Consider the following 230686-nt stretch of genomic DNA (forward strand, 5'->3'; position numbering starts at 1 on the left):
CAATCTGTTTGATGCTCTTCTTATGGACGTAAAAATCCCGCCTTACTTTTGCTTTCGTTTCCACTGTGATCACTCCTGTTTTTTCCTCCAACTAAATCATTAGCTGGGGATACTACAGGGGGGTCAAATTTGGACGCTGATTTACCCCTCTAGGGGGTCAATTTTGAACGCTGAATAACATTCGGGTATGCACATGATGAACCAGACTGGTGATAGCCGCATATCCCTCGGGCTTGGCCCTGAACAGAAGCAGCATCAACTGGCCAATATGCGATCTCACTTGAAGGCCGTGCAAAGCATAATAGGATTGATCTCTGCAGAACAGTTTGATGAAGCCTCAAAAGTCGCCCATAATCAACTGGGATTAACACCTGAAATGGAGCAGATGTGTAATATGTTCACAAATGATGATTTCAAATCTCTAGGGCTGGCTTTTCATCAGAGTGCCGATGACCTAGGAGAGGTACTGAAGAGCAAAAATCTCAATCATTCGCTGAAAGCGCTGCATACAACAATGAATTATTGCATTAGTTGCCACGCCACATTTCGTCAGTAGGTAGGTTGATCTTTCCCTCATTATCAAGCCACTTGATAACTTAATTAATAACTTTGTTGAATGGCTGAATGATCGGAGTTGGCCGTATCTCGCCGGTCACCACAGGCAACAGTCGGCTTATTTTGTTGAAAAACTCAGTCGAGTATCTCTGTTTTCTATGGTAAAATAAAACCACTGAAAAGTGGAGGTGACTACGATGATGGGTTGTCAATCAGGTGGTCAGGAGAAGTTGTTCTACTCCTTCAATCTTGAAGATCACGTTCCAAACAATCATCTGTTTCGAGGCATTGATAGCTATCTTGATCTGAGCGATCTGCGTAAGTATCTATCGGATTTTTATAGTCATACAGATAGGCCGTCGATTGATCCTGAACTGATGATTCGCATGCTGATCATTGGCTATAGCTTTGGCATTCGCTCCGAGCGTCGTCTGTGTGAAGAAATTCACTTGAATCTGGCTTATCGCTGCTTCTGTCGACTGGGGCTCGAAGACAAAGTGCCTGATCACTCGACCTTCTCCAAGAATCGGCATGGCCGGTTTCGGGAAAGCGAAACTTTCCGCCATCTATTTGAAACTGTGTTGAAACAATGCATGTCAGAAGGATTGGTTAGCGGTGAAGGCTTCGCTATTGATGCCAGTGTTATCAAATCTGATGCGAGCAAAGATCACAGTCTTCCGGGCAATGAACTGATCAACTGGAAGGATGAGGTCAAACCATCATTTCATCGAAAATAGTATGATAAGACTATTGTTTACAAGCATTTGCATCATCATGCGTCACCCTTTAAGGTTTTCTAATTCAAATCGTGATATTTCACGGTAACCCCGATTTCTCATGGGGAAGGGCCAACATATAGACAGCCCGACTTGTGATAGAGCGTCAGTTCAACAAGTGAGAAGAAATGTTTGATAAAACCCCGATGGGGAGGCTCACATCTCCCGATATTGGGACGTGGTGTGCCTCCTTTTGTTTTCATATATAAAAACAAATGGAGGCACAAATGAAATCGCCACACCACCACCCTATAAATTGGGCACCCTTATGATCAGTCGTCGCTGATCATTCAAGCTACAGTCGGCTATCAATCTGATATCTGATTTTTAAATTATGGGAAGTTCTTTGTTTCTACCGTGATACGGCACGATGAAATAAGTAGCAAGGCGAAGGTATTGTCGAACCTAATCGGCATAAATCCGCGAAAGCGGTAGCTCGTGTCCATCAGGACAGCTCGTGGAAGCTCCGGATTGAGAAACCGGTAGAGCACCAACTTACCAAACAAAAAGAGCCCAGCGAGGAACGCCAGACTCTCTCAGTCCAAATGCATTCTAGAATGCATTTAGTTGTTTTTTCACTTTATCCGACTGGAAAGTTAACAATGGTTTCTTTGATTGGTATATAAGGCTCACCTCACCTTCACTTGCTATCACTGCAATAGCGGCCCAGCCAAACCTACGATCATAATGATCAAAGTTGCTTGCATCCCTCTTTATCTTATTGGCAACTCCATATTTTTTGGAAAGCAGGCTATTCAAGCTATCGGCCAATAAATTTTCCCGACCTGGTACAGCGGGGAAAGTATAGACTGCCTCTGACAACTCATCCTTCAAATTGTAACGAAGCTGTAAATCTTTAGAGCCATCAAGAACTCCAGAACTATCATATGTATCTTTGAATTTAGATCCTTGAATTTTGGAAACTCTCGCACTTAATAAAGCAGCATCCATTTTTTGCTTTGTTGCAGAAATAAATTTAACTCCAAATAACTCAACGACCTCTGCTTCAAGATCCCATGCCTCTACCCTCTTTTTCTTTTCTTCCACAGCAGTATAGCCCTTAGGGCGCTCATACAACAAAATCTCTTTTGACCCGAAGAGAGATCTAGGTGTAATCACGCGTAGTTTGTCTATTACGGCCTGGGCCTGTACTGCCGGCAGGGAAAATGGCTGATATATTGGATCATCACGATCAACTGGCCGTAGATGATAATTTACAGAAGTCGGAATATTTTCTTTACCAATAATCGATTTCACATATTCCATTTGACCTGCAGGAACTGAACCTTCTACTTCAGTTTTGAAATAAACATATAGTTCAATGGGCTTAAATTTATCTTTTGGTCCAAACTCTAGCTCTATCCACTTGTCGAACCGAATAACAGCAGTCTGCCTTTCCTCATCAACACTAATTATTTTACCAAAGTCAAATTGCCAATTGCCAAATGGACCATTCTCCGGCTCATCTCCATACTTGGAACAATCTTCTGAAGTATTCAAATTATCATTAATTGTTGGCTGAAATTTAAGCGCAATACAAGGAACCGCAGACCAACCTACAGGTGAATGCCATTTATCTTCTGCATAAGCAAAATCGGACACAATAACTAACACTGAAAACAAACAGCTAAAAATAAACTTCATCATCACCTCTCATATTTACTATTAAGTCGTACAATTTCCCAATAGGAATTAAACTATTGGAATTATTTATAGCACAATGAGAAATACAAGACAATCCTTATTTTCCAATCACTTACAATTCAAAGTTTGAACTCAATATCCGCGTCTTCTGATAACTTCATCCATGATCAGAAAGCAACCCGGACAAACAGCAACATCAATGTATAACTTTGGATGGAAGATTATCGCCTTCATACCAATCGCTGTATTCGGCCACAGCTTCATTAATGTACTCCCGAATATTTATTACCCAGGTCGAACCTTTCAAATCATGAATATTTTGATCCCATGCACACTGGATTATTTTTCCATATTGATTGATAGCGATAAGATCAAGCTGATTTACCACTGCGTCTTGAATGCATTTCCGTTCTAATTCTGAAAGTTTCACTACCCTTTGAATGACATCAACCCAATCAAGGTCCAGCGCCCTGTTGCGATAAGCTGCTAATACTTGAGCAAATTCATACTGAGCTTTTGAAAAAGATTCGAAGTCAATAGGATCGTGCATCTCTGGTGTTACTATCAACCCTCCGAACACAGATGCGACAAAATCGAGATCATCTGGACCAATTGGATTCTGCTTATCCAGAATTAACCGAATTGAATTTAAACTCATGGCTGATTGCTTCATACTTACTCCTTATTACCTCAAATAGGTATTAATTTCTGACACTCTGAAATGTCCGATTTCTTGACTTACAGCCAGTCTCGACTGATCCCAGGTGAACCCTTGTTCCTGGAAACTTTTCACCAATTCTTGTACTCGTGAATGTCTCAATCCATGCGCTCCACGTGACCAAGAAAATAAGTCCTTACTGGTTACTGAAAAATTCTTTGCCCACTCTTCACCAGATGGAAAATCATAGTGCTGCTCAAACGATCTACCATCTTCCCCACGTTCACTCTTAATCATACGAGTTTCATCCAAGCGAAAGGCTTCCAATCTCTCAGACAGCTCTTCTCCTAGTATGATCGTTCTATCCAAGCCGCCCTTTCCGGTTACTGTGTAATACACTCCCTCTCGACCAGAAAAACGATAATCAACAAGCTGGCTAAGTCGTTGCTCAGATATTTGGGCAGGAAATTCTGCAGCAGGCCTTAGATTATTAATTTCTGAAACTCTCAATGCACCTTCATACACCACCTCAGTCATCAAACCATAGACAGGAGGCTGGTTTGCTATAATTTCTTTAATGTGAGGCTGTAAATATGCTCTCCCATCAGTCGGAGCATCGCTACTTCTGGATGGCACCAAAGAACCAAAATCAACTGGGGTTCCGTGCACGATTTGATGAGCATCTGACAGCGCTTTTGAATATCCAGAAATTGTTCCCGATGAGTAGCCAGATAGATTTAGGGCTTTAATTTCAGCCCGTGCCATTTCAACTGTAATATCTTTAATTCTAAATATCCCTTCTCGCTCAAATATCCTTCCTGCAGCACGCCCTAATTCAGCAGTCCTCCGGTTCAAAGTCACCTCCGCCTTATAGCCATTTACTCCAGCTCTTTTTTGATCAATATTACTCCACCCACGTAAATCCATATGCTTTAAAAACAATCTGGATGCCTGTTCTTTTGCTGGTATTTGCTTAGCTATGAAGCTCCCCCTCTTTTTCCCATCTTTTAATAGACCGAAAAATAGTACTTCTATCAGCAGAGACTCTCCTATACCTGCGCAACCAGTCCCTGATGGCAGCAAGTGATGCTGCCTGCCTGTGTAATTCCAATATTTCAGCACGATAAGGATTAAGTTTTGCATGCAAATATTTACGTTTCACACCCAGCTTTTTTATTCGCCTTATATCTTCAAGCTGAACACCCAGTTCATCTGGATCCAAACTTCTTATTTCTCGCCTATCTGGTTTTTGTGAAGTACGCATACGATGAGATATCCACCCTCGAATTTGATCGGCAGGTGCCAATGCAATCGCTTGCGACAGGACCACAGAAAGTGCTTCTGCATCAGCCATACGTTGTTGCTTCGGATTGTTGTAGCCATGCTGTTGCATACAATCAAATATGCAACAGGCAAGATCCTTTCTATGCTGATTGTTTAGCGGCATTTACAACATTTCCTCAATCTCGCGCAGACGGCGCATCTTGCGCCGTCTGCGCAGAAAATGCAACGCGCTGCTCGTGCGCAGCACGGGCGTAGCTTGGGGCTTTGCGACCTACCGACCCTGGCGAAGCCAGGCCCCGAGGTAGATGAGTAAAGACACAAAAAGCAGCGCACAACTTGCCCTTCCAAGAGTTTGGAATGGGGGACCGTGGGGCCCCGTTTCAAACTCTTGGAAGGGCCGACGCTAGCCAGCTCGCCAAACATCCACTCACCATCCACAGTAGTGGACTCCAAGCTGAGCAATTATCACCCTTCGCTCCAGATCAATGTGAGCAAAAACATGACATGGCGTGCAATCGAGCCCGGACATTTTGAATAACTCTTGCCCCTTGTATGCATTGAAATAGGAATACATCGCAATCAAAAAAACAGCCTCCCCTGGACTTAATTCTCTCAGCCCCTCTTTAATTGCTTTCCAGTTTGGGCGTAGTTGATCTTTGTCTGTCGCTTTCTCAATAGAGTGAATATCTTCGCAACGAAAGAAGTGTTCCCCCGCAACAGAAATCCCTTTCTTCCACGCATCTAAAAATTTTCCACTATCTGGAATCAAACCTTCACTTCTACCATTCAATTGCATATAAACCTCCTTTGTATTATCCAAACTTTAATGTTCCATTTAGATATCATAAGTAACTCTCCAGTCATTTATTTTAACTTTCGGAAACACACACACGACCTGTAACCACAGCTATTGGAAGTGAGACTACAAAACCCTCACCACGTACATAACGGTCATCTAACTCAGCGGGTTTACCATCCAAGAGAATTAGCTTCCCAGCACCTCCATCTGTAATAATTTCTTGCACGCGAGCTTCAATTTCAGTAGCTCTTTGTTCCTCAATATCAGATTCCTGACCAACAGCTGGTCCAAGTTCCCCAGCTTCAGCCTTGCGGGCCATACTTCGCATCCATGCTGGCAACGACCTAGCTGACTTGTATCCAGATTCGACTGCGGCCACGAATCTCGCCTGTTGTTCAGTACTTGATAAAAGTAACAAGCGATTGACTTCAGAAATTACGTCTGAAGCAAGACCATCCATCACAATACTAAATTCCCCCAACAACACATGTGCTGTTGTTGTTTTTTCTCTGTTAGTAGAAACAAGATCTGTTATTTGTGCATGGTTTTCCCCATCACTGGAATTCTTCGAGCTCTGGTTTTTACCGAAGTTCGGAGATTCCGTGGTTTCGGTAGATTCCTCTCGAATTACAATCTCCCTACCTTTCAGTTTTCCTGTGTTTGGGTCACGCACGACCTTCACTTGATAGAGTCCCAAAAGCTCAAGCTCCTCTCTGGCTTTTTTCCACCGAACCTCACCTATGCCCAGTTTTTCTCGAGTCCATCCTGGCATTACTTTCCAATTATCTGGCCGAGACATAAGAAACACCCAAACTGCCAATGCATCCGCTTGCCCTATCAATTCAATAGTTATGGTAGATAAAGTGGTCCAGCGCAAACGACCTTCTTTCTTGAGTCGGTCGATACTCATTGCTGTGTTCCTCTTCTTTTTTCAACCTGTACTGATTTTCTGGGCCGACCTCTTTTTTTGCTATTCTCGCAGCCTGTTTTAAATTTCTGTCTACTTTCTCGTTTACGAGCCGATGCAGCATTTTCTCCACGACGACAATAAACTGGATTAAATTCACCTGCTGAACGTAAGTTTGTTTTCTCAAACTTCTCTATATCAGATAAAAACCATCGACGGCGACCACTAGGAAGTACAAATGCATCAGGCATTTTTTTTCTTCTACACCAATCCCAAATCGTCCAGGCGCATACCTGCCACCGAACAGAAAGCTGCTTTTGAGTTATTAATAATTGGGTTTGCTTTGTTTCCATAGGGCCAATTATTTCCTATCCCTAACCCATGTAACCTTTCTTTCTGCTTGTAATAATGGTTAGCTTGTAAATAATTAATTCATGGAACCTCTAGACCACCTAAAAAGCAAAGTATGGGTACATGAAGTAAAAACATTGACTCAAACAACGAACATGCATGCTGCAGGGGAAGTTTTAGATAAACACTTTGTTACAGACAATGAATATAGAAAAAAATTACAGCATATATGGCGCGGAAGACAAAGTGCCGAACAACATGTAAAGGGAATTTCTCAAAAGCTATCTGAAATAAATCATAGTCCTGAAATTGAAGCAAGATTGCTTCGACTATATTTCGATGGCCCTCATAATCTATGGCACCATTACCGGCTTCCATCGATCGCCATTAGCACCCCATTAGGTCAACCTCTGCAAAAGTGGGAATGCAAGAACAGCGATCTGGATTCGGCTAATGCGCCTCATATTACCATCGATCAAAATGAATTTGATCTAACATTTTTTTTTAAGTCAATTACAGGCTTTATGTCATCCATAGAGGCATACTCACTACACCTATCATATTCAAGAGTGCTTGATATAGCTGATTCAAATGTAAATAAATCACATCGGTTCTATTGTGATCAAAGTTTTATGATGGCTGCCTCTGAAATTGAGTCGATGGTTCTAGCTTCAATGAAAATGCTCGAACAATGCTACAATCAAATGCCCAATAAATTATTAGGTGTATCAAAAATTGAATATATCAAAGCTGCCTGGAATCAAGCATCATTTCAAAACAAAGTGATCCATCGATCATTTGCATCAGAGGCTGAGAAAATAATTATTACTCGCTCATTTCCAGAGCTATCTGAATTTGACCCTAACCCAATTCCAGAGATTTTTCCCGACTTGTTCATCAAAATATTTAGTGCGCGTAAAAAAACTGCTGGTCGAGGCCGCCCAAAAGTAAATATCGATGATGCCCTAAGAAAAAAAGCGGCGGGTTACACTCAAGCTCAAATAGCAAAGAGCCAAGGGGTTTCCCAACAAGCAGTTTCACTATCTCTGAAGAAGCTCGGTCAAGCATGATTCATTGATATACAATTAAACAGATTTTCTTACAAAAACTATAGATCGCAATCAATTTTTCAGACAAATCAAAAGCATGGGGCACACATGGGGCACAGGGCGCCCCATATAATCTAATAGATTCCAATGTAAACCAAAAGACAAGGGAGCCAAAAGGCCCCCTAAAGCACTGCTATTACTAGCATTAGTATGGTGGCGCTTCAGGGACTCGAACCCCGGACACACGGATTATGATTCCGTTGCTCTAACCAACTGAGCTAAAGCGCCTTTCGTTGTGGCGCGGATTATAGGAAGCCGATTCACTTTGGCAAGCGGTCAACAGCATTTTTTTGATCCGGCATATCATCATGAGCTACTTGATACGAGATCAGCCTTATCAGCTTAAGAAAAAGGTGGCGTTTAGTCGATTTATCAGACATCCAGTTCAGGAAGCAATGGAAGAACAATAATAAACTCGGCACCTTCCCCTTCAGGGCTTAGCACCTGCATGGTTCCACCATGTTTCTTAACCACATCAATCACATTAGCCAAGCCGAAGCCATTGCCATCTTCTTTGGTGGTGAACGACGCATCACATACCTGATCTATAAACTCAGGGGCAATGCCAGAGCCTGAATCCTTCACTCTGATTTCAGCCCAGGGATAAGATTTACTCAGTGAAACAAGGACTGTGCCTTCATCATCCCCAATAGCTTGTATGGCATTTTTCAGAAGATTCGATACTACCTGATACAATTGATCGCAAGACCCCAGAATATGCACCTGCTCATGCGGGCGCTGCCATTCAATGGTTATACTGGATGGAAAAATCGGCAGGGTAATTGAAACCGACTCATCGATGGAAGCAGAGAGATCAACTACCCCCAACTGATCACCCCTGTTATCAGCAAAAGCCAGAATTCGGTTGATGAGGCCATTCGTGCGCTCAATGGTTTTTTCTATGGATGTAATATGGTGCAAAATCAGAGGGTCATCAGTTCGACGTTCTATCATATGGGTTGAACTAAGGACCACATGCAGTGCATTACGAACATCATGAACAATACCCTGCGTGAAATGACCAAGAGATTTTACCTTCTTGTTTTGCAGTTCATCTTTTGAATCGTCATTGTTTTCACTGCTACTCAGTGAAGCCTTACGTTTCGTCAAAACCCTCTCCCTCAACATCCTGTTGAATGGATGGACATTTTCTCATAAAAATCATTGCCTTACAATGCCTGAAGAAAGGAATAAATATTTGCTTAGTCAGAGTAATCAGTCCGTCAAATAAATCGCTAAATGGCGATGCAGATATATATAATTTGATTTCACTAAAACCTCTGTTGTGACTGTTCTCCAGCCAGTTGGTCCGCTGTACTGCTGATTGAATCATTCTGGTTTGTTATTGATAAAGACCACAGCTGACTCCTGAATATATCGATAATGTATTACTGCTTATATACATATATCAGATGGCAAAGTGTCGCAGCTGAGAATCACTGCATTTAGATTCTGATTGTTACAATGCTCTTACTGCTTTGCTATCTTTCGCATCAGTGCCACTATGCTGGCTGAACTGATAAGGGGAAAAGATTGAGTACTTCTGACACACCACCAAACAAACCGAAACGTATTCTTTCCGGCATGCGCCCTACAGGTCGTCTGCATCTGGGGCACTACAAAGGTGTACTGGAAAACTGGCTGAAACTGCAGGAGCAACATAACTGCTTTTTCTTTGCTGCCGACTGGCATGCCCTGACCACTGACTATGCCAATCCGTCGATTGTCAAAGACACCATCTGGGATATGCTGATTGACTGGCTGGCTGTTGGCGTTGATCCGGAAAAAGCGGTTGTCTTCATTCAGTCGGAAGTACCTGAACATGCTGAACTACATCTGCTGTTTTCATTTATGACACCCTTATCGTGGCTGGAGCGTGTGCCAACCTACAAGGATCAGATTGAGCAGCTGCGCGAGAAAGAGCTCGGCACCTATGGCTTCCTCGGTTATCCCCTGTTGCAGTCGGCCGATATCCTGATTTATCGCGCTGATGGCGTACCTGTGGGCGAGGATCAGGTGCCACATGTGGAACTCACCCGTGAGGTTGCCCGCCGTTTCAACCATCTCTACCGTCAGGGCATCCCGCCCCTGTTCCCGGAACCGGAAGCCATGCTGATGCCTGCCGCCAAGCTGCCTGGACTGGATGGGCGCAAAATGAGTAAATCTTATGGCAATACCATTGAACTGGGCGAAGCGTGGAAAGTCACTGAGAAAAAAGTGAAAACCATGCCGACAGACCCTGCGCGTGTGCGTCGTGATGATCCGGGAAATCCGGAAAACTGCCCTGTTTGGGAATATCACAAGGTTTACTCAAGCGAAGCTGAACATGAGTGGGTAAAAGAGGGCTGCACAACTGCCGGCATTGGCTGCATCGATTGTAAAATGTGCGTTTTGAAACATCTTGAAGAAGAGCTGCAACCCATCCGTGATCGGCGTGCAGATATCGCCTCCCGCCCCGATGATCTGAAAGACATTGTGCGTGCAGGCAATGAACGCGCCCGCATCGAAGCAGGCCGCACTATGGAAAAAGTACGAAAAACCCTGAAAATGGGTTATCGCGTATGAATCAGGCAGTGCAGTCCGAGCTCATCGCACATGAAGATGCGCCGCATGCACTGCCTCCCGTCCAGTTGGATCAATTTGAAGGACCGCTGGACGTACTCTTACACCTGATCCGCAGTCAGGAGATGGATATTTTCGATATCCCCCTGGCCATCATTACAGTGCAATACCTTGAAATCCTTGAAACACAGAAAGAGTTGGATCTGGAAGTTGCCGGGGATTATCTGGTGATGGCCAGCACACTGATGCAGCTGAAATCGCGCATGTTATTGCCGAGGCCTGAAATGGACGAGGAAGGCAATGCGATTGATCCGCGTGCCGAACTTGCTGCCCAGCTGATTGCATATGAACAATATCGCCTGCTTGCCGAGGAGTTGAATGAACGGCCGCGTCTGGGACGGGATGTCTTTGTGCGTTCAATTTTTCCGGAATCCAGGGATGTGGAACGGCCACTGCCTGAAGCTGATCTCGATGCCCTGCTGCTGGCATTCCGGGCCGTATTGAAACGCGTCGGCGGTGAGGTTCGACATCGTATCTTTACCGAAACAATGAATGTACGTGAGCGTATGAGCACAGTTTTACAACGCCTGCACAAAGGTGGCATGCAGCTCGATGAACTGCTTGCTGATGAACCGGGCCGTGAAGCACTGGTAACCACGGTACTGGCTATTCTTGAGTTATGGCGACAGCAGACCATCACCGTCGTTCAGACAGAAAGTCTCGGGTCCATTACGCTGCTGCCGAAGGAGGCAATTGAATGAACAGTGAGAGTCTGCAGTTGCTTGGTTCACAGATTGAGGCCTTGCTTTTGGCCAGTGACGAACCCCTGAGTTTGGCCCGATTACGCGGTCTGCTTGAAGAAGAGATTCAAAGCTCTGATATCCGTGAAGCGATCGCAGAACTGGAGTCCTTTTACCAGAATCGTGGTATTCAAATCACACAGGTTGCCGGTGGTTGGCAATTCAGGACAACACCCGAGCATGCCGAGCTGATTCACCAGTTGTGGGAAATCAAGCCGCAAAAACTCTCTCGTTCAGCCATGGAAACACTGGCGATCATTGCTTACCGGCAACCCACCACACGTGCGGAAATTGAGGCATTAAGAGGTGTGAAAGTTTCCAGTCAGATGATTGCTACCCTGCAGGAGCGTGGCTGGATTAAAGTACTTGGACGAAAAGAGGTGCCGGGACGTCCGCACCTCTATGGAACAGGTAAACTGTTTCTTGTGGATTTCGGCCTGGAGTCTCTTAAAGACCTGCCGGATTCAGCTCAACTCATGGACGAAGACGAAATCCAACAGATGGTCATAGGAAGTATCGAACAGCATGAACACGAAGAAGCAGAAACCGGCGCAGCGAAGCCGGACGAAAACACCCGCCCGGACAAAACAGCCAACAGCTAAGAGCGGCAAACCTTCAGAATCGAAGAGTCAGGATGGTGAGCGTATCAACCGTTTCCTGGCCCGCTGCGGGCTTTGCTCACGTCGTGAAGCGGATCGCTGGGTAGAGGCCGGACGTGTCTCGGTAAACAACCAGATCAGCAATGAACCCGGGCTGAAAATCAAAGCGGGAGACATTGTCTGTGTGGACGGCAAACCGGTCACACAACAGACCAGTCATACCTATATTCTGTACAATAAACCTATGGGCCAGTTATGCACACGTCGTGATGACAAGGGACGTGCGCTGATCTATGACTCGCTTGATGTAGCACCCAATGTGCAATCGATCGGCAGACTGGATATGGATACTGAAGGCCTGCTGCTGCTGACCGATGATGGTGATCTGACACGTGCCTTAACCCATCCGGGTGCCAAGCTGGCGCGCGAGTATCGCGTACGGGTAGGCGGCCAGGTGACTCTGGAAACACTGGAAAAACTCCGGCGTGGTGGCTTCGATATTGGCGAAGGTGACAAGAGTGATGGCTGGGAAGTGACTGTTGATTCCGAAACCAGAGGTCACACATGGCTTACCGTGGTCATTTTCCGTGGCCGCTGGCGTGAAGTACGCAGAACCCTGGAAGCTGTCGGCCACCCTGTTCGCAGACTTATGCGCACTCGCTTTGGCCCGATACGTCTTGAAGAGGGCATGCCGCGTGGTAGCAGCAGAAGCCTGAACCGCTCGGAAATAAAAAAACTGACTGATCAGGGCAAAACGAAAAAGTGATGCGCCTGGCACCATTGCAGATCTATGAAACCCTGTTGGCCGCTTATGGCCCACAGCACTGGTGGCCTGCAGATAAGCCGTTCGAAGTCATGGTTGGTGCCATTCTTACGCAGAATACCAATTGGCAGAATGTCGAAAAAGCAATCACCAGCCTCAAAACGCACGACATGCTTGATTGCGAATCGATAGCCACCTGTAACCTGCCCCAACTGGGCGAAATAATTCGTTCATCCGGTTCCTACATGCAAAAGGCACGTTACCTGCAGCAGTTCTCCCTGTTCTATTTCAATAATGGCAAACGCAAAGGTCTGAAAAAGCTACCTGTGAGTTTATTGCGCCCTCGCCTGCTTTCTGTGCATGGCATCGGCCCGGAAACTGCCGACTCAATCCTGCTCTATGCACTGGATCAACCCGTATTTGTCATTGATGCCTATACCAAACGTCTGTTCGTCAGGCTGGAGCATTTCGGTCATGAACTCGGCTACGACAGTATTCAGCACTATTTCCAGCAGCGACTGCCGGAAAGCCTGCCACTGTTTCAGGAGTTTCATGCCCTGATTGTTGAACATGCCAAACGCCACTGCAGAACCAAACCTCTGTGTCAGGATTGTCCACTGTTTGATCGCTGCCCAACAGCATCCTGCTCAACCATAGAAATACATCGTTCACTCGTTCCCGATGTGGATTGAAGCACCCGTACAGTTAAATACCTTACCGCACGAGCCGGGCGTTTACCGCATGCTCGATGCAAATCGGAAAGTGCTTTATGTCGGCAAGGCACGCAGCCTGAGAAAACGGGTATCCAGCTATTTTCAGCGACGACCTGACTCACCACGCACTCAGGCGATGGTGCAACAGATTCGCGATATCACCTTTAGCGTCACCGCATCTGAAGCTGAAGCATTGGTATTGGAACATAATCTGATCAAACAGCTCAAACCGCGTTACAACGTGTTAATGAAAGATTCCAAATCCTACCCCTACATTCTGCTTACCGATGAGGCCTATCCAAAACTGCACCTTTATCGCGGTAAGCGTTCCGTAGCCGGGGAGTATTTTGGCCCCTTCCCCAATGCCGGAGCCGTACATGCAACCCTGCATGTGATGCAGAACGTGTTTCGCATCAGGGATTGTGAATACGGTGTATTCAACAACAGATCACGGCCCTGTATGCAGCACCAGATCGGCCGCTGCACTGCCCCTTGCTGCGATCTGGTCAGCCGCGATGAATATGGCGAACAGGTCAATGAAGTACGCGTATTTCTCAAAGGTCAGGATGAAAAATTATTGACCGCATGGCAGGCTGAAATGCAAATGGCATCCAATGCCATGCAGTTTGAAAAAGCAGCCCTCTTGCGTGATCGCATTATGGCACTGAGAACGGTTCTTGCCGGTTCCGATCAGAGTAACCTGCCGGACAATGCCGATGCCATTTCCATTATCCGCCAAAGCACAGGTGTCCTGGCCAGCATCGGTGTACGCAGGGCCGGTCGTGATCTGGGCACACATAATGTGCGCATCACACAGGCTGCCGATGCAGATGATCTTGAAATCCTTCAAATACTGATGATGGAACGTTATCGGACAGACACCCCTCCTGCTGAGATTCTTCTTTCAGTATCTGAAGCAGATTGTGCTGAACTGAAGCGCCTGATGCGTCTGTTGCATCCGAATTCCCGCAGCGACCTCCTCAGCCCCAAACGTGGCAGCAGGGCTACATGGCTGAAACAGACCAGGCATTCAGGTGTGCAGTTGTTATCCAGTCGAAAATCGGACGATCAACAGCCAGCTTTTGCAGCTCTTGCTGAACTATTGAAACTGGAAAGCGTGCCGGAATTAATTGCAGCCGTGGATAATGCACATCTTGGTGGCAAACAAACAGTTGCCGCGATTACCTTCGCCAACTGGCAGGGCACGCAAAAAGAGTTGTACCGCCGCTATAAACTGGACGGTATTTCAGCTGATAAAGACGTCATCGAAGGTGATGATTACGGGGCCATGCAGGCTGTTCTGACACGTTTTTTTCGAGCCATCGCTGAAGATAGTATCCCATGCCCGGATTTGATGTTAATCGATGGTGGCAGAGGCCAACTGGCAATCGCCATCGAATGCGCACACGATGCAGGATTACATGACCTTAAACTGGTCGCGGTAGCCAAGGGAGCCAGTCGCAAACTCGGAGAGGAAACCCTGTGGCCGGGCTGGAACAATCTAGATGGACAGGGTATTGGTTCGGCACTGAAACCCGGCGTTCACTCCCCTGCCCTGTTACTGATTGCCAGAGTGCGCGATGAAGCACACCGTTTTGCCGGTGCTTATATGCGCAAGCGCAAAAAACAGAGCATGTTCAACTCAGCCCTTGATGGGATCAGCGGCATAGGACCTGCCAAACGAACCGCCCTGCTCAAGCATTTCGGGGGCATTGAAGGCGTAAAAAAAGCCGGTCGATCACAACTGGCCCAGGCTCCCGGTATCTCGGAGGCACTGGCTGAGCGCATCTTTATATCCCTGCATAAATAAGCAGACTGTAAAAACAGAAGCGAGCGTTTATACTCGCTGATTACAGAACAGAGGAAGCGGGAGAACACCATGAGTCAGAGAGAGAATGAAACCATCCGGATTCTTGATTTAATGGAGAGTAGCGGTGTGAAGTTCGGCACCAGTGGCGCACGCGGTCTGGCCGATGACATGACCGATTATGTCTGTTACGCCTACTCTCTGGCCTTTTTACAATATCTGCTGGAGAGCAAGCAGATTCATGCGGGAGATAAGGTGGCAATTGCCGGTGATTTCCGTCCCAGTTCACCGCGTATCATGGCTGCCGTTGGCAAAGCTGTGAACGATGCCGGTTGTGAACCTGTGAACTGCGGTTTTATCCCGACCCCTGCCGTTGCCTGTTATGCCATAAAACGCGGCATTGCCAGCATCATGGTCACGGGCAGTCATATCCCTGATGACCGTAACGGCATCAAATTTTATAAACCTGCTGGTGAAATTCTCAAGCATGATGAGCAGGCCATGTGCTCCCGCTCAGTCACCATCGAGAATGATCTGTTTGATCAGGCTGGCAACGCGCTGCAGGCGCCTCTTCCTGCAGAACAACGTGAAGCCAACAGTGAATTTGTACAGCGCTATCTCGATTTTTTCCCGGCAGCTTGTCTGCAGGGATTGAAAGTCGGTGTATATGAGCACTCCAGTGTAGCTCGAGACATCCTCGGCGATGTGATCGAAGGACTGGGAGCCGAGGTCGTACACCTGGGGCGCTCGGATCAGTTCATCCCGGTGGATACCGAAGCCATACGTCCTGAGGATGTTGTTCTGGCCAGGGGCTGGTCGCAAGAGCATCAGCTCGACTGCATTGTCTCTGCTGATGGTGATGGTGACCGGCCACTGGTTTCAGATGAACACGGCCAGTGGTTACGCGGTGATGTAGCCGGCATTCTCTGCGCTCACTATCTGGGGGCCAGACATGTGGCCACACCGGTAAGTTGTAATAGCGCAGTGGAAAAATGCGGCTGGTTTAATCAGGTGGATCGTACCCGTATCGGCTCCCCGTTTGTTATTGCCGCCATGGATGAAGCGATTGCAGCTGGTGCAGCCAATGTCGTCGGATATGAAGCCAATGGTGGTTTCCTGACTGCGACCAATATTGAAATCGAGGGGCGCAATCTCAGCGCTCTGCCAACGCGCGATGCAGTAATTGTACCTCTGGCTATTCTGATGCTGGCCAGATCGTTTAACAGTTCTATTTCAGGTCTGCTCAGCCAGCTACCACAACGTTTCACCAGCAGTGATCGTCTGAAAGCATTCCCGACTGAACTCAGCCAGGAAAAACTCAAACCATTAAACAGTGGTGACGAACAGCAGAACATACAGGCAGCTGAAGCCATTCTCGGCCACGCATTCGGTGGTGTAGCCAATATTGATAATACTGACGGCATTCGTATCACTTTCAGTAATGGTGAAGTTGCCCATTTGCGTCCATCGGGCAATGCACCTGAACTGCGTTGCTACAATGAAGCCGACAGTGAAGAACGCGCCATCGAGATGAATAAAACATGTCTTGGTATACTTGAAAGCTGGCGCTAACAGGCATGATGGGTACAGCACATCGCCCTCTATGCGGGCAGCTTAACCATTGCGCGATGGCGGATACAAATACGCATCCTGACAGCCCCTGCTGGTGCAGGTATGAATCTTTTCCGCAAGCGTTACTGGATCAGGTTCCGCAAGATGCGAAAAATCGGGTCTGTATCTGCAAGGACTGCCTGAACTCATTCAGAAAAAGCGAATTGTCATCCGACCCTTCTGTTGCATGACTGCTTATCTGGACTTGATGTTTTCCAGCTGGGCACGCATCGCTGCCATGAAATCCAGTGCTTCTTCCTTCGCCTCTTCGCTATCGCTATCACGATCTACCCAGCGCATGGAAGATTGATCGGGTTCATGCAGGAATGGTGACGGCGCGCTCTTCTCTTTCTGACCAAAACGTTTGCGCACACGTGCATAACTGAGGGTTAAGCGATAACGGGCACGTGTCATCGCCACGTACATCAGCCTGCGCTCCTCTTCCATACGATTCTCTTCCAGCGCGCTCTTGTGTGGGAAAATGCCATCTTCCATGCCCACCACATAAACATCATCAAACTCCAAACCCTTGGCAGCATGGACTGTCATCAGACGTACCTGCCCTGTCGGGTCATCATCCTTCTGATCGGCTTTGAGGAAAATCTGTTGTAAAAATTCTGCCAGAGTTCCCCCGTTTTCCGCATGTTTGATCCACCAGCGCCGGATCTCCATCAAATTTCCCATGCGCATCTCAGCCTTGGCCTCATCATCGGCTTCAGCACGAATGGCAGCTTCCAGATGCGTAAGGTCAAGGACCGCATCAAAGGCTTCATCCGGCTCCCCGTGCTTGAACTGGAATTCCAGAGCCACAAGCAGGTCACCGAACTCGCGCAGACTATCAATGCGTTTATGTTCCAACTCATTATGCAGACATGCACCGAGCAAAGAAACGCTATGTGCCATCGCAAACAGTCCCAGATCACCGAGAGCTTTGTCACCTATACCTCGACGCGGGCGACCGATAGCGCGCATGAAAGCAAGGTCATCATCAAAATTGGCAATCAGACGCAAATAAGATAGCAGATCCTGAATCTCGGCACGATCAAAGAAAGAGAGGCCTCCACTGACATGATATGGAACTCCTGCCTCGCGCAGCGCAATCTCAACAGCACGAGCCTGATACGATGCCCGATACAACACACAGTAATGATCCCATTTGGCATCTTTTGTACTATTACGCTTCAGCCTGATGTCGCCTGCCACGCGATGCGCCTCTTCTTCCGGATTGGGCGATTCCCAGACCTGCACCGGCTTTCCCTGGCCAAGGTTAGAGCGCAGGGATTTACCCAGTCGCTCCGTATTGATGGCAATCAGTGAATTGGAGGTATCCAGAATAGCACCGGTTGAGCGATAATTATCTTCCAGACGAATGACAGTGAGGCTGGGATAATCACGCTGCAACTGGAACAGGTTTTTCACTTCTGCACCGCGCCAGCCGTAGATCGACTGATCGTCGTCCCCCACAACTGTCAGGTTTCCGTTTTCAGGTACCAGCAGTTGTACCCATTGATACTGAATACGCGATGAATCCTGATACTCATCAACCAGAAAATGGCGCGCACGTGACTGCCACAAGGCACGCACATCTGAATGTTCATTCAACAACCGGATCGGCAATACCATCAGATCATCGAAATCGACTGCATTCATACGCTCAAGCAGGAGATCATAACGTTCACGTATCTGAGCCAGTTGATTATCATGCCCTTCGATCAACTCGCTCTTCAGCAAAGAGAGGCGAGACAGAATCCTGTCCACCTGATCAGAGTCGGCTGCCAGCTTCATTTCACTCAACACCGACTTCATCGCAGATTTTTGCTCAGAGACACCAAACACTGACACATTGGCACGCCGGCCAATAAGTCCGGCATGCTCCCGCACGATAGCCAAACCCAGAGAGTGAAAGGTACAGATACGCAGTTTATCGGCTTTATCACCCAAGCGAGCCTGCAAACGCTCTCGCATTTCACGCGCTGCTTTATTGGTAAAGGTTACGGCCGCAATAGCATCTTCGGGTACATCACGTTCGACAAGCGCTGCAATACGCTCGGTAATCACACGCGTTTTACCGGAACCGGCACCGGCCAGCACCAGTAAAGGACCGCCGCGATGGAAAACGGCACGGTACTGTTCCTCATTGAGTTCAGATGTAGACATGGCGCGCAGCATAGGCAGCAGCCCCCACTTCGCAAGTGCAAGATTCAGGTGATCGTATTAGTCTGTTCGGCTCCTGGGAGGGAGTGGCACCCTATGACTGATTTTCCGCATCACGCTTTCCGTGAATATGACATTCGCGGCATTGCAGGAAGCGACATTACTGAACCTCTGGCATACAAGCTTGGCAAAGCCTATGCAGCCATGTTACCCGCAACTGAGTCGCGCCCCGTGATTGTCGGACGCGATGTTCGTCTCTCTGGGCTGGGATTGCAGACTGCAGTGATTCGCGGGTTACATGATGCAGGTCTGGATGTCATCGATGTCGGCATTGTACCAACGCCACTGGCCTATTATGCCGTCTATCAACTTGAAGCTGCTGGCAGTGTTCAGATTACCGCCAGCCATAATCCGGGAGAATATAACGGATTCAAGATGATGATCGGCAAATCCAGCCTGCATGGTGATGACATCCAACAGCTAAAACAGCTGATGCTTCAGGATCATGATAATGCCGAAAAACCGGGTACCACGGTCAAGAAAAGCATAGCTGAACAATATATTGATTTTGTCGTTAATGACTGTCCGCTGACAAGACCGATGAAGGTGGTGATTGATGCCGGCAACGGTCCCTCCGGACTGATTGCCGCTCCACTGTACCGTCGTCTTGGTTGTGAAGTCATCGAGCTTTACTGCGAACCGGATGGCACCTTCCCCAACCATCATCCCGACCCGACCATTGCCGCCAATCTGGCCGATATGGCGCGAACGGTTATTGAACAGAAGGCTGATCTTGGTATCGCCTTTGACGGCGATGGTGATCGTATCGGCATTGTCGACGAACAGGGAGAAATCATCTGGAGCGACATGCTGCTGCTATTGCTCGCCAGACAGCTTCTGCAGGAAAAGCCAGGGGCTACTATCATATCAGAAGTAAAGTGCTCCCAGCACATGTATGACGGCATCAGAAAGGCAGGTGGCAAGCCTGTCATGTGGCGAACCGGTCACTCCCCCATCAAGGCAAAAATGAAGGAGACAGGTGCCCTTCTGGCAGGCGAAATGTCCGGTCACATGTTTTTTGCTGACCGCTTCTTCGGATTTGATGATGCAGCTTATGCCGGTGCCCGGGTTATGCAGCTGCTTACCGAGTCAGGCTCCACATTCAGCCAGCTTCTGGCAGATGTTCCATATAGTGAAAGCACGCCGGAAATGCGTATAGAATGTAGTGATGAGCGTAAGTTCGCGCTGGTTGAAGAGGCCAGGGTGCATTTTTCAGCACTTTGCTACGATATCATCGATATTGATGGCATGCGCATCCAGTTTGAGGATGGATGGGGATTGTTACGTGCCTCCAATACGCAGCCTGCCATGGTACTCAGATTCGAAGCTCCGAACAAAAAACGACTGGCTGAAATGCGTTGCTTGATTGAAAACTGGCTGGATAATCATCAATAGTTCACCGACGTAAAACCTGATCAGGCGGCATGCCTTTTGACTGCGCTCAGATGTCCTTTCTTTTGCTGGGCCGATAACTGCATCCAGCCTTCATGCAGTTGCTGCGCCAGATGAATAACTTCATCAACATGATCCGTTGAACAGCTGCATAAGCCTTCAGTGAGCTTATTCATCATATATACATAGAGACTGGACAGGCTTTGGGCAACATTCTCACCTTCTTGCATATTCAGGCTGGATGAGAGTTCAATCAATGCCTCCATAGCACGCCCCGTATGCGTGGCTTCTGCAACCAGATCCCCTGCAAGAATGGCCAAACGAGTCTGCCCGAGAGATTTGTTAAGCGCTGCATATGTGAGTAGCACCAGGCCCAAAGGACCCGCCCCCTCAACCTGATTTCCCTGGTATGCTTTATATCCACTCATGACTGCCTCCTTGCATCAAAAGACAAGCAGCGTTCATCTCGCTGTTGTTTTACAATATATCATATATCGAAAACTATTGACTCAACTAAAGGAAAATATCGATGTTTTTTTCTAAGACTGGGAAATCAGTGTATGGAAAGATATTGCGAGCAGGCTTTTAGTCAGCTCTTCTGTGTACAATAAGAACATCCATGAAAGTACAATATTATTGGAGTTCGTCTTTTGCCTTCTGCAATTTACGAATCCCTGATTGCACGGTGCGGGTATTTTCACGCACGTCGTTCATTTCAACAGCAAGTTGCCGCTGCACCCGCCTGACCTCAAGTTCCAACTGGCGCAGACGAATGCCAGCATCACTTTCACCATCAACGGGGTCTGTTGAATCCAGCAATGTTCGAAGCGTTGCAAACTGTGTCTCAAATGCTTCTTGCACATCGGCCAAACGATTCCATTTACGCTCCCGGACAGTGCGCTTGAAAGCCTTCAGTGCATTGAAGCAATGATCCAGCTGATGTTTCAGTTCATTATTGAATTCGTTATCACTCAAGCAGCGTATGCTAGGGAAGCTGTCTGCAGTTGTGAATGGCTGCGGGGTTGGCTCGGCTGGCTAACGGACTTTTTTTGCTGATTCTGATTCAACGATTCCCAACCTTCGCGAAGCGTAGCAACCAACTGCATGACTTCATCAATACCATCGGTAGACTGCTGACACATATTTTCGGTCAGTCTGGTTGTCATATACGAATATAGATTTGCCAGGTTACGAGCCACTTCACCGCCGGCGTCCATATTTAAAGATGTAGTCAACTCTATAACTGCCTCAAGCGCCCTGCCGGTATGCTCAGCTTCAGAATAATAATCACTGTTCTCAATCGAAAGCTTGGCCCGCCCCAGTGATTTATACAGTGCATCGTAGGTCAGCAATATCAGCCCCAATGGCCCTGCCCCCTCGATCTGATTTCCCTGATATGATTGATACCCCGTCATAGCTGCCTCCTTGCTGTTGTGTGATAGAAGTGATCATCACTTCTCTATCTGATTGTTAATCTATCGGTTACAAAAGCTGGAACTGAAGGAAAAGTAACCTTAAATATCAATAATTTTCAAATTAATTTGCTGCGTTTTGAGCATCGATCTGCTGGGTCAGAAAACTGCCTGCAGATTGCAACGTCGACATCGCATTTTCCATCTGAATAAATGAATTGGTAAGAATGACTCTCTGCCGATCCAGTTGATCTTGAAGACTAGCAATACGGGTTGTCAGCGAATCAAAACTATCCTGTGAAGACAAAATGCTGTTCTGAATGATTCCCGCCACAGGGTTGGCATACAGATCAAGCAGACCATCAAAGCCGGCTGCTACACCCATACCTACAACAACTTCACTGGTTCCTGTGGTTGTTCCTTCATAAAGCAGGCCCATACCGTCGACTACGCCTTCACTGCCGATCAATAGCTGGCCGCCGGATGTTGTGGCAAGACCATTAATCGTACCCTGCACATCAACACCGCTGAAACTTGCGTCTGCAATGCCCAGCCCATCAACACTCTGACTGATGCTAAAACCGCTACTGGCACCATAAGAAGCAGACTGAATCTGTATACCATTGCCGGAAACCACTGCTTCAACACCCATGCTATAGCGACCCTCAGTCAGCGCTGAACTGGCGCCGAAAGCAAGCGTACCGGCACCTTCATTATTGGCAGTCAGCGAAAAGGTAAGCTGGCTGTCACCTGATTGAACATCAGTAAGTGTAATCTTTCCATTGGCATCGATTGAAGCGATCACTTCCTGATTATATGCACTCTGTATAGAAGCCAGCAGACTGGAAATAGTATCTTTTGTCGGATCCAGAACGGTAAACGTTTCACTGACAGCGCCACCTGAGCGCAGGTTGCCAGCTATCGTAATGCTGTCTCCTGCTGTAACACCAAGCGCAAGATCTGCAAAGGTATTGCTACCTGTTGCCGGCAGGCCCAGCACAGTCAGTGCCGTCGCATGCTGGTGCTGCTCTGTATATGATGCCTGGAATTCTGCATTCAGCGCAGAAATAATACTGCTTTGCGACTGACCGGTCAGCAGACTGACCACAGCCTGACGTGAAGAGCCAGCTTCAGTAATAGTAACTGTTTCATCAGCAGCCAATCCCAAAGAGAGATCTGTTGTGCCGGCAATGCCTGCTCTGGTCGCAGCCTGAGTGATATCGACTGAATAGGTGCCCGACGTGGAATTTAAACCATAGGTCAGGAAATGCAGGTCTGTATTGTTACTGCTACCTTGCGCAGCAAATACATCGCGTATTGCCGCTGGATCAGTATTCAGAAAAGAGGTAAAACGGTCATCATTAATGACCAGCTGGCCTGTTTCATCCGGCTCCACCCCCACCAGCACCATACTGTTTCGATCAGAAGCAAGGCCGGGAACAACTTTCAGCAGTGAAGCTGAAAGTGAAGCCTGCATCGTTGTCAGTATGCCTTCACCTGCGAGTATACCACTTGTGCCGGTTTCCTGATCAAACTGATACTGCGCGTTAATCAGGTTGGCTGTTTCATTATAGGCATCAACAAAGCTCTGCACATTGGCTCGCAGTTCGGCTTTATCCACTGCCACGCTCATATTCAGGGTTACGGTTGGGTCAGCCTGTTTCAAATCCAGCGTGATGCCATCAAGCGCATCCGAAATCTGGTTGCTGCTGCGGCTGATGGTTAAACCATCAATAGAAATCTGTGCATCCTGAGCTGCCTGTAACTGCGTACGGGCATTGGCCTGCCCTGTCGCACCAATCTGTAGATTAGCCAGTGCACCGGCGGCATCGAGGTCGGCGCCACTTAGTGTAAAACCTGCCGCGCCTGTAGCATCAGATACAAGCGTCAGCCTAAAATCATTCTCAGCGACCTTGATAACAGAAGCAGATACACCGGTCGCCGTTGCGCCACTGTTTTTCGCATTGATGGATCCAGCAATATCCTGAAGTGAATCAGATACCGAGACTGAAACAGTCACGCCTTCAATCTGAAAGCTACCGGTTAAATTTAATGGTGTTGAATCACTGGCGATTACAGTGCCTGCATTATCTTTAATCGCAGACGAGGAAGAGAGCCTTTCAGCCTGTGCAATCTGTTGCACAATAATGGAATGCTGTCCTGCTGATACAGAACTTGTGCCGCTGACATCCAGTAACTGGCTAGCGGAGACCAGGGCGGAGCTGCTGCTAAGGCTTGCTGAATAACCGAAGAAGGTCGAACTATCTGCCATCCCGGTTGCAGTATTACGTAGCGCCAGCAAACTATTATTCAGTGTTGCCAATGCTTCCTGCTTGGCTGTTTGGGTTTCCTGCTTTTTTACCAGCTGGTTAATCTCAAACTGTCTTATGCCAAGCAGCTCATCAACAGCTCCTTTGGTATCAAACCCGGCAATAAGGCCGGATATGGAACTTAGACCCGCCATATCTTCAGACCTGTTTGTCCAGCAACAATCCTACCATTTCACGCATGGCTATCTTGTGCTGAATAAACTCTTTGGATGGGATTTCGCGGACAACTTCACCGCTATTCCTGTCCGTAACCTGAACATACAACATGCCAAGCCTTTTTTCATAACCAAAAGAAATCGCTTCATTACTTCCTGCCATTTCATAGTTGGCTCTTTCTACTGCCTGCCGAACTTCCTGTTCTGATACTTTTTTCTCGGCAGCTTGTACTTGCTGTTCGCTCGAGACGGGTGCTTTCGTCGGTTGAACCGTCGGCCGAACTCCAGCTGATCCCACATTCGGCGAAGAGAGCACAGAGCTAGCTTGCATTAATTCTATAGCAGCCATGTCTTTAACCTCCTTGCCTTAATGGGCTTAACCTCCCCCCATCCCGGGGGGAGGAGTTAGCCAGTCTCTTACCTGAACAGTGAGAGTACGTTTTGTGCAGCCTGATTAGCCTGCGCCAGCATAGATGTACCAGCCTGTACCAGGATCTGGTTCTTGGTGAACTGAGCCATTTCTGCAGCCATATCAGCATCCTTGATGGATGATACTGATGCAGTTGCCTGCTCAATACTGGTTGCCAGGTTAGCATTGATGAATCCCAACTGGTTCTGAGTCGCACCAAGATCGGCACGGTTAGAGATCAGTGTGTTCAATGCAGTTTTAGCAGTATCGATGTAAGCTTTAGCTTCAGCCACAGTATCCATTGCGCCAAGAGCTGAACCACTCAGGCCAAGACCTGAAGCAGAATAGTCCTTGTCCAGAGATACCTGAACAACGTTATTCACATTGTTGTCAGCACCTACCTGGAAGTCCTGAGCTGCGCCAGCCGTTACAGTTACAGCCTGAGCTGTAAATGTAGCGATATTGGCATCGAAATCGATGCTCAGACCCATGCTACCAAATGATACAGTTGTAGTATTACCGACTGCAGGTGTGGCTACAGTTACAGCCTGTTGTGTACCAGCTACGGTATCTTTCAGGATGAAAGCGTTGCTAGCACCAGTGGTAACGTTTTCCAGCGTATATGCATGGGAAGCACCAGTTGCAGGAGCACCCTGTACTGTTACTGTTGCACTTACACCGGTAGCACCTGCACCAACTGATGCAGTTGCACCAGCAGAACCGTTAAGCAGGCTAACGCCATTGTAGTTGGTGCTGGCAGAAATTTTATCAATAGCACCTTCGAGTTTAGCGCGTTCTGCATCCAGTTTACCAAGTTCCTGTGAGTTATTTGCTGATGCGCCCTGAGTTGCCAGAGTCTGGATACGAGTAACCATGTTCTGGATCTCGTTAATACCCGCTTCAGCCATTTTCACCATCGCTTGAGCCTGAGTCGCATTCATAGAAGCGGCTTTCAGACGCTGGGTCTGCGCATCCAGTTTAGATGCAATTGCAAAACCAGCAGCATCATCAGATGCGTTGTTCACCCGGAAACCGGATGACAGGCGTTCTAATGACTGGTTCATATTTGCGCTGTTAGTATTTAGATGTTTTAGTGCGGTGATTGCCGCGGTGTTGGTTTGGACGGTTAATGCCATTTTATTCTCTCCTTAGTGTTTGTATACGTGAACGACTTCATGCCTTGTCACGGTGGGGATCATCCCCTGAAGAACTGTTCCTCAGCCCTTGTGTTATAGTGTATCGGAGAGAAAAACCCGGACTTTAGAAAAAAATACAGTTTATTTTTTCTTGCTGAATCTGGCCCAATTCAGCTTCGCTGCTGGCAACATCCTGACCATAATCCAGAAACGTCATCTCTTTCATGCCTACCCAGCAAAAGCAATGCCAATAAATAGCTATGTATATAATTAAATTGTCCATTTAAAGTTTTTTTCACATCACGCTAAAGTCTCGATTTATGTTACCGATAAGTATTTCTGAAGGCCCATTTCAAGGTCTACGGTGGTACATGGACTCCTCCGGTGAATTTTAAACAGGGATATGATTTCCCGCCTCACAGCCTCACCAGCAACATCGGTGAGAAGGAGTAACCATGATTATTTTACCTGTAAGTACACCAGTTGCCTCTATTGACCAGAGTCACGTCAACCAGACCCAGTTGAATCATACGCGCAGCCTGGAAGACTCCAGGATCGCTACTGATACCGTTAAAATTTCAGCAGAAGCACAACATCTGTCGAGTTCACTGGTGAATGATAAAGCAGCACCAAGCGGCAATGATGCTGCCAGAGCGATCATCGCTGATGCGAAGAAAGCACTTCAGGAGCCTCCTAAGGTTGATGTGCCGAAAAACCCAGCTACTCAGACCCCTGAAAGTAACAGAATAGACGTTTTATCCTGATTAATTCGAGCATAGAAACGGCAAGGTCTGCACTCCCCCCCACTTCAGTCGCAGACCTTGCTGACGATACCTCCACCGAGCAACTCATCTCCGACATAAAACGCAGCCACCTGACCGGGCGCAGTCGGTTTCTGCCTTTCATCAAATATCAGATGCACACATTCACCTTCGACTCGCAAAGAACATGCTGCTGGCCGCATCTGATAACGCACCTTGGCAGTCAGCGTCTCACCAGCTTCTGGCTGACGAATCCAGCTGATCTCTTCTATATCCACGGCTGAAATCAATGCATCCTCAGGATGCGCCACCACGACCTCTGCTATCGTTCCGTCCAACCCCACCACATGCCAAGGCCCGTTGGGAAGCCCCAAACCCTTGCGCTGACCCAGGGTGTAGTGAGCAATGCCTTCATGACGCCCCAGATAGTTTCCATCCAGATCAACAATATTGCCGGGCCTGAAACCAGCGGATGCACCTTCGCGTTTAAGAAAAGCGATGCGATCACCTGCCGGAATAAAACAGATATCCTGACTTTCGTGTTTTTCTGCTGTCGGCAGTTTAAAAAAACGGGCCAGTTTGCGCGTATCATCTTTCTCCAGACCACCTACCGGAAACAGAATGCGCTCTGACTGTGCCCTGTTTGTTGTGGCCAGAAAATAACTCTGATCTTTTTTGGCATCGTTACCTTTATAAATGTGGATACCATCTTCCGCATCCGTTCGCTGCACATAATGACCGGTAGCCACGTAACGTGCCTCCAGCTGATCAGCCACTTTCAACAGCGCTCCGAACTTCACAAAGCGGTTGCATCGTTCGCATGGATTCGGTGTACGTCCGGTTTCATAATCATTGATAAACGGATCAATCACATCACGGCGAAACTCTTCCTGCATATCCATGGCATAAAATGGAATACCGATTGCATCAGCCACACGTCTGGCATCGTAGGAATCTTCCAGCGAGCAACAGGAGCCATGCCTGTTCACATCCTCACGCGAATATTCCCAGACATTGAGGAATACTCCGATCACATCCAGACCAGCCTCTTTGAGCAGCACAGCCATGACGGATGAATCCACACCACCGGACATGGCAGCAATGACGCGCACGCCCTGCAACGGTTTCAGATCAGCCACAATCCGGCTTATGATTTCTTCAGCACTTCTACTCATGCCTGAAACCTATCAGCCGTCATGGATTTGTCCTGCCATGAAGACCCTTTTTGCAATGCGTTATACAAAGTCTGATGATCCACATGCTCAGAATGAATGAATCCATGACGAAGAAGGAAATCAATTATGACCAGATTGCAGTTGGGCTTGAAGGATTCTGTCTCAGATACAATGGCAGCTACTTTCTCAATTGGCATCAGTTCAAACCCAGCAACTTCGCCATCATTGCAGCGCGGCATGAACTCTTCAGGCAGCAACAGATCGTAACACAAAAGTGTATCGTCTCTCAGGCCATGCTCCACCTCACAGCAGTAACTGACTGAGCCGACAGCTTTGGCAGTACACGCCAGTTGCCCAGGCATATCAGCCTCCTCATGACACTCCTTGATCAGATTGTCCTGCAGTGAAATACCATGTGGAAGGCCCCCTGCAACGAGTTGATCCAGGCGATCGGGGAAAGCCCTGCGGTCAGATGCGCGGCGCGCAATCCACATCATCATACCATCACCGGTTTCAACATAACCGTTCAGATGCTGTCCGAAGGCGCGAATGCCGAACTGCGACACCATAGCCCGATCAATTTGCATGGCAGCAGGAGTTCCGAATTCGGCAAGTACAGGAAACATCTCCCCCATCAGGGGTTTGACCACACCTGTTTTCGACAGGCATTCCAATACCTCTGCCACAGCATTCGAGCGCTGCGCAAATCCGGTCAGCTGCGGGTTCAGCATCACTTCATCCATCGTGACGACAAAGCACTCGGGGAAACGAGCCAGTTGGTCAGCAAAGGCATGACGAATATATCCCATGCGCTGACCATCAATAACAAACGGCAGAAAGTTATCCGGCTGCCAGTGGTTCAAGGCTCTTATATGATCAATGTATGGCATTAGATATAATAGATAAGATCAGCTAAAGACACTACGCACTCCGTCAGCAAGCAGAGATGTCAGCGGAATTGCATTGGTCGGATGTTTGATGCTGTCGGTACTCCAGATATGATCAACAGCAAGTTCACGAATACGGGTCTCTGCATCTCCGGCAAACAAAGCATGGGTCACCAGCACAGACAGTGATTTCGGTTTGCCTGCCAGGATCGATTGGGCAGCTGCAATAATGGTGCGCCCTGTACTGGCGATATCATCAACAATAACCACATCACGACCAACAACCGGCTTGTCTTCGGGCAGATGAATTCTGACATTCCGGTCACCGAAACGCTCTTTTGTTGCCACTGTAAAATCAAAGCCGCGACCACTTGCAATCGATTCCACCCACTGACGTGATTCATCATCAGGCCCGATCAGCAGCGGCTTCTCAAACTGTTTGGCAAGAAACGCCGCCATAGGCTCTGCTGCAGTCAGGGCAAGAGCATGATCAAGCGGTACGGCCTGCTGCAGCCGTGTAATACGATGTAGATGCGGATCCACAGTAATCACAGCATCAACAGTATCAGCCAGCAGCTTGCCGATAATCTGCTGACTCACGGCTTCCCCTTCATGAAAGGCGATATCCTGACGCATATAACACAAATAAGGTGCCACAAGCAGTAATCGCGTCGCACCATTTTCACGTACAGCGCCTGCAGCCAGAAGCAGTTCGATCAGCTTCTCATTGGGATAATCAAGACTTAGAAAAAGAATCACATTTTCCGGCAGTGAGCCGGGCACCTGCAGTCGATGTTCTGCATCTGGAAAGCGATGTAATCTGATCTCGTCACAGGGAAAGCCCAACTCGGCGGCCAGAGATTGCGCCTGCTGCAGACTTTCAGAAAACCCAAGCACGATATTATGATTGTTCACAGGATAGCCTCATAGCGGAGGGAAATTCCGTGGTGCAGGCGGTTTGTCATCAATACTGAAACCGATATCTTTTTTGCTCAGCTCCACTGCAAAATCAAAATCGGCCGGGAATTCAGCATGTATACGATAGAGGATTTCACCAGCCTCAACCTTATCCCCCATTTTTTTAAGCAGATCAACACCGGAACCCTTATCCATGGGTGCTCCGGCCATACGAGCAATGCGGGCCATCTGCAGGTTATCGATTTCAGTGACAAAACCTGCTTCTGGAGCTGCCACCTCCATAATCAGTTCTCCAAGCACCGGTGGTTTTTCATTCACCCCTTGAGAAGCAATGATGGATTGCATCCTGGCCATGGCACGGCCTGTTTCGAGAATATCACGCGCAATAGCGTAGCCTTCCCCACCGCGCACATCCGGATCAAATTCCAGGATGCGGCCTGCCAGCCTGAGGGATTTTTCCCGCAAATCATGTGGAGCTTCAGGATCGTTTTCCAGCACCTTGATCACATCACGTGCTTCAAGTGCAGGACCGATACCGCGACCAATCGGCTGCTCACCATTGGTTATCACCACCTCCAGATGCAGACCCAGCCGATCACCGACATATTCAAACAGTTTACGCAATCGCAGAGCATCATTCATGCGGTGCACTTTGGCTGTCGGGCCAACCGGAATATCAATTAACAAATGAGTAGCACCTGCAGCCACCTTCTTTGACAGAATTGAGGATACCATCTGTCCTGGCGAATCCAGTGATAAGGGGCGCTCCACCGAAATGAGAATATCATCGGCCGGAGCAAGTCTTGCAGTACCACCCCAAGCCAGGCAGCCACGCTCATGACGCACAATTTCTCGCAGTTCATCCAGGCCCAGCGCAACGCTTGCCAAAGCCTCCATGGTATCGGCCGTGCCGGATGGTGAGGTGATTGCACGGCTCGATGTTTTAGGAATAAGCATGCCGTGAGCAGCAACAATCGGAACCACCAGCATGGTCGTACGGTTGCCGGGAATGCCACCTATACAGTGTTTGTCGGCCACCAATCCTTCACCCCAGTCCAGTTTTTCGCCGGTATTCACCATCGCCTCAGTGAGATAAAGCAATTCCTCCCGTTCCATGCCGCTCTCGCTGCAGGCAACCAGAAATGCAGACATCTCCATGCGCGAATAACGGTGATCAACAACATCACGAATGATGGAGAGGAAATCTTCGGATTGAAGCCTTTCACCAGCAATCTTGCGGTGTACTGCATCCAGCGATTCAGGAGGTACCGCATGGGCAATACAGACCATATCCCCATCATCCAGTCCTAGCTGATCAAATGCCTGCTCACTTAAGCCCAGCTCATCAACAGCCATAATCTGGCCATCATTCACAACGTTGAGTACCGCCAATACCTGCTGATGATCATCTACGCTATTGATTTCAACCTTGGCCAGGGCCTGAAAGCCCTCTGTACGGTAAACCGGACAATCGCGATGCAGATAGGCGACATTCTCCTTGTAGGTGTCGATGCCGATGCGGCGAAGTTTGAGATGAATACCGGGCCTGTTCATATCACTCCTTCAGAGAGAGCAAGGAAGAGCTACGTTCTCTCCCATACAGTTTATACTACAACGGCTTGAAAAAGTCGACGCAGAACTACAGCTCCCTGTCATCCTGAACGACTTCAACCAGAATACCCGAGGGATCAGTGATAAAGAAATAGTCGATGCCGGTTCGCCCCTTTACAACTTCAACCTTGTCAATGATGCCGAGTTTCTCTATCTCATCTTTTGCTTTTGCGATGTCAGCTACTTTTACCCCGAAATGTTTGATGCCGATGCGCGGCAAATCCGTTGCCAGAGATCTGGTTGATTCCGGTGCTGCAACGGGAGTGGTAAAACAGAACAACTCCAGCAGTGCCTCTCCCTGTCTCAGATGTACGATGGAAAGTGAATCATCCTCCGCCTGCCAGTCAAACACCGGATCAAAACCGAGCAGACTGTAAAAAGCTACCGACTCTTCCAGGTTCGATACACTCAGTGCCACATGATGGAAACTGAACACGCCTTCAGTCGCCCTGCCCGGACAGCTTAACAGACATCAGTCCTTTCAGATTACCATCAGGACTTGGCTTAAAACCGGAAATGCGAGGGCCTGAGACAGCAATCACCGGATCGTACCAGAGCGGTATATAAACCAGATCATGCTGCATCTGTTGCTGGACTTTGGCATAGATTGCTTTGCGCTCGGCCTGTGTTCCAGCCTCCGCTGCACTGTCCAGCCACGCATCCATCTGATCGTTGGCATAACGGCCACGATTTGCTCCTTTTGGCGGCCACATGTCCGAATGCAGTATCCAGCGGTAAATATCCGGATCGGTAATGCCTACCCAGGCCAGAGAGAATACCTGAAAATCGCCACGTTTGATGCGGGCATAAAAACCGCCCCACTCCAGCGATTCAATGGACACTTCCACACCAATCTCCTGCCACATGGCCGCAATAGCCGTTGCCAGACGCAAGCGGGTCGGGTCAGTACTGGTGCGATAATTGATCGTAAAACGCAGGCCACCCTCACCACGTTTGAATCCTGCTTCATCCAATAAGGATTCAGCTTTATCCCTGTCAAACTTGAGTTCAGACAACGGTGTTGATGCCCAGTGCGAGAATGTCAGCACTGTCTCGGCCAACACAGGCAGGTCGGCAAACAGTGCCTGTTTCAGCTTACGGCGATCCAAGGCCAGCATCAACGCTCGCCGAATGCGGATATCTCCCAGCATCTCATCCTGCATATTCAGGCCGATATAGGAGAAGGTTGTTGAAGGAGAAGTCTGAATATGCAAACCCTGCTGTTGCTTAATATAAGGCAACAGATGCGGAGGCAGATCATTCTGCACAAAATCAAGTTCTCCGCGTGTCAGTTTTAAAATACGGGTTACAGGGTCTTTAACACCGGAGAAACGAATGGCCGCCACACTGGCCTGTGTATCCACGCGCTGTAAAACGATGCTGCTTTCTGTCCAGCTACGAAGCTTGTATGCACCGCAACCGACCGTCTTACGTGCCTGATGTGGCTTGTGCGCCATCGATGCTGGCAATATACCCAGATTCAATCTGGTAAGCAGCGAGGCGTCCGGCTTTTTCAGGCGGATCACAACAACGCTATCGCCTTCAGCCGTTACAGTATCAATAGCGGCAAAACTCGCCTTTAAAGGACTGGTCAGCTTTGCATCCATCACCGCATTCAGAGTCGCTGCAACATCCGCCGCCTTCAGCATTGATCCATCGGAGAATTTCACTCCGGGCTTCAGATAAAAGCGCCATAACAGCGGTGCCGGATTCTCCCAACGCTCAGCCAGATCACCCTGCACCTGAAACTGCTCATCCAGCTGCAACAGGCCGCGATGAATAAAATCCTGAACGCGCACCGATGCTGCATCAGTTGCAAAGCGTGGATCCATGGTAATAGGCATCTGGGCAAGGCCCACACGCAATACGCCCCGATCTGATTCTGCTGACTGACATGAAAGCAGCAGCAAACAGGTCAATGTCAGCGTAATCAGTCTCAAGACTTCACCCACAAGCTCATTGCTTCAACATGCCCCGCGTAGGGGAACAGATCAAGTGCACGCAGGGCTTTCATGCGATACCCCTGTTGCTTAAGTATGGCAGCATCTCTGGCACCTGCAGCCGGATCACAGGAGACCATAATAATCATCTGCGGCAGCAGACGTGAAACCTGGTTGCAGACACGTTTCGCACCGCGTCTGGGTGGATCCAGAATAAGAACATCCGCACCGATATAAGGTGCCAGCGCAAATGCCTCAAACAGGTTAGCTACTTCAAACTGTGCATTGAGTTTCAGGGTTTTGCTGTTTTTCGATGCCGCCCGAATACTGGCCGCATTGAGTTCCGCGCCGAAAACAGTCGCGCCAGTGGAAGCCGCCAGTGGCAGTGAAAGGTTGCCGATACCACAGAACAGATCAGCAACCCTGCGCACAGGCCCGGCCCATTGCTGAATCTGACGAATCAAAAGCTGATTCCCCTCATGCTGCCCCTGCACAAAATCGTCAGGTCCAACCGTTAATGCAATGGAAGTATCACCTGCCGGTAGCAGATCATGGAACTGTTTCGCCGGTTTCTTCAGCGGCCGGGTTATCCGCTTCGCATCACGCCACCACCATTGCAGCGCTAGCTCATCCAAACTCTCAATATCAATGACCGGTGCTGAATCAGTCTCAATGATAATATGCATACCATCATGCAACTGCACTGCCTGCACACTGTTCACAGTATCCAGAGCAATGTCAGACTCAATCAATTTTCGCACCGCATTCAGTTCCTGTGTCACCACCATGCAGTGAGCATGACGAACAGCCTGATGCGTAGCTTGAGCATAAAAACCCAGGAAGTACCCCTGATCATCACTGCCAACAAACCAGCGCACACGCCTGCGGCACATATCCCCCTCTGCTTTGATGGCAATAAAATCCGTATCAGCTTCGCTGATATCCCTGAATGCATACTCAACCCAGGATGATTTCAGTGCGGCCTGTTGTTCAATCGGCATAAATTGCATGGCACAGCCACCGCACTGAGCTGCAACGGAGCATGGTGCTTGAATCCGCTCTGATGAAGCTTCGACGATATTGGTGATTTCACCACGATATACACCACGCCGTTTATCTGTGACGGTGATGTCAATCAAATCACCCGGCACAGCATTAGCAACAAGAATCGTCTCACCCTGTACGCGTACAGAAGAGTCTCCACCGGGAAGCACCTTTTCCACCCTGGCCTGAACGCTATCTCCAGTCGCAATCATCTGGACAAGTGATCCAGATGATCAAACTGATTCAGATAGTCGGGTCTGTCTGCTTCCATGCCTTTGGACTGCACCAGCATTTTGAATACCTCTCCCATACCAAATGGCATCAATACACGTTTGGCATGGGCCATCAAATGCATACTCACCTCATCCTGCTGGGCTGCCAGCGACTGTACAAAGGATTGCACCGATGGTGATTGCGCCAGCCATGCCCCTTGTGACATCCAGCAATGCGGTTTTAGTCCGACTGATTCACCGGCTTTCACCAGTGCGGTAAAATCAACATGGGCTGTAATATCGCGGCTACCCGGTTCACTTAATACATCTTCAACAGCCTGCTGACCGATATGTGCGAGCAATGTGCCTTCCACCCTTGCCTGACGATAATATTCCTGTTGCGAATAACCATAGTCGACAGTGAACACGAAACCGGACTCCACAATATCAGACAGTTTTTTCTGCCAGGAGGCCAGTGCCGGATTCCATTCACTGCTATATGTTTCAGGCCATGCAGCAGTCAATTCATCTGCAATCTGTAGTGTCTCTTCGCGCAGGGGCTCACCATCTTTCCAGCAAAACCCGTTTTCATCCAGACCAACGCCGCGCTCAAAAAACTGCTTCTCTTTGCGATGAAAACAGCGCACCGGAAAGGCATCAGGCAATTCATTACTGTAGACGACCATGTTCCGGCATGGCTGCAGATCTTCAAGCTGGCTCACAACATCAACAGACAAACCTTTTTCAGCAAACAGTTCGCGTTGACGCATCTGCAGATGCTTACTGCGCTCAACCGATATAACCCGGCCTGGCGGAGACATGGAAAACTGGGCAATAATATCCAATACAGAAGCCAGCAGCTTGCCCGAACCTGTCCCCTGTTCAAGCAGGGTCCATTGTTCAGGCTGCCCCAGCTGCTGCCAGCCCCAATAAATCAGGTCAGCAAACCCCAAAGACAACCACGGACCCAGTTCCGGCGCTGTAATGAAATCGCCTTTTTCACCGAAAATAGTTTTCGATTCGTAATAACCCAGCTCCGGTTCATAAAGAGCCGCCTGCATAAAACGGTCAAAAGGTAAAAAACCACCGGCCTCGATAATGTGATTGCGAAGCTTCTGCTCCAATAGATTTAATTCTGTCATGGTTGACGCTTATACCCCCCAGGATTAACGTATCGTATATTCCACAAACATACGAGGAAAACAGATGTCTTCAGATTTAATTATTCATGTCAGCGACGAAAGCTTCGATGCAGATGTATTGAAAGCTTCCGGCCCTGTTGTAGTTGATTTTTGGGCACCATGGTGTGGCCCATGCAAACAAATCGCGCCGATTCTGGACGAAGTGGCCAATGAGAAGCAAGGAACGGTCACCATCGCCAAAATCAACATCGATGACAACCCGAATACACCGGGCAAATACGGTGTGCGCGGCATCCCTACTCTGATGCTGTTCCGTGACGGTAACGTACAGGGAACCAAGGTTGGTGCAGTCAATAAAGCCAAGCTTACAGAGTTCATCGACGAACACCTGGCCTGATTCAAGTCACAGCCAAATCAAAAGGCAGGGTTCATCCCCAAGCCGTTCGACAAAGGTGTTGATGCAGCCCCTCTGTAGATGATATAATGCCTTTAGCCACAACGGCTAGAGGCATTTTTCATTTGGGCAAGAAATCTTTTTCAAGGATTCCGGTTGAGGCAAATGGCATTCAGGCCAACTTCTGCAAAAACCCTGCGTGTTCAAATTACGGAGTTCCTGCCAGCACGAAGAAACAGCCTCGCGGACCCGGTGCCGCATCGCGTGGGCGTGATAATTATACAGTAGTTGGATCAGGCCGGTCGGTTCCGGCAATTCACTGCCACCACTGTAATGAATATCCGCCGCTCAAAAGCAATCAGGGCATTAGCGAAGAGCTGGCGCGAATCAGCAGCTATCTGAGCATCGAGGAAGTGTGTTGCCCTAATCCTGCATGCGTAAATCATGCGGTAGGCGTGAGCGTCAGTCCTTCCGCATATCAGTCATTCGGGAAAACCAAGTCGGGATCGCCACGCTATCGTTGCAAAAAGTGCGGTAAGTCATTCTCTATTAAACGTGCAACTACAGGCCAAAAACAGCCACATAAAAACAAACTGATATTCAAACTCCTGATGAACAAAACGCCGTTCCGGCGCATCTGCGAAGTAGCGGATATATCGGAAGGCTCTCTGTATCCAAAGATCGACTTCCTGCATCGCCAGTGTCTTGCCTTTGCCTCAGACAGGGAAAGAAAACTGCTGGATGGAATGGCAATCCGCAGGCTCTATGTGAGCGTGGACCGTCAGGATTACATGGTGAACTGGAGTCAGAGATCAGATAAGCGGAACACCATTCTTTCATCCGTGGGAAGTGCTGATAACGAAACCGGCTACGTCTTCGGCATGCATCTCAATTATGACCCTTCATTGAACGCCTCTGAGATTGAGGAAGTAGCGATCTCCGCCGGAGACTATGCTGTAGCATTCCCATTCAGAGAGCATGCCAGGTTGTGGCTGCAAGGCGATTACGAAGACGCTGTAAGGCGTTCCGCAAATCCTCGCCTAAACGGATCACTTAATGGCCAGATCGAAGATGAATATGACGATGCAGTTCACCGCGAAGATGTAGAATCCAGCGAGCGCATCACCGGCACCAGAATGCTCCCTGCCAAAGGCACGCAGGTTCACTCTGAATACACGCTCTACGGGCATTTCTTCTTCCTGCACAAACTGTTTGGTGGCGTGGAGAAGGTACGCTTCTTCCTCGATCAGGATTCCGGCATGCGTGCCGCCTGCCTGGCAGCTTTTCAGCCGGAGATCGCAGCCCGAACCTGTGATGCCTTCTATGTACGGATCAACAAGGATATGACCGTGGATGAAAAGCGCCGGACTCTGGCTGACTCGCGCCGGGAATTCCGACAGGCTCAGAAAGCGAATCCAAGCCTGTCCGAAAGTGAAGTGAAACTCATGCTGATCAAGCAACGCATGGGTAACATGGCCGAGATCGGGAAGTGGAAGGATCGCTGGTTGCTGCATCCCTTCCCAAATATGAGCGAGCCGGAAAAGGCAATCTGTTATCTGACCGACTACGGAGACTATGACACCGATCATCAGGCATGGCTCTACAACAAGGCATCCATGCACGGTATTGACTGTTTCTTCATGCAGGTGCGGCGCAGGCTCTCTTTACTGGAGCGGCCCATAGCATCGGCAAGCGCAACAGGAAGACGGTGGTTTGGCTATTCAGCCTACAACCCTGAAAGTATCGTCAAGTTGCTCGACATATTCCGAGTATTCTATAACTACTGCCTTGTTGGGAGCGACAAAAAGACCCCGGCGATGAGGATTGGCTTGGCAAAAGGATCAGTACAGTTAGAAGACATCATCTACCACCAATAATCACTTGATCTCAGTCAATACACATAATACAATCCGTGAACGTTCACGGAGGAAATGAAGAGTGAGTAATGATGCTACGTCTTTAGTTCGACAAAAGAAGCGGTTGTCAAGAATGGCCGAGCGTGGGCTGCAAAGAAGCACGGTGCTCGTTCATGAGAAAAACAAAGAATCACTCGATATCCTTCGCCCTCATTTTGCAGATCCCAATTGTGCAGACACCCTCGTTGATCTAGCAAAAACCGCTTCAAAGAAAACCAAAACTGTGAATGTTGCGCAGGTGAAACACCTCAGTCCATTCAGGTACCCCGGCGGCAAGACTTGGTTGGTGCCAGAGGTTAGGCGTTGGATGTCATCTTTGAATTACAGGCCTACTCACTTTGTTGAGCCCTTTGCCGGAGGCGCTATTACAGGGCTGACTATTGCGGCTGAAGGTTTGGCTGATCGGGTTGTGCTGTGTGAGATGGATGCAGATGTGGCTGCGGTATGGCATGTAGTGTTTGGGAATAGCGATGCTGATGCGGACTGGCTCTTTAACCAGATTGAATCTGCAAGACTCACCGAAACATTTGTTCGGTCAATCATTGAGTCAAATCCCCGCGCCATGAGAAAGCGTGCATTTAGAACGATTCTGAAAAATCGCTGTCAAAGAGGCGGTATTCTCGCCCCTGGCGCTGGGCTCGTTAAAGCCGGCGAAAATGGAAAAGGTCTTTTGTCCAGATGGTATCCAGAAACTCTTGTTAAGCGAATGAGTCTTTTGCGATCCATTCGAGAGAGAATCACCTTTATAGAGGGTGATGCCTTTGATGTGATTAACGAATATGCCGCAAACGACCATGCAGCCTTCCTGATAGACCCTCCATACTCTCTTGGTGGAAAGAAAGCAGGCTCTCGCCTTTATACACATAATGCGATTGACCACGAGATGCTGTTTTTAGAAATTAGTCAAGTGAACGGTCAGTTTTTGATGACCTACGATGATGCACGGGAAGTTGTTGATATGGCAGCTCGCCACAATCTGGTGGTTGCAAAGGTGCCAATGAAAAACACCCACCACGCAATCATGTACGAGCTCTTAATCAAGAAGCCCACTCAAGATTAGAGATTGAATACTTTATCTGCCCTTGGAGGGACTGGGTTTCCATCTTTATCTGTGGGTGCCACAAGGTCCCTTACTGTGTCTTCAAACTCTTGATGGGACATTGCTGAAACGGCATTCAGGGCATCTTTTGCTGCCGCAATAGTGCAATACAAATAGTTTGTTACAGACAACCCGCTACTGCCGTCCAACGAAACGATTGCAAATACAACTTCACATGTATTGAGCTTGTGCTCTTCAGTCTTGATTGGGTTATCCTTATATGCCTCTGGAACTGCAACCTCTTGAACTGTGGACATGTTACTTCCTACAAATTCATCTACCAAAACCACTGTCTTTCTGTTTGTGCTGCGAAGGTGTTGCGCTTTGCTTTCTAGCTGAGGAGCTAAACGCTTTGGAACTGAGCTTTTATAGTCTGGTCTGCGGGTATTGGGCGGCATTGTCATATCGCCATTGGATTCGATAAAAGCTCTAAAAGTATGGTCTTGGGATGTACCTTGCATATAAACGGACTGCGTTTCAACCGCACAAAACCTTGTGGGATTATCTCCATCTACAAGAAGCCAATCAATTCGCCCTGCTGCTTGGGGTGTCCCGCTTTTGTTGGTCTTAGTCAAGCTGACTGAATACGGAACCTCTTTTACAAGAATTGGCGATATTTGGTCGCCTAAAATCTTATGGGCTATCTCACGAAGAACATTTCTGCTTACCAATCGAGATGGACAGATAGCGACCTTAATACCTTCGAGAGAAACCTGATCGTTGTTCTGTGAATACAATTGAACAGAACATACTCCTCCCTTTTTTGAGCACTTCTTTTCCAATCGTGTTACTGAAGACAGGTATGGGCATATCCTGTTAAATTCATCGATTGGTTTTAGAGCGTCTTCCGCAATGGACTGTCTTTCTTTGCTAGATGATGACTCGACATCACACCCAAACCATTCAGATGGTCCCCACAATTTTGTCGAAGCCGAAGAATCCCTTGCCATGGATGCCCTCCCTATCCACTAGATACAGCAAAATAGGCAGAAGTGACCTGTTTATCAAGGTAGTTGTGTTCAAGCACAAAAAAGGCAGCGAATTGTTCGCTGCCTTTGAGTCGTGGTATCAACACCTTTATCGAACGGCTTGGTTCATCCCCTGCCTTTTTTGTTTGCGAACTATTCGCCGGTTTCTATATACGTATATCGCTATAGTATAACTCTGGCTAACCTACTCACATGCCCGGAAACCAGAATACAGATTTACCGGATGCCGTTCGTCCGGAATACATGCCTCCGCCCACTGTTCCACGCGCACCGCCTGTAGAACCATAACCATGGGTTACCGAGCCTCCGCCTTGTTGGCGCTGCACCGCTTGCAAGGCTGCAACGATATTCGTGATCGCTGGGCCACCCTCAGCGCCCAGATTACCCTGAGCATCCAACCAGTACCTCCCCTGATATAGCCTTGTCATTCAATCTCAACTTTCCCATTTAACACTAAGGTATCTGAAATGTCGCATTAACTGATTATGACCGCTGCCGAATAGCTGTCATTCAAATGTTGCCTTAGAAAGCGGCTTACTGAAGTCTGCAGAGCATGAATAATCCATCACTGCATATCGTACTTGTTGAGCCGGAGATTCCTCCGAATACAGGGAACATTGCACGGCTGTGCGGGTGCACCGGGTGCACCCTGCATCTGGTACATCCACTCGGCTTTGATGTGGACGAAAAAGCAGTGCGTCGAGCCGGACTCGATTACTGGCAACATCTGGATATTCACCACCATCAGAACTGGCAGGAAGTACGTCAATTTATCGGTGAGGAATGCAACTGGTACGGGCTTAGCTCCAAGGTCAAAACCAGCTTCTGGGATGTCACTTACAGCTCTGGTGACGTGTTGGTTTTCGGCCCTGAAACCAGAGGCCTGAGTGAAATCATTTTAAACGACATTAATCCGGTCACTATACCCATGCGGGATGACGCAGCAGTGCGCTCACTGAATCTGTCCAATGCATGTTCGATTGCCGTGTTTGAAGCCTTAAGACAGTTGAAAACACTGGATTAACAAGGAATTATCCACTGCTAATATATGCGCATGAAGTTCTTTTAATAATTAGCGCACCATAATAAATACCACATGAAAAATAAACCATAAACATATGTTTTTATTGGCTTATATTATGTGCATAAATTTTGTGCACGAAGTGGGCCGACTTTCTATGAGTAAGCTGTTGCCTAAATATGCATTTCTTATCCACCGAGTTATCCACAGCTTCTGTGGATAGGTGCTGTAAGTCCTTTTGTTTCAACGCTTACAGAAATATCTGCCTGTGCATGAGTCTGTTGCATCAAATTGATGGAACCGGCGTGCACTGACAAGTTATAGCTTTTTATGCCTCAAAACTGGCATCGATTCCCTGACTCGATTGAGCTCGGCCATGGACAAATCAGCCACAACAAACCCCTGCCCTTCAGCAAGCTCATCCACCACCTCTCCCCATGGGTTGATAATCATACTGTGACCCCAGGTTTGCCTGCCATCGGGATGCCTTCCAGACTGTGCAGATGCCAGCACATACATTGATTTTCGATTGCTCTGGCCCTTAACAGCGCCTGCCAATGCGCATGCCCTGTAGTGGCCGTAAATGCCGCCACATTACTCAATACATGGCATCCCTCTTCAATATAAGATCGATACAACTCAGGGAAGCGTAAATCGTAACAGATACTCAGACCAATCTTGAAATGCCCCATACTGACAGAAACCGGCACATCCCCTGCTTCAATCAAAGCCGACTCATGATAAAACTCATCCTGATAATCCATATCAAACAGATGAATCTTATCATAGACAGTCAGAAGCTTGCCCCGGGCATCGAAAACAGGACAAGTATTGCGAAGCTTATCCCCTGCCCCTTTCAACAGCAGCGTGCCGCCAATAATCGCCACACCATGTTTTTCAGCCTGCTCTGCCAGGAACCTTAATACAGATGAATCGTGCTGCTCTTCTGCACTGCTCCGCTTCTGCTGGTCAGAGCAGCCCATAGATGCGAAATTTTCGGGCAGCAGTGCCAGTTCAACACCTTCCTGCACTGCCTCCCCAAGCAGCTTATCAACAACATCAAAGTTTCTTTCCTGCTCTCTGACCGAAGAGAGTTGCAGGCATGCAACGCGCATCTTAAGCGCAACCTTTATTCAACACGCTTATGCATCCGAAAAGCGGCCAATTTTGTTGATCACACCAAGATTTGCGCCATCTGAAATAACCGGTATCAGTTTGCCATCACAGGCACTCATCAAGGTCATCATACCGGGGCCATGCCCTGCCAGAGGTGAGTCGGAGTGAATGACCACGCCAATGGTAACCGCCCCCTTGCGATAGGTACGGCCATATCGATTATCATGATCCATCACCGCCACAAAATCACCAAAGCGAAGCTTGTCCATACCATGTTCTTTTACAGTAGCTTCATCATGACAGAGAATATCATAATCGCCGCTAACCACAGATAGCGAACCAATACCTGAACCCATGGCATGACCGGGCACAATCACATTTACCGGCACCTCTATCTTGCCATCTTGTCGCTCTTTCAAGCCCCAGCCATCGAGAACATCGGGATCAAGGTTATAAATATAAACACTTTCATGATCGACCAGTTTCAGTCCCTGCCCATAACCTTTAACCAGAAATTTATCGTCGCAGGTAAGCTTATCGAGCGTGGCATCAGGAAAATCGAGCATCAGGTGATCAACACCACCATGATGCCCCAGCACCGTGCCCTTCTGCCCTTTGGCCGCACCGGAAATCACGGTTACTTCGTTGCCACAGCAGGCAAGAAACTGATATCCCGACTCACATTTGCGATTTTTGTGATTCATCGTTGAGGAAACGCCGGGTTCGATATGTTCACCAGCCCAACCAAACACCGAATCACCGATCTTTACGTTATAAGTAATACCACCAGTAGAAGGCCAGGCAAAAACCTCACCTGCCGCGCCGACTTCAAACGGCGCCCATTGATGCGCCGGGGCAACTCCGCCCTGCACTGCAGTTTTTACTAATTGTTCACGATTGGTATTCAAACTCATAGATCATCCTTCATTCTTGCATTGAAGAGAATTAGTAACGAAAAGCATCCAAACAATCAATCACGGCTACGCAGAAATCAAAGCTACAAATTGATCTCGCCCTATCTCACGCGCACCAAGACTCTCGAGATGTCCGGTATGAAATTGGCAATCGATCAATTTCCAGCCATCGCGCAATGCCCATTCACACAATGCTGCCAGCGCAATCTTGGACGCATCGATTTTGCAACTAAACATCGATTCGGCAAAAAAAACACCGTGATGCAACACCCCATACAAGCCCCCAATCAAAGCATTGCTCTGCCATATCTCAACCGAGTGCGCATAACCCTCCGCATGCATCTGCTTATATGCTTCCATCATTGCCGGCAATATCCACGTCCCGCTCTCCCCTTTACGGGGAATCTCTGCACAGGCCTGAATCACAGCATCAAATGATTCATCAATAGATACACTATATATATCCTGCCGCATTCTTCTTGCCAGACGTCTGGAGCAGTGGAATTCGGCTGGAAACAGCACCATGCGGGGATCCGGTGACCACCAGAGAATCGGTTGATCTTGCGAGTACCAGGGAAAAATACCTTTCGCATACGCAGCCAGCAGCGTTTGCGGCTGCAAGTCGCCACCGGCAGCAAGCAGACCCTCTTCGTTGGCCAGCGAAGGATCGGGAAACTCTATCATGGTCTAAAACTAGACTTTCACATCACCGGATGTCCAGATCACCACCCTCAATCCCGCTTTGAAATACCAACCATGCTTACACTTGACTTATTAGCTTATCATAATACAATTATGAGTGTTTTATTTTGTGAACTGATAATGATTACACTGAGGCCTGCCATGAGTGACACAACTGCTGCTGCACATGAAATATTTGAACATGAAGAGAAAGCCGTTCGAAAAAGGGTGAATCGATTCAGAACGATCCAGAACCTCATATGGATCAGCTGCCTTGCTGCCGGTGGTATCTTTTTCGGCTGGATAGCCATGGCCCATCATCAGAATGGCATTCCACTGGAGGAGCTGGCAGTGACTGCCCTGCCAATCCTGATGTGGGGAACGATTGCCATTACCGCTGCCTATGTCGTTTTTGTGATGATCTATTTTGGCATAGTACGTGCAATTTACCACTCACAAAGCGTGGTGCACCCGCGCCTGAATGATCAACTGCACCCTGATGAGCATCGCCAATTCAACTGGCACAGCTATTTCAGAAAGAACCATAACCGTGAAGCCCGGCGCATTGATGCTGTACTTGTCATCACCATGAAGGTTACAAAACTCGTCAGTATGTTTGCGCTGATTGGCTTCGGTCAGTTTGCCTGGATGTACCTGATGGATCTTACCGGACAGGAACTGATGGATGAACACTACTCATTCCTGGGACTGGTGGATTTAACCCTGTTCTCCTGCCTCGTGCTGTATGTCGTTGTCCTGCTTGCCATTCGTGTAGGCGCTCTCGGCAAGAGAGGCAAAGAGCACAAATGGGCCAAAGAACATCACCCTGCATCGGACCCGAACAGGGCAAGGTAAACAGCACAGGCTTGCTGTAATCCACCTCGAAGTTAGGCTGCCGTGCGGTTTTGAATGAAACCGTAAGGCAGAGACAACACGAGGATATGATGAATAAACCGGAGAATAACGCAGCACTGGAGCAGTTCCTGAAAGAAAACAGACAAGTTCATGACAAGGTACTCCGTCTCAAACGTTTAAAAAATATCATCTGGATGTTGCTCGTGATCCCAAGCATTGGTCTGGCTTCATTCATCGCCTACAATCACTCTGCGATGGAGCCTCAGGCACTGGCTGAATTCGCCATCCCGTTATTGAAATGGGGAGCTTTGGTTTGCACCATCATCTACCTGGCCTATATCGTTATGCATGTTCCTGTGGTTCGTGCAATCTATCAGGCGAAAAGCGTCATTTTTCCCCGTTATAACGCAGAGCTTGCAGAACACGAGCAGCAAACCTTTCAGTGGCAATCCTACTTTTCCGAAAAAGAGAGCAATATACCAAGCGGTAAAAGCGTTGCTTTCATTCTGGGGGCCAAGGTCGTCAGCCTGTTCCTGCTTATCATCTTTTATCAATTCTCATGGATTCATGCGCTTGGACGAATCGGTGTAGAATTAAACAATGATCACTACTCCTTTATGGGCTTTATCGATTTTGCCCTGTTTTCATCCCTGATTCTATTCGCTGTGGTATTGATCTTCACGCGCGTCTCCTCATTGGCGAATAAAAAGAAGTGAATCCCTTGCTGCAAGGCTAAGCAGACGTCAGTCTGCGGCGCCATGGCAGCACTCTCCTTTGAAATTCTGGCAAAAGATGAATCGGGTTATGCCCGTCGTGGCCGCATGCAGCTGCCGCACGGCATTGTAGAAACCCCGGTTTTCATGCCCGTTGGTACACAGGCGACAGTAAAAAGTCTGACCCCTGCTGACCTTACCGATGATATCAATGCCAGCATTATTCTCGGCAACACCTATCACCTGATGTTACGTCCCGGCGCCGATCTGGTCGAAAAGATGGGCGGACTGCATCAATTCATGGCCTGGGAGCGTCCGATTCTGACCGACTCGGGTGGTTTTCAGGTCTGGTCTCTGGGTGAATTACGCAAGATTGAACAACATGGCGTGCGCTTCCGCTCCCATATTGACGGCCGTGAAGTATTCCTGGGCCCCAAAGAGAGCATGGAGATCCAACGCAAACTAGGCAGTGATATTGTCATGGCCTTTGATGAGTGCACCCCCTACCCCGCTACTTTAGAGGAAGCAGAAGCGTCCATGCAGCTTTCCATGCGCTGGGCAGGAGAATGTCGTGAACATCTTCCTGCGGGAGATACTCAGGCACTATTCGGCATTGTGCAGGGTGGCATGTATCCGGAACTTCGTTTGCAAAGCCTGGAAGCGATTGCAGCCATTGATTTTGAGGGCATTGCTATCGGTGGACTATCAGTCGGCGAACCCAAACAGGAGATGATGGGCATGATGGATGCCCTCGCACCGCATCTCCCGGAAGATAAGCCGCACTATGTTATGGGAGTCGGCACTCCTGATGATCTCATCGAAGGCATTGACCGCGGCATCGATATGTTTGACTGCGTCATGCCAAGCCGGAATGCACGAAACGGCACTCTTTTTACCGATGATGGCAAGATTAATATCAAAAACCTCAAACACTTCGATGATGAGAGGCCCATCATGGAATCGTGTAACTGCTATACCTGCAAGCACTTTTCCCGTTCTTATTTGCGCCATCTGTATATGGCAAAAGAAATTTTAAGTTCGAGGTTGAATACCTTGCACAATCTTCACTACTATTGCGACCTCATGCATCGAGCCAGAACCGCGCTTGAGGAGGGAAACTGGCCCCAATTTCGAGATCAGTTTTTACAACGCTACCGTGGTGAAGCATAATCGCCACAATAATTCAGGAGTTTTACCTAACATGAAATCACCAATCTCTTTTTCACTTGCAAGCTTTGCTTTTGCAATGAGCTTTGTTACCCCGGCATATGCTGAAGCAGCAGCCGGTGCGGATGGCGGCTTTGCTTCTCTGATCCCGCTGTTGCTGATCATGGTAATCTTCTATTTTCTGCTGATTCGCCCACAACAGAAGAAGCTTAAGGATCACCGTAACATGGTCGACTCACTGAAAAAAGGCGACAAGGTTATGACTGGCGGTGGCATTTATGGCCGAATCACAGCAGTGAATGACGATACTGTGAAAGTTGAAATCGCCTCTGGTGTCATCATCAAGGTGAGCAGAGACACCGTAGCCGGACTGGCAGAGGCAGCGGTTGCAAAAACCGACAAGCCTGCTAAAACAAACGAAGCAAAAGACTAATCGCTCCACATTAAAGGATTTCACTCATGCATAGCTTCCCACGCTGGAAAATCTGGTTAATTCTAACCGTACTGCTCGTATCCCTGATGGGAGCGCTTCCAAACATGACCACACCGCCAACATGGTGGCCTTCCGCCCTTAGCAATCCGATGACCCTGGGTCTGGATTTGAAGGGTGGCATACATCTGGTTCTGGATGTGGATGTGGACAAAGCTGTGGCGCACGGCGTTGAAGAGGACATTGATTCGGCTCGTCAGGAACTGCGCAAAGCGAAAATCCGCTACCGCAGCTTATCTGCCGAAGGTAATACACTGAGCATCGTCATCAAGGAAACTGCAGAAATGGATGCCGCCGCGAAGCTACTGGCGGATGCATTGGGCAGCTATGATATCTCCCCTGCAGCCGACAACACGTTTACCCTTGTCCTGAAAGAAAGTGTAGCCGACGAAACACGCAAGTTTGCCGTGGATCAGGCAATTGAAGTGATTCGTAACCGTATTGATGCACTGGGCACAACTGAGCCTATCATCGTTAAACAGGGTGCGCGTCGCATTCTGGTACAGATCCCCGGCTTTGAAGACAGTGCACGCGCCAAGGACTTGATTGGCCGTACCGCCCAGCTTGAGTTCAAACTTGTTGATGAAAAAGGCAGCCTTGATAAGGCGCTTGCAGGTCAACTACCTATGGGCGACATTATCATGTACGGACCTGAACAGACCCGTAACGGTCAGACATTCCGTCAACCGTATCTGCTGAAAAAACGCACTGAACTTTCCGGCAACGAAATCTCAGATGCACGTGTGTCGATTGACTCACGCTTCAATGAATATGCAGTGACACTGAAATTCAACAGCAAGGGTGCTCGCAAGTTCGACAAACTGACTGCCGCGCATGTGGGCGAACGTTTTGCCATTGTCCTCGAAGGCACAGTCAACTCAGCCCCTGTAATTCGCGAACGCATCGCCGGAGGCTCTGCCCAGATTACCGGCAGCTTCTCTCCTGAAGAAGCACATGACCTGGCCATCATTCTGCGTGCAGGTGCCCTGCCCGCTCCGGTTGAAGTTGTTGAAGAGCGTTCCATCGGCCCCAGCCTTGGTCAGGACTCCATTGATCAGGGTATGAACTCCATCATTATCGGTTCGATTCTGGTGCTGATCTTCATGGCTGTTTATTATCGCATGTTCGGTCTGGTTGCCAACGTAGCCCTGATCTTCAACATGCTGCTGATTCTGGCAGCCATGAGCATTATCGGGGGCACCCTTACCCTGCCGGGTATAGCAGGTGTCGTGTTAACCATCGGTATGGCAGTGGATGCCAATGTACTGATCTTTGAACGTATCCGTGAAGAGCTGAGACTGGGTAAAACACCGCTGGCAGCCATTGACGGCGGTTATGACAAAGCACTGTCTACCATCGTGGATGCCAACATCACCACACTGATTGCAGCCATCGTGCTGTTCCAGTTTGGCTCGGGACCAGTCAAAGGTTTCGCAGTTACCCTTTCCGTAGGTATTCTGGCGTCCATGTTTACCGCCATTATGGTTACCAGGGCCATCATCGCGATGTCGACCGCCAAACGCAGCCGCATCGAAAAATTGAGCATCTGAGGCTTCTGACATGCAACTGATTAGTAATGACCACCACTTTGATTTTATCGGAAAACGCAAATTTGCCCTCATCATCTCCGCAATCATGCTGATTGTCTCTCTGGGTGCCCTGGCTGGCAAAGGGCTCAATTTCAGCATCGACTTCACCGGTGGTACGCTGGTTGAAGTGAAATTTGCCAATGCTCCGGCGATTGCCGATGTACGAGCAGCCATATCCCCGAAAGGATATGGCAATGCCATGATCCAGGAATTCGGATCGCCTGAAGAGATTCTCATCCGTGTGCAGAACAGTGACACAGAAAAATCATCCACCATCAGCAACTCCATTCTTGATGGGCTGTCGGAGAAATTCACTGCCGATGCCATAGAAATGCGCCGCGTTGAATTCGTTGGTCCGCAGGTTGGAGAAGAGCTGACCCGCGCCGGCATCATGGCCGTGCTGATCTCAATGCTGGCCATTCTGATCTATGTCACATTCCGCTTCGAGTTCCGCTTTGCTCTCGGTGCAGACGCTGCCCTGATACACGATATCACTATCGTACTCGGTCTGTTTGCCCTTACCGGCAAGGAGTTCTCTCTGCCGGTGATTGCAGCACTGCTGACTGTGATCGGTTACTCATTAAATGACACCATCGTAGTATTTGACCGCATTCGAGAAAACATGGCCGCCAACCGCAAACGCAAAACGCCTGAAACTGAAGTTGACGTGGTGAATGGCTCCATTAACCAGACACTTTCCCGCACCTTGATGACATCACTGACCACCCTTCTGGTGGTGCTCGCCCTGTTTTTCCTCGGCGGTGAAGTGATTCATGATTTTGCCTTTGCTCTGATTGCAGGCATTTTTGTCGGCACCTACTCATCCATCTACGTTGCCAGCCCTGTCATGCTGTCTCTCGAAGGCAAATTCAAGGCGGACGAAGACGAGATCAAAGAGATGGAAGCAAGGCCCTGATTCCTGCATCGGCTACTAAACCATGAAAGGCGATATCAGTGCACAACTTGCAGCAGGAACCCTGCTGTTCACCGGTTATGATGAACATGAAATCAAGGTCAATGAAAAGACATATCACTCCGGCCTGAGTATTCATAAAGGCCTGGTTACTGCCCCCTGGGGGCCTGATTGTCTGAGCGAACTCAGTATTGATGATCTGACAGCATTCACCCAATCGGCACCTGAGGTGATGATTCTCGGCACTGGACGACAAACCCGTTTTCCAAGCCCTGAAATTATGGCGTTCATGGCTGACAATCATATCGGTTTTGAATGCATGGACTCAAGAGCAGCAGCACGCACCTATAATATTCTGGTAGCAGAAGGACGCCCCGCATCGGTTGCCCTGCTTTTACCCAGCGCAAGGAAATAGATAAAACAGTATGGCACGTTTTGAGCTCTCCATTGAAACCCATTTCTCCGCTGCGCACAGCCTGCGTGACTATCCTGGGGACTGTGCCCGACTGCACGGGCATAACTGGCATGTAAAACTGTATGTCGAATGTGAAGAGCTAGATTCACTGGGGCTTGGTATAGATTACAAAATCATGAAAACCGAGCTGAAAGCGGCTCTGGAACCCTGGGATCACTATAACCTGAATGATGTGGCACCTTTTGATGTGATTAATCCATCCAGTGAAAACGTAGCGCTCGAACTTTACAAAGAGATGAGCGGCCGGTTGGACAATGCCCGCCTGCGTGTTTCCCGTATCGAAATATCGGAAACCTGTACCGCTAAAGTCACCTACTGGCCATAAAAAAACGCGGGCCATAATGACCCGCGTTTATTGTTTCAAGTGAAGCCTGCTGGATCAGGCCTGGCATTCAGCCCGGTACAGACATGGGCTTACAGAGCAGTCAGGGATGCGGGAAAAGCAATCAGTATTACCCTCAGTGATCTGAATAGTGTGAATCAAGTCGCTTTTCTTTTTCTTGGCTACGCCTTTCAGACCAAGTTCACCGGCTTTAGCCAGCAGTTCAGCTTTGGTTACTTTTTTCTGTGCAGTCATGGTTTTTTCATCCTTATATTTGAATGGCGCGAACCATAGTCACGAATGTCCACTGTGCAAGAAATAATTCCATATTTTCAGTGATTTATCTGTTTTTGCCACACATCATTACAACTGCATAAATGATTCAGATGTCAAGGCATCCAGCTACCACGGATTCACCCCATAAATATGAGAGTACAGGCGTTGAATCTGCAGCACTACTCCAGAAGTACAGACTTCCCTGCAATGTATCATCAGCCAGTAAGTCCCGTCTGTTCAGCTGCCGTTTCAACTCCCGGGCAATGGCATCACCGGTATCAACTATCGTTACTGATTCACCCACCAGTTCTCTAATCACTGATACGACAAATGGATAGTGGGTGCAGCCCAAAACAAGGGTATCGACGCCCTGCTCCATTAACGGCTTCAGATATTGATCCAGCAAGTCATATAAACGTTGAGAAGAAAGATCACCCTTTTCAATCTCTTCGACCAATCCCGGGCACGGCTGTACAAGCAGTTTGGCATCTTCAGCATAGCGATCTTTTAACTGCTTGAATTTATTGCTTCCCGATGTGCCAGTGGTCGCCAGAACTCCCACTACGCCAGAACCTGAATTGGCTACTGCAGGTTTCACTCCCGGCTCCATACCAATCACAGGTATATCAAAACTTTCTCTCAGTCGATGCACTGCAGCAGCAGTTGCAGTATTACACGCTACAACAATAGCCTTGCACTGCTGTTCAGCCAAGAAACCGGCTATCTTCATACAACGTTCTTCAACAATGCCCTCAGACTTACAACCGTAGGGCATAAAAGCTGAATCAGCCACATAGATCAAATCCTCTGCGGGTAGCAGTAAATGAATATGCTTGAGGACAGAAAGCCCTCCTACTCCGGAATCGAAAATTCCTATCGATTGTTTTCTATGCATCACAGCAACTCATGCGGGAAGCATAAGCTTTATAAGCATCAAATCCATATTGTTCGCGGTAGCTTTACCTTGAAGCAGCCCCCCCTTATGGCAGAGTCATCCTGTGAATAGTGAAAGTGATCCACATCAATGGCTGAACGAGCATGGCGATTATCTTTATCGCTATGCTATGTCGCGCCTGCACAATGAAGATCTGGCTTCAGATATGTTGCAGGAGACACTATTGGCGGGCTGGAAAGGCTTTGACAGGTTTGCCGGACAATCAACGATTCGCACCTGGCTTGTAGGCATCCTGAAACATAAAATCATCGACCATATTCGCAAGGAAATTCGCAGCAGAACGCTGAATGAAGCAGTGGAGAATGATCCTACGTCAGCATATTTCAATGACAATGGCAGCTGGAGTGAAGCACCATCTGCCTGGAAAGATAACCCTGAAGACCTCTGCCAAAGCGATCAATTTCACTCTGTATTAGAAACATGTATCAGTAAGCTGCCGGAAAAACAGCAGATTGTATTCCGTATGCGTGACATTACAGGTGAGGATACCGAAACCGTATGTAAGAGTTGCGACATTACTTCGACTCATCTGCATGTCCTGCTACATAGAGCCAGACTTGCATTGAGAAAATGCCTGGAATGGAATTGGTTTGGACAGGGAACTCAGTCATGAAACATGCATGTCATCAAATCAGTCGTCTGGCTTCAGAAAGTCTTGACCGCAAGCTCAGCCCTTGGGAAAGGCTTCGGTATCATGTGCATTTAGCCATGTGCGGGAATTGTAAGAATTGCGATAACAATCTGAAGTTGATTCGCAATGCCTCTGAGCTGATTCAGAAAACCAGATATGGCGACATCACTCTTTCAGACGATCAACGCGAAAAAATGCATCAGATTCTGAAGGAAAGTACCGGTTGTTAGCCATCCCGCTATCAACGCTGGTTTAACTACCTAGAGTTCTCCAATCACATCAACTGGCAGTGCAACACTCCAGATATGAAAGCCCGAGGTAGAACCTTTGACTCCATGCTGCTCTCGCTCTTGCTTCTGCACTTTTCGATCTGAATGGAAATAGAGCCTTCCATTTGCCGCAATAGCTGCCCCACCATCTCTGGCTTCATCGCGTGTCAAACGGGTTAAATTTCTACCATCGTGATGGATCATCCAGATATCCCAATTCATCTTGTTACCATGGTTTGCACGAATATCTCCACGGTTGGAGGTGAAAGCTATCCACTGCCCGTCAGGGCTCCAGGTAGGCTGCACATCAATACTATGATCATTGGTCAGTTGAACAAGCTCAGATCCGTCTGTATTCATCATAAACAGATGCCAGCTTTCGCCTGCCTGCATAGAAAATACAATCCTCTTTCCATCAGGTGAAAGAGATGGATTTATACCGGCAGCCAGGCCATTGATAGCACCTGTATCCTGGATGTGAAGCAAGCGAGTCTCGCCTTTTGATGGTTTCCAGTTGGAAAAATTAAATGCAGCCGATTTGCCCCGGTATGAACTGTGACGTCTCTTCTTAGCAGCCGGTTGAACAGCGATAATACTGTCATCGTTCAACACAATCGGTTGAATGAAATCTCCGATCAGACGATGTGTCCGTCTCACTGCACCCTGACTATCTGAAGCAATTGACCAGAGCCCGAGATTGCCACCCCGTTCGGATAAAAAAACTACCTGTTCATTGCCATGCCATGCAAAAGAGTCGAATGCCAACGCATCATCTGTAATGACATTCAGCACATCACCATTTTCAAGCATCCGGCGAGTGATCACACTTTTATTTCGCTTTCCTGACTGAACCAGAAGGTATTTTCCATCCGGTGAAATTCTGGGATACATTTCTGCTTCGCCACCTTCAAGGGTAAGCAGATTTACCTTCTGGGTCACCACTCTCTCTTGAGTTGAGGCTGTAGCTGATTCTGCCTGCGACACTTCTTCCAGCCAGTCCAGCAAATCTGCTGCACTAACCGGTGTTGCCAGAAGCAACAGCGCAATAAGAGAGAGGAGACGTTTCATCCGGCAGCCCGCAACACAAACAACATCAATTTAACTTCAACTTCCAGATATTCCAGTTCCGACCGGTACTGGACTGTGGAGATTGAATATTTCTATTCGAGTGAAATACAATGCTCTTGTTATCCAGCCATGCCGGGCCACCATCAACTGCCCTTCTGGCATTGGTCAAACGTTGAACCTGAATGCTTTTAATATTCAGCATATAAATCGAAGTATTATGTACGTCACCTTTAGAATCACGATTTGAGACAAACAGCAATCGTTTGCCATCAGGACTCCAGGCCGGTTCAAAATCACCGTAGGGAGAACTGGTCAGCTGGGTCAGGCCACCACCATCAATGTTCTGCATCCATATATCGTAGTTACCATTGGTCTGACGCACAAATGCAACTCTCTTCCCATCAGGTGAAATTGCACCGTTAAAAGCATTGGGAATCATAACCAACTGACTGCTTGATCGGACAAAGGTAAACAGTACAGGAGTCTCAAACTTATTCTTTTTGCCCTCTTTTGTGGCTAAATAACCGGTTTTAGGGCGGAAATTATCAGAATCGTACATCCGCCATTGCTGGCCTACGAGTTCCCAGTCCATCGGTTTACTAAACTCGGATAGCAACTGGTTATATCGCATCTTCTGAAAAGTAGAATCAAAACACCAGACATTACCGTCACTGGAAGCATTCAAATGAAATGGTGCCAGTCCGCCCCTGTAGGTTGCCATATTACCGATAGATACATGCCCATCGCCCTGACCTTGCCACATCCATGACGAGATCGGCCCCATACGGTTACTGACATAACCGATTGAACCATCATTTACAGCGACGCCATAACGCATTTCATCAATCAATGTCAGTGGTTTGAGTTCATATGCACCTGAAGAAGGTGAATTTGTGGAGGTTCGCAATACTGAATAGTGATGACCTTTACGCTGGGCATAAACCATGAAATCACCGGCGACAGAAGGGTAAAAGCTTTCCACACCCTTTACAGTAACCAGTGGCGAAACTGGAAATAACGCTTCTTCTGGCGCGCTGATTTTTTTTGCTGACACATTTTGAATTGAAACCAGTAGTGCCGCAGAAACAAGAACTAAATGCCTGACCTTCATGAAGACGCTCCTAACTATGTTATTAGCTGAATCAACAACTCTTTCTCAAGATGGGCGAATAATACAGAGACTCTCACCCTGCGCTCAAGTTAAAGGATTTTCATGTTAATTTAATCTGCAGCAATAATCCATCATGTAGCCGAAAATTCTGTATATAAACCCAAGGTTGCTCTGAACAACTACGTCCACGTAGTTGTTCAGCAGACTGTCCATGGTCTGTGCAGACACTCTGACTTATTCAGAGTAACCCTAGATTTTCCCTTCTGATTTCAAGTCATTAAGCAGATCTTCATAACTGACTACCGGTTCATAATCCTGTGCTTCAAATGCTTCCAGATTCTTCTGATCTTCAGCCAGCAGGCCTTTTACGGCCTCATTGACGATATCTGATATCGATCGATTGGTCCCTGCTGCCTTTAGTCGTAAAGCTTTGTGTATGTTTTCATCAAAATAGATGCTGGCCTGCTTGGCCTTAGACTTATCCATATCATCCTCTCGACAGACAGAATAGGTCCTTACCATTTTGACGTCAAAACATTATGACACCATACGGCCGATATCAGGCAAGCATCATTATTCTTTACGGTGCTCCTTGAAGTAGTTGATCAGGCCATTGGTGGATGCATCGTGGTTCTTTGTATCTTCGAAATCATCCAGTTCCGGTAAAATCTTTCTCGCCAACTCTTTACCCAGTTCTACGCCCCACTGATCATAAGCATTTACACCCCAGATCACGCTCTGCACAAAAATTTTCTGTTCATACATAGCAATCAAAGCACCAAGCGTTTTAGGTGTCAGCTTCTGAAACAGGATTGAATTGGTTGGTTTATTACCGGGGAACACCTTATGCGGCACCAGCGCTTCCAGAGCATCACCGCTTAATCCTTGCTCGGCCAACTCCGCTCTCACCTCAGCTTCATTTTTACCGCACATCAATGCTTCAGTCTGGGCGAAGAAATTAGAGAGCAACATCGGATGATGACGCCCAACCGGATTCTTTGTTTCTACCGGCGCCATAAAGTCACACGGAATCAGTTTGGTACCCTGATGAATCAACTGATAAAAAGCATGCTGGCCATTGGTTCCGGGTTCACCCCAGACAATCGGGCCGGTGGAGTAATCGACCGGCTCGCCATCTCGCGTTACACGTTTGCCATTACTTTCCATATCCCCCTGCTGGAAGTAAGCGGAAAAACGGTGCATATACTGGTCATAGGGCAGCATGGCATACGAATCGGCCTCGAAAAAATTATTATACCAGACACCGAGCATAGCCAGAATAACAGGAATATTTTCCTCCATCGGCGCACTGCGGAAATGCTCATCCATCTCATGCGCACCTTCGAGCAGTTCCTCGAAATGGTCCATGCCCAGATAAAGCGCAATCGACAGACCTACAGCACTCCACAATGAATAGCGCCCGCCAACCCAATCCCAAAACTCGAACATATTGGCTGTATCAATACCAAATGCAGAAACTGCCTTGGCATTGGTTGACACCGCTACAAAGTGTTTTGCCACTGCATTTTTGCTGCCACCACGGGTTAAAAACCAGTCGCGGGCTGTACGAGCATTGGTGATGGTTTCCTGCGTAGTAAAGGTTTTCGAAACGATAACAAACAGTGTTGTTTCCCGGGACAGGTGACGCAAAGTTTCAACCATATGCGTACCATCGACATTGGAAACAAAGTGCATATGCAGTTTATCGCGACCAAATGGTGTCAATGCTTCAGTCACCATGACCGGACCAAGATCTGATCCGCCAATACCGATATTGACGATATCCGTTATTTTCTTGCCCGTACTGCCCCGCCACTCACCGGAACGGACAGCCTTGGTAAATTTACGCATCTGTTTGAGCACCCGATTCACATCAGGCATCACATCATGACCATCAACGATTACCGGAGTATTGGAGCGGTTACGCAGTGCCGTATGTAATACAGCACGTCCTTCCGTATTATTAATCTTCTCACCCTTGAACATCCGCTCTGTCCAGCCGGATACGTCACGTTCTCTGGCCAGATCCATCAGCATTGCCATGGTGTCTTTAGTGATAATATTCTTGGAGTAATCAACCAGAATATCATTGAAATGAGTTGAAAACGTTTCGAATCGATCTGTATCTTCGGAGAACAGGTCGCGCATATGCACCTGTTTCATCTGTTCAGCATGCGCCGCCAGCTTTTGCCATTGGCTTGTTTGAGTCAATTCAGACACGCCCCCTCCTCCCTGCAATTTATCGATAAAGCTCTGTTTTCACCCATAGGATAGTACCTGTTCAAAAGAACTCAACCACGACTGAGCTCGGAACAACTGTTTTTTGCCTTGCGCATCAGTGCTAGTCTCGGCGCGTTATATGGGGAGAGGGAAACATGGCCAAGCTGAATATTGTCTTTATCGCTTCTGAAGCATCACCTTTAGCCAAGACCGGTGGTCTTGCAGATGTGGCTGGATCATTACCACATGCCCTGCAGCATATAGGACACCAGGTAACTGTAATCCTGCCCTTCTATCGCAGGCACCTGACCGCAAACCAGGTAAAAACCACACCGATGGATATCAGCATCGAAATGTGGGCTGACGGTGTACAACGCCATTGCCCGCTACACCAGGCACAGCTGAACGGCCTGCGTTTTATACTTGTCGAGCAGGATGACCTGTATGATCGCGAAGGCATCTACGGACCTTCCGGCGGTGCCTATGAAGATAACCTACTGCGTTATCTGCTTTTTAACCGTGTAGCACTGGAAGCGGCAGCCGGATTAAAGAAAAAAGTGGATATCATCCACTGTCATGACTGGCAGACAGGCATGATCCCGCTGCTTCTAAAAACCCAATATCAGCATCACGCCAACATCGCACAGGCCAAAACTGTTTATACCATTCATAATCTTGCCTATCAGGGTAATTTCCCAGCTGAGTGGATTCATCGGCTTGGTATCCCGAGCCATCACTTTCATCCGAATGATTATGAATTTCATGGTCAGATTAACTGCATGAAAGCAGGGATTACCTCAGCTAACGCAATTACCACAGTAAGCCCATCTTATGCCGAAGAGATTCTTACCCCCGAATACGGCTGCGAACTCGATGGTTTCCTGCAGCACCATACCGGCAAACTATCCGGCATCGTCAATGGCCTGGATATTGAGGATTGGGACCCATCCAACGACGAGACGCTGGTCGCTAACTATAAAGCTGGAAAAACCGGCGGTAAAAAGCAGTGCAAAGAGGCGCTGCAACAAGAGTTCGGACTCGACGTCTCTGCAGAGACCCCTTTGATGGTACTGATTTCACGGCTGGCAGATCAGAAGGGTATTGATCTACTGCTGGCTAATGCCCAGCGATGGATTGATCGCGGTTATCAGCTGGCGATTCTCGGCTCAGGAGACCCCCATTCAGAACATGCCTTGCATCAGATCGCCGCTGCCAACCCTAAACAGATGTATTTTTTCCGAGGCTTCAATGAGAAACTGGCCCGCCATATCTATGCAGGCGGTGACATCTTTCTGATGCCGTCTCGTTTCGAACCCTGCGGCCTTGGCCAGCTGATGGCCATGCGTTACGGCACAGTACCAGTTGTACGTGCAACAGGTGGACTGATTGATACAGTTGTTGACCACAAGCAGTCCAAGGCTACAGCCACAGGCGTCCACTTCACTGATGCAACACCGGAAGCTTTCGATGAAGCCGTAGAGTATGCCGTTGCTCTGTATCACAACTCCACCATCTGGTCGCGCATGCGCAGCAATGCCCTGAAACGCGATTCTTCCTGGGAAGCGTCAGCCGCCGATTATGCCAAACTGTATGAAGCACTGCTCAGCGCATGAGACAGGTTCTTGCTGCTGACATAGGTGGCACCAATATCCGCCTGGCACTGGTTTCTGAAGACGGCTGCATTATTGATGAAACACGCTGCACCGCAGAATTAAGCCGGCATAACCTGCAATCCCAGCAGAATGCTGAAGTGCATATTCTCAACGCTTTGTGCGAAGTGATTCAGCCATTTGCAGACATGCATGCTGTCACAAGCCTGGGCATGGGTTTCCCTGGATTTTTCCATAGTCAGAGCGGGCTTCTGGCCAGCTCACCCAATCTTCCCCTGCTGAGAGATTTTGCACTGGCAGAAAGACTGGCTGAACAACTCTCGATCGATGTTGCTGTCGAGAATGATGCCCTCTGCGCAGCTATTGGAGAGCACCGTTATGGCGCAGGCAAAGGGTACGCCAATTTACTACATGTCACACTTGGAACCGGTATCGGCAGCGGCCTGATACTTAATCATGCGCCCTACTCCGGCGAGCATGGGATGGCCATGGAGTTCGGGCATCTCTGCATCGAACATCACGATGGGCGCTTATGCGGCTGCGGAAATCATGGCTGTGTTGAAGCTTATGCATCAGCCACTGCTATCATTCGGCGCTTTAACGAATGCTGTGGTGCACACAGTGATGCAAAAGAAGTGTTTGAACTGGCGCAACAGGGTCATGATTGCGCCAATCGAATCATGCTGGAGGCAGGTCAATATCTTGGCATGGCAATCGCTGAAGCAGTAAAACTGCTCGACGTTACCAGCATCACTGTCAGTGGTGGTTTAAGCGGTGCCTGGGACTTACTCTACCCTGCTTTGATGTCCGAATTGGACACCAATCTTATTCCACCCTTAAAGGGCAAGGTAGACGTACTGCGCTCCACACTCGATGACAATGCCGGCCTGCTCGGAGCTGCGGCCATCGCCCCCTGACTTCAAAACAGCCTGTGAGTTCCTCCTACAGCATTCCCTCTAAACATATCTGTGTCGAACAGGAGATCAAACGCAGTCGTTTTGTTGCCGATATAGGACATGCTGAAAGTAAAGCTGATGCTATTGCGTTTATCGACCTGATAAAAAAGCGTGAGCCTGAAGCACGCCACCACTGCTGGGCCTATATTGCTGGTCACCCGATAGAATCCATTGAACGAGGCTGCTCGGATGCCGGAGAGCCGCAGGGTACAGCAGGAAAACCGATGTTGAATGTACTGCAACACAAGGGCATCGGTGAAATCGTAGTCGTAGTGAGTCGCTATTTCGGCGGCATTAAACTCGGCGCCGGTGGGCTGGTTCGTGCCTATGCATCTTCCGTACAGCAGGCCATTGATGCCCTGCCGCTGAGCCAACACATTGTAACTGTTCCGGCTGTTTTAAATGTCCCGTTTGCGCTGGAAAATCAAACCCGTCGCCTGTTGGATCATGGTAATATAGTCATTAAACAGACGGTTTATAAGAATGATGTCGAGATATTTATCGAAGTCGAAGCCGGTAAAGAACCTGAATTAGAAGAATCACTTACCAACATGAGCAGTGGCCGTGCCACTGTTATCTTTCCCGAATCTGAAACATAAAAAAACGCGGAGGTTGATAACCCCCGCGTTTTTTTATCGTTAAGTACTACGGTCTGATCAGCGTGTAAGGCCATTCGGAGCAATCGGCTCCAGCTTCCAGATATCACGATTATAATCCTGCATGGTACGGTCAGTAGAAAACTTGCCGCTATATGCAGTATTCAGAACGCTCATCTTCTGCCAGCGATCCTGATCCTGGAATACCGTTGCAGCTTCCTGCTGGGCATCGATATATGAACGGAAATCTGCTGCCACTAACCACGGATCATCCGGGCTTCGGATAGCATGGATAATGGATGCAAACTGACCCGGTTCAAACTGACTGAAGTGACCACACTCAAGCAGTTCCATGACTCGTGAGAAATCAACATCGGCAGCAATAATTGCATTTGGATCATAGTTACCACGTGTAGCATCCACCTCGGCAGCAGTCAGGCCAAACAGGAAGAAGTTTTCTTCCCCCACTTCTTCACGGATTTCGATATTTGCGCCATCGAGTGTGCCAATGGTCATGGCACCGTTCATCATGAACTTCATATTACCGGTTCCGGAAGCTTCCTTACCGGCTGTGGAGATCTGCTCAGAGAGATCAGCTGCAGGTGCGATGATTTCCATAGCAGAAACGCGGTAGTTCGGGAAGAACACCACTTTCAACTTATCACCCACTTCAGGGTCATTATTCACCACGTCTGCAATATTATTGGTCAGTTTAATAATCTGCTTGGCCATATAATAACCAGGAGCTGCTTTACCACCGATCAATACGCAGCGCGAGGTCCAGTTTTCAGTATCGCCGCGTTTGATACGGTCATACAGATGAATCACATGCAGCAGGTTTAACAGCTGGCGTTTATACTCATGAATACGTTTTACCTGAATATCAAACATGGCGTCCGGGTTAAACGTAACACCACACTCCTTCTCAACTACTGTCGCAAGACGCTGTTTGTTCTCACGTTTGCAGGCCGCCCACTGTGCACGGAAATCTTTATTATCAGCATATGGAGCCAGCTTACGCAGCTGATCCAGATCGGTAACCCACGCTTCACCAATCGTTTCTGAAATCAATTTGGACATCGGTTTATTACACCATGCCATCCAGCGGCGCTGTGTAACACCGTTGGTCTTGTTATTGAATTTCTCCGGCCACAGGGCATAGAAGTCGGAAAACAGGCCTTCAACCAATAGATCGGAGTGTAATTGCGCCACACCATTGACCGAGAAGCAGCCAACCAGTGCCAGATAAGCCATACGTACCTGCTGTACGTCACCCTCTTCAATAATCGACATACGACGCTGGCGTTCAATATCACCGGGCCAATGCTTGGCAATTTCAGAAAGGAAACGTGCATTGATCTCATAAATGATATCAAGAATGCGTGGCAGCAGACGACCAAACAGGTATACCGGCCAGCGCTCCAGAGCTTCCGGAAGCAGTGTATGATTGGTATAGGCCATGGTTTTCGAAGTAATAGCCCAGGCTTCATCCCAACCCAGACGATAATCATCAAGCAGAATGCGCATCAATTCGGCTACAGAAACTGTCGGATGCGTATCGTTCAGTTGGAAACAGTTCTTTTCGGCGAACTGACTGAAATCAGTTCCGTGATGTTCAACCCACTGACGAAGCACATCCTGAATACTGGCAGAGGCAAGGAAATACTGCTGTCTCAGACGCAGCTCTTTACCATTTTCACTGGAATCATTCGGATAGAGTACCATGGAAATGTGCTCAGCCTCATTCTTCTGGGCCACCGATTCCGGATAACTACCTGCATTAAACTCACCCAGATCAAATTCATCAGTTGCTGCAGACTTCCACAGACGCAGTGTATTGACCGTACCATTTTCATAGCCCGGAACCGGAGTATCGAAAGGAATAGCAATCACATCGTGTGAATCCACCCAGCGGCAGCGCTGTACACCGCTATCATCATGGTAACATTCAGTACGGCCGCCAAAGTGGATACGCTGAGCATATTCAGGGCGCTCAACTTCCCATACATTGCCATTAATCAGCCAGTGATCAGGTTCTTCAACCTGATGACCATTGATTATCTTCTGACGGAACATACCGTATTCATAGCGAATGCCATATCCGGTCACAGGTAACTGCAGCGTTGCACAGCTATCAACGAAGCAGGCTGCCAGGCGACCCAGACCACCGTTACCAAGACCTGCATCATTTTCATGTTCGATTTTTTCTTCCAGATTCAGACCCAATGTATTCAGGGCTTCCTGAACCTGTGGCTCAAGTCCCAGATTAAGAACGGCATTGCCAAGCGCACGCCCCATCAGAAACTCAAGTGACAAATAATAAGCCCGTTTGCCATCCTTCGCTTCATAAGCGTCTTTGGTACTTTTCCAGTTCTCCATCAGATGGTCGCGTACGGCATATGCAAGCGCACGGTAGCGATAATGGTAGTCCGTGCTGGTAGAATGTTGGCCCAGCGTACGCAGGAAATGCCTCTGAATACCGTTGACTAAGCCATCCGCTGTTTTATCCAGCGGTGGAACATCCGTAATACGACGGTGTGGTTTGACTGTATCATTCATGATTAATAAACCTTGGGGAAAAATTATGGTGGCGCATTCTATACAGATGCAGCCTCTATTTCACGAACATAAAAAAAGGCCGCCTGATGGGCGACCTTTTTCAACACACTTTATTAGCTCTTATTGTTCACGAACAATACGGAAACCGATATAAGGCAAGCGATATCGCGGGTGATATACGCGCCGGTCACCCGAACGCAGACCTTTAGGGAAGAAGTACCATGCTCCACCTCGAACCGAACGGTTTTCATTGGATTTCACATCACTGCAACGCTGCTCATCACCTTCAAAATCTTCGTTGTAAAAAGAACAGGTCCACTCCCAAACGTTTCCGTGCATATCATACAAACCCCACGGATTCGGCTTTTTCTGACCTACAGGATGGGATTTTTTATCAGCATTAGTGCTGTTCCACGCATAGTCCGGGAAATCATTCGGGTTATCACCCCATGAAAAAGCTGTGGTAGTACCAGCACGCGCAGCATATTCCCATTCAGCTTCGGTCGGCAGGCGATACTTGGAACCTGTTTTTTTGGAGAGCCATTTCAGATACATCTGGGCATCATGCCATTTCACATGAATAACAGGCATATCACCGCGACCCCAGCCACGATCATTTGCTTTGGAGTTTCCTGTCTTTTTGCAAAACTCATCATATTGCTTAAAGGTGGTCTCGTATTTCGCCAGCCAGAAGCCTTTGCTTATTTCCACTTCATGCTGCACTTCATCGGGATAACGACCCGGTTCAGTTTCAGGTGTACCCATGACAAATTTGCCAGGGCCGATGTAAATAAATTCAATGCCCATCTCATCGGTCATGGTATCACCGTGCTTGGGTGCCTCAGCAGCAGCCATAGCCGGTAACAGCATGACGGCAGTGATCAATGCAGCGAACAAGCTGCTCATTCTGAAGTTCATAATATACACTCGCTTATTTCCACTTGATTTTAGGACGCTCGAAAATATCGAGAATATGTTTGTGCCCGAGAACCAGGTGGTAGAGTACCATTCCCACATGACAGGCCAGGAAGGTCCAGATGACTACACCGAAAAATTCATGCGCTTCGAACATCAACAACATATCCTGAGTCATGGTTCCGTCTGAGCGCACGCCATTCATCACATATGCACCTGTCAGCCCCAGTGCGATCAGGGTCAGGAATCCCAGCCCGTGCATCGCACCAGCCAAAGCGCCTCTATTTTCAGGCGGAGCGAGATTACCGGTAAACACGCCCGGTAATTCTTCTTTTGCAGAATTGAAGAATGCAGAACGATGACGTTTGGAGAACCATGGAACCAGACGGCCCCAGGCATCCTTTTCAGCAAAACGGGTCATGGCATAAATACTACTGATTAAAAATGCTCCCCAGCCAAATAGCATAATATGCAGGGAGAAAAGAACTGTTTCATAGGTCACCAGCTTGCCGGGCTCCGGAACAAACATCAGTAAGGAACTGATAAGCTGAAATGCCACTGTGACAATCATGGAAATATGCATCACTCGCGTCACAGTTGTAAGACGTTGGGTACTCATTATTTTATATAACCTCCAGCATTTGAGTGCAGGCACACACTACTGAAGATTATTATATTATCAACCACTAATATAATGAGACTATTTAATCACCACAGTTTAACATGCCTTGCGGGCACGGCAGCCTCCTCTTTCGTGAGGCGATTTCAAGCATAACTTTTTTTATCGAACAATTGGGTAGAAAAATATCGATGGAGTAGCATTGAAAAGCCCCGCCTTATCTGGCACAACGCTGTGACAACTGCAATGATAACGACACTATCAATACTCAGGCGTTGAATAATAGTACCAATACCCCCGGTTTCGCAGAGAAGATAGCAAGATGTGGAACATCGAGAACGTTTCACAACACAACCTGAGAATAGAGACTACCTGCGCAGAACTGATCGGATGCAGTCTCTCAAAAAAACGACAGAATATGGTTTGGTCAGCAAATAATAGTTACTGAATTCACCAATCTGTTGAACAGCCTGGCGCTCTTGCATATCTGTCATGAACAAAACAGGAACATCAGCATTGTCATCTCTGATATCTTTCGCTGCATCAATGCCGTTTTTACCCTGATGAAGATCTGCAATCACAAGAACAATGTCAGACTCACGCAGGGCAAACTTATCAATGCACTGCTGCCCATCACCAGTATTCAGTATTTCAAAGCCGAGCGACTGCTGCATTGAATCCTGCACCTTACCCAGATCACCTATAAGGAGAAGTGCAGGAGCTTTTTTCACAGGGAAATCCAGCCCATGCCGACTCCAACGCCAACAAACGCCAGTACTGATGCACCAAGGCGTGCCAACTGCTGTTGTCTGCCTCTGAGTTGCAAACGAATTTCACTGCCTGCCCTGCCCAGTCCGTAGCCGAAAATGATTTGAGGTATAACAATCGCTCCCGCGCCAAAGGAAATCCCCAGCAACAAACCGTAGGCACCCGAACCGGTAGTGGCTGCCGCTGCCATCACAGCTGCCAGCGGTGCGCATGGGCGAAGGCCCATGGCAAACCCCATACCGAACAGTCCCGCCCTGAGTCTCTTTTTCTGACCGGCAGAAGAGCAACCCGCCACCCTGCCCTTTCTCCATAAAAGAACGGCAGAGAAGAACAGCATAGCAGCAAAGATCAGATTGGCGTGACTCATATCAAGCAGGCCAACCAGTGAAGCACCGAGCAGCCCTGAAATCGCAGCAAGCAAAGCATAAGCAGTTAAACGGCCAAGGTTAAAACGCAGAGTTTGCAAAGCGGTCTCTTTAGCACCGATATCCTGAGCCAAAAGCATCACCCCCAGGGTAGGAATACAGGTAAACATGCATGCACCCGCCCCGAATGAGAGGCCGATGATGAATGTCGCCAGCATGGCGGAAAAAAGAACCTCCAACTTCTAGCCCTTCTTCACGCGGCGGGAAGGTTTCTGTTTTCCCTCCCAGGCCTTCTGGGCTTTGTTACGTTCCTTGAAATACTGGGGATCGGACACCTTGATTGGAATCACCGCATACTTCATTGCCATCACACCCTTATCAGGACAAAACTCCACACAGCGACCACACAGCGTGCAATCAGGGAAGAGGATATCCTTCTCCTTCGATGTGTGGATTTCGCGGATATCCATCGGGCAAGCCTTGGAACAGAGACCGCATTTTTCACAACGCGGCGTATAGTTTTTCACCAGTTTCACCAGCCCCACTTTGCGGAACAGCGCATGCATAGCCAGCATCGGGCAGATTCGACAGAACGGCTGACGCATGCTTAGCGAAAGCACCAGAATCAAGCCGAACATTGTGTCGGCAATAATCGACAGGATCATGTAACCGGTGGAAGAGGTATCAATATAAAGCTGGTTCAACTGTCCGGCGGCAAGGCTGGTTAAAATACGGCTTGGACAAATTTTACAGAATGGATCTCCCAGTTCATGACCGACAAAACCCATACCTGATGCCAATGGAAACAGAACCACCAGCAATCCGAGCATCAGCCACTTGGCAGGCCTGATGCGGTCCACCAGATTGTCATCCAGAGAGTCGGTGCGATTGAAACGCAATTTCTGGCCGATCATGCCGATCACTTCCTGGAAGAAACCGAGTGGACAAAGCCAGCCACAGAATGCCTTGTTCAAGAGCACAAACAGAATGATGAAGGTCGCAAGCGTTGTGAGTATCGGCATAATCACACTCAAGCCGAAAGCACCTGCATTAATCGCAGGCCCGAGAAGATGACCAAACTGATGCTGCAAAGGAATCAGCACACAGTAATCAGCTGTTTTGGCATCATACGCACAGGCTAGAACCGGAAATGCACCCGATAATTTATCTGCCGAATAGAAACCGACAAACACCGAACCATAGACGAGAAACAGGAATGCCAGCAGCTGCACAACTTTGCGAATCACAGATAAGTTTTTCCACAATGGCATAATTATTTCTCCTTACGGCGACGGGAGCGCACTGTAATCAAGCCACCCAGCAGCATACCTGCAACAACTGTGGCAAGCCCCAGCTCGGTTGACTGCCAATGCTCCGGATTAATGTGATATGCGGATGAAAAGGTGGTGGTGAAGCGCTGTTCCCCTTCTGCGTAGTTCGCGGTCAATAAAAATTCAGATGGGCGGTTACCCATGCGGCCCGATTTGATTATCGAAAAGTCTTCGGGAAGTGCGACGATCAGTTTGCCTGCAACATCAGTTTGAAGTACTGCATCGCTTCCATTTGCTGTCTTCAGCAACACGGTTGTATTCGCAAGAGGCTTACCCTTGTAAGAAACAACAAACACGGCTTCGGTATTGGAATAATAACGCCAGTGTTCTCTGGCAAGCGGCGCCGGTTTTATTTCCAGTGCCGCTTTTGCATGCTTGATCAGTAGTGAAGGCGATTCGCCGGATGGTTTACCGAACATATAAACATAACGCACGGCTGACTCGTACAGCTTTCCGTCGCTGCGAGTAGCAAGCAGAGCATGATAGTTATCCATGCCTGTAGACTTCACTGTTACCCTGCCATGCTCTCCCTGCATGGGCATGACACTCAGTTTGGGGTTGATTAAGGAAAGTTCAGCTCCCACACCATCATGCAACATAAATGTTTTAGCGGCATGGCGGCCACCATGACCGCCATGTCCATGCTTGGCGGGAGCAGGGGCCCAGCTCATGGCTGCCTGTGCTGTGAAGCTGAAAAGAGCCACGGCCAGCATGACTCCAGCCAATACTTTGATTTTCACTTGCTTGCGCCCGCTGCCGTTTTAGCGGCATAAAGCCTGGACTTCTGCTCATCGGACAGCAGACGCGAAGCTTTCACCGAGGCCATCAGATTGGCCTGCAATTTGGCAGCTCGAAGCTCGCCCATGCGTGCCGTATATGCCTTGATATCGCGATCATTTAAATTACCACTATGCAACTTGCTACGAAATTCAGCGACAGTAATCTGTGCTTCGGCATGCGCTTTTGCTGCCCCTGTTTCTGCAGCAAGCAGTAGTTCACCAATCTGTTTGCGCTGCTTGTCACTCAAGCCAATCAGATCGCTTTTGCTAAGAATCTTGCGGATATATCTCGGGCTTTTGCCCGGAATCTTATAGTGGCCCGATTCTTTGTAAGCCGGTGCTTTGGCAGTGCTAAGCGGACAGTCCTGCGCTTTTGCCCCCTTAAAATCGCAGTCACTGGCCGGACAGGCTTTTCCACCGCAGGCAAGTGCTGAAGTGGAAAGCAGTAAAGCTGCAGATGTTGCAATCATCAGGTGTTTCAGCTGTTTGTTCATTTGATACCTCCGTTTCTGTGTGAATTAAAAAGTTGCTGTCATGCCGGCTGTCCAGCGGCGCCCCGGATTGACCACAATAGAGAGGTCTTCAGCGTTGTAGGTGAAATCAGCATTACTATCGTAGTAGCCGCGTGCGGTGTTGTAATAGGTACGGTCAAATGCATTATCGAGGCGGGCAAAGAGATTGAATTCCACGGCCTTGTTGGCACCAACGGAGAAATCATAGTTAGCCACCAGATCGAATATGGCATGACCACCGATTTTCTCCTGATTAATTTCATCAGCGTAATACCAGCTCTGGGCATTCATTTCGCCGGTCAGCGTGAATCCCTCAAATGGTTTCACACGCGCAGCGACGAACAGTTTATGTTTTGGCGCACGCGGCACCACATTACCGCTATTGTCATAGCTGATCCTGGTGTTGGCTCCCGGTCTGGGGCTGAAACGATTACCCAACAATAGATTGAAGTTGTCGTAGCGGGTGAATTTCGCATCAAGCAGTGTGTAAGCCACATCCATCGAAAAGATCTGCTCCTGATCACTCTTCAGGGAAAACTCAAGACCACGGTTGCGCATGCCACCGATATTCTGATACTGATCTATCACACCGTTATTCGGTGTGGCATACTGACCGGCCACGTTGAGGATAAAATCCTTACGGTCGATCTGAAATGCTGCAATGTCCCACTCCACGCCACCGGCAATACGTCCTCGCAAACCAATTTCATAATTGACTGCCCTTTCAGGTGTAAGGTTCGGGTTGGCAGCCACATTGCCTGTCAATGAAATCGTACCGGCAAATAACTGTTGAATAGTCGGTGCACGGAAACCGGTAGTGATATTGGAGTAAAGCGCCACAGAATCATTGATCTCGTAGTTAATACCGCCTCGCCATGAGCCCACATTAAAACGCCTGGACAGATCCGTGGCCGGTGCCGCAGGCAGGTAGTCTTCATAGCTCAGTTTGATATGATCATAACGACCATTCATGGTCGCGGTAAGTCCATCAGCCACCCTGAATTTCAGTTCCCCATAGCCGGCATACATGCGCTCTTTAGTCTGATTATCACTGATCAGGGTCCCTGCTGTTGTAACGGGTGAAAAAGCGCTGGCACGGAAATCCTGCAGGATAGTCACTTTGTTTTTGTAACTGTTATCGCGCAGATCAAAGGCACCCAGCCAGGCTAAATGATCGCTGCCGCCACGCCACTCGCCCTTCAGACCACGCTGCGTCTGCTTGTAATCATTATCATTCTGATAGGCATTAACGTCGGTAACGGGAAGCCGATTCACGCCGGTACGAATCGGTGCAGTCCAGAATTTGGTATGATCACCAAACTGGTAAATATTGAGCATCAGGTTACTGCTTTCCGAGAGATCGTTGGCGTAAGTCAGATAATATTTACCCAGATCAACATTGTAGTTTCGGGCATAGTCGCGACCACTTACACTGGTCGGATCAACTGCTGCCTGCGTAACGCCTTCCACAGTGCCATGGCTATCCTTGAAACGTTTCGCCACTTCCCAGCCCAGGGTCAGGTCACTCGTGTCAGAGAGATAAGCCTGCAGCTTACCATTAAGATAATCGGCCTTGTATTTACCCTGAAAATAATAACTGTCGGCATCACGGCGACTCAGCTGCACATGGCCGGAAACTTTATCGCCTGCAAAACCGGCACGTACCATACCACGTTTGTAGCCGAAACTGCCTGCCTCGGCCGAGAGCTGACCACCTGCCATTTTAGCACCGCGTTTGGTGGTAATAATTACCGCTCCGGCCAGCGCATCATCACCGAACAGATAAGACGCTCCGCCCTTAATCACCTTGATCGACTCAATGTCATCCATGTTGATATTCACGCGTCCGGTACGTTCAAAGACAGGTACGCCATCAATCACTACCGCAACGCCGGGTTTCTCACCCATAAAACGTTGATTCTCAACACCACGAATATGAATCTTCAGAGAGTCCTGACTCTGCAGCTCAGCTGTAACACCGGGAATGGCATCGAGAATCTGTTTGATATTCTCGGCATGCGCTTTTTCCACTTTGGAGCCGGATATCACCGAGACATTGGACGGCTCACCACGTTTGGACTCAAAACGATCATCAATGGTAGTGGAATCCACCTGCATCAGTCCCATATCTTCTGCGCCGGAAATATTCGGCAAGGCCAAGAAAGCCAGCAATGAGGCAGCAACTGCCACATGTCTCTTCATTTTCAGGTTCATCATCTCTCCCCGTTGTAATCAGTTCGGGGCGAAGATTATGAGGCGGGGAGGATGTGAAAATTAGGCAAATTGTCGCGCGGCGCATTGTCGCGCGACAGATTGACGCGCGACAGAATGACGCAATCAGTTATAACAATTGAAGAGGCAATGACACGAATAACAGATGTTCAGTGTATATCTATACAGCTCAGGATGCTTTCAGATTGAAACGCATACGAAACTGGCACTCAAGCGGACAGTGAATGCCAGCTGGTGGCTGTGGCATCGGTGTTGCCTTTTCCACAGCCTGTCTGGCCGCGGCTACCAATAAGGAAGGACCATTTTCAACAACCAACTTGTAAGCCGAACCATCGGGAAGCAATGTGAAACTGACATTCACTTCGCCTTCTATGCCTCTGCGACGGGCTGCTTTGGGATACCATTTATGCTGCTCGATATGCGCCATCACCTCAGTGAGATAGCGTTCTGTCTCCCGCTTGATCAGACCTTCATCAATCTGCGGAACTGCAGCAGATGCCGCGGCGGGTTCCTGAGCAGCCACGGCTACAGGCTCACTGATCTGTTCTTCAACGGACTCGTGAACCGGTTTCACAACTTTTTTCCGAACCGTCTTCTTCTCCGGCTTGCGTTTCGGCTTCGGTTTAGGCTTTGCTTTTTCCGGTTTGATCTCGGGCACGATATCGGGTGCCGCCACAGGCTGAGGTGCCGGAGCCAGAAAGCTAAGACGGGTAACCGATTCAATGGGCTGCTGAGTAGCTGTTGCCGGTGTACCACCATAGCTGGCGAAAAGAAGCCCGTGCAACAGCAGCGAAAGTGTAATCGCCCCATAGCGAATGCCATGGCCTGAAAGGCTGACGGAGGGTGCCAGAATCAATGTACTCATCTCAGGGACGCTCCGGCTGCTCTGTGACAATATCCAGCCCTGTGGCTCCGGCCATTCGCGCTGCATCAATCACCTTGACTGAATCGCCAAGGCTCAGACCAGCGTCACCGCGAATCATCACCCGCTTTTCATCACGCGCTGCAAGCAGAGGCTGTAAATAATCACTAAGCTGATCGATTGAAACCTGCTGATTGGCAATGCTCACCTGCCCTGAAGCGGAAATTTTAATCTCAACAGGCTGCTGATTCTCTAGCGACACAGCACTGGCAGCTTCGGGCAACTCGATTGGCAATCCTTCATCACGTACGAAATGGGCGGTCAGCATAAAAAACACCAGCAGCAGAAATACGATATCAATCAGTGGCGTCAGGTTCGGAGCCTGGCCACTTCTGCGTGTTCCCTCAAATTGCATGAGCCAGGCTATCCCTGTGGTTGACGCGATCATTGGGTTCATGTTCCGGTTTGTGAGGCAGTTGCTCAATGACTATCGAAGCTACGCGCTGCATGGATTTGGCGCGTTTATCAACCAGCCCCTCCAGAAAATGCAGCAGGAACAACACCGGGATTGCGACAGCCAGGCCTGCACCTGTTGTGACCATAGCCTCCCATATACCACCTGCAAGCACTGTGGCATCCACTTTACCACCGGCCTGTTCAATCACCTGAAAAGCCTTGATCATGCCGGTAATGGTTCCAAACAGACCCAGCAAAGGCGCAGTATTACCCAGCCATGCCAGTGTACGCAGGCCGGACTCCATGCGCGCCAATTGATCACTGCCTATTCGCGATGCCACGCGGGCCAGATCCTTTACCCCCTGGGTTGCAGCCTCCTGCACACCGATAGCGATAGCAGCCTCGGGTGCAATGCGTTTCCCCTCTGCCTGGTAAAGGGATTCAATATCTCCAGAGATTCGGGGTAACAAGTTCAGATGAACCAGACGTTCCACGACAATGGCCACTGCAACGACTGAGTAACCCAGTAGCACCCACATCACCGGACCACCTTTATCAATCAGTGAAACAATTTCCATGATATCTCCCGTTTGCTTGCATACGGGGCGAAGATTATATCATTCAGGATTGGCAGAGGGCGTGTCAAATTGTCGCAGGCAGATGTAACTATCGATTTATAATAGTTTGCCAAGTAATCCCAGCATACTTGGCGGTTTTCATCTTTGTCGGTTCGAGTCCTTCAATACTCCCCACACAGGACTCGAACGAGCCAATATCTTCAGGATTTTGTTGGGCGTTTGGCCAGCTTGCGCTGCAGGGTGCGCCGGTGCATTCCTAACCTTCTGGCTGTCTCGGAGATGTTACCTTCACATTCCATCAACACCTTCTGGATATATTCCCACTCCAATCGTTTGGTGGACATCGGTTGTCCTGAAACTTCTGCGGCGGTGTCTCCTGTTTCCCGACCAAGCGCCGCCACCACTTCATCGGCATCGGCAGGTTTTGCCAGATAATGCGTTGCGCCCAGTTTGATTGCCTCCACAGCAGTGGCAATCGAGGCATAACCGGTCAGTACAACAATTCGCGTGTGTTCATCAAGCTTGTGCAGTTTCTCCACAAGAACCAGACCCGAATCGCCCGGCATACTCAGATCCACTACGGCATACTCAGGGGCTGCATCACCGACCAATTCAACAGCATCAGCCACATTATGTGAGACAAGCACAGAAAACCCGCGCTTTTCCAGTGCCGATGCAAGGATGCGACAGAACAACTCGTCATCATCAACCAGTAACAGATTCGGTAAATCCCTGTTGGATTCCATGCCCTACTCCGTTTTCAGCTTCTGCAGTGGCAGGCGAATGGTGACCAATGCCCCACCGGATGCGTGATTACTGATATTCATTTCACCACCCAATCGACGCACAACTTCACTGGCCAGATAAAAACCCAGCCCATGGCCATCTTTTTTGGTCGTAAAGAATGGTTTCCCAAGTGCTTCGAGTGCTGTTTGACTCAAACCCTCACCAAAATCCCGAATCTCCAGATTCAACTCAGCTACAGACCAGTCTGCACAAAGTTCAATTTTTTCCGGAGAGGCCTCAGCAGCATTGTTTAACACATTGATGACAGCCTGATTCACTGTTTCATCCACTACGATCACTGGAACAGGGTCACTACCCTTCAATGCCACAGTTATTGAAGTATCAGGGTGTAATTCCTGCCAACGACCGACGCAGTGATTCAGACAACTCTTCACATCCTCACGATGACCACTTTCAGCTTTCATCTGTCCGGCACTGGCACTGATCTGCCCCAGTGTGGTTTTACAGCGATCCACCTGAGAACGAAGGATTCGGATGTTGTCCAGCAGTTCCGGCTGTCCCTGGTATTCCTGTTCCATCTCCTTGCTCAACACTGCCATCGTAGACAGTGGCGTGCCCAGTTCGTGAGCCGCACCGGCAGCCAGCGTACCCAATGAAACCATATGCTCATCACGCAAGTTTTTCTCTCGAGCTTCGGCCAGCTTCTGGTCACGCTGACGCAGGGCTTCTGCCATGGATACCACAAAAAACAGAATCAGGCCGACAGCAAGCAAAAAGCTGAACCACATGCCCAGCACATGCAGACTAAAATCATTTGCCGAAGCATTGTGACTTGCATGACCGGCATGCCCCGCCATACCCGGCGTCAACGGCACATTGATCAGCATCAACAGTGTATAACAACCCAACGTTACTGCAGCCATGCCCCAGACATATCGTTTGGGCAGCGTTGCCGCCACAATCACCAGCGGTAATAAAAACAGCGACACAAATGGATTGCTTGAGCCACCGGCAAAATAGAGCAACGCAGCAAGCGCCAGCACATCGATCACCAGGTGTAAAAAGAATTCATTGGCAGATGCCTGGGTATTGCTGCGCTGGCGAATCCATACAAACAGATTGAATGCGCTATAAACCGCGATAACCGAGAGCATGAAATGAAGCGGCAGCATCACATCCAGCGCATAAATAGCCAGACCAATCGCTGCCAGCTCACTTGCAATCACAGCACTTCTGAACACAAGCAGTCGTTTCAGACTATAGGTTCCAACCTTCTCCTCGACGGAGCCTTGAATAAACATTTTTGCCTCGTGGGTTCGCATGACAACTCAAGCTAGGGCGTTCCCACCCATTAGACAAGTCGATGACCGGACCCGTTTTTTGGCACGAAAGCTACATGAACAGATGTTATTCCGGTGTGTGACATTTTGTCGCGATAAAAAGATCTCAATGCTTTCATCAGGAGCAGTAAACAGCGCGGCGATGATACTCTTCAATCAAGGAAAAACAGCGCTTCACCAATATGTACAGGGTGATGCAATTCCTGAACCAGCCAATGCGCAATCGTCGCTCTGGAAGCCGAGCTCAACACACCAACCGGCAAATCATCACCAACCTGAATCTCCTCGTTTACAGCACCGGTAGTAAGTCTGGGTGGTTTGATCAAGGTCCATTGCAAACCACTGCTTTTCACAATGCGCTCCTGCTCACTGCGATCCTCTGCTAATTCCGGATGCCTGTGCTGAAAGGAATCCACCATCTCCTGCATCGCCCAGCTCCGGTTATCCGGGTAATCACCAAACATGGCACCTGTCTGGCAAAGCAGATGCGAAATATTCAAACTATGCATGGACTCGACAATCAAGGCCGTGGCATCGGCACAGAAGAGATCCGTATAAGGCGGGTGTGGTCCGAACAGGCAAATGACCGCATCGCAGCCACGCATAGTCTTTTGCACAGCTTTCTTGCTTGTAAGCTCCCCCTCAACGACGGTCACCTCAGCCTCAACCTCTGTCAATTCATCCACAAAGGCATCCAGAGCAGTGCCATTGCGACACAAGGCCCGAACGGTTATGCCCTCAGCCAACAGGGCCGCGAGCACATGTTTACCGGTAGCGCCACTGGCGCCAAAGAGAGCAACATTCAAGGTGCTAACCTGTATTTCAATGTAATGGAACGATCAGAACAACTCATTGTTTCTCCCACCATTTTAATCCGTCGTATCTAAGCCGGGTAACTATACAATCCATACTCAGAGATTAGTACGGTGTATTTGGATTCAAAGCGTTAACCTGTGCGGCGAGTCACATATACATTGCCCATTTTAGCAACAATTGGGAAACTGGCATATACTATGTCTCATGAATGGCAACCAGATACCCCCTGCTCCTCAACGGCGGGATGAGACTACAAAAGGAGACCGGGTGACCGCATTACAACGCATTGAACAGGGATCCGCGCTTCAGCAAACAGATGATGCTGATCTGGTGGCGCGAATTGACATGCTCAATGCTATCGGCATCGCGCTATCCTCTGAAAATGATATGCCGCATCTGCTGGAGCGCATCCTTATCGGAGCCAAGCAGATTACCCGTGCTGATGCCGGCACACTGTATACCATCAACGATCAACAGAAGCTCAACTTCGAAATCGTGCAAACCACCTCGCTGGGTATCAAGCGGGGAGGCAGCAGTGCCAGACCCGTTCAACTCGAGCCGATCTCCCTCTACCGGGGTAATGGCAGTCCCAACAATAAACTCGTAGTCACCTACTGCGCGCTGAATAATAAAACGGTCAACCTGCCTGATGTATATAAAGAAAACGATACAGGTTTCGACTTCTCCGGCCCTCGCCTGTTCGATAAAAAAATGAACTACAGAACCCGCTCCATGCTCTGCGTGCCGATGATCAATCACGATGGAAAAACAATAGGTGTGATCCAATTGATTAATAAGAAATCGATAAACGGGCCTGTTGCATTTGATGATGATGATATTCATCTATTACAATCGCTCGCCTCACAGGCAGCCATAGCACTGACCAATAAACGGCTGATTGACGATCTGAAAGCACTGTTTGACTCTTTCATTAAAACCATTGCTGCCAGCATCGATGAAACATCTGCACACACAGGTGAGCACTGCAGACGTGTCCCATACTTAACGCTGGCTCTGGCAGATGCTGCCAGTCGTGATCAGAAATGCATGAAGGATTTCATCCTGAACAAACAACAGCGATACAACCTTGAGGTAGCCTCCTGGCTGCATGATTGTGGCAAACTGGCGACCCCCATCCATATCGTTGATAAATCGACCAAGCTGGAAACGGTTTTTGACCGCATTGAACTGATCGACACCCGCTTCGAGGTACTCAAACGCGATGCCAATATCGCCAGACTTGAGGCTCTGCTGGAAGCCGGTCATGACAAGGATAGAATTGAGCTGATTGAAAAGCAGTACCGTGAGGAAATCAAACAGCTGACCGATCAACGCGACACTATCCGCCAATGTAATATTGGTGCGGAATCCATGCCTCCTGAACTCAAAGAGCGTATCAAACAGATTGCTGCTCGCACATGGCGCAACTGTGATGATGAGCTGGTTCCCTTTTTCTCAGAAGATGAGATCAATAATCTGTTGATCCCTTACGGCACACTCAACGCCGATGAACGCAAAATCATTAATGACCATATCGTAGTCACCAACAAGATGCTGGCATCCATGCAATTCCCTGATGAGATGGCATCAGTACCCGAATATGCCGGTGGCCATCATGAACGCATGGATGGAAAAGGTTATCCGCTGGGGCTAACCCGCGAACAGATGAGCGTGCCTGCTAGAGTGATGGCGATTGCAGATGTGTTCGAAGCACTTACGTCCTGGGACCGACCTTATAAGAAAGCAAAGAAACTCTCCGAAGCTCTGGCGATTCTCGGCAAGATGAAGCAACGGAACCACATCGATCCCGACCTCTTCGATCTTTTTATTCGCGACAAAGTCTATCTTCCCTATGCACGGGAATTCATGGATCCTGAATTGATCGATATTGATGAACCATCCGAAATTCCCGGTTATCCATTCGACATGCCATGATAAGGCTGCCCGAAGGCAGCCCCGTCCATCAAACTTCAGTATGATCCGGTGACAACAGGCCAAGCAACTGAGCCAGATCATTCAACCCCTGTTGTACGTGCTCATAGGTGGCATCTACTGTCTCTTTCACGTCCCCTTCAAGGGCATCCATACCACCAAGAATCTCACGCGCCTGCTCAAAACCCCGCTCTATGCCAACCCTGATATTATCAAACAACCGCTCTCTGGAACGCTGCTCATCTACAGGCAGATCAACCTGATCATTTTCTGCCCGGGCAAAGATATGTGTAGCAAAGCTGAGAATGCGTTCGGCAGTAGCTTCCGGACTCATATCCATGCCTGATGCTGCAGCTTGTTCCACTGCGCCATCACCAAGATGAGGTGCAAACATCTCGTTAATCTTTTCCATCGCAGCCTGAAGTATCAATTCAGCAGGATTGTTTTTGACGCTGAAACTCATCTGACTGGCTGCATGCAATGGTGCAGACTGCTTAGCAGCACTATTTTGTGTCCCTGCCTGCTGTGAAAAAAGCATCGCATGAGAAGATTGAACACCCATAGTGGTAATAGCCATATCAACCTCCTTTATTAAATAATGCTTACAACAGATAGCAACAAAGCCTCTATATCATATAATCTATCGGTTAAATTCCAGTGAACTGAAGATTTGAGCGTACAGCCGCCTTTGAATTCGGCTTCATAGGCAATGTGCATCAACGAAAAAGGGCCACCAATTGGCAGCCCTTCCCGAATCGTTGTTTATCTCTTTTAGAACAACTTACCCATCTTCGGCAGATCGCCGACCAGAGGTGCGGCATAATCGACCCAGGCCTGAGTTACATCGTTACCAGCCTCGTTGATATACTCATCTTTCAACTCAGTCGCTTCACGCGCCACAGTTGAAAGCGGCGTAATGAAACATTCAGAGGCATATGGAGAGCTGGAGAGTCTGCGAATGGCAACAGAACCCGGTTCTGCAGTAGCCACCGCATGTTCCACGGCATGTTTGCCCACCATACGAGCTTCACGCGCATCCACTTCAGATACGATACTCGGGAAACTGCGCTGCAGATAACCAAAGGTATCGGCACGCACACGCACTGTCTCACCGGCATAAGCTTCTTTGACTTTACCGGAGAGGAAATCACCCAACGCACCAGAGCCGGAGAGCTGCAAATTCCCGTGTGAATCACGCTCACCAGAAGTCATGACAGGCTGACCATCTGCATTGGTAATGCCTTCAGAAACAGCCACCACACAGCGACCATATTTGGCCATGGCAGCTTTCACATCGGACTGGAATTGTGCCACATCAAAGGTACGTTCAGGTACGTAGATCAAATGCGGACCATCGCCTTCATCCTGACGGGCCAATGCTGAAGCTGCAGTCAAAAAGCCCGCATCACGTCCCATCACCACATTGATCTTGATACCGGCAAGGGCTGCGTTATCACGATCATCACCCATAAATGCCAGCGCTACGAATTTCGCTGCCGATGCATAACCCGGGCAGTGATCAGTTACGCGCAGATCATTATCAATGGTTTTGGGAATATGGATGGTGCAGAAATCGTAGTTCGCTTCTTTAGCCATCTCGGCAATGATATGAGCTGTTTCGGCAGAATCATTGCCGCCGATATAAAAGAAATAACGTACATCATTTTTCTTGAACACTTCGAACACGCGCTCGCATTCAGCTTTTCCCGGTTTCAGACGTACCGAGCCAAGGCCGGCTGCAGGTGTCGCAGCCAGAGTCTCCAGATCGTCCACACTCTGCGTCGTTAAATCGATAAAATCTTCTTTCATGATACCTGCGATACCGTGATGAGCACCGAGAATACCTGTAATGTTTTCCTGCCCGCGTGCAGCCAATACGGCACCAACCAGCGACTGGTTAATCACTGCTGTTGGTCCACCAGACTGACCAATCACCATCTTTCCTTTCAAAGCCATGTGTATCACCCTCCTTAAGGGAACATTGATGTTTCATTGTTGCCTGCAACCCATGGACGGGTTGCCAACATTGCAGGCGCTAGCCGATAATGTTGTGAGCGGAAACAAAACCACGCTTTTGTTTCTGCGTACTGTTTCAGGGCAGGAAGCCCTGAGGCAGCGTCATTCAAGACCGGCCGCATGATAACAGACTACCGGTAACCGGAAAACAATGATGGATGCACTTTTACAATAGCAGCCTAATATTGCGACCACGGAGTAAGATAATGAGTTATAGTAATACTATTACAGTCGCTGAACTGTCTGCCATTCTCAAACAGGCAGGCAGAGAGATTATCATGCCTGCATATAGATCGTCAGTGATTATAAGCGGCAAAGCGGATGGTTCTATTGTCACTGAAACGGACCTGGCATGCCAGACTTACATCCAGGACAAGCTGGCACAACTCGACAGCAGCATCGCTTTTCTCGGTGAAGAGATGTCCGAAGAAGAGCAGTTGCACTGCCTGCGTACCAGCAATGGCAGTTACTGGTGTCTCGACCCGCTAGACGGCACCACCAACTTCGCCACCAATCTGCCCGGTTTTGCACTTTCCCTGGCCCTGATTGAAAACGGCCTGGTTGAACTGGCCTGCATTTATGATCCGGTACGTGATGAACTGTTCACGGCAAAACGTGGTAGCGGCGCAGAATTGAACGGTACAGATATCCACGCATCGGCTGAAACTGAGCTGAATAATGCCGTAGGTTATGTTGATTTCAAACGATTGCAGCGAGACACCGCCGTTAAGCTGGCCTGTGATAAACTTTACCGCAGCCAGCGCAACTTGGGCAGTTGCGCTCTGGAATGGGCATGGCTGGCAGCAGGACGCGGTCAGTTTATTATACATGGGGGAGAAAAGGTATGGGACTTTTCAGCAGGCAGCCTTATCGCCACTGAAGCTGGTTGTATAAGTGGTGACTTCAACGGGCAACCATTGTTTCCTGATGCCGGCCTAAGCTCTCCTATTCTGGCGGCTTGCAGCAGCCCTGTTCATGAATCACTAAAACGACAACTAAGTGAATGAATGGGCTTGAAAAGAAAGGTTTTTTTCACTTTCCTTTCTGAGGGTCGCATTTTGCCCGCAAATCATCTAGACTGCGGCTGCGAAAAATTCTGATTTAAGCATAAAACCTGGAGGGGGAATACGCATGAGTAGCGTTTGCGATCTAAAGATTGACCTGGTGGAAGTATGTGAGGCGGCAGCCCGTGCCTGTGCACCGTTTGTTGGCTCCGGTCAAAAAGATGAGGGCGATGGCCTGGCAGTAGATGCCATGCGCGAACGCATCAATCAGGTAAAAATGAAGGGTGTTGTTGTTATTGGTGAAGGCGCGAAAGACGAAGCCCCTGCCCTGTACGATGATGAACCTGTGGGTACTGGTGAAGGCGTCGGCGTTGATATTGCTGTTGACCCGATCGAAGGTACCAACCTGTTTGCAAAAGATATGCCGGGCTCCATTGTAACATTGGCAGCAGCCCCCGCAGGCAGCATGTATCGCCCTGGCTCCTGCTTTTACATGGACAAACAGGTCTATCCAAAAGCCGCACGCGGCAGGATTGATCCTGAAGCACCGGTTGCAGATCGTCTGAACGCGCTTGCCAAAGCGCTGGGTAAAGACATCAAGGAAATTCGCGTATTCATCCTCGATAAACCTCGTCACAAAGAGATGATTCAGGAAGTTTATGCATGCGGCGCGAAAGTTCGCCTGGCCACTGATGGCGATGTAAACGGCGCTATTCAGGCTGTATTGAACATGGGGTCTGATGCCCTGTTCGGTATCGGCGGCACACCGGAAGGCATCGTGACTGCATGTGCAGCTCGCGCTATGGGTGCAGAGATGTTCGGTCGCATGGCTCCTCAGAAAGATTTTGAGATCAAGCTGTGTGAAGAAGAAGGCATTGATACCAAGCGTATCATTACCCGCGATGAACTGATCACATCAGATGACTGCATGTTTATTGCAACAGGTCTGACCAGTGGCGCTTATTGTCATCACGTCAAGATGGGCGCTGATGCCGATGGTCGTTATATGACTACCGACACTGTTGTTCTGTCTGGTTCGGTGGGTAACATTCGCCGCGTTCAGACTACACTGCACGTTTAATCACTAAATTAACTTAGGGAATAAACACTTTCCATAAGTCAGACTTATGGAAAAAATAATAAGTATTGATTAGGCGTGGACTTATATTTATATATGTTTCCGCCTCGTAAAATTTTACATACCTATCGATAAGGGGAAAAATCACATGAGCAACCGTAGACACTTGGCCAATGCCGTTCGCGCACTCGCAATGGATGGCGTTCAGAAAGCAAACTCCGGACATCCGGGCGCACCAATGGGCATGGCAGATATTGCTGAAGTCCTGTGGAACGACTACATGAAACATAATCCGACCAACCCGAAATGGGCTGATCGCGACCGTTTCATCCTGTCCAATGGTCACGGCTCCATGCTAATTTATTCTCTGCTTCACCTGACCGGTTATGACCTGGGCATCGACGATCTGAAACAGTTCCGTCAGCTGCACTCCCGCACACCGGGTCACCCTGAATACGGTTATGCACCAGGCGTTGAAACCACGACCGGCCCACTGGGTCAGGGTATCACCAACGGCGTAGGCATGGCACTGGCTGAAAAGACTCTGGCAGCTCAGTTCAACAAGCCAGGTCACGAAATCGTTGACCACAACACTTATGTATTCCTTGGCGATGGTTGTCTGATGGAAGGTATCTCTCACGAAGCATGTTCACTGGCTGGCACACTGGGTCTGGGCAAACTGATCGCTTTCTGGGATGACAACGGCATCTCTATTGATGGTCACGTTGAAGGCTGGTTCTCTGATGATACTCCAGGCCGTTTCGAATCTTACGGCTGGCAGGTGATCCGCAATGTTGACGGTCATGATGCAGACGAAATTAAAGCTGCCATTGAAACTGCTAAAGCAGAAAGCGGCAAACCAACCATGATCTGCTGCAAGACTGTGATCGGTTTCGGTTCTCCGAACCTGGCGGGCACGCATGACTGTCATGGTGCTGCACTGGGTCATGATGAAATCGCACTGGTTCGCAAGGAACTGGGCTGGGAACATGAGCCGTTTGAAATCCCTGATGATGTTTATGCCGGCTGGGACAATAAAGATGCAGGTGCTGCAGCAGAATCCGACTGGGATGCCCGTTTTGCTGCATATGCAGCCGAATACCCTGCTGAAGCAGCAGAATACACACGCCGCATCAACAATGAATTATCTGCTAACTGGGAAGCTGATGCTGATGCATTTATTGCTGACGTTGCTGCGAAAGGTGAAACCATTGCTTCACGTAAAGCAAGCCAGAATGCCATCGAAGGCCTGGCCAGTATCACACCTGAATTCCTGGGTGGTTCTGCTGACCTAGCTGGTTCAAACCTGACCCTGTGGTCTGGTGCAAAACCTGTTGTTAAAGACCCTGCTGGTAACTACGTGAACTACGGCGTACGTGAATTCGGCATGGCTGCAATGATCAACGGCGTTTCCCTGCATGGCGGTTTCGTACCTTACGGCGCAACCTTCCTGATGTTCTCTGAGTATGCACGTAACGCATTGCGTATGGCTGCTCTGATGAAAGTACGTCACATTGAAGTATTTACCCATGACTCTATCGGCCTGGGTGAAGATGGCCCTACGCATCAGCCTGTTGAGCAGACTGCAACACTGCGCATGATCCCTAATATGGACGTATGGCGCCCTTGTGACGCAGTTGAATCTGCAGTGTCCTGGAAAGCAGCCATTATGAATCAGACCGGCCCGAGCTCTCTGATCTTCTCACGTCAGAACCTGCCACATCAGGATCGTACTTCTGAGCAGATCAAACTGATCGAACGCGGCGGTTACATTCTGAAAGATTCAGAAGGCACCCCGGATGCAATCATCATTGCAACTGGTTCTGAAATTTCACTGGCTATGGAAGCAGCTGCAGCATCGGATAAAAACGTTCGCGTTGTATCCATGCCATCAACCAACACATTTGATGCACAGGATGCAGATTATAAAGAATCTGTACTGCCATCATCTGTCACTGCACGTGTTGCAGTGGAAGCCGGTGTGACCGGTTTCTGGGCGAAATATGTTGGTCTGAACGGCAAAGTTGTAGGCATTGACACTTTCGGTGAATCAGCACCTGCAGGCGAGTTGTTCAAATTGTTCGGTATCACCACTGAAGCGGTTATCGCTGCAGTGAACGAAGTAGCTTAAGTAAATAATACGGAGAGGAGAGGAAAACAATATGACAATTAAAATTGGTATTAATGGTTTCGGCCGCATTGGCCGTATGGTGTTCCGCGCTATCGCAAAGGACTTCACCGACATGGAAGTTGTAGGTATTAACGACCTGCTGGACGCTGATTACCTGGAATACATGCTGAAGTTCGACTCAGTTCATGGCCGTTTTGACGGTGATGTTTCTGTTGAAGGCAATAACCTGGTAGTTGATGGTAAAAACATCCGTCTGACTGCTGAGCGCAACCCTGCTGATCTGAAATGGGATGAAGTTGGCGCAGATATCGTTATCGACTGTACCGGTTTCTTCCTGACAACTGAATCTTGCCAGGCTCATATTGATGCCGGCGCCAAGAAAGTTGTTCAGTCCGCTCCAGCTAAAGATAGCGAGACTCCAATGTTCGTTTATGGCGTTAACCATAACGACTACGCTGGTCAGGCTATCGTTTCAGCTGCTTCATGCACCACCAACTGCCTGGCTCCAATGGCTAAGGTTATCAACGACAACTTCGGTATCAAACGCGGCCTGATGACTACTGTTCATGCTGCTACTGCTACCCAGAAAACTGTTGATGGTCCTTCGATGAAAGACTGGCGCGGTGGCCGTGGTATTCTGGAAAACATCATCCCGTCTTCTACCGGTGCTGCTAAAGCGGTAGGCGTGGTTCTTCCTGAACTGAACGGTAAACTGACTGGTATGGCGTTCCGCGTGCCTACTTCAGACGTATCTGTTGTTGACCTGACTTGTGAGCTGGAAAAAGACGCTTCTTACGATGATATCTGTGCTGCTATGAAGGCTGCTTCTGAAGGCGAAATGAGCGCTACTCTGGGTTACACCGACGAGAAAGTTGTTTCTACTGACTTCCGTGGTTGCAAGAACTCATCAATCTTTGATGCTGGCGCTGGTATCGCTCTTGACGGCACATTCGTCAAACTCGTTGCCTGGTATGACAACGAATACGGCTATACCTGCAACATGATGAACCTGGTTCGTCACGTAGCATAAATCTTAATCAACGTGGGAGCTTCGGCTCCCACGTTTGTCATTGCCCGTTTGAGTTTCTAAGCCAAGCCGGCAGCGACAAACGTTTACACGTTGTTGAACAACCTAATGTCATAACCTTGTCACCTGTTTGTATGAGGCTATGAATATTTATCTGAAGGAGTAGAGAATGTCCGTAATCAAAATGACCGACCTCGATCTGGCCGGAAAGCGCGTATTGATCCGCGAAGACCTGAATGTGCCAATCAAAGATGGCAAAGTAACTTCTGATGCCCGTATCCGTGCATCCATGCCAACTATCACGCATGCAGCCAATGCAGGCGCTAAAGTGATGTTGATGTCGCACGTGGGTCGTCCTGTTGAAGGCGAATTCAGCGAAGAAAACTCCCTACAGCCTGTAGCTGACCATATTTCCGGCATTCTCGGTAAACCGGTTCGTCTGATCCGTGATTATCTGAACGGTGGCTTCGATGTTGCTGATGGCGAAGTAGTTCTGCTGGAAAACGTACGTTTCAATGCCGGCGAAAAGAAAAACGATGAAGCGCTCTCCAAAAAGTACGCTGCACTGTGCGACATCTACGTGATGGATGCATTCGGTACTGCACATCGTGCCCAAGCCTCTACTCACGGCGCAGGCACTTACGCACCTGTAGCATGCGCTGGCCCTCTGTTGGCTGGCGAACTCGATGCACTCGGTAAAGCACTGGATAATCCGGCTCGCCCGATGGTTGCTATCGTTGGCGGCTCTAAAGTTTCTACCAAACTGACTGTACTGGAATCCCTCTCCACTAAAGTGGATCAGCTGGTTGTAGGTGGCGGCATCGCCAACACCTTTATTGCTGCTGCTGGTCTGCCGGTTGGTAAATCCCTGTATGAAGCGGATCTGATTGATACCTGCAAACGATTGACTGCAGATGCTGAAGCCAATGGCGGCAGCATCCCTGTGCCTACTGATATCGTTTGTGCCAAAGAGTTCTCCCCTACTGCTGAAGCAACCCTGAAAGCTGCAGACGAATGCCTGGATGACGATATGATTTTCGATATCGGTCCGGATTCTGCTGAAGCTCTGGCTGAAATTATCCGCAATGCCGGCACTATCGTCTGGAACGGCCCTGTAGGTGTGTTTGAGTTCGATCAATTCGGTGAAGGCACCAAGACCATCTCACTGGCCATTGCTGAGTCTGACGGTTTCTCAATCGCGGGTGGTGGTGACACGCTGGCAGCTGTTGATAAATACGATATCGCAGACAAAGTCTCTTACATTTCTACTGGTGGCGGCGCATTCCTTGAGTTCCTCGAAGGTAAAGCTCTACCTGCGGTTACAATGCTCGAGGAGCGTGCCGCTTAAGTGACAGAATTTCGTAGAACTAAAATTGTAGCAACACTCGGTCCGGCCTCTGAATCTCCAGAGGTCCTGGACCAGTTGATTAAAGCCGGTGTGAATGTTGTTCGCTTGAACTTTTCACACGGTTCACCCGAAGATCATCAGAATCGTGCCAACCTCGTACGAGATGCAGCCAGGAATAATGGTGTTTGCGTCGGCATTCTGGCTGATATGCAGGGTCCGAAAATCCGATGCGGTAAATTCAAAACCGGAAAAACCATGCTTACACCGGGTCAGAAATTCATTCTTGATGGTGCAATGAGTCTGGATGACGGTGATGATGAGCGCGTTGGCCTAACCTATAAAGAGCTGGTTAGTGATGTCGTGCCGGGCGCACGTTTATTGCTTAATGACGGCTTGCTTGTCATGGATGTTGATGATGTGATCGGTCAGGAAATTCACTGTACTGTGATTGTTGGCGGCGTACTGTCGAACAACAAGGGCATTAACCGTGCTGGTGGCGGTCTCTCTGCTGCAGCACTGACCGACAAGGACAAGGAAGATATCAAGACAGCCTGCGCGATTGGCGTGGACTATATTGCAATCTCTTTCCCTCGTAACGGTGCTGATATGGATTATGCCCGCTCTCTCGTCGAAGCAGAAGGTAGCAGTGCCGGCCTGGTAGCCAAGGTTGAACGCGCTGAGGCTGTTGAATCAGGCAACCTGGAATCCATCATGGAGAGTTCCAATGCAGTCATGGTGGCCCGTGGTGATCTGGGTGTGGAAATTGGTGATGCAGCAGTGCCACCTGTGCAGAAGCGCATGCTTCGCATGGCACCTAAATACAACACACCAGTGATTGTCGCGACTCAGATGATGGAATCGATGTGTGAAAACCCGATCCCGACAAGAGCTGAAGTGAACGACGTAGCCAATGCTGTTATTGATGGTACCGATGCAATCATGCTTTCCGGTGAAACCGCTGCCGGTAAATATCCGGTTGAAGCTGTGAATGCCATGCATCGCACCTGCATCGAAACTGAGAAACAGCATATCATGCCTTCAACTCAAACACGTGACCCTCACTTTCCACCACATTCGATCGATGAGTGTATTGCGCGTCAGGCTATGGAGGTTTCCAACTTCATGGATATCAAGGCAATCGCAGCTTTCACACAAAGTGGAAATACGGCCCTGTACATGTCCCGTCATATCTCACCTGTGCCGATTTATGCACTGACTCCAATGGGAGAAACTGCAGGCAAGGTGACGCTATACCGCAACGTGATTCCGAAACCTGTTTCGGGTAACTACTCAGAAACTGATGCCCCTGTCGCAACGAGGGAAGCTCTTTCTGTGATGCTTCATGATGAACTGGTTGATGAAAAAGACATGGTCATTATGACGCTGGGCACACCAATGGGTAAAGCTGGAGCAACGAACACACTGAAAGTAGTCACGGTAGGCGACTGTATCCGTAATTGCTAAAGGTTTGATTTAACGACTCGGAAGAGTCAACGTTAAGGCAAGTAATTTTGGGCTACAGGCCCGCTTAAAAACATAAGGAGGAAGAAATGGCACTCATTTCATTGCGACAACTACTGGATCATGCTGCTGAGAACGACTATGGCATGCCAGCATTCAACGTAAACAATATGGAGCAGGTTCATGCGATCATGGAAGCTGCTAACGAAGTAGACTCACCTGTTATCATGCAGGGTTCTGCCGGCGCCCGCGGTTATGCAGGCGAGCCTTTCCTGCGTCACATGATTGATGCAGCAATTGAGCAGTATCCTCATATCCCGGTTGTTATGCATCAGGACCACGGTTCTGAGCCTGCAGTATGTCTGCGCTCAATCCAGTCAGGCTTCTCATCAGTGATGATGGATGGTTCTCTGGAAGCAGACTGCAAAACTCCGGCTTCTTTTGAATATAACGTTGCTGTTACCAAGAACGTTGTTGATATGGCTCATGCCGGTGGTGTTTCTGTTGAAGGCGAACTCGGTTGCCTGGGTTCACTGGAAACTGGCGAAATGGGTGAAGAAGACGGCCATGGCGCTGAAGGTAAGCTGGATCTGGATATGCTGCTGACCGGCGTTGACGAAGCAGTTGATTTCGTTAACCAGACCAACGTTGATGCTCTGGCTATCGCGATTGGTACTTCTCACGGCGCTTACAAGTTCACCAAGCCACCAACAGGCGAAGTTCTGCGTATTGACCGCATTGAAGAAATTCATGCTGCACTGCCTAACACCCATCTGGTTATGCACGGCTCCTCTTCTGTTCCACAGGACTGGTTGGCTATCATTAACGAATATGGTGGCGCAATGGGCGAAACTTACGGTGTACCTGTTGAAGAGATCGTTAAAGGCATCAAATCCGGTGTTCGTAAAGTAAACATCGACACTGACCTGCGTATGGCTTCTACCGGTGCGGTTCGCCGTCACCTGCAGGAAAACCCATCCAACTTCGATCCACGTAAATTCTTCAAAGCTGCTAAAGATGCAATGAAAGACATCTGTAAAGCTCGTTTTGAAGCATTTGGTTCAGCTGGTAATGCTTCCAAGATCACTCCAAAATCTCTGGAAACCATGATCGATTTCTACAAATAAGAAGTCTCAACTTCGCGAAAAAGGCGGGCCTTCGGTCCGCCTTTTTTGTTTTTTCCGCCCCTTGTTACATCATTCTCCTTTCAATCCAAAATAGAGTACAGTCATCTCTTCATCACCGTTATTGACCAGTTCATGTTCTTCGTTGGAGTCAATGCGGATACAGCTCCCCTTCTCCAATGGCTGCGATACTCCATCAACAGTAATCACTCCCGTACCACCAAGCAGATAAAACACCTCATACAAATCAGTATGTTTATGCGCAGACGCCTTTTGTCCGGGTTTGAATACGGCATGTGATAAGCGTACCGAACCCGGCAACTCTGATTCACCCAGCAACACTCGCTTCATAATATCAGCATCGTGTGAGAGGCCTTCAGGTTTGATCTCACTCAGGTTTACAAGCTTCATTCACTTTCCCTCTTACATCAGGCAATGATGCGCTCTATCTTATGCTGCATGCCTGAACCGTTAAAGAACCTGTATAGCGAAGCCCTGATTGATCAGGTGGGAGAAGCGATCAGGGAGAACTACCCTGCTTTTGAACTGTCGGGTTTCAAACAGACGGTTTTCGATGAACAATGGCAAACACGGGAACTAAAATCCCGTATGACCCACATCGCTGAATCACTGCGCCCTTTTCTCCCCGATGATTACCCTCAGGCATTGCAGATTCTAAAAACGGCTTGTGAACGATTCAGTGGCTTTGAACCCATGTTTTTTCCAGCTTTCGCCGAGTTATACGGCATGGATGACTTCGAGGCCTCCATTGATGCACTTGAACACATGACACAGTTCAGTTCCTCCGAACTGGCAGTGCGTCCATTCATTATCCGCTACGGGAACCGGATGATGAAGCAGATGCAGATCTGGGCTGAGTCGGATAACAAACATGTGCGCAGGTTGGCAAGCGAAGGCTGCAGACCAAGGCTGCCATGGGCCATGGCTCTGCCTGAATTCAAAAAGGACCCCGGACCTGTCCTGAACGTGATTGAAAAGCTGATGCAAGATGACTCCGAATACGTTCCCCGCAGCGTGGCCAATAATTTAAACGACATTTCAAAAGACAATCCGGATATTCTGATTGAGTTGCTGCGCACTCGCATGGGCAAATGCAATAAAACCAACTGGATACTCAAACATGCCAGTCGCACACTACTCAAGCGGGGGCATGCTGAAGTACTTCGCCTGTTCGGGTTCAGCGACCCGACTCATATCGACATCGGCAAGCTTCAGGTTGCGGAATCAGTAAAATCCGGTGATCAGCTTCCTTTCTCCTTCACGGTTGAAGGCAAAGACAAACAGCTGGGCAAACTGCGCATCGAATACGCCATCGACTTTATGAAAGCCAATGGCAAACAGGCACGTAAGGTGTTCAAAATATCTGAAGCCGACTACGCTGAGCAGATAAAACATGTTTCACGTTCACACTCGTTTAAATTCATCTCCACCCGACGTTATTATACGGGACGCCATGCTTTGGCTGTGATCATCAACGGCAAACAACTTGCAACAGCCGCATTCGATCTAACTGAAAAATGAGAAACATCGGCAAGGTTTCCCGCCTGTGGTTGAGGGAGATAGAGGTTTATAATCTCAACGACCTGAAAGCATGTGGCGCTATTGCCGCCTACCACATGATCAAATCCATACACCCCAACGCCACACTGAATCTGCTATGGGCATTAGAGGGTGCAATTCTCGATATCGACTGGCGCGAAATACCCGAATCACGCAAACACGAGCTAAGCAAACAACTCATCCCCTAAGCCGTTAAGCAAACGCTGATATATTCATTGTTTCCGTACAGCTCATGACGAGCTTACAAACAAGCCACGTAAGTGGCTGGTTTGTAAGAAAAAGAAACGATGCGAGGTGATTGTCGCGAGAAGTGGCAGAGAGAGTTGCCCCGGGGTGATTTTGCTTTTGCGAACTGTTTTCCGGCAGGAGCCAATAAATCATCATCTCCTTAACAAAACTTTACAAAGCGGAAATTTTAGCGAAACAGTCTGTTTCTAACATTCATCCTGTGGTTCCAGAGAAGAACCCGATTCACAGGAGGCAAACGATGAACAAGGAAGCAGAAGAACATGAGCAACAGGATTCTGGGCACACATGTAAACGGGAGCATTGTGGAAAACGTAGAAGTTGTGGACGAATACTGTTCGGAGTGCTGGCCATCATTGGAGTTGTATGGCTGGCTGGGGCTGCATTCGGACCCGACTGCGGATACGCCGGCTTCCATCACAGAGACCATCACTGGAGTGAAGCGGACTTAAGCAAGCGCATGGACAAGATGACTGATCGATTGATTGATCATGTCGATGCCAGCAATGAACAGGCTCAACAGATCAAATCCATCACCGATAGTTATGCAACTCGTCTGCAATCAGGCAAGGATAAGCTGATGGACAGTCGCAAAGCGTTTACCAGACTGCTTACCGAAGAGAACATCAACAGAGCGGAACTGGAAAATGTTCGCCTCTCAACATTTGAGCTGCTTAACCGGAACAGTCAGGAGCTGGTACAGATGCTAGCCGATATTGCTGATGTTCTGACAGCGGAGCAGAGGCAGCAACTGGCAGAGCACGCGAAAGATGGCTTACACCGTCTTCACTAACGGCAATCAGCAGGAATATGGTCATACTGCCGGTTCAAATATAGGCTGGCAGCATGACTAGGGGTAAGATGAGACTATGCCTAAAATCCTGATGATCGAAGATGATCTACAACAGTCCGGGATGCTCTCCGACTATCTGTCGGCTGAGCAAATGGATGTTGTCACCTGTGCAAACGGAAACGATGGGCTAAGCAGACTACAGAGAGAGTCCTTTGATGCCCTGATCCTTGATGTCGGTCTGCCTGACATGGATGGGTTTGAAGTGTGCCGAAGGCTCAGAGCGTTCTCAGCACTTCCCGTACTGATGTTAACGGCACGTGGTGATGAGATGGACCGAATCATCGGTCTGGAGATTGGTGCCGATGACTACCTGCCAAAACCGTTTAATCCTCGCGAACTACTGGCCCGATTGAGAGCCATACTGCGCCGTGCTCAACACAGCTCAAACTCTGCAGCTCTTCATTTTGGACGACTGGAAATTCATGAAGATGCGCATTCCGCCAGTCTGGATGGTCAAACAATCAACCTTACTGCTTACCAGTTTGATCTACTCTCAATTTTAGCCAGACACGCTGGCCGCGTAATGAGCCGGGATCAGATTATGGATGAACTTAAAGGTCATGATCTGGACTCTTTTGATCGCAGTATTGATGTGCACATCTCCCGCATCCGTTCACATATTGAAGACGACCCTAAAAAACCCCGCCGAATTCTTACCATTCGCGGCACAGGTTATGTTTTCGCCAGACAGCAGGATTGATGGGTCCGGATATGCGCCATAAACTCTACCTGCAAATCTATTTCGCCTTTCTCGGCGGACTCATCCTGTTTGCATTGCTTGCAGGTCTGGCCTGGAAAACAATGTCGGAAGGTAATGAACCAGCCCGTTTTAAGGCGGGTCTGAGCCTGTTGATAAGTGAATCACTTCCACAACAACTGCCAACTGAGGTGTTGCGCGAAAAGATAAATAAGCTGGCCAGCACATTCGAGGTAAAACTGAGTCTCTATAATCGTGATGGCAAACATGTCATTTCATCCGGCAGCCGCCTGCCACTGCCGAAAGAGCGGAAAAATGATGGCTGGGATCATAACCACGACCATGACATGAACAATTTTTCCATGCGCCTGAATGATGGTCGCTGGTTGATTGTTTCCAACGCCAACAAACCATTCCCCATCCCCCTTGTTATCATTGCCATGCTATTGATTGTGCTCGGTTTAGCAGCCTATCCGCTTGCCAGGCGGTTAACATGTCGTCTGGAACAGTTGCAGAAGCAGGTCGATGCATTCGGCCAGGGTAACTTGAAAGCCAGAGCGAAGATCAACGGCAAGGATGAGATAGCAACGCTGGCATCGCGCTTCAACCACACCGCTGAGCAGATTGAGAAACTGATTGAAGCTCAGAAGCATGTTCTCAGTGGCGCATCACATGAACTCAGGTCCCCACTGACGCGCATGCGTATGGCTATTGAATTGATAGATACAACTTCTGTTGCTGAAACAAAGAGTCGATTGGAAGCTGATATTGCTGAACTGGATGATCTGGTCGATGAACTATTGCTAGCCAGTAAGCTGGATGCCAACAGTTCAGTCAAACCTTTTGAACAGGTCGACCTTCTCGCTCTGGCTGCGGAAGTTGGAGCCAGTTACAAAAGTGATATTTCAGGAGCTCCCGCTACAGTTATGGGAGATGAGCTAATGCTGCGCCGCTTACTACGCAACCTGCTTGAGAATGGTCAACGTTACGCTGTAGAAGCCCCCATTTCAGTCTCCATTAGTGGCAACTCCGAATACGCTGTAATCCGGGTATGTGATGATGGGCCCGGCATTCCTGAATCGGAACAGACACGTATCTTTGAACCGTTTTATCAGGCTCGATCCGGAAAAGAAAAACATGGCAGTATCGGGCTCGGGCTTTCTCTGGTCCGTAAAATTGCCCAACAACACCATGGCGATGTGCGTTATATCTCGGAGCCGGGAAACGGTGCCTGTTTTGAGGTCACACTAGGCAGCGATCAGCCTTAGTCCTGTTTCTCCTTCTCCACCTCAAGAATTCGCATCGTCGTTTCCAGAACGCTGTCCGGATTCAGAGACATCGACTCAATACCCTCTCGAACAAGGAAATCAGCAATCTCGGGATAATCTGACGGGGCCTGCCCGCATATACCGATATATTTCCCTCGCCGCTTACAGGCGGTTATGGCCATTTTAAACATCTCAAGCATGGCTGGTTCCCGCTCATCGAATACATGAGCTACAAGAGCTGAATCCCGGTCCACCCCCAGCGTCAACTGAGTCAAATCGTTGGAACCGATTGAGAAGCCATCAAAGATATCGAGAAATGCATCTGCTGCGATGATATTGGCCGGAATTTCGCACATCACATAAACCTGCAATCCATCCTCACCTCGCTTGAGCCCGAACTCGGCCATCAGGTCCAATACCTTCTGCCCTTCCGTCGGTGTGCGTGTAAACGGTAGCATCAGGCAGACATTCTTCAGCCCTTTCTCCTCGCGCACCAGACGCATTGCCCTGCACTCCAGCGCAAATGCCTCCCTGAAGGCATCTGAGTAATAACGCGATGCTCCCCGGAAACCGATCATCGGATTCTCTTCCTCAGGTTCGAACGGTTTACCGCCAAGCAGATTGGCATATTCATTCGATTTAAAATCGGACATCCGGAAAATCACTTTCTTCGGATAAAATGCTGCAGCAATCATCGCGATTCCCTCAGCAAGCTTTTGCACATAGAAATCAACCGGCGAATCATAAGCTTCGGCTCGTCTGCGAATTTCCCGTTTCACCTTGGCATCAATGATCTTTTCAAGCTCCAGAATAGCATTGGGATGAATGCCGATACTGTTATTAATGATAAATTCCAAACGCGCCAGACCCACGCCATCATTGGGGATAGCACTGAAGTCAAAAGCACGATCAGGACTGGCAACATTCATCATAATTTTAGTTTTTGGACGGGCCAGCTCCCCCACATTGACTCTCTTCAGCTTAAAGCCCAGTTCACCAGCGTACACGAAACCGGTCTCCCCCTCGGCACAGGAAACCGTCACCATATCACCATCAACAATGGTTTCTGTGCCACTGCCAGTTCCCACAACTGCCGGCAAACCAAGCTCACGGGAAATAATCGCGGCATGGCAAGTGCGACCACCGCGATTGGTAACAATGGCTGCAGCGCTCTTCATGATCGGTTCCCAGTCAGGATCAGTCATATCGGTAATCAGCACCTCACCCGGTTCCAGCTCTTCAATCTGTGATACATCCTTGATCACGCGAGCACGGCCCGTAGCAATTTTGCCTCCCACACTCTTGCCCTGAGCAAGAATCGCTGAGATCTCTTTCAACTTGTAGAATTCAATCACATGGTAATCACGTCTCGAATGCACAGTTTCAGGTCTTGCCTGTACAATGAACAGTTCACCTGATTTACCATCCTTGGCCCACTCAATATCCATCGGCTGCAGATGTCCTGCAAGTTCAGAATAATGCTCTTCAATAATCACCGCATAGTTAGCCAGCTTTAATAGTTCATCTTCACTCAGGCAATAGACACGTTGATCTTCCAACGGCACATGCACATTTTTGGTCGGATGTTTCATCGATTCGGAATAGACCATCTTGATGGCCTTCTCGCCCAGTGTGCGGCCCAGCAGGGCTCTGTATCCCTCTTTCAGCAGTGGCTTGAAGACATAGGCCTCATCAGGCCTGACACTGCCCTGCACTACATTCTCACCCAGCCCGTAAGAACTGGTAATGAACACGGCATTGTTAAAACCCGATTCCGTATCAATGGAGAACATCACACCAGCCGATGCCAGATCACTGCGCACCATTTTCTGAACACCGGCAGAGAGAGCGACTTTCAAATGGTCAAAGCCCTTATCAACCCGGTAAGAGATGGCGCGATTGGTAAACAATGAGGCATAAACCTGTTTAATATGTTCCACGACACTCTTTTTACCACGCACATTAAGATAACTCTCCTGCTGCCCGGCAAATGATGCATCCGGCAAATCTTCAGCCGTTGCCGATGAGCGGACAGATACCGCCAGTGGCCGCTCGTGATACTGCTGCACCAATAATTGATAGGCTTCAACGATTTCAGTCTCAAGGTCATCAGGCATTGTGGCATGGGCAATGATGGAGCGCAGATGACAACCACATTCAGCCAGCTTCTTCATATCATGCGTATCAAGCCCTTCCAGAGTTTTGGCAATATCATCTTTGAGATTGTTATATTCGATATAGTGCCAGTAGGCATCGGCTGTGGTGGCAAAACCATTGGGGATTTTGATCCCCTTCTCTGTCAAGTTGCAGTACATCTCACCAAGCGAGGCATTCTTACCGCCGACGAGTGCAACATCGGATAGCCCCAGCTCTTCAAAGAAGCGAATATATTTCATACGAACCTCCACAAGACCCTGCATCATTCTCAATAGAATAAGTATCTGTCTGCAACCCCGGCTCTGCAACCAATCAGATTATAAGCTATAGACAGTGAATATGTGCTATCGTTATTGTCACAAGCAGAACGAATAACATGGAGAGTCAACATGGTGAAAGGAAGCTGTCTGTGCGGACAGGTCAAATATGAAATTCATGGTGAGATGGGGGAAATCACCCACTGCCATTGTCCTACCTGCCAGAAAGCACACGCCACCGCATTCTCTTCTGTTGCATGGGTACAGCTGAATGACCTGCATTTCACCGCTGGTGAAAATCTATTGAAGTTTTACGAATCATCACCCGGCAAGAAACGTTACTTCTGTTCCAACTGTGGCTCTCAAATCTATGCCAAACGTGAAGATCAGAATCATTATATTTTTCGCATGGGCACCATTGACGGAGACCCGGGCATTCGCCCTGCCCGGCACACATTTACACGTTACAAAGCCCCATGGTACAACATACATGATGATATTCCCGAGTTTTCAGAATGGCCGGTGGAATCATCAGTCAACGCACCGCCACACGAGGATAGACTGCATTTAATGCAGACAATTCACTCCATACTCACGCTGGCTGCCAGACAGGGAACAGCCACATCACTGTTGCTGCTCAATATCGGTGACCAGAATATGGCGAACATTTCTGATCAGATAAAAAGGAATGTGCGCGAATCAGATATTATTGAACAACTTGATGATACTTATGCCGTATTACTCCCCTACACCGACACCAGTGCCTCACTGGTTCTGGCTGAACGGATCTGTAACACATTAAAGGCAGACACATTAAACAGAGGATCACATTTGAATATCGGTGCAGCCACACTGCATGCCGATCAGCTAGACAACAGTAACCTGCTGACTAATGGCGACGATTTACTGCACAAGGCGAGCAGGGCTCTTGATGTTTCAACAGAACAAGCAGAAGACAAGGCGGTCCACTTCAACAGTCTCGCTTCAGCCCTTGATACTCAACCTGACTGAGTTCGCAACAAATGCATTATTCTCGATATCATTCACGCAGAAGATCCCCCAATCCCATAAGTTTTTCCTCAGCCAAGCAAACTTATTATATAAACACAAGCGCATTTACACACACTGGAATACAGCATTAGCGTTTAATCAGGCCTACGATAAAGATGAGAATAACAGCCCCCAGTACGGCTGCCATCAGGGTACCGATCAAGCCGCCAAAAGAAAAACCGAGAAATCCGAAAACATATTTACCGATGAATGCGCCGACCACACCGATCACCATATTACCGATCAGGCCGTAACCACCCCCCTTCATCAGATTGCCCGCAATCCAGCCCGCAACCGCACCAATCAAAAGAAATATCAGTAAATCCATGATCACACTCCAAGTATTGAATAAATGATAGCATAACCCGGTGAAACAAATTCATCCATCATCGCTTGCAATCATTCACTTACTGATTAATATGCGCGCCGTTGCATGGGAAACTGTGTAACTACATACCTTGCTCCGGACGCGCTTAAACGTACCGGGGCGTACGTTTGTACACCAAGAGGAGCGCCGTTTTGTATTACGAAACTATTTTTATCGTTAATCCTGATATCTCTCAGGAAAACACCGAAGCACTGACCGATGATCTGGTCGCTAAAGTCGAAAAAGTCGGTGGCCGCATTGTTAAACGCGAAAACTGGGGTTCACGTCCGATGGCATATTCCATTGCCAATCGTAAACGTGGCAACTACATGCTGCTGGTAACAGATGGCAGTGCTGATGCTATCAAAACCCTGGAACATGCTATCAGTCTTGAAGAGCGCATCATCCGCTCACTGACCACCAAGCTGACTGAACTTTCTGACAAGCCATCTCCTCTACTGCGTCGCGCTCAAGCTACGGCCAAGCGTGAAGAAGAAGCTGCTGCCGCTGCCGCTGAAGCCGCTGCTGAGGAAGCTGCACCTGCAGCAGAGACTGCTACAACTGAAGAAGCTGCACCTGCAGCTGAAACTGATGGAGCAGACGCAAGCGTCTGAGTTTAACCGCGCCCGAGTTTCGGGCCGGCTACGCAATATGCGTAAACGCTGGACACCGGATGGTTCTCTGTCATTGATTGCAGAACTGCTCACGACACGCCCGCAACTGGGGCCAGTTCGAGCCGGAGTCCAGAACCAGCAACCCATGCCGCTACGAGCGACTGGTGAAATATGTAACCGTATTTCAGCTCTCGAAGATCAGCATGTGATTGTTGAAGGTTGTTTACGCAGACGGTTTTACAGCAGGGATGGTGAACCTTGCTGGGGACAGGTGGAAATCTGGGTTGATTCATGCCGGTTAGTTGAACAAACCGCTGAATCTCCGGAATAAGACCTGAGAAGAGATTTAGGAGTTAATGATGAGTGAAGAAGTAAAAACAACAGCTGCACCACAGCGTCCACAGGGCGACCGCCCGCAACGCCCACAGGGTGACCGTCCACGTCGTCCACAGGGTGACCGTGCCGGTGGCCGTTTCCAGCGTCGTCGCAAGTTCTGCAAATTCTGTGCAGATACCAGCCTGGTTATCGATCACAAAGACCCGGATATGCTGCGCAGCTTCATTACCGAACGTTACAAGATCCTGCCATCACGTGTGACAGGCACTTGTGCCAAACATCAGCGTTTTCTGACCACTGCGATTAAACGCGCACGTGTTCTGTCTCTGCTGGCATTCACCCCGCTGCATCACGATTGATTATCAATCGTAAGGTGCTCTGATGGATAATCAGACACCCAATCAGGTCATGCCCGCGGCAGTCGCATATGTGTTATCACACCGACTGCCGTGTGCGGCACTGATGCTGGTGATGATGATGGCAGCAGTATGGTTACCTGTACTGTTGCAGGGGCTGCCCCCATTTTTAATCATGCTGATTGCAACGCTGGGTTTAGGTTTACACATCCTTACCCCGGCGCTGATCGCCCTGATTACCTTTGGCGGTGGTTTGATGTTCGGTATTCATGTTGCTGCACTGGCAGCCGTGGGTGTAACAGTACTGGCAGGTTTTGCAGTGCTGCCGGGATTAATGGCCTTTGTTGTGTACGGGCTGATACCCATTGCCGCCGCTGCGACAATGATGCGCAACGACGGCGTAAAACGCAGTGCCCAACTGCTGGCTTTATTAATGGGCGCACTGGTTTTCTTTGGTTTGATGATTACTGCCATGATGCAGGATCTCGGACTGAGGGAATTCATTGGACAGATGCTAATGCCGATGTTCGATGAAGTGCAGACGCAGATGCCTGCCTCTGATGTAGAGGCCAGACAGATGCTTGAACAGGCACGTCAGACCATGATTTCAGTCCTTCCCGGGCTGCTTGCTCTGGGTCTGTGGTTTGCCTGGTGGGGCGATATGGTGTTCGCACGCAATATTGCCCTGCGTTACAACTTTTACACCGGTGATGCGAGTGGCCTGCTCGACTTAAGACTGGGTAAAGCGATGGCATATGCCTTTTTAGGCCTGCTGCTGTTGACGAACCTTGGTGCAGGAGATTTAAGTTACTTTGCCGCCAATGCTGCCATCCTGTCAGGTGGCCTGTTGGCAACACAGGGTGTAGCCGTAGTACACAGCTGGCTGAAAGCGAAAGGGTTGAACTTTTCAATCGCGCTGATGTATTTGATGTTACTCATCTGGTCGGTCATGATCGTGCCTTTCGTGATTGTCGGCCTGTTGGATATTTGGTTTGATTATCGCCGGAACATTCCGGCTGCTGGAGGATAAAATGCAATTGATTCTTTTGGAACGTGTTGAAGGTCTGGGAAATGTAGGTGACGAAGTCAGCGTACGTCCGGGTTACGGCCGTAACTTCCTACTACCTAATGGCAAAGCAACTGTAGCCACTGATGGTAACCGCAGGACTTTCGAGCGTCGTCGCGCACAGCTTGAAGCCAAGCAGGCTGAAGTTCTGGCTACAGCGAAGGCTGAAGCTGAAAAACTGTCTACCCTGACTCTGGAAGTTATTCGCGCCACTTCAGATGGTACCCATCTGTATGGTTCAGTGAGCACCAACGAACTGGCAGACCTGCTGAATGCAAACGGTCAGCACGTTGAGCGTCGCAACATCCTGCTTGATGAGCAGATTAAAACTGTTGGTGACCACAGCTTCCGCGTACGTCTGCACCCGGACGTTACTGCTGACATCACCATCAAGGTCGAATCAGAGCAACATTGAGTCAAGCTATTCCCCTGCGTACCGATACGCTCAGAGAGCGTATTCCACCTCATGCCTATGATGCTGAGCGGGCGGTACTCGGGGGAATCATGCTTGATCCCGAAGCACTGGAGAAACTGGAAGGCTCGCTGCAACCTGAGCACTTCTATGTCGAAGCCAATGCCCGTATCTTCTATGTTATTCTTGAACTGGCCTCCAAGGGCCAGCCTGTCGATGGACTGACAATCAAAGACCACCTCGAGCGCCGTCAGGAGCTCGAGTCTACCGGTGGCGAAGCTTATCTGGCCGATCTGGTCGGTGCCGTCCCTACTTCTGCAAATGTAAAACACTATGCCGATATCGTGCGCGAACGTTTTGTTCTGCGCCAATTACTCTCTGTATGCAGCGATGTTAGTCGTGATGTTTATGAAGAAACCGGACAGGATGTCATTGAACATCTCGATATCGCTGAGAAAAATATCCTTGCCATCGCTGAGAACTTCAACCGCTCACGTCCGGCATTCAGCAAAATGTCTGATCTGATGCTGGAAACCTACAAAGAGCTTGAAGAACGTTATGCGCAGAAAAAACTGGTTACCGGCGTAGCGACCGGCTTTGATGATCTCGATAGTATGACTGCAGGCATGCAGCGTGGTGACCTGATTATTGTCGCAGGGCGCCCGAGTATGGGTAAAACAGCCTTCTCCATGAATCTCGCCCAGAATGCCTCACTGCGTTCTGATGAAGAAGGTGTGGTTGCAGTATTTTCACTGGAAATGTCCACCCAGCAGATCGCCATGCGTATGCTGGCCTGTGAAGCACGCGTAGATATGTCGAATCTGCGTACTGGTCGTTTTTCTGCCGATGACTGGCGCAAACTCGCATCGGCCAGTGGTTCACTTGCTGAATCGAAAATCTTTATTGATGATACCCCTGCTATCTCGGTGATGGAGCTACGCTCCAAATGCCGCAGACTGAAACGTGAAAATAAACATCTTGATCTGGTGCTGATCGATTATATTCAGTTGATGTCCGGCCGTGCCAGCGCTGACAACCGGGCACAGGAAGTATCCGAGATCTCACGCGCCCTGAAAGGATTAGCCAAGGAACTTGATGTCCCGGTCATAGCTCTCTCCCAGTTGAACCGCTCGCTGGAGCAGCGTGCTGATAAACGTCCGGTTATGTCCGATCTGCGTGAATCAGGCGCAATCGAGCAGGATGCCGATGTTATTATGTTTATTTACCGTGATGAGGTTTATAACAAGAAACCTGAAAATGAAGGGCTTGCAGAAATCATCATCGCCAAACAACGTAACGGCCCCATTGGCGACGTGAAGCTGACATTTGTGCACAAATTCACCCGTTTCGAAAATCACATCTCAGCCGGTTTCGACGACTAACCCCTTACAATCGGAAAGCCTGTCAGCTTTCCCTTCTGAAAACAGCCCGCTCAAATACAGAACCCCACTAATGATGCGTGGTGAGTGCCCTGAGCAGCCCTTCGGCCTTGTGTTCAGTTTCGATCAATTCGTGTTCTGGGTCGGAATCTGCAACGATACCTGCGCCTGCTGCCCAGTTTAATGCTCCATCGAAATGCCAGAATGTACGAATGAGAATATTCATGTCGGCCGTACCGTCCCAGGCAATATAACCCAGACCGCCGGTATAGGGGCCGCGGGCATTGTTTTCCAGTTCGTGAATAATCTCCATGCAGTGTACTTTCGGGCAACCTGTGATGGTCCCACCGGGAAACATGGCCTGGAACAGATCAATGACATCACTGCCATCTTTCAGAAAGCCTCGCACATTGGATACGATATGCTGGACGGTCGCATACTGTTCAACGACCATCCGTTCATTCACCTCTACACTGCCCGGTTCACACACCCGCCCCAGATCATTTCGTTCCAGATCAACCAGCATAATATGCTCTGCACGCTCTTTTTCCGACAACAGCAATTCAGCCCTTAATGAATCATCCATCTCGCCCTCTGCGCGCCGCCTCGTGCCTGCAATGGGCCTTGTGTCCACCTCGCCATCGGCATGAATGCGAAACAAGCGTTCCGGTGAGGCAGAAATCAGCGTCAGCCTTTCCTTCGCGTTGCCAATTGATACAAAAGATGAAAACGGTGCCGGGTTTACCCTGCGCAGTTGATCATAAAGACTCGTCAGATCCGACTTCTCGAATGGCATGGACCAGAAGCGGGCAATATTGGCCTGAAAAATATCCCCTGCGCCGATGTACTGTTTTACCCTCTCAACAGCCTGTTTATAGGATTCAGCAGATGTGACGTCCGGTTTGGCCAGCAACTCAAGTGATGCTGGCACAATCAGTGAATGGTCCAATTCATCGAGCATCATCAGCACGGCTTGTACTGCCTGTTCATCCCTGGCAGCCAGACAGATCGATTCATCATCAAAACAGAGAGAAAAGGTAGGATATAAAGCCCACAGTACCGGACCAGGTATCCTTGATTTCGGCTCAGGCAAATCTTCAATCAGAGAACATGCTTCATAAGCTGCATAAAACAGACAGCGGATAGCAGGAGAGTTTTCATTTGCACCTGCCACAGCAGACTTCCAGCCTTTGAAGAACAACTTCGCGTGTTCAGCACTTGCGTCCTGAGCCAATGAAATCGACTGACCATGCTGTGAAACAAGAAACTGCCTCCCTGATCCTGAGGGGTCTTCAAGCACAGCAGAAAACTGATCGGGAAATGCAGAAAAAAGGCCGTAAGCGGAAAGCTTACGGCCCTGATTGGATATGACGCGGAAAATCACGTCAGTTCACTCGTCTGTTAGTCGAACTTGCGTACGATGACAGTTGCGTTGGTACCACCAAAACCGAATGAATTGGAAACAGCCACCTTGATATCTGCATCACGCGCTTCATTTGGCACATAATCCAGATCACATTCAGGGTCCTGGTTTTCCAAATTAATGGTTGGCGGAACAACACCGTTATGTACGGCCAAGACTGAGAATGCAGCTTCAATTCCACCGGCAGCGCCAAGCAGATGACCAGTCATCGATTTCGATGATGAAACCATCAGCTTTTTAGCATGATCACCAAACACAGATTTGATACCCTGTGTTTCAGCCACATCACCAGCAGGCGTGGATGTCCCATGCGCATTGATATAATCCACATCTTCAGGATTAATACCAGCACGCTTCAACGCAGCCTTCATACAGCGACCACCACCTTCACCACCCGGAGACGGTGAAGTCATGTGGTAAGCATCTCCGCTCATACCGTAACCAATTACCTCAGCCAGGATATTTGCACCCCTTGCCTTGGCAGAATCCAGTGACTCCAGAACCATAACACCGGCACCTTCACCCATAACGAAACCATCACGATCCACATCCCACGGGCGGGATGCACGTTCAGGCTCATCGTTGCGCGTGGACAGTGCACGGGCAGCAGAGAACCCCCCAATACCCAGTTCACAGATAACCGCTTCTGAGCCACCAGCCACCATGGCATCGGCATCACCGCGAGCGATGATTTCAAAAGCATCACCCACTGCGTGCGTACCTGTAGCACAGGCCGTTACTGCAGCCGTATTCGGACCCTTGGCACCGGTCAGCATGGACACCCAACCGGATGTCATATTGATGATCGTCTGTGGAATAAAGAATGGTGAAATTTTACGGGCACCACCGGCTTCATAAGCACGCATGGTCTTCTCAATGGTTAACAATCCACCCATGCCTGCACCAACAGCTACGCCAACTCGCTCAGCATTGCTATCATCGATGGTCAGGCCCGATTGCTCAAGCGCCATCAAAGAGGCAGAAACACCAAACTGGATAAATCTATCCATTTTGCGTGCATCCTTGCGATTGATGAAATCTTCCACCTTGAAGTCAGGTACCTCACCGGCAATGGTACAGGCCATACCCGTCGCTTCAGCATCAAAATGGCTGATACGGCGGATACCTGATTTACCTGCAGTGAGATTATCCCAGGTTAGGTTCGTCCCTGTACCGAGCGGAGTAACCAGCCCGACACCAGTGACGACTACGCGTCTGGTCATAAGTATTTATTCAGCTTTAGCAGCGATATAATCGATGGCGTTCTGAACACTCTGGATGCCTTCTGCATCTTCGTCAGGAATTTCAACACCAAACTCTTCTTCAAAAGCCATTACCAGCTCTACAGTGTCCAGTGAATCAGCGCCCAGATCATCTACGAATGAAGAATCAGGGTTGATTTCACCCTCATCAACATTCAGCTGATCAGATACGATTTTAATGATTTTAGCTTCGATTTCTGCAGACATAAGTCCTCCCGAAATAAAAATAGATGCGGCTTCTATCACATGGTCCATAGCCGCACAAGTCTGGACCCAAAATTACCCTCTGATATTCAGAGAATAATACAAACTTACATATACATGCCACCGTTCACATGCAGAACATGACCAGTGATATACCCTGCACTATCACTGGCCAGGAAACACACAGCAGCAGCAATATCTTCCGGCTGGCCCAGGCGGCCAAGTGGAATCTGCTCGGAGAGTTTCGCATGCGCATCATCACCAAGATCAGCAGTCATATCAGTAGCGATAAAACCCGGAGCAACTGCATTGATAGTAATATTCCGCGAGCCTACTTCACGAGCCAGAGAACGGGTCATCGCTTCAACGCCACCTTTACTGGCACAATAGTTGAGCTGGCCCGGATTACCCATGCCTGCCACAACCGATGAAATATTGATGATACGACCACCGCGAGCACGCATCATAGGTTTAAGTGCTGCCTGCATGGCATTGAATACAGATGACAGATTGGTATCAATCACTGCATTCCACTCATCTTCCTTCATACGCATGGAAAGGTTATCACGGGTAATGCCGGCATTATTCACCATCACATTGAGGCTACCGAAATGTTTGGCTGTTTCCTGAACAAAACCCTGAATCTGTTCACGATCTGAAACGTCCACTGCTCTGGCCAACACTTCCACGCCAGAAGCCGCACGAATTTTTTCAGCAGCCTGATCAATTGTTTCCTGCCTGGTACCACAGATCGCCAGATTAAAACCAGCTTCAGCTAGCTTTGAAGCTACAACAAAACCGATACCACGGCTGGCGCCGGTTACCAATGCAGTTTTTGAATCACTCATATCCTTACTCCCCAGTCAGAGCTGCCAGACTCTTATCCAAGAGATCAGGGTTGGCAGTCACCCCAACAATCATAGCACGATCAATACGTTTGACGAGTCCGGAAAGCACTTTGCCCGGCCCCATTTCTACACCCTGTGTAATGCCTGATGCAGCCAGCTTCTGCACAGTTTCCGTCCAGCGTACAGGAGACACTAACTGGGCCACCAAAGCTGCCCGAATATTTGCAACATCCTGCTCAGCTGTAGCTGATGCATTACCCCATACAGGGCAGCGCGGTGCATTAATTGTGATCTCCTGTAAACGTGCCGCCATGGCATCCGCTGCAGGTTGCATTAACGGTGTATGTGACGGAGCACTCACGGCAAGTGGTAAAGCACGCTTGGCTCCCGCATCTTTGGCAGCGATCATCATGCGCTCTACTGCCGCTGCATGACCTGCCACGACCAGCTGACCCGGACAATTGTAGTTAGCAGCCCAAACCTTTTCGCTGCCAGTGGATGTGTTCTCACATATCTCTTCAACCACGTCATCAGCGAGACCAAGAATAGCTGCCATAGATCCGACTCCAGCCGGAACAGCTTCAGTCATAGCTTTGCCTCGGAAAGCGACCAGTTGAACCGCATCAGAGAAATCGATCGCACCAGATGCCACAAGGGCAGAATATTCACCCAGAGAATGGCCGGCCACTTGAGTTGCTTCCGCCCCACCCTTATCGCGCCACAGACGCAACATGGCAGTCGAAGCTGTCAACAGTGCAGGTTGAGTAAATTCTGTCTGACCAAGCTTGTCTTCGGCATCATCACGAATCAGTGCAGCCACATCGTAACCCAGCGCATCCGATGCTTCTTCCAGCGTCTGTGTTACAACTGAGTTGTCATCAAATGCATCAAGCATACCTTTGGATTGAGAGCCCTGACCGGGGAACAGAAAGACAAAATCAGCCATGTTAATTATCCTAGTTAGTTTTATTTAGACCAGCGAACAAGATTGGCACCCCAGGCAAAGCCACCTGCAAACGCCTCAAGCAAAATCAACTGGCCTTTTTCAAGACGGCCATTCACGTACAAATCATTCAGTGCCAACGGCACACTGGCAGAAGATGTATTACCGTGCTTGGACACCGTCAATGCCACACGATCCAGATCCATCTTTAACTTCTTCGCAGTCGCCTGAATGATGCGAATATTGGCCTGATGTGGCACCAACCAGTCAATATCTGAACCATTCAGTTCATGCTTGGCCAGAATCTCTTTAACAACATCACCCAGCTTAGTGACAGCCACACGAAACACTTCGTTACCCTTCATCTCTACGGCTGCTGCACCGGCAGAATCAATACTGAAATCGGCGGCTTCGTGATGCATCTCATGATGCAATTCAGGGCTGGATGGTGGATGCGGATGATGAGCTTTTAGCAGGTCACGGTAGGAACCATCGGCATGTAATACAGAGCCAATCATACCATTCTCAGCATCCGGGGCTCCGGCCTCGAGTACAACCGCACCAGCACCGTCTCCAAACAAAATACAAGTGCCGCGATCTTTCCAGTCAACAATACGGGACATGGCCTCGGCACCAATCAGCAGCACACGTTTGAACATGCCTCCTCGCATCATGCCTTCGGCCTGAGCCAGACCATAAACAAAGCCTGAACATACCGCCTGAATATCCCAGGCCGGGAAACCTTTTCCACCAAGCTTGCTTTGCACAACAGTGGCAGTGGATGGAAAAATCAGGTCAGGAGTGGTTGTGGCGACAATCAGCGCATCAATATCATCTATTGTGATACCGGCATCTGCCAGAGCAATCCCGGCCGCCTCAACAGCCATATCAGAAGTCATCTGATCGGCACCAATAATATGACGCTGCTGGATACCTGTACGTTCCCTGATCCAGTCATCAGTGGTATCCACCAGATTCTCCAGCTCAGCATTGCTCATGATACGTTCAGGCAGATAGCCACCTATACCTGTAATATGAATCGAGGAAAAAGTCATGATTCCACCATCTCCTGTATCGATTCGGTAATGCGATCGGTTAGATTTTCGCTGACTTCGTGGCAAGCGACTGTCAGCGCACTGACAAAGGACTCAGCATCGGCGCCACCATGGCTTTTCACAACGATGCCATTCAAACCCAATAAAGGTGCTCCGTTATATTTACCCGGATTCACTTTATCCTTGAAACGCTTTAATGCGCTGCGTGCCATCAGAGCCCCGGCCTTGGCTACCACACCGGAGGTCAACTCTGATCTCATACTGTCCGCCAGGAACCTGGCCGTACCTTCCATGGTTTTCAGTGCCACATTACCAACGAAACCATCACAAACAACAACATCCACATCATTGCCAAACAGATCAGTGCCTTCGACATTACCGATATAATTCAGGCTCGTCTCAGCAAGCTTTACAGAGGTCATTTTAATAACATCTGTACCCTTGATATCTTCTGAACCGATATTCAGCAGCCCCACGCGAGGGTGTTCCAGACGTTCTGTGGCCTGCATGTAACAGGATCCCATGATGGCAAATTGAACCAGATGATCGGAAGTACATTCAGAATTTGCGCCTGCATCAAGCATCAGCGTACGACCATTATTCACGGCAGGAATCATCGATGCAATCGCAGGGCGATCAATGCCCGGCAGGGTTTTTAAAAGCACCTTGGAGATTGCCATCAGAGCACCGGTGTTGCCGGCACTGACCAGTGCATCCCAGTATCCATCGCGAACCATACGGGCACCGACATGGATCGAAGAATCTTTTTTGCGGCGCAGTGCGTGTGATGGGGAATCACACATGCCTACCACATCCGTAGCCGGAATCAGTGACACGCTATCCTCAATGCCACGCTGTTGCAGTAACGGACGAAGTACTTCCTCCTGACCGACTACCCCGAGAGTCAATGAACCTTGAAATCGAGCTGCAAATGAAGGTGAGAGTGCGATTTCCAGCGCATCAAGCACCATAGCCGGTGCGGCATCACCACCATGACCATCAACAAGAATACGAATATCCCGTTGATCGTCCTGCTGATTGATGCCTGTGCTGGATTTCAAATCTGAGTCAGGCAATGCTGTTTATCTGTTGATACAGATGAATGAATCAATCTTCGCCGGAAGACTTGACTTCGCGACCCTTGTAGGTGCCACAGTGAGGGCATGCATGATGCGGACGCATCATTTCACCACATTCAGGACACTCAGACATGCCTGCAGGTACAATGCTGTCATGTGCACGACGCATATTACGCTTGGACGCGCTCGTTTTTCTCTTTGGAACTGCCATTTTACTCTCCTTAACATGGAACAAACAACGCGGTTTTACAATTTTACTCCATGAAATATCACAGAGAGAAAAGCCAACCGCTTAATCTTCCAGCTTCAAACCTCGCAATGCAGCGAAGGGGTGATCACTATCATCCTGCTTACACTGGCATGTCGATCTATTCAGATTGACGCCACAACCCTGACACAGACCCTTACATGAATCACTGCATATTACTCCAGCCTTCCACGCCAGCCAGACATCTTCACGCAATACATCCACCAGATTAATTTCACCCGGTGCTGCCAGATACTCGCAAACAATCTCAGACTCATCATCACCCGGATCCGTACCAAACTGGTACACCCGCTCGGTCTCACCCGTCATCTGCCAGTCAAACTGGCCATTACAGCGACCACATGAGCGTTTCATCGCCCCGCTCCACTGTCCTGACATTCGAAACACGCCACCGGACTTTTCCAGCGTCAATTGCCAATGCAAATCACCACACAGCCCTGATAATACATCTACCGTTCCGCATGTCTGATCTTGCAGCAGGGTCCTGGGCACATCAGTATCCCATTGTCTGCCGCTTGCCGGAAGCTTCTGCAATGTCACGAGCCAACGTCGCTGCACGCTTACCTCCAGCCGCTTCGCTTCTTAAAGCAGGCGCGCATTATCAATAATGCACCTAACCGGTCAAGCCTAGTTTTCCTCTGCAAATCATAGCTACATACATTGCTCTCAGACAACGATACCAGCCCATGTAAAATTCGACATTAGCACGCCTTTAAATATCATAACTTTATTTATTGCTAATATAATAAATAGATGTATTATCCTCCGCCAATATTTAATTGATATAAAACACTAGCAGGAGAAAATATGAAGGACTGGTCATTCAGAAATATAAACACTCCACTCAAAGTACTGTTTACCAGCTACATGATCGTAGTTGGCATAGGTTACATGATGGCATTCACCCAGATTCTATTCACCCACGGTATGGCAGACGGTAAAGTTGGCCTGTCTGTAGATGACATTGTTTACAGCTATTATGGCAATCGCAACGGTTCCCTGATTGAGAACAAACTCAATGGTTCAATGAAAGAAAACGCCTCTGATGAAGACCGTTTCAAAATTATCAAATGGGCACGTGAAGGTGCGGATGAATCCAGCTTTAACGAGAGTATTAAACCGATCATTGAAAACAACTGTGTCATGTGCCACAGCGCTGATTCTGGCCTGCCTGATTTTACTGTATTCAAAAATCTACAGCACGCTTCGGAAACTGACAGTGGAGCAAGCTTCGCTTCCCTCACCCGCGTATCTCACATCCATCTGTTTGGTATCGCGTTTATCTTTATGTTTGTCGGCTTGATCTTTTCATTCACATCAACAGTACCGACGTGGTTGAAAGCCAGCGCAATTGCCATGCCTTATCTATCACAGGTACTTGATATTGCATCGTGGTGGCTGACCAAATTCGACCCGATCTTTGCCTGGCTGGTGATGTTCGGTGGCACCGGCATGGCTATTGCATTCGCATTCATGTGGGTGGTATCCATGTATGAGATGTGGATCAAAAAATATTAACCCCCCTATCCTTTGAGACAATAGCCTCAACATCATGATCAGGGTCGGCCAAAAGCCGGCCCTTTTTTTGTGATGCTGCTCATTTGCCAACCGCTACAGTAACGGCGATATTCTGCTTATGACAGATACGCAAAAGAAAACCATTTCAGGCTGGATCAAACACAGCCTTTGGCTGTTACTACTAGTCACATTCAGCTGGCATGCTTATCTCTACACTCAAGTGAGTAAATGGCGCACAGAGAACCCTGATAATACTGCCTTTATGAAAGCCACATTAGTCGACATGAAAGAAAAGAATACCAGGGCCGGGATCAGGCAAACGTGGATTGCCTACAATCGTATTTCACCCCATTTAAAACGGGCAGTTATTGCCGCTGAAGATGCACGTTTTACTCAGCATAGTGGTTTTGACTGGGATGGCATCCGCGTTGCCATGGAGAAAAATATCAGCAAGGGGCGCATTGCCAGTGGTGGTTCCACTATATCTCAGCAATTGGCCAAAAACCTGTTTCTCTCCAGTGAAAAGAGTTTCTTGCGTAAAGGCGAAGAAGCCATTATCACAATGATGATAGAAATGAGCATGTCGAAAAAACGAATTTTAGAACTGTACTTAAACTATGCTGAGTGGGGAAACGGCATCTTCGGCGCTGAGGCTGCAGCCCGTCATTACTACGGAATCCCGGCATCCATGCTAACGCGATGGCAGTCAGCGACTCTGGCATCCATGCTGCCCAACCCACGCTATTATGATGGCAACTATACGCGCTGGCTGGATGAGAAAAGCGATATGGTTCTGAGTCGCATGCCCAGAGTGAAAGTCCCCTGAAAATAAATACGTGAATTGTAAGCCACATCACTTCAGCATTATTTCAAACCAGTAAACTCACGGTATAGGAAACGTGTTCTCGCAATGAGCACCTGACTTTAACCGTGGCACATTTGTTGCAATATAAAGATAAATCGATATGGTCCCCGCGGTTTAAGTCGAACAAGGAGGTAGAAATGGCATCAAAAACTTTACTCTCACTGCTGTGCACGTTGATGATCGCATGGCCCGGGTATGCCGTTTCTTCCGAGCTTTCTTCCGACTCAATTCGCCAGCACAATAACCCACAACTTCAACAGTTGCTGGAAAAACGCATCAAAGACCTTCACCTGAATTCAGCTGTGCGCAGCAAACGCCTGTCTGTAGCGCTGGTTGACGTCACAGACCCTCACATGCCAAACATGGCTCAAGTCAACGGTGATGAAATGATGTATGCCGCCAGCCTGCCTAAAATCGCCATCCTGCTGGCTGCATTTGAACGCATTAAAGAAGGTAAACTGCAGCTGGATAGCGAAACGCGTCAAACCATGACCCGAATGATCCGTTATTCATCGAATAAAGCAGCAACCCGCATGATCAGGGCCGTTGGCAAGAACTATATCAACGAACTTCTCTCATCCCCTAAATACCGTTTGTACGATGAACGCCATAATGGCGGGCTGTGGGTTGGCAAGGAATATGCAGGTGGTGCTGCATTCCGCCGTGATCCTCTGCATCACCTGTCTCATGGTGCTACAGCTTTGCAGGTAGCACGTTTCTATTACATGCTTGAAACCGGCAAGCTGGTTTCACCCGAATCTTCACGTGAAATGAAAGACATGCTATCCAAACCCGGCATCAATCATAAATTTGTCAAAGGCCTGAGCAACACCGATGCAAAAATATTCAGAAAATCAGGAAGCTGGCGCACCTACCATGCTGACAGTGCCCTGATTGAACACAATGGACGCACTTATATTGCTGTAGCACTGGCCAATGACCCGAAGGGTGGCGAATGGATGAAAAAGCTGATTCGTGAAATGGATAGTATTATCCTCGCACAGAACCCTCTCACCAATCTTGCCAAGGCTGACACTGGAAACACTCTGCTTGCAAACTAACTGTTCAGCTATTCGTTGACTCACTGCACTTCATTCACTTGTTATAGCAACTTAACCCACCCCTTAGAGTGTGGCTCAAATGAGCACAAAAGCGTATAATCATTGACTTTTTATCCAAATAGCGTAGAAGGATGAGATCGTACGGCTGAAACTATCAGGGTGGAGGACGTTATATGGCTCGAAAATCACGCATGGCACTCAAACTCTGGTTCCGCTTAATCACCGGCCTTCTCTTTTTTATGCTCATTCCCCACAAAGGCACAGCAGTCGAACATGAACCTGTGCGAGGCCACCATAAAACCACAACCGTAAGCAAAACCAAACACCCTACGATTCGGGATAGCGCCAATGCCGATATGCAGCGCATGTTAGAACAACGCATCACCTCTCTGCATCTGACAAAAGCAATAAAAGATAAACGGCTTTCTGTCGCTCTCGTTGATGTTACCGACCCGACCGCACCTGGTATGGCTCAGGTCAACGGTGATGAAATGATGTATGCCGCCAGCCTGCCTAAAATTGCCATCCTTCTGGCCGCCTTTGAACGCATCGCCGAAGGCAAGCTGCCTCTGGACAATAATTTGCGCAAAACCATGACCGATATGATCCGCCACTCTTCCAACAAAGCTGCAACAGCAGTACTTCATAAAGTTGGCGGAGATTATATTAATACGGTTCTGGCCTCGCCCAAGTACCGCTTGTATGACCCGCAGCACAATGGCGGCTTATGGGTTGGCAAGGAATATGGTAGCGGCAAAGCATTCCATCGCGATCCGCTGCATCACCTCTCACATGGTGCCACAGCCACTCAGGTGGCCCGCTATTACTATTTGCTGGAAACCGGCCAGCTGGTTTCGCCGAAACATTCCAGCGAGATGAAAAGCATTCTCTCCAAACCCGGCATCAGCCACAAATTTGTCAAAGGACTTCAAACTGATTATCCGAATGTAGAGATGTACCGAAAATCAGGAACATGGCGCACCTACCATGCGGATAGTGCACTCATTGAACATGACGGGCATCGTTACATTGCTGTTGCGCTGGCAAATGACCCGAAAGGTGGCGAATGGATGAAAAAACTGATTCGTGAAATGGATGACATTATTGTTGCGATGCATGCACCGGATGCAACGATTGTAACAGCGCATGCAGACGTGTCGCCAGTGTCTGGTGAGCCACCGCAGAATTCTTCCTTAAAACATTTGATGTAATTGCCACGATATAGCGAAGTCCAGGCGCTCCGGCAGGGGCTTCTATAATTGCCACCGAATTCATGATATTTAGTTTATTCCCGCTGTATTTTTTGCATACAAAGCCTGGTTCAGCCACACATTTATAGAATGAGCCGGATTTAAAATAGACCGCAGCATCCTTTAACGCAGGAGAGGATGCATAACGAATCCTGTACTGTGTAAGATATAACAACTTCTTAAGCTGCAAGCTCGACCAGGCATCAACCAGCTTCCCCTGCTCCATCAAAAGCATGTAATACATCAACTCTCTGGTTGTACCGACACTATTACTTCCGGGAACCCGACGCTTACCCTCTCGCGAAAAAAAACCGCCCTGTCTGAGATGATCCGGGTCAAGACCATTTCGTGCAACAGGTTCCTGTAGTGCCGCCAGAATATCCTCATGCAACACAGTTCTGGATTGAGCGAAATAACTCTCCTCCTGTGCAACTGTAACCGGATATGCCTTGCCGAAGTGGCGCAACAGCAACAGATGTTTGATAACCATGCTGACAGCAGCATTGGAACTGGCTGAGAGTGTCCAGTCCAGATAGGTCCACATATTGGCAGTATCACCTTCTGCAAGTTTGCGTTTCTGCAGCCGCATTCTTTCCGGCAACCAGAATGGAACTTTATGATGGTCATGCCGGATGAATGCATCGGCAGTGATCATACTATCTCGCAAGATGCGTTCGCGCGCCTGAATATCATCAGGGTAGATGTCTTCCAGGGCCTGAAATAGCGCCAGAACAACGATAATTTTCCCAACGCTGGCCGGATTCCTCAACACATCCGCGTTGTGATGCACGAGATTGGGATGATCAGGGTCGCTGATATCCAACATACTGAGACTATAATCATCAGCCTCATCACCAAGCAAGGCGACTATACGCGAGGCCAGTTGACGGTTTTCTGCCGGCAACGAAAAGCTGCGCTCCGGCAGAGCGAGTGAAATCTGGTTCGAGTAAAGTCTTGCCCCCTGAAACAGTCGATTGCCGGGAACATTTCCAAGCTGTGCCTGCCTGTAACCTTCCAGCCTCTCTATCCCTGTCTCATCAGCAGCATCAATCGGGAATGCAGTCGCAGGCAAAGGATTTAGAAAAACAGCTGCCAGGATAAATATAACTCTAATCATTGTTTCGTCTCGCAAATATTGGCAACTGATCCAGATTCACCGTATGAGTTGATCGTGCGGAAAGCTTGCTGTCCATTGCCTGCAACGTAGGACTGTTCCATGCTCTTCGACTCTCAACAAAAGGTCGAATTTGAAACAGCGCTAATTTCCCGGCATTAAAGCCAAATTCAATATCTGCTGCTACCGGTTTATTCCCGCTGCCTCGAGGCAGTGGAAAACGTGCATCAACATCGCTAGCCACATCCTGCAAACGCACAATCTCATTGCGGCTTAACAACTGCTCCATACCCACTGCAGCTTCCACTTTGATGCCCCCTGCTTGACTCAACATCATCTTCTTCGGCGCAGTCGCCTGAGACATCAGCTGCACATCCCCCTGCTTGCGATCAACACGCAACTCCTCAGCAGCCTGCCCCTCAACTGCACCGCCCACACCTTCATTCACCGCGATTGATAGCCAGCCGTGGTTTCCACTGCCCACATCAGCTGTAACCATGACGCCAGACTTTTCCGATGCGAAACTCTGCATCAGTAATACTGCAGGATAGACATGCTCCGGTGCAGTCATATAAGACTGTCGCCACGCAAATGCCCTCTCGCTGAACGGTGAAGCCCACACACGTTTGACCGCATGCAAAATCTCGTCAAAACCTATGACATTGGGTACTGTAAGATTCAAACCCGCCCCATTGAAACCGGGCAGGTCTTCAACATTTGTATCGCTGCGCACAAATAACCCGGTTGTCTCACTGCTACCAAACTGTTCAGTCAAAGCACTACGCAACTGGTGTGTAAATGCAGCACCCGGGTCTCCATAGATAATCCTGTTGCGCAACTTTTCCAGAAAGACTTTAGTCTGGTGGTTTCTTTCTATTTCAGAGCTGATCTTTTCCAGCCTGCGGTATTCCGCCTGCATCCATACAAAGATGGAACTGCCTCCAGGCTCAATAGGTTGATCCAGATATTTTCGGAACACACCGAAAGGAATGACCAAACCTGCAGTAACCATATCCGGATAATAATAAGCAAGCTGCCCTAAATTCGCGGCTTTTGGGCCTACTGTTCGTCCCGAATCGCTGGAACGGATTACTTGAAGTGGAATTAATGTTAAATCGTTGAGATTCAATTTATCAAGATCAGGTTCAATTGTAACTGCATCAACTGTCTCACTGCCAAACACCATATCCCATTTTTCTTCATCCGGCATGATATGGATAACACCTTTCTGGCTTACTGCCAGAATCACCCTTTTTCCAATATGTCGACGAATTTGCTTAAGACGTATTTCATCTGCGACAAGATTGGGAATGCCCATATTTCGAGCAAGCAGTTGCACATGCGAAACTGAGCTTCCTTCACCTCGGGTAATTATACCTGCAACAGGTGTCAAATTCTGAGTCGTAGCATTCAGAATATAGATGCCATCGGGATGCAATGGCTGTCCCTGCTCCGGTTCAGCTAACAGTATCCCCCTGCGTAATCCCGGATTCAGCGCACGCAAACCGCTACCCACCTCTCGACCAAACAGCTGATGTTTGATGCCACTGAGTCTGTTGGCATCGATAATCAATGTATCGAGCAAGCGGGTATATGGCAGCAAAGGGCTGCCTCTCAAGCGATCGGGAACAAAGTTCTGCACCAATGGGGTCAGGGGCAACCACTGTTTTACAGCTGAAGAAAAGTGAAATTCCAGAGCGCGCTGTGACCACTGTGAAACACGTGTAAGATAGTTCAACGATGCATGATAGTCACTTACGCTGATCCGCTTGCTGCGAAGCAGAGTATTCAACTCCATGGATATAGCCTGCCATTGTCGATCAGACAGCATGCCCGTTGCATGTAGTGCTGCTGCCAAATATCTCAACCAGCCAAGTCGTGTGCGCCGACTGGCTGTTTCAGCCTCTCTTAGCAGCAGATTGCCGTGAACAAACACCTCCTGTTCAAGAACCAGCGTGGCACGTAAAAAACGCAATCGGTTATATACTGTATAAGGATTATCTTTGGATAGAAGCTTACGGTAGCCCTGCGCTTTGGAAGCTGCAAATGCAACAACTCTGTCACTGTCTTTGCTAGCGTACAGATCGCGGATGGTTCCAACCATCTCCTGGCGAAAAGCTTTATTGTGAGATTTATCATGCAGCTGCCACAGCAGTTCATTGCTCGTATGTTCACCAAAAAGTTTATCGAGACCTGCTGCAAGCGCTTCATATTGATCCTTCAGCTCTGCAATCCCGGATTTCTCTGCATACTCACGTACCTTCGCTGCATCCCCGTCATCCGGAAGGCTATGGATTTTCACTCGCAGCTTGTGAAACCCTGCATCCTGTTCATTTATATCTGTTGCCGCCTTGCGAACTTCAACCCCCAGCAACGGTTCAAGTGTAATCGGTAATAAGCGCACTGCCTCGCGCAGTAAAAGAAACTTTTCAGGCTTTAACCAATCCTTATCAGCAAGCATTGCCAGAACGATTTTTCTGGCCGAGTCCTGCTCGGCCTCTACCTGAATTGCCCCTCGATAAAAACGTGCTTTGCGTAACACCCAGCCATCGTCGACCTGCTTGAGGAACTGTTCAAGCAGTATCTGGCTCAAATCTGAAGCTGCGTTATCGGCAGTGATGAATTGCTCAGGCTCTATCGCAGAAAGCACATTGGCGATCAGATAACCGTTTTCCCTCATAGTCATCGCACGATCATTCCACTCACCATGCTGGCGACCACCACCGTGTTCTTTACAGGCATATTCTTTGGGAGGCAACACGGTGCCATCATTGCAAAACCACTGCACTGATTTAAAAGGGCCGCGATGGGCATCTTTAAAATCATCAACCCAATCTCTGTACTGCTTTATCTGATGATGATCCGCCTCAGCTGCCTGAACCAGACCACCGGAGAAAATTGTAATCATCCACAAGATCAACGTCATACGAAAAGCCATAGGATACAGTATAGTCAAAGAGTTGATTTCTTACTACAGGGATAAATTACACCTATGAAAGCAAGCTGAATCTAGTGAATAAGCTGCTCCACCATATCAGCAACGCCTTTAGCAGGCTTTTCATTCCCGAGAACTTCCCTCAAATCGCAAAATGCATCTCGTTGCATCTCAGCCGCATCTGAATTTTGCAACAATGGTAGAATTTCATGTACAATATTTTCCACAGTACAGTCCTGTTGAATCAGCTCGGGCATAACCGGCCGATCTCCCAGAATTATATTAGCCAAACCTGCACAGCGAAGCTTAACCAGCCTTTTGGCCAGAAAAACCATCAATGGCGAACTTTGATAAACCAACACCGTTGGCACGTTCCACAAAGCCAGCTCGAGGGTGGCAGTTCCTGATACAGCGATTGCCGCATCAGCTCTTAACGCATAATCATGCTCTTGCCGTTGTATCGCTACGGCTCCCGCCTTCCACAAGAGCTCCAATTGCTCTTTTTCCACGCCCGGCGCCAATGGGACAACGCAGGCAAGTTCTGGCAATTCGGCCCTAAGCTTTCGAAGGCTTTCTGCCAAAACTGGAATATGTGCTTTTAACTCCTGAGGGCGACTACCCGGCAGCAATGCCAAAAGCTTTTGTTCTGGTTCTAAGCCGAGTTTATGCCTCAATTCAGCAGCGGACCAGCCTCTCTCACAAGCTACGGCACTGGGATTTCCCACATAAGTGGCTGAAATTCCACGCAGGGCAAACCATTCGATTTCAAAAGGAAGAATTGATGCAAGCCTGTCCTGAGATTGCTGCAATTTCTTTACTCGCCATGAACCCCATGCCCATAATTTCGGTGCAATAAAATGGATAACCGGAATCCCCATGTTTCGTAACTTGCGACCCAGCCGCATATGAAAACTGGAGAAATCAACCAGCACCGCTACTTCGGGCCGGTTACTGGCACACCAGTTAAGAATAGAAACCTCGATACTTCGAATACGTGCAAGTGAGCGCAGCACATCACTTATACCCATGACATTCAACTCATTCATATGATGCAGCGGCATGCAGCCATTAGCTATCATCTGACTGCCTGCGACACCTGTTACTTCAACTTCAGGAAAACGTGATTTTAATTCCGCAACGACTGTAGCAGCATGAAAATCGCCGGAAGTTTCACCGGCACTGACAAAAAACTGCCTCATCTATTCAATCTCACGATAGAGAATGTAAAATTAACTCTCCGAGTAACCATAGACAGAAATACCATATTGGCTAGCCATGGAAGAAAACCGATCCCGTTCAATCATCAGTGTTTTTCCAGCTTCTACTGCAAGCAGATTGCAGCCAGAAGCCTTCATCACTTCCAGTGTGTCAGGTCCAACGGCAGGCACATCAAAACGAAGATCCTGATTTGGCTTGGCCACCTTGATCACCGCCGCCTTTCCGCTGCCCAGTGAACCACCACGCTTGATCGCTTCGTCAGTGCCTTCAATGGCCTCAACAGCCAAAACAGCCTGATCCTGTACCACAATAGTCTGCCCGATATCGAGCCCGGCAATCCCCTTGGCCTGAGTATAACCAAAGATAATGTCATCATTGCGTTTTTTCGCTGCAGGGCCTGCCAGATGCCCCGTTCCGGCAAGCATTTCACCTGCGTACAGCGTCTGATCGATCAGGGTCAACCCGCCTTCAGACAACAGATCTGCAATGGTATTCAGGATTGAATCATCCCGGCGATCTTTCAAACGCATCAGACCTTTCACAGCTGTAAGATCTGGCCTGAAGTTACGAAACAGATGCAACTTCCGCACCTTGCCAGCCATCACAATCTGATCCACACCGGCTTTTTTAAAGGCTTTGATCATGCCGCCTATCTGCCCCACATGCAGCCAGCATGTAGATGCGGTCAACTTCTCGATTTCAGGAAAAGTCTCTTCACGCGCAGCAACCGTATGAACTTCGAAACCTTCGGCAGCGAGAGATGAGGCCAACTCCAGAGGGAAGTGTCCATAACCCGCAATGAGTCCTATTTTTTTCATACCGCGAGTAAAGTGATCAGGAGTCGCGGCGATGCGTGGTCAGACCGCGTTTGGCTGTGCGGACAAATTCCACCAGACTGCGTCCAACTTCATCGCCATCTTTAAGTATTGCTTCGGCCTGAAGCAACTGCTCGGCACGTTTACCCTTTTCCTGCAACAGTATGCGATAGACTTCCTTCAAATGACCAATCTGCTCCAGATTGTAACCTTTGCGTTTCAAACCCACGAGATTCAAACCACTCAAACCAGAGCGATAACCACCGGCAACAAGACAAAATGGGGGCACATCTTTAGTCACGCCGGACATACCACCAATCATGGCTAGACTGCCAATACGGACAAACTGCTGGATAGCAGAAAGACCACCGATAATGGCCTGATCATCAACTTCAACGTGACCAGCCAGAGTAGAGCAGTTGGCCAGTACAATGTTATTTCCAAGCAGACAATCATGCGCGATATGGGTATATGCCATCAACAAATTATGGTCCCCAAGGCGAGTAATCATGCCACCGCCTTCCGTACCTGCATTAATCGTCACATTTTCGCGGATCTGGTTGTTATTTCCGATAATGACCTGAGATGATTCCCCGTGGTATTTCAGGTCCTGAGGAATCTGACCGATCGAAGTAAATGGGAAAACTCTGTTTGCTGATCCCATAACGGTATGGCCGGTAACCACCACATGTGACATTAACTCACAGCGGTCTCCAATAATCACATCAGGGCCAATGACACTATACGGCCCAATCGTCACACCAACGCCGATCTCTGCCTTGCTATCAACAATAGCTGTTGGGTGAATTAAGCCACTCATGTTTCTTCTTGCGGCACCAGTGTAGCCGTCAATGTACCTTCACAAACCAGTTTACCATCGACGAAGGCCTCACCACGCAGCTTCCACATAAAACCACGTCGGCGCAGACAGGTCAGCTCAAATATAACCTGATCACCCGGACGAACCGGCTTACGGAAACGCACGCCATCAATACCTGTAAAATAGACCAGATATTCACGATCATCTTCAACCGACTGGAATGCAAGCATGCCACCGGCCTGTGCCATAGCCTCAACCAGAAGCACACCCGGCATCACCGGATGCGCAGGAAAGTGACCGGTAAATTGCGGCTCATTGATGGTTACATTTTTCAATGCACGGATTGATTTTTCTTTTTCGTAATCAAGAATCCGGTCAATCAGTAGAAATGGATACCGGTGCGGCAAAAACTCCATAATCTGATCAATATTAAATTCCGGCATTTAAACTCTCCTTGAAACTGTATATATGAAATATTTAACTAACGATTGCGCTGAGCTTTCCAAAGCTCGGGCAATTTCATCATTAACGCAGAAACCTTCAACCACATGCGATGCGGCATGGCTGGCACTCCGGCATAGGTTCCCCCGGCCTCAAGATCTGATATCACACCGCTTTTGGCAGCCAGCTTAACACCGTCACCTATATTCAAGTGACCGGCCGTACCAGCTTGCCCACCGAACTGACATCCTTTGCCAATTGTTGTTGAACCTGATATTCCAACCTGACTTGCCATCACAGTAAAGGCACCGACGCGAACATTGTGGGCAATCTGAATCTGGTTATCCAGTTTCACGCCACGCTCAATAACTGTATCTTCAATGGCTCCGCGATCAATGCAGGTATTTGCACCGATTTCGACATCATCTTCAAGAATGACTCGTCCGACCTGCGGAATTTTCAGATGTTGTTGACCGCTCCAGGCATAACCGAATCCATCAGATCCAACCACCGCTCCGGATTGCAGATAAACCTCATTTCCCAGCACGCAGTCGTGGGCAACAACTGCTTTTGCGTGTAACAGACAGTTTTTGCCTATGCTTACCCGATCTCCGATGATACAACCGGCACCAATTCTACTGCCTTCGCCAATGGTGACCTGCTCACCTATCACGGCATTTGCACCGACTTCCACATCAATCGCAAGTCTGGCTTCAGGATGAATAACAGCTGAGTCATGCCTGATTCCACTGGCAGGTAACTCCGGATGAAACAAACGCTGCAGTTTGGCAAAAGCGAGATATGGATCCCTGACACGAATTACACTGCAACCGTCAGGGTCTGCTGCTGCATCTGATACTAAAATTGCAGCAGCGTCAGTTTGTGCTACTGCATCGCTGTACCTCTTATTTGCCAGAAACGATATCTGGCTGGCATCAGCACTACTCAACGTATTTACGCCGGTAATTATCAGCTGTTTGGCATCACCATCAAATCCTGCAATAACTCCACCGACAAGTTCGGCAACCTCATGAAGAGATACGCTTTTCACAGGATACCTGCTAATTACTTCTTGGCATCCAGAAGTTTGGTGATATCTGCAGTAACATCATGTTTTGGATCAACATAAAGGAATGCAGGTTTCTGCATGATAATGTCATATTTACCCTGCTTGCCATAGCTACTGATCACTTTCTGGAATTTGGTTCCGATACTGATATCCAGACGATTCTTTTCAGCGCTGAGCGCTTCCTGAGCATCCTGCTGTTTGCGTTGGAAATCAGTACGCATGGACTTTAGTGCCTGCTGTTTCTGTGCCAGACGATCAGGTGACATTGCCATAGACTGGCCCAACAGATCCTTTTCAGATTTACTGATTTTTTCGCCCAGTGCCTGAAGCTCTTTGACTTTCTGGGCCTGCAGACTTTTCAGGCGTTTCATACCCATTTGATAATCAGCTGTGTTTTCCACTGCACTTTTCATATCAACATAGCCGAATTTCATTCCTTCGGCATGAGCCATCGTTACGCCACAAATCATCATCGCCCCAAGTGAAGCAATAATTGATCGAATATAATTACTTTTCTGCATTGAAAACTCCTTACTATTTCTACTACAAACTATAGTTATACTCTGAATACTATCAGAATATGCTAAAATGACCCGCCCATCATAAATTCAAGATTCCTCTGCACATCACCCGATACAGTTCGGATTGGTATCGCCCACAATAACCCAATAGGACCAACCGGAGACATCCATTCGATACCCAACCCTGCCGAAGAACGCAATCGTGATAAAGAAAATGCTTCCGTTATGTTAATCGGTGCCAAACCGGTCACTGTAGCAGATACACTCCCCCAAACTGTACCCGCGTCAACAAATGCCACACCACGAATACCGGATTGCTTCACAAATGGCAGCGGAAAAAAGAGATTCAGCGAAGCGTTAAATTTTTTATCACCACCAACAGCTTCACCAGTATTCGGATCACGCAATGAAATACCCAGTGAATCAAACCCTCTTACGCTGCCGGAACCGCCAAGCGAGTAGCGACGATACAGAGGTACATCCAAATTCGAATAACCACTAATGTAACCAGCCTCAAAAATCGGATTCAGGACAAATCGGTGTTTCTCATCTATAGGAAAATATGCTTTATTTGTTAGCTTGACCTCATAAAACTTATCACTTCCACCCAGACCAGCCGCTCCAACATGCAACTGATGCATCTGCCCCTCTGTAGTGCCAAGCAAGCGATCACGGCTATCCCAGGTCAAATTCTGAGTGACCTCACCTGTTGTTTGTCTCCCCAACTGTGACAGTGTAATCGGAGAGATTGTTGTGTTGGTCAGTGACAGATCAGAGCGTTTATATTGATACGATATCCCATAGCTGAGTTCAGGCGTAATAGGTATACCGAAGCCAAAACCTCCTCCGATAGTTTCCATTTGATAGGTGGTCGTAGTCTGCGGATCCGTCTTGGTTTTGAACCCGTTTACCGTAGCACTCATATTCAATCCTAAAAAATAAGGGTCTGTCAGACTTGTGGTAATATTCTGGGTCACTGCCCCATACTCACCGTTAAGACTGGCCTGATAGCCTTTACCGAATAGATTGTTTTCCTGGATTTTGGCATGAAATGTTACTTTTTCAATTTGTGAATAACCAATGCCGCCGGTAATGGAACCTGTTTTTCGCTCAGTCAGGTTCACATTCATATTGACCTTGTCGCCTGATGAGGCTTTATCCAATGAAACTCTGACATCTTCAACAAAAGCAGATCGACTCAAATTCTTTTTACTTTGCTCAACCTGAGTGCCGGAGTAACGGGCTCCCTCAGCCTGTTTCAACTCCCTTCGCACCACTGAATCATCGGTTTTTTCATTACCTACAACTTCAATGCGTTCAACATAAGCTTCTTCGCCTTTTTCAACTTCAAATGAAATTGAAACCGTTCTATCTTCAATATTCCTCTTCATCAGAGGTGTTACTGAAGCAAATGCATAACCTTCATCACCAACCCTTCCAGTGATTGCCGCAATACTTTCGCTCATTGCAGTCAAAGAATAGGTGCGGCCTTCTTTCATGCTAATCAGTTCTTTCAATGTCTCTTTATCAGGGACCAGGTCTCCCTGCACATCAATCTTGGATACCGTGTATTGAGGACCTTCAAATACACTAAAAGATAGGTCAAAGCTCTTTTTGTCTGAAGACATGGCAAGATGCATAGACTCAATCTTCATATCAAGATATCCCTGATCCATGTAATACTGCTGAAGCATTTGGGAATCAGCGGCAAAACGTTTCTGATCAAACACATCCCGATCGGATATCCATGATGGGAGATCTGATTGTCTGGAAGCAATCTCTTCGCGCAACACCCCACTACTAATAGCTTTATTGCCGATAAAACGAACACGACTGATACGCGTTACATTTCCTTCGTCGATCTTCACAACGAGATCCACACGTCCATCGTCGCGGGGTGTTGTAATAAAATGAATCGCAACCTGATAGAAACCATCTTTCAGATAGCCCTTGAGCAGGGTGTTCCGATCAGCTGTTTTATTCTTAGGACTGAAAACACGCCCTGGTTTCAACTTCATGCGTAACTGAAGGTCTTTAGTCGTATGCTCGTCATTGCCCTGCATCTTCAAACTGGCTATCAGGGGAAACTCTTTCACATGGCAGACAAAATGAATTCCCTGAGCTGTTCTTGTGCCGGTGAATCTGACATCGGAAAAGAAACCAGTTCGATGCAACCTGCGAATATTTTTACTTATTTTACGCCTATCCAGACTGTCGCCAACCTTGATAGTCATTTTATCAAGAATAGTTTCCTTTTCGACGAATCGATTTCCTTGCACATCAATAGAAATAATCCGCGACGCTGTTTGCTGATTGTCTTCAGCTGCCGAAACAGTGTTGAAAGACAACAAACCGGAAAGCAGTAGTCCAAACGCGATAATCCAATATTTTAACGAGCCAAGCATCTTATCCCCTGAACAATCGAGAAAGGTCATTATAAAAAGCAAACACCATCAGTGAAATGATCAATGCCAGACCTATAAACTGTGTAATCTCCAGAAATTTTGGTGAAAGTGCCTTCCCCCGCAACTTCTCCAAGCCCAAATAGACCAGAAGCCCACCATCTAAAACCGGAATTGGCAACAAATTTAATACACCAAGATTTACAGAAATTAAAGCCAGAAAACTCAGAAAATATACCAGCCCCATATCTGCTGTTTTTCCTGCCAATTGCGCAATAGCTATGGGCCCACCGAGGTTATCCGGGGAAATGGCCGATGTTACCATCTTCGAGAACACGCCAAGTGTTAAAACGGTCATCTCCCAGGTGCGTACAAAACCATACTGCATGCCATCCCAGATCCCCATTCGATACACAGATGTACCATTGGCGGCCTGGCTTGAGAGCCTCGCACCTATCCGGCCTTGCTGATTTTGATCTGTCGCCGGAAGCACGTCCAGTTCTAACAATGTCTGTTCCCGCTTAACAACGATCTTTACTGTTTTTCCCGCATTCGCCTTTATTTGATCAATAAACTGATTGACGTTATTAACCGCTCTCCCATTGACGCGTTGAATTACATCGCCCTTGAGCAGGCCAGCCTGATGAGCAGGAGAAGATTCAACCACGTCATCCACACTAACCAATAAACCGGGAGTAAATCCCAGCACCTGACTGGCCACATCAATCAGTAACGGATCTTTCTTCTGTTCAGCAAGCTTCATGTTCAGCGCAAGGGTCTTCTCATTCCGACTGACTATTAGTTCAGACTGCTTACCTACGCGACTCTTCAGCAGCTCTTCCATCTGCTGCCATGAATGTACATCACGCCCATGCACCGCAACAACACGGTCTCCAATCTGCAACCCGGATTGCTCGGCAACAGATGCAGGTGCCACATGACCTACAATGGTAGGTAATACCGACTGCCCCATCCAGCCAACCATCATGTATGCAACAATGGCAAAAACAAAGTTATAGGCCGGCCCTGCTGCAGCCACAGCAGCCCGCTTCCAGACCGGCTGAACATTGAAAGCCCGTTTTCTATCCTCTTCTGACAAGGTTGAAGCCACACCTTCTTCCTGTTCATCCGGATTTTCACCCAGCATTTTCACATAACCACCCAATGGAATGGCCGCGATCACGTACAGCACTTCCTGATCATTGCTTCGCCATGAAAACAAGGCGGGGCCAAAGCCGATAGAGAACTTCTCGACCTTGATACCAAGCCTGCGTGCAACTGAGAAATGACCGTACTCATGTACCGCAATAAGCAGTGCAATAGCCACTATAAACGCCAGCGTTGTGTGTAAAATTTCAGTCATGCTGAAATCACCTCTTCTGCCAGTCTTCTGGCCTGTTCATCATATAACCATACTTCATCCAAAGTCCCAACAGCGGCACTATCCACCATGGAGAGCACTTTCTCTACTGTGCTGACAACATCGGTGAAACGAATATTTCTATTCCTGAATGCTGCATTGGCCACTTCATTGGCAGCGTTAAATGCGATGGACAATGAATCTTCTCCGCGCATGACGTGCTGCACAAGTGCCATGGCCGGGAACCGTTCGTTGTTCACAGCCTTGAAATTCAGAGAACCTGTTTTGGCAAGGTCCAGCCACGGAATCCCGCTCTCCAGTCTTGGTTCAGCCTGCATGGCATACGCAATCGGCATTCGCATATCTGGCATAGCCAATTGTGCCAACACAGAGCCGTCTCTGTATTCCACCATGGCATGCACAATACTTTCCGGATGAATCACCGCAGAAAGTTTTTCAGGCGTTAAGCCAAACAGCCATCGCGCCTCAATTAATTCCAGCGCTTTATTCATCATGGTCGCGGAATCCACACTGATCTTAGCACCCATATCCCAATTCGGATGCGCCACTGCCTCTTCAGGCGTCACAGCATGTAAGGTTGCAGGATCACGATCCCGAAAGGGGCCGCCGGATGCGGTCAGAATAACCTGAGTAATCGAATCATAATCATGCCCGTGCATACATTGATGCACAGCGGCATGTTCAGAATCTACCGGCACAACATCCGCACCAGATTCTCTGGCTGATTGCATAAAAATATTTCCTGCTGTAACCAGACATTCTTTGTTGGCCAAGCCTACGCGTTTACCCGCTTTAACCGCTGAAAGCGTTGCCGGCAATCCTGCTGAGCCAACCATGGCAGCCATCACCATATCTGTTTCTGAAGCTGCAGATAGCTCAATTGCAGCATCCATGCCGAATTCCAGCCGAGTACCTGAAGGTAATTTCCCTTGCAGACGTTTTGCCGCATCAGCATCAGTCATTACCACCCATTCGGGGTGCAATCTATTTGCCAGCTCCAGCATCTTTTCATCATTCTGGTGTCCGACAAGAGCGAAGGCAGTGAATTTGTCCGGATGCCTCTGCATCACATCAGCGGTACTACAACCAATTGATCCTGTTGCTCCCAACACTGTCATTCGCATCAGATCAACCCCCACAACAACCAGGTCACCGGTACCGCCATGATAATCGCATCAATACGATCAAGAATACCGCCATGGCCCGGCAACCATGAGCCACTATCCTTGGCACCTGCCATACGTTTCACCGAAGATTCAGACAAATCACCAAGCACACCGGCAATGACTGCTACCAGAGCAAGAATAAGAGCCAGACCAGCAGGTAAAACGTCCCAACTCACCCAGCAGAACATTGCAACAGGTACCGCAAATAGCAGTGCTCCCATCACCCCTTCAATCGATTTGCCCGGGCTGATCGCAGGACACAGCTTTCGACTACCCCACTTGCGGCCGACAAAATAAGCGGCCGTATCAGAAGTCCACACAGCCAGACAAGTCCCTATTATCAGTGACTGTCCTACCGCAGAGTTATGTGTTTCTGCAATAGCCAGAGCGAACACATATACCCATGATAGCAACCAAACCGCGGCAAAAAAGTCGGAAAATGAAGCCTGCTGCAAGCGTGAATTCAATACAAAGACGAAAAACCAGATAAAACCACCTAGCAGTAACCAGCCTATGTCGGCCGACCAGGCGAATAAGCCCCACATCACAGCTGCTGAAAGCATATAAGCAAGAGGCTGACGTAATTTCATCATCAATACTGCTTCACAGCTCGCCACCAGGCCAATAAGTGCCAACATCGATTCAAACCAGGGCGACGCAAGATGGAAATACCAGCCCCACACCGCTACAAATAAAACAATAGCCGTGATGATACGCTTACTGAGTTCACTCATCAGCCAACCTGCTCACTGGTCTGACCATAACGCCTTTCTCGGGAGGCATAATCACTCAACGCTTCCTGCAGATCTTTTTTGGAAAAGTCCGGCCAGTAAACATCCGTAAAATAGAGTTCGGCATATGCTGCGTCCCAAAGGTGAAAATTGGAGATACGTTGTTCACCACCAGTGCGAATTAACAGGTCCAGCGGTGCCATATCACGGCGCCACATCAGGCTACGAAAAATTTCCGGTGTCAGCGTATTCAATGCCGTTTCACCGTTCTCCTGCTCATTGGCCCAGACAAGGGCTTTGCGAACAGCAACCAGAATCTCCTGCTGACCACCGTAATTCAAGCAGAGTATCAGATCGATGTCCTTGTTTGCTGCTGTCGCCGACACCGCTTTCTCAACCGCTCTTCGGGCACTGCCTGGCAAAGGTGCAATATCACCCAGCACACGAAAACGAACACCATTCTCCATCATTTCAGGCAAGGTTTTTGGAAGCAGGATTGAAAGAAGGCTCATCAAGCCCCGTACTTCCAGTTTTGGACGCTCCCAATTTTCAGTAGAAAATGCATACAGTGAGATCTGACGTATACCCAGATCTTTGGCCCACTCAACGACATTGCGGGCGACCTGAGCCCCCTGCTTATGCCCTTCCAGACGCCCTTTGCCCCGGGCTTTAGCCCAACGACCATTGCCATCCATAACGATGCCAACGTGACCGGGTATTAAATGAGATTGATCCATCTGGGAGGATGGTGACATCAAACAGTCAGAATTTCGCTTTCTTTATGCTCAATAACTTTATCAACTTCGGTAATGAACTGATCGGTGATTTTCTGGATCCGGTCCTGCAGGCGTTTACTCTCATCTTCAGGAAGCCCTTCATCCTTCACCTGTTTCTTCACACCATCATTAGCATCACGGCGTATATTGCGCACAGATACTTTGGCCTTCTCACCAGATGCCTTTACCTGCTTCACCAGGTCTTTACGACGATCTTCGGTTAGTTCAGGCAGAACGATACGTACCACCTCACCATCGCTGGTCGGTGTCAGACCAAGATCAGACTTCAGAATAGCCTTTTCCAGATCCGCCATAATGGTTTTTTCCCACGGCGTAATCATCAGCATACGTGGCTCAGGAATTGAAATATTACCCACCTGTGAGATAGGTACTTCAGAACCATAATAAGAGACTCTGACGTGATCCAGCAGGGCAGCATTGGCGCGTCCGGTACGGATCGTAGCCAACTCGGATTTCAGTGCTGCAATGGATTTGTCCATTCTGTTTTCTACATCTTTAAACATCTTACCCCTCCTGAACCAGCGTGCCTACAGGCTCACCGGATACTGCCTTGAGCATATGCCCCGGTGTAGTCACATCAAATACCACAATCGGCATCTGATTATCGCGACATAGGGACATGGCCGTTGCATCCATCACACCAAGACGTTTGGTCAATGCTTCGGTAAATGTAAGTGTATCGTAACGCACAGCATCCGCATTTTTAGCAGGATCAGAGGTGTAAACCCCGTCTACTTTAGTGCCTTTGAGTACTGCATCAGCCTGAATTTCCATAGCGCGCAAGCTGGCCGCTGTATCAGTAGTAAAATAAGGGTTCCCGGTTCCCGCGGCAAAGATAAGGATTCTACCCTTCTCCAGATGACGTACTGCACGGCGCCGGATATAGGGCTCGGCAATCTCACGAATATGCAGTGCAGAAATAACTCGTACCGTAGCACCATTCCGCTCAATGGCATCCTGCAATGCAATCGAATTCATCATGGTAGCGAGCATACCCATGTAATCCGCGCTAGCCCGATCCATACCGGAAGCTGTACCGCTCATGCCACGAAAGATGTTGCCGCCGCCAATAACAATAGCCAGTTCAACACCGGATTCCTGCACATCGATCAGCTCTTTTGCAATCCGGTTGATAGTCTCAGGATCAACACCAAAAGCAGCATCGCCCATAAGTACTTCACCGGAAAGCTTGAGCAACACCCGCTTATAGGGGCGCTGCTCAAGACTCTCGCGGTTTGAATCACTCATCAGGGATTAACCACCCTGTATCTGTGCTGCAACTTCTGCAGCAAAGTCTTCTTCTTTCTTTTCGATACCTTCGCCAAGTCCAAAACGTGCCATACTTACAACTTTAGCATCGCCCAGGGCCTTGCCAACCTTCTGATCAGAATCCATAACAAAATCCTGTTCCAGCAGGCAGATCTCAGAGTAGAACTTATTCAGCTGGCCGCTAACGATTTTATCGACAATCGCTTCCGGTTTTCCGCTGGCAATCGCACGCTCAGAAAGAACTGCACGCTCACGTTCAACGGTATCAGCATCCACATCATCACGTGAAATAAACTTCGGATTAGCAGCTGCAACATGCATGGCAACACCACGAGCCAGACCTGCATCAACATCGCCATCGATGCCAACCAATACGCCGATTTTACCTGCTCCATGTACGTATCCGGCAACAGTACCATTGACTTCAAAACGCTCAAAACGACGAACGCTCATGTTTTCACCAATGGTTGCGATCAACTGTGACAGAGCCTGTTCAACAGTAAGTTCGCCGTCAAAATCACTTGCCAACAGCTCAGCCAGATCAGCCGGGTTGTTTTTGATAATCAGAGCCGCAACTGCATTCACAAAACCGACAAACTGATCGTTCTTACTCACGAAGTCAGTCTCAGCATTCACTTCCAGCACAACACCTGTATTGCCTTCAGCCACTGAAACTATAATGCCTTCTGCAGCAACACGACCAGCTTTCTTGGAAGCAGCACCCAGACCTTTCTTACGCAGAAAATCGACTGCAGCATCAATGTCGCCATTGGTTTCATTCAATGCTTTTTTGCAGTCCATCATGCCTGCACCACTCATATCACGCAGTTTTTTCACATCTGCAGCGGTAATAGCCATTCTAATAATCCTCGTATCTTTTTTTAGTAATTATGCTTCAGCCGCTGTATCTTCAACAGCAGCATCTTCAGCAGCAACAGTCATAGCTTCAACTACATCATCGCCATCTTCAGCGTTTTCCAGATGCCAGGATTCAGTGCCTTCCAGCAGCGCATCGGCAATCTTGCTGCAGAACAGGCGAACAGCGCGAATCGCATCATCATTACCAGGAACAATATAATCGATACCGGTTGGGTTACAGTTTGTATCAACTACAGCTACAACCGGGATACCCAGTTTCTGTGCTTCTTTTACAGCCAGCTCTTCTTTACGAACGTCTACCACAAACAGGCAGTCCGGCAGGTCATTCATTTCTTTGATACCACCGAGAGAACGCTCCAGTTTATCAAGCTGACGCTGCAATTGCAGAGCTTCTTTCTTGGTCAGCAGTTCAAATACGCCCTCTTCTTTCTGGCGCTGCAGATCTTTCATTTTACGAACAGACTGCTGAACAGTGGCGAAGTTAGTCAGTGTGCCGCCCAACCAGCGGTGATTCACATAAAACTGACCTGCGCGAGATGACTCTTCTTTTACAGCTTCACGTGCCTGACGCTTGGTGCCGACAAACAGTACGCGACCACCGGCTGCTGCCAGTGCCTGCATGAATGAATAGCTTTCGTTCGCCATACGCAGAGTTTTCTGCAAATCGATAATATGGATGCCATTACGCTGTCCAAAGATATATGGAGCCATTTTCGGGTTCCAGCGACGGGTCTGGTGACCAAAGTGAACACCTGCTTCGAGCAGCTGTTTCATTGTAAATTGAGACATTGAAGTCCTCCGATTGTTGTTTTCCTCCACCGTCCACCACCCTTACGGGCACAATTGGTTTGGACAGTGTGCGAATTCCGCTCTTGCAAGCGGGCGCGCTTTCTAGCGAAAACATCGATAAATAGCAAGCTTCCTTTCGACTACAGCAGCTCTATTTTTTATTCAGTTACAGCCATATGAAAATGCTCGCATGCAGGATAGTTCAATATTCGTCTAACAAGGAAAATATAGGGCAAATGGAACCCCGACAGTTCTGATCGCAGGATATTGCTTAAGCCTGCTTTTAAAGCACAATGAATTTAAAATGGTAAGGCGTATCCGCAGCTCCGATAGCAATGATGTCGCCATCCTCAATTTGAATTCTACCTCCGCTGTCCCGGCCACCGACTCGAACTGAACCCACGCTCACACCACAAGCGCTATTGCGATCTACCAGCATGTATTCTGAACCCTCTCTCTCAATCTGAAAGTGCTCTCTGGAAATATGCAGCGGCTGAGCAACATCTATCAGATAAAGGTCATTACTCGGTTCGCGACCATCAAACTTATCTCTCTCCAACCTCACCATCTTGCCTTCAAATTCCCTGACACGTGACTCTCTCCCGACTTTAAAAGGAAATCGAGTTATTCGAACCATTCCCTGCTCTAACAAGACCTGTGGAATAGAGGCCGCCGCTTCTGGGCTCATGGCTTTAAGCACTGCCTTTGGCGTCAAAATCTGTAATATGGAATCTTTTTCGTTCATCTAAACCCTCTCCAGTTGCAATTCAGTCCGTTACCATTCAACGAGCAAGAACAGTGCCTGTTTCAGAGAGACTTATCGACTTCAATGCGCAATAAATAATGGATAATGAAAACGAGGTGCCTGTCTTTTCTTTTTCACCTGCCCTACTGATGCCAGCGACACCGTACGATCCCCATACTTTTTATTAATATGGTTCACAGTCAGCATTAATGATGTCTGCCTAGTGTCCTCACGTGAAAAACCGAACAGGTCATCGGTACGTGAGACTTCCCGACTTATATCTGTTGCCACCACACCGCAGCCACGATACTGCTCACCCGGCCTGAATAACTGTTGAAAACAGACTTTCACTGCAGCCATGATCCGCTTCAGACTGCTGGTCGAAAAATCCAACTGCACGGATGTTCCCTGCCGCTCAAATGAAGCCAGCGTCAAAAACACGGACAAGCGTCTGGCAAGCAACTGTTTGGCTACCAGCTCTGCAACCAGACGCATACCATGGTAACTCAGGTGTGCAGCAATCAAACGCCGATCATGACTCAGCTGCCCCATTGACGCAGTTCTTGCGATACTTTTTGGCACAACCTGCTTTAACTCCAGTGGCAACACTGAGCGCCCTGACAATTCATGTTTTAACAGCATGCCATGTCGACCAAGCAACCTGTGCATCAAAGTATCTTCAAGGTGTGCAAACTGCAATGCTGTATGAATTTTAAACTTCTGTAGTAGTGCAGCACGATTACGCCCGATGCCCGGAATCGCAGCCACCGGCAGATCAGACAGAAAAAGCTCAATCCGCTGACCTGGCAAGACAGCCGTACCATTTGGCTTATTCGATTCAGAAGCAAGCTTGGCCAGTGTGCGCGTATTGCTGATACCGACGGATACAGTGACACCTGTTTCACGGAAAATACTGACACGTATATCATCTGCAATCTGCTGGAATGATTTACGCCACAAGCTACGCATTCCGTTCATATCCAGAAATGCCTCATCAATCGAATAGATTTCAACATCAGGGCTATAACGTCGCAGTATTGAAAATACCTTGTTGGAAACCTGTCCATAATAACGAAAATCGGCAGCCAGACAAACCACTTGCGGCGACAGTTTTTTCGCCTCCCACACAGGCATGCCGGTGGTGATACCCAGTGCCTTGGCATCATAAGATTTGGCAACAACGATGGCATTCTGACTGGAGAGCACGCAGATCGGCCGACCCTTTAAGTCGGGTCGGCGCGCTGCCTCACAGGAAGCGTAAAACGCATCGCAATCGACATGTGCAATTGCATTGGACCAGTTACTCACGGTCTTCAAAAGATTATACCGCAGAGAACGCAGGGTTCCGCAGAGTAAAAGCTAAATCATTGTATGACAGGCTTTGTCTACATGCTGATCGCACGAATGGTCTGCCAGACATGAACACCTCGCATGGGCTTAAATCTTTCTGTTTTTTTACTCTACGTACCTTAGCATTTTGCGGCAAATGCCTTTAGAATTTCCTGAACTGGCCTACCACTTCACCATAAATATCCAGTGACTCTTCCGGATAAATATCGGGATAATCTTCGTTAGCAGGCTCCAGATACATACCCTTACTGCCGCTGCGCAGGTATTTGATTGTAAAATCACCATCCACAATCGCCACTACAATCTTACCAAGATCAGGGTTGGTATTGCGTTCCACAATCAGGAAATCGCCATCATGGATACCCGCATTAATCATCGAATCTCCTTGCACGCCAACCAACACCGTACTGGAAGGACGTTCAACCAGATAATCATCAATGGTAATGGCATCGCCGAGAATCTCTGTCGCAGGGCTGGCAAAACCGGCCGGTGCAAATCCCACATGCGGGCGAGCAAAAAACATATTGGCCGGACTCAAACGTCCCCCCGGGGCCTTGCTGATATAACCTGCAAAAATCATGCGATCAACAAACTTCACCGCCCCCTGCTTACTCACACCGACAAGAGCTGCGATCTCAGCATAAGATGGAATCAAACGATGCAGAGCGTAATAGTCCTGTAGCCTGCCGAGATAAAAAGGGTCTTTATTCACCATGGCAACACTATGGTGTACGATCGTACACCTTGCAACTATTTTTTATATTAAACCACACGCCGCTGGTCTCTCCATCAAAATCAGTGTTATAGTCACCCCATGTTTTTCTCGAAACCCAAACAACCATCCCCTGAACAGATTCAACAGCTAACCCAGCTCTTTGCCCTCGGCGAGCTGGAAGAATTGATCGAAGAAGCTAACGAACTGGCCAGGAAGTTCCCGAAAACCGCACAGATTCACAATATTCTTTCTGTTGCCTATAACGCCACCGGCGATTATCACGCTGCGGTCGATAGCGCCGAGCGTGCCACCCAGATTCAACCCGACTATGCCAAGGCATTCCTTAATCAGGGTAATGCGCTGGCCAATCTCGGTGAAGATGAAGAGGCTCTGAACAGCTACCGCCAGGCCGTGCTGATCGCCCCTGATTTTGCTGAAGGCTACAACAATCTGGGCGCATTTCTGCTCAAACTCCAGCAACATGAGGAGGCGGCAAAGAGTTTCACCATAGCCCTTGAAATAAAAACCGACTATATCAAAGCACACAACAACCTTGGCTGCGCATTGATGGAATTGGGCCGTTATGAAGAGGCCATTACCAACTTCGAATCTGCCATTGCATTAAACCCTGACTATGCCGAGGCCTATAATAATATGGGTGGAGCGCTACTGGATACAGGTCGCAAACAGGATGCCATCGACAGCTTCAGCCGTGCGATCGAGCTCAATCCTCATAGTACTGAGGCGCATCGCCAGCTTGCAGGTTTGCTGTCGTTTGCGTCAGATAACCGCTTATATGCCGACATGAAGGTATTGTATCGGCTAGGTGAACTGACAGACACACAACGCATGCACCTCTGCTTTGCTCTGGCCAAAGCAGAAGATGATATGGGCAATGTAGAGCAATCCTTTGATTATCTCAAAGAGGGGAACCAGCTACGCAAAGTACTCTCCGGCTACTCTCTCGATGCAGACCGTGAGCTGTTCAGACAGATCAAATCAGCCTTTTCGATGACCATCCAGCAGCAGCCAGTCACTGAAACGGATAACACTCACACACCTATCTTTATCCTGGGCATGCCGCGCTCCGGCACCACACTGGTGGAACAAATTCTCTGCAGCCACTCAAAAGTCCATGGTGCAGGTGAAGTCGCCATCCTCGACCACGGTATCAACAGTATCGAATGGAACAAACATGGAATTCACTCCGATCAGTTGCAAAACCTGCGTCAGCACTACCTCTCCTGGATGGAGAGTCTGGATGTCAGTGAAGACTTTATCACTGATAAAGCCACCATCAATTTCAGATGGATCGGGTTTATTCTGCAATCCATGCCGGAAGCTCGCATCATCCATATCAAGCGTGATGCCAGAGCCACGTGCTGGTCGGCCTACAAGCACTTCTTTGGCGGCGATGCCCTCGGCTTTTCCTGTGATCTTGATGACGTAAGTGAATATTACAAGCTTTACGTGGATCTCATGGATTTCTGGGAACTGCATTTCCCGGGTCGCATCCATCACATCAATTATGAGAGCCTGACTGAATCTCAGGAAGATAAGACTCGTAAATTACTGGATTATTGCGGTCTTGATTGGGAAGAGCAGTGCATGGACTTCCACCTTTCCGGTCGTGCCGTTGCAACAGCCTCTAATGAACAGGTCAGACAAAAAATGTATCAGGGCAGCTCTGAGGCCTGGCATACATTCGAAACACACCTGGAGCCAATGCTCAGACAGTTGAAAGATTATTGAGCTATCAGCACGAAACAAAAAGAGCCCAGGCTATGCCTGGGCTCTTTTATTAAGGCTTCAAAGAAAATCAATCGCGCAGGTTCAAAACATCCTGCATGTCATACCATCCACTGGATTGATCTGACAACCAAGCCGCAGCGCGTACTGCACCACGAGCGAAAACCATACGATCAGATGCACGGTGATTGATCTCAATACGCTCTTCATCAGCGATAAACATGGCTTCATGTTCACCTACAATATTACCACCGCGCAGCACGGAAAAACCGATATCGCCAGCTTTACGCGCTCCGGTAATACCTTCACGCGAATAGACTGCCACATCATCCAAGGCAACACCGCGCCCTGCCGCCAGTGATTTACCCATAGCCAGTGCAGTACCACTCGGCGCATCTACCTTGTGCTTGTGATGGGCTTCGAAGATTTCAGCATCATAATCATTACCCAGTACTTCAGCGGCTTTTTCAATCAGCTTCAGTGCCAGATTCACGCCAACTGAATAATTTGCTGCCATCACAACCGGTGAGTTTGAGAGTACCTCTTTTAACTGCTTCAGCTGTTCCGCATCAAAGCCGGTGGTTCCGATCACAATACCCATGCCGCGTTCAGCAATAAATGCTGCATGCTGCAGCGTTGCTGCCGGTGCAGTGAAATCAATCACCACATCTGCTTCGTTACATGTAGCGATATCAGCCGCCAGTGGCACAGCCAGCGTCTCCACGCCGGCCAGTTCTCCGGCATCGCGCCCGACGAATGGCGAACCGGCACGTTCGGTTGCACCAACCAGCACTGCACCTTTCGCTTCTGTTACCGCACGCACCAGCATGCGCCCCATACGGCCGGAAGCACCAACAACGATAACTCTTAACTCACTCATTACTTGCTCTCATTGGACAGATCTTCCCAGAAATCTTTCACTTTGCCCAGAAACGATGAGCGTTCCGGATAAATATCATCACCGGCTTCATTGGCAAATTCACGCAACAGGTCTTTCTGACGTGAAGTCATTTTCTTCGGCACGGCAATCTGTACACGCACATACAGATCACCTTTCTGGCTACCCGCACGTACATCCGGCACACCATGGCCACGCAGGCGGAACACACGTCCACCCTCGGTACCAGCCGGAATTTTAATTTTTACTCTGCCGTGCAGGGTTGGTGCATCCACTTCCGCACCCAGTGTGGCCTGCGGGAATGTCACCGGCATAGTACAATAGAGATCGGCACCTTCACGCTCAAAAATCGAATGCTCTTTCAGAGAAATCACCACATACAGGTCACCTGCAGGGCTGCCATGCTGTCCGGCTTCGCCTTCACCACCGACACGTACCTGGGCACCGTCATAAACACCGGCAGGCACTTTGATTTTCAACTTCTTGTTAACTTTTACTCGCCCTGCACCGCCACAATCCAGACATGGTGATTCAATACGAGTGCCTGCACCGTGGCAGGTCGGACATGTGCGGCGAACGGCAAAGAAACCCTGTTGCATCTGCACCTGGCCATGACCACCACAGGTACCACACGGCACCGGATTGGAACCCGGACGTGCACCGGATCCGTTACACGTATCGCACGATTCATGTTTGGGGATCTTCAATTCAACTTCACGACCGCTGGCTGCTTCCTCCAGCGTCAGGGTCAGATTATAACGCAGGTCCGCGCCACGCGAGGTTCGTGCACCACCGCGACCACCGAACATATCGCCAAATACATCGCCGAACATATCTCCGAAATCACGGAAAGCATGCGAATCCTGAGCACCACCACGGCCCCAGAAGTCCTGCATCTGCTCATCCACACCGGCATGACCGTACTGATCGTAACGTGCGCGTTTTCCGTCATCTGTCAGCACTTCATAGGCTTCTGTTACTTCACGGAAATTTTCAGCTGCTTTTTCATCATCCGGATTTCGGTCCGGGTGATATTTCATAGCCAGCTTGCGGTACGCCCGTTTGATGGTGTTCTCATCGGCATCTTTTGCCACACCCAGCACTTCATAATAATCGCGTTTGGACACTCTCACTCCCTGCTAAATCATTCAAAATCATTCACCGCAAAGGACGCAAAGTTTCGCAGAGGAAAGCAAAATATCACTACTGGTTAACTCTGCAGAACGTTGCATCCTCTGCCGTTCAACGTCTCTATCTGTTAAAACGTGAAAAGGAGCGGCAGGCAAAAGCCCCCGCTCCTCGCACATCAGACCCGCGTCTTACTTCTTGTCGTTTTCATCCACAACTTCAGCATCAACCACATCATCCTGCTTGTTTGATGATGCATCTGTATCCTGAGCTTCGCCACCTTCAGCCTGAGCCTGTTGCTGCTGCATATCCTGATAGATTGCTTCACCCAGTTTCTGAGCTTTTTCAGCCAGTTTTTCTTCAGCTGCAGTAATGGTGTCTTTATCACCACCTTCAATCGCTTTCTTCAGCTCTTCAAGCGCATCTTCGATACCCTTACGTGTGTCTTCATCCACCTTGTCGCCATGCTCTTTCAGTGACTTCTCTGTGGAATAGACCAGTGCATCGGCGCGATTCTTCGCTTCAATCTGCTCTTTCAGCTCTTTATCCGCATCAGCATTGGCTTCGGCATCTTTCTTCATGCGTTCGATCTCTTCCTCGGACAGGCCGGAACCGGATTCAATACGAATCGAAGTCTCTTTACCGGTACCTTTATCCTTGGCATGCACATGCATGATACCGTTGGCATCGATGTCAAATGTCACTTCAACCTGTGGCATGCCGCGTGGAGCAGGTGCAATGCCTTCCAGATTAAACAGACCCAGCTGTTTATTGCCACTGAACAGGTCACGTTCACCCTGTGCAACTTTAATGGTCACCGCAGTCTGATTATCGGCGGCAGTGGTATAGGTCTGACTCTTCTTGGTCGGGATAGTGGTATTTTTCTCGATGATTTTGTTAAAGATACCGCCTTCAACTTCAATACCGAGAGACAGCGGTGTGACGTCCAGCAGCAGCACGTCGGTCACATCACCGGTCAATACTGCACCCTGAATCGCTGCACCAATCGCTACCACCTCATCCGGGTTCACACCCTTGTGTGGCTCAGAGCCGAAGAATGTCTGAACTTTTTCCTGTACCAGTGGCATACGTGTCTGACCGCCCACCAGTACAACCTCGTGAACGTCGGAAGCTTTCACGCCAGCATCTTTGAGTGCCTGCTTGCATGGCTCCAATGATCTTTCAACCAGATCACCGACCAGGCTTTCAAACTTGGCACGGCTCAGCTTGATCAGCAGATGTTTAGGGCCGGAAGCATCAGCTGTGATGAATGGCAGGTTCACCTCAGTCTGCTGGGAAGAAGAGAGCTCAATCTTGGCCTTTTCAGCTGCTTCTTTCAGCCGCTGCAGAGCCAGCTTGTCAGCCATCAGATCCACGCCATGTTCTTTCTTGAACTCGTCAGCCAGATATTTGATCAGTACCTGATCGAAATCTTCGCCGCCAAGGAAGGTATCACCATTAGTAGCTTTTACTTCAAATACGCCATCACCAATTTCAAGAATGGAAATATCGAACGTACCACCACCCAGATCGTAAACTGCAATCAGATGATTCTCTTCTGTTTTATCCAGACCGTAGGCAAGCGCTGCTGCAGTCGGCTCATTAACAATACGCAGAACATTCAGACCGGCAATCGCGCCCGCATCTTTGGTTGCCTGACGCTGAGAATCGTTGAAGTAAGCCGGAACAGTAATCACTGCATCCTTAACTTCTTCACCCAGATAATCTTCGGCGGTTTTCTTCATCTTCTGCAGCGTAATCGCAGAAATTTCCTGCGGGCTCATTTTCTTGCCGTTGGCTTCCACCCAGGCATCGCCGTTATCAGCAGCCACGATAGGATAAGAAACCAGTTCATGATGATGCTTGGTTTCAGCCGAATCGAATTTGCGTCCAATCAAACGTTTCGCAGCATAAAATGTATTATCCGGATTGGTCACCATCTGACGTTTTGCAGAAGCGCCCACCAGACGTTCATCATTGGCAAATGCCACAACTGATGGTGTGGTATTATCACCTTCCGAGTTGGCGATCACTTTCGCCTTATCACCTTCCATGACGGCCACGCACGAGTTAGTGGTGCCGAGGTCAATTCCAATTACTTTTGCCATTCTTTTTTCTCCTGATCATGCAATTAAACTGCATTCAAACTTGTCTATGGGGTCTTTATGGGGGGCTCCGAAACCGCTTTCAACCCCTCTCATGATATTTTTTTGCCTTGAAGGACACGAAGTTCACAAACAGGCAGTTAATTTTAACAATTCTTGTGCTTCATCTACCTCGCAGTTTTTTAAGCGGCAGGGCCACTCGACACGAGAACCTTGGCCGGACGAATCAAACGCCCGTGCAGCGTATAACCAGCTACATGCTGGGCAATAACGGTCCCTTCCGGTGCTTCATCAGGCATCTGAGTCAGTGCTTCATGCAGATGCGGATCAAAGACCTCACCTACAGCATCAATACGCTTCACTTCAAAGCGGTTCATCATGTCATGCCAGCTGTTCAGCGTAAGCTGCACACCTTCACGCATTACTGCTTCATTACCCTCTTCTGCTTCCAGAGCGCGCTCAAGGTTATCCACCACGTCCAGCAATGATGTCGCAAACTTCTCAACACCGAATTTATGTGCATCAGCAATTTCACGCTGGGTGCGTTTGCGCAGGTTTTCCATCTCGGCATAGGTGCGCAGAACCTTGTCTTTCAACTCAGCAATTTCCGCCTGTGCCGCTTCCAGTGGATCAACTTCCACTTCTTCTACTATTTCATCGCCGTTTTCATCCAGCTGAATGGCCTCTTCTTTCTCCACCGTCACTTCAGCTTCCTCTTTCTTCTTGCCTGCCACTACAGTTTTCCTCCTAGCATTTTGCTGACCCATTTGGCCGTACAATCCACAATCGGCATCACACGCTCATAATGCATGCGCCTTGGCCCGATCACACCAAGCGTACCTACAATATTGGATGGCCCCTCATATCGGGAGAGTACCACCGAAATCTGTTCCATGTTCACCAGTGCATGTTCAGAGCCAATAAACACCTTCACACCGCTCTCTTCAGATTCCACCTGTTTCACCAGATGCAATAGCTGCTCTTTCTCTTCAATCGCCGTCATCAGCGAGCGAATAGTATCCACCACAGCAAACTCCGGCATTTCAAGCAGTTGACCCTGACCACTGACAAACATGTCGCTCTGACCCTCTGTGGGGGCATCAGCCCAGCGTTTCAAGTCCTCAAGTAGATGACGCACTTTCAGACGATCCGAATCCATCTCATGCTGCAACCGGACACGAACCTCTTCGAGATTGCAGCCGCTTAGGAGTTCATTCAGACGTTGTGAAATTTCATGTAACTGGGCTTCGCTGCTCTCTTCTGGCCTGGCAATCAAGCGGTTCTGTACTTCACCAACATCAGTAACAATGACGGCCAGCACTTTTTCCGAAGAGACCGGCACCAGCTCAATGCGATTGATGCGATCAAAACCCTGTTCACGCACCCAAACCATACCAGCGAAATGTGTAAGACTGGCCAGCTCATCCGTCGCCCTCTTGAGTAGTGCGTTTCTTCCCGGCGCATCAGACAGATGACCTGCCACTTTCTGCTCAAGGGTCTGATTTATATTCGAATCTACGGCCATCAGTGTATCCACAAAATAACGCAAACCCGTATCGGTTGGCACTCGACCTGCGGATGTGTGAGGCGATGCCAGCATACCCTGCCGCTCAAGTTCAGCCATCACATTACGAATCGATGCCGGACTCAGCCCCAACTCTCCCTGATCAGCGAGCTTACGCGAACCGACAGGCTGACCTGTCCCCAGATAAGCCCGAACCACTTCACCAAGTATATGTTCGTGTCTGTCTTTCATGGATGTGAGAAAACCACCTGCGTCTATTTAAAAGGTCTGGCACTCTAACGCCGGGAGTGCCGGAAACAATGCAGAGCCGTGAACTCCTTACCTGTTCAGGTTACACTGGCGCTGTGATTATTATTTCAGTATCAGAACAAATGCTCTACCACCGCCGCAAAACCGGTGTCATTTACGCCTATCCCGTCTCCACTGCCACCAATGGCACCGGTAACCAGTCAGGCAGTTTCCAGACGCCACTGGGGCGTCACCGCATTGCTGAAAAAATCGGGCATTGCATGCCGCTACTCACTGCATTCAGTGCTCGTGAACCGTTCTGTATTTACGATCCGCAAACCGACAACCCGAACCAAGACTGGATACTTACCCGCATTTTATGGCTAAAGGGTTGTGAAACTGGAAAAAATCGACGTGGAAAAGTCGATACGCATGCGCGTTACATCTACATCCACGGCACGCATGAAGAGGATAAGATTGGCAACCCCGCCTCGCACGGCTGCATCCGCATGCGCAATGAAGATATGCTGGAGTTATTTGAACATGTAGCTGTCGGAGAATCTGTACGAATCAACAATCAATAACTGTACGAAAAACTCATAGCTAAAACGCGTCATCATCAACTATTCAGGAGCCATCACTTGTGCCTGTTTAAAACACCCATTCTTAGCGATACGATCAGGGCAATCATTATCGGAACCAGCCAGCCGATGTGATCGAATTCGAACAGCCAATGCCAGATGGAGGCAGCTTCGATATGGCCATGGCCGCTATGCGCCAGTGCAATTGATGGTATGAGCGTGATAATAATTGCAACGAATAATTTAAACATCTTCTACTTCCTTTTCTATTTTTGTTTTCTTCATTCTGGCCATAAGCAGGCCTGCTTCATAGAGCAACAGCATCGGAATGCCGAGTAATACCTGTGAAATAATATCCGGAGGCGTAAGAATAGCAGCGAAAACGAAAGTCCAGACAATGACATAACGGCGTTTATCCGTCAGTGATTCGACATTGGCAATGCCAAGGCGAATGAGCAACATAATAATGATCGGAATCTGAAAACTGATGCCAAAAGCAAACAGCAACTTCAGGGTAAGCGAAAGGTACTCTTTCACCGCTGGCATAGCCTGAATTGTATCGGTGGAAAAACTCAGGAAAAATTCAAACACCAGTGGAAATACCACATAAAAGGCGAAAGCACCGCCTGCCAGCAGCAGAGCCAGAGAACCGAAAAAGTACGCCACGAATGCTTCGCGTTCATGGCTATAGAGGCCCGGCGCCACAAAGGCCCAGAATTGGTACAAGGTGACCGGCGCTGTAACAAACAGACTCAGAACCAACGCGATTTTCAGATAGGTGAAAAACACATCCGGTGCATTGAGAAAAACCAGCGGAGTGCCAGGTGGCAGCGCAGCCCTGAGTGGCTGCGAGATAAATTCGAATACTGGTTCTGAGAAGTTCATCAGAATCATCACACCAATAACATAAACCACCACGGCAATTGTGCCGCGCCTGCGCAGTTCAGCCAGATGTGCCAGAACGCTAATGCCAGAGGCTTTTGTATTCAGCTCAGTCTCATCCGCATGTTCTGTTTGATCGTCAAGCTGGCTCACTTATCGCCCTGCTCTTGTTTGTCTGCCTTGTCAGGGGAATCACTTTCCAGCGTCTGACCATGCTGTTTCATGATATCTTTGTTCCAGTCTGTGATATCTGCATCATTCAAGGCATTTTTCACATCGGCAACGCTGCTGTTGAGTTGGGTTTCTTCATCAATCTGGCGGCGCACATCATTGATCCAGCCACGTCCCTTTTTCACGACCCGCCCAATCTGACCAAACAGTTCAGGCATACGCTCTGGCCCCAGCACTAAAAAAGCAATGGCGCCAATTAACAATAGTTCAAGAAAACCAATATCAGGCATGGTTTATTCCCGTATGGGGGCGTTACTTTTTATCTGCAGCGTCAGCTTCAGGAATCTCATCGTTTCCTGATTCCTTCTTTTTATCATCATCGGAGATATTACTACGAAAGCTTTTAATACCTTTGGCCAGGCCTGCACCAACCTGTGGTAACCGTTTGGCACCAAACAGCACCACAACAATAATCAGGATTAAAATCAGCTCTGTTGTTCCAAGTCCAAACATAGTAAAAAACTCCCCAGAGAATGCTCTTCAATCTATAGAACATCCGAACGGGCAGGATGCCCGTCAAAATCGAGCACATCATGCTTGATTTTGTGAGCACAGGCAAAATCATACTTTTGGCTGCGCCTGTTGAAGCATGGCAAGGAGCCATGAATCACGTCAATCAAAATTCACAGCGGACATTACGTGATTTCAGATTTGCGGCAAGTTTTCTGCTATTGGCAAGCCAGCTATCGCCGTGCTGAGATGTCCCTCCGAGTCCAGCTTTGAGGCTGCCAGAAACAGTATCACTGTTGAATTCAGACATCTGATATCAAAAAAACAGATGGCTAATTTTACTATATTAAACTATAGTGACTGATTGAACCTTGCTAAGGAAGTGGTTCAGGAGAAATGTATGAGTCAAACTCATCATTCATTAAAAAAGGATCTCACTAAAACCGTGCTGCTTTGGAGCACCTCTTTTTTTGTGCTGCTCGGTATTATTTTCAGTCTTTCTTTCAACACCCTCCAGACATATATCCTCGATTTGATGGCCGATCAGCGACTTCACTATCAGGTTCATGAATTCGCCAAACACCTGGATGAAAAGGACTCTACATCCATCAGGGAAGAGAGCGATGCACTAACTCAGGACTCTGTCATATCAGCCATCCTGATGGTCGATGCAAGTGGTGAACTGACCCATATTTCACTTAGCAAACACCAAAAACCAAAACTCGAACTGAATGAACCGCTAAGAATCGATACACTGCACTCCCTGATCGATGCGCGCAGCAACCTGCACCTCTACACCCGCAAAATTCCCGGCCATCATGCGACACTGGCCCTGGTGCTCGATGGCACTCCTGTCACCATGACAATTTTTTCTACTACCGCCTGGGCAGCACTAATGATGATCATGCTGGTGCTGATTTCCGTTAAAGCCTTACACTACTCACTCCGGCATCAATTGGTTGAGCCCATCGAACAATTGCGGGAAGCAATTGAGGATCAACATCTTGGTGATGACGCGATTCACAAACTGGAAGAGGATCTACCGGAAGAGGCTTCCAACATCCTTGAGTTTTTCGATCAACTCAAACACTCCCGGGATGATTTAAGAAGCCATATTCCTGACTTGATGGAAGCACTGCCATCATGTTTCTGGTGGTCAGAAGACGCTAAAACGTACCGCAGCATTTCCGGCAAAGCATGTGACCTGCTACAAATTTCCCCTGGAGATCTCGAAGGACAAGAGTTCTGGCACTGGTGTAATAGCTCGGCTCAAATGTCCGTTAACGCCAAACAGCTTAACAGAGCCATTGCAGAGAAAGTCGAACGGCTCGATTTTGCCTATCAGGTCAACCATCACGACCAGGCACACTGGTTTGGAGAGTCTATTACCATCTGTTACGCCAAGGATGGCAGCCCCGAAACCATTTACGGCATCATCAATGACATCAGTGCTCGTAAAAACAGGCAGCAGGAAGAGGCTGAACGTCTGGAACTGATGCACCGTCTGGAGGCAACGGGCACGCTTGTCGGTGGCATTGCGCATGAGTTCAACAATGCTCTGGCAGGCATGAACGGTAATGTATTCCTGATCAAACAGAATACAAATGATGAGGGCAACCTCAATCGTATCCGGAATATTGAAGAGCTGATCGATAGATCAGCCTCAATAATTGAACGCATGCTCGCTTTTGCACGTAAACGTTCAAGCAGACCATCGCCTGTTCACCTGATCCCATTCCTGAATAGTTTTCATACCACTATGCTGCCGGCACTGCCCGACTGCACCCGGCTCACACTTCACTTCGAAAAGAATATCGAAGCCACGAATCCGATCATTATTGCAGACCAGAAATTATTACAGGAACTACTGATGCAACTGGTCGAGAATGCCGATTTTGCAACACGTAACGTTGCCGTACCCAGCATCAACATCAGTCTCGACCTGTTTGAGGCTGATGAGGAGTTTCTGCACAAACATCCCGGACTCTCCTCGACAGCAACTGTTCACCTGCAACTGCACGACAATGGTTGTGGCATCGCGGATGATATCAAAGATCGGATATTTGAACCGTTTTTCACCACGCGCGAAGTCGGTCAAGGAACTGGCCTAGGGCTATCCATGGTATACGGTTATATCAACCAGCTTGGTGGCGCAATCGATGTACAAAGCAATCCCGGCAATGGCAGTACATTTCATGTTTATCTGCCCTGTAACAATGATACGCAAACAAACAAACATGAAGACACCCTTCTGTCAGGCAGTGGTGAAACCATTCTGGTCGTAGATGATGATATAACATTTCGCGAATCCACATGCGAAGTGCTTGCCCGCATGGGTTACAAAACTATTTCAGCAGAAAATGGTACAGAGGCCGTAAACCTCTATGAGCAGCACAAAGAAGATATTCGGCTGATCCTCATGGATATCCTGATGCCCGGAATGACAGGGGTTCAGGCATCGCGACGCATTCGTAAAATCACCCCTGATGTCCGCATCATCTTCCTGACCGCCTATGACCGTACGCAGCCACTGGAGCCTGAAGTCTATGATGATAACGCTGAACTCATCAATAAACCTTTCCGCATCTCAGTGCTCAGTCAGGCGATCAGGAAAGCGCTGCAACATTCGGCCATAGGCAGCCCAGACAAGAACGATATCGGCTCAGCCTCATGAATTCTGGCAACCTCCTTGCTTCAACTGCAGTTCAACCAGGCTGCATAAGGTGAAATAAGAGATTTTACAGGAGTGGATCATGAAACCGGCTATTATTATTGCATTCATCATGGCTCTGCTACCTGCACAGATTCAAGCCCAGTCGCTACCCATACCAACATTCACATCACCTGAACATATCGTCGAAATAAATGACGCCTGGCAAAAGCAAAGCATCCAATATGAATCAGGCATTGAAGCAGACATCGTTCTCTCTCTCGACCAACAGCTTTACGATACCCTGCTGCCTCTAATCAACCGCTATGCCTATGAGCATCATCTCAAAATCGCTACGAATAAAGGAACATGCGGCATTTCTGCAGGCCATATCAATAAAAAACGCGTGGATATTGGCGGTTTCTGCTGCCCTGCTGGAAAAAATGACCGCTTACCGGGGCTGAAGTGGCACACTCTCGGCATTGCCCCAATTCATCTAATTGTTCATCCTACGAACAGCACCCAAAGCATTTCTCTGCAACAGGCCAGAGATATTTTTGCAGGAAATATTTACGACTGGAAACAGGTTTCCGGCAAAAAATTCTCCGGGCTGATTCATCCAATCGGCAGGTTACACTGCAAACATCGGCCGGGACACTGGCGCCTGTTACTGGGCAATGAAGATGATTTCAGTCCGGATCTGATGGAAGTGGGAGCTATCCCGGATATGGTCCGCACAGTTGCGGCTGACAAATTCGCGATTGGCTATGAAACAAACCTGATGATTGAGGCTTACAAATCAAATGGCGGGGTTCACAGTCTGGCTATTGATGGCATTCGTCCTGAGCAACTACAATCAAACCGCTACCCCTTATACCGAACCTATAATCTCACCTCCTGGTCAAAGGAACACCTGAAGAATGAGCATGCCGACAAACTCATTGAATATCTCTTACAACAAGCCAGCAGTCTGAATCCTGATTTTCAGCTCGTGCCTGCAGCAAAGCTGCGTAGACAGGGCTGGCATTTTCATGAAGATGAACTGATCGGCGAACCGGATAACTGGAGATAATTGATGCTACAACGGCTACCGCTCACCCTGAAGCTGTTGATTGTCACAATATTGGCAGCTCTGGTTATCGGAGTCGTACTCGATTCCTATCACAACCGTCAATTATACAAACTGTATGAAAATGAAATGCTCGACACTCTGAAACAGCAGGCCCGCATCGAACGCCTTCGTTTTGACCGCCAGGTGAAGTTTTTTATGCAAATCACACGTATATCTGCCAGTCATCCACCTCTAATCAGGCAACTACGCAACGGTACTCCCTCTGAAATAAACAAAAATGTTCGCCGCAAACCAAACTGGTTCCCCGGACGCTCCCTGGTCGGGAATCAGGTTCACCCACGTCTGGTACTTCTACTCAACAGAGATGGCAGCATCCACAACTCATTCAGCACTCAAATCGAAACGCTTCCCGTATCCCTGGTGCCTCCATCCGACTACTACCGCACAAACTCAAATGGCCAAAGCATGTTATCCATGGTTGATAGCCAGCCATGGATGCTGGCAACTTCAGAAGTCTATGAAAACAACACGCTGCTGGGCTTTGTCATGCTGGGGACACCCCTTGATTCAGAACTTCTGTCCAATGCCCACCGCTACGATGTTGATCCCAACATCACTGCTCTGGTCGACATTAAAGGCGAACTTCCAACCATTCTGGCCAGTTCAAATCCGGATGTAATCCCTGCGGGAATGCCTCTGAGTGAAATCAAAAAATCCTTCCTCGTCACTGGGCAGGAGTTTTTTGACTATGGGGCCTCTGACCTTCCTCTGCATTTCACCTCGTTCCGAAGCAGTGATACCATCAATAAAAAGTTGAATGTTGTTCTGGATGTCGCCTATCAGCAGCGTATCCTGCAATCATTTGGTCTGGCTCTGGTTTTTATTCTGGCAATTGGCTGGCTGGCATATCGTATGCGCCTGCTCTCTGCTGAGGTGAACAACTTTGCAAAAAAACATCTGGGTGTGGAAATTGAAACCAGTTCCGTCGATTCATTAAACCGCCTGGAACATGATATTCATCTATTGGAAGAGAAGGTAATCGAAGTTCATAAACAAGAGATGGAGCGTGAAAAAGCTGAAAAATGGAAAGCCCGACAACAGTTGCGCATATCAGAAATGCGTTTGTATGAATTCTTTGATCAGGCAGAGGAACTGATTCAAAGCGTCGCCCCCGATGGTACAATCCGTTATGTTAATCAGCGCTGGCTGGATGAACTGGGCTATGAGCGCAGCGAACTGGAAAAACTGAAGATCTCTTCAATCATTGCACCAGCGAATCTAAAACAACATTTCAAGCGCATGGAACAGCTCAGCTATGGCAATAGTCCGGGTCTGTTTGAAAGTTGTTTTATCACCAAAACAGGGAAATTGATAGAAGTTGAGGGTACCGCACATAGCCACTTTGAAGATGGTGAACTCATCGAAGTACACAGTATTTATCGTAATATCTCTGAACGCAAACGCCTGGAACAGGAAAAGAAAGAGCAACAGGAACAGCTTGAACACACGCAACGTCTGGAAAGCCTGGGCGTTCTGGCTGGTGGTATCGCCCACGATTTCAACAATCTTCTAACCACCATACTCGGCAATGCTTCAATTGTTGCCAGTAAACTACCTGAACAAAACAGTGAACAAAGCCATATGCAACGCGTTATCGAATCTACAGAACGCGGAGCTGACCTGTGTAAGCAGATGCTCGCCTATGCCGGCAAAGGCCGTTTTGTTATCAAACCGGTCAATCTATCGGTATTGATGGCAGATATTACCAAATTATTATCGGTTTCAATCAGCAAACATGTTGAGCTTCAATATCACCTGAATAGCAAACTCCCCAACATCAATGCGGATGTATCCCAGATTCAGCAGGTTATGATGAACCTCGTGATTAATGCATCTGAAGCCATTGGTGATCAGACAGGTGAAATCAGAGTGTCTACAGGCATAGTGGAAGCTGACACTGAGCTGCTTAACGATTATCTGGGCGAGAATCCTGAACCGGGAAGCTATGTATGGATTGAAGTGAGCGATACTGGTTGTGGTATGGATGCAGAGACTCAGCAAAAAATATTCGATCCTTTCTTTACAACCAAGTTCTCAGGTCGCGGACTGGGTATGAGCGCAATGCTGGGCATTATCAAGGCCCATCACGGCGCATTGAAACTCACCAGTCTGGTCGGCAAAGGTAGTACATTCAGAGTTTTATTCCCGGTTAGCGAAGAGAATCTGACCACTGAAGACATGGCTGAAACAGACACCTCCGAGCATGCCCACCCCGGAAAAACTGTTCTGATTATCGATGATGAGGCTGCAATTCGCGAAATTGCAGCCGTCTTACTCGATGAGCAAGGCATCACCACTCTTGAAGCGGAAGATGGAGATGATGGGCTTAAGCAGTTCAATCGATATAGAGATAAAATTGATATGATACTTCTGGATCTGACTATGCCCAAAATGAGTGGCGAAGAGTGCTGTAAAGAGATTAGAAAACTTGATAAGGCTATCCCTATCATTATTGCTTCAGGCTACTCCAAAGAAGTCATATCCCCACGTTTTATGGAGGATGAGATATCGGCATTCCTGCAAAAGCCGTATGCTCCTGAAATACTACTCAACACTGTAGATATGGTATTGGGTCAAAACTAATGAGGGCTGATGCTCCCCTTCTGAATATACCTCCCACAGCCAAAGGAAACCTGCATGTCTTGCAGGTGCTCGCCGGCCAAACCTCCAAGCTTGTCATCGGTGATGTGATGAAAGGCATGGTCCAGAAAACGGAACAGCCGGGGAGTTTCCGGGTTGTGTTAAATGATGAACCATTCACTATCAAAGGCTTACCGACTCCATTGGCAGGCAAAGAGACATCATTCATCGCTCAAAAATTAGCCGGAGGCAAAGTCGAACTCGCCTGGTTGGGTCAGGCGAAAACAATTACGGCTACACATCAACAGCTGCAAACCAATATCACAACAGACAAGAGTACGACACAAGCTAAAGCCGGATCACTATTATCAGGCAAGGTAAAAACTGTTCAGACCACACTGCTTTCTGCACTACCTGACGCAGTCAAATCAGGCAAAAATATATCTGCCCGCATCGATTCCATTCAGGCAGGAAAAATGACCATGACGCTCATACAAGCCGACTCCAAAGCGGCAGAGAAAATCGCAGCGGCAAAACAAGATAGCACGGCCACCAGGCAACAGATCATCACGTCACCAGACACTGGACTAAAGACAGGGCAACAGACCGCTGCAAGCAGACAACAGATCATCACGTCAGCAAGCATGGGGCTAAAGGCAGGACAGCAGGTTTCCATCAACATCACTGGCGAAACCTCCTCAGGAAAAGCCATTGTTGAAATCACCCCTCAGCAACACACACAGGCCAGTGCAAAAACAGCAAAGGCAGACCTCCAGCAATCTACTCTCGGCAAACTGAATCTGGCTGTTGGAGACTCAGCGCTGGCTCTGGTGCAGAAGCGATTGGCAAATGGCAATATTCAAATCAACATCAAAGGTGTCAGTCTGGAAACGCCGGCACCTGCACAGGTCAAAACCGGCGATGCCCTGGAAATTAAACTGATGAAACCACCTGCCGAATTTCAAGTCGTCCAGTTGCATAAGAATGTTTCGCAAAAAGCGCTATCTCTTGTCCGCCAGAATCTGGCGAACAGTCAGACGCCTGTAGCCCAGAACCTGACAACCATCCGCAGTGTGCTGCCAAACACGGACAGCAGTACATTCCCTGACCTCAAAGGTTTACCGCAGCTGGAAACATTCCTGAAAAGTACAGAAAGCAGCCGTGCTTACCCCATCAATGGAGATCGATTAGCACAGCTCATACGTGACTCTGGTGGAAATCTTGAAAGCAAACTGCATTCACTGATTAACAGAGGAGAGCAAGCGCAATCACTGCAACAGGATTTGAAGGCCATTCTGCTGCAAGTTTCCGGTGACCAGAATACCGGCAAGACTCAACATGCAGAGGTACTGCGTCTGATTACTGAACTCAGCCAGCAAAGTGCCGGTCGTATTGAACTTGGTCAGGCACTGAATGTGCTGGCAAATATACAGGGTGAGGCTAGCCGCATTGAGTTCCCCATGCTGGTCGGACAACAGCTGATCAATGTTCAACTTGCCGTGCAGGAGAATGGACAGCAGACCAATCATAGCAGTTCTGATGGTTCAGGCGATCAGTCATTCAGCGTGCTTTTCGCATTGGAATTAAGCGGACTTGGCGCCATGCGCATTGATGCCAATATTTCTGACAAAAGCGTATATGCACGTTTATACAATGACGACAGCGATGCCTGTGGGTTTATCCAGCAGCATATCGGGAAACTTGAAGAACGATTACAAAACCTCGGCTATGACAAGGTGCATCTGTCTGCATCTGCAAATAAAATTGAACCTGAAAAGCAGCTTCGTTTTGACGAACTGACCAGCATGCGCCCGACATCATTCTCTCTCCTGGACCTTCTGGTATGAAGAAACAACAGGCAATCGCCCTGAAATGGGACCCCTATCTCGATAAAACGCCCAGGCTTGCAGCCAAGGGTCAAGGTTTGTTAGCTGAAGAAATACTCAGGGTCGCACGCGAGAATGATATACCGATCCGCGAAGATCATGATCTGATACAAGTTTTCTCTCTTCTGGATATCGGTGAATCAATTCCGCCGGAAGTGCATACCGCCATCGCCGAAATTCTCGCATTCATCTACTGGACAAATCAACAATATACTGAAATTTTCGATCAGGATTAGTCTTTTACGTCAAAGGCATTTCACCGCCGAGAACGCAGAGAAAAGCAAATACCGGCTTTCTGTTCTGGCAATAGGCGTAGAAAACTATTGATCCAGCATCTGAACATCCATTTGAACGTTGATAGCTTCCTAATGGGGTATGCTTATTTCATACGGTTTATTTTGCGAAACTTTGCGTACTCAGCGGTATATAGTTTTAATCCTTGCGACTATGATTGATCAGCAGCAATCCTGCGCAGGGTTGGCACTTCCAGTTTCGCTTCATCAGCAATAAGCAGCGCACGCTCCAGCCTTGCTGGAGCCGAACGCCCCATACAACCGTGCTCAGGGTCGCCATCAAAGGCTTTCAGCATGCCCTCAATCAGAGCTGTACGATTCAACTCTTTTCCGGTCAGCTCTTCCTGGATATCCAGCACATCACCTGCCACATCACAGGCCAGTTCGTTATGCTCTGCCCACAGCTCAGAGACATTACCGCCCGCTTCAAGACCGGCAATATTGGTAGTCAGGATATAGAGGTTTTTCAGCACCAGTTCAAACAGCAGAGCCTCTTCACTGCCCACTTCGGTTACAGGAATATCAAGTAACCCCAATGCCTCTTTCAGCAATCCGGCAAACTGCCCGTAAGCCGGTGATGCAATCACCACTTTCGAGTCCATGCCCTTCTTCTTCTCAAACCAGACAGAAATCACTGTCGGATTCACCAAGCCCTGCTGCAACCAGTCGCGCGGCAACAGTTCGTTCTGCAGCAGTACCAACTTATCAGACCAGACATCCGGCAAAGCTTGAAGTGTCGGATGCATATCTTTTTCCGCCACTGCCACAACAACCATTTCCGGCTCGGACACATCTGCAGCGACTACCGCCATATCCATATCACGCGTCACCGGTACCACAGGGTAACCGAGCTTCATAAATCCACGTGCAAATACCGAACCAATCTCACCAATTCCAATCACTACTACAGGTTTATCCATCACTCTCTCCAACCAGGTTACTAAATTATTCTCGCCAGGGTTTATTCTGTCTGTATTGAGCCAATCGTTCTTCACAGCCTGCAATCGCTTGCTTAGTCGCTTCTATTTTCTGATAGATGCCAATCACTTTTTCCTGGGCAATCACAGCATCCACAAAACGACCAACTTCTGCGTATGATGCTGCAAAGGTGTCTAATACCGCCGCCCTCTCTTCAGCTGACAAAGCATGCCTGTTGATCCCTTCTACAATTTTTAGTGCAGCGTTTCCATTGCGAATATCTTCGTCTTTTGCGGTAGAGAGAAGCCATGCCAGATTATTTTTGGCCATTGGGTAACCCTGTTCAGCTGATCGACCGTACCACATCGCTGCTTTTTGTACGTCCTTGTCAACGCCAAGGCCACGCTTATACAGCCAGCCCAGGGCATTTTGCGCATACATATGCCCCTGTTCAGCTGACAGTAAATACCATTGGGCGGATTGTTTCATATCCACCTGAAAACCACCTGTACCGTAGCGATACAGGTTGGCCATGCCATATTGAGCCCATGCCTCTTTTCGATCAGTACCTTTTTTATACCAGGAGAACCCCAGTGTCACATCCTGAGCCACACCATCACCAAGTTCATACATTTCACCGAGATGAAATGCTGCCATATCATCTGAAGCCTCATACGCCTTTTCCAGCCAGCGCACTGCAGCCCTGGGTTGTTTAGCACTGCCCTGGCCTTCTCTATACATGGTTCCGACCAGTCGCATTGCCGGCGCGTAGGACTGTTGCGCACTTTTCAAAGCCCAGTTCAGCGCTTCATATCTGTCCTGATCAACACCGTTACCATGGAAATATCTTTTACCCAGTTCCAGTTGCGCTTTCGCATCGCCAGCCTCTGCTCTCTCCTGAGTTAGCTGCAACGAGTTCGTCGCAATCAGGGATTCAAACGCTCCGATTTTCACCAGTGCAGCTATAACGATGACTATGGCTGCAAGAGTTATGAGCAAAGGTTTTCTATTCATCATTTCAGTTTATATCAAACCAGCTTCTTGTATTTCATGCGGTGCGGCTGAATAGCCTCCTCTCCGAGGCGGTTCTTCTTATCGATCTCGTACTCTTCAAAGTTGCCTTCAAACCATTCCACATGCCCATCGCCTTCAAAGGCCAGTATATGGGTGGCAATTCGGTCGAGGAACCAGCGGTCATGTGAAATCACAATGGCACAACCTGCAAAATCAAGCAGTGCCTCCTCCAGCGCACGCAGCGTTTCCACATCAAGGTCATTGGTCGGCTCATCGAGCATTAATACATTGCCGCCCTCTTTAAGCATCTTGGCCAGATGTACTCGATTGCGCTCTCCGCCGGAAAGCAGGCCGATCTTCTTCTGCTGATCACCACCTTTAAAGTTAAAACGACCGCAGTAGGCACGGCTTGGCACTTCCATCTTGCCCAGATACATCGAATCAGAACCACCGGAAATCTCTTCCCAGACCGTCTTGCTATCATCGAGTGCATCACGGGACTGATCCACATAAGAGGCTTTCACAGTTTCACCCGTAATCAATTCACCTGAATCCGGTTTCTCCTGGCCTGTCAGCATACGAAACAGGGTTGTTTTACCGGCACCATTGGCTCCGATAATTCCGACGATACCACCACGTGGCAGATTGAAATTAAGGTCCTCGACCAACAGGCGATCACCAAAGCCTTTGCTGACATGCTCTGCCTTGAAAACGATATCACCCAGCCGTTCTCCGGAAGGAATAAAGATCTGCTTGGTGGCATTTCGTTCCTGCATCTCACGACTGGATAGATCATCAAAGGCTTTCAAGCGAGCCTTGGACTTGGCATGGCGCCCCTTGGTACCGGCACGCACCCACTCCAGTTCCTGCTTCATGGCCTTCTGGCGAGATGTCTCCTGTTTCTCTTCTACAGACAGACGTTTCTCTTTCTGCTCCAGCCATGACGAATAGTTACCCTCAAATGGAATGCCGCGACCACGGTCCAGTTCCAGAATCCATCCAGCCACATTGTCCAGGAAATAGCGATCATGGGTTACCGCCACCACTGTGCCCGGATAGTCATGTAGGAAACGCTCCAGCCATGCCACCGACTCGGCATCAAGATGGTTGGTAGGCTCATCAAGCAACAACATGTCAGGATTCGAAAGCAACAGCCTGCAGAGTGCTACACGGCGACGTTCACCACCGGAAAGTTTTGTAACATCAGCATCCCACTCCGGCAGACGCAGAGCATCAGCTGCAATTTCCAGTTTACGATTCAGATTATGGCCATCGCTGGCTTCGATAAAATCTTCCAGCTTGGCCTGCTGAGCAGCAATGGCATCAAAATCGGCATCAGGTTCTGCATAAGCTGCGTATACAGCATCGAGATCAGCCAGTGCATCCTTGATCGGCTGTACCGCTTCCTCAACATTGCCACGCACATCTTTGGCAGGGTCCAGTTCAGGTTCCTGCGGCAGATAACCAATGCGGATACCCGGAGCAGGTCTGGCTTCACCGAGAATTTCCTCATCAAGTCCTGCCATGATTTTCAGCAGTGTCGACTTACCGGATCCATTCAGACCCAACACGCCAATTTTGGCGCCCGGCAGGAAAGAGAGATAGATATCTTTGAGAATCTCTTTTTTGCCGGCAACAACTTTGCCAACACCCTGCATTGAATAGATATACTGATAATCGGCCATGACCACCTCGTGATTCAACTGTGTAAAAATGTCGGCGAAGCATAACAGTTGTTTCTGCTGCTGGAAGGTCAATTCGACGAATATTCAGGTCCCATTCACATTTCTTCTGTTCCCTCTTCGTTCTCTATGGTTAAGATGCCGCAGGCTGGAGGGAAACGTATGTCTGAATTCAAAGATCGAATCATTATGGTAACCGGTGCATCCGATGGTATAGGTCAGCAGGTTGCGGCAGCGCTCGGCGAAGCTGGTGCCAATGTGATTGCGCTGGGCCGCAATGAAGAAGGTCTACAGCAGACTATGGAGCGCATCGAAGATTCAGGGGGCCGCTGCCTCTGTGTCCCTTTTGATCTGCTTGATTTCGATAACTACGGCAAACTGTTCCTGTCTCTGAAAGACCAGATTCCGCACCTGGACGGACTGGTCCATTGCGCAGGTTCCATTGATCGCTGCACCCCCATGCAATACGTCAAAAGTAAAGATTTCCGTAAAATGCTGGATATCCACCTGACTGCACCGAACATGCTCACTCAGATCATGTTACCGCTGCTTAAACGCGCACCTGCTGCATCCATTGTATTCACCAGCTGTGACATGATTAAAGAAGACCAGGCCAACTGGCACGCTTACGGTCTGGCCAAACGTGCCCTGGCTTATGCTGCATCCATGTGGCAGATGGAGAGCCCTGATAAACCTTACCGCTTCAACACACTTAATCCCGGACGTGTGCGTACGGCCCTGTTCAAGCGCACCTTTGGTGGCGAACATCCGAAGATGGTGCCTGCATCCAGCAGTGTCGTCCCTGCTTATCTTTACCTGTTATCCGATGCATCCAAAGAGCAGCGCGGCCAAAGCCTGCATGCTGCAGACTTGCTTAAAGACTAGGGTCTGTAACACGAATTGAACAAAACTTTCGCCTCAACTTGCTCCAGTACGTTTAATGCAGCATCGAAATCGTACTTGTTCAAATGATGGCGCATCTGCTCAACCTCGTTGATCAGATCAGGGGAAGAGAGGTGCGCTTCGATCTCATCGATCAGGTCAACTGCATCACCATCATACTCTTCGAGCATGCTACGCATACGAGCAAGCAGCTCTCTGGCCTGATCCAGATCTGTTTCAACACCTTCAGCTTGCCGGGGAGCAGATGACAGTGCATCACGCCAAATACAAATCGCATGTGTACTTCTCTGGACCTGCTCATTCAATTTTTCCAACAGTGCAGGAGCCACATCACTCCCCTGCCTGAGCAAATCTTCAATGTCGGATGCATGGCTAAACAGTGATCTGGCGCCGATATTACCGGCCACCCCCTTCAATGAATGAATCAGCTGCTGTGCCTGATCCCTTTCTCCACTGGCAAGCATCTGCTGCGCACGCGCCACCACATCTGCTTGAGAGTCAGCAAACTTGTATAATACCTTCTGGTAGAGCAATGAATCGCCACCCACTCGCCTCAAGCCCTCTTCGGTGTGAACACCTGCAAGATCAGGCAATTCGACAGCCTGATCCCCAGCCGTCAGCGATTCACTGTGATCCACGCCGGTGAGGCTCAGTCGTGCGGTAGATATCCATTTATCCAGCTTGGTATAGAGATCAAACGGATCAATAGGCTTGGCCACATGGTCGTTCATGCCGGCCTGCAGGCAATTATCCACGTCCGACTGCATGGCATTGGCCGTCATGGCGATAATCGGCAGATCCTCACTATTGAAGTTACGCCGAATCAATCTGGTCGCTTCCAGCCCACCCATCACCGGCATCTGCATATCCATCAAAACACCGTCAAAACTGTCATGCTGCACAGCATCAACAGCCTCCTGTCCATTATGGGCCAGCGCCAGACTGATACCCGCTTTGGCCAGCAACCCTTCAGCAACCATCTGGTTGATATGATTATCCTCAACCAGCAACAGTCTGGCACCTCGCAGATGTTCTATAATACCGACCGGCAGACGTCCAGCCTGATGTTCGCCTCCATCTGCTGCCTGAATGAGATCAAACACAGAAAGTATGGCCTGCAACATGGAAGCCGATGTCACCGGCTTGAACAGTGTGGCGGATATACCTGCAACTGAGGCCTCCGCATCTGAAACCACTTGTCCGTAATTGGCGGCCAGAATGCACGGTGGCGTTTCAGCAAGACCCGAGCTTTGCCGGATACTCTCAACACTGCCGAGTCCTTTGGTATCAGCCAGAGTCCAGTCCACCAGCATAACGCCGACACTCTTCTCAGCCTGAAGAATCGATGCGGCCTCCTGTACGGTCGAGGCCATAACAACAGAAAAACCAAAACTGTCCAGATAGTTACCAAGAATCGCCTTGGAATCTTCGTTATCATCGACAAGAAGCACTTGCATGCCATGCAGTTTTTTCGGCAGGGCACACTCCTCAGACGTATACTCCTGACCAATACCGAATGTCGCGGTAAAATAGAAGGTACTGCCCTCACCCTCTTCACTCTCCAGGCCGATTTCACCATCCATCATCTCAACCAGCTGTTTGCTGATTGCCAGGCCCAGACCCGTACCTCCGAATTTGCGTGTGGTTGAACTGTCAGCCTGTGAAAACGCCTCGAACAACTTGCCCTTCTGTTCATCATTCAGGCCAATGCCAGTATCAGAAATCTCAAAGCGAAGCACGAAATGGTCATCAAGACGTTGCTGCACCTGAGTGGAAACCACAATCTGTCCGCTCTCGGTAAATTTAACGGCATTATTGACCAGATTGAGAAGCACCTGACCCAGCCTGTAAGGGTCTCCCTTCAGGCGCGGCATGCAGGTCGGACAATCAATCAGGAAATCCACACCTTTCTCACTGGCTCGAACACCACCAATACCGGCCAGGTTATGCATCACCTCATCCATATCAAAATCGACCAGTTCGAGATCAAGCTTATCTGCCTCGATCTTGGAGAAATCGAGGATATCGTTAATAATTGAAAGCAGGGACTCCGAAGCCTTCAGGGTTTTGGATAGATAATCCCGTTGCAGCTTGTCTTCTTCACGATCCAGAGCCAGATGAGTCAGGCCAATCACGGCATTGATCGGGGTGCGGATTTCATGACTCATATTGGCCAGAAATTCAGATTTACTCTTATCCGCCTGAATGGCGTGATCCATGGCCTCTGCCAGTTCCCGTGTACGTTCTTCAACCTTAAGTTCAAGGGTCTGACTATGTTCAGCCAGCTGACCATGCGACTGTTTCAAACTGGCAGCCATCTCTTGCAGAGAAGAGACCAACAGTCCAATCTCATCATCAGTCTGAGTGCTCACATGTGCAGTTGCATCAAAATCGCCTCTGGCTATCTCATTGGAAAAGGTCACCAGACTGCGCAGTGGTCTTGTCCAGCGACTGGCCAGGTAAAACACCAGAATCGTACCGACTATCAAAAATAAAATAGAGGTAATCACTGAGCGGACTACCATATTCCTGATCTCTTCATCCACGTAACGTTGTGATTCAGCCAGTGTTTGATTCAGAGAATCGAGTGAAAAACCCAGTCGTAATGAACCCCATTTCACCTTCTTGTTCAGATAAATCGGCACGATGGTTTCCATAAACTCATGTTCATCCACGGTAAACTCATAACGTGTGCTTTCCATCTGATTTTCAGCAAAGGAGGAAGCCTTGCCAGAAAGAATCTTGTGCCTGACTTCACCGCTCAGATCCTGACCGTACGCAATTACAGGTTTACTTGATCGCATCAGGATCACGTACTCAAGATTATCCACATCCTTCACCGCATCATGGATAAACTCCTGCAAAGCTTCATAATCAAAGACAACTATGCGTTTCTGGATATGTTCGGACATATAACTGGAAGATTTTTCTGATCGTTTGACCATATCTTTCTGCAAGAACGTACTGTGCGTTGAGAGCGCTTTAATCAGATTTTTCCGCTGTGCATCCATCTGCACCAGAGTCAACAGTGTCACCATGGCCAGAATCATGCCGATCATGGCAACTTCAAGCTTCCAGCGTATACCTTTGCTTATCTTCCGGCTGATTTCTGAACCTGCCTCAGTCATAAGTTTCTCTCGCTACTCTGTCGATTCGATTTATCACACATCCTGCATGCTCAGGATAACGTCTTGCCTGACATTTAACATAGCAAATATCTTACTCAACCGACAAGGCTGAACCATGTCCGGAAAATCAGAGTAGGCTGTAAGACATCATGGCGTTATGATTGCCAGATGACCCAATTACCTGATCTTTCCGTTTCATTTGCCGGCTTAACACTCCAAACGCCTCTGGTTTTACTCTCGGGCTGTGTAGGCTTTGGTGAAGAATACACTCGCGTTGAGGGCTGGGATAATCGTGATATTGGTGCGGTCATCCTCAAGGGCACTACACTTGAACCACGCATGGGTAATGCACCGCATCGCGTATATGAAACGCCTTCGGGTATGCTCAATGCTATTGGCCTGCAGAATCCCGGTGCGCGTTATGTCGTGGATCATATTTTACCTGAACTTCCGACGGGTGAGACCCAATTCTGGGCCAATGCCAATGGCACTTCCCCGGAAGAATATGGAGAAGTGGCCCGCATCTTTGATGACTCTCCGGTTACAGCCATCGAGATCAATATCTCCTGCCCTAATGTTAAGGAAGGCGGCGTACATTTTGGTAATGATCCATGCATGGCAGCCCGTGTCGTGGAAGCAATGCGTCCACACACCAGCAAACCCCTGATCACCAAATTATCACCTAACAGCGCCGATATTGCAGCAACAGCACGTATGGTTATTGAAGCCGGCACAGATGGCCTGTCCGTCATCAACACACTGGTCGGCATGGCTGTGGATATAGAAAACAGAACACCTGTAATCGATAACATCTCAGGTGGCCTTTCAGGCCCCTGCATCAAACCGGTAGCTTTGTGGAAAATCCATCAAACACGTGCCGTGGCTGCCAAACATCATATCCCTATTCTTGGCCAGGGTGGCATCACCTGTGCAAAAGATGCCATCGAATTTGCCATTGTCGGATCAGATGCCATCGGTATCGGCACCGGTCTGTTTTATGACCCGCTCATGTGCGGCAAACTGCTGGGTGATATGTCTGATTATCTGGAGCGCAAGAAGCTGAACTCCTATTCCGACCTCGTAGGAACACTTGCTACGAAGTAGCCATAAACCTCAGTTGGTCGGCCTGCTGCTTTGCCTGTGTCTCTTCGGCAACACAGCACACGCAGGCACACTCTCTATTGTCGGGCACTCGCGCTGGGTAACAGTGGCGAGCGTATTCGATGGTGATACTTTCCGAACGATTGCCGGTGAAAAAGTACGTCTGCTGGGCATCAACACGCCTGAAATTGCACATGACAGGCAAGCGGCACAGGTCTTTGGTGACAAGGCCAAAGAGAGGCTGATCACGCTGATTGCGGGAAAAACAGTGCAGCTGCAATTCGATAACATCAAAAAAGATAAATACGGCCGCACGCTTGCGCATGTGTATCTGAGAAATGGTGCCTGGGTCAATCAACAACTGGTCAGTGAAGGCCTGGCGCATGTATACACCTTCATGCCCAATCACAAAGGCACCAAACAGCTGCTACAAAGCGAGCGTTTGGCCAGAAACAATATGGCTGGAATCTGGAAAAGCGAAGCATTCCGCATACTGGATGTCCGCTCTCTAAGTGCTCGTCATATCGGTCAATACCATTTGATCAGGGGCTATGTAAAATCCGCACAACGCTGGCGGTTTAATATTGGCAAACTGTCCGTCAGCGTGCCTCGAAAACACCGCCAATGGTTCACTCCGGCTGATCTTCCGGAAACCGGAAAGAAGGTGATCGTCAGAGGAAGAATACGTATGTCGGTAAGCGGGCAACTCTATCTCGCCTTGCACTCACCTTTTGATATGGAATAATTATTGCTAGAGGTATGAATATGAAGATATCCCGACTCACTACCCTGCTACTTATCATCCCCCTGCTGATGTCATGTGCCAAAAACCCTGCAACCGGTAATCAGGATTTTGTCATGATGACCGAAGAAGAAGAGCTGCAGATCGGCAAGCAGATTTTTATTGAAATGCGGAAGAACCTGGTTCTGCTACCTAAAGATGATCCTTTGGCCATCTACGTTGATCGCGTCGGTCAGAAAGTTGCTGCCACTGCTGACCGTAAAGACCTGTTTTTCCGATTCTATGTCGTGGATGATGATACGATTAATGCTTTCGCCCTGCCCGGTGGTTATATCTGTATTCATCGGGGTCTGGTCAACCATATGAACAATGAAGCGGAACTGGCTGCTGTGCTTGGGCATGAAGTCGGCCATGTCACGGCTCGTCATTCAGTACAACAGATCTCCAAAGCACGAGCTTATCAAAATGCCATGATGATCACCTCCATCTTTGTCCCTATTCCGCAAGTTGCAGGCATGCTTGGCAATGTCATGGCCACGGCAATCCTGAAGGGTTATGGACGTGATGCTGAAATGCAGTCGGATGAATTATCCATCCGTTACCTGACTCAGGCGGGTTACGACCCCAGAGCAACCATTGGCATATTAAAAACCTTGCATCGACTCGGGGAAATTGACACCAAAGAAAAAACCGATGCCGGTGAAAAAGTTGAACCATATCATGGTGCTTTCGCATCACATCCTGAAACATCCAAACGTGTGGATGCAGCCATTGCCAAAGCTTCCGGAATCAAAGGTCGCGGAGGCCTCATCAACCGTGAAGCCATGCTTGCAGCAATCGATGGTTATGCTTACGGCGACAGTGCAGAACAGGGCGCTGTAGTTGGCAGACGTTTCCTGCATCCTCAGCTGGGAGTTCAACTGGAGTTTCCCAAGGATTGGGTCATCACCAATTCAGCACAGGCAGTCACTGCACGCATCAGGAAACAGAAAGTGTACTTTATGTTCACCATGGAAGATCTGCAAAAGCGCCAGAGTGCCGAAGAGATCATCAGAAAAATGTTCACCGACAGACATATTCTGAAGGTTGAAACAGGCGTACAACAAGGCATGCCCTATGCACATGCAAAAATTCGCGAATCTGCACCCAATGTCAGCCTGGCTATGATTGATTCACATGTGTTTCTGGATGGCAGAAAAGCTTATAAGCTTACCATGTGGAGTGAGCGCGACAAGTTCGATCAATATGAGAATCAGTTCGCTCGGATTGCTAAAAGTTTCGGCAAATATAATAAAGAACGCGATGGCGATATTCCGCGCATTCAGGTGTATAAATGGAAAGCCGGAGATTCATGGCAGCTGCTGGCCAATCGCAACAATAATATCCTGGGCAGATTCACTGCCGATAAAATTGCCGCACTCAATGGCATGGAGCTGAGTGAAACTCCGCCTGCAGGAAAGTTGATAAAAACAGTAAAATAACTATCCGGCCCGGAACTTGCTCGTAACCAGCGACAGGTAATCAATGCTGTAGTAATATGAGGGGATGATGACACAATATATGAAATATCACGCCAATATTAGTGTTATATCTTTCTGCTCCTGCCGGAGAAACAATGATGCATCATAATGCCAATGATTTCCCCCTGCTTGACCATGTTTCAAGCGGTGTTCTGGCCATTGATCTGGCTGGTAATATAGTATTATGGAACAAAACGCTTGAGCAGTGGTATGGGGAGAACCGGGAAAGTATGCTTGGCAAAAGCATCTACGACTGTTTTCCACTCCTGAAACAGGAAGAAATCAGAACCCGCATCAACAGCATTTTTCAAGATCAAGATGGTTCAACGCTGACATTCGGACCCGACCAACTTCTTTTTCCGTGCACCTTGTCCGATGGCAAAACAAGAGCCCAGCAAGTTACCGTCTCACTGCTAACTGACCATGCTCTGGCACTATTCAGCATTGAGGATCAAAGCAATCAATATGAACTCGTAAAAAACTACAAGCAAGTGGCCAAAGATCTGCAAACAGAGCTTGAACAAAAAGCCGCTCTTGAAAGCCGCAATGCCAGATTGATCAGCGCTATTGATCAGGCTGGTGAGGCGGTCGTGATTATCAACCACAGCGGCGACATTGAATATGTAAACAAAGCCTTTTATCAGCAGACAGGCTGGAACAAGGATGAAATCGACTCCATCAGTTTTTATAACGGTTTGTTTGCTGATCGTTATGAAAGTTTCAAAACACATATTGATGGGGTATTCACAGCTGGAGAAACCTGGCAAGGCAGGCAGGAGATCACCTGTAAAGATGGCAGCAGCTTTACAGCTTCCATCAGCATCGCCCCCATTACCGATCAGCATGGTAATGTCACACATTCGGTTATCATTCAGGAAGATATCAGCCAGCAGGTTATCGTTGATGAAAAGCTTCGCCACTCGCAAAAACAGGAGGCTTTGATAACACTGGTCGGCGGAATCGCTCACGATTTCAATAACCTTCTCGCAGGACTCGTTGGACAGGCTTATCTCGCTGCCCGTGAAGTCAAAGCCATGCCGAAAACGGCAGAGCGACTGAAAAAAATTCAGATGATATCCCAGGAAGCATCTGAAATTGTTAAACAGTTGCTCACCTTTGCACGTCAGGGTGAACATGAATCAAAAGAGTTCCCGCTCGATGCATTTATCAAGGAATTTTCCAAACTGGCCCAGCATACCGTGCCTGAGTCCATCAAGTGGTCCTTTGACTTCAATCAAGCCAACTATGCCTTTCGAGGTGATGCCAATCAGCTTCAACAATCACTACTGAATATTGTACAAAACGCAGTGGAAGCATGCTCGGATACCGCTGAAGCCCAAATTTCTCTGATACTAAAACCGCTGCAAGACGATGAGGATACCTTCAGGTTTATCAAAAAATACCCGGTGCTACGCTACGGTAATTTCGCCCATATTCTCATTAAAGATAACGGCTGTGGCATTATGGCAGAAAACCTCAGTAAGGTATTCGACCCGTTCTATAGCACCAAACAACTGGGTAGCGGTCTTGGCCTCGCTATCGTTATGGGCTGCGTACGCCATCACCATGGTATCATTGATGTAAACAGCAAACAGGATGAAGGTACATCCGTACATCTCTTTTTGCCCATGAAAGCTGTTAAACCTGAGCAAGACTTCTCTCACCCACAGGGACTGACCAGTGCAAAAATTCTTTTGGTTGATGACGACACGAGAGTACTTGAGCCAACAAAAGAGCTATTGGAAAGCATGGGGCACGATGTAGAGCTGGCCTGTGATGGTCAGGATGCATGTGAGAAATTTGAATCTAATCCGGATAGTTGGGATATTGTTATCACCGATATGGTTATGCCGCGTATGAATGGCCTGGATTCCGCAATACGCATGCGTTCATCACGCCCTGATATACCGATTATATTTGCCACCGGTTATGATCAGTCACTGGTCATTGAAAACACGCGAAAAATGAAGAACTCGGTTCTCATAGGAAAACCATTCAATCCGGATGAACTCGATCAAATCATCCTGAAAATGATCAAAAAAAGTTAGCTCAGTTCAGCGCGAACATCTGTCAGCAAAAAATCAGCCATTTGATTCATATGCTGCGGAAAAAAATGCCCTGCTCCTTCAATCGGATGAAAGTGGATATTTGACTTACCCTTGACGCTGCCTTCTACCCTCTCAAATGGAACTATCTCATCAGAGGTTCCTGAAATGACCGTAACCGGCCTGTTTTCACCGACCATAAAAGAAAATGACCACAGATTGACGGCAGGAGCCACAGCAAACATATGTGCTACACGATCATCTGTTCTTGCCGCCTGTAAACCTGCGTAACAACCAAATGAGAAGCCAGCCAGCCATAGTCTTGATTCAGGATGCATCTCCTCCATCCAGTCCAGCGCCGCACGGGCATCATCGGCTTCACCCCGCCCCTCATCCCACTCACCTTCAGACTGTTCAACTCCGCGAAAATTAAAGCGCAATACAGAGCAACCGGCATCTTCAAAGGCTCGTGCCATCCAGTAGACCACCTTATTTCGCATCGTACCGCCATAAACCGGATGAGGGTGGCACACAACGACTGCAGGGCGATCAGGTCGGCCGGGATGATAAAGCGATTGCAGCACACCTGCAGGTCCCTGAATAAATATCTTTTTATGCTGATAATCGCTCAACTGAACAGCTCGGCATAACGCTGAGCTGAAAACCCCACCTCAATGTGGCCATCAAAGATCAGGACCGGGCGTTTGATCATCGAAGGATTATCGCACATCAGCGCAACTGCCTTCTCCAGATCGATGTCCCCTTTCTGATCACTGCCAAGTTTAGCCAGGTCAAACCACGTCGATTTAACAGCACTTCCCAGCCAAACTGTTCGCACCAGGTTCGCAATAAGGCAGCATCAATGCCCTCTTTTTTATAGTTATGAAAGTCATAAGAAACACCATGTGTTTCAAGCCATAGTTTGGCTTTTTTGATCGTATCACAGTTAGGGATACCGAACATTATTATCATTGTTTCATCCTTGATTAGTCTATCTCAAAAGCTGAAAAACACCCTTTCAGGCAATCAATCCGGCTCTTTTGCAGAGCAATTTAATGATCCTGTTCACGGATAAAGGCAAAGAATTCCAGCGCTCCTTCAGACTTTAGCGGCGTCACCACCATTTCAACCGAAAATTCAAAACCATCACGATGAAGAGCCTGCGTATGCATTGGTTTATACAACCACGGACCTATTTTATTCTGTTGATAGTGGCTCATGCCCTTGATGTGCGCCTCGCGCAAACGCTCCGGGATAATCATGGTAATCTGTTTACCAATAATTTTATGGCGAGGCCAGCCGAACAATACCTCCGCACTCCGGTTCCACTCGTTGATGCACCCCTGACTATCCATACTCACATAAGCGTCATAACTGCAATCGATCACTTCATGCAGACGCTCACTTTTTTTTCGTATCTGCTCCTGCATAATCTTCTGTTGGTTTACTGCATGTTGGGCATAATAACCAAAGCCAATCACTGCTATAGAGATAAGCACGCGCATCCATATTTCATCGGCATCGGGGCTGAAGAGATTATTGATAAATGTATCATTGCCAAAAATAAAGGAGTGCAATAGAGCTTCGATGATCCAGAACAGGATCGCCACCAGAATCCCCAATTTTAGCAAGCCTACCCTCTGTAGCATGTCGCCCCCTCCTGAAGAAAAGCACCATCCATGGTGCAACAAGGTTAATATGACGTTCTGTTATTCCCGTTGCAACGCATATTGTGCAAAAAGCTGATGATTTGACGCACTCTGATCGAGATACAAACTCAACAATGACAGTTTTGCAGGTTGATCAAGCACATCCGATAATACGGTATGGAAACGATCTCCCCCCAGCAAGCTAAGATGCGTCGTTAAAAAAAGGCGATCAAGCACCTGAGCAGAAATCAGTGTTCGGTGTACTTCCGGACCAGCAATCATATAAGCACTTCGATACGAAGCATCGATTAGCCATTGTTTCAATGCACTGCCACTGACCGCATCCGTTTCAAACACATGTACCGAAATATCCGCCTGTTTGAGCCGCTGCAGTTTTTCTGCAGAAGCGCCACAGCCGGTCAGCACTGAAACTGTGCGGCCTTGTAACTTATCCAATGCTGAGAGTGGGATATCAAGACTATTGGAAATCACTACGACATCCGGCTGTGCTTTGAGCCCTTGTTGTTTACGCCAGCTGAGAAGGTCCGCATATGCCGGTTCCATGCCCACCGGCAACAGATCCTGTGCCTGGCCTTTGGCAAGCTGACGAAAATAACGCGCTGAAGTGATCATCACATCGGCTTGCGCCGCCAGTTCCTGATATAGCCGCCAGTCACGTTTATTGGCAATCGATGCAGGCACCGCAAATTCACCGGACTGTTCATGAAACAACGAGATACGCCCGTCCACACTGCTAATATAATTGGCATAAATCAGCACATCGCCAGCTACCGCTTGTCGATGCAGATCCAGCATCTGGTATACGCCATATAAACTCTGAGACTCATGTGGCATCGGATATAAGCGCAGCAGACTATGATCTTCCTGAAAACTACTCATACGATGTCACTCTTCATATTCCGCCATAAGAATAAAGCAGAAGTTCCCTGCACCATCACATTCAGGCTCTCATTATCTTACAAAACAGTTATGCTTTTGCATGTGAAAAGTACACCACACATATCAGCGTCCTGGGATCGATATCTGGCCGGAGAATTTGAGCTGCCCTATATGCAGGAACTTTTTGCATTTCTCCAATCTCAGGAGAGTGCCCGGATTTATCCAGCCAGAGAAAACTGGTTTGCCGCATTTGAACAAACACCGTTCGACGATGTGAGGGTGGTCATCCTCGGGCAGGACCCTTACCACGGACCGGGCCAGGCACATGGACTCAGTTTTTCAGTTCCCTTTGGTGAGAAAGTCCCGCCATCGCTGCGTAATATTTATAAAGAGTTAAATAGTGACCTTGGCATGGGAACACCCGAGCACGGCTGCCTGACATCGTGGGCCAAACAGGGCGTACTGCTACTAAATGCCACACTGACAGTGGAAGAGAAAACACCCGGCTCACATCAGAATCGCGGCTGGGAGCAGTTTACAGATGCTGCCATTGAGGCGCTTAACACTCACAGGCAAAACCTCGTATTCATGTTGTGGGGCAAATATGCCCAGGATAAAGGGGCTGGCATTGATACCTCCCGTCATCTGGTGCTCGAAGCCCGGCATCCTTCTCCCTTTTCCGCCTATCGTGGATTCTTCGGCTGCCAGCACTTCTCCAAAACCAATGCATATCTGGAAGCACACCAGCAACAAGCCATTGATTGGCGATTACCGGATGCTCTGCCAAACCCGAAAGCGCAGATCGGATTCGATTTTTCAACACCATCCCCATAGAGTGGCAACAGAACATCCTATGGAGGTGGTCGCATGTCCAAACCAGTATGGAGAACATCTGTCATAGCCGTCGCACTACTCATCACACCGGGCATCGCGTTTGCCGGATGGATGGATCAGCTTGGCGGCATACTTGGAGAAACAGGCCGAAGCAGTCAGCCTGCAGCAAACACCTCAACCACAGCCCTGAGTAATTCGGATATGGTGGCCGGTCTGAAAGATGCATTGCGTGTCGGCTCGGAACGGGTCGTTGGTCAGTTAAGCAAAACGGACGGCTTCAATAAAGATCCGAAAATTCATATTCCACTACCGCAAAACCTGCAAAGAGTGAAATCCGCACTCGCTGCGGTTGGCATGGGATATATGATGGATGATCTGGAGTTAAAACTGAACCGTGCAGCAGAAACTGCCACACCCAAAGCCAAACGCATTTTCGGCGATGCCATCAAGGCCATGACCATCAACGATGCAAAGAACATACTCAGAGGCCCTGATGATGCCGCCACCCGATATTTCAAGGGCAAGATGAGCAAACCACTGTCTGATGAGATGAAACCGGTTGTGCAGCAGGCTTTAAGCCAGGCCGGTGCAGTTCAATCATACGATGCAGTCATGGGACAATATCAGTCATTGCCATTTGTACCGGACGTTAAAGCCAACCTGACCCAGCACGTACTCGATCTGGGTTTAAAGGGTGTTTTTCACTATATGGCAGCTGAAGAAGCAGCCATTCGCAAAAATCCGGCCCGGCGCACCACTGAAATTCTGCAAAAGGTGTTCACGAACTAGGGATTGGTTCAATCAGCCTGTTTCTCCAACATATTCCGAACTGCCTGACTCAGCTTTGAAATGTCGACCGGTTTATTCAATACCACACACTGCTTCGGTGTTGCAGTGGCAGGCAATACTTGTTCACGGTCATAACCAGTCATCAGAATAACAGGTAATGTTTTGTCCTGATGGCGCAACCATGCAAGCAACTCCATCCCCCCGACTTTTGGCATCACCAGATCAACCAGAGCCAGATTAATGTCAGAGGCATGCTGCTCATACACCTGCTGCGCATGCATCCCATCTTCTGCAGTAAAAACATGGTATCCGAGATCCTCTAGCACCTCGGAATTAACTTCACGGACCAGTTCTTCATCATCTACTAGCAATATCCCTTCTCCGGCACCTCTCTCCAACGCCGAAACTTCACTCTGTATCCCCGTTATATTCAGATCCTGCTCCAAGGGTAAAAAGAGCGATATTGTTGTTCCACAACCCAGCTTGCTATCAATTTCAACCGCACCTTTATGCGTTTTAATCGCACCATGCACCATGGCCAGCCCCAGACCGGAGCCTTTACCCTGCTCCTTGGTTGTAAAAAACGGTTCAAATACTTTATCCAGAATATGATCCGCAATACCGCAGCCGTTATCCTTCACGTACATCACAGCGAGGTGCTTCGCATCCACGTCCGCATGCACCTGTCTGAAACGAATACCCGGTCTGTATGTTTTAAATCCAACGATGATTTCCGGTTCGCTTACTGCCTCAAGAGCATGAGAAGCATTGGTAATCAGGTTAAGTAATACTTGTTGCAGCTGAGTAACATCACCAACGACTATTATATCATCGCCCCCCAGTTCCAACTTCATATCAATGCTTTCAGGAATAGACGGCCGAGCCAGCTTGAACAGCTCCTTCATAAATGGTGCCAGCGGCAGTGGCGCCATCTCCACTTTCCCTTTGCGGGCAAAGGTCAGCAGCTGAGCAATCATATCTGCCGCCCTCTGGCTGACTGTTTCGATCCGATTCAATCGGTCCATCATTTTCGGGTCGTCTCCGGCAACTCTCCTGGCCAAATGGAGGTTCCCGAGTAGCGCTGCCAGCATATTATTGAAGTCATGCGCAATGCCGCCAACCAGAGTACCGATAGATTCCATCTTCTGTGACTGCTGGAATCTCGCTTCCAAAGCTTCGTACTCCGATATATCCATCTGCATGGCAACAAAATGAGTAATCTCACCTGAATCATCCATTATTGGAGCAACTGTCATCATGCTATTGTAAGTGGAATTATCCTTGCGACGATCCACCATTGAGCCCTGCCATACCTTTCCGCTGGTTATGGTGCTCCAGAATAACTGATAAAATGCTTCATCCTGTTCACCGCTTTTCAACATAGATGGCATCTCTCCAATGGCTTCATCAACAGAATAACCAGTCATCCTGGAAAATGCCGGGTTTACATATTCAATCACACCATGCTGGTCAGTGATCACAATCGACTCACCGGCAAATTCGATTGCTCGCGATAACTTGCGCAACTCATTCTCAACATGTTTTCGTTCGGTAATATCCTGATCCACGCCGCGGTATCCGAGCAGTTCTTCATCTTCTCCCAGGACCGGGACAGCATTGGTTAACATGCATACTTCTTTACCTGCCTTGCCTTTACACCAGTTCTCCAGATCGATAACCGGGGCACGTTTATCGACAATTTCCTGAAACATTGCAGCAACTCTGACAGCTTCCTGCTCATTCATGAGATCAAATGGTGTTTTCCCCAGCACCTCATCAGGTTCATAACCAAGCAATTCCTTCACCTTGCCCGATACGAACGTGTAATGACCACTGGCATCAACTTCCCACACCCAGTCAGCCATGCTCATGGAGATATCGCGGAATCGCTTCTCACTGTGCAGCAGTTCTTTTTCATGTAAATTACTATCAATACGCAAGCGAATATTCTGTATATTGCTATCGTGGCTCTTACGAGCGACCGATATCATGATGATCATATACAATGATACCATTATGCACATAGACCAGCCGATATCTGTGTCCTGCAGCGCAAACTGAATAGCCAACGGATCAGTGGCAAAAGCAGATATGCCAAAACTGGCCGCCATAAAGAAGACAGCGTAACGCCCGCTCCTGCCGTCATCCCGGCAAGCACAAAGGATATAAGAGCCTGATGCGAAATAGATTCAACCGGAAAAAGAAATATTGGTGCTGCCGCCCATGCAATAGCACCCAGATATGTGCCAATACTAAAACTGTTCAACCACGGTTTAATTGCATCGGGAGCAGGTGAAGCCCTCCTGAATCGCAAAATATCGATAAAACGAAATACTGATATTGTCTGAACAATCAGCCACCATATGAGTAGCGTGGATTGATCAATAACCGGTCTGAGCAGAAATACCAGAATGGAACTAATAATCAGATTCGCAAGTAATGAAGAATTTAGATTATTTTGTGAGAGTTGAAGCTGCTCAACTCTGAGCAGCCTAGATAAAGTGTCGTCCTGTCCATGTGCGCCATTTTCATTCATACGGGCACCCTCTATTCGTATCTATCCATGATACTAAATAGATTTATAAACTTTCATTTAAAACTTTGCAAGTACAGGCTATAAAATTAATCGGCCAAAATCACCAGAACCAGCCACCATCATCGAGGTCATCCTTGCAGCGTTTGAGTTGAGCGCTATAGGTGGCGGCTTTGCGTTTTACTTTTTTGGCGACTTTAATCAGCCACGGTTTCCTGTTATAGGTTTTACGCTTCCAGCCACCATGACCTTCGTGATAGGCAAGATACTGGTTGTAAGCATCCCACTTGGAGATACCGAGTGTTTTGTGTGAATATGTGCCATACCAGCCGATGAAATCCGTAGCATCTTCAAAGTCATCCCGATCAGCGCCCCAGTTGCCGGATCTATCGATATACCAGTCCCAGGTTGCATCCTTCACCTGTGCATAACCATAAGCGTCCGATTTTCGGCCGAATGGAATCACGCCAAGCAGGTAATCTCTGGGTGCCTTGGCCTCAGCACGGAAACGCGACTCCTGCCACATGATCGCCAGTTGCACATGCACCGGCACACCCCACTTCTCATAAGAGTCATTGGCATATTCATACCAGTCATCTTTCTCTTTAAAAATTTTACAGGCGTCATCGACATTTCTCGGAGGTCCACTGGCACAGGCAGCCAATGAAAACAAACAGGCGATCAGCAGCAACCTGGTTACTGACATCTTACATCAGCACCCGTTCGATACCGCCACTTTTCACTTTCTGAACAAACTGCTTCTGCCAATCCTCACCATGCAGATGTTTAACCAGTTCGATAACAATATATTCTGCTTCGACTCCGCTCTCCCCTTCCAGTCGAGACAGTCCCTGCAAGCATGATGGGCATGAGGTGAGAATCTTCTGTTCGGCAACGCCCGGCAGCTTCGCCTTGGCAATCTGCATCTGTTCTTCCTTGCGCATGCGAATCTTGCCTGCAATCGCGGGTTGCGCGACAGCCAGTGTACCCGCCTCACCACAGCAATCTTCCGATTTCACAGCATCCTGACCCAGCAGCGATTCGATGGCGGCTTTGCTGCCATGCCGTTTAAGGGGAGAGTGACACGGTACGTGATACATATATTCAGCGCCGCTCACTGCCTCTGTTTTCATACCCTGCTCCATGAGATACTCATGAATATCAATCAACGGTGCATTCGGAAATACCTGACCGAGTTCATACCTGGTCAGCTGATCATAACAGGTGCCACAGGATACAATGACCGCCTCAAAATCGAGATAGGAGAGTGCATTCCTGATGCGGTGAAACAGTACTCTGTTATCATAGGTGATCTGATCGCCCTTCTCATGATCGCCACTTGCTGTTGATGGATAACCGCAGCAGAGATAAGACGGCGGCAACACCACATTCACACCCAAGTCATACAACATGGCCTGTGTCGCCAGACCCACTTGTGAAAACAGACGCTCCGAACCACAACCGGGGAAATAAAATACTGCCCTGCCATTGGCTTTTTTAGGATCACGAAGTACAGGAATCATATTCTTGTCACTGGATTCAATACCCAGCTTCTGACGTGCTGTTCCAGCTTTCAGTGCAGGCAGCGGACGTTCAATAAAGTTAATAAGTTGTGCCTGCACACCTTCAAGATTACGACTGGCTGCAGGCTCTTTCTTCACCAGGCCTGACAGCTTACCAAGTCGATTGAGCATTCTATGACCGGCATAACCCCAGCGAATCACAGCCTCCCGCATCATACGGACAGCGTTTGGATTCTGCAGTGTCAGGAACATCAATGATAACTTTGAGCCAAGGTTATACTTGGCCTGCCCTTTATCCTTGAGCAGTGCGCGCATTTTTTCAGTCACATCACCGAAGTCGATATTTACAGGACACGGCGATTCACACTTATGACAGATCGTACAGTGATCGGCGATATCATGCATGCCCTCAAACTGTTCAAATGAGATGCCTGATCCTGTCTGCGACTCATACAGAAAGGCTTCGATCATGGCGCCGGATGCCTGAATCTTGTTACGCGGGCTATACAGCATATTGGCTCGCGGGAAGTGTGTATTACAGACCGGTTTGCACTTGCCACAACGCAGACACGGTGAAATCGATTCAGAGAGATCCGTCAGGTCGGCTGCTTCTAGAATCATCGATTCCATTTCCAGCAAATTAAAACTCGGTGTATAACTTAAACGCAGATCAGTATCCGGCATCAACTTACCACGGTTAAACAGATGCCCAGGATCAACACGTTTCAGGTATTCTGCTGTCTCCTGCAGAACCGTTTTATCCATGTATTCCAGCTTGGTAATACCTATACCATGTTCACCGGAAATCACACCGCCGAGCTCTACCGCTTTGGCCATCACCTTTTCAACCACGCGATGTGCCTTTTTCATCATCGCATAATCGTTGGAATTGACCGGAATATTGGTATGTACATTGCCGTCACCGGCATGCATATGCGTGGCCACGACGATGCGGCCTGAAAGCGCCTTGGTATGTGCTTTTTTCACCCCTTCGATGAGTGAGTCATGCCCGCGCAACATATCACACAACGGCCTCTCCACCTCATCACGGTAGGAGATACGCAAAGCTGATCTCTGGATCACTCTGAACAGGGCTTCAGAGCGTTTGTATTTGATATCTTCAAGCAGATGGGCCACTTCTTTAGCAGGTTCATCCATGCCTTTGAGCAGACGACACCAGTTTTCACGCGTGGTCGCAATTAACCGGATACACTGATCCAGCTTTTCAGTCAGATAAGGGTCATCATCCAGATTGAGATCACTGGTTTCCAAACGGTTGCCGGAAATACGCTTGCGCGCATCATCGAGATAGGCAGAAATCGCCTCAATCGCATCCTTTTTATTGAGGATCGAATTCTCGATATTCAGATGTTCAACGTAATCGTTGTATTCCGACAGTCGATCCAGCGGAATCACCACATCCTCATTCATTTTAAAGGCGCGGGTATGTTTGGCGATAGCGGCCATGCGACCACGGTCACCCCAGAAACGTTTACGATCCGCCTCCGATGTTGCAACAAAACCTTCGCCATTGCCGTTGGATGTAATACGGCAGATATCTGCACAGGCTTTGGCTACAGCATGTTCATCATCACCTGAAACATCGATCAGCAGCACGACTCGTGGCGACTCACGCCGAGGTGATTTGGAGATATATTCGATGGCTTTGACATACTTCTCATCAAAGTGCTCCAGCCCTTCTAGGTGCGCGCCTTCAAAATCATCCACATGATGTTTGATCTTCACCATGGCTTTCGTCGCATCAGAAAGTTCCTGACCGAAAAATTCACAGCATACAGTACGCGTCACATCAAATGAGCGATGCAGAACAAATGTGGCTTCGACAATAAAACCGTCTGTCCCCTCTTTCTGTACCCCGGGAAGTCCACCCATGGCTTTACGCGTAACATCCTTACCCAGCCCTTGTTTACGGAACACCGAGCCTTTGATCTCCAGCATCTCTTCGGAGATCAGCTTGCCGGATTCAGCATCGGTCGTCGTCAAACGGAAACTGACCTGGTGCTCATCATGCACCTTGCCCATGTTATGATTCATGCGCTCCACCAACAGCCAGTTGCCATCGGGTGTCACCATTTTCCAGCTAAGCAGATTGTCGACACAGGTTCCCCAGATGACCGCATGTTTACCACCGGCATTGGACGCGACATTACCGCCAATCGTACAGGCCCAGAGGCTGGTCGGGTCAGTTGCAAACACATGCGGCCGGCTTGCTTCCATCACCTTGCCGGTCACAGCACCTGCACCAGCGGTAATCGTGGCTACTTCACCTTTGCTACCCACATCCTGCGCAAGAATCGGACCTATCTGATCCAGTTTCTCAACATTGATCAATACAGCATTATTGGACAGTGGAACCGAACCGCCGCACAAACCGGTTCCGCCACCGCGCGGAATCACAACCAGTTCCAGCTCAGCAGTAGCACGAATCAGGCCCGGCAGCTCATCTGCCGAATCAGGTATTAACACGCAGAATGGGGCATGATGGCGCCAGTCAGTGGCATCGGTTGCATGATGCGTCAAGGTATAGGCATCAAAATGGATATTGTTGGGGTGCGTATGTTTTGCAAATGCCTTGCGTGCCTTTTTACGACGAATCGGTTCGTTATCAAACCAGGCATAAAAATCTTCCAGCATGCGACTTGTGCAGGCTGCGACTTTCTGTGCGCGAGGATTATCTGATGCCCCTTTTGTAATACGTGCCAGACGGTCGTAATGGCGCTGATGCATTTTCTGGCGACGCTTTTGATTATTCAGCAGATCATTGCGCAGGAAGGGATTGCGTTCCACCACCCAAAGATCACCAAGAATTTCAAACAGCATACGAGCAGAACGGCCTGTCCTGCGCTGGGTACGCAAGACATTCAAATCATCCCAGGCATCCTCGCTTAAAAAGCGAATGACAATTTCACGATCTGAATAGGATGTATAGTTGTAGGGTATTTCGCGGATATTTTCGGACAAAAAGTTCTCCAACTCCTGGATAGACTGTTAGCGCACGCAGCATAGTAAACAGAATAGATGAATAAAACCTTAATTGTCACATATTTTCAATCACAGCAGCTATAATTGAATGCCAATCAGGTTGTAGGCTCCGCGAACAGGCCTTAAGATGCCGCCATCAACTGAATGGAGCTGCTGTTATGGAAAAGAAAGGTACACAGGTCATGGATATTGTTATTTTCGGATTTTGCCTGTTTGGCATTCTGATATTACGTGAATATCGGGCAGAAGTCTCAGCTACTGTTCAGTGGTGGATTCCCGCCATGCCACTTGCGCTCGTTGGCCTGTTTTTCGGCTTCCGCGGTGCCAACGCAAGCAGAATCAACGCCGGTAAAACTGAGAAGTAGATACCGGCGCTGAAGCTCTCAACGGCTTAGAATTTTTTCGGCACAAAATTCTGGGTAGTGATCGCGGGTCGCTCATAGCTGCCTTGCTGTTTACGCGGCGGCAAATCCATAGGTGCGGGCATGATATCCTCATAAGGAACTGAACTGAGGATATGACTTAAACAGTTCAAACGCGCTGCTTTTTTCACATCTGCATCAACCACGGACCACGGAGCCTCGGGAATATCCGTGTAGAAAAACATTTCATCTTTCGCTTTCGAGTATTCAACCCAGCGATCTCTGGACTCAAGGTCCATTGGACTCAACTTCCAGTGTTTCGTCGCATCCGTTGCGCGTTTCTGGAAACGTCTTTCCTGCTCCTCATCACTGACTGAGAACCAGTATTTCAGCAATATGATACCTGAGCGTACGATCATACGTTCAAATTCAGGACAGGAACGCAGGAACTCTCTATATTCAGAATCACTGCAAAAACCCATTACCCGCTCGACGCCTGCTCGGTTGTACCAACTGCGGTCAAAGACCGCGATCTCGCCTGCTGCAGGAAAATGCTGCACATAGCGTTGGAAATACCACTGTGTTTTTTCCCGGTCTGAGGGAGCAGGCAAGGCTACTACATTACAACCACGTGGATTCAGCGGCTCCATCAAGCGCTTGATCGTGCCGCCCTTGCCTGCCGCATCGCGGCCTTCAAACACTATCATCACGCGCAGGCCCTTTTTCTTGATCCAGTACTGCCATTTCACCAGCTCAACATAGATATCCGCCAGCGCTTTTTCATAATCACTTTTTGAAATTTTAGTCGGTTTAGTCATCACGGCCCTCCACAGAGCATGATACCATCTCACCCACGAATACCAAGCCTCATCTGGCTCATACAAAATGTAACTTAGTAACTCAGCAACGGTGTTTGATGGACATAATCTGCATGCTCAAGTTCGTTTAACATAAAGTGAGCGACATCGGCTCGGGATATTTTATCAGCCTTTATGCCGGTCAGATCAGTCAACACCCGGTAGTCAGCTGTCAAACCTGTTCGCGTCAGCAGTGCAGGGCGTACGATAGTCCAGTCAATATCACTGGAGCGAATCAACTCCTCCTGGCGATTTTTATCATCATAGACATGTTTTAGCAGCACAGCCCGGGTCACCTTATCGTAGAAAAAGCCGCCATGCCCCTCGCTATCCCCTGCCCCGATACCGGTCACGGCCAACAGACGTTTAACGCCGGCTTTTTGCATACCCTTGAGAACATTTGCAGTGCCGTCAGAAAAAAGTTTCACCGGTTTGCTCGATGGCACCATACCAACCGTGATACAGACTGCATCCTGGCCGACACAGGCACCCTCAACAATCTTGCGCGTAAGAATATCACCCTGCCTTATTTTCAGATGTTTATGAGGATGGGCGTCGAACACGGACTTGTCACGCATCATCGCCGTAACATGGTGACCGGCATCAATGGCTTGCTTGACCAGTTCCAATCCAATGCCCTGCGACGCGCCGATAACCAAGATTTTCATACCAACTCACCTCCGGAATCGGCCAGGATGCTACAGAACAGACAAAAAAAAGCCCGCCAAACCAAATGGTCAGACGGGCTTTTCATATTAAAGAACTAAATCAGGCGATTGCTTTTACTTTCGCATTCAGACGCGATACACGACGAGAAGCCTGACGTGCATGAATCTGGTTTTTACGGCCAGCGCGATCAAGCAGGGAAGTAGCCTGACGCAGTGCAACTGTTGCAGTCTCTTTGTCACCAGCTTCTACAGCGACCAGAACTTTTTTGATTACACTACGCATTGCAGACTTCTGCCCGCGATTCTGTATGCGTTTTTTCTGATCCTGACGAGATCGTTTCAGTGCTGATACATGATTTGCCACGTTTCTTTGCTCCTTACAGCCTTCGCTGCACCTATATTGAGGCGCGGAAACATACCGTCTCATATTCGGCTGTCAACAAATTCATGCGAAATAAAGCATATGCACAATCATCAAATTCCGTGATATGCTGCGCCTTTGAAATGATCAACTGATCCGGTCATTTCGTTTATCGGGAGGAATCATGAAAGTTTCTGAAGTAATGTCACGTGGTAGTCTCACTTGCAAAGCAGGCGACACACTGCATGACGCCACACAAAAAATGGTTATGCGTCGCTGTGGCTCATTGCCGGTAGTTGCAGATGATGATGAAAACAAACTGTTAGGCATCATCACCATTCGCGACACCATGCTGCCGCTATATCCTAATTTTGGTGAATATATTCACGATGCTAAAACTGCGCGTGATTTCGAAGACATGGAAGAAAACTACAAGCGTGTCATGTGTATGAAGGTAAAAGAGGTCATGACCCCTGACCCAATGACTGTTGAATCGGAAACTCCAATTTTAAAAGCAGCATCCTTCATGGGCCTGAAAAACCTGCGTCGTATTCCTGTTGTAGATGACGGCAAGCTAAGCGGCATGGTCAGCATCGGTGATATCAACCGGGGCATGTTCATCCAGCACGGCTAATGCTGCTACTGCTTTATTATTCATACAGGCTCCGGTTTTCCGGAGCCTGTTTTGTTTAAGGCCTGAGGCATGTCCGAATTACCTGAACATGTGCGTTGTTTTTATTCTGCAGATTTTTATCCGCATCCGGTTAAGCAAATCGAACTCATCCAGACCCATATTTCATGGGTATTTCTCACCGGCAACTTCGCCTATAAAATCAAAAAACCGGTCGACTTTGGTTTCCTCGATTTCACCACAATTGAGCAACGCAAATATTATTGTGAACGTGAACTGCAACTGAACCGCAGGCTCTCTCCCGAGATTTATCTGGATATATTGCCAATAAACAGGGCTAAACAGACCTACAGACTGCATGGCGACGGTATGCCGATCGACTACTGCCTTAAAATGAAACAGTTCGATCAGTCCAATCTGTTTGACCAACAACTTGCCAGCGGAACGTTCGATCCGGCATGGCTGGATCAACTGGCTTGTAAAATCGCTCAATTCCACAGACAGGAAAAGACAGTCAGTGAGCAAACGATTAATCACCTCAGCTTGTTGAACGAACATATCCGGACCAATCTCAGTGTAGCTCGCGAATATACAGGGCGGGTTATCACTCAGGATATGTCACAGCAGTTATCCAACTACGCAGAACAGGCAGGGCTGCAGCTAGCATCACAGCTTATGGAAAGACAGGAGTCGGGTTTTGTGCGCCATTGTCATGGTGACCTGCATCTAAGAAACATCACGCTTATCGATCATCAGCCTTATCTGTTCGACTGTATCGAATTCAATGATGAATTCAGCATCATCGATGTCATGAATGATGTTGCTTTTCTGGTCATGGATCTGGATGCCCACAAGCGCCCGGATCTGGCGATGCGATTGCTCTCACGCTATCTCGAACAATCAGCTGATTATGCAGGTCTTATTCTGCTGCGCTATTACCTCTACTACCGGGCCTGTGTGCGCGGCAAGGTAGCCTGCCTGCTTGCAGGAGAACTTGAGCTGAGTGAGCAGGAGTCCCAATTCAAAGAAGCCAGAGCATATTTCACCCTTGCAGCCTCATATACAGCGTCAGTGCGCCCCAGACTGTTTGCTGTCGGTGGTCTATCAGGCAGTGGCAAAAGTCACCTGGCGCTGCTCGGTTGCGGCGTGGAACAGGCCATCATTATTCGCAGTGATGCCACACGCAAACGCATTGCTGCAGACCACCCTGAACTGGAACTGTATGGACGTGAAATGCATATCAACACACATAAAACCATGTTCGATGCCGCCCGAATATCACTGCATGCCGGCTTTTCAGTCATTCTCGATGCCACATTCCTGCACCCGGACTCACGCAAGGGTGTAGCTGCACTCGCAGCTGCGTGTAAAGCTCCCCTGCACTTCTACTGGCTGGATATCGATGAGTCTGTTTTAAGAGAGCGCATCGACAAACGCCAGAAAGCCGCCAATGATATTTCCGATGCAGACCTGAAAGTGCTGGAGCTTCAATTGGCCGAATATAAGAAACCCACTGAAGCCTGGGTTCATTTCCTCCATTCAAGCCATTCGTGGCCGTGTATTACCTGAACATATCCCTAGACAACTAAAGCCAAGCCTGCAGCGTTTACTGCCAATAATGGCAAACATCTTGCTTCATTTATCAGAATAACTAAATGCTAATTAGCCACAACCGAGGGACTTCATGCCAGATAACACTATTGAATTTTTTGAAGTTTTCCCGTGGAACGAAAATTTTGCAACCGGCATTGCGGAAATTGATGAACAACATAAACAGCTGGTGCACCTGCTGAACAAGCTGGCAGCCCACCTGGCGCACAGATCCGATCCCGTTGCACTGAATAAAGTATTTGGAGAACTGGCGGCATATGCTGATCATCACTTCAAAACCGAGGAAGGCATCTGGGATCCATATTTCAAGGATGACCCCTGGTGTAGCAGTCACCACAAGACGCATGAATCTTTTATGGTCAATGTCGGAAAATTAAAAGAAGAAGAAAACACCAAACCTCTGGATGAGGTGATAGAAGATATTCTCAAGTTTCTCACCCACTGGCTGGCTTATCATATTCTCGATAGTGATAAACGCATGGCCAAAGCAGTTCTGGCGATCGATTCAGGCCTGTCGCTGGAACAAGCCAAAGTGCATGCTGACCATGAAATGAGCGGCTCCATGAAGCTGTTGATTGATACCGTTCTGGCTATGTACGACAGCCTTTCCTCTCGCACCCTCGATCTGATGAAGGAAAAGGCAGAACGCAAGCGGATAGAACAAGCTCTGCGAGAAAGTGAAAAACAGGAGAAAAGTTTTTCCGATGCCGTTATGAACATTGTGCCGGGCATGCTCTATCTGATAGATGAGGATCTGCGGCTGATCAGGTGGAACAAGAAACTCAATGAACTGACCGGTTACAGCAATGAAGAACTGGTTGACAAACGCGCACTCGATTTTTTCCATCCAGACAGCCACCAAGCCATCACTGAGGCCATCACAACCGTCTTTACAGAGGGTAGCGCAGAAATTGAGGAGCAGTTGTACACCAGAAACGGAGCTCGGACACCTTGCCTGTTTACCGCTGTATTGCTGGAAGTAAATGGGAAAAAGCACATTTCCGGCATCGGTATAGAGATTTCTGACCGCAAGCGGGCAGAAGAGGCCTTATTGAAAAGTCAGGAACAGTTTTATCAGGCGCAGAAAATGGAGGCCGTCGGTACACTGGTTGGCGGCATTGCCCACGACTTCAACAATATGCTGGCTGGTATCACCGGAAACCTCTATTTAGCAAAAAAACGTACGCGGGAAATGCCTGATGTCGTACAGAAACTTTCCGATGTTGAAGAGCTGTCATTCCGGGCTTCTGACATGATTCAGCAGCTGCTCACCTTTGCCCGCAAAGGTGAGGTATCCATGAAACCTATGCCGCTGAACCCCTTCATTAAGGAAACACTGAAATTCCTCAGAACCTCCATTCCGGAAAATATCGAAATACGTCAGGATATATCCGGTGATTCAATGCAAATCATTGGCAATGTCACCCAGCTTCACCAGGTACTGATGAACCTGATCAACAATGCCCGTGATGCAGTCAAAGATACTTCTAATCCATTCATCGGCATCAAACTTGAAAAGTTCCAGGCTGATAATGCATTTGTTGCAGAAAAGAATTATTTCAATCCCGGTGCTTATGCACATCTAAGTATTGAGGATAATGGTTGTGGTATTGCTGAGCACGATCATCAACATCTGTTTGAGCCCTTCTTTTCAACCAAAGAACAAGGTGAAGGAACAGGTCTCGGGCTAGCCATGGTTTTCGGAGCAGTAAAAACACATCAGGGATTCATCGAAGCGGACAGCACTGAAGGCAATGGCTCCACTTTTCATGTCTATATTCCCATCCAGCAAGAGCACCGGCAAGTTTCACCTGAACCTTCTACTGCCAGAGTTACAGAAGGCAATGGAGAAACGATTCTGATTGTTGATGATGAAGAGATCGTTCGCAGAAGTAACAGCGAAATCCTGGAAAGCATCAATTACAACGTTCGTGTCGCCTCAAATGGATTGGAGGCCGTCGAAATAATTGCTAACAATCCGAATGAAATCACTCTGATACTCATTGATATCGTCATGCCGAAACTAGGTGGCAAAGAAGCCATTGAACAAATCCGGAAAATCCAGCCCGATATAAAAGTGATCTTCTCTACCGGATACGATAAAGATAAAGCACTCAGGCATGAAGCTCTTCCCGCCGGGACGGCACTGCTCTCCAAACCACACACAATCCAGAAACTCAGCGAGACAATTAAAAGCCTGCTGGAGTCATAGATTCAAACCGTCTCTACAAGCTATAGAATCTCAACCGCTTTCGCTGCAAGGCGCGAGCGTTCACTGGCTTTAAGAGCAATCAGGCCAGCATGATCCCAACCGGAAAAGGCTGATACAGCACGGGTAAGGCCGTTGGTGTGCGCAGTCAGATAAGGCGTATCAATCTGGGCATTGTTGCCGAGAATAATAATTTTCGAATCCTCACCCATGCGTGTAACAATAGTTTTCATCTGGTGTGGCGTCAGATTTTGTGCCTCATCTACAATCAGCCAGGTCTTGGTAAAGGTACGACCACGGGCAAAAGAGAGAGCGGCTATTTCAATGCGGTTCTGGCCAAGGATATCTCCGATATTCTGGGCATCATCGCCAAGCAGAATAGAGAGATTATCGGTAATCGCACCCATCCATGGCTCCAGCTTTTCTCGTTCGGTACCAGGCAGAAAGCCGATATCCTGCCCCATCGGGACAGTTGCACGAGTCACAAGGATTTTCTCATACAGCCCCATATCCAGCGTCTGATGCAAGCCCGCAGCCAGCGCCAGTAATGTTTTACCTGAACCGGCAAGCCCCAATATACCAACCAGATCAAGGTCAGCATCCATCAATAGATTCATGGCCATGTTCTGCTCAAGATTGCGGGCCTGAATACCCCAAACTGCATGACGCTCATGCCGATAAGAGAGCGTATCGAACAGGTGGACACGTCGATTTTCATCAACCTGCTGACAGCGCATCGCCACTTCACGGTCTCCGGGCAATACCACAAACGAATTGATATACGGCAGGTCCATCTCTTCCGGCCAGGTAACAGCATAATGGTTACCGTGATCGTGTTCGCTCACTTCCATGCCTTCCGCCATTGCTGTCCAGGTATCGAGATCAAGGCGAACTTTTCCACTGGGTAGCACAGACAGGTCACTGACTACGCGATCAGAGCGGTAATCTTCTGTCTTCAGTCCAAGCGCACGCGCTTTGATACGCAGATTAATATCCTTGGAGACCAGAATTACCTGCCGCTCGGCATGTTCCTTCTGCACAGACATGGTGACTGCAATGATACGATTATCACCACTGCCTTTGGCCAGTGAATCCGGAAGTATTTCCAATGAACGGTGATTGAGCTCAAAAAACAGACGTCCGCCGCCGGGCAGCTCGCATCCCTTGCTTAGATCCTCACACTGAGCACTTAAATCATCGAGTACACGTGATGCTTCCCGCACATTCCGTGCCAGTTCATCCACCCCTTTTTTAACATTATCCATCTCTTCAAGCACCACAATAGGCAGCACCACATCGTGTTCATCGAAGCGCTGTAAGGCACTCGGATCATGAATCAGAACATTGGTATCGAGGATATAAATCTTACGATCTTGTGAGTTGCTCAATAGAAGTCTCCCTGCATATGAATAATACAACTAAACTGAACATATATTGCCACAAATGAATAGCTTCGCCTACCGGATTCGTTTGCAATCAGGCTTGTTAAAAAAACTTGCAAGTAAAGACTTGACTCTCCTGAGCGGCTCGTCATTATTCGCGCCGATCGCGGGTATAGCTCAGTTGGTAGAGCGCGACCTTGCCAAGGTCGAGGTCACCGGTTCGAGCCCGGTTACCCGCTCCAGATCGCAGGGGCCTTTATGGCCCCTTTTTTTTTATGTAATGGTTATACGGCAGGGTGGCTCAGTGGTACGGCGGAGGACTGCAAATCCTTTATTCGCGAGTTCGATTCTCGCCCCTGCCTCCAACCATTTCTTTTCAATCAATATTAAAAACAGCTTTTGACAACTGCCGCTTAAACGGCATTATTCGCACCTGTTGCGGGTATAGCTCAGTTGGTAGAGCGCGACCTTGCCAAGGTCGAGGTCACCGGTTCGAGCCCGGTTACCCGCTCCAGTTAAAATCGGGGGAGCAACTTCCCCCGTTCTTTCTTTGATGGTTTATAAGGCAGGGTGGCTCAGTGGTACGGCGGAGGACTGCAAATCCTTTATTCGCGAGTTCGATTCTCGCCCCTGCCTCCAACCATTTCTTATTCTAGACCCATTTAACCTTGTAGTTAATCGTCCATTTCAGCCGCACGATCCATCAAGCACTCAGTAAAAGATTAAATACCCTGTGCACCTGCTGCATTCGTTCCATCAATGCATCCGGAGCCTTTATGGCAGCATGGCGACGCATGGTTTCCCACTCTGTGGCTTCAGCATCGGTTGGCAGCTTACCGATCGAGCGCCACAGCTCCACCCGCAGTGCATTCTCCATCTGACGATAATCCAGATACGTATCAGCCAGCCAATCAGCCTCCTGCTTCCAGGCTTCAGGTACAGAAGCAGGCAATTCACGCAGCACATCAGTCGTTCTGCGCCGGTTACCGCCGAAATTAAGCCGCGCATACTGGGCAAGAAACTCGATATCAACCAATCCTCCGGCATCATGCTTGAGGTTTTTCACATCGGAGTTCTTACTGCCCAGGTGATCGATCATTTTCTGGCGCATCTCGATTACATCCGCAGCGATGACAACCGGGTCACGCTGCAGATCAAGAACCTCTTTCACAGCCATCTCGACGCTCTCTTTTGCAGACTCAGGACCTGCCGCAGGACGCGCCCTGCACAGTGCCTGATGTTCCCACGTCTGGGCTTCATGACGTTGATAGTGTCTGAACCCGGAAATATTAGTCACCAGCACACCGGAACTGCCTGAAGGACGCAGGCGTGCATCAAATTCAAAGCCGGCTCCGAATGGCGGTTGCCCGGTTAGATACTGAATCATACGCCGGCCAATACGCTGGCCATGCTCTCCCATGCTGCGACGGCCAATCATTTCAGACGGATTTTCATGCACGAGTATAAAGACCATATCGAGATCGGATACCAACCCCATCTCATGCGACCCGTGTTTCCCCATAGCCAGTGCCACAAATGGAAAATCAACCGGCAGTGCCATTTCATGCAGACATAACCTTAGCACCGCTGAAGTCGCAGCATCAGCCATATCTGCCAGCCATCTGCCAATAGTCATAACATCTGCAGAATGGGCATCCACGGCCAGTGCGGCCAGAAGTCGTGCCCGATCTACCCCACGGCCGATATCGGCCAGTGTCTGTTCCACATCTTCGAAGCCATCTAAAGCATTCAACTCTGCACAGATATGATGGATGTCAGTTTCACTGTGTTCACTCATCAATGGCCATTCCAGCCAGGAGGGGTCCTTAACAATATGATCGGCCAGGTACTGGCTTGCAGAGAGTACGCCGATCAGCCAGTCCAGCGAGCCCTGATGTGTCGCCAGCAAATCAATCCAGGTGGCGCGCCCTGAAATGGAATGGATCAGTTTTGCGAACGACTCCAGAGCTGTAACGCCATTTTCATCATCCAGCCATACCGGCATAGCCTGCTCTAGAATGCGTTCCACTTGTGCCCGACTGCGCTCTGGCAGCAAGCCTCGGGAAAGACATTCATCAATGCCATTCAGAGCCAGGTTGATGCGTTCCCGTTCAGTTTCATCCAGGCTGTTCATTTCAACATGTTCACCGGTCAACCAGCCGGATACCTGTTCGTTTTCTTCACCAACCGGTCTAACGAACTTACGGAAGGCTTCCTCTACAATGGCAGCATGCTGAATCATCTGTTGTTCAACATCCTCGATTCCGGTTGCACAGCTAAGGTAATCGGCAAAGTCAGCAGGCAACTTATGCGTCTGCTCACCTCTGCGGGACTGAATAGCATGCTCAATCCTGCGCCAGAATCGATAGGCTGCTTTCAAGCTGTTCACATCCTCTTCGCCTATCGCATCTGCCTGCATCAACAGATCTATCGCCTGCATACTGGGCTGAACCCTCAAATCCCTATTTCTGCCGCCGTGCAACAGCTGCATGGACTGAATCACAAACTCAATTTCACGGATGCCGCCTCGGCCGCGTTTCACATCATAACCCGGTGCGATACCTCCGCTGCCGGCCTGTCCATCAATACGACGTTTCATCTCGGCAAGAGCTGCTACTGTAGTGTAGTCGAGATAACGGCGATAAATAAATGGTACAATACCATCAACAAATGCCTGACCGAGAGCTTCATCCCCGGCTACAGGACGAGCCTTGATCAGCATGGCCCGCTCCCATGTCTGTCCGTATTCAAGGTAATGGTTTACTGTCGCATCCAGATGCAACGCGATAGCAGCTGCATCTCCCCCCGGACGAAGTCGCATATCCACCGGCCATACAATGCCGTCGATTGTGCGCTCGCTCATCAGCCGAATCAGCATGCGGGATAGCTGCATATAATACTCAGCAGCCGGAATAGACTGGCGTCCACCGCTTGTCTGCCCTTCACCCTGCCAGACAAACAGCGGGTCAACATCTGAGCCCAGATTCAGTTCGCGCCCGCCGAGTTTACCCAGACCGATTACGCAAAATGAACCGCCCTCAAGATAGCCATAACGTGGCGCAATCAGGCGCCCGGCCATATTCAAGGCCTCATCCATCAAACCTGAAGCAAGATCGGCAATCGCCCGGCATGAGGCATCCATATCACCCCTTAAGCCCATCTCCCACCAGATCAGATGACGGTGACCACGGTGCTTGCATTGGCGCAAATGAGCCAGACATGTGACAAGCTCGTTACTCTCACAAGAAGGTATCCAGCGCTCACTTCCATCAGGCAGAATCGCATCACTCAGCGGTTTGAACAGTTGCAGACAGTCTTCTTCTGATGCTGTACGCATCAACATCGCAAACTGTTGCGAATGCTCAAATAAGCGGCGAATATCATCGTGCAGGTTTTCGGGTACTTGCTGAAGAATGGAATCGATTTGGTCGCTCATTGCATAACTATACCCTGCAATTCAAACAGTAAAAACCTTCATATGCCATAAACTTCATTTGTTTGATTTCGTGCCGATACATTTAAGATGAGGGATTTAAGTCCCGGGTAAAAAACATCAGGAGGTGCCATGGTATGCAACAACAATCTGTCCAGTTAACAGCTCTCTCCGACTTTGGAATAAACATGATCAACAATATGGGAAATCCATGGTACGTACAAAAAATAACAGCTCATGTTCTATTCTCTAATCATCCGGGGCCATGGATGTTACTCGAACGTGATCATTTTCATCGCTGGGTAAATCTCAGTGCAGACCAAAACTTCTCCGTCCGCTGGAAAGGCTGGAAACACTAATTTGTTTTTCGTTTGTTGTTATCGGGTCTGCAAAAGGGTGGATGCGCCATCTGTTGATAACTGATAGGACATGCCGTGCCGGCACAAATAAACAGCCTGTGGCCCGACCCGGTCAATCGATGACAACCCGCCATGGTCGCGGCAAATATCTTCACCAATAGCCTTGAGGTTCACTTGTCTCTCTTCATACTGGGATGCACAACCGGCAAGCAATGCAGCAAAAATGAACATTGATACAAGACTCATTTCTCTTTTTAAATGCATGGCCTTCTCTCCCTGAAAAAACACAGAATCATCAGTTGTGTCACAAAGTATAGTAAAAATGCAACTGAATCCATATTCAACAAAAAAAGGCCACCCAACGGGCGGCCTTTTTATGATAACGTCCTGCAGCAATTAGCAGGAGTAGTAGAGTTCCATTTCCATTGGATGTGGACGCATACGAACTTCATTAACTTCTTCCATCTTCAATTCGATGTAGCCGTCAATCATATCGTCATCCATCACACCACCAACTTTCAGGAAGTCACGGTCTGCATCCAGTGCTTCCAGTGCCATTTCCAGGCTGGAGCAAACAGTAGGAATCTTCTTGCCTTCTTCCGGTGGCAGATCGTACAGGTTCTTATCTGCCGCTTCACCCGGATCAATCTTGTTCGCCACACCGTCAAGGCCGGCCATCATCATGGCCGTGAATGACAGGTACGGGTTAGCTGATGGGTCAGGGAAACGAACTTCGATACGACGAGCCGGATCAGAATTCACAACCGGGATACGGATAGAAGCAGAACGGTTACGGTTTGAATAAGCCAGCATTACCGGTGCTTCAAAGCCTGGAACCAGACGCTTGTAAGAGTTGGTAGATGCATTAGTGAATGCATTCAAAGCACGTGCGTGTTTGATGATGCCACCGATGTACCACAGCGCTTCCTGAGACAGGTTGGCGTATTTATCACCTGCAAACAGGTTCTTACCATTCAACCACAGTGACTGATGCACATGCATGGCAGTACCGTTATCGTTATAGATTGGTTTTGGCATGAAGGTAGCAGTTTTACCATGCGCATGCGCAACATTGTGAACCACATATTTGTACCATTGTGCTTTATCTGCCTGTTCAATGAGCTCACCAAAACGCATGGCCAGCTCACACTGACCCGCAGTTGCTACTTCATGGTGATGGCATTCCATGTGAATACCCAGATCAGACATCACCAGAGACATGTCGTTGCGGATTTCATGCAGCGAGTCAACCGGAGGAACCGGGAAGTAACCACCTTTTACACCCGGACGGTGGCCGTAGTTACGCATCATGCCGTCAGAGGCATCAGCAAAGTTTTTGCCTGAGTTCCAGGCAGCTTCTTCGGATTCGATCTGGTAGCCACAGCTACCCATTTCGTTATTCCAGGTTACACCATCAAAGATGAAGAACTCCAGTTCAGGGCCGAAGTATGCTGTATCTGCAATGCCCGCTGAACGGATATAGCTCAGAGCACGCTGTGCTACCTGACGTGGGCAACGGTTATAATCCTGACCGGTAATCGGATCGATTACCTGTGCAACCAACACCAGTGTGGATGCTTCAAAGAATGGATCGATATTTGCACTTTCCGGATCCGGAATCAGCGCCATATCTGAATTATTAATGTCACACCAGCCGGCTACAGATGAACCATCGAAGGCGAAACCGTCTTCAAAGCTGTCTTCATTCAGCTCATGGGCTGGAAAGGTAACGTGCTGCCATTTGCCGCGTGTGTCGGTGAAACGTACATCAACAAATTCGCACTCATTTTCTTTTACGAGGTCAAAGACCTTTTGAATTGCGTCACTCACAACTAATTCTCCTGTTTTAGATTAAGAAAGTCCCACCCGGTAAAATAGGAAGCGAGACTTTGTCACAAGCCAAATAAAAAGGCAATCACAGACCGCACTATAGTGCTTCGTCGTCTCGCTCACCTGTTCTAATACGGATTGCCTGATCAACGGTGGATACAAAAATCTTACCATCACCCACTTTGCCGGTTGATGCCGCACTGCAGATTGCAGTCACAGTGTCGTCCAGACGATCATCTGATACGACGATTTCCACTTTCACCTTGGGTACAAAATCAACCACATATTCGGCACCACGATAAAGTTCAGTATGCCCTTTCTGACGTCCGTGCCCCTTAACCTCGGTAATTGTCATACCTGCAATACCGATTTCTTCCAGTGCATCTTTCACATCATCAATCTTGAATGGTTTAATTACTGCTTCGATCTTTTTCAATTTATTCTCCCTTCAATACCCAAAAACCTGCTATCGCACGCCGGGAGCACCGGCGTTTGCTACTCCCAGAAACCATGAGTGATCGGATAACGTCGATCCCGGCCAAACGCACGTTCTGTGATTTTTACACCCGGAGGTGATTGCCTGCGTTTATACTCCGCAAGCTGTAACATGCGCACCACCCGTTTGACTTCCGGCTGATCATAACCGCGTGATGCGATTTCTTCCACGCCCAAACGTTCTTCAATATTGGCTGCCAGTATCGCATCAAGCTCATCGTAATCCGGCAGCGAATCTGAATCTTTCTGATCGGGCCTGAGTTCGGCTGATGGCGGCTTGGTGATTGTATTCTCAGGGATCACTTCCTTGTCGCGATTGAGCCAGCGACACAAGGCGAACACCTGCGTTTTATACACGTCCTTGAGTACGGCAAAACCGCCTGCCATATCCCCGTAGAGGGTGGCATAACCGACTGCCATTTCCGATTTATTCCCCGTAGTAAGCACCATGCGGCCTGTTTTGTTTGAAATCGCCATCAACAGCACTCCGCGAATGCGGGCCTGAATATTCTCTTCAGTTAAATCGCTTTCTGTTTTGCCCCAGGAGGCAAATGTTGCAGCCAGAGTGTCCTCGATAGCATCCACACCATTTGCGATCGGCAGTGTGATTGATTCCATACCCAGATTATTGACCAGAGCCTCTGCATCAATAATCGAGTGATCACTGGAATAATGTGAAGGCAACAGCACACCCAGTACATTTTCTGCACCGAGTGCATCAACCGCTATGGCTGCCGTGAGCGCCGAGTCGATGCCACCTGAAAGACCGATAACTACCTGTGAACAACCGTTACGGCGCACATAATCAGCCACACCCAGCACCAAAGCCTTATACACCTGTTCCAGATCCTCGGGCAAAGGCGTTATATGTTCATCACCAACCGCAGCCAGGTCCAGCACACCACTCCACGGTTCAAACATCGGAGCCCGCAATATCAGATGTCCCTGACTATCGGATGCAAATGAACCGCCATCAAACACGATCTCATCCTGACCACCCACCGGATTCACATAGATCACTGGCGCTGAGAACTGCCTGGACCTGCGTTGAACCAGCTTCTCACGCACAAGCTGTTTCCCCCTGTGGAACGGGGATGCATTCAGGTTCAGCCAGACATCACAACGACTTCCAGCCTGTCTGGAGGCCAACTCATCGTGCCAGATATCTTCGCAGATACCGACACCGATACGCCAGCCATTGGCCTCAAAAACAGAGCCATGACCGCTACCGGCTGAAAAATAGCGTTGTTCATCAAACACACCATAGTTCGGCAACTGCTGCTTATCATAATATCCGATTACCCTGCCGTTTTGAGCCAGCACAACACTGTTTTTTAAAACCCTGCCATCCCTGCGCGGTGCTCCGAATGCCACGCACACATTGCCGCTGGCTCCCACCACGGCTTGCACTGCCTTCTCCACCTCATCGAGAAACAGAGGCCGCAATAACAGGTCTTCAGGGGGATAACCGGTTACGGCCAGCTCCGGAAAAACAGCCAGATCGCAACAGCTGTTTTCGGCCTCTGCCATGCCAGCATGGATCTGGTGAACATTACCATCGAGATCACCGACTCTCGGGCTGTTTTGAGCAATAAATATTTTCATGAGTTTGTACTTCGCGGCACAAACATTGCATCACCATAGGAATAGAAACGATAGTCATGGACCCTGGCAAAATCATAAGCATTCAGCACCCGCTCACGGCCTGCGAGTGCCGCTACCAGCATAATCAGTGTCGATTTCGGCAGGTGAAAATTGGTCAATAGCGCATCCACAATCTGGAAATGGTAGCCCGGATAAATAAAGATGGAAGTCCTGCCTGCTCCCGCCTGCAGTTCACCATCTGCTGATGCTGCCTCCAGTGTGCGCAAGCTTGTGGTACCGACTGCAATCACGCGTCGCCCCTCGGCTTTGGCCTGATTCACCATCCGTGCCGTTTCAGCAGGCACAATATATGCCTCTTCATGCATCACATGGCTATTTACATCATCTACCTGTACAGGCTGAAATGTGCCGGGTCCGACATGCAGCGTGACATGAGCAAAGCTCGCACCTGCGATCTGCATTTTGTGCATCAAGGCATCGGTCAGATGCAAACCTGCAGTGGGAGCGGCTACTGCACCTGCGTGTCTGGCAAACACAGTCTGGTAGCGCGCCTTGTCCTCTTCTGTATCAGGCCGATCGATATAGGGTGGCAAGGGCATGTGGCCATAGTTTTCTATCGCATGCCCCACATCTTCAGCCAGCAGCAGCACTTCAATATTTTTGCCTTCCCGACTGATTACCTTTGCATAGAAACCATCTGCAAATTCAATCTCAGTATCAGGCTTCAAGGGTTTGTTGGATTTACCCCAGGCAAGCCAGACATTGGGCTGATCCATGGGCTCCAGCAGCAGCACTTCAACCTTGCCGCCACTTTTTTTACGACCGACAAGGCGAGCAGGAATAACTTTGGTATCGTTTAGCACCCAGACATCTCCAGGCTGCACATATCGGGAAAGATCACGAATCAAACCATCCACAAAAGCATCGTCCGAATCGGACAAACAAAGTAGCCGGGAAGCATCGCGTTGCTCAAGTGGTTTTTTGGCGATCAGTCGTTCAGGTAATTCAAAATCAAAATCGCTGACTTGCATAGTCTCGAAGGCTATCGCGAAGATGGACCTGCGTCTTTACCGACAAGCATATGGACTGTCGTTCTGAGCTAACGCGCTGAATAACACCACCCCATGGTGTGATCCCTTTTGACTAACGCGCAGATTGAAACCACACCCATGGTTTCAATCTGCTTGTTCATGCATGATTTCATACAGGGTGGATTTGAGATCCTTGGCTTTAAACGGTTTCTGCAGAAATGCATTCGGGCGATCTCCACTAACCAGCTGGCCGGCCTCGGTTTCCGAATACCCTGAAATCAGCACAATGGGTACGCTGCGATCACACTCCCGCATGCCGATCATAGCTTCAACGCCCCCCATTACCGGCATTGTCATATCGAGTAATACCGCCACCAGCTTGTGATGATGTTCTTTAAACAGCGCAAGACCCTCTTTTCCATCTTCAGCTGACAGGACATCAAAATCCAGATTTTCAATAAAGGAGCTGGCAACAGTACGCACACGTAAATCATCATCCACGATCAGCACCGTGCCATCACCATGCCATGCCTCAACTTCCATGGTCGTAGCCATCCGTTCCTTGAATGACTGATCGGTGGATGGGAAATATACCCTGAAAGCCGTACCTTTACCTGATTCACTGAGCAGTTGAATCGCCCCATGATGCCCTCGCACAATGCCCAGCACAGCAGAGAGTCCCAGACCACTACCCGTATCCTTGGTTGTAAAAAACGGATCGAAAATCCTGTTTTTCACAGCCTCCGGCATGCCACAACCATCATCCCTGACTTCAATAATGACATACTCTCTTTCCGGTAGTTTTGTTCCATTATACAGGTGATCCAGGGTTTCCCGAGTCATGACTTTAGCACCGGTACTAACCTTGATTTCACCTGGTTGCTTTCCAATAGCTTCGGCAGAATTGACGATGAAGTTCAGCAACAGTTGCTGCACCTGAGCCTGATCTCCTTCAATGCCCGGGAGATTATCATCCAGTTTCATTTTCAAAGAGATATTACTACTCACCGAAGCCCTGATCAGCTTGCCCATGACCTTAATCAATTCATTGAGATTAATGACCTCGATCTCATAACTGCCTTTGCCCGCATAGGCAAGCATCTGCTTGCACAGTTCAGCCGCATGATCACAACTACTAAGGATATTTTCGAGATGCGAAACACCGGGGGATTGTACGTCGAGCTTCCTTCTGGCTAATTCAGCATTACCCATAATAGCAGCCAGAATGTTATTAAAATCGTGTGCAATACCGCCAGCCAGAACCCCTAGCGACTCAAGGCGCTGAGCATGTTCCAGCTGTGCCTGTAAGCTGATTTTTTCTTCTTCCTGATCATGAGACTGACTTGAATCCTCAAACGCCACCAGAAATGCGGCCTGACCCTCGTGATCGACAGGACTCAAATGAAGCAGCCCAATAAATGGTTCACCTGTTTTACGCAGCAACCTTACATTCTGCAGGGAAGCAGGCCTGTTACTTACTGACATATGGCTGATGAGCTCGTTTAACCTCGCATGATCATCCGGATCGACATAGTCAAACAGGGATGTACCGATCATCAGCTCAACACTATCGACTCCCAGCAATTGCGTAGTGTTCCAGTTACTGTAAATCCACCTGTTTTCACTAAACACGGCAATCGCATGAGGCAGTGCATTAAGTAATTCACGGTGGCTTATTTTGCTGTTTGCCAGGGCATGTTCTTCATGTTTCAGTCTGGATGTGGTTTCATTCAAACGCAATTCTTTGAGCTGCTCACTTGTTTCTCGTGCAATCACTGTATAAAAAGCAATCAGACTAAATGCCAGATAAGCAAGCCCGATATAAACCACCTTCTGCCAGCCAATGTCTTCCATGCCAAAGCCCAGAGCAGCAATAAGTACGGCATAAACAAGTGTCCAAGCCATACCGATTCGGGAACCGGCACTTAAGCAGGCAATAAAAGGAAAACCAAAACTCCAGATAAATCCTATCTCGCTATAACCACCCTGAAGAAAAAGAAACGAGAACAATATAACCGGATGCAATACAAACAGGTTCTTAAGTAAGAATTGAGAATGTTTTCTCTTTGACCAGAAATAAAGACCGCTAAGGGTCAAAATCATCAACACCTCGATCTGCCACAACTCATACAGACCCAGAGTGAAATTGATGGCACTGAAAACCATCACGAATGGAATGGCAACGAGTATGGAAAGCTGCAGTGGATTCATCTGTAGAATCACCTGTCTTAAACCTGAGCTAGCTACTATCTTTGCCATAGCCAATTCCCTCTAGCGTTGCTCTATTCTTAGCAAAGCAAATGAAAGGGATTTTGTAAACTTGAACACAACTACCCTCCCATTTCATTATTTTACTACCAACACATTGCAGCGCAGCGTCTCGCGTAAACATTCAAACCAGAAATAGACCAGTGAATATACCAGCCCCTGACTGGCTACACAAACTGGCATCCCTAACCCTACAGAACTGCTGGAATGTATGGTTGCCGTTGTAAAGTTTATGCGATGCAGATCACACAAGTACGTTCTCGGTCCGCAAATCATTTACGACCCCGCCCCTGTTTCTTGATGGAATGATCCGGAACGGCTCAATAAGCGCACGCAGCCATAAGTGATGCTCATCTGGCAGACATCATTTCGGTGGTGGAAACTTTTCTACATATCTTTGAGGAACCTCACCTCTGTTAATCAAGTGATAACCGCCAGCTTCCAGCACAACAGTAATCATCACCGCCAACAGGGTTGGAACCACAGCCACCCGCGAAATAGCCGTAAACATGATTTCAGCCATTTTTTCATCACTGGCTGTCATGCTGATCAACCAGGCCGCAGTCACTAATAATCCGGTGATTACGTATCCAGTCATCAGAAATTGACAGCGCCTGAATGATAGACGCCAATGCATATCAACAATCCAGCATGCTGTAATCTTCTCAGAGCGCCAATAAATATAGGCAATGACAGTTAAAGAAAAAAGCAGCGGTATCAGAAAACCATACATCCCCACATCCAACACAATAGCTGCCGGTGTCATCAACAGGTTGAACAGCAGAATATTCAGCACAAAAAGGTTATGTGGCTTTCTTGCCAATTTCTTTTCTTCTTCACTGATCTCAAAATTCATACTTAAATATACTCCGCAATAGAGAAAACAGTCGATTCAGCTATTCAGAATGATCATGCTTGTCTTCCTTCATATCATCGTCATCAAGAATACGGTGAGCAGGCCCTTCCATATCGTCATACTGGCCACTCTTCACGGCCCAAAAGAAGATCAACACACCAACCAGACCTAACGCAATCATGGCTGGAATCAGTCCGAAAATAACATCCATATCTTAGACCTGCACTGGCAGTTTCAAGCTGCTATCAACCATGTCTGCAACCCGCCTTTTACCAACCCTGCTGCGAATAAGGATTGCATTGCCGATTACCAACAATGAACTGATGGGCATGGCAATCGCCGCAAAAACAGGTGTGACCAATGCAGCCATCGCAGCAGGTACAAGGATCAGGTTATAAGCCAGTGAAATTCCTATATTCTGTTTAATTGTAGAAAGTGTTTTTTGCGATAGATGCATGGCAAAACCAACACGCGACAGATCAGAACTCACCAATACTATATCAGCACATGCCATCGACACATCCATGCCCGAGCCCATGGCCATACTGACATCCGCCCGCGCCAGTGCAGGCGCATCATTCACACCATCTCCGATCATCAACACCTTCTCTCCGATCTCCTGTAAACGACGGATTTCAGCTTCTTTATCTTCCGGCAATACTTCAGCCACGACCTGCATCTGCCCCAAACTATTTTTAAGAGCATGCGCGGCCTGAATGGAATCACCTGTTAGCATGGTAATGCCTATGCCCTGCTCTGAGAGTGATTGAATCAAAGCCCTAGCCTCATCCCGAACCTTGTCCTGCACATGAATCAACCCGGCAACTTCTCCGTCTACAGCCACAAGAACAGCCACACCCATCTTCTGCTCAATCTGAAACTGTTGATCCTTTATTTGATCAGGGACACTTATATTTTCGCGTTGCATCATGCGCTGATTGCCAATCACGATGCGTCTGTTTTTGACAATACCGCTAACTCCAAGGCCGGACTCAGAAAGAAATCCTTCACATGGCAACTGTTTGCCCTTCAATTCAGCAACAATCGCGCTTGCCAAAGGATGGCGTGATTTACCCTCAATAGCAGCAGCAAAATCTATCAATTCATCATGCGTAAAATTGTTATTCAGATGCGTCTGCACAACCTTCATTTGACCTTCCGTCAAAGTGCCTGTTTTATCAAATACAACATGCGTGATTGAGGACAGTGTTTCCAATGCCTGACCATGACGAATCAGCACACCCCGCCTGGCCCCCGCCCCGACTCCAACAGCAATACCCATAGGGGTGGCCAAGCCCAGGGCACAGGGGCAGGTAATAATTAATACGGATACAGCGGCCAGAAGTGCAGTATCAAAATCTGAACGCAACCAGTAGATAAAGGTGATGAATGCAAGTCCGATTGTTGCCGCCACAAACCAGGGGACGATTCGATCTGCAATACGCTGTACTTCCGCCTTTGAGCCCTGAGCCTCCTCCACCAGTGTGACAATGCGAGCCAGAGCTGTATCCGCACCTGTCGAACCTACTTCAAGGGTAAGAGAACCATCAACATTCATGGAACCGGCTACAACCGATGCCCCGATCTCTTTGCGCAAGGGTCGTGACTCTCCGGTCAGCATGGATTCATCAATATAGGATTCACCATGCAGCACCACACCATCAGCTGGTATTTTCTCTCCCGGCCCCACCAACACATGATCGCCGACAATCAATTTACGTACCGAGATACGCTCCTCCCCTTCCGGCAAGATCCGAGTAGCCAACCGTGGCTGCAGCTCCATCAACCTCAGCGCTGCAGAAGAAGCGTTACGCTTGGACAAGCCTTCTAAATAACGGCCAATCAAAATAACAAACAGGAACGTCACTACGGTGTCAAAATAGACCTCCCCAGATGTATGAAATGTGATCCAGCATGAATAAGCCCAGGTCGCAAAAGAACCGATAGCTATAGGCAGGTCCATAGTCAGGCGCGCCTGCTTCAAACCCAGCATTGCAGCGCGAAAAAACGGCCAACCTGAATAAATCAGCACAGGTGTGGCAATAAACAGACTAATCCAGTGAAAGAACTGCTTGTGTTCGCTATCTATGCCTGAAAATGCACCGGCATAGAGGGCGATGGAAATCCACATGATATTCATCACACCAAATCCGGCAAAAGCCATGCGGAACAACAGTGAACGATTACGGCGTTGCAGGCTGCCTTCAGCCGCTTCCGGATTAAACGGAGCAGCTGCATAACCCAGCTTTGCCAATCGATGCATGATCTCTGACAAGGCCAGTTCATCACTATTCCAGCGTACATTCAGGCGTTGATGTGCAAGATTCACCTCAGCAAACTCAATACCGACCATCTCTTTCAAGCCGTGTTCAATCAGCCATACACAGGCCGCACAATGAATTCCCTCGATAAGTAAATGTGCCTGCTTCCTGCCATCAGCAAGACTACGTACAAAATCTTTCTGTACCTCAGGCAGGTCATACTGCTCCAGTTCAACAGGCATTTCAGGCGGTGGAACTTCCGCATTCTGATAGTTCAGGCGATTGTAAAAATCATCCAGTCCTGATTCGTGAATCACCTGACATACCGTCATACAACCAGTGCAGCAGAAGCTTTGTTTTTCACCGGCAATCTCCTGTTCACAAGCTGTGATGCCTGTAACCGGAAGACCGCAGTGAAAACAGCGCTGATCACGTTTCATGACTGAGATGGATCAATCACCGACAAATATGCGTTGAACCACATCATATTTCTTTCCACCCGATTCGATCTGGGCAATCAAATCCCACGTGCCCGGCAGTGGGAAACTGGCTTCAACGCTAAAAGAACCGACATCTTCTTGTATCATTGCCACTGTAAAATCGGCTTTAACATCACTTGGACGGTAAGCAAACAAAGTAGCCTTACCATCTGTGGCAGGTTTGCCATTATCCATCACCACATACAGCCGATACATCTGAGCCTGGCCTGCTTTTGCCTTGGCCGGTGGCATCAGATTCAATCGCCATGCCGCTTCATTCTGCTGCTCAGGTGTTTTGTGAAAATAGTTATTACCTTTTTCGTAATAATCCTCAGATACCAGACCCGGACTGGTCTGGCTGGCAATGAGTGCCATCCAGATCGTGCCAGCCAGTGCTACTGCAACCAGCCCCAGAATGGCAAGAAACCATGGGCTCCTGAAATCTTCTTTTAAGTGTAACTCTGATGCCATGGCTATCTCCTTATTTTTTAGGGCCAACGAATACCGAATCATAAGTCACGGTAATATCCGGCTGTGTGATACCCTGTATTGTCAATTGTACATCGGTATTTTCGTGCTCAAGGCTTGCCGGAGTTGCCTGCAAAAAGATACTGAACGGTACCATTTTTCCGGCTTTTAAAGTGATATCTTTGAAATATGCCTCTTTTACCATATGGACATCACCGGAACTGCTTTTCACTGTCAGGCTCACGCGCTGATCTGTCTCCAGTTTATTTACGGCTTTAATCGTATATTTATTCTGAATTGAACCATCCGACATACGCATAAACAATGGCTGCCGCGAGTGTACAATTGACAGTTCAACCGGTGGAATGGTTGCCAGACCATAGATAATGCCCGTGACTGCCAACATGAAAATTGTGCTGTAGGTGATCACACGGGGACGCTTAAACACCGGTGGGAGAGTGACCCCATCCATCTCTTTATGGGAAAGATAGCGGATAAGCCCCTTTGGTTTACCCACCTTATCCATAATCGAATCACAGGCATCAATACAGAGACCGCAAGTGATACAGCCTTCGCTTAAACCTTCACGAATATCCACACCTGTCGGGCAAACACCAACGCACATTTTACAATCAATGCAGTCACCTTTTGTTGCCGCATCCGAGCTCTTGGATTTCACCTTACCGCGCGGCTCACCGCGATGGTAATCATAGGTAGGCAGTATGCTATCCTTGTCAACCATCACACTCTGGATGCGCGCATAGGGACAAAGCCAGAAACAAACCTGCTCACGCATAAAACCAGCCAGTATATAAGTACCGGCGATAAACAGGGCCAATACAACCCAGGCAATATAAGGCGCCGAAAATGTTAAATAGCCGTTCCACAGCTCAAAAGCATCCGTGAAATATGCGGCAAAGGTAATACCTGTGAGAATCGACACCAGTAGCCATAACGAATGTTTCAGCGTTTTCTTCCGAATCTTGTCTGCTGACCAGGCTGCTTTATCCAGCCTGCGGCGCTGAATGGCATTACCTTCAATTTTATCCTCAATCCAGGTAAAGACATCGGTCCACACCGTCTGAAAACAGAAGTAACCGCAGAACACACGTCCGGCTACAGCAGTGACACCAAACAGGGTAATGGCCAGCAGTATCAACAGTAGTGATAACATCCAGATATCTTGTGGCCATATCGTAGCACCAAAGAGATGAAACTTACGTCCCGGAATATCAAACAGAATCGCCTGGTGATCACCCCACTGCAGGTAAGGCCCGATGAAGAAAGCCAGCCATGTACTCATGGTCAGCCATTTCAGATTTCGGAAGCGTCCAGGCATGCGCTTGGCATGAATTGTCTCACCACCGGTATTCACATGATAGTGCAACGTATCCGCATAGAGGTCTTCTAGACTATCTGCTGACTTCCTGTTCTGACTCATCAGTTGCTCCATAGAGGTTTGGGTTTTCAAACGATGGCCCCGGGGGAAGGGAGGGAGTCCGGGGCCACCGCTCAAAATATGGTGAGAAAAAAACATCTGGCTCTTTCTCAACACCTGTTGTTACTCTCCAGTTACTTATCATCCTTTGAATTAATGACTTTAAAAAACCAGATCGCGCCATAAATCAGAATAGCCAGAACTCCGATCATGCTGATCAATACACCTAACTCGACTGCATCCATCTTATTCTCCTATGCGTTTAACAGCTCTGCATTACAAACAGATGCGGGAGAAAGCCGAAGCTCTCTCCCAGCACTCATTGTCTTACTGACCGCCACCCATGGCATGGATTTTAATGGCCAGAATTTTGATCTGTTCAGCTGTTAGTTTTTCTCCGAAAGCTGGCATGATCGCACTGCGTGTTTGAGCCACATCATCCTGATTCACACCATAACGTATCGTTCTCAGCACTTCTTCGCGATTGCCGCCAAAGCGCCAAACCTGATCCGTGAGATTTACAGCACCGGAGTATGTATCATCATTGAGTGCACCACCTTTGGCATTGTCGCCATGGCAACCCATACAACCTGCCTCTTCGAACATTGCCCAACCCGCTTTGCTTGCTTCACCTTTTGGCAAGGCTATGACAAAGTCAGTTAATGTTTCGATTTGTTCAGCTTCCAGCATATCTGCATGCGCTGGCATATCACCCATTCGGCCATCAGTGATAGTTTCTATGATGGTGTCAATATCACCACCATATAGCCAGTTATCATCAGCCAGTACAGGGAACAGGCCTTCTGCACCCTCTCCGCCAGCGCCATGACAGGCTGCACAGTTATCACCATACACAGCCTTGGCTGCTGATTCAGCAAAGTTACGCAACTCTGCATCGGCCATGATATCGCTTGCACTCATGGCTTTGAGTTTTTCCACATATGGGGCTTTCACTGCATCATTTTCTGCTACAGCTTCCTTGAACTCCTTGATCTGGGTCCAGCCCAACAATCCCTCATTAGAACCGTTAATCAATGGAATAGATGGATAGAGCAGGAAATAGATGATGCACCAGATCCAGCCGATATGAAAAGAGATCAACCACCAGCGTGGGGGGGGATTGGTCAACTCGCGGATACCATCCCACTCATGCCCGGTATCCTGAGGCTTTTCGGAATTATTATGCGTGTCCATGCTTATCCTCCCGGTCCAGTTCCATATCGTCTTCGTGATTGACGAAATCACGATATTGTTCAAATTTATTACGGTTAGCAGGCTTAAGAATCGTGAAATACGCTGCTGTCATGAGACCAGCAATGACCAGTAATATGATCAGGCCGGTCCAGTCGGTGGTCGTCATTGCAGACCAGTCGGTAGAAAAGAAATCACTCACGATAATCCTTCCCTTCCTGGAACTTCACCATCGTTCCAAGCACCTGCAGATAGGCGACAACTGCGTCCATCTCGGTTTTACCTTTTACCGATTCAGCAGCTCCCGCAAAATCTGCATCTGTGTATGGCACACCCACGGCTGCCAGTGCGCGCAACTTGCGCTCCGTCAACGTATGGTCAATGATGTTTTCAGCCAGGAATGGATAACCCGGCATTACCGATTCAGGCACCAGCGAGCGTGGCGCTTTCAAATGCTGGATCTGCCACTCATTCGAATATTTGCCGCCCACACGGGCAATATCAGGACCTGTACGTTTGGAACCCCACTGGAACGGATGGTCGAATTTTGATTCCGCTGCCAATGAATAGTGACCGTAACGTTCTTTCTCATCACGGAACGGGCGAATCATCTGCGAATGACAGAGGTAGCAGCCTTCACGCACATAAACATCGCGCCCTTCCTGCTCCAGAGCCGTATATGGACGAATACTGTCCTCTTCCTTGCTGAGTTTCTCGATTGTGTTCTCAAGGTAGAACAGCGGCACAATTTCGACTATGCCGCCTACCGATACAACCATGGCCGTCATAAGTAGCAGTGCCCAGACATTTTTTTCGAGTTTTTCTTGCAATGACATCTGAATACCCTCCTTATGCCTTCGCTGCCACAGCCGCTGTAGCTGGCTGTCGGGCACCGCTTATGGTTTTGACAATGTTATAGAGCATGAGGATTGCACCGAGCAGAACCAGGAAGCCGCCAACCGAGCGCAGTACATAATATGGATGCATTGCCGATACAGTTTCAGCAAAGGTATAAACCAGATTGCCGTAATCGTCTGTCGCTCTCCACATCAGCCCCTGCATAATTCCGGACACCCACATCGCACAGATATAGATAATCGTGCCAATGGTATGAATCCAGAAGTGGGTATTCACCAGACTTACCGAGTAAATATCTTTACCCCAGAGCTTGGTAACCATGTGATAGATTGCACCTATCGAAACCATCGCGACCCATCCCAGCGCACCGGAGTGCACATGACCGATAGTCCAGTCCGTGTAGTGGCTCAAAGCATTTACCGTTTTGATCGACATCACCGGGCCTTCGAAGGTAGACATGGCATAAAAAGCCAGAGACACAACCAGGAAGCGCAACACATAATCGTCACGCAATTTGTTCCATGCGCCTGATAGCGTCATCACACCATTAATTGCACCACCCCATGATGGAATGATCATCGCCATAGAAACTGCTGCACCCAGTGAACCGGTCCAGTCAGGCAAGGCTGTATATTGCAGATGATGCGCACCGAGCCAGACATAACCGAAGGAGAGCGCCCAGAAATGCAACACAGAGAGGCGATATGAAAATACCGGACGGTTGGCCTGTTTGGGCACGAAGTAATACATAATACCCAGGAAACCTGCAGTCAGGAAGAATCCCACCGCATTATGGCCCCACCACCACTGTATCATTGCATCATGCACACCGGAGTAGATTGAATAGGAATGCGTTAAGGTGACCGGCACAGCCAGCGAATTCACCACATGCAGAATCGTGATCATCACCATCATCGAGAGGAAGAACCAATTCGCCACGTATATGTGAGACACCCTGCGATTCACAATCGTCATGACGAAGTTGAACATATAGGTAAGCCAAACAACCGCGATAAGAACATCGATCGGCCAAATCAGTTCGGCATACTCTTTGCCCTGAGTAAGGCCCAGTGGAAAGCTTACTACTGCCCCTACAATAATGGCATTCCAGCCCCAGAAGGTGAACCATGCCAGCTTGTTACTCCACAGAGACACATGACAGGTTCGCTGTACGATATAATAAGAAGTCGCCATCAGGGTTGATCCCCCGAAAGCAAAAATCACTGCATTGGTATGCAGCGGTCTTAAACGCCCGAAACTTATATACGGGTTATCCAGGTTGAGTTCTGGAAACGCTAATTCCCAGGCTATGAAATCTCCAACCAGGGCACCTACAATCAAGTAGAGCACTGCTGCGATGGAGAACCATTTTACAACTGTAAAGTTGTATTCTTGTTCGTCTGGTATTCTTTCAGACACGGCCTTCCTCCTTTATTCCTCATGAAAACGTGATGTGGATCACGACTGGCGCAGTAGTATATTATTATTTAATTATATTGTAAATAAATAAATGAATGATACAATGTCAGCACCCGTTATAATAACAGCCCTGATTAAACTTATGAGGTGGCAAGATGTCGCAGGCAAAAGATAAAAACATCCGTTACTTAGGACTAAAACTCTTTGCTGCCGTAGTGATTGGAACAGGCCTGGTTTTTGTCTGGAGCAGTACCAACCATAAAAATAATGCACAAGTAAAAGATACCTGGGTTGATGATGCGGGATATCTGCATGTGCTGAATATCAAGCTTGGCAAAACAACTTTGCGCGATGCTGAAATTGCTTTGAAAAGCCGTAGCGATATTGCGATGTATGTATATCCACAGGAACATGTAAATGCAGGCATGCGTCTGGAAGCCTATTTCCCTTCCATTGCCGATCACAGCAAAGTTATTCTTGAATTGAAGGCAGATGAATTAACGCTAAAACAACTTCAGATGCGCGCCACCATGCCCCACATTTACCCCAACACTGTAGCACGCATGAACCTAAACCCTGAAGACCTTCCACGTGTTCAACTGCTTACAGTAGAAAAACTCACGCTTATTCCCAGCATAGATATCACGCCTGAACTGCTCGAAGCGCGTTTTGGAGAACCGGAAAATGTTATTACGGGAGAAGAGACAGTCTATTATTACCCCAGCCTCGGACTGACAGCACAACTGAAAAAGGAGGATGCTGCCAGACTTCTATTCCAGAATCCCAAAGCACCATAATGTGATAAGAATCGCTTTCAGGATTTGAACCAACTGAAATGATGCGCCTCATATTAATGCGGAGGTCATCCATGCAGATACAACAGTTCAAACAGGATTTTAAACATCAGATACTGAAGCACAGCCCCATGGCTATCGCAGTATTATTATATATTGGCATATTCACCACACACATCAGCATCTGAGCCAATACAATCAATGCTGGTGTGATCCCGGCATGTCATAGCCCATAGGATCATAGTTCATAGCAGGACCCTGAGGCTTTGAGGGTTGCTGCATCTGATGAGCAACCGGTTCGTGCCCTGCACCACTGCCATGCAGCAGATGCATTAGGCCAGTACCTCGAATCATGGTGAACAAACCCAACACAATGACAATAATACCGAGGACTTTCATCACCAGCCCCCGCCTCTTTGCAGCTAAAATACGCACAAGTGCAGGGGCAACCATCATGGCCGGAATGGTCCCCAGTCCAAAAGCAAACATCGACAGACCCGCCTCTGCGATTCCTCCCGATGCAATACTTAAACCGATGGCCGCATAAACCAAGCCACAGGGAAGCAGCCCATTTGCTAAACCAATACCAAACCAACTGACAGGTGTACTCTTGCTGGCTGCAGATTTTATCCGCCTCACCAGCCCCAGGCCACCGATGGCGCGCGTACTGATACGTGAAAGCGGGTCCGCCATCCAACCGGCAAGGTTTAAACCAAAGGTAATCATAATCAAACCAGCCAATAGCGTTAAAACAAACTGAACCTGATCAAAACCACCTATTTGTTTAAGTGAAGTACCAATCCAACCACTGATCAGCCCCAAAATAGAATACGTGATGATGCGCCCAAACTGATAGGCGCTAAGCCCTGACCACCAGACCCTGGGCCGGGTCATGGAGAGAGCGGACACCAAGCCACCGCACATACCAATACAATGCATGCTGCCAAGAAATCCTACCGAAAAAGCAATAAGTATGGTTTCCATCAATGTCGGGGCCTGAATATTCCCATGATCAAATCCTGAGTAACTATTTTTTTCTGCAACCAGTCTGCCCAATGCTCAGCTGCTTTCTTATTTCCGAAACAGCCACACTGATGTGAATGATTGTTGAACCAAACGTGAGCCTCATAACGACAATCTTCGTTCGCAATTTGATCTCTGATATACTTCATCACAGCACCTCTGTCTGAAGAGATACAATAAGTATATTATTATTTAATAATATGTCAAGCTAAAGTCGTACTCATCTCTACTTTCAATAGATTAATACGAGTTAAGCCAGGCAGGAGCCAGCGAGATATAAAATGAAAAGAGAGAAAAAGAGACGACGCTGACTACAGATACCTTACCGATTACACCTTTTTCGCAAAGCCAACAGCAAACACCAAACGCCAAGATCATTGGAATCAACAGTAGAAAGAATAAAAATAAGTAGAAGCCCATATATCTGCCCCTTTAAATACGGTAAGAACTGTTATGTATGATTAAAGACCAAATAACCAGAAACGCAATCAAGTCACGGAATGTTTTTATGATTTATCGGTATGCTGATGTGGTTAGCTGCTTGATTTAAGTGGAATATACGGATGTGGAAAACAGATAGAGACTACAATTTTTTGAGTCTCAGGAAACGGAGTGGACGCGTTCAGCATGTACCATTGACAGCTACAACCATTGTTTATGTCATCACAAACTTACTGGGAGGTTGACTTAAGCTGACACTTTCGACTATTGCAGCATCATAAGGGAGCTGATCACAACAGAATTCTCTGTAGCTCAGCTCCCCCGATGCCTGGTACTTATATTTTTTCTACACCATCCGGTGTCGCCATAAGAACAATATCAGCACCTTGATGCGAGAATATGCCGTTGGTTACGACACCCGGAATACTGTTCAGATGATCTTCCAGACCCAACGGATCTTTAATTTTCATACCATGAACATCAACAATAATATTACCATTATCGGTGATAAAACCATCACGCAGAACCGGCCTGCCACCCAGTTTGACCACTTCAGCCATGATGAGTTCTCTGGCCATTGGAATCACTTCAATCGGTAGCGGGAAGTCACCCAGATACTCAACCTGTTTCGTCTGATCAACAATACAGACGAACTGTACCGCTGCAGCAGCGACTATCTTTTCACGTGTTAAAGCACCGCCGCCGCCTTTGGTCAGGTTCCTTTCTGCATCAAATTCGTCAGCTCCATCAACATAAACAGACAATGAGTCAACCTGCTGCAGTGCTTCGTTCAAACCAAGAACCGGAATACCATGTCCTGCCAGACGAGTTGCAGTTGCTTCTGAACTTGCGACTGTACCCAGAATTTCATCCTTCATGCCGGCAAGTGCATCGATAAACATGTTAGCGGTGGAACCCGTGCCAACGCCGACAATTGTTCCTGCCCTCACATATTCCAAAGCGGCTTCGGCCACCTTCTGTTTCATTTCGTCCTGAGTCATTATTTTGCTCCCCTGTTAAAAAACTAATGAATGCTTTGAAAGCTCAAAGTACCTGTGCGGACCACTGACTGGTCTACAAACTCACGCACTATATTCAGTGAACCTCTAAAATTGGTAAACTAACGATAACAGCTGCTTTCGGCAAAGGAGAAGAGCAGTTAGCGTGCCCGCATGTTTGAATATATTGAACTCAGCGATCTCGTATTGAGTGCTCTGGTTATCTTTGGCATCCTGCAACTGGCTTGGTTTTCTGTCATGATCGTGCGCCGTGGAGCGCAACCGCAAACAATTCAACAAGCCATTCCGCCACTGTTAAGCATCTGGGTTCTGATGTGGCCGGTCTATGTTGAGTCACAATGGTTATGGGCTGGCATTGCCATGCTCACTGCTCTGGGATTACTTTCCATCACTGTTCGCAAACCCTTCTGGCAACAACTTCGTTTCGCCTGGGGCAGGCACCCGGATGACTCGAAACCTGCCATCTACCCTTCACTCAAACTGATGCCGCTGACTCATCTCATCACTGCACTATTGATTGCCGGCCTCTGGTTTCAGGCGATCCCTGAGTTCGGCTTCGGTTTGGCATTATGCCTGTGTCTGGCTTTTCCTGCCGCCTACTGGGTCGATCAACTGAGTAAAATTAAATTTCATTTTCTGACACTGGGTTTTCCGGCTCATCCTGAACAGACACTGGCCGGACACCTCGTCCTGATTACGACCTCCACAGTACTGCTCTGCTGGAGTCTGCACGTGTATCACGGTACTGACTGGCAAACGCTGTTTATTGCCACACTGATTGCCAGCATGACGGCTTCTGCCACGCGTGCCATTATTCCCGGCCTGTGGAACACACCTGCAGCGATGATGAGTGTGGGTTTTGTGATGTGGCTTTTATAAGTGACGAGTCTCACTGAATAAAATTGCCTGAATGGCAGATTTGCCGAAAGCAAAGAACAGTCACATCTGTAGTGTACAGCATTGATTTTATTGTCATTCTCTACTATATAAAGATGTATCTGCAACAAAGGGGGAAACCTACATGTCCATTGATACTGCATGGCTGGAAAAAAACATATTAAACAGAGCTCTATCCGCAAATGAAAAACAGGCATTGTCATGCGTCAATACAACCACTGTTGCCAAGGGTGAAAAAATCATCACCGAAGGACAGCCAGGCGGAACTCTTGAAATCATGTATTCGGGTCGTGCCAAGGTTGAAGATAACAACCGCTATGAAGGCCGCATCACACTGGCTGAAATCGAGGCCGGCACACTATTTGGCGAACTCACATTCCTGAATAAAAAACGCCGTACTGCCGATGTTACTGCATTGGAAGATTGCGTGGTTTACACGCTGACTCAGGATGATTTCACCTCTCTGATGCAAAACCAGCACGAACTGGCCTATGCGATTCTCGCAGCCATTATGGAGCGTCAGACCAGCGTTATTATGTCCCAGCGCGTAACGCTTGCACCGCTGCTACGCACACTCAAAGACAAAGCCAAGAAGCTGCCATTGTTCATCAAACTTGCACCGGTCATTTTTATTCTGCTCTATATTTCAGGTTTTCTGTATATCAGCTGGAAGGATTTCGACTACGGAGCAGATGTAGAGCAACAGAAGAGCATCTATCAGAGTCCTACCTCTGCAAACAAGCCCTGAGTTTTCAGGGCTTGTTTTTCCTGTTCAGCCTAATATGGATCCGTATTATTCAAATCAGGGGGAATAAAACCCTCCACCCGTTCAACGCCAGTCTCAAGTTTTCCATCTGATTCCAGCTTTAACCAACGATAACCCGGTGAAATATCATCCATTCCAAAGTCGTATCTTTTCGGTGTAAACTGAATACATGTCGAGGGTGACCCCAGAACTCTTACATGATGGTGAACCGTGTCGAACAACTGGTGGATATGACCACAAAGAAGTGCCTTCACATGCGGGAATTTATCAACCACCTCCCACAACTCATCCCGGTTGCGCAAACCGATGCTATCCATCCAATGGCTACCTACCGGAACCGGATGATGATGCAGCGCAACCAGTGTCGGTTTATCAACCGTGGCAGACAATAGCCTTTCAAGCCTGATCAATTCGGCTTCAGCGATATAACCACCTACAGATCCCTTTTCATGCGTATTGAGCGTAATCACCTGCCAGCTTTCAAGTTGCAGGTGGTCGCTATAGGAAAACAGGGATTTAAGATAAGGAATCAGATTGCCCTGCAATATGCCAAGATTGGCATGATTGCCCGGAGAGATCATCACGGGAGCATGCCAGTCATACTCGCGCATCAATTCTACTACCATTCTGTACGTAGCAGCAGACTCATCCTGAGCCATATCGCCGCCCAGAATAATTGCATCCGGCTTCGGATAATTCGAATATGCATGAGCCAGAACCGCTCGAAAGCTATCAAAGGGTTTAATGCCCTTTAATTCACCCTGTCTGTCGGCATACAGATGGGAATCGGAAAAATGTAATATCAAGCTCATCTGTTTATCCTGTCCATAACAGCGTTTGATAAAAACCCTATCTGTAACAAGCTGAAACCAAAGCGATACACATCACATTGCTTTTCTGGGCAGCACATCAGATACAGCCCTCCATCACAGTCTGTACCTCTACAGGCAAATACGTTGCATGCATTCGGATAATCACCGGCTCATCAGAAACCCGGCTGATCACCTTGGCATAAAACTGGGATTCATTCTGAGGCCCGGAGTCAGTCACCAAGGTCACCCGTAAATTGCTGAAATTATCGAATGCATGATCACTGCGCACCTCCATCACTCTCTCACTCATACGAAGGACTTCTCCCTGGTAAGATACTTTTGCCTGAGTTCCCTTGAGTTCAAGCATACGAATCCTGACAGGCTCGGCAAACGCCCTGAACTGAGATACCGTTTTTCCTGCCAGCATCACAGGTTCATCACCACTGACACCGCCGACATCGAAAATGCTAATCTCTTCAGAGATACCTTTCGGCATCACCCTCATTTCATCATTCACCTGTAGCAAGCCTTCACAGGCGTCTCTTGTGCTCTCGGAAACAAGAATCTGCCCCCCCACCGTATACGACTCAATTCTTGAGGTTGTATTCACGTGACGTCCGACCACAGCATATTTGCTGCGTTTCTGAGAACCGATATTGCCGACAATTACTTCTCCGGTATTGATACCGATACCCATCTCCACTCGTGGATAACCTGCAGCAGCATAACTGGCATTCACCTCTTCCATGGCCAGCTGCATCTCGATCGCGCAACGCACAGCTCTTATGGCATCATCCTCTCGCTGAACCGGAGCGCCAAAAATTGCCAGAATCGCATCGCCGATAAATTCATCAATGGTTCCCTGATACTTCTGAATCACATCTGTCATGGCCGAGAGAAAAATATTTATCATATCAACTACGGATTCTGCGGGCAGACGTTCGCCAATCGAAGTAAATCCACGCAAATCAGCCATCAGAATGGTAACCATTCGCTTCTCACCACCAAGTTGTAAGCCATGTGGCGAATCAATCAGATTATCAACAATCTCTTCAGAAAGATAACGACCGAAGGTGTCGCGAATAAAGTGATAAGCGGCGCGTAGTTTCAGCTGGGTTTTCACACGGGCAAGCACAATCGCAGGTGTGACAGGCTTATTAATATAATCAACACCGCCGACTTCAAAACCCAGCACCTCATCATGCGTTTCATTCATCGCAGTCACAAAAATCACCGGGATACCTTCTGTTTGCGGGTTACTTTTCAGCCTGCGGCACACTTCATAGCCATCCATGCCGGGCATCATCACATCCAGAAGAACCAGATCGGGAGGCGTCTCAGACTCTGATAATTTCAGTGCCTGCTCTCCATTTATCGCCACCTTCACCTTATAATACGGCTTCAACAAGCCACGCAGCACATCGATATTTTCAGGCGTATCATCCACAACCAGCACTGTTGCAATGTCGTTACTCATTCACTCTCCAAAGCTGTGATCATGCAGGCATTATAGCACATACATATACACAGCATGCTCATAATATGCGTCTTTAGCAACATGATACAAATCACTATGATGACATTTCACTGATGCTTTATAGTGTTAGCATGATGGAATCACTTCACCTCCCCCTGATAAACCTTGCTCTGGAAGAAGATGCGGCCTTTAACGACCTGACATCTCTGGCCACTATTCCTGAAAATGCGTCAGGCTCGGCTCGCATCATAGCCAAAGCCGAAGGCATCATGTCCGGCATATCGGTCGCACATGAAGTATTCGCCAGAGTTGATGAAAATATTGTATGCGAATGGAAAGCAGCCGATGCGGATCAGGTCAGTTCCGGTGAACTGATTTGTGAACTCACTGGCCCGCTGCGCTCCCTGCTCTCTGCAGAGAGAACCGCACTGAATTTCATACAGCATCTCTCCGGTATTGCCACCTCTACACATACATATGTACAAGCAGTCAAAGATACGGACTGCAAAATCGCCGATACGCGCAAAACCGCGCCGGGTTTACGTTTTCTCGAAAAACAGGCCGTATTACATGGTGGTGGCATCAACCACAGAATCAACCTGCAGGCTGGCATGCTCATCAAGGAAAATCATATTCAGGCATATGGCTCTATCACCGATGCTGTAAATGCCTGTTTCAGTATGGAGAGTTCCGTATGGGTGGAAGTCGAATGTGAAACACTGGATGAAGTTCATGAGGCCATCGCCGTCTGCCCTGATATCATCCTGCTCGATAATATGACGCCGGAACTGGTAAGTCAGGCCCGGGCAATCATTCCAAAGTCGATTCTGCTGGAGGCATCGGGCAACATCACATTGGCCAATGCGCGTGAGTATGCCCAAACAGGCATCGATCGTATTGCTATTGGTGCAATCACGCACTCCTCCCCTTCGCTTGATCTATCCATGCGCATCACAGAGACCCCTGCACTTTGAATACATCGCGAGAATTTATTCTGACCCGACTCGGCTTAAGTCCGGATCCCGTATCAGGTGATGCGCTGGCAGCAGAATTGGGACTTTCCCGGACAGGTGTCTGGAAACATATCCAGGCGCTGCGAAAAAGCGGTGCAGATATTCAGGCCAGCCCCGGTCAGGGTTACCTGCTGAAATCTGAAGCTTTCACTGCCGGCATGTTATCCTCAAAGCTGGCCACCCGTTGTATCGGCAAGCGTATCATCTTACTTGATGAGACCGGCTCAACAAACCGTGATGCCATGCAACATGCAGAGGATGGTGCAAAGGAAGGTCTGGTGATTGTTGCCAATCGACAATCTGCGGGCAAAGGACGCATGGGCAGAATCTGGCATACGCTGCCTGAATCTCTGGCCTGCAGTGTCCTGCTTCGCCCTGACCTGCCACCTGAACAGGTGCCGCAGCTCTCTCTGCTTACCGCAGTCGCCCTGCACGATGCTCTGAGCCGCTTTGTGCCGGATATCTCGATCAAGTGGCCGAATGATCTGTTACACAGGGGTGCAAAGCTTGCCGGCATTCTCACCGAGATGCGCGCCGAACCGGGACGTGTACATGCCGTCGTGTTGGGTTTCGGCATCAATCTCAATCCCCCTGCTGATGGCTGGCCGGAAGATATCACCCAGCAGGTGATCGACCTAGAAACAGTTGCATGCAGAAAGATCTCACGGCTCGATGTTGCAACTGCGGTTATTCAGGCACTCGATCACTGGTATGCCCTCTACCTTGAAAAAGGTTTTGCGCCCGTTCACAAAGCCTGGTGGCAGGCACATGCCGCATCTGGTCAAAAGGTGCGCGTACATGACGGAAAGTCATACATCTATGGGCTGGCAACAGCACTGGATGATGACGGTGCCCTGTTGCTCGATACCGGCAGTGAGATCAGGCGCATTATTGCCGGAGATCTGGAGTTATTATGACAACTGAAACCTCTCGCATTCTCGTTGCCGACATTGGCAATACGCACATGGTTTTCGGACTCTATGAGAACGGCGAACTACTTACTGATTGGCGTCTATCCAGTGAACGGCAACTCACTCCGGATGAACTGGCCTGGCAGATTCATGGTATGTTTGAGCAGTCCAGACAGCCAGCTGATCAGGTTTCCGGCATCATGATTGCCAGCGTAGTTCCTCATCTCGATGCACCGCTTGCCGCAGCATGTGAACGCATCTGTAAAATCAAACCGGCCTTTGTCGGTAGTGCGGAAGTCAAAACAGGCATGGCGGTTAATTATAAAAATCCGAGAGAGGTTGGCGCTGATCGTATCGTCAATGCTGTGGCTGCCAGAGAACAGTTCGGCGCACCGGTCATCGTCCTCGACTGCGGCACTGCCACCACTTTTGATATCGTTTCTCCCGATGGTCATTATGCAGGCGGCCTGATTTTACCGGGCATTGAGGTTTCACTGGCAGCCCTGTGCAAACGCGCAGCAAAACTGCCGGAAGTATCAGTTAAACGCAGTGACAGCCTCATTGCACGCGACACTGCAAGCAGCATGCAGGCTGGAGTCTACTGGGGAGCAGTGGATAGCTACGCTGGCATTATCAAACGTCTGCAACAACAAGCCGGTTACGAACATGCTCCGGTAGTGGCAACTGGCGGCATGATTTCACTACTATTGCAGGACCTGCCTGAAATAGGTCATCACAAGCCACACCTGACGCTCAGCGGCTTATTTCTACTGGCTGAAAAGCATTTCAAAACCGCTTGAACATGCGGCGTTGGCACACCCGCAGGCAAGGGCTATCGTTGCGGCCATGATACGCTCAACACCTCAATCGTGGCGCCGTTACACTCGCCCTCTGTTGCTGACCACTCTTTTGCCCTTGCTTTGCCTGCAAGCAGGCCCTGCGCATGCAGGCCAGGAGCAGAAACAGTCGATTGCTCCTGCCGTAGCTGAAGAGTGTAATCGTATTGGCAACAAACTGGGCAGTGTAAGCACACGCCAGTGTCTGAATAGTCAACTGCAGGATAGCGGAGCCCGCTCGGTTAGCGGCCAGACTATCCTGATCAAAGAGTATCCACCGCTCTCTCATCGCGAACCTCAGGCTCGTGTGCTGATGCTGGGCGGTACCCATGGTGATGAATACAGCTCAGTCAGCATCGTTTTCAAATGGATGCGCACGCTGGATGTGCATCACTCGGGCCTCTTCCACTGGCATGTAGCACCATTGGTCAATCCGGATGGTCTCTTGCAACGGCGTTCACAGCGGCTCAATGCCAATGGTGTGGATCTGAATCGTAATATGCCCACACCGGACTGGCATGAGAAAACAAAAAAATACTGGCAGCGAACCGGCCATGATCCGAGACGATACCCGGGAACTGCACCACTGAGTGAACCGGAATCTAAATGGTTATATGAAGAGATCCGCTCATTTAAACCGCATGTGATCGTTTCAGTGCATGCACCTTTCGGCGTGCTGGATTTCGACGGCCCACCCAAGGGTCCGAGCAAACTGGGACAATTGCATCTGAAATTGATTGGAACCTATCCCGGTTCACTGGGAAACAGTGCAGGTGTTCAGCATCAGATTCCCGTTATTACAGTGGAATTACCCTATGCGGGCATCATGCCCAGTCAGGCCCAGACTTCGCGTATGTGGAATGATCTTATTCGTTGGATAAGAACCAATATCCCCAAGGAGAAAACAGTTCTGGCACATGCAGCATTCGATGAGATTTCCGAAAAACTGTTACAGAAGCCAAACCCCGGCGAACGTGTAGAACCACAACCAGCCAGGATTCAGCCTGTTAGCAAACCCGCCACAGCAGATGAATCACACTCCCATGTACATGTACAGGAACTGATTGATGGATAATCATGCCTAAGTTCATTCATACCACTTACACCATGCTGCTGTTGGCTTGCCTGATGCTTGCAGCACCGCAGAGTTTCTCTGCATCCAAAATGCCGAATAAACAACAGCTTTATACCATGCTTCAGGCTAACCAGCATGAAGCTGTTCGGGCGTTATCAACGACTGAGCGTGAGATTCTGCTTGCCAAGCTGGCACTGGATGCCGGTAACGATGAGCAAGCGATCACTTTCCTCAGTACAACCCAAGCTGGAGAAGACCCGCTGGCAGCATTGATCAAGGCCGAAGCTTATCGTCGCCAGTCAGTCAAAGCTGCGATTCGTGCCGGCCGTTATGCCCACTCGGCAGATGGTGATATCAATAAATTGAAAAATGCAAAACTCGATTCCGCACTCAAACTCGCTGATCAGCGATTGCTCGCTTTCATGAATAGCCTCAACAAGCCAAAAGAGACCAAAGCACCAGTCATTAAAACGCCTGAAGTGAAACCAGAGCCTGTAGCCGCTGAAAAAGCTTACTCATCAGCAGAGCTGCTGGATGGTGTACGTGCTGAAATTGAACAATGGCGCAAAGACTGGCAATCACTCAATGCTGATGCTTATCTCTCTCACTATCATCAGGCCTTCAAGACGCCAAAACATACACTCAAAACCTGGTCAACATACAAGCGCCGCGTGAATGGCCGAAAATCATTCATTCAGGTTCTCATCTCAAACCTGAAAGTGCTTGAAGCCCCCAGACAGAACCAATATGGCACAACTATGCTTGTTGAGTTCGATCAGGAGTATAAATCCAGCAATTACGCTGCTTCAAGCCGGAAACGCCTCTTGCTTGTCCGCAGTGGTGCTAATGCCAAGTGGCAGATTCTGTTCGAGGGTGACCGAACCCAGCCGGTATCAAAATTTAACAAGACTCAGTTGAGCCCCAATCAATCCGCCACGGGGTCATCCACGGTCAGAGCTGAGCGAATCAATGCCAAATGGGCTATAAACCTCGGCTCATTCAGCTCCAAAAGTAATGCCGATAGCATGGCATATGACATCAATGTTCCACCAGGCGAGAAACAGCCGTTTGTCTCAACTATCACAAGCAGCAGCGGACATGTGCAATACCGCGTTCGCATCGGCCTGTTTGATACGCGGGATGAAGCTGTCAACACCATGCTCGAAGCCTGCCCTGCTCTGGGCCTCTCCGACTGCTGGCTGGAACAGGTTAAATAAGTTCCCGACCATTTAACTTTATTTTATCCGAATGATTTTTCCCATGCTGCCTGCAACGTTTCCGGTTACACTCCCTGACCATGGCTAAATCACTCTTTGTCTGCCAATCATGTGGATCCGAGCATCGCAAATGGAGCGGTCAATGTAGCGATTGTGGAGAATGGAACAGCATCACTGAACAGGTCATTGAAACATCCACAGCCCGAACCGGTGGCAAGGGAAAAGTTCTTTCTACCTCTTCCATTACAGATATCTCACGAGAACAAAAAGCACGCCGTTCCACTGACATAGAAGAGTTGGACCGCGTCCTCGGTGGTGGATTGGTTCCGGGTTCAGCCATATTAATCGGTGGTGATCCCGGCATCGGAAAATCCACACTCCTGTTACAGGCTGCTGCAAAACTGGCCGCCTCCGACAAGGCAAAACAGGTGCTCTACGTAACCGGCGAAGAATCCGTACAACAGGTACGTATGCGTGGTGAACGTATTGAAGCACTCGATGAGAACCTGATGCTGGTCTCGGCATGTGAACTGGAATCGATTCTGGCGACCATTGATAAAACCAGACCCGGCATTGTCATTGTCGATTCTATCCAGACGACTGTCAGCTCCCGCTTAACCAGCGCACCTGGCACGGTTTCACAGGTCAGGGATTGTGCTGCTGCGCTGATCCAGAGTGCCAAGCAGAAAGGACACGCCATGATCCTCGTCGGTCATGTTACCAAGGACGGCGCTCTGGCCGGTCCGCGTGTACTCGAACATATGGTCGATGCGGTGATTTATTTTGAAGGTGATCGCGGCCATGCCCACAGAATTCTCCGGGCAGTCAAAAACCGGTTTGGCCCGGCTGGTGAAATCGGCGTATTTGAAATGACCGATCGGGGCCTGCTGGGCATTGTCGATGCATCCCGTCTGTTTCTGGCCGAGCGCAGCGCAGATACACCGGGCTCGGTCGTACTGGCCTGTATGGAAGGCACCCGCCCCCTGCTCGTTGAAGTTCAGGCCCTGATTGCACCTACCGTATATTCCACACCCAAACGCTCTGCTGTCGGCCTTGATACAGGTCGCGTAGCCATGCTTACCGCCGTATTAGAGCGCCGCATCGGACTGCCGCTGTCCCAGCATGATGTGTATGTCAATATTGCCGGCGGTGCACGCATTGCAGAACCGGCAGCCGATCTCGCTGTCCTGCTGGCCATGGTTTCCGCCTATCAGGAAAGAGCAGTGCCACATGATGTCGTGGTCTTTGGCGAAGTAGGATTAACCGGAGAAATTCGCCCTGTCGGACAACCCGAAGCCAGAGCCAGGGAAGCGGCTAATCTGGGCTTTACGCACCTGCTTCTACCGAAGGAAAACCATCAGAGGGTGCAGAAGGCAAATATCATTGCTAATATGCGCAGCAGCACAAAATCACCCTTGCAGCTGTCAGCGGTGAAGCACTTATCCGATGCAGCACAGAAACTGTTAAACTGAACATGAAATTCTGTTACTGGCATCATAGAGGACTGCTTTGAACTTTATTGACTATATCCTGATCGCGATTGTCGGACTGTCGATGGTGCTCTCACTTTGGCGCGGTTTTGTGCGTGAGATTATTTCGCTTATTGGCCTTGTTGCTGCATTTCTGTTGGCCAGCCGTTTTTCCGGCCAGACTGGTGATTTTCTGGGGCAGTGGATCGGCAATGCAACGGTTGCTGATATTGCAGGGTTTGCGCTCGTATTTGTTGTAGTGATGATAGTAGTCGGACTAATCGGCGCTCTGATTCGCGGCCTGGTTGATATGGCAGCCCTGACTGCCACTGACCGTACACTGGGTATCTTTTTCGGCGCAGCCCGCGGCATGTTTATGATTGCTCTCTGCTTTCTTGTGTACACCTCTTATACCAAACCTGATTCACCCTGGCTGAAAAGCAGCACACTGACCCCGTATGCAGTTGAACTGGGAGATATGCTCGGGCAGATGATCCCCGAAGGCTATCCATTTTCCAGACAGGGCAGTGCTAAACAGATATCACCACAAAGTTCCAACACACGCATGAAGGACCTGATTCCCGTGAAGGATAAACAGGCACTGAAAGCGATTCTCGAAAACAGTACAAAATGAGGCCATGATGAGCGTCGAATTCGATAACAACGATCATTTCAATGATGAATGCGGTGTATTTGGCGTATTTGATCATGCCGAAGCAGCCAACCTGACCTACCTGGGATTGTATGCACAACAACATCGCGGACAGGAGTCTGCCGGCATCGTCTGTACCGATGGCCACAGCTTCCATACCCATCGCGGCATGGGCTTAGTTGCTGATATTTTCCAGAAGTCTGAAATCAAGGAACTCAGTGGCAGACACGGTATCGGCCATGTCCGTTATTCGACATCCGGCGATTCAGGCCTGAGAAACTGCCAGCCATTTTCGTTTGAATATGCCCATGGCGGCATCGCCATGTGTCATAATGGCAACATCGTCAATGCACATGAACTACGCCGTGAACTCGAAAGTAAAGGTTCTATTTTCCAATCCACATCCGACACTGAAGTTCTTATCCATCTGGTAGCCAGAAGTAAGGCAAAGAGTATGAAAGAACGTCTGGCAGAAGCGGTTAACCGTCTTGCTGGCGGCTTTTCCCTGCTTGTGCTGGGCGAAAAACGACTGGTTGGTATGCGTGATCGCAATGGTATCCGTCCGCTAGTGCTCGGGCAGCTGGACGGCTCCTGGGTACTCGCATCTGAAACCTGTGCCTTTGACCTGATCGGCGCCAAATATGTGCGCGATGTCGAGCCGGGCGAGATGGTCATCATTGATGAAAATGGCCTTGAAAGCCTGCATCCTCTGGAAAACTGTGAACCCAAGTTCTGCGTATTCGAATATGTCTACTTTGCCCGCCCCGACTCTACGCTGGAAGGCGTAAATGTTTACCAGTCGCGTTACCAGATTGGTGTGGAACTGGCCAAGGAATCACCCGCCGATGCAGATCTCGTTATTCCTGTACCGGATTCAGGCGTGCCACCGGCTATGGGTTTTGCTGAAGCTTCGGGTATCCCGTTCCAGATGGGATTGATTCGTAACCATTATGTCGGCCGCACCTTTATCGAGCCCAAACAGTCAATCCGCAACTTCGGCGTAAAACTGAAATTAAACCCGAACCGCAGCCTTATTAAAGGCAAACGCGTGGTTCTGGTCGATGATTCCATCGTTCGCGGCACAACCAGTCGCAAAATCGTCGAGATGGTACGTGCAGCCGGTGCTGCTGAAATTCATATGCGCATCTCCAGCCCGCCAACCAAACACTCCTGTTTTTACGGTGTCGACACACCCGATGCTGCCGAGCTGATGGCCAACAAGATGGATCTCGAAGAGATGCGCAAAGCCATTGGTGCCGATTCCCTAGCCTTTGTCAGCTTTGATGGCATGTATAAAGCGGTAGGCAAACCAAGAGATGTCCACTGTGATGCATGCTTTTCCGGCAACTATCCAGTTGCCATTGATGGCCCCCGCTCACCACAGCTCTCACTGCTGAAAATTCTGAATAAAAAACAGTAAGTTTGGGGCAATAGCCGGAGGAGTTAGCGACTATCTGCTTCCAGATAGATATAACTAAAACCAAGCGTAACGCCGCTCCCCTTGTTGTTAACAGTGGTCGGTTGCAGGGAAATAGTACCGTCATCCTTGCCGATCGGAGCTGTATCACCTCCTGAAATAATCAAGGCTGCGCTGCCTCTGGCTCCCGAGTACTTACCAGCCAGTTGATTGGAATGCGGCTTGAATTGTCTGGCCAGTACGGCATAAGCGATTTCTGAGCCTTTGCCAACAGCGATATCAAGACCGAATCCGATACCTGTTTCCCCCTTGTAATATTCAACCGGTTCATCCGGAGTAGCAGTGAATTCACAACGAATATCTCTGGTCGAATGAATCAACAGGTTGATACCGGTGTGAGGCAGTATATTGCAGCGCAACACACCTACTTTTTGCATGGGAGCATCATTGCCTGCAGCAATGGTAGTATAAGCAGGCAACATCAGCAGAGAGAAGCAAACAGCTGTAATGAATCGATTCATGAACACCTCCTGATCCAGCAGAACAGATCCGGTTTCAGTATCAGTCTAGCAAAACCGGTAACCGCTTACAAAGCTCCAGCTAACTGAAGCTGTTTGAGCACTGCTTCTGCCATCATTCGATACCCCTGCGCATTCGGATGAATACGATCTGATTTCAAACCCGGATTGGCCAATATTTCGGGCAGTATCTCTTCATCAAGCGGAATATTCAGCTCACTGGCCAATTCCTGATAAAGACTCGCAGGTGACATAAATATTCCCGGCTCAGGTACAGCCAGCAATACAACAGATACTCCTCTGGCTCTGGCCAGAACAAGCATGGCTCGAATATTTGCCTTGGCAGCCTTCAGTGAACTTTTCCTGAGCATATCGTTTCCACCATGACAGAGAATCAGCATTGCGGGCTTCACTTCATCCAGCAAATCGGGCAAACGGGCCAGACCGGCCTCCGTCACCTCACCCGGCAACCCTGCATTCACAACTTCACGTCCGGTTAACTGTGCAAGAACTGCCGGGTAGGCCTGCTGAGCCTGCACACCGCTTCCGTATGTCAGGCTATCTCCGAAAGCGAGAATGACTGCATCGGGAGCTAACTTCGGCAGCTGCGGTGGAGATGCACATGCAGTAAGTGCAAACAGCAGCACAGCCAGGATCGGTAATCGCCCATAGATTCCTGTTCCGTGTTGCGCTACAGCCAACACCAGCATACTAGGTCCTAAAACTCAGACTCACGATTGCAACGAGGTGCTTGTAAACTATGGTAGTTCGCCTGTTTCGGGTTCAGCCGCCGTAGCTGGTTCAGCTGCCGGAGCCGGTTCGACCGCCGGAGCAGGTTCGACCACCGGAGCCGGTTCAGTCGCCGGAGCCGGTTCAGCTGCCGGACTTGGGGTTGCGGCCTGAGGCGAGGCCTCTTTGGCTTCTGAACTTCCCGACTTCACCTTTGGCTCTGTTGCAGAATCAACAAACAGGCTCTCATAAGCCCACGCCTTACGACCATCTGAAGTCATGATATGATGCCATCCCTGCTTTGATTCCAGACTGGTGACCACAGCACCCTTTTTGAGTTTGAACAGTACTTTAGCTGAGGCGCCCGGTTTCTCCCGAACATTGCCAATGGAAACCATTACAGTCATTTGTTCACCTTTAACTGCTTCAACCACTTTTTCACTCACTGCTGCAGGCGCAGCTTTTGCTTTTTGTGCCACAATAGTTTTCTCGACAACAGGCTTCTTAACCAAGGCTTGTTTTGCTATCGCCTTCTCAGCAGTCGGTTTCGCTGCCTTGGGCTTTTCAGCCGCAGGTTTCTCAACCACTACAGCAGTCTCGGAAACGGGTTCTTCATCACCGGATGGCCAGACAAGCCAAAGTACCAGCACCGCAACTGCAACAGCCCCGGCGACTTGAGCAGCCAGCTGAACAGGAGATTTCTTGCCTGAAGCATCATCGACATTCAGCTCCTTGATCTTGTAAACGCCAAATTCCTTATCCACTGCTGAGGCATCATCAGGAGTAGCTGCTTCATCAGCCCCCTGCTCCATATCACTGACAATATGCTCAGGCTCTTTTTCAATATCGGGTGCAACATCAGCAACACCTTCATCAGATCGAGAAGGCTCTTCTACAACTGCGTCACCAGCGTTATTTGCAGTATCTCCGATATGACTTTCAGATTCTTCTTCAAGATGTGACAACCAGGTCAGGTCTTCATCAAGTGACTGAGCTGCATCAGCTTCAGGAGCAACAGCTTCAACTGTCGCGGTAGTCACTTCAGCTTCAGTATCTGGATGTGACACAGTTTCTTCATCAGTCTTTGCCACCTTATCATGTTGAACTTCAACTACAGACTGTTCGCCCTGCTTCGATGCTGGTTCCTGCTCCCTGGTAAATGGCTCCATTCTCTCTTGCAGGCGATTCATAAAGTGATCCAGCCTGTCTTGCAGCTGCATACCCTCATCATCACCGCCACCTGCCAGCATATCCTTCTCTTCGGAGATAAGCTCGTCCAGGTCCTCTTTCAGGCGTGATTTCCTGTTCTGATCATCGTGGCCATCATTATTCTGATTTGATGCATTCATCGTGTTCACCTCGGCAATATTGGCAAGCCCAGCATATTCATCTGAAAAGATAATACTGTGATCCCGAACATATTGAGATCTTTTCAGACAAAGCACTCACAAGCTTCTCCCTAAGCATTACAAACTGTCAAGCTGCCGGTGGAGTCGAAGGGATAATCTGGCTATGCTTCGCAACGATTTAAATATGAGCAAACAATGACGTGGACAGGTTTCTTCCACCCCGTGATTGTCTGTTCTGTTTGCTGAGCTATAAATAAGCTCATCCGCATGAGTGAGAGGCAAGACTATGGATATTGATGTAAAAAAAGTGGCGATGTTATCCCGCATACGCCTGACTGAGGAAGAAGCTGCCGAACTAGGCCCCCAGCTTTCCAGTATTATCGGTTATGTTGAGCAATTGAGCAAAATTGATACTGATGGCGTAGCACCAACAGCTCATCCGCATGATGCTGCCATGCCACTGCGTGCCAATGTCGTAACCAATACCAACCGTCGCGATGAGCTTCAGGCTTGTGCCCCAAAAACTGAATCCGGCCTCTACGTTGTGCCGAAGGTGATCGAATAAACCATGCCATTTTCTTCATTATCTGACATCCAGGACCGTTTGAATAGCGGCCAAACCACTGCTGTTGAAGTTGCCCAGTTATATCTGGATCGCATCGCGGCGTTTAACGACACACTGAATGCCTTTGTTCATATCGATCCGACTCATGTGTTGGCACAGGCTGAGGCTTCAGATGCCTACCGCGCCAAACATGAAGCACGCCCGTTAGAAGGTCTGCCCATTGCAGTCAAAGATATTTTCTGTACGCAGGATGGTCCAACACAGTGCTGCTCGAATATCCTCAAAGATTTTCATGCGCCTTATGACGCTCAGGTGATTACCAGACTCAAAGAAGCCGGCGCTGTACTGGTGGGTAAAACCAATATGGATGAATTTGCCATGGGTTCATCCAACGAAACCTCAGCCTTCGGTGCCTGCCGCAATCCCTGGGATACAGAGCGCATTCCCGGTGGTTCATCCGGTGGCTCTGCCGCTGCAGTTGCAGCTGCACTCACACCTGCAGCTTTAGGTACTGATACCGGTGGTTCTATCCGCCAGCCTGCTGCCGTTACCGGCATTACAGGCCTTAAACCGACCTATGGCCGCGTATCCCGTCGTGGCATCATCGCCTTTGCCTCTTCACTGGATCAGGCTGGCCCTATGACACGCACGGTTAGAGACACAGCCATGATCACCGCCGCCATTTCAGGTCATGATTCGCGTGATGCAACTTCCGTTGCAGATGCACCTGAAGTTGACTGGCTCGCAGCATGTGATGCACAGGATATGAAAGGCTTGAAGATCGGCCGTCCAAAAGAGTACTTTGTGGATGGTATGGACGCTGAAGTACGTGCTTCAGTCGAAACCGCACTGAAAAAATGCGAAGAACTCGGTGCAGAAATCATCGACATCAGTCTGCCACATACTGAAGCCGCGGTTGCAGCTTACTATGTCATCGCACCATCAGAAGCTTCAGCTAATCTGTCGCGATATGACAGTGTACGTTTCGGACACCGCTGTGAAAATCCGGAAGACCTGCTCGACATGTATACCCGCTCACGTGATGAAGGTTTTGGCTCCGAAGTAAAACGCCGCATTCTGACCGGTGCCTTTGCACTCTCATCGGGTTACTACGATGCCTATTATCTGAAAGCACAGCAGGTGCGCACCCTGATTCAGCAGGACTTCATTCAGGCCTTTGAAGAGGTTGATGTGATTGCCACACCAACATCTCCGATTCCTGCATTTAAGCTCGGTGAAAAAACAGATGATCCGCTGACCATGTATCTTTCCGACATATTCACCATCGCCGTTAACCTTGCCGGTCTGCCGGGGCTTTCACAGCCATGCGGCTTTGCCAGCAACCTGCCGGTCGGTCTGCAATGGATAGGCCCTGCATGGCGTGAAGATATCGTGCTATCGGCAGCAGCAGCTTATGAAGGAGCCACAGACTGGAGCAATAAAGCTCCTGCAACTTTCGGAGGTGAATCATGAGTTGGGAAGTTGTAATCGGACTTGAAGTCCACTGCCAGTTAAACACAGATACAAAAGCATTCTGTGGCTGTTCAACACAATTCGGTGCAGAGCCGAACACTCAGACCTGCCCGGTCTGTCTGGGTATGCCCGGACAGCTGCCAGTGCTGAATACGGTAGCTGTAGATAAAACCATCCTGACAGGTCTGGCGATCAATGCGCATATCAACCTTGAATCAAAGTTTGATCGCAAAAACTACTTCTACCCGGACCTGCCAAAGGGCTACCAGATTTCCCAGTTTGCCGTACCTATTGTTGAGGGTGGCTATATTGACATTCCAACCAAGGACGGTGGTGAAAAGCGCCTTGGGGTCACGCGCATTCATATGGAAGAAGATGCGGGCAAGTCCATGCATGAAGGGCTGGATGCCGTATCTCACATCGACCTGAACCGTTCCGGCGTACCTTTGATGGAGATTGTTTCCGAGCCGGATATGCGTTCTGCTGATGAAGCGATTGCCTATCTCAAACAGCTGCACCAGTTGATCCGTTTTCTCGGTGTATCCGGTGCCGATATGGAAAAAGGCCAGTTCCGTTGTGATGCCAATATTTCAGTACGCCGCCCCGGCGAACCATTCGGCACACGCACTGAAATGAAAAACATGAACTCTTTCCGCTTCATCAAACAGGCGATTGAATTTGAAGTACTGCGCCAGATCGAAATCATTGAAGATGGTGGCGAAGTGGTTCAGGAATCCCGTCTGTGGGACTCTGTAAAATCCGAATCCCGCTCCATGCGCAGCAAAGAAGAAGCCCATGACTACCGTTATTTCCCGGAGCCCGACCTTCCACCGCTGCGTGTTTCACAGCAGGAAGTGGATGCCATCAGAGCAGGCATGCCGGAATTGCCGGGTCAGTTGCGTAAACGTTTTGAAACCGAATACGGCCTCTCCTCTTATGATGCCGATGTGCTGACCCAGACACTTGAAGTCGCAGCATGGTATGAATCGCTGGTCGCCGCTCATCCGGCTGATCCGAAACGCTGTGCCAACTGGATGGCCAATGAGTTGCTCGGCCGTCTGAATGAAGCAGGCAAAGATCTTTCTGAATCCCCTGTTTCTGCAGCACGATTAGCTGAACTGCTGGACCGTATTGGCGACAATTCCGTTTCTGGCAAAGCCGCTAAAGATGTACTTGATGCCATGATGGAATCGGATGACAGTGCTGATGCCATCATTGAAGCAAAAGGCCTGAAACAGGTCAGTGATTCAGGAGCCATCGATGCCATCATCAAAGAGGTGATGGATGCCAACCCTGCACAGGTTGAAGGCTATAGAGGTGGCAAAGACAAGCTGATGGGCTTCTTTGTCGGCCAGGTCATGAAAGCATCACGCGGGACAGCCAACCCCGGCATGGTGAATCAGCGCCTGAAAGAATTACTCAAGGGTTGAAACAATGAGTAAAGGGTTGCGCAGGACCTTGATTGTCGGCGCAGCCCTGCTCATTTTTGGCGTTCTGCTCTGGATCAGGCTGGATATTTCCTCGATCAAGGCACATCTGGACCGTGAAATAAGTAATATTGCCGATCTCGAAATGAATGCGGAACAGGCATCACTGACTGCTCTGCACGGCATCGGCCTGAGGCTGGACAGCGTCTCACTGAAACATGAGCAATACCAGATTCAGGCAGGCCATATCAATATCAGCATCCGTCTGCTGCCACTATTGCTTGGCAAGGTAGAAGCGAAATCACTCGATATCCACGATGCCCTGATCAAGATCAGGCCCGGCACCATGCAACTGACTTCAGCTTCGCTTTCATCACTGCCGGTTGAGCGTATCCACCTGATTCGCAGCAACATTCAAACCATGGATGGCAAAGCGGTGCTCAACGATCTTCATCTCGAACTCAGAGATATTGGTCCAAATCGTGAAACACTATGGGAAATTCAGGCACAACAGGATAAAGAGTCAATCAGTGGTCATGGCAGGCTTGGCTTTCAGGCTGGTGAAATTAAAAGCGGCTTTGGCAAACTGAAACTGGAACAGGTTTCACTGACACGCATTCAACCATTCACGCCTAAATCAGTGCATCCATTCATCAATCAGGAAAACGGCATGGTCAGTGGTGCCCTGACTCTGGATATTGCTAAAAACAATGACTGGGCAGTATTTGGTGAACTTAAACTGAACAGTGATGACAATGAAAAACCGATCAAGCTGCGCGGCAAGTTCAGCCATCCCGAAAAAGATCATGTAAACTGGCGAGACAGTTTTATACACCTCAGCGACTCTGCCGTCATTGCCATTGATGGCGAATGTATACTAGCCCGGTGCTCCACTCGCCTGCAGGCCAGCAATATCGAACTACAAACCTGGTCACCTGTTATTCCTGCCGGCATTAAGTTTCATCAGCAACTATCCGGTACGACCGGGCTTGAGGCCGAAATCAATTGGGATGATGAAGCATGGCATGGTGATATCGACTTCAACCTCAGTGAAGGCCTTTTCCGCTACAAAGAAGAAGAGATACCACTACCGGAACTGCAGTTAAATGCAGACAAGCTCAGTGGAAATGCAACATCGTGGCAGGCTGAAGCCAGCCTTACTTCGCCCGATATTAGTGGCAATATGCAGATTATCAGTGCTCAGAAACCGTCAGGCCATAAACAGATGTTTATCGAAGCCAATGTGGTAAAAAGCAAACTCTGGCAACCTTTGGCAAACCTGTTACTGGCATCCCTCGATATTCAACCGGCCATCAGTGCAAGCGGTACAATCAACGGTACCCTTTCCTTGGTTCAGCAGGACAAGGACAAAAAACTTGAGCTTCAGGTTGATGCAGGCTTGGCAAAAATCACTTATGGCGATCAATTTAACAAACCTGAAAAAATTCCCGCTCGCTGCACGGGTGAAATTCACTGGTCGGGTACAAAAGGAACACCTGTCAAATCCATTTCTCTGCAGGATTGTCAGGTGGGCAGTGCCACTCTGGAACGTATGAACTGGTCCAACAAAAAACAGAAACAACAACTCAAGATCAGCAATCTTGCAATAAATTTCGACCAGTTAAAGGCGAAATCAGTCCGTTTATCCGAACAATCCAACCCTTTTCGCGGCTTCATAAAAGGCAGTAGTTCATCTTCATGGAGTAAAAGCAACACAGCCCTCTGGCTACAAAACATGAGTGGCAACTGGCAACTGCAGAATTTTGGTCGTGAACAGTGGAATGCAAGTGGCAAGATCAAAGCAAACAATGGGGAATTCAGCAGCGAGCACCTGCTTCTTGAAGGCATGCATGGTCTGGCTGAACTCAAAGGTCATCTTTCTCCGGCCAGACAACTTGGTTCAATTGAGCTGATCTCTGCTCATCTGGATGGGACCAATCTACCCGCCCCACCGGCTGAACTGCTGCAGAAAATGGTTATAAGTGGAACCATTAAGCAGACACAGTTAACGCTTCTGCAGAATAACTGGCAGGACATTAAAGCTGCTTATGTCTGGAGACAGGGAAAGCTTCAACTAAAGGGACTGAAGTCCACGATTGCAGGCGGAGAGATCAGTGCCGGAAAGCTTACACTACACGCGAAACCGGAAGCTCTGGACATACACGGGAAAGTGAGATTTAAAAATGTGCAGCTGCAGGAGGTACAAGGTCTGAATCCCCTGCTACAGGCTGAAATGAAGGGCGTCATGCACGCCAATATTGAATTGCATGGCAGCATCCCTGATTTGCAGGTTTCACACTGGCAGCAAAGCAATGGAGATATACTGATCTATAGCGGTGAATGGAAACAACAGGCCAAAGCTGAATCTATTACTGAAAAACTCGGATTCAGGACACCCGAGACCCGATCTTATGCATTTAAAAAACTAGAGGGTCGATTTCGTATCGAAGAGATGAACACAAGATTCAGCTCGATCAAACTCCTGCAAAAGGGAGATCATTACCGTGGCAGCGCCAAAATAAGTGCGGATGGCAAGCTAAGCGGCAAGGTCGAACAGCAGCAGGGAAATATGCCGTACGCAGTCTCAGGCGAATGGCCATATTTCATCTGGCAACCGATACAATAAGTCGCGCAGCTTCGACAGCGAACTTGAGCATTCACATTTCCATGGCAACATTAAGGGTATGAAAAGACTATCTATCCGAGTTCAACAGATTAAACCATCCGCTACACTGGCTATCACGGCTAAAGCTGCTGAAATGCGTGCAGCCGGCAAAAGTGTCATATCCCTCTCCGTTGGTGAGCCCGACTTTGAAACACCAAAGGCAGCACGAGACGCCGGTATAGAAGCCATTAATTCCGGCTTTACCCGCTATACTGCTGTAGCAGGTATTCCGGAGCTAAGACAGGCCATCGCAGAAAAATTCAAAACGGACAACGATCTTGAATATTCAGCCAATGAGATACTCGTATCTACTGGTGGCAAACAGTGCATTTTCAATCTTCTGATGGCTGTGATGAATCCGGGTGAACGTGCCATCATCCCCGCCCCTTACTGGGTTTCGTATCCTGATATGGTAAAACTAACAGAAGGTACGCCCGTCATTGTTGAAACCAAAGCTGAAGCAGGCTTTAAAATTACTGCTGAGCAGCTTGAAGAGGTACTCTGTCACCGCTGCAAAATACTGTTCCTGAACTCCCCCTCCAATCCAACCGGCATGGCATATAGTGCCGAAGAGTTAGCCAGTATCGGTGAGGTCGTCCGCAAACATCCGAACCTCATTGTCGCTACTGACGACATGTATGAGAAAATCCTTTTTGATGGTAAAAAGTTTGCCACCTTTGCACAGGTAAACCCTGATCTGAAAGATCAGACGATTACCCTCAATGGTGTCTCCAAAGCCTATTGTATGACCGGCTGGCGTATCGGTTTCTGTGCAGGCCCTGAGGCCATTATTAAAGCCATGACCAAGGTTCAGGGGCAGAGCACCTCCAACCCTAATGCAATCGCCCAGAAAGCAGCCCTGGCTGCCTTGACCGGCCCTACAGATGAGCTGGATGAGATGGTTCGCACCTATGAGCAGCGCCGCACCTGGCTTGTTGATGCCATCAATGAAATTCCCGGCATGTTTAGTATCAAACCGGATGGGGCTTTTTATGTATTCCCTTCTGTGGCTGACTGGATAGGCAAAACCACCCCGAGTGGCATCACGCTGTCTGATGATGTTGTCATTTGTGAATGGTTACTCGAAGAGTCTGGTGTTGCACTTGTGCCGGGCACAGAATTCGGATCTCCGGGCCATGTGCGTTTCTCCTATGCAGTTAGTCAGGATACGCTTGAAGATGCAGTGAACCGCATTGCAACAGCTGCAGCAACACTGACTTAAACCACTACTTCTTCTCTCATTAAAAAGGGCGCTACTGCGCCCTTTCTTCTTTGCTTCCTTTGATGCGGTGGTGCGTTGTTCACTCACCACCGCGTCCTGAGGATTAATATCCAGCCTGAGCAAAATACCTGGCTTCACCGGAACGGGCAAACCTGCCGGTATAATGACGATCATGCCCCGGGCTTGTCACTCTGTGTGCCGATCTGTTGATCCGGCCACGATGTTCCCTGTACTCATGACGTTCATGTGCATCGTGACTCCGATACCGATCATGACCGCGTTTATAAGCATGCTTATCGTAATGATGATGGCCTCCAAAGCGGTAAGCATGTCTGTCACGATGGCGATAGTCCCTGTGATAGCCATGACGCTCATGGTGACGCACACGTTCACGGTAATATGGTCTATGCTTATGTATTACAACCGGCCGTTGGGTCCTGTGATGAACCGGGCTGGCATGAACATCTGTCAAAATTGCATCGGCAATCGCACCAAACATTGCGCCAACAATGGCACCCTGTGCAGTTTCGTTGGTCTGGGAACCAATGACTGCCCCGGCAGTGGCACCCACTGCAGCACCTGTCACCATGCCACGCTCCTGTGGCCCTGCATATGCAGACAGTGATGTGAAAGAAACAACTATCAGTCCTA

The 230686-nt window shown here is 48.6% G+C and carries 218 protein-coding genes, 5 tRNA genes and 3 pseudogenes (1 of these 226 cut by a window edge); 93 read left to right on the forward strand and 133 right to left on the reverse strand.

The features are described from left to right. The first annotated feature begins 193 nt into the window (after positions 1–193). Positions 194–556, forward strand: a complete 363-nt coding sequence (locus tag MMIC_RS00005; RefSeq protein WP_227819269.1) for a cytochrome c — start codon at positions 194–196, stop codon at positions 554–556. Between the two features lie 196 nt (positions 557–752). Beyond that, positions 753–1262, forward strand: a pseudogene (locus MMIC_RS00010) (transposase); the annotation flags it as partial. A 621-nt stretch (positions 1263–1883) separates the two neighbouring features. Here the strand turns inward: MMIC_RS00010 and MMIC_RS00015 are convergent. The 7 genes from MMIC_RS00015 to MMIC_RS00045 all read right to left on the reverse strand — a co-directional run bounded on the left by MMIC_RS00015 (position 1884) and on the right by MMIC_RS00045 (position 6976). Further along, the gene (locus tag MMIC_RS00015; RefSeq protein WP_072658282.1) at positions 1884–2978 is read right to left on the reverse strand and encodes a hypothetical protein; all 1095 of its coding nucleotides are present in this window, start codon (positions 2976–2978) and stop codon (positions 1884–1886) included. A gap of 193 nt (positions 2979–3171) precedes the next feature. Beyond that, entirely contained in the window at positions 3172–3648 is a 477-nt protein-coding gene (locus MMIC_RS00020; RefSeq protein ID WP_072658283.1) for a hypothetical protein, read from the reverse strand. A 12-nt stretch (positions 3649–3660) separates the two neighbouring features. Beyond that, a complete protein-coding gene (locus MMIC_RS00025) occupies positions 3661–4575 on the reverse strand; it encodes a site-specific integrase (protein WP_143144814.1) in 915 nt (304 codons plus the stop codon). A 31-nt stretch (positions 4576–4606) separates the two neighbouring features. Beyond that, a complete protein-coding gene (locus MMIC_RS12425) occupies positions 4607–5026 on the reverse strand; it encodes a hypothetical protein (RefSeq protein WP_143144815.1) in 420 nt (139 codons plus the stop codon). 318 nt (positions 5027–5344) lie between these two features. Next, a complete protein-coding gene (locus MMIC_RS00035; RefSeq protein WP_072658285.1) occupies positions 5345–5713 on the reverse strand; it encodes a hypothetical protein in 369 nt (122 codons plus the stop codon). Between the two features lie 73 nt (positions 5714–5786). Continuing rightward, positions 5787–6626, reverse strand: a complete 840-nt coding sequence (locus MMIC_RS00040) for a hypothetical protein (RefSeq protein ID WP_072658286.1) — start codon at positions 6624–6626, stop codon at positions 5787–5789. After that, complete coding sequence (locus MMIC_RS00045) at positions 6623–6976, reverse strand: helix-turn-helix transcriptional regulator (protein WP_143144816.1); 354 nt, start codon at positions 6974–6976, stop codon at positions 6623–6625. The genes MMIC_RS00040 and MMIC_RS00045 overlap by 4 nt, the downstream gene beginning before the upstream one ends. Positions 6977–7057: 81 nt before the next feature. Here MMIC_RS00045 and MMIC_RS00050 point away from each other — a divergent pair, with 81 nt between their 5' ends. Further along, complete coding sequence (locus tag MMIC_RS00050) at positions 7058–8044, forward strand: hypothetical protein (protein ID WP_143144817.1); 987 nt, start codon at positions 7058–7060, stop codon at positions 8042–8044. A gap of 190 nt (positions 8045–8234) precedes the next feature. Here the strand turns inward: MMIC_RS00050 and MMIC_RS00055 are convergent. Further along, positions 8235–8311: transfer RNA gene (locus tag MMIC_RS00055), tRNA-Met, on the reverse strand. Between the two features lie 144 nt (positions 8312–8455). Next, the gene (locus MMIC_RS00060; protein WP_227819270.1) at positions 8456–9193 is read right to left on the reverse strand and encodes a sensor histidine kinase; all 738 of its coding nucleotides are present in this window, start codon (positions 9191–9193) and stop codon (positions 8456–8458) included. Between the two features lie 423 nt (positions 9194–9616). On the opposite strand from MMIC_RS00060, the gene trpS reads away from it, so the two are divergent. From trpS to MMIC_RS12955, 8 genes are all read left to right on the forward strand, one after another. Then, the gene (gene trpS, locus MMIC_RS00065; RefSeq protein WP_072658290.1) at positions 9617–10648 is read left to right on the forward strand and encodes a tryptophan--tRNA ligase; all 1032 of its coding nucleotides are present in this window, start codon (positions 9617–9619) and stop codon (positions 10646–10648) included. Continuing rightward, complete coding sequence (locus MMIC_RS00070) at positions 10645–11406, forward strand: segregation and condensation protein A (RefSeq protein ID WP_072658291.1); 762 nt, start codon at positions 10645–10647, stop codon at positions 11404–11406. Before trpS ends, MMIC_RS00070 begins: the two co-directional genes overlap by 4 nt. Continuing rightward, positions 11403–12047 carry an SMC-Scp complex subunit ScpB gene (gene scpB, locus MMIC_RS00075; RefSeq protein WP_072658292.1) on the forward strand — a complete coding sequence of 215 codons (645 nt, stop codon included), beginning with the start codon at positions 11403–11405 and terminating at the stop codon, positions 12045–12047. The genes MMIC_RS00070 and scpB overlap by 4 nt, the downstream gene beginning before the upstream one ends. Beyond that, positions 11971–12810 carry a pseudouridine synthase gene (locus MMIC_RS00080; protein WP_072658293.1) on the forward strand — a complete coding sequence of 280 codons (840 nt, stop codon included), beginning with the start codon at positions 11971–11973 and terminating at the stop codon, positions 12808–12810. The genes scpB and MMIC_RS00080 overlap by 77 nt, the downstream gene beginning before the upstream one ends. Further along, complete coding sequence (locus MMIC_RS00085) at positions 12810–13499, forward strand: endonuclease III domain-containing protein (RefSeq protein ID WP_227819271.1); 690 nt, start codon at positions 12810–12812, stop codon at positions 13497–13499. Before MMIC_RS00080 ends, MMIC_RS00085 begins: the two co-directional genes overlap by 1 nt. Further along, positions 13489–15330, forward strand: a complete 1842-nt coding sequence (uvrC, locus tag MMIC_RS00090) for an excinuclease ABC subunit UvrC (protein WP_072658295.1) — start codon at positions 13489–13491, stop codon at positions 15328–15330. Before MMIC_RS00085 ends, uvrC begins: the two co-directional genes overlap by 11 nt. A gap of 69 nt (positions 15331–15399) precedes the next feature. Continuing rightward, the gene (locus MMIC_RS00095) at positions 15400–16899 is read left to right on the forward strand and encodes a phosphomannomutase (protein WP_083530353.1); all 1500 of its coding nucleotides are present in this window, start codon (positions 15400–15402) and stop codon (positions 16897–16899) included. A gap of 8 nt (positions 16900–16907) precedes the next feature. Next, positions 16908–17129 carry a cysteine-rich CWC family protein gene (locus tag MMIC_RS12955; protein WP_227819291.1) on the forward strand — a complete coding sequence of 74 codons (222 nt, stop codon included), beginning with the start codon at positions 16908–16910 and terminating at the stop codon, positions 17127–17129. Between the two features lie 4 nt (positions 17130–17133). Here the strand turns inward: MMIC_RS12955 and MMIC_RS00105 are convergent, their stop codons facing one another. Beyond that, positions 17134–19095: an ATP-dependent helicase gene (locus MMIC_RS00105; protein WP_072658491.1), complete on the reverse strand. Its 1962-nt coding sequence runs from the start codon at positions 19093–19095 to the stop codon at positions 17134–17136. A gap of 93 nt (positions 19096–19188) precedes the next feature. Here MMIC_RS00105 and MMIC_RS00110 point away from each other — a divergent pair, with 93 nt between their 5' ends. After that, positions 19189–20547, forward strand: a complete 1359-nt coding sequence (locus tag MMIC_RS00110; RefSeq protein WP_072658297.1) for a phosphomannomutase/phosphoglucomutase — start codon at positions 19189–19191, stop codon at positions 20545–20547. 20 nt (positions 20548–20567) lie between these two features. Here the strand turns inward: MMIC_RS00110 and fliS (MMIC_RS00115) are convergent, their stop codons facing one another. The 6 genes from fliS (MMIC_RS00115) to MMIC_RS00140 form a co-directional block, all read right to left on the reverse strand. Then, positions 20568–20972, reverse strand: a complete 405-nt coding sequence (fliS, locus tag MMIC_RS00115; protein WP_072658298.1) for a flagellar export chaperone FliS — start codon at positions 20970–20972, stop codon at positions 20568–20570. 205 nt (positions 20973–21177) lie between these two features. After that, positions 21178–21519: a hypothetical protein gene (locus MMIC_RS00120; RefSeq protein WP_072658299.1), complete on the reverse strand. Its 342-nt coding sequence runs from the start codon at positions 21517–21519 to the stop codon at positions 21178–21180. Then, positions 21516–21959, reverse strand: coding sequence for a flagellar export chaperone FliS (fliS, locus tag MMIC_RS00125; protein ID WP_072658300.1), 444 nt, complete (start codon positions 21957–21959; stop codon positions 21516–21518). The genes MMIC_RS00120 and fliS (MMIC_RS00125) overlap by 4 nt, the downstream gene beginning before the upstream one ends. A 121-nt stretch (positions 21960–22080) precedes the next feature. Further along, on the reverse strand, positions 22081–24420 hold the full coding sequence (gene fliD, locus MMIC_RS00130) for a flagellar filament capping protein FliD (RefSeq protein WP_072658301.1): 2340 nt from the start codon (positions 24418–24420) through the stop codon (positions 22081–22083). 4 nt (positions 24421–24424) lie between these two features. Next, positions 24425–24790 (reverse strand): flagellar protein FlaG, encoded by a 366-nt coding sequence (locus MMIC_RS00135; protein ID WP_072658302.1) that lies wholly within the window; start codon positions 24788–24790, stop codon positions 24425–24427. Positions 24791–24858: 68 nt separating this feature from the next. Beyond that, the gene (locus MMIC_RS00140) at positions 24859–25914 is read right to left on the reverse strand and encodes a flagellin N-terminal helical domain-containing protein (protein ID WP_373855330.1); all 1056 of its coding nucleotides are present in this window, start codon (positions 25912–25914) and stop codon (positions 24859–24861) included. Between the two features lie 527 nt (positions 25915–26441). On the opposite strand from MMIC_RS00140, the gene MMIC_RS00145 reads away from it, so the two are divergent. Further along, positions 26442–26750 (forward strand): hypothetical protein, encoded by a 309-nt coding sequence (locus MMIC_RS00145; protein WP_072658304.1) that lies wholly within the window; start codon positions 26442–26444, stop codon positions 26748–26750. A gap of 44 nt (positions 26751–26794) precedes the next feature. Here the strand turns inward: MMIC_RS00145 and mnmA are convergent, their stop codons facing one another. The 8 genes from mnmA to MMIC_RS00185 all read right to left on the reverse strand — a co-directional run bounded on the left by mnmA (position 26795) and on the right by MMIC_RS00185 (position 35676). Beyond that, entirely contained in the window at positions 26795–27922 is a 1128-nt protein-coding gene (gene mnmA / locus MMIC_RS00150; protein WP_083530355.1) for a tRNA 2-thiouridine(34) synthase MnmA, read from the reverse strand. Continuing rightward, on the reverse strand, positions 27919–28812 hold the full coding sequence (locus MMIC_RS00155) for a DUF4743 domain-containing protein (protein ID WP_072658305.1): 894 nt from the start codon (positions 28810–28812) through the stop codon (positions 27919–27921). The genes mnmA and MMIC_RS00155 overlap by 4 nt, the downstream gene beginning before the upstream one ends. 18 nt (positions 28813–28830) lie before the next feature. Next, on the reverse strand, positions 28831–29724 hold the full coding sequence (locus MMIC_RS00160; RefSeq protein WP_072658306.1) for a ribose-phosphate diphosphokinase: 894 nt from the start codon (positions 29722–29724) through the stop codon (positions 28831–28833). Positions 29725–29733: 9 nt separating this feature from the next. Next, a complete protein-coding gene (locus tag MMIC_RS00165; protein WP_072658307.1) occupies positions 29734–31281 on the reverse strand; it encodes a thymidine phosphorylase family protein in 1548 nt (515 codons plus the stop codon). An 85-nt stretch (positions 31282–31366) separates the two neighbouring features. Continuing rightward, the gene (locus MMIC_RS00170; RefSeq protein WP_072658308.1) at positions 31367–31774 is read right to left on the reverse strand and encodes a VOC family protein; all 408 of its coding nucleotides are present in this window, start codon (positions 31772–31774) and stop codon (positions 31367–31369) included. 4 nt (positions 31775–31778) lie between these two features. Further along, complete coding sequence (locus MMIC_RS00175) at positions 31779–33278, reverse strand: ABC transporter substrate-binding protein (RefSeq protein WP_072658493.1); 1500 nt, start codon at positions 33276–33278, stop codon at positions 31779–31781. Further along, positions 33275–34534: a class I SAM-dependent RNA methyltransferase gene (locus MMIC_RS00180; protein ID WP_072658309.1), complete on the reverse strand. Its 1260-nt coding sequence runs from the start codon at positions 34532–34534 to the stop codon at positions 33275–33277. Before MMIC_RS00180 ends, MMIC_RS00175 begins: the two co-directional genes overlap by 4 nt. Continuing rightward, positions 34531–35676, reverse strand: a complete 1146-nt coding sequence (locus tag MMIC_RS00185; protein ID WP_072658310.1) for a class I SAM-dependent methyltransferase — start codon at positions 35674–35676, stop codon at positions 34531–34533. The genes MMIC_RS00180 and MMIC_RS00185 overlap by 4 nt, the downstream gene beginning before the upstream one ends. 64 nt (positions 35677–35740) lie before the next feature. On the opposite strand from MMIC_RS00185, the gene trxA reads away from it, so the two are divergent. The 3 genes from trxA (at position 35741) to MMIC_RS00200 (ending at position 39046) form a co-directional block, all read left to right on the forward strand. Continuing rightward, the gene (gene trxA / locus MMIC_RS00190; RefSeq protein ID WP_072658311.1) at positions 35741–36073 is read left to right on the forward strand and encodes a thioredoxin TrxA; all 333 of its coding nucleotides are present in this window, start codon (positions 35741–35743) and stop codon (positions 36071–36073) included. An 86-nt stretch (positions 36074–36159) separates the two neighbouring features. After that, positions 36160–37947, forward strand: a complete 1788-nt coding sequence (locus MMIC_RS00195) for a hypothetical protein (protein WP_072658312.1) — start codon at positions 36160–36162, stop codon at positions 37945–37947. A 61-nt stretch (positions 37948–38008) separates the two neighbouring features. Beyond that, entirely contained in the window at positions 38009–39046 is a 1038-nt protein-coding gene (locus tag MMIC_RS00200) for a DNA adenine methylase (protein WP_227819272.1), read from the forward strand. Here MMIC_RS00200 and MMIC_RS00205 read toward each other — a convergent pair. Beyond that, positions 39043–40035, reverse strand: coding sequence for a NotI family restriction endonuclease (locus tag MMIC_RS00205; protein ID WP_072658313.1), 993 nt, complete (start codon positions 40033–40035; stop codon positions 39043–39045). The two genes, MMIC_RS00200 and MMIC_RS00205, sit on opposite strands and share 4 nt — an antisense overlap. A gap of 227 nt (positions 40036–40262) precedes the next feature. After that, complete coding sequence (locus MMIC_RS00210; RefSeq protein ID WP_143144818.1) at positions 40263–40502, reverse strand: hypothetical protein; 240 nt, start codon at positions 40500–40502, stop codon at positions 40263–40265. A gap of 125 nt (positions 40503–40627) precedes the next feature. Here MMIC_RS00210 and MMIC_RS00215 point away from each other — a divergent pair, with 125 nt between their 5' ends. After that, complete coding sequence (locus MMIC_RS00215) at positions 40628–41098, forward strand: tRNA (cytidine(34)-2'-O)-methyltransferase (protein ID WP_072658315.1); 471 nt, start codon at positions 40628–40630, stop codon at positions 41096–41098. Between the two features lie 315 nt (positions 41099–41413). On the opposite strand, the pseudogene MMIC_RS00220 reads toward MMIC_RS00215, so the two are convergent. The 3 genes and pseudogenes from MMIC_RS00220 to aat form a co-directional block, all read right to left on the reverse strand. Further along, positions 41414–42210: pseudogene (locus MMIC_RS00220) on the reverse strand (carbon-nitrogen hydrolase family protein). Between the two features lie 27 nt (positions 42211–42237). Beyond that, on the reverse strand, positions 42238–43125 hold the full coding sequence (locus MMIC_RS00225; RefSeq protein WP_072658316.1) for a DUF4438 domain-containing protein: 888 nt from the start codon (positions 43123–43125) through the stop codon (positions 42238–42240). Positions 43126–43191: 66 nt separating this feature from the next. Further along, the gene (gene aat, locus MMIC_RS00230) at positions 43192–43809 is read right to left on the reverse strand and encodes a leucyl/phenylalanyl-tRNA--protein transferase (RefSeq protein WP_072658317.1); all 618 of its coding nucleotides are present in this window, start codon (positions 43807–43809) and stop codon (positions 43192–43194) included. A 159-nt stretch (positions 43810–43968) separates the two neighbouring features. Between aat and MMIC_RS00235 the strand changes: the two genes are divergently transcribed. The 8 genes from MMIC_RS00235 (at position 43969) to MMIC_RS00270 (ending at position 50333) form a co-directional block, all read left to right on the forward strand. Then, positions 43969–44661: a hypothetical protein gene (locus MMIC_RS00235; RefSeq protein WP_143144819.1), complete on the forward strand. Its 693-nt coding sequence runs from the start codon at positions 43969–43971 to the stop codon at positions 44659–44661. Between the two features lie 89 nt (positions 44662–44750). Continuing rightward, positions 44751–45377, forward strand: a complete 627-nt coding sequence (locus tag MMIC_RS00240; RefSeq protein WP_171966422.1) for a hypothetical protein — start codon at positions 44751–44753, stop codon at positions 45375–45377. 42 nt (positions 45378–45419) lie between these two features. Next, on the forward strand, positions 45420–46544 hold the full coding sequence (gene tgt, locus MMIC_RS00245) for a tRNA guanosine(34) transglycosylase Tgt (protein ID WP_072658320.1): 1125 nt from the start codon (positions 45420–45422) through the stop codon (positions 46542–46544). A 31-nt stretch (positions 46545–46575) separates the two neighbouring features. Then, on the forward strand, positions 46576–46974 hold the full coding sequence (yajC, locus tag MMIC_RS00250) for a preprotein translocase subunit YajC (protein WP_083530356.1): 399 nt from the start codon (positions 46576–46578) through the stop codon (positions 46972–46974). 26 nt (positions 46975–47000) lie between these two features. Next, positions 47001–48581 (forward strand): protein translocase subunit SecD, encoded by a 1581-nt coding sequence (gene secD / locus MMIC_RS00255; RefSeq protein ID WP_072658321.1) that lies wholly within the window; start codon positions 47001–47003, stop codon positions 48579–48581. Between the two features lie 10 nt (positions 48582–48591). Then, complete coding sequence (secF, locus tag MMIC_RS00260) at positions 48592–49536, forward strand: protein translocase subunit SecF (protein WP_072658322.1); 945 nt, start codon at positions 48592–48594, stop codon at positions 49534–49536. A gap of 22 nt (positions 49537–49558) precedes the next feature. Beyond that, on the forward strand, positions 49559–49948 hold the full coding sequence (locus MMIC_RS00265; RefSeq protein ID WP_072658323.1) for an Mth938-like domain-containing protein: 390 nt from the start codon (positions 49559–49561) through the stop codon (positions 49946–49948). A gap of 10 nt (positions 49949–49958) precedes the next feature. Then, positions 49959–50333, forward strand: a complete 375-nt coding sequence (locus MMIC_RS00270) for a 6-carboxytetrahydropterin synthase (RefSeq protein ID WP_072658324.1) — start codon at positions 49959–49961, stop codon at positions 50331–50333. 54 nt (positions 50334–50387) lie between these two features. Here MMIC_RS00270 and MMIC_RS00275 read toward each other — a convergent pair whose 3' ends face one another. Together MMIC_RS00275 and murI are read right to left on the reverse strand one after the other, a co-directional pair. Then, positions 50388–50585, reverse strand: a complete 198-nt coding sequence (locus MMIC_RS00275; protein ID WP_072658325.1) for a Rho termination factor N-terminal domain-containing protein — start codon at positions 50583–50585, stop codon at positions 50388–50390. 127 nt (positions 50586–50712) lie between these two features. Beyond that, complete coding sequence (gene murI / locus MMIC_RS00280) at positions 50713–51501, reverse strand: glutamate racemase (RefSeq protein ID WP_072658326.1); 789 nt, start codon at positions 51499–51501, stop codon at positions 50713–50715. A 103-nt stretch (positions 51502–51604) separates the two neighbouring features. Here murI and MMIC_RS00285 point away from each other — a divergent pair, with 103 nt between their 5' ends. Both MMIC_RS00285 and MMIC_RS00290 read left to right on the forward strand, forming a co-directional pair. Continuing rightward, on the forward strand, positions 51605–52174 hold the full coding sequence (locus tag MMIC_RS00285; protein ID WP_072658327.1) for a sigma-70 family RNA polymerase sigma factor: 570 nt from the start codon (positions 51605–51607) through the stop codon (positions 52172–52174). Continuing rightward, positions 52171–52422 (forward strand): zf-HC2 domain-containing protein, encoded by a 252-nt coding sequence (locus tag MMIC_RS00290; RefSeq protein WP_072658328.1) that lies wholly within the window; start codon positions 52171–52173, stop codon positions 52420–52422. The genes MMIC_RS00285 and MMIC_RS00290 overlap by 4 nt, the downstream gene beginning before the upstream one ends. Before the next feature lie 30 nt (positions 52423–52452). On the opposite strand, the gene MMIC_RS00295 is transcribed toward MMIC_RS00290, so the two are convergent. From MMIC_RS00295 to pgi, 4 genes are all read right to left on the reverse strand, one after another. After that, complete coding sequence (locus MMIC_RS00295) at positions 52453–53529, reverse strand: beta-propeller domain-containing protein (RefSeq protein WP_072658329.1); 1077 nt, start codon at positions 53527–53529, stop codon at positions 52453–52455. Positions 53530–53554: 25 nt separating this feature from the next. Beyond that, complete coding sequence (locus tag MMIC_RS00300) at positions 53555–54640, reverse strand: TolB family protein (RefSeq protein WP_072658330.1); 1086 nt, start codon at positions 54638–54640, stop codon at positions 53555–53557. Positions 54641–54889: 249 nt separating this feature from the next. Continuing rightward, on the reverse strand, positions 54890–55126 hold the full coding sequence (locus MMIC_RS00305; RefSeq protein ID WP_072658331.1) for an RH3 domain-containing protein: 237 nt from the start codon (positions 55124–55126) through the stop codon (positions 54890–54892). Positions 55127–55213: 87 nt separating this feature from the next. Beyond that, complete coding sequence (gene pgi / locus MMIC_RS00310) at positions 55214–56860, reverse strand: glucose-6-phosphate isomerase (protein WP_072658332.1); 1647 nt, start codon at positions 56858–56860, stop codon at positions 55214–55216. A gap of 155 nt (positions 56861–57015) precedes the next feature. Here pgi and glgA point away from each other — a divergent pair, with 155 nt between their 5' ends. The 3 genes from glgA to MMIC_RS00325 are packed head-to-tail and all read left to right on the forward strand — an operon-like array spanning position 57016 to position 60025. After that, a complete protein-coding gene (gene glgA, locus MMIC_RS00315) occupies positions 57016–58473 on the forward strand; it encodes a glycogen synthase GlgA (RefSeq protein WP_083530357.1) in 1458 nt (485 codons plus the stop codon). Next, complete coding sequence (locus MMIC_RS00320) at positions 58470–59387, forward strand: ROK family protein (RefSeq protein ID WP_072658333.1); 918 nt, start codon at positions 58470–58472, stop codon at positions 59385–59387. Before glgA ends, MMIC_RS00320 begins: the two co-directional genes overlap by 4 nt. A gap of 14 nt (positions 59388–59401) precedes the next feature. After that, a complete protein-coding gene (locus MMIC_RS00325) occupies positions 59402–60025 on the forward strand; it encodes a YigZ family protein (RefSeq protein WP_072658334.1) in 624 nt (207 codons plus the stop codon). Positions 60026–60082: 57 nt separating this feature from the next. Here MMIC_RS00325 and MMIC_RS00330 read toward each other — a convergent pair whose 3' ends face one another. The 15 genes from MMIC_RS00330 to MMIC_RS00400 form a co-directional block, all read right to left on the reverse strand. Then, positions 60083–62581: a glycogen/starch/alpha-glucan phosphorylase gene (locus MMIC_RS00330; RefSeq protein ID WP_072658335.1), complete on the reverse strand. Its 2499-nt coding sequence runs from the start codon at positions 62579–62581 to the stop codon at positions 60083–60085. Between the two features lie 120 nt (positions 62582–62701). Further along, positions 62702–63487 carry a formylglycine-generating enzyme family protein gene (locus tag MMIC_RS00335; RefSeq protein WP_072658336.1) on the reverse strand — a complete coding sequence of 262 codons (786 nt, stop codon included), beginning with the start codon at positions 63485–63487 and terminating at the stop codon, positions 62702–62704. Positions 63488–63512: 25 nt separating this feature from the next. Next, positions 63513–64115 (reverse strand): cytochrome b/b6 domain-containing protein, encoded by a 603-nt coding sequence (locus MMIC_RS00340; RefSeq protein WP_072658337.1) that lies wholly within the window; start codon positions 64113–64115, stop codon positions 63513–63515. Positions 64116–64483: 368 nt separating this feature from the next. After that, positions 64484–64846, reverse strand: coding sequence for a response regulator (locus tag MMIC_RS00345; RefSeq protein ID WP_072658338.1), 363 nt, complete (start codon positions 64844–64846; stop codon positions 64484–64486). After that, entirely contained in the window at positions 64843–65466 is a 624-nt protein-coding gene (locus tag MMIC_RS00350) for an urease accessory protein UreH domain-containing protein (protein WP_072658339.1), read from the reverse strand. The genes MMIC_RS00345 and MMIC_RS00350 overlap by 4 nt, the downstream gene beginning before the upstream one ends. Before the next feature lie 24 nt (positions 65467–65490). After that, entirely contained in the window at positions 65491–66519 is a 1029-nt protein-coding gene (locus tag MMIC_RS00355) for a 4Fe-4S binding protein (protein ID WP_072658340.1), read from the reverse strand. Positions 66520–66521: 2 nt separating this feature from the next. Then, positions 66522–67319, reverse strand: a complete 798-nt coding sequence (locus tag MMIC_RS00360; RefSeq protein WP_072658341.1) for a hypothetical protein — start codon at positions 67317–67319, stop codon at positions 66522–66524. Next, complete coding sequence (locus tag MMIC_RS00365; protein ID WP_072658342.1) at positions 67316–67852, reverse strand: Spy/CpxP family protein refolding chaperone; 537 nt, start codon at positions 67850–67852, stop codon at positions 67316–67318. Before MMIC_RS00365 ends, MMIC_RS00360 begins: the two co-directional genes overlap by 4 nt. 24 nt (positions 67853–67876) lie before the next feature. After that, positions 67877–70084: a TonB-dependent receptor gene (locus MMIC_RS00370; protein ID WP_227819273.1), complete on the reverse strand. Its 2208-nt coding sequence runs from the start codon at positions 70082–70084 to the stop codon at positions 67877–67879. A 187-nt stretch (positions 70085–70271) separates the two neighbouring features. Then, positions 70272–70967 (reverse strand): energy transducer TonB, encoded by a 696-nt coding sequence (locus MMIC_RS00375; protein ID WP_072658344.1) that lies wholly within the window; start codon positions 70965–70967, stop codon positions 70272–70274. A 1-nt stretch (position 70968) separates the two neighbouring features. Continuing rightward, positions 70969–71379, reverse strand: coding sequence for an ExbD/TolR family protein (locus MMIC_RS00380; protein ID WP_072658345.1), 411 nt, complete (start codon positions 71377–71379; stop codon positions 70969–70971). Further along, positions 71369–71998, reverse strand: coding sequence for a MotA/TolQ/ExbB proton channel family protein (locus MMIC_RS00385; RefSeq protein ID WP_072658346.1), 630 nt, complete (start codon positions 71996–71998; stop codon positions 71369–71371). Before MMIC_RS00385 ends, MMIC_RS00380 begins: the two co-directional genes overlap by 11 nt. A gap of 200 nt (positions 71999–72198) precedes the next feature. Beyond that, positions 72199–72744, reverse strand: a complete 546-nt coding sequence (locus tag MMIC_RS12770) for a response regulator transcription factor (protein ID WP_072658347.1) — start codon at positions 72742–72744, stop codon at positions 72199–72201. Between the two features lie 3 nt (positions 72745–72747). Further along, positions 72748–74046 carry an ATP-binding protein gene (locus MMIC_RS12775; protein ID WP_072658497.1) on the reverse strand — a complete coding sequence of 433 codons (1299 nt, stop codon included), beginning with the start codon at positions 74044–74046 and terminating at the stop codon, positions 72748–72750. Between the two features lie 191 nt (positions 74047–74237). After that, a complete protein-coding gene (locus MMIC_RS00400) occupies positions 74238–74891 on the reverse strand; it encodes an NAD(P)-dependent oxidoreductase (protein WP_072658348.1) in 654 nt (217 codons plus the stop codon). Positions 74892–75168: 277 nt separating this feature from the next. Here MMIC_RS00400 and MMIC_RS00405 point away from each other — a divergent pair, with 277 nt between their 5' ends. Then, entirely contained in the window at positions 75169–76836 is a 1668-nt protein-coding gene (locus MMIC_RS00405; protein WP_227819274.1) for an HD family phosphohydrolase, read from the forward strand. Between the two features lie 28 nt (positions 76837–76864). On the opposite strand, the gene MMIC_RS00410 is transcribed toward MMIC_RS00405, so the two are convergent. Together MMIC_RS00410 and MMIC_RS00415 are read right to left on the reverse strand one after the other, a co-directional pair. Continuing rightward, positions 76865–77410: a DUF5610 domain-containing protein gene (locus MMIC_RS00410; protein ID WP_072658349.1), complete on the reverse strand. Its 546-nt coding sequence runs from the start codon at positions 77408–77410 to the stop codon at positions 76865–76867. Between the two features lie 194 nt (positions 77411–77604). Beyond that, positions 77605–78789, reverse strand: coding sequence for a 6-phosphofructokinase (locus tag MMIC_RS00415; RefSeq protein WP_072658350.1), 1185 nt, complete (start codon positions 78787–78789; stop codon positions 77605–77607). Positions 78790–79055: 266 nt separating this feature from the next. On the opposite strand from MMIC_RS00415, the gene MMIC_RS00420 reads away from it, so the two are divergent. From MMIC_RS00420 to fba, 7 genes are all read left to right on the forward strand, one after another. Continuing rightward, positions 79056–79856, forward strand: coding sequence for an inositol monophosphatase family protein (locus MMIC_RS00420; protein WP_072658351.1), 801 nt, complete (start codon positions 79056–79058; stop codon positions 79854–79856). A 124-nt stretch (positions 79857–79980) separates the two neighbouring features. Further along, positions 79981–80934: a class II fructose-bisphosphatase gene (gene glpX / locus MMIC_RS00425; RefSeq protein WP_072658352.1), complete on the forward strand. Its 954-nt coding sequence runs from the start codon at positions 79981–79983 to the stop codon at positions 80932–80934. A 145-nt stretch (positions 80935–81079) separates the two neighbouring features. After that, entirely contained in the window at positions 81080–83062 is a 1983-nt protein-coding gene (tkt, locus tag MMIC_RS00430; RefSeq protein WP_072658353.1) for a transketolase, read from the forward strand. 31 nt (positions 83063–83093) lie between these two features. Continuing rightward, entirely contained in the window at positions 83094–84092 is a 999-nt protein-coding gene (gene gap / locus MMIC_RS00435) for a type I glyceraldehyde-3-phosphate dehydrogenase (RefSeq protein WP_072658354.1), read from the forward strand. A gap of 166 nt (positions 84093–84258) precedes the next feature. Further along, positions 84259–85437, forward strand: coding sequence for a phosphoglycerate kinase (locus MMIC_RS00440; RefSeq protein WP_072658355.1), 1179 nt, complete (start codon positions 84259–84261; stop codon positions 85435–85437). After that, a complete protein-coding gene (gene pyk, locus MMIC_RS00445) occupies positions 85438–86901 on the forward strand; it encodes a pyruvate kinase (RefSeq protein WP_072658356.1) in 1464 nt (487 codons plus the stop codon). A gap of 86 nt (positions 86902–86987) precedes the next feature. After that, positions 86988–88025 (forward strand): class II fructose-bisphosphate aldolase, encoded by a 1038-nt coding sequence (fba, locus tag MMIC_RS00450; RefSeq protein ID WP_072658357.1) that lies wholly within the window; start codon positions 86988–86990, stop codon positions 88023–88025. 69 nt (positions 88026–88094) lie between these two features. Here fba and MMIC_RS00455 read toward each other — a convergent pair whose 3' ends face one another. Next, a complete protein-coding gene (locus MMIC_RS00455) occupies positions 88095–88433 on the reverse strand; it encodes a cupin domain-containing protein (protein WP_072658358.1) in 339 nt (112 codons plus the stop codon). Positions 88434–88481: 48 nt separating this feature from the next. Between MMIC_RS00455 and MMIC_RS00460 the strand changes: the two genes are divergently transcribed. From MMIC_RS00460 to MMIC_RS00480, 5 genes are all read left to right on the forward strand, one after another. Beyond that, positions 88482–89564 (forward strand): DNA alkylation repair protein, encoded by a 1083-nt coding sequence (locus MMIC_RS00460; RefSeq protein ID WP_072658499.1) that lies wholly within the window; start codon positions 88482–88484, stop codon positions 89562–89564. After that, entirely contained in the window at positions 89561–89791 is a 231-nt protein-coding gene (locus tag MMIC_RS00465; RefSeq protein ID WP_072658359.1) for a TfoX/Sxy family DNA transformation protein, read from the forward strand. Before MMIC_RS00460 ends, MMIC_RS00465 begins: the two co-directional genes overlap by 4 nt. A gap of 299 nt (positions 89792–90090) precedes the next feature. Beyond that, the gene (locus MMIC_RS00470; protein ID WP_072658360.1) at positions 90091–90642 is read left to right on the forward strand and encodes a Spy/CpxP family protein refolding chaperone; all 552 of its coding nucleotides are present in this window, start codon (positions 90091–90093) and stop codon (positions 90640–90642) included. Between the two features lie 76 nt (positions 90643–90718). Further along, entirely contained in the window at positions 90719–91402 is a 684-nt protein-coding gene (locus MMIC_RS00475) for a response regulator transcription factor (RefSeq protein WP_072658361.1), read from the forward strand. Further along, entirely contained in the window at positions 91402–92667 is a 1266-nt protein-coding gene (locus MMIC_RS00480) for a sensor histidine kinase (protein ID WP_072658362.1), read from the forward strand. Before MMIC_RS00475 ends, MMIC_RS00480 begins: the two co-directional genes overlap by 1 nt. On the opposite strand, the gene ppsA is transcribed toward MMIC_RS00480, so the two are convergent. Beyond that, a complete protein-coding gene (ppsA, locus tag MMIC_RS00485; protein WP_265331356.1) occupies positions 92664–95063 on the reverse strand; it encodes a phosphoenolpyruvate synthase in 2400 nt (799 codons plus the stop codon). The two genes, MMIC_RS00480 and ppsA, sit on opposite strands and share 4 nt — an antisense overlap. Before the next feature lie 150 nt (positions 95064–95213). On the opposite strand from ppsA, the gene MMIC_RS00490 reads away from it, so the two are divergent. Then, entirely contained in the window at positions 95214–96092 is an 879-nt protein-coding gene (locus MMIC_RS00490; protein ID WP_072658363.1) for a GFA family protein, read from the forward strand. A 127-nt stretch (positions 96093–96219) separates the two neighbouring features. Here the strand turns inward: MMIC_RS00490 and MMIC_RS00495 are convergent, their stop codons facing one another. After that, positions 96220–96459 carry a GlsB/YeaQ/YmgE family stress response membrane protein gene (locus tag MMIC_RS00495; protein WP_072658364.1) on the reverse strand — a complete coding sequence of 80 codons (240 nt, stop codon included), beginning with the start codon at positions 96457–96459 and terminating at the stop codon, positions 96220–96222. 191 nt (positions 96460–96650) lie between these two features. On the opposite strand from MMIC_RS00495, the gene rpsF reads away from it, so the two are divergent. The 6 genes from rpsF to dnaB are packed head-to-tail and all read left to right on the forward strand — an operon-like array spanning position 96651 to position 100664. After that, positions 96651–97112, forward strand: a complete 462-nt coding sequence (rpsF, locus tag MMIC_RS00500; protein ID WP_072658365.1) for a 30S ribosomal protein S6 — start codon at positions 96651–96653, stop codon at positions 97110–97112. A 37-nt stretch (positions 97113–97149) separates the two neighbouring features. Next, positions 97150–97443: a hypothetical protein gene (locus MMIC_RS00505; protein WP_227819275.1), complete on the forward strand. Its 294-nt coding sequence runs from the start codon at positions 97150–97152 to the stop codon at positions 97441–97443. A gap of 28 nt (positions 97444–97471) precedes the next feature. Beyond that, on the forward strand, positions 97472–97807 hold the full coding sequence (gene rpsR / locus MMIC_RS12780; protein ID WP_072658367.1) for a 30S ribosomal protein S18: 336 nt from the start codon (positions 97472–97474) through the stop codon (positions 97805–97807). 22 nt (positions 97808–97829) lie between these two features. Next, a complete protein-coding gene (locus MMIC_RS00515) occupies positions 97830–98834 on the forward strand; it encodes a DUF2232 domain-containing protein (RefSeq protein ID WP_072658368.1) in 1005 nt (334 codons plus the stop codon). 1 nt (position 98835) lies between these two features. After that, positions 98836–99285, forward strand: coding sequence for a 50S ribosomal protein L9 (gene rplI / locus MMIC_RS00520; protein ID WP_072658369.1), 450 nt, complete (start codon positions 98836–98838; stop codon positions 99283–99285). After that, positions 99282–100664: a replicative DNA helicase gene (gene dnaB, locus MMIC_RS00525; RefSeq protein ID WP_083530364.1), complete on the forward strand. Its 1383-nt coding sequence runs from the start codon at positions 99282–99284 to the stop codon at positions 100662–100664. The genes rplI and dnaB overlap by 4 nt, the downstream gene beginning before the upstream one ends. 67 nt (positions 100665–100731) lie before the next feature. On the opposite strand, the gene MMIC_RS00530 is transcribed toward dnaB, so the two are convergent. The 9 genes from MMIC_RS00530 to MMIC_RS00570 all read right to left on the reverse strand — a co-directional run bounded on the left by MMIC_RS00530 (position 100732) and on the right by MMIC_RS00570 (position 108301). After that, positions 100732–102045, reverse strand: a complete 1314-nt coding sequence (locus MMIC_RS00530) for an anthranilate synthase component I family protein (RefSeq protein WP_072658370.1) — start codon at positions 102043–102045, stop codon at positions 100732–100734. A 17-nt stretch (positions 102046–102062) separates the two neighbouring features. Beyond that, on the reverse strand, positions 102063–103307 hold the full coding sequence (fabF, locus tag MMIC_RS00535) for a beta-ketoacyl-ACP synthase II (RefSeq protein WP_072658371.1): 1245 nt from the start codon (positions 103305–103307) through the stop codon (positions 102063–102065). 6 nt (positions 103308–103313) lie between these two features. Continuing rightward, a complete protein-coding gene (gene acpP, locus MMIC_RS00540; RefSeq protein ID WP_072658372.1) occupies positions 103314–103553 on the reverse strand; it encodes an acyl carrier protein in 240 nt (79 codons plus the stop codon). A gap of 104 nt (positions 103554–103657) precedes the next feature. After that, positions 103658–104398 carry a 3-oxoacyl-ACP reductase FabG gene (gene fabG / locus MMIC_RS00545; protein ID WP_072658373.1) on the reverse strand — a complete coding sequence of 247 codons (741 nt, stop codon included), beginning with the start codon at positions 104396–104398 and terminating at the stop codon, positions 103658–103660. Between the two features lie 4 nt (positions 104399–104402). After that, complete coding sequence (gene fabD / locus MMIC_RS00550) at positions 104403–105344, reverse strand: ACP S-malonyltransferase (RefSeq protein WP_072658374.1); 942 nt, start codon at positions 105342–105344, stop codon at positions 104403–104405. A 20-nt stretch (positions 105345–105364) separates the two neighbouring features. Then, the gene (locus tag MMIC_RS00555; protein WP_072658375.1) at positions 105365–106396 is read right to left on the reverse strand and encodes a beta-ketoacyl-ACP synthase III; all 1032 of its coding nucleotides are present in this window, start codon (positions 106394–106396) and stop codon (positions 105365–105367) included. Next, positions 106393–107457 carry a phosphate acyltransferase PlsX gene (gene plsX, locus MMIC_RS00560; RefSeq protein ID WP_227819276.1) on the reverse strand — a complete coding sequence of 355 codons (1065 nt, stop codon included), beginning with the start codon at positions 107455–107457 and terminating at the stop codon, positions 106393–106395. Before plsX ends, MMIC_RS00555 begins: the two co-directional genes overlap by 4 nt. 46 nt (positions 107458–107503) lie before the next feature. Next, positions 107504–107686 (reverse strand): 50S ribosomal protein L32, encoded by a 183-nt coding sequence (gene rpmF, locus MMIC_RS00565; RefSeq protein ID WP_072658376.1) that lies wholly within the window; start codon positions 107684–107686, stop codon positions 107504–107506. 81 nt (positions 107687–107767) lie between these two features. Beyond that, positions 107768–108301, reverse strand: coding sequence for a YceD family protein (locus MMIC_RS00570; protein WP_072658377.1), 534 nt, complete (start codon positions 108299–108301; stop codon positions 107768–107770). A gap of 249 nt (positions 108302–108550) precedes the next feature. Between MMIC_RS00570 and MMIC_RS00575 the strand changes: the two genes are divergently transcribed. From MMIC_RS00575 to MMIC_RS00590, 4 genes are all read left to right on the forward strand, one after another. After that, on the forward strand, positions 108551–109261 hold the full coding sequence (locus MMIC_RS00575) for an Aq_1264-related membrane protein (protein ID WP_072658378.1): 711 nt from the start codon (positions 108551–108553) through the stop codon (positions 109259–109261). Between the two features lie 118 nt (positions 109262–109379). Continuing rightward, positions 109380–110087: a monofunctional biosynthetic peptidoglycan transglycosylase gene (mtgA, locus tag MMIC_RS00580; RefSeq protein WP_072658379.1), complete on the forward strand. Its 708-nt coding sequence runs from the start codon at positions 109380–109382 to the stop codon at positions 110085–110087. Positions 110088–110263: 176 nt separating this feature from the next. Further along, the gene (locus MMIC_RS00585) at positions 110264–111187 is read left to right on the forward strand and encodes a serine hydrolase (RefSeq protein ID WP_072658380.1); all 924 of its coding nucleotides are present in this window, start codon (positions 110264–110266) and stop codon (positions 111185–111187) included. A 173-nt stretch (positions 111188–111360) separates the two neighbouring features. Continuing rightward, positions 111361–112398, forward strand: a complete 1038-nt coding sequence (locus MMIC_RS00590; protein WP_227819277.1) for a serine hydrolase — start codon at positions 111361–111363, stop codon at positions 112396–112398. Here MMIC_RS00590 and MMIC_RS00595 read toward each other — a convergent pair. The 20 genes from MMIC_RS00595 to MMIC_RS00690 form a co-directional block, all read right to left on the reverse strand. Continuing rightward, positions 112289–113554 carry a serine hydrolase gene (locus MMIC_RS00595; RefSeq protein ID WP_072658381.1) on the reverse strand — a complete coding sequence of 422 codons (1266 nt, stop codon included), beginning with the start codon at positions 113552–113554 and terminating at the stop codon, positions 112289–112291. The two genes, MMIC_RS00590 and MMIC_RS00595, sit on opposite strands and share 110 nt — an antisense overlap. After that, complete coding sequence (locus MMIC_RS00600; RefSeq protein ID WP_072658382.1) at positions 113547–116489, reverse strand: PEP/pyruvate-binding domain-containing protein; 2943 nt, start codon at positions 116487–116489, stop codon at positions 113547–113549. The genes MMIC_RS00595 and MMIC_RS00600 overlap by 8 nt, the downstream gene beginning before the upstream one ends. A 71-nt stretch (positions 116490–116560) precedes the next feature. After that, positions 116561–117685, reverse strand: a complete 1125-nt coding sequence (gene lpxB / locus MMIC_RS00605; RefSeq protein ID WP_072658383.1) for a lipid-A-disaccharide synthase — start codon at positions 117683–117685, stop codon at positions 116561–116563. A 30-nt stretch (positions 117686–117715) separates the two neighbouring features. Then, complete coding sequence (locus tag MMIC_RS00610) at positions 117716–118522, reverse strand: LpxI family protein (protein WP_072658384.1); 807 nt, start codon at positions 118520–118522, stop codon at positions 117716–117718. A 16-nt stretch (positions 118523–118538) separates the two neighbouring features. Next, a complete protein-coding gene (gene lpxA, locus MMIC_RS00615) occupies positions 118539–119339 on the reverse strand; it encodes an acyl-ACP--UDP-N-acetylglucosamine O-acyltransferase (RefSeq protein ID WP_072658385.1) in 801 nt (266 codons plus the stop codon). Beyond that, positions 119336–119782 (reverse strand): 3-hydroxyacyl-ACP dehydratase FabZ, encoded by a 447-nt coding sequence (fabZ, locus tag MMIC_RS00620; RefSeq protein ID WP_072658386.1) that lies wholly within the window; start codon positions 119780–119782, stop codon positions 119336–119338. The genes lpxA and fabZ overlap by 4 nt, the downstream gene beginning before the upstream one ends. A 38-nt stretch (positions 119783–119820) precedes the next feature. Then, positions 119821–120831: a UDP-3-O-(3-hydroxymyristoyl)glucosamine N-acyltransferase gene (gene lpxD / locus MMIC_RS00625; protein ID WP_072658387.1), complete on the reverse strand. Its 1011-nt coding sequence runs from the start codon at positions 120829–120831 to the stop codon at positions 119821–119823. Between the two features lie 14 nt (positions 120832–120845). Then, positions 120846–121370, reverse strand: coding sequence for an OmpH/Skp family outer membrane protein (locus MMIC_RS00630; RefSeq protein WP_072658388.1), 525 nt, complete (start codon positions 121368–121370; stop codon positions 120846–120848). Positions 121371–121432: 62 nt separating this feature from the next. Beyond that, positions 121433–123775, reverse strand: a complete 2343-nt coding sequence (gene bamA, locus MMIC_RS00635) for an outer membrane protein assembly factor BamA (protein ID WP_072658389.1) — start codon at positions 123773–123775, stop codon at positions 121433–121435. Position 123776: 1 nt separating this feature from the next. Continuing rightward, positions 123777–125135, reverse strand: a complete 1359-nt coding sequence (gene rseP / locus MMIC_RS00640; RefSeq protein ID WP_072658390.1) for an RIP metalloprotease RseP — start codon at positions 125133–125135, stop codon at positions 123777–123779. After that, complete coding sequence (gene dxr, locus MMIC_RS00645) at positions 125132–126277, reverse strand: 1-deoxy-D-xylulose-5-phosphate reductoisomerase (protein ID WP_072658391.1); 1146 nt, start codon at positions 126275–126277, stop codon at positions 125132–125134. Before dxr ends, rseP begins: the two co-directional genes overlap by 4 nt. Continuing rightward, positions 126277–127053 (reverse strand): phosphatidate cytidylyltransferase, encoded by a 777-nt coding sequence (locus MMIC_RS00650; protein ID WP_072658392.1) that lies wholly within the window; start codon positions 127051–127053, stop codon positions 126277–126279. Before MMIC_RS00650 ends, dxr begins: the two co-directional genes overlap by 1 nt. After that, a complete protein-coding gene (uppS, locus tag MMIC_RS00655) occupies positions 127053–127787 on the reverse strand; it encodes a polyprenyl diphosphate synthase (protein WP_072658504.1) in 735 nt (244 codons plus the stop codon). The genes MMIC_RS00650 and uppS overlap by 1 nt, the downstream gene beginning before the upstream one ends. A gap of 17 nt (positions 127788–127804) precedes the next feature. After that, positions 127805–128350 (reverse strand): ribosome recycling factor, encoded by a 546-nt coding sequence (gene frr / locus MMIC_RS00660; protein WP_072658393.1) that lies wholly within the window; start codon positions 128348–128350, stop codon positions 127805–127807. 1 nt (position 128351) lies between these two features. After that, positions 128352–129095 carry a UMP kinase gene (pyrH, locus tag MMIC_RS00665; RefSeq protein ID WP_072658394.1) on the reverse strand — a complete coding sequence of 248 codons (744 nt, stop codon included), beginning with the start codon at positions 129093–129095 and terminating at the stop codon, positions 128352–128354. Between the two features lie 6 nt (positions 129096–129101). Beyond that, on the reverse strand, positions 129102–129974 hold the full coding sequence (tsf, locus tag MMIC_RS00670) for a translation elongation factor Ts (protein ID WP_072658395.1): 873 nt from the start codon (positions 129972–129974) through the stop codon (positions 129102–129104). A 30-nt stretch (positions 129975–130004) separates the two neighbouring features. Further along, positions 130005–130784 carry a 30S ribosomal protein S2 gene (rpsB, locus tag MMIC_RS00675; RefSeq protein ID WP_072658396.1) on the reverse strand — a complete coding sequence of 260 codons (780 nt, stop codon included), beginning with the start codon at positions 130782–130784 and terminating at the stop codon, positions 130005–130007. A 283-nt stretch (positions 130785–131067) separates the two neighbouring features. After that, on the reverse strand, positions 131068–131529 hold the full coding sequence (locus MMIC_RS00680) for an FHA domain-containing protein (protein WP_072658397.1): 462 nt from the start codon (positions 131527–131529) through the stop codon (positions 131068–131070). Positions 131530–131610: 81 nt separating this feature from the next. Then, a complete protein-coding gene (locus tag MMIC_RS00685; RefSeq protein ID WP_227819278.1) occupies positions 131611–132837 on the reverse strand; it encodes a DNA polymerase Y family protein in 1227 nt (408 codons plus the stop codon). A 184-nt stretch (positions 132838–133021) separates the two neighbouring features. Beyond that, positions 133022–133594 carry a LexA family protein gene (locus tag MMIC_RS00690; protein ID WP_072658399.1) on the reverse strand — a complete coding sequence of 191 codons (573 nt, stop codon included), beginning with the start codon at positions 133592–133594 and terminating at the stop codon, positions 133022–133024. Positions 133595–133693: 99 nt separating this feature from the next. Between MMIC_RS00690 and MMIC_RS00695 the strand changes: the two genes are divergently transcribed. Continuing rightward, positions 133694–135346 (forward strand): tetratricopeptide repeat-containing sulfotransferase family protein, encoded by a 1653-nt coding sequence (locus MMIC_RS00695; protein WP_072658400.1) that lies wholly within the window; start codon positions 133694–133696, stop codon positions 135344–135346. A gap of 67 nt (positions 135347–135413) precedes the next feature. On the opposite strand, the gene dapB is transcribed toward MMIC_RS00695, so the two are convergent. The 5 genes from dapB to hrcA form a co-directional block, all read right to left on the reverse strand. Next, positions 135414–136223, reverse strand: coding sequence for a 4-hydroxy-tetrahydrodipicolinate reductase (gene dapB / locus MMIC_RS00700; protein WP_072658401.1), 810 nt, complete (start codon positions 136221–136223; stop codon positions 135414–135416). Continuing rightward, on the reverse strand, positions 136223–137368 hold the full coding sequence (gene dnaJ, locus MMIC_RS00705; protein WP_072658402.1) for a molecular chaperone DnaJ: 1146 nt from the start codon (positions 137366–137368) through the stop codon (positions 136223–136225). Before dnaJ ends, dapB begins: the two co-directional genes overlap by 1 nt. A 192-nt stretch (positions 137369–137560) precedes the next feature. Beyond that, entirely contained in the window at positions 137561–139477 is a 1917-nt protein-coding gene (dnaK, locus tag MMIC_RS00710; protein ID WP_072658403.1) for a molecular chaperone DnaK, read from the reverse strand. Between the two features lie 179 nt (positions 139478–139656). Then, a complete protein-coding gene (locus tag MMIC_RS00715) occupies positions 139657–140208 on the reverse strand; it encodes a nucleotide exchange factor GrpE (protein ID WP_072658404.1) in 552 nt (183 codons plus the stop codon). After that, a complete protein-coding gene (gene hrcA / locus MMIC_RS00720) occupies positions 140208–141230 on the reverse strand; it encodes a heat-inducible transcriptional repressor HrcA (protein WP_072658405.1) in 1023 nt (340 codons plus the stop codon). The genes MMIC_RS00715 and hrcA overlap by 1 nt, the downstream gene beginning before the upstream one ends. A 68-nt stretch (positions 141231–141298) precedes the next feature. Between hrcA and MMIC_RS00725 the strand changes: the two genes are divergently transcribed. Further along, on the forward strand, positions 141299–141811 hold the full coding sequence (locus tag MMIC_RS00725; RefSeq protein WP_227819279.1) for a L,D-transpeptidase: 513 nt from the start codon (positions 141299–141301) through the stop codon (positions 141809–141811). A 53-nt stretch (positions 141812–141864) separates the two neighbouring features. Here MMIC_RS00725 and MMIC_RS00730 read toward each other — a convergent pair whose 3' ends face one another. The 4 genes from MMIC_RS00730 to tatA are packed head-to-tail and all read right to left on the reverse strand — an operon-like array spanning position 141865 to position 143374. After that, positions 141865–142059 (reverse strand): hypothetical protein, encoded by a 195-nt coding sequence (locus MMIC_RS00730; protein ID WP_072658406.1) that lies wholly within the window; start codon positions 142057–142059, stop codon positions 141865–141867. Next, positions 142052–142843 carry a twin-arginine translocase subunit TatC gene (tatC, locus tag MMIC_RS00735; RefSeq protein WP_083530365.1) on the reverse strand — a complete coding sequence of 264 codons (792 nt, stop codon included), beginning with the start codon at positions 142841–142843 and terminating at the stop codon, positions 142052–142054. The genes MMIC_RS00730 and tatC overlap by 8 nt, the downstream gene beginning before the upstream one ends. Further along, positions 142840–143151, reverse strand: a complete 312-nt coding sequence (tatB, locus tag MMIC_RS00740) for a Sec-independent protein translocase protein TatB (protein ID WP_072658407.1) — start codon at positions 143149–143151, stop codon at positions 142840–142842. Before tatB ends, tatC begins: the two co-directional genes overlap by 4 nt. Before the next feature lie 22 nt (positions 143152–143173). Further along, positions 143174–143374, reverse strand: coding sequence for a twin-arginine translocase TatA/TatE family subunit (tatA, locus tag MMIC_RS00745; protein ID WP_072658408.1), 201 nt, complete (start codon positions 143372–143374; stop codon positions 143174–143176). A gap of 397 nt (positions 143375–143771) precedes the next feature. On the opposite strand from tatA, the gene MMIC_RS00755 reads away from it, so the two are divergent. The 5 genes from MMIC_RS00755 to MMIC_RS00775 all read left to right on the forward strand — a co-directional run bounded on the left by MMIC_RS00755 (position 143772) and on the right by MMIC_RS00775 (position 151855). Next, a complete protein-coding gene (locus MMIC_RS00755; RefSeq protein WP_072658410.1) occupies positions 143772–146045 on the forward strand; it encodes a hybrid sensor histidine kinase/response regulator in 2274 nt (757 codons plus the stop codon). Positions 146046–146124: 79 nt separating this feature from the next. Further along, positions 146125–147093, forward strand: coding sequence for a type 2 periplasmic-binding domain-containing protein (locus tag MMIC_RS00760; RefSeq protein ID WP_072658411.1), 969 nt, complete (start codon positions 146125–146127; stop codon positions 147091–147093). 3 nt (positions 147094–147096) lie between these two features. Then, positions 147097–149736 (forward strand): hybrid sensor histidine kinase/response regulator, encoded by a 2640-nt coding sequence (locus tag MMIC_RS00765; RefSeq protein ID WP_072658412.1) that lies wholly within the window; start codon positions 147097–147099, stop codon positions 149734–149736. Between the two features lie 59 nt (positions 149737–149795). After that, on the forward strand, positions 149796–151580 hold the full coding sequence (locus tag MMIC_RS00770; RefSeq protein ID WP_143144824.1) for a hypothetical protein: 1785 nt from the start codon (positions 149796–149798) through the stop codon (positions 151578–151580). Continuing rightward, on the forward strand, positions 151577–151855 hold the full coding sequence (locus MMIC_RS00775) for an EscU/YscU/HrcU family type III secretion system export apparatus switch protein (protein WP_072658414.1): 279 nt from the start codon (positions 151577–151579) through the stop codon (positions 151853–151855). The genes MMIC_RS00770 and MMIC_RS00775 overlap by 4 nt, the downstream gene beginning before the upstream one ends. Positions 151856–152064: 209 nt before the next feature. Here MMIC_RS00775 and MMIC_RS00780 read toward each other — a convergent pair whose 3' ends face one another. The 3 genes from MMIC_RS00780 to ettA are packed head-to-tail and all read right to left on the reverse strand — an operon-like array spanning position 152065 to position 155529. Continuing rightward, positions 152065–152832: a Rossmann-fold NAD(P)-binding domain-containing protein gene (locus MMIC_RS00780; protein ID WP_072658415.1), complete on the reverse strand. Its 768-nt coding sequence runs from the start codon at positions 152830–152832 to the stop codon at positions 152065–152067. Positions 152833–152857: 25 nt separating this feature from the next. Further along, a complete protein-coding gene (locus tag MMIC_RS00785) occupies positions 152858–153844 on the reverse strand; it encodes a tetratricopeptide repeat protein (RefSeq protein ID WP_171966423.1) in 987 nt (328 codons plus the stop codon). Positions 153845–153858: 14 nt separating this feature from the next. Further along, positions 153859–155529 carry an energy-dependent translational throttle protein EttA gene (ettA, locus tag MMIC_RS00790; protein WP_072658507.1) on the reverse strand — a complete coding sequence of 557 codons (1671 nt, stop codon included), beginning with the start codon at positions 155527–155529 and terminating at the stop codon, positions 153859–153861. Between the two features lie 159 nt (positions 155530–155688). Here ettA and MMIC_RS00795 point away from each other — a divergent pair, with 159 nt between their 5' ends. Then, entirely contained in the window at positions 155689–156411 is a 723-nt protein-coding gene (locus tag MMIC_RS00795) for an SDR family NAD(P)-dependent oxidoreductase (RefSeq protein WP_072658417.1), read from the forward strand. On the opposite strand, the gene MMIC_RS00800 is transcribed toward MMIC_RS00795, so the two are convergent. Beyond that, on the reverse strand, positions 156408–159557 hold the full coding sequence (locus MMIC_RS00800; protein WP_072658418.1) for a response regulator: 3150 nt from the start codon (positions 159555–159557) through the stop codon (positions 156408–156410). The two genes, MMIC_RS00795 and MMIC_RS00800, sit on opposite strands and share 4 nt — an antisense overlap. Positions 159558–159725: 168 nt before the next feature. Between MMIC_RS00800 and MMIC_RS00805 the strand changes: the two genes are divergently transcribed. From MMIC_RS00805 to MMIC_RS00820, 4 genes are all read left to right on the forward strand, one after another. Then, entirely contained in the window at positions 159726–160661 is a 936-nt protein-coding gene (locus MMIC_RS00805) for a dihydroorotate dehydrogenase (RefSeq protein ID WP_072658419.1), read from the forward strand. After that, positions 160648–161403, forward strand: a complete 756-nt coding sequence (locus tag MMIC_RS00810; protein ID WP_227819280.1) for a thermonuclease family protein — start codon at positions 160648–160650, stop codon at positions 161401–161403. Before MMIC_RS00805 ends, MMIC_RS00810 begins: the two co-directional genes overlap by 14 nt. A 20-nt stretch (positions 161404–161423) precedes the next feature. Beyond that, positions 161424–162881, forward strand: a complete 1458-nt coding sequence (locus MMIC_RS00815; RefSeq protein WP_227819281.1) for a M48 family metalloprotease — start codon at positions 161424–161426, stop codon at positions 162879–162881. A gap of 134 nt (positions 162882–163015) precedes the next feature. Further along, positions 163016–164968 carry a PAS domain-containing hybrid sensor histidine kinase/response regulator gene (locus tag MMIC_RS00820; RefSeq protein ID WP_083530366.1) on the forward strand — a complete coding sequence of 651 codons (1953 nt, stop codon included), beginning with the start codon at positions 163016–163018 and terminating at the stop codon, positions 164966–164968. On the opposite strand, the gene MMIC_RS00825 is transcribed toward MMIC_RS00820, so the two are convergent. The 4 genes and pseudogenes from MMIC_RS00825 to MMIC_RS00840 form a co-directional block, all read right to left on the reverse strand. Beyond that, positions 164965–165597, reverse strand: coding sequence for an alpha/beta hydrolase (locus tag MMIC_RS00825; RefSeq protein ID WP_072658422.1), 633 nt, complete (start codon positions 165595–165597; stop codon positions 164965–164967). The genes MMIC_RS00820 and MMIC_RS00825 overlap by 4 nt on opposite strands. Beyond that, positions 165594–165937 (reverse strand): annotated as a pseudogene (locus MMIC_RS12960) (ArsC family reductase). Before MMIC_RS12960 ends, MMIC_RS00825 begins: the two are co-directional and overlap by 4 nt. Before the next feature lie 80 nt (positions 165938–166017). Continuing rightward, positions 166018–166614 carry a PAS domain S-box protein gene (locus MMIC_RS00835; protein WP_072658423.1) on the reverse strand — a complete coding sequence of 199 codons (597 nt, stop codon included), beginning with the start codon at positions 166612–166614 and terminating at the stop codon, positions 166018–166020. Positions 166615–166674: 60 nt separating this feature from the next. Beyond that, positions 166675–167514, reverse strand: coding sequence for a RibD family protein (locus MMIC_RS00840; protein WP_072658424.1), 840 nt, complete (start codon positions 167512–167514; stop codon positions 166675–166677). Positions 167515–167616: 102 nt separating this feature from the next. Between MMIC_RS00840 and ung the strand changes: the two genes are divergently transcribed. Next, complete coding sequence (ung, locus tag MMIC_RS00845) at positions 167617–168348, forward strand: uracil-DNA glycosylase (protein ID WP_227819283.1); 732 nt, start codon at positions 167617–167619, stop codon at positions 168346–168348. A 33-nt stretch (positions 168349–168381) separates the two neighbouring features. After that, entirely contained in the window at positions 168382–169137 is a 756-nt protein-coding gene (locus MMIC_RS00850; RefSeq protein ID WP_072658425.1) for a DUF4197 domain-containing protein, read from the forward strand. Between the two features lie 8 nt (positions 169138–169145). Here MMIC_RS00850 and MMIC_RS00855 read toward each other — a convergent pair whose 3' ends face one another. From MMIC_RS00855 to MMIC_RS00870, 4 genes are all read right to left on the reverse strand, one after another. Then, positions 169146–171128, reverse strand: a complete 1983-nt coding sequence (locus MMIC_RS00855) for a PAS domain-containing hybrid sensor histidine kinase/response regulator (protein WP_171966424.1) — start codon at positions 171126–171128, stop codon at positions 169146–169148. A gap of 23 nt (positions 171129–171151) precedes the next feature. After that, complete coding sequence (locus MMIC_RS12655; protein WP_072658427.1) at positions 171152–171673, reverse strand: hypothetical protein; 522 nt, start codon at positions 171671–171673, stop codon at positions 171152–171154. A gap of 100 nt (positions 171674–171773) precedes the next feature. After that, positions 171774–172376, reverse strand: a complete 603-nt coding sequence (locus tag MMIC_RS00865) for a transglycosylase SLT domain-containing protein (protein ID WP_072658428.1) — start codon at positions 172374–172376, stop codon at positions 171774–171776. Between the two features lies 1 nt (position 172377). After that, complete coding sequence (locus MMIC_RS00870) at positions 172378–176175, reverse strand: DUF3683 domain-containing protein (RefSeq protein WP_072658429.1); 3798 nt, start codon at positions 176173–176175, stop codon at positions 172378–172380. A gap of 179 nt (positions 176176–176354) precedes the next feature. On the opposite strand from MMIC_RS00870, the gene MMIC_RS00875 reads away from it, so the two are divergent. Then, on the forward strand, positions 176355–176561 hold the full coding sequence (locus MMIC_RS00875) for a hypothetical protein (protein ID WP_072658430.1): 207 nt from the start codon (positions 176355–176357) through the stop codon (positions 176559–176561). Positions 176562–176587: 26 nt separating this feature from the next. On the opposite strand, the gene ppk2 is transcribed toward MMIC_RS00875, so the two are convergent. The 3 genes from ppk2 to rpsT form a co-directional block, all read right to left on the reverse strand. Further along, positions 176588–177376, reverse strand: coding sequence for a polyphosphate kinase 2 (gene ppk2 / locus MMIC_RS00880; protein WP_072658431.1), 789 nt, complete (start codon positions 177374–177376; stop codon positions 176588–176590). A 74-nt stretch (positions 177377–177450) separates the two neighbouring features. Next, complete coding sequence (locus tag MMIC_RS00885; protein WP_072658432.1) at positions 177451–178083, reverse strand: NAD(P)-dependent oxidoreductase; 633 nt, start codon at positions 178081–178083, stop codon at positions 177451–177453. Positions 178084–178183: 100 nt separating this feature from the next. Continuing rightward, complete coding sequence (gene rpsT / locus MMIC_RS00890) at positions 178184–178447, reverse strand: 30S ribosomal protein S20 (protein ID WP_072658433.1); 264 nt, start codon at positions 178445–178447, stop codon at positions 178184–178186. A gap of 181 nt (positions 178448–178628) precedes the next feature. Here rpsT and MMIC_RS00895 point away from each other — a divergent pair, with 181 nt between their 5' ends. From MMIC_RS00895 to MMIC_RS12430, 3 genes are all read left to right on the forward strand, one after another. Continuing rightward, positions 178629–179078, forward strand: a complete 450-nt coding sequence (locus MMIC_RS00895) for a CBS domain-containing protein (RefSeq protein ID WP_072658434.1) — start codon at positions 178629–178631, stop codon at positions 179076–179078. 69 nt (positions 179079–179147) lie between these two features. Beyond that, on the forward strand, positions 179148–180644 hold the full coding sequence (locus MMIC_RS00900) for a bifunctional aminoglycoside phosphotransferase/ATP-binding protein (RefSeq protein ID WP_072658435.1): 1497 nt from the start codon (positions 179148–179150) through the stop codon (positions 180642–180644). Positions 180645–180759: 115 nt separating this feature from the next. Beyond that, complete coding sequence (locus MMIC_RS12430) at positions 180760–182898, forward strand: bacteriohemerythrin (RefSeq protein ID WP_083530368.1); 2139 nt, start codon at positions 180760–180762, stop codon at positions 182896–182898. Positions 182899–182918: 20 nt separating this feature from the next. Here the strand turns inward: MMIC_RS12430 and MMIC_RS00920 are convergent, their stop codons facing one another. Next, positions 182919–184283: a PhoH family protein gene (locus tag MMIC_RS00920; protein ID WP_227819284.1), complete on the reverse strand. Its 1365-nt coding sequence runs from the start codon at positions 184281–184283 to the stop codon at positions 182919–182921. Positions 184284–184443: 160 nt separating this feature from the next. Between MMIC_RS00920 and MMIC_RS00925 the strand changes: the two genes are divergently transcribed. The 4 genes from MMIC_RS00925 to MMIC_RS00940 all read left to right on the forward strand — a co-directional run bounded on the left by MMIC_RS00925 (position 184444) and on the right by MMIC_RS00940 (position 184916). Further along, a tRNA-Gly gene (locus MMIC_RS00925) sits at positions 184444–184519 on the forward strand. 48 nt (positions 184520–184567) lie between these two features. Beyond that, positions 184568–184642 (forward strand) — tRNA-Cys (locus MMIC_RS00930). 73 nt (positions 184643–184715) lie between these two features. Next, positions 184716–184791, forward strand: a tRNA-Gly gene (locus tag MMIC_RS00935). Positions 184792–184841: 50 nt separating this feature from the next. Beyond that, positions 184842–184916 (forward strand) — tRNA-Cys (locus MMIC_RS00940). Between the two features lie 64 nt (positions 184917–184980). On the opposite strand, the gene glnE is transcribed toward MMIC_RS00940, so the two are convergent. Continuing rightward, complete coding sequence (gene glnE / locus MMIC_RS00945; protein ID WP_072658437.1) at positions 184981–187713, reverse strand: bifunctional [glutamate--ammonia ligase]-adenylyl-L-tyrosine phosphorylase/[glutamate--ammonia-ligase] adenylyltransferase; 2733 nt, start codon at positions 187711–187713, stop codon at positions 184981–184983. A 134-nt stretch (positions 187714–187847) separates the two neighbouring features. Between glnE and MMIC_RS00950 the strand changes: the two genes are divergently transcribed. Continuing rightward, complete coding sequence (locus MMIC_RS00950) at positions 187848–188069, forward strand: hypothetical protein (protein WP_072658438.1); 222 nt, start codon at positions 187848–187850, stop codon at positions 188067–188069. 18 nt (positions 188070–188087) lie between these two features. Here MMIC_RS00950 and MMIC_RS00955 read toward each other — a convergent pair whose 3' ends face one another. From MMIC_RS00955 to ccoN, 15 genes are all read right to left on the reverse strand, one after another. Further along, complete coding sequence (locus tag MMIC_RS00955; RefSeq protein WP_072658439.1) at positions 188088–188333, reverse strand: hypothetical protein; 246 nt, start codon at positions 188331–188333, stop codon at positions 188088–188090. A 132-nt stretch (positions 188334–188465) separates the two neighbouring features. After that, the gene (glnA, locus tag MMIC_RS00960; RefSeq protein WP_072658440.1) at positions 188466–189899 is read right to left on the reverse strand and encodes a type I glutamate--ammonia ligase; all 1434 of its coding nucleotides are present in this window, start codon (positions 189897–189899) and stop codon (positions 188466–188468) included. A 97-nt stretch (positions 189900–189996) separates the two neighbouring features. Beyond that, positions 189997–190335 carry a P-II family nitrogen regulator gene (locus MMIC_RS00965; protein ID WP_072658441.1) on the reverse strand — a complete coding sequence of 113 codons (339 nt, stop codon included), beginning with the start codon at positions 190333–190335 and terminating at the stop codon, positions 189997–189999. Between the two features lie 59 nt (positions 190336–190394). Next, entirely contained in the window at positions 190395–191999 is a 1605-nt protein-coding gene (locus MMIC_RS00970) for an NAD+ synthase (protein WP_072658442.1), read from the reverse strand. Beyond that, positions 191996–193030, reverse strand: a complete 1035-nt coding sequence (queA, locus tag MMIC_RS00975) for a tRNA preQ1(34) S-adenosylmethionine ribosyltransferase-isomerase QueA (protein WP_072658443.1) — start codon at positions 193028–193030, stop codon at positions 191996–191998. Before queA ends, MMIC_RS00970 begins: the two co-directional genes overlap by 4 nt. Before the next feature lie 144 nt (positions 193031–193174). After that, the gene (locus MMIC_RS00980) at positions 193175–195289 is read right to left on the reverse strand and encodes a hybrid sensor histidine kinase/response regulator (protein ID WP_227819285.1); all 2115 of its coding nucleotides are present in this window, start codon (positions 195287–195289) and stop codon (positions 193175–193177) included. Positions 195290–195662: 373 nt separating this feature from the next. Further along, positions 195663–196154, reverse strand: a complete 492-nt coding sequence (locus MMIC_RS00985) for a hypothetical protein (RefSeq protein ID WP_072658444.1) — start codon at positions 196152–196154, stop codon at positions 195663–195665. 40 nt (positions 196155–196194) lie between these two features. Next, complete coding sequence (gene ccoS / locus MMIC_RS00990) at positions 196195–196365, reverse strand: cbb3-type cytochrome oxidase assembly protein CcoS (protein WP_072658445.1); 171 nt, start codon at positions 196363–196365, stop codon at positions 196195–196197. A 3-nt stretch (positions 196366–196368) separates the two neighbouring features. After that, on the reverse strand, positions 196369–198855 hold the full coding sequence (locus MMIC_RS00995) for a heavy metal translocating P-type ATPase (RefSeq protein ID WP_072658446.1): 2487 nt from the start codon (positions 198853–198855) through the stop codon (positions 196369–196371). A gap of 12 nt (positions 198856–198867) precedes the next feature. After that, positions 198868–199365: a FixH family protein gene (locus tag MMIC_RS01000; protein WP_072658447.1), complete on the reverse strand. Its 498-nt coding sequence runs from the start codon at positions 199363–199365 to the stop codon at positions 198868–198870. A gap of 10 nt (positions 199366–199375) precedes the next feature. Further along, positions 199376–200803, reverse strand: coding sequence for a cytochrome c oxidase accessory protein CcoG (ccoG, locus tag MMIC_RS01005; protein ID WP_072658448.1), 1428 nt, complete (start codon positions 200801–200803; stop codon positions 199376–199378). A 324-nt stretch (positions 200804–201127) separates the two neighbouring features. Beyond that, entirely contained in the window at positions 201128–201994 is an 867-nt protein-coding gene (gene ccoP, locus MMIC_RS01010) for a cytochrome-c oxidase, cbb3-type subunit III (protein WP_072658449.1), read from the reverse strand. Continuing rightward, positions 201981–202193: a CcoQ/FixQ family Cbb3-type cytochrome c oxidase assembly chaperone gene (locus MMIC_RS01015; protein ID WP_227819286.1), complete on the reverse strand. Its 213-nt coding sequence runs from the start codon at positions 202191–202193 to the stop codon at positions 201981–201983. Before MMIC_RS01015 ends, ccoP begins: the two co-directional genes overlap by 14 nt. Further along, the gene (gene ccoO, locus MMIC_RS01020) at positions 202186–202827 is read right to left on the reverse strand and encodes a cytochrome-c oxidase, cbb3-type subunit II (RefSeq protein WP_072658450.1); all 642 of its coding nucleotides are present in this window, start codon (positions 202825–202827) and stop codon (positions 202186–202188) included. Before ccoO ends, MMIC_RS01015 begins: the two co-directional genes overlap by 8 nt. 13 nt (positions 202828–202840) lie before the next feature. Continuing rightward, positions 202841–204268, reverse strand: coding sequence for a cytochrome-c oxidase, cbb3-type subunit I (gene ccoN / locus MMIC_RS01025; protein ID WP_227819287.1), 1428 nt, complete (start codon positions 204266–204268; stop codon positions 202841–202843). 155 nt (positions 204269–204423) lie between these two features. Between ccoN and MMIC_RS01030 the strand changes: the two genes are divergently transcribed. After that, positions 204424–205065: a hypothetical protein gene (locus MMIC_RS01030; RefSeq protein WP_072658451.1), complete on the forward strand. Its 642-nt coding sequence runs from the start codon at positions 204424–204426 to the stop codon at positions 205063–205065. A gap of 195 nt (positions 205066–205260) precedes the next feature. Here the strand turns inward: MMIC_RS01030 and MMIC_RS01035 are convergent, their stop codons facing one another. Next, a complete protein-coding gene (locus MMIC_RS01035; protein ID WP_072658452.1) occupies positions 205261–206118 on the reverse strand; it encodes a sulfite exporter TauE/SafE family protein in 858 nt (285 codons plus the stop codon). Between the two features lie 743 nt (positions 206119–206861). Continuing rightward, positions 206862–207527, reverse strand: coding sequence for a ribose-5-phosphate isomerase RpiA (gene rpiA / locus MMIC_RS01040; protein WP_072658453.1), 666 nt, complete (start codon positions 207525–207527; stop codon positions 206862–206864). A 171-nt stretch (positions 207528–207698) separates the two neighbouring features. Between rpiA and MMIC_RS01045 the strand changes: the two genes are divergently transcribed. Together MMIC_RS01045 and MMIC_RS01050 are read left to right on the forward strand one after the other, a co-directional pair. Further along, a complete protein-coding gene (locus MMIC_RS01045) occupies positions 207699–208424 on the forward strand; it encodes a hypothetical protein (RefSeq protein ID WP_072658454.1) in 726 nt (241 codons plus the stop codon). A 142-nt stretch (positions 208425–208566) separates the two neighbouring features. Beyond that, positions 208567–209190: a Crp/Fnr family transcriptional regulator gene (locus MMIC_RS01050; protein WP_072658455.1), complete on the forward strand. Its 624-nt coding sequence runs from the start codon at positions 208567–208569 to the stop codon at positions 209188–209190. 29 nt (positions 209191–209219) lie between these two features. On the opposite strand, the gene MMIC_RS01055 is transcribed toward MMIC_RS01050, so the two are convergent. Beyond that, positions 209220–210020, reverse strand: coding sequence for a metallophosphoesterase (locus MMIC_RS01055; protein ID WP_072658456.1), 801 nt, complete (start codon positions 210018–210020; stop codon positions 209220–209222). A 97-nt stretch (positions 210021–210117) separates the two neighbouring features. Next, entirely contained in the window at positions 210118–211497 is a 1380-nt protein-coding gene (locus tag MMIC_RS01060; RefSeq protein WP_072658457.1) for an adenylate/guanylate cyclase domain-containing protein, read from the reverse strand. Positions 211498–211628: 131 nt separating this feature from the next. Here MMIC_RS01060 and nadC point away from each other — a divergent pair, with 131 nt between their 5' ends. The 8 genes from nadC to purF all read left to right on the forward strand — a co-directional run bounded on the left by nadC (position 211629) and on the right by purF (position 220090). After that, on the forward strand, positions 211629–212471 hold the full coding sequence (nadC, locus tag MMIC_RS01065; protein ID WP_083530371.1) for a carboxylating nicotinate-nucleotide diphosphorylase: 843 nt from the start codon (positions 211629–211631) through the stop codon (positions 212469–212471). Beyond that, on the forward strand, positions 212468–213427 hold the full coding sequence (locus MMIC_RS01070; RefSeq protein ID WP_072658459.1) for a biotin--[acetyl-CoA-carboxylase] ligase: 960 nt from the start codon (positions 212468–212470) through the stop codon (positions 213425–213427). The genes nadC and MMIC_RS01070 overlap by 4 nt, the downstream gene beginning before the upstream one ends. Next, complete coding sequence (locus MMIC_RS01075) at positions 213424–214221, forward strand: type III pantothenate kinase (protein ID WP_072658460.1); 798 nt, start codon at positions 213424–213426, stop codon at positions 214219–214221. The genes MMIC_RS01070 and MMIC_RS01075 overlap by 4 nt, the downstream gene beginning before the upstream one ends. A 46-nt stretch (positions 214222–214267) precedes the next feature. Next, positions 214268–215332 (forward strand): M14 family murein peptide amidase A, encoded by a 1065-nt coding sequence (locus MMIC_RS01080; protein WP_083530372.1) that lies wholly within the window; start codon positions 214268–214270, stop codon positions 215330–215332. Positions 215333–215334: 2 nt separating this feature from the next. Beyond that, the gene (locus MMIC_RS01085) at positions 215335–216549 is read left to right on the forward strand and encodes an SPOR domain-containing protein (RefSeq protein WP_083530373.1); all 1215 of its coding nucleotides are present in this window, start codon (positions 215335–215337) and stop codon (positions 216547–216549) included. An 80-nt stretch (positions 216550–216629) separates the two neighbouring features. Further along, a complete protein-coding gene (gene radA, locus MMIC_RS01090; RefSeq protein ID WP_072658461.1) occupies positions 216630–218021 on the forward strand; it encodes a DNA repair protein RadA in 1392 nt (463 codons plus the stop codon). Positions 218022–218058: 37 nt separating this feature from the next. Then, positions 218059–218652 carry a CvpA family protein gene (locus MMIC_RS01095; protein ID WP_072658462.1) on the forward strand — a complete coding sequence of 198 codons (594 nt, stop codon included), beginning with the start codon at positions 218059–218061 and terminating at the stop codon, positions 218650–218652. Positions 218653–218656: 4 nt separating this feature from the next. Continuing rightward, positions 218657–220090 (forward strand): amidophosphoribosyltransferase, encoded by a 1434-nt coding sequence (gene purF, locus MMIC_RS01100; protein ID WP_227819288.1) that lies wholly within the window; start codon positions 218657–218659, stop codon positions 220088–220090. 23 nt (positions 220091–220113) lie between these two features. On the opposite strand, the gene MMIC_RS01105 is transcribed toward purF, so the two are convergent. From MMIC_RS01105 to MMIC_RS01115, 3 genes are all read right to left on the reverse strand, one after another. After that, a complete protein-coding gene (locus MMIC_RS01105) occupies positions 220114–220608 on the reverse strand; it encodes a DUF992 domain-containing protein (RefSeq protein WP_072658464.1) in 495 nt (164 codons plus the stop codon). Positions 220609–220673: 65 nt separating this feature from the next. After that, the gene (locus MMIC_RS01110; protein WP_072658465.1) at positions 220674–221315 is read right to left on the reverse strand and encodes an arylesterase; all 642 of its coding nucleotides are present in this window, start codon (positions 221313–221315) and stop codon (positions 220674–220676) included. Between the two features lie 48 nt (positions 221316–221363). Beyond that, positions 221364–222683, reverse strand: coding sequence for an SH3 domain-containing protein (locus MMIC_RS01115; protein WP_143144825.1), 1320 nt, complete (start codon positions 222681–222683; stop codon positions 221364–221366). A gap of 286 nt (positions 222684–222969) precedes the next feature. Here MMIC_RS01115 and gatC point away from each other — a divergent pair, with 286 nt between their 5' ends. Genes gatC through MMIC_RS01140 form a run of 5 tightly spaced genes read left to right on the forward strand, consistent with a single transcriptional unit; the run spans position 222970 to position 230035 of the window. Further along, positions 222970–223248, forward strand: a complete 279-nt coding sequence (gene gatC, locus MMIC_RS01120; RefSeq protein ID WP_072658467.1) for an Asp-tRNA(Asn)/Glu-tRNA(Gln) amidotransferase subunit GatC — start codon at positions 222970–222972, stop codon at positions 223246–223248. A 3-nt stretch (positions 223249–223251) separates the two neighbouring features. Continuing rightward, positions 223252–224721, forward strand: coding sequence for an Asp-tRNA(Asn)/Glu-tRNA(Gln) amidotransferase subunit GatA (gatA, locus tag MMIC_RS01125; RefSeq protein ID WP_072658468.1), 1470 nt, complete (start codon positions 223252–223254; stop codon positions 224719–224721). Further along, positions 224718–226151, forward strand: a complete 1434-nt coding sequence (gatB, locus tag MMIC_RS01130) for an Asp-tRNA(Asn)/Glu-tRNA(Gln) amidotransferase subunit GatB (RefSeq protein ID WP_072658469.1) — start codon at positions 224718–224720, stop codon at positions 226149–226151. The genes gatA and gatB overlap by 4 nt, the downstream gene beginning before the upstream one ends. A gap of 4 nt (positions 226152–226155) precedes the next feature. Then, complete coding sequence (locus MMIC_RS01135; protein WP_143144826.1) at positions 226156–228774, forward strand: AsmA family protein; 2619 nt, start codon at positions 226156–226158, stop codon at positions 228772–228774. Positions 228775–228832: 58 nt separating this feature from the next. Beyond that, entirely contained in the window at positions 228833–230035 is a 1203-nt protein-coding gene (locus tag MMIC_RS01140) for a pyridoxal phosphate-dependent aminotransferase (RefSeq protein WP_072658471.1), read from the forward strand. A gap of 103 nt (positions 230036–230138) precedes the next feature. Here MMIC_RS01140 and MMIC_RS01145 read toward each other — a convergent pair whose 3' ends face one another. After that, on the reverse strand, positions 230139–230686 hold the 3' portion of the coding sequence (locus tag MMIC_RS01145; protein ID WP_072658472.1) for a YMGG-like glycine zipper-containing protein. The gene runs 16 nt beyond the window's last position; only the last 548 of its 564 coding nucleotides appear in the window; its start codon lies off the right edge, out of view — the gene reads right to left on this strand; the stop codon is at positions 230139–230141.

The sequence above is a fragment of the Mariprofundus micogutta genome, from assembly GCF_001895085.1.
GTDB classification, from domain to species: domain Bacteria; phylum Pseudomonadota; class Zetaproteobacteria; order Mariprofundales; family Mariprofundaceae; genus Mariprofundus; species Mariprofundus micogutta.

What these genes read in the sequence shown, in the direction of transcription:
- MMIC_RS00005 (WP_227819269.1), top strand. Translation starts at nt 194, where the DNA reads ATGATGAACCAGACTGGTGATAGCCGCATATCCCTCGGGCTTGGCCCT.
- MMIC_RS00015 (WP_072658282.1), bottom strand. Translation starts at nt 2,978, where the DNA reads ATGATGAAGTTTATTTTTAGCTGTTTGTTTTCAGTGTTAGTTATTGTG.
- MMIC_RS00020 (WP_072658283.1), bottom strand. Translation starts at nt 3,648, where the DNA reads ATGAAGCAATCAGCCATGAGTTTAAATTCAATTCGGTTAATTCTGGAT.
- MMIC_RS12425 (WP_143144815.1), bottom strand. Translation starts at nt 5,026, where the DNA reads ATGCAACAGCATGGCTACAACAATCCGAAGCAACAACGTATGGCTGAT.
- MMIC_RS00035 (WP_072658285.1), bottom strand. Translation starts at nt 5,713, where the DNA reads ATGCAATTGAATGGTAGAAGTGAAGGTTTGATTCCAGATAGTGGAAAA.
- MMIC_RS00040 (WP_072658286.1), bottom strand. Translation starts at nt 6,626, where the DNA reads ATGAGTATCGACCGACTCAAGAAAGAAGGTCGTTTGCGCTGGACCACT.
- MMIC_RS00045 (WP_143144816.1), bottom strand. Translation starts at nt 6,976, where the DNA reads ATGGAAACAAAGCAAACCCAATTATTAATAACTCAAAAGCAGCTTTCT.
- MMIC_RS00050 (WP_143144817.1), top strand. Translation starts at nt 7,058, where the DNA reads ATGGAACCTCTAGACCACCTAAAAAGCAAAGTATGGGTACATGAAGTA.
- MMIC_RS00070 (WP_072658291.1), top strand. Translation starts at nt 10,645, where the DNA reads ATGAATCAGGCAGTGCAGTCCGAGCTCATCGCACATGAAGATGCGCCG.
- scpB (WP_072658292.1), top strand. Translation starts at nt 11,403, where the DNA reads ATGAACAGTGAGAGTCTGCAGTTGCTTGGTTCACAGATTGAGGCCTTG.
- MMIC_RS00080 (WP_072658293.1), top strand. Translation starts at nt 11,971, where the DNA reads ATGAACACGAAGAAGCAGAAACCGGCGCAGCGAAGCCGGACGAAAACA.
- MMIC_RS00085 (WP_227819271.1), top strand. Translation starts at nt 12,810, where the DNA reads ATGCGCCTGGCACCATTGCAGATCTATGAAACCCTGTTGGCCGCTTAT.
- uvrC (WP_072658295.1), top strand. Translation starts at nt 13,489, where the DNA reads ATGTGGATTGAAGCACCCGTACAGTTAAATACCTTACCGCACGAGCCG.
- MMIC_RS00095 (WP_083530353.1), top strand. Translation starts at nt 15,400, where the DNA reads ATGAGTCAGAGAGAGAATGAAACCATCCGGATTCTTGATTTAATGGAG.
- MMIC_RS12955 (WP_227819291.1), top strand. Translation starts at nt 16,908, where the DNA reads ATGGGTACAGCACATCGCCCTCTATGCGGGCAGCTTAACCATTGCGCG.
- MMIC_RS00105 (WP_072658491.1), bottom strand. Translation starts at nt 19,095, where the DNA reads ATGTCTACATCTGAACTCAATGAGGAACAGTACCGTGCCGTTTTCCAT.
- MMIC_RS00110 (WP_072658297.1), top strand. Translation starts at nt 19,189, where the DNA reads ATGACTGATTTTCCGCATCACGCTTTCCGTGAATATGACATTCGCGGC.
- fliS (WP_072658298.1), bottom strand. Translation starts at nt 20,972, where the DNA reads ATGAGTGGATATAAAGCATACCAGGGAAATCAGGTTGAGGGGGCGGGT.
- fliS (WP_072658300.1), bottom strand. Translation starts at nt 21,959, where the DNA reads ATGACGGGGTATCAATCATATCAGGGAAATCAGATCGAGGGGGCAGGG.
- fliD (WP_072658301.1), bottom strand. Translation starts at nt 24,420, where the DNA reads ATGGCGGGTCTAAGTTCCATATCCGGCCTTATTGCCGGGTTTGATACC.
- MMIC_RS00135 (WP_072658302.1), bottom strand. Translation starts at nt 24,790, where the DNA reads ATGGCTGCTATAGAATTAATGCAAGCTAGCTCTGTGCTCTCTTCGCCG.
- MMIC_RS00140 (WP_373855330.1), bottom strand. Translation starts at nt 25,914, where the DNA reads ATGAACCAGTCATTAGAACGCCTGTCATCCGGTTTCCGGGTGAACAAC.
- MMIC_RS00145 (WP_072658304.1), top strand. Translation starts at nt 26,442, where the DNA reads ATGATTATTTTACCTGTAAGTACACCAGTTGCCTCTATTGACCAGAGT.
- mnmA (WP_083530355.1), bottom strand. Translation starts at nt 27,922, where the DNA reads ATGAGTAGAAGTGCTGAAGAAATCATAAGCCGGATTGTGGCTGATCTG.
- MMIC_RS00155 (WP_072658305.1), bottom strand. Translation starts at nt 28,812, where the DNA reads ATGCCATACATTGATCATATAAGAGCCTTGAACCACTGGCAGCCGGAT.
- MMIC_RS00165 (WP_072658307.1), bottom strand. Translation starts at nt 31,281, where the DNA reads ATGAACAGGCCCGGTATTCATCTCAAACTTCGCCGCATCGGCATCGAC.
- MMIC_RS00180 (WP_072658309.1), bottom strand. Translation starts at nt 34,534, where the DNA reads ATGATTGCGACTGGAGATAGCGTTCAGGCCAGGGTGGAAAAGGTGCTT.
- MMIC_RS00185 (WP_072658310.1), bottom strand. Translation starts at nt 35,676, where the DNA reads ATGACAGAATTAAATCTATTGGAGCAGAAGCTTCGCAATCACATTATC.
- trxA (WP_072658311.1), top strand. Translation starts at nt 35,741, where the DNA reads ATGTCTTCAGATTTAATTATTCATGTCAGCGACGAAAGCTTCGATGCA.
- MMIC_RS00195 (WP_072658312.1), top strand. Translation starts at nt 36,160, where the DNA reads ATGCCTTTAGCCACAACGGCTAGAGGCATTTTTCATTTGGGCAAGAAA.
- MMIC_RS00205 (WP_072658313.1), bottom strand. Translation starts at nt 40,035, where the DNA reads ATGGCAAGGGATTCTTCGGCTTCGACAAAATTGTGGGGACCATCTGAA.
- MMIC_RS00210 (WP_143144818.1), bottom strand. Translation starts at nt 40,502, where the DNA reads ATGACAAGGCTATATCAGGGGAGGTACTGGTTGGATGCTCAGGGTAAT.
- MMIC_RS00215 (WP_072658315.1), top strand. Translation starts at nt 40,628, where the DNA reads ATGAATAATCCATCACTGCATATCGTACTTGTTGAGCCGGAGATTCCT.
- MMIC_RS00225 (WP_072658316.1), bottom strand. Translation starts at nt 43,125, where the DNA reads ATGAGTTTGAATACCAATCGTGAACAATTAGTAAAAACTGCAGTGCAG.
- aat (WP_072658317.1), bottom strand. Translation starts at nt 43,809, where the DNA reads ATGATAGAGTTTCCCGATCCTTCGCTGGCCAACGAAGAGGGTCTGCTT.
- MMIC_RS00235 (WP_143144819.1), top strand. Translation starts at nt 43,969, where the DNA reads ATGAGTGACACAACTGCTGCTGCACATGAAATATTTGAACATGAAGAG.
- MMIC_RS00240 (WP_171966422.1), top strand. Translation starts at nt 44,751, where the DNA reads ATGAATAAACCGGAGAATAACGCAGCACTGGAGCAGTTCCTGAAAGAA.
- tgt (WP_072658320.1), top strand. Translation starts at nt 45,420, where the DNA reads ATGGCAGCACTCTCCTTTGAAATTCTGGCAAAAGATGAATCGGGTTAT.
- yajC (WP_083530356.1), top strand. Translation starts at nt 46,576, where the DNA reads ATGAAATCACCAATCTCTTTTTCACTTGCAAGCTTTGCTTTTGCAATG.
- secD (WP_072658321.1), top strand. Translation starts at nt 47,001, where the DNA reads ATGCATAGCTTCCCACGCTGGAAAATCTGGTTAATTCTAACCGTACTG.
- secF (WP_072658322.1), top strand. Translation starts at nt 48,592, where the DNA reads ATGCAACTGATTAGTAATGACCACCACTTTGATTTTATCGGAAAACGC.
- MMIC_RS00265 (WP_072658323.1), top strand. Translation starts at nt 49,559, where the DNA reads ATGAAAGGCGATATCAGTGCACAACTTGCAGCAGGAACCCTGCTGTTC.
- MMIC_RS00270 (WP_072658324.1), top strand. Translation starts at nt 49,959, where the DNA reads ATGGCACGTTTTGAGCTCTCCATTGAAACCCATTTCTCCGCTGCGCAC.
- MMIC_RS00275 (WP_072658325.1), bottom strand. Translation starts at nt 50,585, where the DNA reads ATGACTGCACAGAAAAAAGTAACCAAAGCTGAACTGCTGGCTAAAGCC.
- murI (WP_072658326.1), bottom strand. Translation starts at nt 51,501, where the DNA reads ATGCATAGAAAACAATCGATAGGAATTTTCGATTCCGGAGTAGGAGGG.
- MMIC_RS00290 (WP_072658328.1), top strand. Translation starts at nt 52,171, where the DNA reads ATGAAACATGCATGTCATCAAATCAGTCGTCTGGCTTCAGAAAGTCTT.
- MMIC_RS00295 (WP_072658329.1), bottom strand. Translation starts at nt 53,529, where the DNA reads ATGAAACGTCTCCTCTCTCTTATTGCGCTGTTGCTTCTGGCAACACCG.
- MMIC_RS00300 (WP_072658330.1), bottom strand. Translation starts at nt 54,640, where the DNA reads ATGAAGGTCAGGCATTTAGTTCTTGTTTCTGCGGCACTACTGGTTTCA.
- MMIC_RS00305 (WP_072658331.1), bottom strand. Translation starts at nt 55,126, where the DNA reads ATGGATAAGTCTAAGGCCAAGCAGGCCAGCATCTATTTTGATGAAAAC.
- glgA (WP_083530357.1), top strand. Translation starts at nt 57,016, where the DNA reads ATGGCCAAGCTGAATATTGTCTTTATCGCTTCTGAAGCATCACCTTTA.
- MMIC_RS00320 (WP_072658333.1), top strand. Translation starts at nt 58,470, where the DNA reads ATGAGACAGGTTCTTGCTGCTGACATAGGTGGCACCAATATCCGCCTG.
- MMIC_RS00330 (WP_072658335.1), bottom strand. Translation starts at nt 62,581, where the DNA reads ATGAATGATACAGTCAAACCACACCGTCGTATTACGGATGTTCCACCG.
- MMIC_RS00335 (WP_072658336.1), bottom strand. Translation starts at nt 63,487, where the DNA reads ATGAGCAGCTTGTTCGCTGCATTGATCACTGCCGTCATGCTGTTACCG.
- MMIC_RS00340 (WP_072658337.1), bottom strand. Translation starts at nt 64,115, where the DNA reads ATGAGTACCCAACGTCTTACAACTGTGACGCGAGTGATGCATATTTCC.
- MMIC_RS00350 (WP_072658339.1), bottom strand. Translation starts at nt 65,466, where the DNA reads ATGCTGGCGACATTCATCATCGGCCTCTCATTCGGGGCGGGTGCATGC.
- MMIC_RS00355 (WP_072658340.1), bottom strand. Translation starts at nt 66,519, where the DNA reads ATGCCATTGTGGAAAAACTTATCTGTGATTCGCAAAGTTGTGCAGCTG.
- MMIC_RS00365 (WP_072658342.1), bottom strand. Translation starts at nt 67,852, where the DNA reads ATGAACAAACAGCTGAAACACCTGATGATTGCAACATCTGCAGCTTTA.
- MMIC_RS00370 (WP_227819273.1), bottom strand. Translation starts at nt 70,084, where the DNA reads ATGAACCTGAAAATGAAGAGACATGTGGCAGTTGCTGCCTCATTGCTG.
- MMIC_RS00375 (WP_072658344.1), bottom strand. Translation starts at nt 70,967, where the DNA reads ATGAGTACATTGATTCTGGCACCCTCCGTCAGCCTTTCAGGCCATGGC.
- MMIC_RS00380 (WP_072658345.1), bottom strand. Translation starts at nt 71,379, where the DNA reads ATGCAATTTGAGGGAACACGCAGAAGTGGCCAGGCTCCGAACCTGACG.
- MMIC_RS00385 (WP_072658346.1), bottom strand. Translation starts at nt 71,998, where the DNA reads ATGGAAATTGTTTCACTGATTGATAAAGGTGGTCCGGTGATGTGGGTG.
- MMIC_RS12770 (WP_072658347.1), bottom strand. Translation starts at nt 72,744, where the DNA reads ATGGAATCCAACAGGGATTTACCGAATCTGTTACTGGTTGATGATGAC.
- MMIC_RS12775 (WP_072658497.1), bottom strand. Translation starts at nt 74,046, where the DNA reads ATGTTTATTCAAGGCTCCGTCGAGGAGAAGGTTGGAACCTATAGTCTG.
- MMIC_RS00410 (WP_072658349.1), bottom strand. Translation starts at nt 77,410, where the DNA reads ATGGCTATTACCACTATGGGTGTTCAATCTTCTCATGCGATGCTTTTT.
- MMIC_RS00415 (WP_072658350.1), bottom strand. Translation starts at nt 78,789, where the DNA reads ATGGCTTTGAAAGGAAAGATGGTGATTGGTCAGTCTGGTGGACCAACA.
- MMIC_RS00420 (WP_072658351.1), top strand. Translation starts at nt 79,056, where the DNA reads ATGAGTTATAGTAATACTATTACAGTCGCTGAACTGTCTGCCATTCTC.
- glpX (WP_072658352.1), top strand. Translation starts at nt 79,981, where the DNA reads ATGAGTAGCGTTTGCGATCTAAAGATTGACCTGGTGGAAGTATGTGAG.
- tkt (WP_072658353.1), top strand. Translation starts at nt 81,080, where the DNA reads ATGAGCAACCGTAGACACTTGGCCAATGCCGTTCGCGCACTCGCAATG.
- gap (WP_072658354.1), top strand. Translation starts at nt 83,094, where the DNA reads ATGACAATTAAAATTGGTATTAATGGTTTCGGCCGCATTGGCCGTATG.
- MMIC_RS00440 (WP_072658355.1), top strand. Translation starts at nt 84,259, where the DNA reads ATGTCCGTAATCAAAATGACCGACCTCGATCTGGCCGGAAAGCGCGTA.
- fba (WP_072658357.1), top strand. Translation starts at nt 86,988, where the DNA reads ATGGCACTCATTTCATTGCGACAACTACTGGATCATGCTGCTGAGAAC.
- MMIC_RS00455 (WP_072658358.1), bottom strand. Translation starts at nt 88,433, where the DNA reads ATGAAGCTTGTAAACCTGAGTGAGATCAAACCTGAAGGCCTCTCACAC.
- MMIC_RS00460 (WP_072658499.1), top strand. Translation starts at nt 88,482, where the DNA reads ATGCCTGAACCGTTAAAGAACCTGTATAGCGAAGCCCTGATTGATCAG.
- MMIC_RS00465 (WP_072658359.1), top strand. Translation starts at nt 89,561, where the DNA reads ATGAGAAACATCGGCAAGGTTTCCCGCCTGTGGTTGAGGGAGATAGAG.
- MMIC_RS00470 (WP_072658360.1), top strand. Translation starts at nt 90,091, where the DNA reads ATGAACAAGGAAGCAGAAGAACATGAGCAACAGGATTCTGGGCACACA.
- MMIC_RS00475 (WP_072658361.1), top strand. Translation starts at nt 90,719, where the DNA reads ATGCCTAAAATCCTGATGATCGAAGATGATCTACAACAGTCCGGGATG.
- MMIC_RS00480 (WP_072658362.1), top strand. Translation starts at nt 91,402, where the DNA reads ATGGGTCCGGATATGCGCCATAAACTCTACCTGCAAATCTATTTCGCC.
- ppsA (WP_265331356.1), bottom strand. Translation starts at nt 95,063, where the DNA reads ATGAAATATATTCGCTTCTTTGAAGAGCTGGGGCTATCCGATGTTGCA.
- MMIC_RS00490 (WP_072658363.1), top strand. Translation starts at nt 95,214, where the DNA reads ATGGTGAAAGGAAGCTGTCTGTGCGGACAGGTCAAATATGAAATTCAT.
- MMIC_RS00495 (WP_072658364.1), bottom strand. Translation starts at nt 96,459, where the DNA reads ATGGATTTACTGATATTTCTTTTGATTGGTGCGGTTGCGGGCTGGATT.
- MMIC_RS00505 (WP_227819275.1), top strand. Translation starts at nt 97,150, where the DNA reads ATGCGTAAACGCTGGACACCGGATGGTTCTCTGTCATTGATTGCAGAA.
- rpsR (WP_072658367.1), top strand. Translation starts at nt 97,472, where the DNA reads ATGAGTGAAGAAGTAAAAACAACAGCTGCACCACAGCGTCCACAGGGC.
- MMIC_RS00515 (WP_072658368.1), top strand. Translation starts at nt 97,830, where the DNA reads ATGGATAATCAGACACCCAATCAGGTCATGCCCGCGGCAGTCGCATAT.
- rplI (WP_072658369.1), top strand. Translation starts at nt 98,836, where the DNA reads ATGCAATTGATTCTTTTGGAACGTGTTGAAGGTCTGGGAAATGTAGGT.
- fabF (WP_072658371.1), bottom strand. Translation starts at nt 103,307, where the DNA reads ATGACCAGACGCGTAGTCGTCACTGGTGTCGGGCTGGTTACTCCGCTC.
- acpP (WP_072658372.1), bottom strand. Translation starts at nt 103,553, where the DNA reads ATGTCTGCAGAAATCGAAGCTAAAATCATTAAAATCGTATCTGATCAG.
- fabG (WP_072658373.1), bottom strand. Translation starts at nt 104,398, where the DNA reads ATGAGTGATTCAAAAACTGCATTGGTAACCGGCGCCAGCCGTGGTATC.
- fabD (WP_072658374.1), bottom strand. Translation starts at nt 105,344, where the DNA reads ATGGCTGATTTTGTCTTTCTGTTCCCCGGTCAGGGCTCTCAATCCAAA.
- MMIC_RS00555 (WP_072658375.1), bottom strand. Translation starts at nt 106,396, where the DNA reads ATGACTTTTTCCTCGATTCATATTACAGGTATAGGTGGCTATCTGCCT.
- rpmF (WP_072658376.1), bottom strand. Translation starts at nt 107,686, where the DNA reads ATGGCAGTTCCAAAGAGAAAAACGAGCGCGTCCAAGCGTAATATGCGT.
- MMIC_RS00575 (WP_072658378.1), top strand. Translation starts at nt 108,551, where the DNA reads ATGAAGGACTGGTCATTCAGAAATATAAACACTCCACTCAAAGTACTG.
- mtgA (WP_072658379.1), top strand. Translation starts at nt 109,380, where the DNA reads ATGACAGATACGCAAAAGAAAACCATTTCAGGCTGGATCAAACACAGC.
- MMIC_RS00585 (WP_072658380.1), top strand. Translation starts at nt 110,264, where the DNA reads ATGGCATCAAAAACTTTACTCTCACTGCTGTGCACGTTGATGATCGCA.
- MMIC_RS00590 (WP_227819277.1), top strand. Translation starts at nt 111,361, where the DNA reads ATGGCTCGAAAATCACGCATGGCACTCAAACTCTGGTTCCGCTTAATC.
- MMIC_RS00595 (WP_072658381.1), bottom strand. Translation starts at nt 113,554, where the DNA reads ATGATTAGAGTTATATTTATCCTGGCAGCTGTTTTTCTAAATCCTTTG.
- MMIC_RS00600 (WP_072658382.1), bottom strand. Translation starts at nt 116,489, where the DNA reads ATGGCTTTTCGTATGACGTTGATCTTGTGGATGATTACAATTTTCTCC.
- lpxB (WP_072658383.1), bottom strand. Translation starts at nt 117,685, where the DNA reads ATGAGGCAGTTTTTTGTCAGTGCCGGTGAAACTTCCGGCGATTTTCAT.
- MMIC_RS00610 (WP_072658384.1), bottom strand. Translation starts at nt 118,522, where the DNA reads ATGAAAAAAATAGGACTCATTGCGGGTTATGGACACTTCCCTCTGGAG.
- lpxA (WP_072658385.1), bottom strand. Translation starts at nt 119,339, where the DNA reads ATGAGTGGCTTAATTCACCCAACAGCTATTGTTGATAGCAAGGCAGAG.
- fabZ (WP_072658386.1), bottom strand. Translation starts at nt 119,782, where the DNA reads ATGCCGGAATTTAATATTGATCAGATTATGGAGTTTTTGCCGCACCGG.
- MMIC_RS00630 (WP_072658388.1), bottom strand. Translation starts at nt 121,370, where the DNA reads ATGCAGAAAAGTAATTATATTCGATCAATTATTGCTTCACTTGGGGCG.
- bamA (WP_072658389.1), bottom strand. Translation starts at nt 123,775, where the DNA reads ATGCTTGGCTCGTTAAAATATTGGATTATCGCGTTTGGACTACTGCTT.
- rseP (WP_072658390.1), bottom strand. Translation starts at nt 125,135, where the DNA reads ATGACTGAAATTTTACACACAACGCTGGCGTTTATAGTGGCTATTGCA.
- dxr (WP_072658391.1), bottom strand. Translation starts at nt 126,277, where the DNA reads ATGCGAATGACAGTGTTGGGAGCAACAGGATCAATTGGTTGTAGTACC.
- MMIC_RS00650 (WP_072658392.1), bottom strand. Translation starts at nt 127,053, where the DNA reads ATGAGTGAACTCAGTAAGCGTATCATCACGGCTATTGTTTTATTTGTA.
- uppS (WP_072658504.1), bottom strand. Translation starts at nt 127,787, where the DNA reads ATGGATCAATCTCATTTAATACCCGGTCACGTTGGCATCGTTATGGAT.
- frr (WP_072658393.1), bottom strand. Translation starts at nt 128,350, where the DNA reads ATGTTTAAAGATGTAGAAAACAGAATGGACAAATCCATTGCAGCACTG.
- pyrH (WP_072658394.1), bottom strand. Translation starts at nt 129,095, where the DNA reads ATGAGTGATTCAAACCGCGAGAGTCTTGAGCAGCGCCCCTATAAGCGG.
- tsf (WP_072658395.1), bottom strand. Translation starts at nt 129,974, where the DNA reads ATGGCTATTACCGCTGCAGATGTGAAAAAACTGCGTGATATGAGTGGT.
- rpsB (WP_072658396.1), bottom strand. Translation starts at nt 130,784, where the DNA reads ATGTCTCAATTTACAATGAAACAGCTGCTCGAAGCAGGTGTTCACTTT.
- MMIC_RS00680 (WP_072658397.1), bottom strand. Translation starts at nt 131,529, where the DNA reads ATGAACGAAAAAGATTCCATATTACAGATTTTGACGCCAAAGGCAGTG.
- MMIC_RS00690 (WP_072658399.1), bottom strand. Translation starts at nt 133,594, where the DNA reads ATGGTGAATAAAGACCCTTTTTATCTCGGCAGGCTACAGGACTATTAC.
- MMIC_RS00695 (WP_072658400.1), top strand. Translation starts at nt 133,694, where the DNA reads ATGTTTTTCTCGAAACCCAAACAACCATCCCCTGAACAGATTCAACAG.
- dapB (WP_072658401.1), bottom strand. Translation starts at nt 136,223, where the DNA reads ATGAGTGAGTTAAGAGTTATCGTTGTTGGTGCTTCCGGCCGTATGGGG.
- dnaK (WP_072658403.1), bottom strand. Translation starts at nt 139,477, where the DNA reads ATGGCAAAAGTAATTGGAATTGACCTCGGCACCACTAACTCGTGCGTG.
- hrcA (WP_072658405.1), bottom strand. Translation starts at nt 141,230, where the DNA reads ATGAAAGACAGACACGAACATATACTTGGTGAAGTGGTTCGGGCTTAT.
- MMIC_RS00725 (WP_227819279.1), top strand. Translation starts at nt 141,299, where the DNA reads ATGCAGAGCCGTGAACTCCTTACCTGTTCAGGTTACACTGGCGCTGTG.
- MMIC_RS00730 (WP_072658406.1), bottom strand. Translation starts at nt 142,059, where the DNA reads ATGTTTAAATTATTCGTTGCAATTATTATCACGCTCATACCATCAATT.
- tatB (WP_072658407.1), bottom strand. Translation starts at nt 143,151, where the DNA reads ATGCCTGATATTGGTTTTCTTGAACTATTGTTAATTGGCGCCATTGCT.
- tatA (WP_072658408.1), bottom strand. Translation starts at nt 143,374, where the DNA reads ATGTTTGGACTTGGAACAACAGAGCTGATTTTAATCCTGATTATTGTT.
- MMIC_RS00755 (WP_072658410.1), top strand. Translation starts at nt 143,772, where the DNA reads ATGAGTCAAACTCATCATTCATTAAAAAAGGATCTCACTAAAACCGTG.
- MMIC_RS00760 (WP_072658411.1), top strand. Translation starts at nt 146,125, where the DNA reads ATGAAACCGGCTATTATTATTGCATTCATCATGGCTCTGCTACCTGCA.
- MMIC_RS00765 (WP_072658412.1), top strand. Translation starts at nt 147,097, where the DNA reads ATGCTACAACGGCTACCGCTCACCCTGAAGCTGTTGATTGTCACAATA.
- MMIC_RS00775 (WP_072658414.1), top strand. Translation starts at nt 151,577, where the DNA reads ATGAAGAAACAACAGGCAATCGCCCTGAAATGGGACCCCTATCTCGAT.
- MMIC_RS00780 (WP_072658415.1), bottom strand. Translation starts at nt 152,832, where the DNA reads ATGGATAAACCTGTAGTAGTGATTGGAATTGGTGAGATTGGTTCGGTA.
- MMIC_RS00785 (WP_171966423.1), bottom strand. Translation starts at nt 153,844, where the DNA reads ATGAATAGAAAACCTTTGCTCATAACTCTTGCAGCCATAGTCATCGTT.
- ettA (WP_072658507.1), bottom strand. Translation starts at nt 155,529, where the DNA reads ATGGCCGATTATCAGTATATCTATTCAATGCAGGGTGTTGGCAAAGTT.
- MMIC_RS00795 (WP_072658417.1), top strand. Translation starts at nt 155,689, where the DNA reads ATGTCTGAATTCAAAGATCGAATCATTATGGTAACCGGTGCATCCGAT.
- MMIC_RS00800 (WP_072658418.1), bottom strand. Translation starts at nt 159,557, where the DNA reads ATGACTGAGGCAGGTTCAGAAATCAGCCGGAAGATAAGCAAAGGTATA.
- MMIC_RS00805 (WP_072658419.1), top strand. Translation starts at nt 159,726, where the DNA reads ATGACCCAATTACCTGATCTTTCCGTTTCATTTGCCGGCTTAACACTC.
- MMIC_RS00815 (WP_227819281.1), top strand. Translation starts at nt 161,424, where the DNA reads ATGAAGATATCCCGACTCACTACCCTGCTACTTATCATCCCCCTGCTG.
- MMIC_RS00820 (WP_083530366.1), top strand. Translation starts at nt 163,016, where the DNA reads ATGATGCATCATAATGCCAATGATTTCCCCCTGCTTGACCATGTTTCA.
- MMIC_RS00835 (WP_072658423.1), bottom strand. Translation starts at nt 166,614, where the DNA reads ATGCTACAGAGGGTAGGCTTGCTAAAATTGGGGATTCTGGTGGCGATC.
- MMIC_RS00840 (WP_072658424.1), bottom strand. Translation starts at nt 167,514, where the DNA reads ATGAGTAGTTTTCAGGAAGATCATAGTCTGCTGCGCTTATATCCGATG.
- MMIC_RS00850 (WP_072658425.1), top strand. Translation starts at nt 168,382, where the DNA reads ATGTCCAAACCAGTATGGAGAACATCTGTCATAGCCGTCGCACTACTC.
- MMIC_RS00855 (WP_171966424.1), bottom strand. Translation starts at nt 171,128, where the DNA reads ATGATATCGGTCGCTCGTAAGAGCCACGATAGCAATATACAGAATATT.
- MMIC_RS12655 (WP_072658427.1), bottom strand. Translation starts at nt 171,673, where the DNA reads ATGAATGAAAATGGCGCACATGGACAGGACGACACTTTATCTAGGCTG.
- MMIC_RS00865 (WP_072658428.1), bottom strand. Translation starts at nt 172,376, where the DNA reads ATGTCAGTAACCAGGTTGCTGCTGATCGCCTGTTTGTTTTCATTGGCT.
- MMIC_RS00875 (WP_072658430.1), top strand. Translation starts at nt 176,355, where the DNA reads ATGGAAAAGAAAGGTACACAGGTCATGGATATTGTTATTTTCGGATTT.
- ppk2 (WP_072658431.1), bottom strand. Translation starts at nt 177,376, where the DNA reads ATGACTAAACCGACTAAAATTTCAAAAAGTGATTATGAAAAAGCGCTG.
- MMIC_RS00885 (WP_072658432.1), bottom strand. Translation starts at nt 178,083, where the DNA reads ATGAAAATCTTGGTTATCGGCGCGTCGCAGGGCATTGGATTGGAACTG.
- MMIC_RS00895 (WP_072658434.1), top strand. Translation starts at nt 178,629, where the DNA reads ATGAAAGTTTCTGAAGTAATGTCACGTGGTAGTCTCACTTGCAAAGCA.
- MMIC_RS00900 (WP_072658435.1), top strand. Translation starts at nt 179,148, where the DNA reads ATGTCCGAATTACCTGAACATGTGCGTTGTTTTTATTCTGCAGATTTT.
- MMIC_RS12430 (WP_083530368.1), top strand. Translation starts at nt 180,760, where the DNA reads ATGCCAGATAACACTATTGAATTTTTTGAAGTTTTCCCGTGGAACGAA.
- glnE (WP_072658437.1), bottom strand. Translation starts at nt 187,713, where the DNA reads ATGAGCGACCAAATCGATTCCATTCTTCAGCAAGTACCCGAAAACCTG.
- MMIC_RS00950 (WP_072658438.1), top strand. Translation starts at nt 187,848, where the DNA reads ATGCAACAACAATCTGTCCAGTTAACAGCTCTCTCCGACTTTGGAATA.
- MMIC_RS00955 (WP_072658439.1), bottom strand. Translation starts at nt 188,333, where the DNA reads ATGCATTTAAAAAGAGAAATGAGTCTTGTATCAATGTTCATTTTTGCT.
- MMIC_RS00970 (WP_072658442.1), bottom strand. Translation starts at nt 191,999, where the DNA reads ATGAAAATATTTATTGCTCAAAACAGCCCGAGAGTCGGTGATCTCGAT.
- queA (WP_072658443.1), bottom strand. Translation starts at nt 193,030, where the DNA reads ATGCAAGTCAGCGATTTTGATTTTGAATTACCTGAACGACTGATCGCC.
- MMIC_RS00980 (WP_227819285.1), bottom strand. Translation starts at nt 195,289, where the DNA reads ATGGCAAAGATAGTAGCTAGCTCAGGTTTAAGACAGGTGATTCTACAG.
- MMIC_RS00985 (WP_072658444.1), bottom strand. Translation starts at nt 196,154, where the DNA reads ATGAATTTTGAGATCAGTGAAGAAGAAAAGAAATTGGCAAGAAAGCCA.
- ccoS (WP_072658445.1), bottom strand. Translation starts at nt 196,365, where the DNA reads ATGGATGTTATTTTCGGACTGATTCCAGCCATGATTGCGTTAGGTCTG.
- MMIC_RS00995 (WP_072658446.1), bottom strand. Translation starts at nt 198,855, where the DNA reads ATGAAACGTGATCAGCGCTGTTTTCACTGCGGTCTTCCGGTTACAGGC.
- MMIC_RS01000 (WP_072658447.1), bottom strand. Translation starts at nt 199,365, where the DNA reads ATGGCATCAGAGTTACACTTAAAAGAAGATTTCAGGAGCCCATGGTTT.
- ccoG (WP_072658448.1), bottom strand. Translation starts at nt 200,803, where the DNA reads ATGAGTCAGAACAGGAAGTCAGCAGATAGTCTAGAAGACCTCTATGCG.
- ccoP (WP_072658449.1), bottom strand. Translation starts at nt 201,994, where the DNA reads ATGGACACGCATAATAATTCCGAAAAGCCTCAGGATACCGGGCATGAG.
- ccoO (WP_072658450.1), bottom strand. Translation starts at nt 202,827, where the DNA reads ATGTCATTGCAAGAAAAACTCGAAAAAAATGTCTGGGCACTGCTACTT.
- MMIC_RS01030 (WP_072658451.1), top strand. Translation starts at nt 204,424, where the DNA reads ATGTCGCAGGCAAAAGATAAAAACATCCGTTACTTAGGACTAAAACTC.
- rpiA (WP_072658453.1), bottom strand. Translation starts at nt 207,527, where the DNA reads ATGACTCAGGACGAAATGAAACAGAAGGTGGCCGAAGCCGCTTTGGAA.
- MMIC_RS01045 (WP_072658454.1), top strand. Translation starts at nt 207,699, where the DNA reads ATGTTTGAATATATTGAACTCAGCGATCTCGTATTGAGTGCTCTGGTT.
- MMIC_RS01050 (WP_072658455.1), top strand. Translation starts at nt 208,567, where the DNA reads ATGTCCATTGATACTGCATGGCTGGAAAAAAACATATTAAACAGAGCT.
- MMIC_RS01055 (WP_072658456.1), bottom strand. Translation starts at nt 210,020, where the DNA reads ATGAGCTTGATATTACATTTTTCCGATTCCCATCTGTATGCCGACAGA.
- MMIC_RS01060 (WP_072658457.1), bottom strand. Translation starts at nt 211,497, where the DNA reads ATGAGTAACGACATTGCAACAGTGCTGGTTGTGGATGATACGCCTGAA.
- nadC (WP_083530371.1), top strand. Translation starts at nt 211,629, where the DNA reads ATGATGGAATCACTTCACCTCCCCCTGATAAACCTTGCTCTGGAAGAA.
- MMIC_RS01075 (WP_072658460.1), top strand. Translation starts at nt 213,424, where the DNA reads ATGACAACTGAAACCTCTCGCATTCTCGTTGCCGACATTGGCAATACG.
- MMIC_RS01080 (WP_083530372.1), top strand. Translation starts at nt 214,268, where the DNA reads ATGATACGCTCAACACCTCAATCGTGGCGCCGTTACACTCGCCCTCTG.
- MMIC_RS01085 (WP_083530373.1), top strand. Translation starts at nt 215,335, where the DNA reads ATGCCTAAGTTCATTCATACCACTTACACCATGCTGCTGTTGGCTTGC.
- radA (WP_072658461.1), top strand. Translation starts at nt 216,630, where the DNA reads ATGGCTAAATCACTCTTTGTCTGCCAATCATGTGGATCCGAGCATCGC.
- purF (WP_227819288.1), top strand. Translation starts at nt 218,657, where the DNA reads ATGATGAGCGTCGAATTCGATAACAACGATCATTTCAATGATGAATGC.
- MMIC_RS01105 (WP_072658464.1), bottom strand. Translation starts at nt 220,608, where the DNA reads ATGAATCGATTCATTACAGCTGTTTGCTTCTCTCTGCTGATGTTGCCT.
- MMIC_RS01110 (WP_072658465.1), bottom strand. Translation starts at nt 221,315, where the DNA reads ATGCTGGTGTTGGCTGTAGCGCAACACGGAACAGGAATCTATGGGCGA.
- MMIC_RS01115 (WP_143144825.1), bottom strand. Translation starts at nt 222,683, where the DNA reads ATGAATGCATCAAATCAGAATAATGATGGCCACGATGATCAGAACAGG.
- gatC (WP_072658467.1), top strand. Translation starts at nt 222,970, where the DNA reads ATGGATATTGATGTAAAAAAAGTGGCGATGTTATCCCGCATACGCCTG.
- gatA (WP_072658468.1), top strand. Translation starts at nt 223,252, where the DNA reads ATGCCATTTTCTTCATTATCTGACATCCAGGACCGTTTGAATAGCGGC.
- gatB (WP_072658469.1), top strand. Translation starts at nt 224,718, where the DNA reads ATGAGTTGGGAAGTTGTAATCGGACTTGAAGTCCACTGCCAGTTAAAC.
- MMIC_RS01135 (WP_143144826.1), top strand. Translation starts at nt 226,156, where the DNA reads ATGAGTAAAGGGTTGCGCAGGACCTTGATTGTCGGCGCAGCCCTGCTC.
- MMIC_RS01140 (WP_072658471.1), top strand. Translation starts at nt 228,833, where the DNA reads ATGAAAAGACTATCTATCCGAGTTCAACAGATTAAACCATCCGCTACA.